Source organism: Sulfurospirillum diekertiae (assembly GCF_002162315.1).
GTDB lineage: Bacteria > Campylobacterota > Campylobacteria > Campylobacterales > Sulfurospirillaceae > Sulfurospirillum.
On record NZ_CP021416.1, the window covers coordinates 2,418,052 to 2,646,830 of the forward strand.

Annotated in this window: 243 protein-coding genes, 1 tRNA gene, 5 pseudogenes and 1 riboswitch (2 of these 250 only partly in view); of the genes and pseudogenes, 114 read left to right on the top strand and 135 right to left on the bottom strand. The window is 40.1% G+C overall.

What is annotated here, in order from left to right; translation table 11 throughout:
• The 7 genes and pseudogenes from rplV to rpsJ form a co-directional block, all read right to left on the bottom strand.
• Positions 1-125, bottom strand: a pseudogene (gene rplV / locus Sdiek1_RS12350) (50S ribosomal protein L22); its annotated part reaches 205 nt to the left of the window's first position; the annotation flags it as partial.
• A gap of 7 nt (positions 126-132) precedes the next feature.
• Positions 133-414, bottom strand: a complete 282-nt coding sequence (rpsS, locus tag Sdiek1_RS12355; protein ID WP_025345775.1) for a 30S ribosomal protein S19 — start codon at positions 412-414, stop codon at positions 133-135.
• Positions 415-1,245, bottom strand: a complete 831-nt coding sequence (gene rplB, locus Sdiek1_RS12360) for a 50S ribosomal protein L2 (RefSeq protein ID WP_087439380.1) — start codon at positions 1,243-1,245, stop codon at positions 415-417. It abuts the gene before it with no gap.
• 2 nt (positions 1,246-1,247) lie between these two features.
• The gene (locus tag Sdiek1_RS12365) at positions 1,248-1,529 is read right to left on the bottom strand and encodes a 50S ribosomal protein L23 (protein WP_025345777.1); all 282 of its coding nucleotides are present in this window, start codon (positions 1,527-1,529) and stop codon (positions 1,248-1,250) included.
• 2 nt (positions 1,530-1,531) lie between these two features.
• The gene (gene rplD, locus Sdiek1_RS12370) at positions 1,532-2,146 is read right to left on the bottom strand and encodes a 50S ribosomal protein L4 (protein ID WP_087439381.1); all 615 of its coding nucleotides are present in this window, start codon (positions 2,144-2,146) and stop codon (positions 1,532-1,534) included.
• Entirely contained in the window at positions 2,143-2,721 is a 579-nt protein-coding gene (gene rplC / locus Sdiek1_RS12375) for a 50S ribosomal protein L3 (RefSeq protein WP_087439382.1), read from the bottom strand. Before rplC ends, rplD begins: the two co-directional genes overlap by 4 nt.
• Positions 2,722-2,730: 9 nt before the next feature.
• Positions 2,731-3,042, bottom strand: a complete 312-nt coding sequence (rpsJ, locus tag Sdiek1_RS12380) for a 30S ribosomal protein S10 (protein WP_012857732.1) — start codon at positions 3,040-3,042, stop codon at positions 2,731-2,733.
• 168 nt (positions 3,043-3,210) lie between these two features.
• On the opposite strand from rpsJ, the gene Sdiek1_RS12385 reads away from it, so the two are divergent.
• On the top strand, positions 3,211-4,284 hold the full coding sequence (locus tag Sdiek1_RS12385; RefSeq protein ID WP_087439383.1) for an ATP-binding protein: 1,074 nt from the start codon (positions 3,211-3,213) through the stop codon (positions 4,282-4,284).
• Here the strand turns inward: Sdiek1_RS12385 and Sdiek1_RS12390 are convergent.
• Both Sdiek1_RS12390 and Sdiek1_RS12395 read right to left on the bottom strand, forming a co-directional pair.
• The gene (locus tag Sdiek1_RS12390; protein WP_161492040.1) at positions 4,273-5,097 is read right to left on the bottom strand and encodes an ATP-binding protein; all 825 of its coding nucleotides are present in this window, start codon (positions 5,095-5,097) and stop codon (positions 4,273-4,275) included. The genes Sdiek1_RS12385 and Sdiek1_RS12390 overlap by 12 nt on opposite strands.
• Positions 5,098-5,156: 59 nt before the next feature.
• On the bottom strand, positions 5,157-5,528 hold the full coding sequence (locus Sdiek1_RS12395) for a hypothetical protein (RefSeq protein WP_087439385.1): 372 nt from the start codon (positions 5,526-5,528) through the stop codon (positions 5,157-5,159).
• Positions 5,529-5,594: 66 nt separating this feature from the next.
• On the opposite strand from Sdiek1_RS12395, the gene rnhB reads away from it, so the two are divergent.
• From rnhB to feoB, 3 genes are all read left to right on the top strand, one after another.
• A complete protein-coding gene (rnhB, locus tag Sdiek1_RS12400) occupies positions 5,595-6,143 on the top strand; it encodes a ribonuclease HII (protein WP_087439386.1) in 549 nt (182 codons plus the stop codon).
• Between the two features lie 140 nt (positions 6,144-6,283).
• Positions 6,284-6,511 carry a FeoA family protein gene (locus Sdiek1_RS12405; RefSeq protein WP_238098997.1) on the top strand — a complete coding sequence of 76 codons (228 nt, stop codon included), beginning with the start codon at positions 6,284-6,286 and terminating at the stop codon, positions 6,509-6,511.
• Positions 6,511-8,688, top strand: a complete 2,178-nt coding sequence (gene feoB, locus Sdiek1_RS12410; RefSeq protein WP_087439387.1) for a ferrous iron transport protein B — start codon at positions 6,511-6,513, stop codon at positions 8,686-8,688. The genes Sdiek1_RS12405 and feoB overlap by 1 nt, the downstream gene beginning before the upstream one ends.
• Positions 8,689-8,730: 42 nt before the next feature.
• Here the strand turns inward: feoB and aroC are convergent, their stop codons facing one another.
• The 4 genes from aroC to Sdiek1_RS12430 all read right to left on the bottom strand — a co-directional run bounded on the left by aroC (position 8,731) and on the right by Sdiek1_RS12430 (position 12,043).
• Complete coding sequence (gene aroC, locus Sdiek1_RS12415) at positions 8,731-9,813, bottom strand: chorismate synthase (protein ID WP_087439388.1); 1,083 nt, start codon at positions 9,811-9,813, stop codon at positions 8,731-8,733.
• Positions 9,810-10,493, bottom strand: coding sequence for a ribonuclease III (rnc, locus tag Sdiek1_RS12420; protein ID WP_087439389.1), 684 nt, complete (start codon positions 10,491-10,493; stop codon positions 9,810-9,812). The genes aroC and rnc overlap by 4 nt, the downstream gene beginning before the upstream one ends.
• A gap of 103 nt (positions 10,494-10,596) precedes the next feature.
• Positions 10,597-11,022, bottom strand: a complete 426-nt coding sequence (gene rnhA, locus Sdiek1_RS12425) for a ribonuclease HI (RefSeq protein ID WP_087439390.1) — start codon at positions 11,020-11,022, stop codon at positions 10,597-10,599.
• Positions 10,997-12,043 carry a tetratricopeptide repeat protein gene (locus tag Sdiek1_RS12430; protein ID WP_087439391.1) on the bottom strand — a complete coding sequence of 349 codons (1,047 nt, stop codon included), beginning with the start codon at positions 12,041-12,043 and terminating at the stop codon, positions 10,997-10,999. Before Sdiek1_RS12430 ends, rnhA begins: the two co-directional genes overlap by 26 nt.
• Before the next feature lie 67 nt (positions 12,044-12,110).
• On the opposite strand from Sdiek1_RS12430, the gene dnaG reads away from it, so the two are divergent.
• The 5 genes from dnaG to Sdiek1_RS12455 all read left to right on the top strand — a co-directional run bounded on the left by dnaG (position 12,111) and on the right by Sdiek1_RS12455 (position 16,782).
• Positions 12,111-13,769: a DNA primase gene (dnaG, locus tag Sdiek1_RS12435; RefSeq protein WP_087439392.1), complete on the top strand. Its 1,659-nt coding sequence runs from the start codon at positions 12,111-12,113 to the stop codon at positions 13,767-13,769.
• Positions 13,747-14,730, top strand: coding sequence for an argininosuccinate synthase domain-containing protein (locus Sdiek1_RS12440; RefSeq protein WP_087439393.1), 984 nt, complete (start codon positions 13,747-13,749; stop codon positions 14,728-14,730). Before dnaG ends, Sdiek1_RS12440 begins: the two co-directional genes overlap by 23 nt.
• Before the next feature lie 61 nt (positions 14,731-14,791).
• Complete coding sequence (locus Sdiek1_RS12445; protein WP_238098999.1) at positions 14,792-15,172, top strand: response regulator; 381 nt, start codon at positions 14,792-14,794, stop codon at positions 15,170-15,172.
• Positions 15,173-15,778 carry a chemotaxis protein CheX gene (locus tag Sdiek1_RS12450; RefSeq protein ID WP_087439394.1) on the top strand — a complete coding sequence of 202 codons (606 nt, stop codon included), beginning with the start codon at positions 15,173-15,175 and terminating at the stop codon, positions 15,776-15,778.
• Positions 15,775-16,782: a sensor domain-containing diguanylate cyclase gene (locus tag Sdiek1_RS12455; RefSeq protein WP_087439395.1), complete on the top strand. Its 1,008-nt coding sequence runs from the start codon at positions 15,775-15,777 to the stop codon at positions 16,780-16,782. The genes Sdiek1_RS12450 and Sdiek1_RS12455 overlap by 4 nt, the downstream gene beginning before the upstream one ends.
• Before the next feature lie 46 nt (positions 16,783-16,828).
• Here the strand turns inward: Sdiek1_RS12455 and Sdiek1_RS12460 are convergent, their stop codons facing one another.
• The 11 genes from Sdiek1_RS12460 to Sdiek1_RS12510 form a co-directional block, all read right to left on the bottom strand.
• Positions 16,829-18,127, bottom strand: coding sequence for a response regulator transcription factor (locus tag Sdiek1_RS12460; RefSeq protein ID WP_087439396.1), 1,299 nt, complete (start codon positions 18,125-18,127; stop codon positions 16,829-16,831).
• 1 nt (position 18,128) lies between these two features.
• The gene (locus Sdiek1_RS12465) at positions 18,129-19,634 is read right to left on the bottom strand and encodes a PAS domain-containing sensor histidine kinase (protein WP_161492041.1); all 1,506 of its coding nucleotides are present in this window, start codon (positions 19,632-19,634) and stop codon (positions 18,129-18,131) included.
• A gap of 14 nt (positions 19,635-19,648) precedes the next feature.
• The gene (locus Sdiek1_RS12470; protein WP_087439398.1) at positions 19,649-20,674 is read right to left on the bottom strand and encodes a protein-glutamate methylesterase/protein-glutamine glutaminase; all 1,026 of its coding nucleotides are present in this window, start codon (positions 20,672-20,674) and stop codon (positions 19,649-19,651) included.
• A complete protein-coding gene (locus tag Sdiek1_RS12475) occupies positions 20,667-21,140 on the bottom strand; it encodes a chemotaxis protein CheD (protein WP_087439399.1) in 474 nt (157 codons plus the stop codon). The genes Sdiek1_RS12470 and Sdiek1_RS12475 overlap by 8 nt, the downstream gene beginning before the upstream one ends.
• A complete protein-coding gene (locus Sdiek1_RS12480) occupies positions 21,140-22,033 on the bottom strand; it encodes a sensor histidine kinase (RefSeq protein ID WP_087439400.1) in 894 nt (297 codons plus the stop codon). The genes Sdiek1_RS12475 and Sdiek1_RS12480 overlap by 1 nt, the downstream gene beginning before the upstream one ends.
• A 1-nt stretch (position 22,034) precedes the next feature.
• Positions 22,035-22,802, bottom strand: coding sequence for a CheR family methyltransferase (locus Sdiek1_RS12485; protein ID WP_087439401.1), 768 nt, complete (start codon positions 22,800-22,802; stop codon positions 22,035-22,037).
• Positions 22,803-22,853: 51 nt separating this feature from the next.
• Positions 22,854-24,884 (bottom strand): chemotaxis protein CheA, encoded by a 2,031-nt coding sequence (locus Sdiek1_RS12490; RefSeq protein WP_087439402.1) that lies wholly within the window; start codon positions 24,882-24,884, stop codon positions 22,854-22,856.
• A complete protein-coding gene (locus Sdiek1_RS12495) occupies positions 24,877-25,146 on the bottom strand; it encodes a hypothetical protein (protein ID WP_087439403.1) in 270 nt (89 codons plus the stop codon). The genes Sdiek1_RS12490 and Sdiek1_RS12495 overlap by 8 nt, the downstream gene beginning before the upstream one ends.
• A 63-nt stretch (positions 25,147-25,209) precedes the next feature.
• Positions 25,210-27,195: a methyl-accepting chemotaxis protein gene (locus Sdiek1_RS12500; protein ID WP_087439404.1), complete on the bottom strand. Its 1,986-nt coding sequence runs from the start codon at positions 27,193-27,195 to the stop codon at positions 25,210-25,212.
• 3 nt (positions 27,196-27,198) lie between these two features.
• Positions 27,199-27,702 carry a chemotaxis protein CheW gene (locus Sdiek1_RS12505; RefSeq protein ID WP_087439405.1) on the bottom strand — a complete coding sequence of 168 codons (504 nt, stop codon included), beginning with the start codon at positions 27,700-27,702 and terminating at the stop codon, positions 27,199-27,201.
• A gap of 1 nt (position 27,703) precedes the next feature.
• A complete protein-coding gene (locus Sdiek1_RS12510; protein ID WP_087439406.1) occupies positions 27,704-28,090 on the bottom strand; it encodes a response regulator in 387 nt (128 codons plus the stop codon).
• A gap of 463 nt (positions 28,091-28,553) precedes the next feature.
• Here Sdiek1_RS12510 and Sdiek1_RS12520 point away from each other — a divergent pair, with 463 nt between their 5' ends.
• The 3 genes from Sdiek1_RS12520 (at position 28,554) to Sdiek1_RS12530 (ending at position 29,701) form a co-directional block, all read left to right on the top strand.
• Positions 28,554-28,769 (top strand): DnaJ domain-containing protein, encoded by a 216-nt coding sequence (locus Sdiek1_RS12520; protein ID WP_087439408.1) that lies wholly within the window; start codon positions 28,554-28,556, stop codon positions 28,767-28,769.
• A gap of 43 nt (positions 28,770-28,812) precedes the next feature.
• A tRNA-Ala gene (locus Sdiek1_RS12525) sits at positions 28,813-28,888 on the top strand.
• 180 nt (positions 28,889-29,068) lie between these two features.
• Positions 29,069-29,701, top strand: coding sequence for a cytidylate kinase-like family protein (locus Sdiek1_RS12530; protein WP_202819562.1), 633 nt, complete (start codon positions 29,069-29,071; stop codon positions 29,699-29,701).
• Between the two features lie 39 nt (positions 29,702-29,740).
• On the opposite strand, the gene Sdiek1_RS12535 is transcribed toward Sdiek1_RS12530, so the two are convergent.
• Together Sdiek1_RS12535 and Sdiek1_RS12540 are read right to left on the bottom strand one after the other, a co-directional pair.
• Positions 29,741-30,868 (bottom strand): Opr family porin, encoded by a 1,128-nt coding sequence (locus Sdiek1_RS12535; RefSeq protein WP_087439409.1) that lies wholly within the window; start codon positions 30,866-30,868, stop codon positions 29,741-29,743.
• A gap of 14 nt (positions 30,869-30,882) precedes the next feature.
• Positions 30,883-31,189 (bottom strand): annotated as a pseudogene (locus Sdiek1_RS12540) (DUF2325 domain-containing protein).
• A gap of 161 nt (positions 31,190-31,350) precedes the next feature.
• Here Sdiek1_RS12540 and Sdiek1_RS12545 point away from each other — a divergent pair.
• From Sdiek1_RS12545 to Sdiek1_RS12555, 3 genes are read left to right on the top strand one after another with little or no spacing between them, the layout of a single operon-like run.
• A complete protein-coding gene (locus Sdiek1_RS12545; RefSeq protein ID WP_087439410.1) occupies positions 31,351-32,097 on the top strand; it encodes a nickel/cobalt transporter in 747 nt (248 codons plus the stop codon).
• A gap of 3 nt (positions 32,098-32,100) precedes the next feature.
• Complete coding sequence (locus Sdiek1_RS12550; protein ID WP_087439411.1) at positions 32,101-33,531, top strand: nickel/cobalt transporter; 1,431 nt, start codon at positions 32,101-32,103, stop codon at positions 33,529-33,531.
• A gap of 58 nt (positions 33,532-33,589) precedes the next feature.
• Positions 33,590-34,057, top strand: coding sequence for a DUF1007 family protein (locus tag Sdiek1_RS12555; protein WP_087439412.1), 468 nt, complete (start codon positions 33,590-33,592; stop codon positions 34,055-34,057).
• A 156-nt stretch (positions 34,058-34,213) separates the two neighbouring features.
• Here the strand turns inward: Sdiek1_RS12555 and Sdiek1_RS12560 are convergent, their stop codons facing one another.
• Together Sdiek1_RS12560 and Sdiek1_RS12565 are read right to left on the bottom strand one after the other, a co-directional pair.
• Positions 34,214-34,627 carry a flavodoxin gene (locus tag Sdiek1_RS12560; protein WP_238099001.1) on the bottom strand — a complete coding sequence of 138 codons (414 nt, stop codon included), beginning with the start codon at positions 34,625-34,627 and terminating at the stop codon, positions 34,214-34,216.
• Between the two features lie 116 nt (positions 34,628-34,743).
• A complete protein-coding gene (locus Sdiek1_RS12565) occupies positions 34,744-35,190 on the bottom strand; it encodes a hypothetical protein (protein ID WP_087439413.1) in 447 nt (148 codons plus the stop codon).
• 106 nt (positions 35,191-35,296) lie between these two features.
• Between Sdiek1_RS12565 and Sdiek1_RS12570 the strand changes: the two genes are divergently transcribed.
• Positions 35,297-35,953 (top strand): LysE family translocator, encoded by a 657-nt coding sequence (locus tag Sdiek1_RS12570; protein WP_238099003.1) that lies wholly within the window; start codon positions 35,297-35,299, stop codon positions 35,951-35,953.
• On the opposite strand, the gene Sdiek1_RS12575 is transcribed toward Sdiek1_RS12570, so the two are convergent.
• From Sdiek1_RS12575 to Sdiek1_RS12600, 5 genes are read right to left on the bottom strand one after another with little or no spacing between them, the layout of a single operon-like run.
• Positions 35,921-36,739, bottom strand: a complete 819-nt coding sequence (locus Sdiek1_RS12575) for a TIGR01777 family oxidoreductase (RefSeq protein ID WP_087439414.1) — start codon at positions 36,737-36,739, stop codon at positions 35,921-35,923. The two genes, Sdiek1_RS12570 and Sdiek1_RS12575, sit on opposite strands and share 33 nt — an antisense overlap.
• On the bottom strand, positions 36,740-38,206 hold the full coding sequence (locus Sdiek1_RS12585; RefSeq protein ID WP_238099005.1) for a hypothetical protein: 1,467 nt from the start codon (positions 38,204-38,206) through the stop codon (positions 36,740-36,742).
• Complete coding sequence (locus Sdiek1_RS12590) at positions 38,203-38,871, bottom strand: ABC transporter ATP-binding protein (protein WP_087439415.1); 669 nt, start codon at positions 38,869-38,871, stop codon at positions 38,203-38,205. The genes Sdiek1_RS12585 and Sdiek1_RS12590 overlap by 4 nt, the downstream gene beginning before the upstream one ends.
• Complete coding sequence (locus Sdiek1_RS12595; protein ID WP_087438138.1) at positions 38,868-40,055, bottom strand: ABC transporter permease; 1,188 nt, start codon at positions 40,053-40,055, stop codon at positions 38,868-38,870. The genes Sdiek1_RS12590 and Sdiek1_RS12595 overlap by 4 nt, the downstream gene beginning before the upstream one ends.
• Positions 40,045-40,356 carry a hypothetical protein gene (locus Sdiek1_RS12600; protein WP_087439416.1) on the bottom strand — a complete coding sequence of 104 codons (312 nt, stop codon included), beginning with the start codon at positions 40,354-40,356 and terminating at the stop codon, positions 40,045-40,047. Before Sdiek1_RS12600 ends, Sdiek1_RS12595 begins: the two co-directional genes overlap by 11 nt.
• Before the next feature lie 116 nt (positions 40,357-40,472).
• Between Sdiek1_RS12600 and Sdiek1_RS12605 the strand changes: the two genes are divergently transcribed.
• Positions 40,473-41,096, top strand: coding sequence for a LysE family transporter (locus Sdiek1_RS12605; RefSeq protein WP_087439417.1), 624 nt, complete (start codon positions 40,473-40,475; stop codon positions 41,094-41,096).
• On the opposite strand, the gene Sdiek1_RS12610 is transcribed toward Sdiek1_RS12605, so the two are convergent.
• The gene (locus tag Sdiek1_RS12610) at positions 41,093-41,434 is read right to left on the bottom strand and encodes an arsenate reductase family protein (protein ID WP_087439418.1); all 342 of its coding nucleotides are present in this window, start codon (positions 41,432-41,434) and stop codon (positions 41,093-41,095) included. The genes Sdiek1_RS12605 and Sdiek1_RS12610 overlap by 4 nt on opposite strands.
• Positions 41,431-43,533 (bottom strand): GGDEF domain-containing protein, encoded by a 2,103-nt coding sequence (locus tag Sdiek1_RS12615; protein WP_087439419.1) that lies wholly within the window; start codon positions 43,531-43,533, stop codon positions 41,431-41,433. The genes Sdiek1_RS12610 and Sdiek1_RS12615 overlap by 4 nt, the downstream gene beginning before the upstream one ends.
• A 140-nt stretch (positions 43,534-43,673) precedes the next feature.
• Here Sdiek1_RS12615 and rarD point away from each other — a divergent pair, with 140 nt between their 5' ends.
• The 6 genes from rarD (at position 43,674) to Sdiek1_RS12645 (ending at position 50,027) form a co-directional block, all read left to right on the top strand.
• A complete protein-coding gene (gene rarD / locus Sdiek1_RS12620; protein ID WP_087439420.1) occupies positions 43,674-44,570 on the top strand; it encodes an EamA family transporter RarD in 897 nt (298 codons plus the stop codon).
• Complete coding sequence (locus tag Sdiek1_RS12625) at positions 44,571-45,245, top strand: response regulator transcription factor (RefSeq protein WP_087439421.1); 675 nt, start codon at positions 44,571-44,573, stop codon at positions 45,243-45,245. It abuts the gene before it with no gap.
• Positions 45,232-46,626, top strand: coding sequence for a sensor histidine kinase (locus Sdiek1_RS12630; protein ID WP_238099008.1), 1,395 nt, complete (start codon positions 45,232-45,234; stop codon positions 46,624-46,626). Before Sdiek1_RS12625 ends, Sdiek1_RS12630 begins: the two co-directional genes overlap by 14 nt.
• Positions 46,627-46,692: 66 nt before the next feature.
• Complete coding sequence (locus Sdiek1_RS12635; RefSeq protein ID WP_087439423.1) at positions 46,693-48,249, top strand: phosphoethanolamine transferase; 1,557 nt, start codon at positions 46,693-46,695, stop codon at positions 48,247-48,249.
• 45 nt (positions 48,250-48,294) lie between these two features.
• Complete coding sequence (locus Sdiek1_RS12640; RefSeq protein WP_087439424.1) at positions 48,295-48,768, top strand: DNA-deoxyinosine glycosylase; 474 nt, start codon at positions 48,295-48,297, stop codon at positions 48,766-48,768.
• A gap of 68 nt (positions 48,769-48,836) precedes the next feature.
• The gene (locus tag Sdiek1_RS12645; RefSeq protein WP_087439425.1) at positions 48,837-50,027 is read left to right on the top strand and encodes an EAL domain-containing protein; all 1,191 of its coding nucleotides are present in this window, start codon (positions 48,837-48,839) and stop codon (positions 50,025-50,027) included.
• Here the strand turns inward: Sdiek1_RS12645 and Sdiek1_RS12650 are convergent.
• The 3 genes from Sdiek1_RS12650 to Sdiek1_RS12660 form a co-directional block, all read right to left on the bottom strand.
• A complete protein-coding gene (locus Sdiek1_RS12650) occupies positions 50,008-50,835 on the bottom strand; it encodes an FAD:protein FMN transferase (protein WP_087439426.1) in 828 nt (275 codons plus the stop codon). The genes Sdiek1_RS12645 and Sdiek1_RS12650 overlap by 20 nt on opposite strands.
• 11 nt (positions 50,836-50,846) lie before the next feature.
• On the bottom strand, positions 50,847-51,308 hold the full coding sequence (locus tag Sdiek1_RS12655; protein WP_087439427.1) for an EF-hand domain-containing protein: 462 nt from the start codon (positions 51,306-51,308) through the stop codon (positions 50,847-50,849).
• A 79-nt stretch (positions 51,309-51,387) separates the two neighbouring features.
• On the bottom strand, positions 51,388-52,161 hold the full coding sequence (locus Sdiek1_RS12660; RefSeq protein ID WP_087439907.1) for an undecaprenyl-diphosphate phosphatase: 774 nt from the start codon (positions 52,159-52,161) through the stop codon (positions 51,388-51,390).
• A 96-nt stretch (positions 52,162-52,257) separates the two neighbouring features.
• Between Sdiek1_RS12660 and Sdiek1_RS12665 the strand changes: the two genes are divergently transcribed.
• The 3 genes from Sdiek1_RS12665 (at position 52,258) to Sdiek1_RS12675 (ending at position 55,086) form a co-directional block, all read left to right on the top strand.
• On the top strand, positions 52,258-52,830 hold the full coding sequence (locus Sdiek1_RS12665; protein ID WP_087439428.1) for a flavin reductase family protein: 573 nt from the start codon (positions 52,258-52,260) through the stop codon (positions 52,828-52,830).
• Positions 52,831-53,008: 178 nt separating this feature from the next.
• Entirely contained in the window at positions 53,009-54,328 is a 1,320-nt protein-coding gene (locus Sdiek1_RS12670; RefSeq protein WP_087439429.1) for a double-cubane-cluster-containing anaerobic reductase, read from the top strand.
• Complete coding sequence (locus Sdiek1_RS12675; RefSeq protein WP_087439430.1) at positions 54,328-55,086, top strand: acyl-CoA dehydratase activase; 759 nt, start codon at positions 54,328-54,330, stop codon at positions 55,084-55,086. The genes Sdiek1_RS12670 and Sdiek1_RS12675 overlap by 1 nt, the downstream gene beginning before the upstream one ends.
• A gap of 187 nt (positions 55,087-55,273) precedes the next feature.
• On the opposite strand, the gene Sdiek1_RS15460 is transcribed toward Sdiek1_RS12675, so the two are convergent.
• Both Sdiek1_RS15460 and Sdiek1_RS15465 read right to left on the bottom strand, forming a co-directional pair.
• On the bottom strand, positions 55,274-55,741 hold the full coding sequence (locus Sdiek1_RS15460) for a TonB-dependent receptor domain-containing protein (protein ID WP_087439431.1): 468 nt from the start codon (positions 55,739-55,741) through the stop codon (positions 55,274-55,276).
• Between the two features lie 49 nt (positions 55,742-55,790).
• Entirely contained in the window at positions 55,791-57,341 is a 1,551-nt protein-coding gene (locus Sdiek1_RS15465) for a TonB-dependent receptor (RefSeq protein WP_161492042.1), read from the bottom strand.
• A 273-nt stretch (positions 57,342-57,614) separates the two neighbouring features.
• On the opposite strand from Sdiek1_RS15465, the gene aspA (Sdiek1_RS12690) reads away from it, so the two are divergent.
• From aspA (Sdiek1_RS12690) to Sdiek1_RS12720, 6 genes are all read left to right on the top strand, one after another.
• Positions 57,615-59,045: an aspartate ammonia-lyase gene (gene aspA / locus Sdiek1_RS12690; protein ID WP_087439433.1), complete on the top strand. Its 1,431-nt coding sequence runs from the start codon at positions 57,615-57,617 to the stop codon at positions 59,043-59,045.
• 159 nt (positions 59,046-59,204) lie between these two features.
• Positions 59,205-60,611 (top strand): aspartate ammonia-lyase, encoded by a 1,407-nt coding sequence (aspA, locus tag Sdiek1_RS12695; protein ID WP_087439434.1) that lies wholly within the window; start codon positions 59,205-59,207, stop codon positions 60,609-60,611.
• A 242-nt stretch (positions 60,612-60,853) separates the two neighbouring features.
• Complete coding sequence (locus Sdiek1_RS12705; RefSeq protein ID WP_087439436.1) at positions 60,854-62,155, top strand: anaerobic C4-dicarboxylate transporter; 1,302 nt, start codon at positions 60,854-60,856, stop codon at positions 62,153-62,155.
• A gap of 74 nt (positions 62,156-62,229) precedes the next feature.
• Positions 62,230-63,339: a type II asparaginase gene (locus Sdiek1_RS12710; protein WP_087439437.1), complete on the top strand. Its 1,110-nt coding sequence runs from the start codon at positions 62,230-62,232 to the stop codon at positions 63,337-63,339.
• Between the two features lie 85 nt (positions 63,340-63,424).
• Entirely contained in the window at positions 63,425-65,218 is a 1,794-nt protein-coding gene (locus Sdiek1_RS12715) for a sensor histidine kinase (RefSeq protein WP_238099010.1), read from the top strand.
• Complete coding sequence (locus tag Sdiek1_RS12720) at positions 65,215-65,862, top strand: response regulator transcription factor (RefSeq protein WP_087439439.1); 648 nt, start codon at positions 65,215-65,217, stop codon at positions 65,860-65,862. Before Sdiek1_RS12715 ends, Sdiek1_RS12720 begins: the two co-directional genes overlap by 4 nt.
• On the opposite strand, the gene Sdiek1_RS12725 is transcribed toward Sdiek1_RS12720, so the two are convergent.
• Entirely contained in the window at positions 65,857-66,477 is a 621-nt protein-coding gene (locus Sdiek1_RS12725) for a lytic transglycosylase domain-containing protein (protein ID WP_087439440.1), read from the bottom strand. The two genes, Sdiek1_RS12720 and Sdiek1_RS12725, sit on opposite strands and share 6 nt — an antisense overlap.
• Positions 66,478-66,707: 230 nt before the next feature.
• On the opposite strand from Sdiek1_RS12725, the gene Sdiek1_RS12730 reads away from it, so the two are divergent.
• The 8 genes from Sdiek1_RS12730 to Sdiek1_RS12765 all read left to right on the top strand — a co-directional run bounded on the left by Sdiek1_RS12730 (position 66,708) and on the right by Sdiek1_RS12765 (position 73,892).
• The gene (locus Sdiek1_RS12730; protein WP_087439441.1) at positions 66,708-67,655 is read left to right on the top strand and encodes an AAA family ATPase; all 948 of its coding nucleotides are present in this window, start codon (positions 66,708-66,710) and stop codon (positions 67,653-67,655) included.
• A gap of 10 nt (positions 67,656-67,665) precedes the next feature.
• Positions 67,666-68,493: a DUF58 domain-containing protein gene (locus Sdiek1_RS12735; protein WP_161492043.1), complete on the top strand. Its 828-nt coding sequence runs from the start codon at positions 67,666-67,668 to the stop codon at positions 68,491-68,493.
• Between the two features lies 1 nt (position 68,494).
• Entirely contained in the window at positions 68,495-68,881 is a 387-nt protein-coding gene (locus tag Sdiek1_RS12740; RefSeq protein WP_087439443.1) for a tumor necrosis factor receptor family protein, read from the top strand.
• Positions 68,874-69,755 (top strand): vWA domain-containing protein, encoded by an 882-nt coding sequence (locus tag Sdiek1_RS12745; RefSeq protein WP_161492044.1) that lies wholly within the window; start codon positions 68,874-68,876, stop codon positions 69,753-69,755. Before Sdiek1_RS12740 ends, Sdiek1_RS12745 begins: the two co-directional genes overlap by 8 nt.
• A gap of 3 nt (positions 69,756-69,758) precedes the next feature.
• The gene (locus Sdiek1_RS12750) at positions 69,759-70,727 is read left to right on the top strand and encodes a vWA domain-containing protein (protein ID WP_087439445.1); all 969 of its coding nucleotides are present in this window, start codon (positions 69,759-69,761) and stop codon (positions 70,725-70,727) included.
• Entirely contained in the window at positions 70,720-71,562 is an 843-nt protein-coding gene (locus Sdiek1_RS12755; RefSeq protein WP_087439446.1) for a tetratricopeptide repeat protein, read from the top strand. Before Sdiek1_RS12750 ends, Sdiek1_RS12755 begins: the two co-directional genes overlap by 8 nt.
• Positions 71,540-73,072 carry a BatD family protein gene (locus Sdiek1_RS12760; RefSeq protein ID WP_087439447.1) on the top strand — a complete coding sequence of 511 codons (1,533 nt, stop codon included), beginning with the start codon at positions 71,540-71,542 and terminating at the stop codon, positions 73,070-73,072. The genes Sdiek1_RS12755 and Sdiek1_RS12760 overlap by 23 nt, the downstream gene beginning before the upstream one ends.
• 106 nt (positions 73,073-73,178) lie before the next feature.
• Positions 73,179-73,892 (top strand): sulfite exporter TauE/SafE family protein, encoded by a 714-nt coding sequence (locus tag Sdiek1_RS12765; RefSeq protein WP_087439448.1) that lies wholly within the window; start codon positions 73,179-73,181, stop codon positions 73,890-73,892.
• Positions 73,893-73,992: 100 nt separating this feature from the next.
• Here Sdiek1_RS12765 and Sdiek1_RS12770 read toward each other — a convergent pair whose 3' ends face one another.
• Positions 73,993-74,280 (bottom strand): sll1863 family stress response protein, encoded by a 288-nt coding sequence (locus tag Sdiek1_RS12770; protein WP_087439449.1) that lies wholly within the window; start codon positions 74,278-74,280, stop codon positions 73,993-73,995.
• 115 nt (positions 74,281-74,395) lie between these two features.
• Positions 74,396-74,608, bottom strand: coding sequence for a DUF3185 family protein (locus Sdiek1_RS12775; protein ID WP_087439450.1), 213 nt, complete (start codon positions 74,606-74,608; stop codon positions 74,396-74,398).
• Positions 74,609-74,844: 236 nt separating this feature from the next.
• On the opposite strand from Sdiek1_RS12775, the gene Sdiek1_RS12780 reads away from it, so the two are divergent.
• Both Sdiek1_RS12780 and Sdiek1_RS12785 read left to right on the top strand, forming a co-directional pair.
• Positions 74,845-76,518, top strand: coding sequence for a hypothetical protein (locus tag Sdiek1_RS12780; protein WP_087439451.1), 1,674 nt, complete (start codon positions 74,845-74,847; stop codon positions 76,516-76,518).
• Between the two features lie 191 nt (positions 76,519-76,709).
• Positions 76,710-77,495, top strand: coding sequence for a transporter substrate-binding domain-containing protein (locus tag Sdiek1_RS12785; RefSeq protein ID WP_087439452.1), 786 nt, complete (start codon positions 76,710-76,712; stop codon positions 77,493-77,495).
• Between the two features lie 12 nt (positions 77,496-77,507).
• Here the strand turns inward: Sdiek1_RS12785 and Sdiek1_RS15330 are convergent, their stop codons facing one another.
• Positions 77,508-77,660 carry a hypothetical protein gene (locus Sdiek1_RS15330; protein ID WP_238099012.1) on the bottom strand — a complete coding sequence of 51 codons (153 nt, stop codon included), beginning with the start codon at positions 77,658-77,660 and terminating at the stop codon, positions 77,508-77,510.
• Here Sdiek1_RS15330 and Sdiek1_RS12790 point away from each other — a divergent pair.
• The gene (locus Sdiek1_RS12790; RefSeq protein ID WP_256363559.1) at positions 77,631-78,299 is read left to right on the top strand and encodes an amino acid ABC transporter permease; all 669 of its coding nucleotides are present in this window, start codon (positions 77,631-77,633) and stop codon (positions 78,297-78,299) included. The genes Sdiek1_RS15330 and Sdiek1_RS12790 overlap by 30 nt on opposite strands.
• Before the next feature lie 77 nt (positions 78,300-78,376).
• On the opposite strand, the gene Sdiek1_RS12795 is transcribed toward Sdiek1_RS12790, so the two are convergent.
• Entirely contained in the window at positions 78,377-79,198 is an 822-nt protein-coding gene (locus tag Sdiek1_RS12795; protein WP_087439454.1) for a tetratricopeptide repeat protein, read from the bottom strand.
• Between the two features lie 96 nt (positions 79,199-79,294).
• A complete protein-coding gene (locus Sdiek1_RS12800; protein ID WP_087439455.1) occupies positions 79,295-81,790 on the bottom strand; it encodes an efflux RND transporter permease subunit in 2,496 nt (831 codons plus the stop codon).
• A gap of 527 nt (positions 81,791-82,317) precedes the next feature.
• Here Sdiek1_RS12800 and Sdiek1_RS12805 point away from each other — a divergent pair.
• The 7 genes from Sdiek1_RS12805 (at position 82,318) to Sdiek1_RS14880 (ending at position 86,510) form a co-directional block, all read left to right on the top strand.
• Positions 82,318-83,553 carry a tyrosine-type recombinase/integrase gene (locus Sdiek1_RS12805; RefSeq protein ID WP_087439456.1) on the top strand — a complete coding sequence of 412 codons (1,236 nt, stop codon included), beginning with the start codon at positions 82,318-82,320 and terminating at the stop codon, positions 83,551-83,553.
• Positions 83,554-83,555: 2 nt separating this feature from the next.
• Entirely contained in the window at positions 83,556-84,212 is a 657-nt protein-coding gene (locus tag Sdiek1_RS12810; RefSeq protein ID WP_087439457.1) for a hypothetical protein, read from the top strand.
• A 96-nt stretch (positions 84,213-84,308) separates the two neighbouring features.
• Entirely contained in the window at positions 84,309-84,509 is a 201-nt protein-coding gene (locus tag Sdiek1_RS12815; RefSeq protein WP_087439458.1) for a helix-turn-helix transcriptional regulator, read from the top strand.
• The gene (locus Sdiek1_RS12820; RefSeq protein WP_087439459.1) at positions 84,506-84,784 is read left to right on the top strand and encodes a hypothetical protein; all 279 of its coding nucleotides are present in this window, start codon (positions 84,506-84,508) and stop codon (positions 84,782-84,784) included. Before Sdiek1_RS12815 ends, Sdiek1_RS12820 begins: the two co-directional genes overlap by 4 nt.
• An 11-nt stretch (positions 84,785-84,795) precedes the next feature.
• Complete coding sequence (locus Sdiek1_RS12825; RefSeq protein WP_087439460.1) at positions 84,796-85,617, top strand: hypothetical protein; 822 nt, start codon at positions 84,796-84,798, stop codon at positions 85,615-85,617.
• Positions 85,614-85,883 carry a hypothetical protein gene (locus tag Sdiek1_RS12830; RefSeq protein WP_087439461.1) on the top strand — a complete coding sequence of 90 codons (270 nt, stop codon included), beginning with the start codon at positions 85,614-85,616 and terminating at the stop codon, positions 85,881-85,883. The genes Sdiek1_RS12825 and Sdiek1_RS12830 overlap by 4 nt, the downstream gene beginning before the upstream one ends.
• A gap of 477 nt (positions 85,884-86,360) precedes the next feature.
• Complete coding sequence (locus Sdiek1_RS14880) at positions 86,361-86,510, top strand: hypothetical protein (protein WP_161492045.1); 150 nt, start codon at positions 86,361-86,363, stop codon at positions 86,508-86,510.
• 245 nt (positions 86,511-86,755) lie between these two features.
• On the opposite strand, the gene Sdiek1_RS12835 is transcribed toward Sdiek1_RS14880, so the two are convergent.
• Positions 86,756-87,220: a hypothetical protein gene (locus tag Sdiek1_RS12835; protein WP_087439462.1), complete on the bottom strand. Its 465-nt coding sequence runs from the start codon at positions 87,218-87,220 to the stop codon at positions 86,756-86,758.
• Between the two features lie 202 nt (positions 87,221-87,422).
• On the opposite strand from Sdiek1_RS12835, the gene Sdiek1_RS12840 reads away from it, so the two are divergent.
• Together Sdiek1_RS12840 and Sdiek1_RS12845 are read left to right on the top strand one after the other, a co-directional pair.
• Positions 87,423-88,007, top strand: a complete 585-nt coding sequence (locus Sdiek1_RS12840; RefSeq protein WP_087439463.1) for a hypothetical protein — start codon at positions 87,423-87,425, stop codon at positions 88,005-88,007.
• Positions 88,008-88,210: 203 nt separating this feature from the next.
• Positions 88,211-89,428 (top strand): OprD family outer membrane porin, encoded by a 1,218-nt coding sequence (locus Sdiek1_RS12845; RefSeq protein ID WP_087439464.1) that lies wholly within the window; start codon positions 88,211-88,213, stop codon positions 89,426-89,428.
• A 63-nt stretch (positions 89,429-89,491) separates the two neighbouring features.
• Here Sdiek1_RS12845 and Sdiek1_RS12850 read toward each other — a convergent pair whose 3' ends face one another.
• A complete protein-coding gene (locus Sdiek1_RS12850; protein ID WP_121494818.1) occupies positions 89,492-90,793 on the bottom strand; it encodes a DNA polymerase Y family protein in 1,302 nt (433 codons plus the stop codon).
• 324 nt (positions 90,794-91,117) lie between these two features.
• On the opposite strand from Sdiek1_RS12850, the gene mgtA reads away from it, so the two are divergent.
• From mgtA to Sdiek1_RS12880, 6 genes are all read left to right on the top strand, one after another.
• On the top strand, positions 91,118-93,799 hold the full coding sequence (mgtA, locus tag Sdiek1_RS12855) for a magnesium-translocating P-type ATPase (RefSeq protein ID WP_202819563.1): 2,682 nt from the start codon (positions 91,118-91,120) through the stop codon (positions 93,797-93,799).
• Positions 93,800-93,860: 61 nt separating this feature from the next.
• The gene (locus Sdiek1_RS12860; protein WP_202819564.1) at positions 93,861-94,775 is read left to right on the top strand and encodes a cation diffusion facilitator family transporter; all 915 of its coding nucleotides are present in this window, start codon (positions 93,861-93,863) and stop codon (positions 94,773-94,775) included.
• Positions 94,776-95,048: 273 nt separating this feature from the next.
• On the top strand, positions 95,049-95,510 hold the full coding sequence (locus Sdiek1_RS12865) for a YccF domain-containing protein (RefSeq protein WP_087439466.1): 462 nt from the start codon (positions 95,049-95,051) through the stop codon (positions 95,508-95,510).
• A gap of 11 nt (positions 95,511-95,521) precedes the next feature.
• Complete coding sequence (locus Sdiek1_RS12870; protein ID WP_087439467.1) at positions 95,522-96,109, top strand: DedA family protein; 588 nt, start codon at positions 95,522-95,524, stop codon at positions 96,107-96,109.
• Positions 96,110-96,162: 53 nt separating this feature from the next.
• Positions 96,163-96,741 carry a DUF4337 domain-containing protein gene (locus Sdiek1_RS12875; RefSeq protein ID WP_087439468.1) on the top strand — a complete coding sequence of 193 codons (579 nt, stop codon included), beginning with the start codon at positions 96,163-96,165 and terminating at the stop codon, positions 96,739-96,741.
• Positions 96,731-97,714: a Ppx/GppA phosphatase family protein gene (locus Sdiek1_RS12880; RefSeq protein WP_087439469.1), complete on the top strand. Its 984-nt coding sequence runs from the start codon at positions 96,731-96,733 to the stop codon at positions 97,712-97,714. Before Sdiek1_RS12875 ends, Sdiek1_RS12880 begins: the two co-directional genes overlap by 11 nt.
• Positions 97,715-97,716: 2 nt before the next feature.
• Here Sdiek1_RS12880 and Sdiek1_RS12885 read toward each other — a convergent pair whose 3' ends face one another.
• On the bottom strand, positions 97,717-98,067 hold the full coding sequence (locus tag Sdiek1_RS12885; protein ID WP_087439470.1) for a hypothetical protein: 351 nt from the start codon (positions 98,065-98,067) through the stop codon (positions 97,717-97,719).
• A gap of 138 nt (positions 98,068-98,205) precedes the next feature.
• On the opposite strand from Sdiek1_RS12885, the gene Sdiek1_RS12890 reads away from it, so the two are divergent.
• The gene (locus Sdiek1_RS12890) at positions 98,206-98,394 is read left to right on the top strand and encodes a hypothetical protein (protein ID WP_087439471.1); all 189 of its coding nucleotides are present in this window, start codon (positions 98,206-98,208) and stop codon (positions 98,392-98,394) included.
• Between the two features lie 37 nt (positions 98,395-98,431).
• On the opposite strand, the gene selD is transcribed toward Sdiek1_RS12890, so the two are convergent.
• From selD to Sdiek1_RS12905, 3 genes are all read right to left on the bottom strand, one after another.
• Entirely contained in the window at positions 98,432-99,463 is a 1,032-nt protein-coding gene (gene selD / locus Sdiek1_RS12895; protein ID WP_087439472.1) for a selenide, water dikinase SelD, read from the bottom strand.
• 115 nt (positions 99,464-99,578) lie between these two features.
• A complete protein-coding gene (gene yedF / locus Sdiek1_RS12900) occupies positions 99,579-100,169 on the bottom strand; it encodes a sulfurtransferase-like selenium metabolism protein YedF (protein ID WP_087439473.1) in 591 nt (196 codons plus the stop codon).
• Positions 100,170-100,248: 79 nt separating this feature from the next.
• Positions 100,249-100,437: a sodium-dependent tyrosine transporter gene (locus Sdiek1_RS12905; RefSeq protein ID WP_087439474.1), complete on the bottom strand. Its 189-nt coding sequence runs from the start codon at positions 100,435-100,437 to the stop codon at positions 100,249-100,251.
• 122 nt (positions 100,438-100,559) lie between these two features.
• Between Sdiek1_RS12905 and Sdiek1_RS12910 the strand changes: the two genes are divergently transcribed.
• The 7 genes from Sdiek1_RS12910 (at position 100,560) to Sdiek1_RS12940 (ending at position 106,705) form a co-directional block, all read left to right on the top strand.
• Positions 100,560-101,342, top strand: a complete 783-nt coding sequence (locus Sdiek1_RS12910; protein WP_087439475.1) for a substrate-binding periplasmic protein — start codon at positions 100,560-100,562, stop codon at positions 101,340-101,342.
• A gap of 4 nt (positions 101,343-101,346) precedes the next feature.
• Entirely contained in the window at positions 101,347-101,805 is a 459-nt protein-coding gene (locus Sdiek1_RS12915) for a hypothetical protein (RefSeq protein ID WP_087439476.1), read from the top strand.
• A complete protein-coding gene (locus Sdiek1_RS12920; protein ID WP_087439477.1) occupies positions 101,765-103,594 on the top strand; it encodes a sensor domain-containing diguanylate cyclase in 1,830 nt (609 codons plus the stop codon). Before Sdiek1_RS12915 ends, Sdiek1_RS12920 begins: the two co-directional genes overlap by 41 nt.
• A 54-nt stretch (positions 103,595-103,648) precedes the next feature.
• Positions 103,649-104,062: a MarR family winged helix-turn-helix transcriptional regulator gene (locus tag Sdiek1_RS12925; RefSeq protein WP_161492046.1), complete on the top strand. Its 414-nt coding sequence runs from the start codon at positions 103,649-103,651 to the stop codon at positions 104,060-104,062.
• Positions 104,063-104,070: 8 nt separating this feature from the next.
• The gene (locus Sdiek1_RS12930) at positions 104,071-105,222 is read left to right on the top strand and encodes an MFS transporter (RefSeq protein WP_087439479.1); all 1,152 of its coding nucleotides are present in this window, start codon (positions 104,071-104,073) and stop codon (positions 105,220-105,222) included.
• A 125-nt stretch (positions 105,223-105,347) separates the two neighbouring features.
• Positions 105,348-105,971, top strand: coding sequence for a hypothetical protein (locus Sdiek1_RS12935; protein ID WP_087439480.1), 624 nt, complete (start codon positions 105,348-105,350; stop codon positions 105,969-105,971).
• Positions 105,972-106,051: 80 nt separating this feature from the next.
• On the top strand, positions 106,052-106,705 hold the full coding sequence (locus Sdiek1_RS12940; protein WP_087439481.1) for a hypothetical protein: 654 nt from the start codon (positions 106,052-106,054) through the stop codon (positions 106,703-106,705).
• On the opposite strand, the gene Sdiek1_RS12945 is transcribed toward Sdiek1_RS12940, so the two are convergent.
• The 4 genes from Sdiek1_RS12945 to tupB all read right to left on the bottom strand — a co-directional run bounded on the left by Sdiek1_RS12945 (position 106,702) and on the right by tupB (position 109,626).
• Entirely contained in the window at positions 106,702-107,694 is a 993-nt protein-coding gene (locus tag Sdiek1_RS12945) for an AI-2E family transporter (RefSeq protein WP_369688469.1), read from the bottom strand. The genes Sdiek1_RS12940 and Sdiek1_RS12945 overlap by 4 nt on opposite strands.
• A complete protein-coding gene (locus Sdiek1_RS15335) occupies positions 107,657-107,797 on the bottom strand; it encodes a hypothetical protein (RefSeq protein WP_238099017.1) in 141 nt (46 codons plus the stop codon). The genes Sdiek1_RS12945 and Sdiek1_RS15335 overlap by 38 nt, the downstream gene beginning before the upstream one ends.
• A 93-nt stretch (positions 107,798-107,890) precedes the next feature.
• Positions 107,891-108,928 (bottom strand): energy-coupling factor ABC transporter ATP-binding protein, encoded by a 1,038-nt coding sequence (locus Sdiek1_RS12950; protein ID WP_087439482.1) that lies wholly within the window; start codon positions 108,926-108,928, stop codon positions 107,891-107,893.
• Complete coding sequence (tupB, locus tag Sdiek1_RS12955) at positions 108,925-109,626, bottom strand: tungstate ABC transporter permease TupB (protein WP_087439483.1); 702 nt, start codon at positions 109,624-109,626, stop codon at positions 108,925-108,927. Before tupB ends, Sdiek1_RS12950 begins: the two co-directional genes overlap by 4 nt.
• 85 nt (positions 109,627-109,711) lie before the next feature.
• Between tupB and tupA the strand changes: the two genes are divergently transcribed.
• Complete coding sequence (tupA, locus tag Sdiek1_RS12960) at positions 109,712-110,551, top strand: tungstate ABC transporter substrate-binding protein TupA (RefSeq protein WP_087439484.1); 840 nt, start codon at positions 109,712-109,714, stop codon at positions 110,549-110,551.
• 124 nt (positions 110,552-110,675) lie between these two features.
• Here tupA and Sdiek1_RS12965 read toward each other — a convergent pair whose 3' ends face one another.
• From Sdiek1_RS12965 to Sdiek1_RS13055, 20 genes and pseudogenes are all read right to left on the bottom strand, one after another.
• A complete protein-coding gene (locus tag Sdiek1_RS12965) occupies positions 110,676-111,413 on the bottom strand; it encodes a winged helix-turn-helix domain-containing protein (protein ID WP_087439485.1) in 738 nt (245 codons plus the stop codon).
• 3 nt (positions 111,414-111,416) lie between these two features.
• Complete coding sequence (gene fdhD / locus Sdiek1_RS12970) at positions 111,417-112,205, bottom strand: formate dehydrogenase accessory sulfurtransferase FdhD (RefSeq protein WP_087439486.1); 789 nt, start codon at positions 112,203-112,205, stop codon at positions 111,417-111,419.
• Positions 112,206-112,383: 178 nt separating this feature from the next.
• Entirely contained in the window at positions 112,384-113,283 is a 900-nt protein-coding gene (locus Sdiek1_RS12975; protein WP_087439487.1) for a formate dehydrogenase subunit gamma, read from the bottom strand.
• An 11-nt stretch (positions 113,284-113,294) separates the two neighbouring features.
• Positions 113,295-113,873 carry a formate dehydrogenase FDH3 subunit beta gene (fdh3B, locus tag Sdiek1_RS12980; protein ID WP_087439909.1) on the bottom strand — a complete coding sequence of 193 codons (579 nt, stop codon included), beginning with the start codon at positions 113,871-113,873 and terminating at the stop codon, positions 113,295-113,297.
• 11 nt (positions 113,874-113,884) lie between these two features.
• Positions 113,885-116,740: a formate dehydrogenase subunit alpha gene (locus tag Sdiek1_RS12985; protein WP_087439488.1), complete on the bottom strand. Its 2,856-nt coding sequence runs from the start codon at positions 116,738-116,740 to the stop codon at positions 113,885-113,887.
• 18 nt (positions 116,741-116,758) lie between these two features.
• On the bottom strand, positions 116,759-116,956 hold the full coding sequence (locus Sdiek1_RS12990; RefSeq protein ID WP_087439489.1) for a twin-arginine translocation signal domain-containing protein: 198 nt from the start codon (positions 116,954-116,956) through the stop codon (positions 116,759-116,761).
• A gap of 81 nt (positions 116,957-117,037) precedes the next feature.
• On the bottom strand, positions 117,038-117,784 hold the full coding sequence (locus Sdiek1_RS12995; RefSeq protein ID WP_087439490.1) for a TorD/DmsD family molecular chaperone: 747 nt from the start codon (positions 117,782-117,784) through the stop codon (positions 117,038-117,040).
• A 552-nt stretch (positions 117,785-118,336) separates the two neighbouring features.
• Positions 118,337-118,909: a formate dehydrogenase subunit gamma gene (locus tag Sdiek1_RS13000; protein WP_238099019.1), complete on the bottom strand. Its 573-nt coding sequence runs from the start codon at positions 118,907-118,909 to the stop codon at positions 118,337-118,339.
• Between the two features lie 101 nt (positions 118,910-119,010).
• Positions 119,011-119,163: pseudogene (locus Sdiek1_RS14760) on the bottom strand (formate dehydrogenase); the annotation flags it as partial.
• 11 nt (positions 119,164-119,174) lie between these two features.
• Positions 119,175-121,928, bottom strand: a complete 2,754-nt coding sequence (locus Sdiek1_RS13005; protein WP_192866795.1) for a formate dehydrogenase subunit alpha — start codon at positions 121,926-121,928, stop codon at positions 119,175-119,177.
• A gap of 84 nt (positions 121,929-122,012) precedes the next feature.
• Positions 122,013-122,198: a twin-arginine translocation signal domain-containing protein gene (locus tag Sdiek1_RS13010; RefSeq protein WP_238099021.1), complete on the bottom strand. Its 186-nt coding sequence runs from the start codon at positions 122,196-122,198 to the stop codon at positions 122,013-122,015.
• Between the two features lie 427 nt (positions 122,199-122,625).
• On the bottom strand, positions 122,626-124,623 hold the full coding sequence (locus Sdiek1_RS13015) for a TonB-dependent receptor plug domain-containing protein (protein WP_087439491.1): 1,998 nt from the start codon (positions 124,621-124,623) through the stop codon (positions 122,626-122,628).
• 91 nt (positions 124,624-124,714) lie between these two features.
• A complete protein-coding gene (locus Sdiek1_RS13020; protein ID WP_087439492.1) occupies positions 124,715-125,500 on the bottom strand; it encodes an ABC transporter ATP-binding protein in 786 nt (261 codons plus the stop codon).
• Positions 125,497-126,513, bottom strand: a complete 1,017-nt coding sequence (locus tag Sdiek1_RS13025) for a FecCD family ABC transporter permease (RefSeq protein WP_087439493.1) — start codon at positions 126,511-126,513, stop codon at positions 125,497-125,499. Before Sdiek1_RS13025 ends, Sdiek1_RS13020 begins: the two co-directional genes overlap by 4 nt.
• Entirely contained in the window at positions 126,510-127,526 is a 1,017-nt protein-coding gene (locus Sdiek1_RS13030; protein WP_161492047.1) for an ABC transporter substrate-binding protein, read from the bottom strand. The genes Sdiek1_RS13025 and Sdiek1_RS13030 overlap by 4 nt, the downstream gene beginning before the upstream one ends.
• Entirely contained in the window at positions 127,523-128,557 is a 1,035-nt protein-coding gene (locus Sdiek1_RS13035) for an LLM class flavin-dependent oxidoreductase (RefSeq protein ID WP_087439495.1), read from the bottom strand. Before Sdiek1_RS13035 ends, Sdiek1_RS13030 begins: the two co-directional genes overlap by 4 nt.
• Positions 128,554-129,099 (bottom strand): globin domain-containing protein, encoded by a 546-nt coding sequence (locus tag Sdiek1_RS13040; RefSeq protein WP_087439496.1) that lies wholly within the window; start codon positions 129,097-129,099, stop codon positions 128,554-128,556. The genes Sdiek1_RS13035 and Sdiek1_RS13040 overlap by 4 nt, the downstream gene beginning before the upstream one ends.
• 9 nt (positions 129,100-129,108) lie before the next feature.
• Entirely contained in the window at positions 129,109-129,804 is a 696-nt protein-coding gene (locus Sdiek1_RS13045; protein ID WP_087439497.1) for an energy transducer TonB, read from the bottom strand.
• A complete protein-coding gene (locus tag Sdiek1_RS13050) occupies positions 129,801-130,208 on the bottom strand; it encodes an ExbD/TolR family protein (protein ID WP_087439498.1) in 408 nt (135 codons plus the stop codon). Before Sdiek1_RS13050 ends, Sdiek1_RS13045 begins: the two co-directional genes overlap by 4 nt.
• Positions 130,198-130,644 (bottom strand): MotA/TolQ/ExbB proton channel family protein, encoded by a 447-nt coding sequence (locus Sdiek1_RS13055; RefSeq protein ID WP_087439499.1) that lies wholly within the window; start codon positions 130,642-130,644, stop codon positions 130,198-130,200. The genes Sdiek1_RS13050 and Sdiek1_RS13055 overlap by 11 nt, the downstream gene beginning before the upstream one ends.
• A gap of 274 nt (positions 130,645-130,918) precedes the next feature.
• On the opposite strand from Sdiek1_RS13055, the gene Sdiek1_RS13060 reads away from it, so the two are divergent.
• From Sdiek1_RS13060 to Sdiek1_RS13080, 5 genes are all read left to right on the top strand, one after another.
• A complete protein-coding gene (locus tag Sdiek1_RS13060; RefSeq protein WP_087439500.1) occupies positions 130,919-131,692 on the top strand; it encodes a TOBE domain-containing protein in 774 nt (257 codons plus the stop codon).
• Positions 131,693-131,914: 222 nt separating this feature from the next.
• Positions 131,915-132,484: a globin domain-containing protein gene (locus tag Sdiek1_RS13065; RefSeq protein WP_087439501.1), complete on the top strand. Its 570-nt coding sequence runs from the start codon at positions 131,915-131,917 to the stop codon at positions 132,482-132,484.
• 38 nt (positions 132,485-132,522) lie between these two features.
• Positions 132,523-133,545, top strand: coding sequence for an ABC transporter substrate-binding protein (locus tag Sdiek1_RS13070; protein WP_087439502.1), 1,023 nt, complete (start codon positions 132,523-132,525; stop codon positions 133,543-133,545).
• Positions 133,546-133,623: 78 nt separating this feature from the next.
• Positions 133,624-135,405: a radical SAM protein gene (locus tag Sdiek1_RS13075; protein WP_087439503.1), complete on the top strand. Its 1,782-nt coding sequence runs from the start codon at positions 133,624-133,626 to the stop codon at positions 135,403-135,405.
• Positions 135,406-135,475: 70 nt separating this feature from the next.
• Entirely contained in the window at positions 135,476-136,240 is a 765-nt protein-coding gene (locus Sdiek1_RS13080) for a class I SAM-dependent methyltransferase (RefSeq protein WP_161492048.1), read from the top strand.
• Positions 136,241-136,274: 34 nt separating this feature from the next.
• Here the strand turns inward: Sdiek1_RS13080 and Sdiek1_RS13085 are convergent, their stop codons facing one another.
• The 5 genes from Sdiek1_RS13085 to Sdiek1_RS13105 form a co-directional block, all read right to left on the bottom strand.
• Positions 136,275-136,484 (bottom strand): TOBE domain-containing protein, encoded by a 210-nt coding sequence (locus Sdiek1_RS13085; protein WP_087439505.1) that lies wholly within the window; start codon positions 136,482-136,484, stop codon positions 136,275-136,277.
• Positions 136,485-136,571: 87 nt separating this feature from the next.
• Positions 136,572-137,651, bottom strand: a complete 1,080-nt coding sequence (locus tag Sdiek1_RS13090) for a sulfate/molybdate ABC transporter ATP-binding protein (RefSeq protein ID WP_087439506.1) — start codon at positions 137,649-137,651, stop codon at positions 136,572-136,574.
• 9 nt (positions 137,652-137,660) lie between these two features.
• Entirely contained in the window at positions 137,661-138,497 is an 837-nt protein-coding gene (cysW, locus tag Sdiek1_RS13095; protein ID WP_087439507.1) for a sulfate ABC transporter permease subunit CysW, read from the bottom strand.
• Positions 138,498-138,506: 9 nt separating this feature from the next.
• A complete protein-coding gene (cysT, locus tag Sdiek1_RS13100) occupies positions 138,507-139,337 on the bottom strand; it encodes a sulfate ABC transporter permease subunit CysT (protein WP_087439508.1) in 831 nt (276 codons plus the stop codon).
• Positions 139,334-140,353 (bottom strand): sulfate ABC transporter substrate-binding protein, encoded by a 1,020-nt coding sequence (locus Sdiek1_RS13105; RefSeq protein WP_087439509.1) that lies wholly within the window; start codon positions 140,351-140,353, stop codon positions 139,334-139,336. The genes cysT and Sdiek1_RS13105 overlap by 4 nt, the downstream gene beginning before the upstream one ends.
• Before the next feature lie 270 nt (positions 140,354-140,623).
• On the opposite strand from Sdiek1_RS13105, the gene crcB reads away from it, so the two are divergent.
• The 8 genes from crcB (at position 140,624) to Sdiek1_RS13140 (ending at position 146,146) form a co-directional block, all read left to right on the top strand.
• Positions 140,624-141,013 (top strand): fluoride efflux transporter CrcB, encoded by a 390-nt coding sequence (crcB, locus tag Sdiek1_RS13110; RefSeq protein ID WP_087439510.1) that lies wholly within the window; start codon positions 140,624-140,626, stop codon positions 141,011-141,013.
• Positions 141,010-141,321 carry a DUF190 domain-containing protein gene (locus tag Sdiek1_RS13115; protein ID WP_087439511.1) on the top strand — a complete coding sequence of 104 codons (312 nt, stop codon included), beginning with the start codon at positions 141,010-141,012 and terminating at the stop codon, positions 141,319-141,321. The genes crcB and Sdiek1_RS13115 overlap by 4 nt, the downstream gene beginning before the upstream one ends.
• A gap of 491 nt (positions 141,322-141,812) precedes the next feature.
• Entirely contained in the window at positions 141,813-142,625 is an 813-nt protein-coding gene (locus tag Sdiek1_RS13120; protein ID WP_161492049.1) for a helix-turn-helix domain-containing protein, read from the top strand.
• Between the two features lie 73 nt (positions 142,626-142,698).
• Positions 142,699-144,024 (top strand): hypothetical protein, encoded by a 1,326-nt coding sequence (locus Sdiek1_RS13125; RefSeq protein ID WP_087439513.1) that lies wholly within the window; start codon positions 142,699-142,701, stop codon positions 144,022-144,024.
• 17 nt (positions 144,025-144,041) lie between these two features.
• Entirely contained in the window at positions 144,042-144,524 is a 483-nt protein-coding gene (locus Sdiek1_RS13130; protein ID WP_087439514.1) for a YceI family protein, read from the top strand.
• 297 nt (positions 144,525-144,821) lie between these two features.
• Positions 144,822-145,259, top strand: a complete 438-nt coding sequence (locus tag Sdiek1_RS13135; protein WP_087439515.1) for a DoxX family protein — start codon at positions 144,822-144,824, stop codon at positions 145,257-145,259.
• A 45-nt stretch (positions 145,260-145,304) separates the two neighbouring features.
• Positions 145,305-145,481 (top strand): hypothetical protein, encoded by a 177-nt coding sequence (locus Sdiek1_RS14885; RefSeq protein ID WP_161492050.1) that lies wholly within the window; start codon positions 145,305-145,307, stop codon positions 145,479-145,481.
• Positions 145,460-146,146 (top strand): helix-turn-helix domain-containing protein, encoded by a 687-nt coding sequence (locus tag Sdiek1_RS13140; RefSeq protein WP_238099320.1) that lies wholly within the window; start codon positions 145,460-145,462, stop codon positions 146,144-146,146. The genes Sdiek1_RS14885 and Sdiek1_RS13140 overlap by 22 nt, the downstream gene beginning before the upstream one ends.
• A gap of 126 nt (positions 146,147-146,272) precedes the next feature.
• On the opposite strand, the gene Sdiek1_RS13145 is transcribed toward Sdiek1_RS13140, so the two are convergent.
• From Sdiek1_RS13145 to Sdiek1_RS13170, 6 genes are all read right to left on the bottom strand, one after another.
• On the bottom strand, positions 146,273-147,172 hold the full coding sequence (locus tag Sdiek1_RS13145; RefSeq protein ID WP_087439487.1) for a formate dehydrogenase subunit gamma: 900 nt from the start codon (positions 147,170-147,172) through the stop codon (positions 146,273-146,275).
• Positions 147,173-147,183: 11 nt separating this feature from the next.
• Positions 147,184-147,750 carry a formate dehydrogenase FDH3 subunit beta gene (gene fdh3B, locus Sdiek1_RS13150; protein WP_087439911.1) on the bottom strand — a complete coding sequence of 189 codons (567 nt, stop codon included), beginning with the start codon at positions 147,748-147,750 and terminating at the stop codon, positions 147,184-147,186.
• A gap of 22 nt (positions 147,751-147,772) precedes the next feature.
• Positions 147,773-150,598: a formate dehydrogenase subunit alpha gene (locus Sdiek1_RS13155; protein WP_439951346.1), complete on the bottom strand. Its 2,826-nt coding sequence runs from the start codon at positions 150,596-150,598 to the stop codon at positions 147,773-147,775.
• A gap of 21 nt (positions 150,599-150,619) precedes the next feature.
• Positions 150,620-150,823 carry a twin-arginine translocation signal domain-containing protein gene (locus tag Sdiek1_RS13160; RefSeq protein ID WP_087439912.1) on the bottom strand — a complete coding sequence of 68 codons (204 nt, stop codon included), beginning with the start codon at positions 150,821-150,823 and terminating at the stop codon, positions 150,620-150,622.
• 222 nt (positions 150,824-151,045) lie between these two features.
• On the bottom strand, positions 151,046-151,759 hold the full coding sequence (locus tag Sdiek1_RS13165) for a TorD/DmsD family molecular chaperone (RefSeq protein ID WP_087439518.1): 714 nt from the start codon (positions 151,757-151,759) through the stop codon (positions 151,046-151,048).
• Positions 151,756-153,438, bottom strand: a complete 1,683-nt coding sequence (locus Sdiek1_RS13170) for a 4Fe-4S dicluster domain-containing protein (protein WP_087439519.1) — start codon at positions 153,436-153,438, stop codon at positions 151,756-151,758. Before Sdiek1_RS13170 ends, Sdiek1_RS13165 begins: the two co-directional genes overlap by 4 nt.
• A gap of 312 nt (positions 153,439-153,750) precedes the next feature.
• On the opposite strand from Sdiek1_RS13170, the gene Sdiek1_RS13175 reads away from it, so the two are divergent.
• Genes Sdiek1_RS13175 through selB form a run of 5 tightly spaced genes read left to right on the top strand, consistent with a single transcriptional unit; the run spans position 153,751 to position 160,266 of the window.
• Positions 153,751-154,806, top strand: coding sequence for an ABC transporter substrate-binding protein (locus Sdiek1_RS13175; RefSeq protein WP_238099023.1), 1,056 nt, complete (start codon positions 153,751-153,753; stop codon positions 154,804-154,806).
• Position 154,807: 1 nt separating this feature from the next.
• A complete protein-coding gene (locus Sdiek1_RS13180; RefSeq protein WP_087439521.1) occupies positions 154,808-156,439 on the top strand; it encodes a sensor histidine kinase in 1,632 nt (543 codons plus the stop codon).
• Positions 156,420-157,094, top strand: a complete 675-nt coding sequence (locus tag Sdiek1_RS13185; RefSeq protein ID WP_087439522.1) for a response regulator — start codon at positions 156,420-156,422, stop codon at positions 157,092-157,094. The genes Sdiek1_RS13180 and Sdiek1_RS13185 overlap by 20 nt, the downstream gene beginning before the upstream one ends.
• Positions 157,091-158,431 carry an L-seryl-tRNA(Sec) selenium transferase gene (gene selA, locus Sdiek1_RS13190; RefSeq protein WP_087439523.1) on the top strand — a complete coding sequence of 447 codons (1,341 nt, stop codon included), beginning with the start codon at positions 157,091-157,093 and terminating at the stop codon, positions 158,429-158,431. The genes Sdiek1_RS13185 and selA overlap by 4 nt, the downstream gene beginning before the upstream one ends.
• Positions 158,431-160,266: a selenocysteine-specific translation elongation factor gene (gene selB / locus Sdiek1_RS13195; protein WP_087439524.1), complete on the top strand. Its 1,836-nt coding sequence runs from the start codon at positions 158,431-158,433 to the stop codon at positions 160,264-160,266. The genes selA and selB overlap by 1 nt, the downstream gene beginning before the upstream one ends.
• 63 nt (positions 160,267-160,329) lie before the next feature.
• On the opposite strand, the gene Sdiek1_RS13200 is transcribed toward selB, so the two are convergent.
• Positions 160,330-160,848: a hypothetical protein gene (locus tag Sdiek1_RS13200; RefSeq protein ID WP_087439525.1), complete on the bottom strand. Its 519-nt coding sequence runs from the start codon at positions 160,846-160,848 to the stop codon at positions 160,330-160,332.
• A 177-nt stretch (positions 160,849-161,025) separates the two neighbouring features.
• On the opposite strand from Sdiek1_RS13200, the gene Sdiek1_RS13205 reads away from it, so the two are divergent.
• The 5 genes from Sdiek1_RS13205 to Sdiek1_RS13225 all read left to right on the top strand — a co-directional run bounded on the left by Sdiek1_RS13205 (position 161,026) and on the right by Sdiek1_RS13225 (position 164,101).
• Positions 161,026-161,481, top strand: a complete 456-nt coding sequence (locus Sdiek1_RS13205; protein WP_087439526.1) for a MarR family winged helix-turn-helix transcriptional regulator — start codon at positions 161,026-161,028, stop codon at positions 161,479-161,481.
• Positions 161,482-161,542: 61 nt separating this feature from the next.
• Entirely contained in the window at positions 161,543-162,109 is a 567-nt protein-coding gene (locus Sdiek1_RS13210; RefSeq protein WP_087439527.1) for a YceI family protein, read from the top strand.
• A 25-nt stretch (positions 162,110-162,134) separates the two neighbouring features.
• Positions 162,135-162,842, top strand: coding sequence for a pirin family protein (locus tag Sdiek1_RS13215; RefSeq protein WP_087439528.1), 708 nt, complete (start codon positions 162,135-162,137; stop codon positions 162,840-162,842).
• A gap of 18 nt (positions 162,843-162,860) precedes the next feature.
• Positions 162,861-163,073: a CDGSH iron-sulfur domain-containing protein gene (locus Sdiek1_RS13220; protein ID WP_202819565.1), complete on the top strand. Its 213-nt coding sequence runs from the start codon at positions 162,861-162,863 to the stop codon at positions 163,071-163,073.
• Between the two features lie 113 nt (positions 163,074-163,186).
• On the top strand, positions 163,187-164,101 hold the full coding sequence (locus Sdiek1_RS13225) for a DUF234 domain-containing protein (protein WP_087439530.1): 915 nt from the start codon (positions 163,187-163,189) through the stop codon (positions 164,099-164,101).
• A 188-nt stretch (positions 164,102-164,289) separates the two neighbouring features.
• Here Sdiek1_RS13225 and Sdiek1_RS15035 read toward each other — a convergent pair whose 3' ends face one another.
• On the bottom strand, positions 164,290-165,264 hold the full coding sequence (locus Sdiek1_RS15035; RefSeq protein WP_202819566.1) for an HD domain-containing protein: 975 nt from the start codon (positions 165,262-165,264) through the stop codon (positions 164,290-164,292).
• A 28-nt stretch (positions 165,265-165,292) separates the two neighbouring features.
• Positions 165,293-165,499, bottom strand: coding sequence for a hypothetical protein (locus Sdiek1_RS13235; RefSeq protein ID WP_087439531.1), 207 nt, complete (start codon positions 165,497-165,499; stop codon positions 165,293-165,295).
• Between the two features lie 94 nt (positions 165,500-165,593).
• Between Sdiek1_RS13235 and Sdiek1_RS13240 the strand changes: the two genes are divergently transcribed.
• The 6 genes from Sdiek1_RS13240 (at position 165,594) to Sdiek1_RS13265 (ending at position 170,772) form a co-directional block, all read left to right on the top strand.
• Positions 165,594-166,313: a thioredoxin domain-containing protein gene (locus Sdiek1_RS13240; protein WP_087439532.1), complete on the top strand. Its 720-nt coding sequence runs from the start codon at positions 165,594-165,596 to the stop codon at positions 166,311-166,313.
• A gap of 58 nt (positions 166,314-166,371) precedes the next feature.
• Positions 166,372-167,511 (top strand): PAS domain-containing protein, encoded by a 1,140-nt coding sequence (locus Sdiek1_RS13245; protein WP_087439533.1) that lies wholly within the window; start codon positions 166,372-166,374, stop codon positions 167,509-167,511.
• Between the two features lie 107 nt (positions 167,512-167,618).
• Positions 167,619-168,299: a response regulator transcription factor gene (locus tag Sdiek1_RS13250; protein ID WP_087439534.1), complete on the top strand. Its 681-nt coding sequence runs from the start codon at positions 167,619-167,621 to the stop codon at positions 168,297-168,299.
• A 117-nt stretch (positions 168,300-168,416) separates the two neighbouring features.
• A complete protein-coding gene (locus Sdiek1_RS13255; RefSeq protein ID WP_192866750.1) occupies positions 168,417-169,526 on the top strand; it encodes an ArsS family sensor histidine kinase in 1,110 nt (369 codons plus the stop codon).
• A 21-nt stretch (positions 169,527-169,547) separates the two neighbouring features.
• On the top strand, positions 169,548-170,156 hold the full coding sequence (locus Sdiek1_RS13260; protein WP_087439535.1) for a DJ-1/PfpI family protein: 609 nt from the start codon (positions 169,548-169,550) through the stop codon (positions 170,154-170,156).
• A 139-nt stretch (positions 170,157-170,295) separates the two neighbouring features.
• Entirely contained in the window at positions 170,296-170,772 is a 477-nt protein-coding gene (locus tag Sdiek1_RS13265; protein ID WP_087439536.1) for a hypothetical protein, read from the top strand.
• A gap of 57 nt (positions 170,773-170,829) precedes the next feature.
• Here the strand turns inward: Sdiek1_RS13265 and Sdiek1_RS13270 are convergent, their stop codons facing one another.
• Positions 170,830-171,900 (bottom strand): class I SAM-dependent methyltransferase, encoded by a 1,071-nt coding sequence (locus Sdiek1_RS13270; protein WP_087439537.1) that lies wholly within the window; start codon positions 171,898-171,900, stop codon positions 170,830-170,832.
• A 123-nt stretch (positions 171,901-172,023) separates the two neighbouring features.
• Here Sdiek1_RS13270 and Sdiek1_RS13275 point away from each other — a divergent pair, with 123 nt between their 5' ends.
• The 8 genes from Sdiek1_RS13275 to Sdiek1_RS13310 are packed head-to-tail and all read left to right on the top strand — an operon-like array spanning position 172,024 to position 178,876.
• On the top strand, positions 172,024-172,338 hold the full coding sequence (locus Sdiek1_RS13275) for an ApeI family dehydratase (protein WP_087439538.1): 315 nt from the start codon (positions 172,024-172,026) through the stop codon (positions 172,336-172,338).
• Positions 172,325-173,032, top strand: coding sequence for a glycosyltransferase family 2 protein (locus tag Sdiek1_RS13280; RefSeq protein WP_087439539.1), 708 nt, complete (start codon positions 172,325-172,327; stop codon positions 173,030-173,032). Before Sdiek1_RS13275 ends, Sdiek1_RS13280 begins: the two co-directional genes overlap by 14 nt.
• Positions 173,029-173,895 carry a lysophospholipid acyltransferase family protein gene (locus Sdiek1_RS13285; RefSeq protein WP_087439914.1) on the top strand — a complete coding sequence of 289 codons (867 nt, stop codon included), beginning with the start codon at positions 173,029-173,031 and terminating at the stop codon, positions 173,893-173,895. The genes Sdiek1_RS13280 and Sdiek1_RS13285 overlap by 4 nt, the downstream gene beginning before the upstream one ends.
• On the top strand, positions 173,892-174,581 hold the full coding sequence (locus tag Sdiek1_RS13290; protein ID WP_087439540.1) for an SDR family oxidoreductase: 690 nt from the start codon (positions 173,892-173,894) through the stop codon (positions 174,579-174,581). Before Sdiek1_RS13285 ends, Sdiek1_RS13290 begins: the two co-directional genes overlap by 4 nt.
• Positions 174,581-175,114 carry a hypothetical protein gene (locus Sdiek1_RS13295; protein WP_087439541.1) on the top strand — a complete coding sequence of 178 codons (534 nt, stop codon included), beginning with the start codon at positions 174,581-174,583 and terminating at the stop codon, positions 175,112-175,114. The genes Sdiek1_RS13290 and Sdiek1_RS13295 overlap by 1 nt, the downstream gene beginning before the upstream one ends.
• A 3-nt stretch (positions 175,115-175,117) precedes the next feature.
• Positions 175,118-175,600: a LolA-like protein gene (locus tag Sdiek1_RS13300; protein WP_087439542.1), complete on the top strand. Its 483-nt coding sequence runs from the start codon at positions 175,118-175,120 to the stop codon at positions 175,598-175,600.
• Positions 175,584-177,698, top strand: coding sequence for an MMPL family transporter (locus Sdiek1_RS13305; protein WP_087439543.1), 2,115 nt, complete (start codon positions 175,584-175,586; stop codon positions 177,696-177,698). Before Sdiek1_RS13300 ends, Sdiek1_RS13305 begins: the two co-directional genes overlap by 17 nt.
• Positions 177,695-178,876 carry an AMP-binding protein gene (locus tag Sdiek1_RS13310; RefSeq protein ID WP_087439544.1) on the top strand — a complete coding sequence of 394 codons (1,182 nt, stop codon included), beginning with the start codon at positions 177,695-177,697 and terminating at the stop codon, positions 178,874-178,876. The genes Sdiek1_RS13305 and Sdiek1_RS13310 overlap by 4 nt, the downstream gene beginning before the upstream one ends.
• A gap of 34 nt (positions 178,877-178,910) precedes the next feature.
• Here the strand turns inward: Sdiek1_RS13310 and Sdiek1_RS13315 are convergent, their stop codons facing one another.
• The 6 genes from Sdiek1_RS13315 to Sdiek1_RS13340 form a co-directional block, all read right to left on the bottom strand.
• Positions 178,911-179,309: a hypothetical protein gene (locus Sdiek1_RS13315; protein WP_087439545.1), complete on the bottom strand. Its 399-nt coding sequence runs from the start codon at positions 179,307-179,309 to the stop codon at positions 178,911-178,913.
• A 98-nt stretch (positions 179,310-179,407) separates the two neighbouring features.
• On the bottom strand, positions 179,408-180,628 hold the full coding sequence (locus tag Sdiek1_RS13320; RefSeq protein WP_192866751.1) for an alpha/beta fold hydrolase: 1,221 nt from the start codon (positions 180,626-180,628) through the stop codon (positions 179,408-179,410).
• Positions 180,629-180,727: 99 nt separating this feature from the next.
• Positions 180,728-181,090, bottom strand: coding sequence for a hypothetical protein (locus Sdiek1_RS13325; RefSeq protein WP_087439546.1), 363 nt, complete (start codon positions 181,088-181,090; stop codon positions 180,728-180,730).
• Entirely contained in the window at positions 181,087-181,731 is a 645-nt protein-coding gene (locus Sdiek1_RS13330) for a beta-ketoacyl synthase chain length factor (protein ID WP_087439547.1), read from the bottom strand. The genes Sdiek1_RS13325 and Sdiek1_RS13330 overlap by 4 nt, the downstream gene beginning before the upstream one ends.
• Positions 181,728-182,837 (bottom strand): beta-ketoacyl-[acyl-carrier-protein] synthase family protein, encoded by a 1,110-nt coding sequence (locus Sdiek1_RS13335; RefSeq protein ID WP_087439548.1) that lies wholly within the window; start codon positions 182,835-182,837, stop codon positions 181,728-181,730. The genes Sdiek1_RS13330 and Sdiek1_RS13335 overlap by 4 nt, the downstream gene beginning before the upstream one ends.
• Positions 182,824-183,075, bottom strand: coding sequence for a phosphopantetheine-binding protein (locus Sdiek1_RS13340; RefSeq protein ID WP_087439549.1), 252 nt, complete (start codon positions 183,073-183,075; stop codon positions 182,824-182,826). Before Sdiek1_RS13340 ends, Sdiek1_RS13335 begins: the two co-directional genes overlap by 14 nt.
• A 391-nt stretch (positions 183,076-183,466) precedes the next feature.
• On the opposite strand from Sdiek1_RS13340, the gene Sdiek1_RS13345 reads away from it, so the two are divergent.
• Positions 183,467-185,269: a DEAD/DEAH box helicase gene (locus Sdiek1_RS13345; RefSeq protein WP_087439550.1), complete on the top strand. Its 1,803-nt coding sequence runs from the start codon at positions 183,467-183,469 to the stop codon at positions 185,267-185,269.
• A gap of 43 nt (positions 185,270-185,312) precedes the next feature.
• Here the strand turns inward: Sdiek1_RS13345 and Sdiek1_RS13350 are convergent, their stop codons facing one another.
• Both Sdiek1_RS13350 and Sdiek1_RS13355 read right to left on the bottom strand, forming a co-directional pair.
• The gene (locus Sdiek1_RS13350; RefSeq protein ID WP_087439551.1) at positions 185,313-185,846 is read right to left on the bottom strand and encodes a hypothetical protein; all 534 of its coding nucleotides are present in this window, start codon (positions 185,844-185,846) and stop codon (positions 185,313-185,315) included.
• Between the two features lie 47 nt (positions 185,847-185,893).
• Positions 185,894-186,520 carry a LysE family translocator gene (locus Sdiek1_RS13355; RefSeq protein ID WP_087439552.1) on the bottom strand — a complete coding sequence of 209 codons (627 nt, stop codon included), beginning with the start codon at positions 186,518-186,520 and terminating at the stop codon, positions 185,894-185,896.
• A gap of 154 nt (positions 186,521-186,674) precedes the next feature.
• Between Sdiek1_RS13355 and Sdiek1_RS13360 the strand changes: the two genes are divergently transcribed.
• Complete coding sequence (locus Sdiek1_RS13360) at positions 186,675-187,229, top strand: hypothetical protein (protein WP_087439553.1); 555 nt, start codon at positions 186,675-186,677, stop codon at positions 187,227-187,229.
• 20 nt (positions 187,230-187,249) lie between these two features.
• Here the strand turns inward: Sdiek1_RS13360 and Sdiek1_RS13365 are convergent, their stop codons facing one another.
• From Sdiek1_RS13365 to Sdiek1_RS13380, 5 genes are all read right to left on the bottom strand, one after another.
• Positions 187,250-187,525, bottom strand: coding sequence for a heavy-metal-associated domain-containing protein (locus Sdiek1_RS13365; protein ID WP_087439554.1), 276 nt, complete (start codon positions 187,523-187,525; stop codon positions 187,250-187,252).
• On the bottom strand, positions 187,522-187,854 hold the full coding sequence (locus Sdiek1_RS13370) for a mercuric transporter MerT family protein (protein ID WP_087439555.1): 333 nt from the start codon (positions 187,852-187,854) through the stop codon (positions 187,522-187,524). Before Sdiek1_RS13370 ends, Sdiek1_RS13365 begins: the two co-directional genes overlap by 4 nt.
• 3 nt (positions 187,855-187,857) lie before the next feature.
• Complete coding sequence (locus Sdiek1_RS13375; RefSeq protein WP_087439556.1) at positions 187,858-188,946, bottom strand: transglutaminase family protein; 1,089 nt, start codon at positions 188,944-188,946, stop codon at positions 187,858-187,860.
• A 252-nt stretch (positions 188,947-189,198) separates the two neighbouring features.
• Complete coding sequence (locus tag Sdiek1_RS14890) at positions 189,199-189,348, bottom strand: hypothetical protein (protein ID WP_161492051.1); 150 nt, start codon at positions 189,346-189,348, stop codon at positions 189,199-189,201.
• Between the two features lie 47 nt (positions 189,349-189,395).
• A complete protein-coding gene (locus Sdiek1_RS13380; RefSeq protein ID WP_087439557.1) occupies positions 189,396-190,373 on the bottom strand; it encodes a DNA adenine methylase in 978 nt (325 codons plus the stop codon).
• Between the two features lie 86 nt (positions 190,374-190,459).
• On the opposite strand from Sdiek1_RS13380, the gene Sdiek1_RS13385 reads away from it, so the two are divergent.
• Complete coding sequence (locus tag Sdiek1_RS13385) at positions 190,460-190,816, top strand: response regulator (RefSeq protein WP_087439558.1); 357 nt, start codon at positions 190,460-190,462, stop codon at positions 190,814-190,816.
• A gap of 42 nt (positions 190,817-190,858) precedes the next feature.
• Here the strand turns inward: Sdiek1_RS13385 and Sdiek1_RS13390 are convergent, their stop codons facing one another.
• From Sdiek1_RS13390 to nspC, 20 genes are all read right to left on the bottom strand, one after another.
• On the bottom strand, positions 190,859-191,257 hold the full coding sequence (locus Sdiek1_RS13390; protein ID WP_087439559.1) for an allophanate hydrolase-related protein: 399 nt from the start codon (positions 191,255-191,257) through the stop codon (positions 190,859-190,861).
• Positions 191,254-192,582, bottom strand: coding sequence for an allophanate hydrolase (gene atzF, locus Sdiek1_RS13395; protein WP_087439560.1), 1,329 nt, complete (start codon positions 192,580-192,582; stop codon positions 191,254-191,256). Before atzF ends, Sdiek1_RS13390 begins: the two co-directional genes overlap by 4 nt.
• Positions 192,579-193,460, bottom strand: coding sequence for a DMT family transporter (locus Sdiek1_RS13400; RefSeq protein WP_087439561.1), 882 nt, complete (start codon positions 193,458-193,460; stop codon positions 192,579-192,581). The genes atzF and Sdiek1_RS13400 overlap by 4 nt, the downstream gene beginning before the upstream one ends.
• Before the next feature lie 5 nt (positions 193,461-193,465).
• The gene (locus Sdiek1_RS15340) at positions 193,466-195,367 is read right to left on the bottom strand and encodes a carboxyltransferase domain-containing protein (RefSeq protein WP_238099025.1); all 1,902 of its coding nucleotides are present in this window, start codon (positions 195,365-195,367) and stop codon (positions 193,466-193,468) included.
• Positions 195,352-197,076 carry an ATP-binding protein gene (locus Sdiek1_RS15345; protein ID WP_238099027.1) on the bottom strand — a complete coding sequence of 575 codons (1,725 nt, stop codon included), beginning with the start codon at positions 197,074-197,076 and terminating at the stop codon, positions 195,352-195,354. Before Sdiek1_RS15345 ends, Sdiek1_RS15340 begins: the two co-directional genes overlap by 16 nt.
• Positions 197,077-197,175: 99 nt before the next feature.
• A complete protein-coding gene (locus Sdiek1_RS13410; protein WP_087439562.1) occupies positions 197,176-197,799 on the bottom strand; it encodes an urea amidolyase associated protein UAAP2 in 624 nt (207 codons plus the stop codon).
• 9 nt (positions 197,800-197,808) lie between these two features.
• A complete protein-coding gene (locus Sdiek1_RS13415) occupies positions 197,809-198,546 on the bottom strand; it encodes an urea amidolyase associated protein UAAP1 (protein WP_087439563.1) in 738 nt (245 codons plus the stop codon).
• 24 nt (positions 198,547-198,570) lie between these two features.
• Positions 198,571-199,323, bottom strand: coding sequence for an ABC transporter ATP-binding protein (locus Sdiek1_RS13420; protein WP_087439564.1), 753 nt, complete (start codon positions 199,321-199,323; stop codon positions 198,571-198,573).
• Complete coding sequence (locus Sdiek1_RS13425) at positions 199,320-200,138, bottom strand: ABC transporter permease (protein ID WP_087439565.1); 819 nt, start codon at positions 200,136-200,138, stop codon at positions 199,320-199,322. Before Sdiek1_RS13425 ends, Sdiek1_RS13420 begins: the two co-directional genes overlap by 4 nt.
• Positions 200,139-200,175: 37 nt before the next feature.
• Positions 200,176-201,243, bottom strand: coding sequence for a putative urea ABC transporter substrate-binding protein (locus Sdiek1_RS13430; protein WP_087439566.1), 1,068 nt, complete (start codon positions 201,241-201,243; stop codon positions 200,176-200,178).
• A 46-nt stretch (positions 201,244-201,289) separates the two neighbouring features.
• Positions 201,290-201,389, bottom strand: a riboswitch (guanidine-I (ykkC/yxkD leader).
• A 107-nt stretch (positions 201,390-201,496) separates the two neighbouring features.
• Positions 201,497-202,786, bottom strand: a complete 1,290-nt coding sequence (locus Sdiek1_RS13435; RefSeq protein WP_087439567.1) for an ArsS family sensor histidine kinase — start codon at positions 202,784-202,786, stop codon at positions 201,497-201,499.
• Positions 202,779-203,450, bottom strand: coding sequence for a response regulator transcription factor (locus tag Sdiek1_RS13440; protein ID WP_087439568.1), 672 nt, complete (start codon positions 203,448-203,450; stop codon positions 202,779-202,781). Before Sdiek1_RS13440 ends, Sdiek1_RS13435 begins: the two co-directional genes overlap by 8 nt.
• A 74-nt stretch (positions 203,451-203,524) precedes the next feature.
• A complete protein-coding gene (locus Sdiek1_RS13445) occupies positions 203,525-204,469 on the bottom strand; it encodes an EF-hand domain-containing protein (RefSeq protein ID WP_087439569.1) in 945 nt (314 codons plus the stop codon).
• A 118-nt stretch (positions 204,470-204,587) separates the two neighbouring features.
• A complete protein-coding gene (locus tag Sdiek1_RS15625; RefSeq protein ID WP_369688470.1) occupies positions 204,588-204,683 on the bottom strand; it encodes a winged helix-turn-helix domain-containing protein in 96 nt (31 codons plus the stop codon).
• Positions 204,684-204,693: 10 nt separating this feature from the next.
• On the bottom strand, positions 204,694-205,272 hold the full coding sequence (locus Sdiek1_RS13450; RefSeq protein WP_238099028.1) for a response regulator transcription factor: 579 nt from the start codon (positions 205,270-205,272) through the stop codon (positions 204,694-204,696).
• A complete protein-coding gene (locus Sdiek1_RS13455; protein ID WP_087439570.1) occupies positions 205,272-207,968 on the bottom strand; it encodes a DUF4118 domain-containing protein in 2,697 nt (898 codons plus the stop codon). Before Sdiek1_RS13455 ends, Sdiek1_RS13450 begins: the two co-directional genes overlap by 1 nt.
• 1 nt (position 207,969) lies before the next feature.
• Entirely contained in the window at positions 207,970-208,548 is a 579-nt protein-coding gene (gene kdpC, locus Sdiek1_RS13460; RefSeq protein WP_087439571.1) for a potassium-transporting ATPase subunit KdpC, read from the bottom strand.
• Positions 208,549-208,558: 10 nt separating this feature from the next.
• Positions 208,559-210,595, bottom strand: a complete 2,037-nt coding sequence (kdpB, locus tag Sdiek1_RS13465; RefSeq protein ID WP_087439572.1) for a potassium-transporting ATPase subunit KdpB — start codon at positions 210,593-210,595, stop codon at positions 208,559-208,561.
• Between the two features lie 9 nt (positions 210,596-210,604).
• Positions 210,605-212,302, bottom strand: a complete 1,698-nt coding sequence (gene kdpA / locus Sdiek1_RS13470; RefSeq protein ID WP_087439573.1) for a potassium-transporting ATPase subunit KdpA — start codon at positions 212,300-212,302, stop codon at positions 210,605-210,607.
• A 139-nt stretch (positions 212,303-212,441) separates the two neighbouring features.
• Positions 212,442-213,587: a carboxynorspermidine decarboxylase gene (gene nspC, locus Sdiek1_RS13475; RefSeq protein ID WP_192866752.1), complete on the bottom strand. Its 1,146-nt coding sequence runs from the start codon at positions 213,585-213,587 to the stop codon at positions 212,442-212,444.
• Between the two features lie 212 nt (positions 213,588-213,799).
• Between nspC and Sdiek1_RS15705 the strand changes: the two are divergent.
• Together Sdiek1_RS15705 and Sdiek1_RS15710 are read left to right on the top strand one after the other, a co-directional pair.
• Positions 213,800-214,678 (top strand): annotated as a pseudogene (locus Sdiek1_RS15705) (cache domain-containing protein); the annotation flags it as partial.
• Between the two features lie 168 nt (positions 214,679-214,846).
• A pseudogene (locus Sdiek1_RS15710) lies at positions 214,847-215,845 on the top strand (methyl-accepting chemotaxis protein); the annotation flags it as partial.
• Between the two features lie 23 nt (positions 215,846-215,868).
• Here the strand turns inward: Sdiek1_RS15710 and Sdiek1_RS13485 are convergent.
• The 5 genes from Sdiek1_RS13485 to mltA form a co-directional block, all read right to left on the bottom strand.
• On the bottom strand, positions 215,869-216,699 hold the full coding sequence (locus Sdiek1_RS13485; protein ID WP_087439575.1) for an SDR family NAD(P)-dependent oxidoreductase: 831 nt from the start codon (positions 216,697-216,699) through the stop codon (positions 215,869-215,871).
• Positions 216,696-217,034 (bottom strand): hypothetical protein, encoded by a 339-nt coding sequence (locus tag Sdiek1_RS13490; protein ID WP_087439576.1) that lies wholly within the window; start codon positions 217,032-217,034, stop codon positions 216,696-216,698. The genes Sdiek1_RS13485 and Sdiek1_RS13490 overlap by 4 nt, the downstream gene beginning before the upstream one ends.
• A gap of 183 nt (positions 217,035-217,217) precedes the next feature.
• Positions 217,218-218,432, bottom strand: coding sequence for a saccharopine dehydrogenase family protein (locus Sdiek1_RS13495; protein ID WP_087439577.1), 1,215 nt, complete (start codon positions 218,430-218,432; stop codon positions 217,218-217,220).
• A 106-nt stretch (positions 218,433-218,538) separates the two neighbouring features.
• Positions 218,539-219,129, bottom strand: coding sequence for an RdgB/HAM1 family non-canonical purine NTP pyrophosphatase (gene rdgB, locus Sdiek1_RS13500; RefSeq protein ID WP_087439578.1), 591 nt, complete (start codon positions 219,127-219,129; stop codon positions 218,539-218,541).
• 48 nt (positions 219,130-219,177) lie between these two features.
• Positions 219,178-220,248, bottom strand: coding sequence for a murein transglycosylase A (gene mltA, locus Sdiek1_RS13505; protein ID WP_087439579.1), 1,071 nt, complete (start codon positions 220,246-220,248; stop codon positions 219,178-219,180).
• Positions 220,249-220,469: 221 nt separating this feature from the next.
• Here mltA and Sdiek1_RS13510 point away from each other — a divergent pair, with 221 nt between their 5' ends.
• From Sdiek1_RS13510 to Sdiek1_RS13530, 5 genes are all read left to right on the top strand, one after another.
• Positions 220,470-221,786 (top strand): MFS transporter, encoded by a 1,317-nt coding sequence (locus Sdiek1_RS13510; protein WP_087439580.1) that lies wholly within the window; start codon positions 220,470-220,472, stop codon positions 221,784-221,786.
• 3 nt (positions 221,787-221,789) lie between these two features.
• The gene (locus Sdiek1_RS13515; RefSeq protein ID WP_087439581.1) at positions 221,790-222,212 is read left to right on the top strand and encodes a YqaA family protein; all 423 of its coding nucleotides are present in this window, start codon (positions 221,790-221,792) and stop codon (positions 222,210-222,212) included.
• Positions 222,213-222,235: 23 nt separating this feature from the next.
• Positions 222,236-222,502 carry a transcriptional antiterminator Rof gene (locus Sdiek1_RS13520; protein WP_087439582.1) on the top strand — a complete coding sequence of 89 codons (267 nt, stop codon included), beginning with the start codon at positions 222,236-222,238 and terminating at the stop codon, positions 222,500-222,502.
• 149 nt (positions 222,503-222,651) lie between these two features.
• Positions 222,652-223,038, top strand: a complete 387-nt coding sequence (locus tag Sdiek1_RS13525) for a hypothetical protein (protein ID WP_151897993.1) — start codon at positions 222,652-222,654, stop codon at positions 223,036-223,038.
• 312 nt (positions 223,039-223,350) lie between these two features.
• On the top strand, positions 223,351-224,778 hold the full coding sequence (locus Sdiek1_RS13530; RefSeq protein ID WP_087439584.1) for an SLC13 family permease: 1,428 nt from the start codon (positions 223,351-223,353) through the stop codon (positions 224,776-224,778).
• 150 nt (positions 224,779-224,928) lie between these two features.
• Here the strand turns inward: Sdiek1_RS13530 and Sdiek1_RS13535 are convergent, their stop codons facing one another.
• The 6 genes from Sdiek1_RS13535 to Sdiek1_RS13560 form a co-directional block, all read right to left on the bottom strand.
• Positions 224,929-225,963 carry an ABC transporter substrate-binding protein gene (locus Sdiek1_RS13535; RefSeq protein ID WP_087439585.1) on the bottom strand — a complete coding sequence of 345 codons (1,035 nt, stop codon included), beginning with the start codon at positions 225,961-225,963 and terminating at the stop codon, positions 224,929-224,931.
• Positions 225,964-226,022: 59 nt separating this feature from the next.
• Complete coding sequence (locus tag Sdiek1_RS13540) at positions 226,023-226,229, bottom strand: CPXCG motif-containing cysteine-rich protein (RefSeq protein ID WP_087439586.1); 207 nt, start codon at positions 226,227-226,229, stop codon at positions 226,023-226,025.
• Positions 226,230-226,305: 76 nt separating this feature from the next.
• On the bottom strand, positions 226,306-227,520 hold the full coding sequence (locus tag Sdiek1_RS13545) for a molybdopterin molybdotransferase MoeA (RefSeq protein WP_087439587.1): 1,215 nt from the start codon (positions 227,518-227,520) through the stop codon (positions 226,306-226,308).
• The gene (locus Sdiek1_RS13550) at positions 227,517-227,963 is read right to left on the bottom strand and encodes a molybdopterin synthase catalytic subunit (RefSeq protein WP_087439588.1); all 447 of its coding nucleotides are present in this window, start codon (positions 227,961-227,963) and stop codon (positions 227,517-227,519) included. Before Sdiek1_RS13550 ends, Sdiek1_RS13545 begins: the two co-directional genes overlap by 4 nt.
• 3 nt (positions 227,964-227,966) lie before the next feature.
• Positions 227,967-228,188, bottom strand: a complete 222-nt coding sequence (locus tag Sdiek1_RS13555) for a MoaD/ThiS family protein (RefSeq protein WP_087439589.1) — start codon at positions 228,186-228,188, stop codon at positions 227,967-227,969.
• A 63-nt stretch (positions 228,189-228,251) separates the two neighbouring features.
• A protein-coding gene (locus tag Sdiek1_RS13560) for an iron-sulfur cluster assembly scaffold protein (protein WP_087439590.1) crosses the window boundary here: on the bottom strand, positions 228,252-228,779 show its 3' portion. Its footprint extends 462 nt past the window's final position; 528 of the gene's 990 nt are visible here — the last part of the coding sequence; its start codon lies beyond the right edge, outside the window; its stop codon occupies positions 228,252-228,254.

Consider the following 228,779-nt stretch of genomic DNA (forward strand, 5'->3'; position numbering starts at 1 on the left):
CCTTTGTTTGGCATAAACTCTAAACTTGCCATAGCAAGCTCAGCATTCATTCCTTGAACTTCACGCGCAATTAACCTTGCTTTTGTAGGAGATAATCTGATAAATTTTAATATTGCTTTACTCATAGTCTACCTACTTACCAATTTTTTTCTGAACAGAGCCTTTATGACCCTTGAACGTACGAGTTGGTGCGAATTCACCCATCTTATAACCGATATGGTTCTCTGTAACATATACTGGAACAAAGTTTCTACCGTTATGGACGTTAAATGTCAAACCGATCATATCAGGAATAATAGTACTTCTACGAGACCATGTCTTAATCGGCTTGTTTGATTTTGTCTCTTTTGCTTCAACCGTTTTTTTCAACAAATGAGCATCAACAAAAGGACCTTTTTTTAGCGATCTAGCCATCTATTTTCCTTTTCTTCTAGAAATAATCAGTTTGTCGCTCGCTTTTTTCTTACGAGTTTTTCTACCTTTAGTTGGTTGTCCCCATGGAGTTACTGGATGACGTCCTGAGTTGGTTTTACCCTCACCACCACCATGTGGGTGATCTACTGGGTTCATTGCAGAACCACGAGTTTGAGGTCTAATACCACGGTGTCTATTACGACCCGCTTTACCGATAACAACGTTTGCCCAATCTTCATTTCCGACAACACCAACCGTAGCCATACACTCAGCCAAGATTTGTCTCATCTCACCACTTGGAAGTCTTACCATAACATATTGAGTCTCTTTACCCATAAGTTGAGCGTAACCACCAGCACTACGTGCCATTTGTCCGCCTTTACCTGGTTTGAGTTCAAGGTTATGTAAGATCGTACCAACAGGGATACTTTTTAGCTTCATTGCGTTACCTGGTTTAATATCCAGTCCGCTTTCAGCTGCTTGAATTTTGTCACCTACTTTTAATCCTGATGGTTGAAGAATATAAGCTTTTTCACCATCAATATAATTAATAAGTGCAATTCTACAATTTCTGTTTGGATCATATTCAATAGCAGCAACTGTACCTTCGATACCAAATTTTCTACGTTTGAAATCAATAATTCTGTAAAGTTTTTTTGCACCAGCTTCTTTATGACGAGAAGTGATTCTACCATTGTTATTTCTACCTGCAGTTGCAGCGATTTTCACGAGAAGTGAAGGAACACTAGCTTTAGCAGTAATGTCACCAGAATCAAGACTTGTTAAAAATCTACGACTTGGAGTATAGGGTTTAAATGATTTTATTGCCATGATTACGCCTCCACATTCTCTAGTTTAGCGCCCTCTGGCAACTGAACATAAAACTTTTTAAAATCATTACGTTTGCCTTCAATGCCTTTAAACTTTTTAACTTTTCCCATAACTCTAAGAGAATTGATCTTTAATGGAGTGAAACCAAAGTATTGTTTTAATACCTCTTTTAAACCATTTTTTGTCATTCTTACTGAAGTTTGGATAACAACTGTACCATTCTCTTGAAGGCTCAAGCTCTTTTCAGTATAAAGGATTGCCTTAATATCAGTAATATCAGCCATTCTTAGCCCTCTTTTGTGATTGTTTCAAGCACTGATTTTTCTATGATTACCGCATAGAACGCAGTTGCTAAATACGCATTAAGCTCATTCGCTTCAACAAGGTAGCAGTTTTGAAGATTTCTAAACGCTAACAATGTTTTCTCATCAACCAATTCTTTAACGATTAATGCGTCTCTTGTGCCAAGTGTTTTAACGATTTTTGATGCATCTTTGGTTTTACCAGATTCAACGCTCAAAGAATCAACAACAAAAAGTGCGTTATTGACTGCTTTTTCATTCAATGCGAATTCAAGCGCCAATTTTTTCTGTTTTTTGTTGACTTTTAAATCATAATTTTTGTTAGCTTTAGGGCCAAATGCAGCACCACCACCAACCCATACTGGACTTCTTCTACTACCAGCACGTGCACCACCTCGACCTTTTTGAGCCCAAGGTTTTTTACCACCACCGCTTACTTCACCTTTTGTTTTGGTGTTCGCAGTGTTTGAACGAAGTGCAGCTTGGTATGATTTGACATAAAGATATAGGTTATGTGAATGGACTTCTTCAAAACTTGCAGGAAGAGCCAATGCACCAACATTTTCTAATTTTTCATTTAATACGATTGCACTACTCATTTAACAATCCTTGCTTTACCTAATGATCCATTTGCACCTGGAACTGAGCCTTTAACAGCTAGAATACCATTTTGCGCGTCAAATGAAACGATCTCATTTTTTACTGTAACTTGAGTGTTACCATAGTGACCAGGCATTTTCTTGCCTTTTTGAACACGACCAGGCCATTCACAGTTACCAATTGAACCAGGAGCTCTGTGAAAACGACTACCATGTCCACCAGGACCACCTTGGAAATTGTGGCGTTTAATAACACCTGCAAAACCTCTACCTTTTGTATTCAAAGACACTTTAAGTGTTTTTGCTTCGCCCAAAGGTGCTGTATCTAAGTCGCCAGCTTCTGCATTAGCAACATCAAGTGTCACAAAACGATTGAATGCAGCAGAAAGGTTATACTTTTTTTGCTGACCGGCAATAGCTTTGTTCATTTTTTTGCCACTAACATACGAAACTAAAGCGCGTTTGTCAGCGTTAACTTCACATACTTTCGCTTCTAAAACTCTGAGTAAAGTGACCGGAACGCTTGGTACTGCAATTGTTCGGCTCATGCCGATTTTTTCAATAATATATTCCATCATTACCCCTTATTTACCCATAGCTCTAACTTCAACGTTGACTTCAGGTGCCAAGTCAAGTTTCATGAGTGAATCAACTGTATCAGTCGTCGCAGACACGATGTCAATCATACGTGCATGGATTCTCATCTCAAATTGCTCTCTTGAAGTTTTGTTTACGTGCGGAGATCTAAGCACTGTATAGCGCTTGATTTTTGTAGGCATAGGAATTGGTCCGACAATTTCGGCTCCAGTTCGTTTGACAGCTTCAACGATAGCTGCAACAGATCTGTCTAAAACTCTATGGTCATACGCCTTGAGTTTAAGTCTAATTTTTTCCATTTGTACCCCTGTAAAGAACTTGCCACCTTGAAGATGACCTAATTAAAGGACTGTGATTTTACAACAATAGATACTAAAAGTCAATAAATATAGGGGTTTTTGTAGATTTAATACTTATTTTATTTCCTTTTAATAAGGAAAATAATAGACTTTTTGAAAGGAAAAATCGTGCAAACACTTCAATCATTTTATGAAATGAATTTCAAAAATACACTCTTTTTTGATCGTAAAATTTCTATTACTCATAAAAAAACTATTCTTTATGGACCAAGGAAGAGTGGAAAAAGTCATCTCATAATTGATCATTTAAGTCATTATGAAAAAGGAAGTTATCTTTACATTGATTTTTCTGATGACCGCGTCGAGCCTCATTTGGTCGCTGAAAATCTGGCCATTTTTGTGCAAAAAAATCGTATCAAACTATTGATAATAGAGCATTTTGACTTCTCTTTTGAACTTCCAAATATCGATGAAATTTTACTCACAACTATCTTTACATGTAAAACACTTAAGGGGTACGATTCACTCATACTTTATCCACTAGATTTTGAAGAATTTATCTCCTTTGATAAAAAACATTCCAATATCGAACATCTTTTTAACTTCTATACCAACAGCGGAACATTTCCACAAATCGTACAAAATAGTGAACAAAGTTCTCAAAAACAGATGCAAGAGATGCTTCACCTAATTTTAAAAGATGCCACAACGTTTCTCATCTACAAACGTTTATGTGAAATGCAAGGCTCAAAAATTTCACTTTTCCAGATTTACAACCATCTAAAAGTCTTCACAAAAATTTCTAAAGATAAGCTCTATGCCATAACCTCTGACCTCATCGATCAGAATCTTCTTTTTTTGGTAGAAAAATACAATCAACCCAGCGCCTCCAAAAAAGTCTACCCTATTGACTTCGCGCTCAAAGATGCTCTGACTTTCAAAAAAGACTTTTTGAAGCGCTTTGAAAATATGGTTTTTTTAGAACTCATCAAACGAGGCAAAAAGGTCTTTTATGAAGAAGGCATTGACTTTTATCTACCCGATGAATCTCTTGCTATTTTATGTGTGGGCTTTGCCACCACAGAGGCGATTGAGATAAAACTTCAAAAGCTTTTACCTACGTTTTGGGCTTTACATGTAAAGCGTATTGAAGTGGTTACACTGAGCAGTGAAAGTGCCAAAGACATTGAAGGCTTTAGCTTTTCCATTGCTCCTTTTTGGGAATGGGCATTACAACTCTAAAAAAGGTGTGATGAATTTTTGAATCGTAATGGCATTGCCTTTTTTATTAAAATAGAAATGATCTAAAAGCTTTCGAATAATCACAAACCCCCTACCATTGAACTTTTCAGCATTAATGACAATGTTTTTCAACACCATCGTATCAAACCCTTCTCCTTGATCACTAATCGTTGCCTCAAAAAGTTGGCGTTTTCCGCTTGGAAGAATTCCATAGGTTATTTTAATTTTTTTATGTTGATGTAGTTTTTCCAGTCGTGCCATTTCATCATCAAAGAGATTATGCTCTATCAAATAATTTTTATGCGCTTTATCAACACCAAAGCTGCCGTGCTCCAAAGCATTGAGTAACAACTCTGAAAGCGTTAGCATAATCTGGCTCAACGTTTTACTGTCCACATCATGCTCTTTTAAATATTGTGAAATGGTTGTTAAGGATTCATCAATAGCTTCATAGGTGCTTGCAATACGTAATGTTTCAAATTCTTTGGATATGGCAAGTTTTTGAATGTAAACGTATGTCAAATCGTCATCACCTTTGCCAATACGTGCGCTCACTTTATCGCGAAAGTCTTTCACACAAATCGAATCAATAAAATCCTCCTTTAAGTAGGAAGCATATAACTTACCATCGGAGGTACTACTCTCACTCAATCCATCACTGTAACAGAGCATTTTGGCAATAGGAACAGAAGGCAAACTCATCGTCCGTACACTTTCGGTAAATATACTCAACGGTGGATTATTACTGCGAATCGCTTGAAATTCATTGGACTCACTTAAAATAAAAAAACGTCGGCATACCACATGATGCATACTTAATGATGGATTCTTGAATGTCATACTCTACGAGCACAATACTCATAATCTCTTCATCAAACAGATTTTTTTTGTAAAAAATTTGAGCGTTTTGGTGATCCACACATCAAAAACAAAACCCTCTTCTTCTTCGAGCTCATCAAAAAAAATAGTTTAAAAAATCGCGTGATTGCCATCGCACTCATCGCCGCTGAAAGCCCTTTACCCATCGCATCCGCAATAAAACCAACCAACCTTCCATCCTTGGTCTTACGTAAAGAGTAGGTATCGCCGCTAAGCGTACTGTGCGGTCTATAGGAGATGTCCACGCGTAAAAGCTCTTTTTTACCATTTTTAGTAAGATCAATCTGCTGATAATAGAGATCGTTTTTGATGACAAAAAGCTCTTTGTTAAATGCTTTGTCAAGATCTTCTTTTTCGTGGAACATACTTAACTCCTTTGGGACATTTTAGCAAATCTACACTAAACTTCGTTTACATGTAAAGGAGTTTGAATGCTATGTGGAATTGATGAAGCAGGACGTGGCTGTTTAGCAGGACCTTTGGTTGTCGCAGGAGCCATTTTAAAAGAGCCTGTCGCAGGACTTAACGATTCCAAGCAACTGAGCGAAAAGCAGCGTGAAGCTTTTTTTGAGATATTACAAAGTAAAGCAGAATTCAAAATTGTCTTTTGCGATAACCTTATGGTCGATACTAAGGGGTTGAGTGCGTGTCTTCGCTACGCCATAAAAACAATCAAAGCGCATTTTGAAGGGCATGATATTTTGATGGATGGTAACTGCAATTTTGGTGTACAAGGCATTACCACCATGATCAAAGCCGATGCCAAAGTGCCTGAAGTCAGTGCGGCAAGTATTTTAGCCAAAGTGAGTCGTGACCGCTATATGTATGAAATTGCCTCTACCTATCCTCAGTATGAATTTGAAAAACACAAAGGCTATGGAAGTGCTTTACATGTCGAAAAAATTAAAGCCTTTGGATACTGCGAACTACACCGAAAATCCTTCAAAATCAAATCGCTTCTACAACCAACACTTTTTTAGCATCTCTTGTTAAGTTGATAACAGAAATCAAAATAAAGCAAAGTCAAAGTTTTATTTCTCTATTATTTCAATAACAATTATCAAAACCTAAAAAGGCATTCCAGCGACCTTAGACTTTGATAAACAAAAGGAGATAATTTATGATTGATTTATCGCACATTGCAAAAAATCAAAAAGCACATATTAAAAGTATTCATGCACAAAATACCCTCAAAAAGCGCCTTCTCTCACTTGGGTTTGGTATTGGCAAAGAGGTTGAAGTGGTCGAAACAAGCCTACAAAAAAATACCATCAAAGTTTCACTGGGTTATAGCTCTATTGCTCTGCGTTTTGATGAAGCCAAGCTTATCGAAGTAGAGGTTGCCTAATGAAAAAAATAGTCATAGCTCTTGTAGGTCAACCCAATGTGGGCAAAAGCCATCTTGCCAACGCGATGAGTGGATCAAACCTCAAAATTGGTAACTTTGCAGGTGTCACGGTTGAAAAAGCAACCGCTCGTTTAAAAACAGAAGATTTTGCGATTGAGTTTATTGACCTTCCTGGTCTTTATTCACTTGAAGATTTTTCGGCTGATGAGAAAGTCACCAAAGACTTTTTACAAAAAGGGGAATACGATCTTATATTAAATGTTGTCGATTCTACCAACTTGGAACGCAATCTCATGCTGACAACAGAGCTCATGGAACTTCAAAAAAAGATGGTGATTGCTCTGAATATGGACGATGAAGCCATTAAAGAAGGAATTGACATCGATGCGGAGGCTATGAGCAAAATTCTCTCAGTTCCTTGCGTGCGTGTCTCTTCAAAAATCAAAACGAACATTGAAATGTTGATTGATCAGGTTTTACATGTAACCAAAAATGAGTTCATTGCACCCAAATTGGTTTACAGCGATGAAGTCGAAGAACAACTCCAAACGATTGTACGTTTTTTAGAAGATAAACATTTTACAATGCCTCATTTTAGCAACCGTCAAATCGCAGTGGGACTTCTATGGCAAAAAAGAGAAATTTACGCGCTAATGCATGAACAACCTCTGTATGTTGAGCTACATCCTATTCTCAATAATGCCCTTGGACATGTTTACATGTACGCTCAAAGTGAAGATATCGAAGAGATCATCAACCGTCAACATGGAGCGTTTAGTGCAGGGCTGAGTGCCGAAGTGCTTCATGTCACCAAAGTAATACGCAAAAATCTCACACAGACGATTGATGCGATTTTGATTCATAAACTTTTAGGGCTTCCAATCTTTATCTTTTTAATGTGGGGACTCTTTCAACTCACCTTCACGCTAGGGCGAATTCCAATGGACTGGATTGAGGCAAGTTTTGGCTGGCTAGCAGAGACTGTCGGAAATACCATTGATAATGAAGCGATGAAGTCACTGATTGCCGATGGTATTATCGCAGGTGTGGGCAGTGTTGTGATGTTTTTACCCAATATTATGATTCTCTTTTTAGGCATTGCACTGCTTGAAACCACTGGGTATATGTCTAGAGCGGCTTTCTTGCTTGATGGCTTCTTCCACAAATTTGGGCTTCACGGCAAAAGCTTTGTACCCCTCGTAACGGGCTTTGGATGTTCCGTTCCCGCCTATATGGCCGCACGTACTTTGAAAAATAAAAAAGACCGTTTGCTAACGATGTTTATCATTGGGTTTATGAGTTGTGGCGCACGACTTCCTGTGTATGTTCTTTTTGCAGGCGCTTTTTTTGAAGAGAATATGGCCGGAAATGTCTTGTTTGGCATATACATCACAGGGGCACTTTTAGGGCTTATTGCCGCTAAAATTCTTCGTGTGAGTGCGTTCAAAGGCGAAGATGAACCTTTTGTTATGGAGATGCCAAAATATCGCTTACCGAGCCTAAAGCTTTTATGGTTTGTAGTCTATTCAAAATCCCTAATGTATATCAAAAAGGCGGGGACGTTTATTTTGATGGCTTCCATGCTTATCTGGTTTATCAGTTCATACCCCAAAAATAGTCTGATTGAAGAAGAGTATACGACCAAAATTGAAGCGTTACAACCAAGCGTGACTGAAGAACAGAGCAACAGTATTGAAGAGGTTACAAAAACCGTTGAGGAAGATAAAGGTACTTCTCTTGAAGAGGCAACCAAAGCCTTAGAAAATGAAAAACGTGAGAAATTGATGGAGCACACCTACCTTGGCATGATTGGTAGAACGATTGAGCCTGCTTTTGCACCACTGGGCTTTGACTGGAAAATGAGTGTCGCAACGTTCAGTGGACTAGCCGCAAAAGAGGTCATCGTCTCAACGCTAGGTGTTCTTTACTCATTAGGTGATGGTGTCAAAGAAGATGATGGTTCTCTTCGTGCGATCATTACCGCCAATATTAGCTTCCAATCGGCAATGGCATTTATCGTCTTTGTCATGGTGTACTTACCATGCCTTGCAGCAACCGCAGTCTTTGCAAAAGAGGCAGAAGAGACAAAATATACCGTCTATCTGGTCATCTTTACCTTTGCAACAGCGTGGGTGTTGGCCTTCATCACCTACCAAGGATTAATGCTTCTTGCATAAGTGACACGAGGTGGCTTCCAACGTTGGTAGCCACCTCATTATTTATCGATTGTAAACGTGTTTAAGATGCTCTATTTTAGCTCCAAGGTTCAAAAGAAGCAGATCAGCAATGACTAACGCTGCCATCGATTCAGCAACCACGCTTCCACGTACCGCGATGCACGGATCATGCCTTCCTTTGAGATTACATGTAAGTGCGTTCCCTTCTGTGTCAATCGTCTCTTGCGCGATAAAAATAGAAGGAGTCGGTTTGAAATAAACTTTACATGTAATGGTATCGCCATTGCTCATACCACCTAAAATTCCACCACTGTGATTGGTTACAAAACCCTCTTTGGTGATCGCATCATTATTTTCTGAACCTTTAAGCGAAGAGGCATGAAAACCCTCGCCAATTTCAACCCCTTTAACGCCATTAATACCCATCATCGCTTCAGCTAACAGAGCATCAAGTTTATAATAAATTGGTTCTCCCAGTCCAGCGGGCGCGCCTACAACATGCACCAAAGCCGCACCACCCACGGAATCATGCGCATTTTTAGCTTCTAAGATAGCCGCCTTTTGTGCCTCTTCAACGTTTTTATCGAGGGCATAAATCTCGCTCTTTGCTACACGCTCAAAATCATAGCTTTTTGCTTCAATATCCCCAATCGCGCAAATACCACTTTGAACCTTTACATGTAAAGTATTTAAAAGCAGTTTTGCAATCGCTCCAGCGGCTACACGCGCGGCAGTTTCCCTGGCACTACTGCGTCCGCCACCTCTATAATCTCGAAGACCATACTTGGCAAAATAGGTAAAGTCTGCATGCCCCGGACGAAAAAGGTCTTTGACACTGTCATAATCTCCGCTTTTTTGGTTTTCGTTAAAAATAACCATGGCAATGGGAGTTCCCGTGCTTTTGCCTTCAAACACACCGCTTAAAATTTCGATGGTATCGCCTTCTTTGCGTGCGGTAGCAAATTTATTTTGACCGGGCTTTCTTCTATCTAGCTCACGTTGGATAAATGCTTCATCAATTTCTAAACCCGCAGGTACACCATCGACGACACAACCGATTGCCTTTCCGTGCGACTCGCCGAAGGTTGTGAAGCTAAACTTTTTGCCAAATGTATTGCTACTCATCGGATCTCTTTTTTTAAAATTTCTAATGCCAACATTGCCGCTTTTTGTTGCGCCTCTTTTTTACTTTTGCCACTCGCAACGGAAAGATCACGACCGCGTACACTGACCGCTATCTCAAACTCTTTTTTATGATCGGGTCCAAAAGAGCGTACAAGTCGGTACTCTGGTGTCATCCCAAAATGCGCTTGAGTCAGTTCTTGCAAGGTGGTCTTGTGATCTCTGAAGATCGCATCCATATCAATTTTAGGGTACGCCTCTTCCAAAAGAGCAATCGCCAAATTTTTGGCTTTTTCAAGTCCAGCTTCAAGGTAAAGCGCTCCAAGAATGGCTTCAAACGCATTGGAGAGTAAAGAGGGTTTTTCACGTCCATTGTTGTTCTCTTCAGCTAAAGAGATGTAGATGTATTCTCCTAAATGCAAAAGGCGCGCAAGTTTTTCAAAGCTTTTTTCATTCACCAAGGAAGCGCGAAGTTTGGAAAGTTCTCCCTCTGCGACCTGTGTAAACTCATGGTAAAGATACTCCCCAACGATAAGATCAAGCACTGCGTCGCCCAAAAACTCTAGGCGCTCGTTGTTGTAAGGTTGTTTAGAACTTTTATGCGTAAGTGCCTCGATTATCAGGTTTTGATCTTTAAACTGATAACCCAAACGCTTCTGTAACGCCTCTAATTTTTTTTGCATTATCTTTCCTTTGTCATTTTTACAACGCTATTTAGGCAAAGCCTAAAAGCTACGTTAGCCACTAGGGCGCTAAAGCTAGCCTCTTGCGAGGCAGAAAAGCTACTTAACCTATTTTGATTTTAGTTGCTTCTTCTTTAGCGATTCGATCGCACATCTCGTTCTCAGCATGCCCATCATGCCCTCTCACCCAAATGCCATGCACTTTATGAATTTTTGAAACCTCAACATAACGCTGCCACATTTCTGGGTTTTTCACCTTGGCAAAACCTTTGCGTTTCCAGCCTTCAAGCCATTCATTAATGCCTTTAATCACGTAACTCGAATCGCTAATGAGTGTTACATCGCATGGTTCTTTAAGGGCTGCTAAGCCTTCAATAACGGCAAGCAGTTCCATCTGATTATTGGTGGCATTTGCCATTCCACCACTGACCACACGCTCCACATCACCAAAACGTAAAATCGCACAATAGCCCCCAGCCCCAGGATTTCCTAAGGAAGAGCCATCACAGAAAAGAGATATTTTCTTCATCGTCTGCTTTGGTAAGTCTGGTGTGAATTGTTACCGTATTGATGCTTTGGCAATGAGGGCATCTGTAAAAATGGATCGGAAAAACTTGCTTGCACTCAGCGCAAAGGTACTCAAAACCAAGACTTGCTTTGTGATACCCAATACTTTGAAGTTTTCCTAAAACATCAATCGCAAAAGGTGCTTCGCTTTCTAACGCTGCATAAGGGCGAAGTCCCCGTGCCATCGCAATTTGCTGCACTAATGGATCTTTACATGTAAGAATGTCATACACCATCGGATCAACATACCATAAAAGATCAATCATATCCGAAGAAGAGAGTGTTTCAAAAAAAGAAGACTCGATTTTAATGCCATTTTCCTGCAAATATTCAAACAATCTTCGCTTTAAAAAAGGTGCTGTCTTGCAAAGTTCTAAAAGCTTCTCAACTTTTTGGCTCTCTTTAAGATGACTCTCTTTAATCGTTTCTAGTGCTTTAAGATACGTTCTTTGCACACTCACTTTTGCACCCAACTCTTCCAATGAGTCCAAAACCTCTTCGGCTTTAACATACTCTTGGAGCTGTTCATAGGCTACGGTTAAATATTTGAGGGATTCAGCATTTCGGGGATGTAAGCGCAATGACTCCAAAAAGACTTCGGAACTTCGTCGCAAAAAGCCTGCTTTAAAATAAGTCTTTCCAAGGGTTGAAAGAAGGTACTGCTTTTCGTCTTTGCCTTTGACACGCTTTAACGTCACAAGATAGATATTGATCGCTTTTTCATAATCGCCACTTTTGGCATAAGCATGCGCTAGCAACGCTAAAGATTCCAAAGGAATGGAAGCATCTTCTAAAAGCTTTTTATACTCGTTTTCATCGGTGACAATTTCAAATTTTTTAACAAATTTATCGATGCTCTGCTTCTCTTCTTTGTTCTTAAAAACACCCCACCAATAGTTGGAGAAAGAGATCACAAACACAATCGCAAACAAGATAATGACACCAAAAAGCGGATCACGATACGCTATAAAAAAATTATCCAAGATGTAAACCTTCGCATGTGAAGTTTGAAACAGAATTCTATTATACCAAACTTGCTATAATTTAACCATGATAGATAAAACATCCATAGAGAATCTCAAACAACGTCTTGATATTGTCGACGTCGTAGGCTCCTACTTGGAGCTGAAGAAAAATGGTGCAAACTACAAGTGCGTCTGCCCCTTTCACAACGACACCAGCCCTAGCCTTGTCGTGAGTCCTTCAAAACAAATTTACCACTGTTTTGCCTGTGGCGCAGGAGGAGACAGCATCAAATTTGTGATGGAATACGAAAAGCTCTCCTACCCTGAAACTATCGAAAAACTTGCCAACATGGTTAATTTTTCGCTCTCCTATACCACAACGGATGGAATCAAAAAAGAAGATCGCAAACTCATGGAGAACTTGAATCTTTTCTACGTCAAACAGCTAGATAAGACTCTTTTTGCCAAAGAGTATCTCATCAAGAGAGGCATTTCCGAAGCCTCTGTTGAAAAATTTGAAATCGGTTATGCACCCGCTTCTTTTGCTACGTTGGATTTTTTAAGTTCAAGAGGGTATGCCATGAGTGAAGGGATGGAATATGGTGTAGCAGGCATTGGAGAGAACAATCAGCCATATGCTCGTTTTATCGAGCGAATCACCTTTCCCATCTATTCACCCAGTAACAGACTTGTTGGTTTTGGAGGACGCACCCTTTCAAACCATCCCGCCAAATATGTAAATTCGCCCCAAACCAAACACTTTAATAAGTCACAACTGCTGTATGGCTATCAGCTCGCCAAAGAGAGCATTTACAAACAAAAAACCATCATCATTACGGAAGGTTATCTGGATGTCATTATGTTGCATCAAGCAGGCTTTACCCATGCGGTTGCTACGCTTGGAACGGCACTTACAAACGAACATATTCCGCTTATTATGCGAGGTGATCCCGAAGTCATTGTGGCGTACGATGGTGATGATGCAGGGATTAACGCAGCACTCAAAGCCTCTTTTTTGCTAAGTGCCCATGGTATCAAAGGTGGCGTTGTGCTCTTTGGCAATGGTATGGATCCTGCTGATATGGTACAAAATGGCCTAATGGATGCGCTCAACCATCTTTTCCGTACCCCTCAGCCCTTCATTGAATTTGCATTAGAACGTATGGTTAAAAAGTACAACCTCAAAGACCCTTTAGCCAAACAACAAGCATTAACCGAAGCGATGAGCTATCTTAAAACGCTCCCACAAGCTGTTCAAGAGAGCTATACAGGGATGCTTTCTGAAAAATTGGGGCTTCATCACAATTTGGTGAAAATTCAAAGTCACAAGCCTCAAAGGCTTGATAAAAAAGAGCGTGCCTTTGAGGATATGTTAGAGCTTACCATCATCAAAACCATTTTGAGCGAACCTAGTCTCATTGACACGGTACTGGATACCATCGATAGTTCTATGTTCAAAACCCACCATGAAGAGTTTTCACTACTTTTGGACAATCAATTTGAACATCCGAAACTAAGACGTATTATGTTGTGGGAAGACATCAAGGTGTACGATGAAAAATCTCTGATCGCTTCAATGGTCGCATTTTTGTATCACTACTACAACGAAAAATTCCAAGAAATCAGAATGGCGAAAGAACTCAGCTACGATAAAAAACAGTTTTTAATCCGTAAAATACAAGAAAAAATGATGAAATTAAAACAAGGTGAATTGGTTCCGTATGAAAGCATTAGTACTCTATAGCGGCGGGCTTGATAGCATGCTCGCAATGAAACTTTTAACAAATCAGGGCATTGAAGTGATTGCTCTGCATATCAACATTGGTTTTGGCGTCAAAGAAGACAACTACGATACACTTAAAAGACGTGCTAGCATCGCTGGTGCAACACTGGAAGTCATCGATGTACGCGATGAATACCTCCAAAAAATTCTTTTTAGCCCGAAATACGGCTATGGTAAACAGTTCAACCCATGCATTGACTGTCATGGATTTATGTTTACAGTCGCCAAGGCACTCCTACCTCGTTATGGGGCTTCGTTTATTGCCACAGGTGAAGTCGTTGGACAACGTCCCATGAGTCAAAATAAAGATGCACTAAGATTGGTCAAAAAAATTGCGAATGACCTTGATGAAGATCTCATTCTTCGCCCACTCTGTGCCCTCGTGATGGAAGAGACAAAGCCGGAGCGTGAAGGATGGGTCGATCGAAGTAAACTTTTAGGCTTTAATGGCAGAGGGCGCAACGCACAACTTTCCCTTGCCAAAGAGTGGGGCTGGGAAGATTACCCAACGCCTGCTGGTGGATGCTTACTGACCGATGTTCAATTTAGTATCCGCTTACGTGATTGTGTAACGCACGAAACGTTTGACAAAGAGGACATCGAAGTGCTTAAAAATGGCAGACATTTTAGATTGCCAGATGGTGCAAAACTCGTTGTTGGGCGTAACGAAAAAGAGAATGACATTATTGATAGTCTCAATAATCCTAAATTTGATCTTTTACATGTAAAAGAAGAGATGAATGCCCCTTCTTCCTTACTCTCAAAAAACGCTTCCAGTGCGGATGAAGCTCTAGCATGTCGTATTGTTTTAACATTTACCAAAGCGTTTCCCGATCAAAACTATGCGCTTTGCATTGGCGAAAAACTTTTTCAGTCATCGCCTTTTAAAACAAAAGAAGATACCAAAAAATATCTTATATAGTTTTTTAAAGATAATTTTTGTACTATATTGACTTATAGAATTACAATATGAGGATTATGAGATGGGCTTATCAAACAAAATGATTTTTTTAGTCGTGGACGATTCAAAAATATCACGGAAATGGCTCATTGAGATGATTCCAAAGAAAATTGTAGAAAGTGCTGTAATTATCGAAGGATGCAATGGAGAAGAGGCTATTGCCCTCTATAAACAACACCAACCAGATATCGTTTTTTTAGATATTACAATGCCCGGAATAGATGGTTTTGAAGCGTTAAAACATATCAAGGAGATCAACTCCGATGCCCTTGTGGTAATGGTTTCAGCGGATCGCCAAAAAAGTACCAAAGAAAAAGTTTTGAGCTTAGGTGCTTCTGCCATTATTTCTAAGCCTATTGATGAAGAAGAATTTCGTACAACATTATTAAAGTTGGTATTTTAAATGACAAAATCTTCCTTTAATCCACAACAAGAAGATATTTTAAAAGAACTCATCAATGTCTCTTTTGGACTTTCGGCCTCTTTAATTGGTGACATGTTGGACAACCGCGCCAAACTTCATATCCCTGAAATCTCTAGCATTGACATCCAATACTTAGATGATAAAATCGTTGAAGTATTGGACAATGACTCTGAATTTTACCTCACAAAACAACGCTTCTTAGGTTCTTTTAATGGCGAAGTTCTCTTTGTTTTTAACAACTATTCAGCTCAAGTATTTTGTAGCCTTTTACTCAAACAAGAGATCAGCGATGAAAACGATATTAAATCATCTATTATGGAACTTACTAACATTATCACCTCTGCCTGCATTGGTAAATTCTGTGAAATTATTCATGGCGAAACTATTTTTAAAGTTCCAACTATTGAAAAACGCGACATCTCGGAAATGGATAAATATGACAAAATTGAAGGATACGACAACGTTATTGTCATCAAAACAGCTCTTGATATTGAAAAAGAAAATATCTTAGGACATATGTTTATCCTTCTTAACAATGAAATGTTAGAGCAACTCAAAAGCACTATAGATAAGCTAGAGCAATGATAAACTGCGAAAAAATAATTGATTCCATCAATGTGGGTATCTTAATTGTTGATACAGATCTAAATATCTACTACATCAATAAATGGTTTGCTGTTCACAATAATATTGAAGCTGAGCATATTATAGGAAAAAATCTCCTCTCGTTGTTTGAATTAACTTCAGAGCGATTAAAATCGCTCCAACGTCACATTAAAGCGGCTCTGACACTGAACAGCCCCTCTTTTTTTACGGCTGATTCCAATGATTACCTTTTCCCCGTGAAAAACTCTATGACAACAAAATCTATTTTTGAGTTTATGCAACAAGATGTCACCATCATGCCATACAACCTTGAAACAAAGCAAGTAACCATACTGATTTACGATCAAACGGGATTAATGGAAGAAAAATCACGATGCCATAAAGAGAGCGAAGAACTGGCAAAAGCAGTCAAAATTGCCAATGCAACCATTCGAAAACTCGAAACCGCAAAAAGTAAACTCATTAAGCAAAAAGATATCATTTATAAACAAGCGCATTATGATCACTTAACCTCTTTGGCGAATCGTACACTGCTCAACCAAAGACTTCAACTCTTGATGGAAAACAATCAATACAGTGGCAAAAAATTCGGGGTACTCTTCTTAGATCTGGATAATTTTAAAGAAATTAATGACTCAATGGGTCATGATGTTGGCGATATGATCCTCATCCATGTGGCAAAAACACTTCTTCTTGCTACGCGTAAAACAGATACAGTTGCACGTTTTGGAGGGGATGAATTTATTATTCTTGTCGATGAAATAGAAGAGATTAAAACATTAGAACATATTGCTCAAAAACTGATTGATGCAATCCATCAGCCTATTAGAATACATCATTTAGATATTAATATTACCATGAGTATAGGCATTAGCCTCTTCCCCGACTCCGGAAAAGACTTTAATCAACTGATTAAAAATGCTGATCTAGCACTCTATCTGGCTAAAGAATCAGGAAGAAATAACTTTAAAATATTTTCATAGTCAATAGAAAATAAAGATAAATTAAACTCGCTAAATTTTGACGTTATTAGAAAAATTCTATTTCATCATCACCACTGATATCCGCACTTTTCTCTTCAAAAATAGCTTCAATTTGGATGCACGAAGAGAGCAATGACGCATCAAGATAGTGGATATCACGAGCAACTCTAGTAATAAAAACATTTTCTCTCCACGATGCAAGATCATGTAAAAGATTAAGAAGCATTGAAGATAGTTTTTTAACTTTTGTCTTTTCAAATTGATCTTCTGTCAAAGTTGACAGAAAATTGATGAGCGTTTGCACTGAAAAGCCTAAATGCTCAAAATCGACTAACTCTGCCAAAAGATCTGCATACTCTTGAAAATTCTCACAAATAATCGTAGCGGTTCGCTTATTAGGATCGCGCTCAAAATCTAAAATGGCCTTATCTATCTCATCATTAATGACTTCAAGTCCATCGATTTTACCCATAAAGGAGATAATATTGTTGTCAATATATTCTGTAGCAGACAATACATTATCATGTGTTTTTTCCAATACCTTTTTTGCCTCATCACTGATTTCAACAGTCGCTTTTTGAACTTTAAGAGGAGTCTTCTTTTCTATATCAAGTTGAAAAGAGAGCATCTCTTTAGTTAAAATATATTTAGCATGGGCAAAATGCTTGAGTAAAATATTTTTAATAATGCTATTTTTGATAGCGCCTTTGTGTAATAACATCATATAAACTTTCTCAGGGCTTTCTTCCATGACAATGGTAAAGGAGTGCTCATTTTTAAGCAACCACAATCCAAAACCATAGATTAATCGCACACAATCACTCAAATCTATAATGTTCTTTTCACCATTGAGCCAATAGTCCCAAAATTCTCCCAAAGATTCTTCTTTTTCAATTCTAAAAGTCGTATTACGACTATAAACCTTGGTATTAAAAGGATTTAAAACGTTAGAAGCTGTTTTTGTTTCTTTGTCCCGATGGCGGATAATACGAATATAGTGCTTAATTCGAGTACAAAAAAGCTCAGCATCAATCGGTTTTGTCAGATAATCTTCTGCACCTAAAGAGAGCATTTTATTTTTGGATACCTGGTCGTCAAGTGCACTCAAGGCAATAATCATGCACTTTTTCTGTACTTGCCTAATAAGTTTTGTGGCCTCAAAACCATCCATATGAGGCATCATTATATCCATAAAAATAAGATCAAAGTTTTGCTTAACACACATTTCTACAGCGATTTGCCCATCTTCAGCTTCATATACTTCAACATTATCTACCTCTTCAAGCAAAAGATTGAGCGTCAGTCTGTTGTTGTCATTATCGTCTACAATAAGCACTTTGAGCATATTAGTCCTTTAGTTTTTTTGTTACAATAAATTTAGCGCCACCCAAAGAAAGGGAATCTTCAATGATACAGTTAAAACCTAAATCTGCACAGAGTAATTTTACGAAATGAAGCCCTATTCCCGTACCTTTTTTTTCCATATTGGTAATGCCACCCCAATTTTGTTCATAAAGCTCAAAAACACCCTCTTTATCATGAATGCCTTTGCCATCATCTTCAATGATAATTTCTACTTTTTCCTTGTCACATAATAAAAAAACTTCAACCAAAGAAGTGCCATATTTGATTGCATTGGAGAGAACATTAGCGATGATTTGCTTAAACCTAAACTCATCGCTACTGATGAAGGATTCACTTCCATCATCTTGAAAGATGATCTCTTTTTTATTTTCCATCGCCAATGATTCATGTTTATCAATGACATCTTGAATACTCTCTTTGAGATTAAAAAGGGTATACGTATAATTTATTTTATGGTTTCGTAGTTTACTTAAATCTAAAATATGGGTAACATTGTCTAGCATCAGAGAAGCGCTTTTATAAATTTGCCCTAAGAGGTGTATGCGCTTATCTTTTGGAATCTCTTCAATGCGATGCATATTTTTATATAAATACTGCGAAAAATTAATAATGGCATTGAGTGGTGTTTTAAGCTCCTGGGTAAATAAAATTAAGAAAGAGTCTTTTGCTTCAGCAAGTTTTGTCTGCTCATGAACTTTAATTTCTCTTGCCTGAATAGCACGACGCTCTTCTAACATTTGTGTAATATCGCGCCTGATAGCAATATACTCTTCAATACTCCCATTACTTTTGTTTTTGTAGGGGATAATAATCGTATCGGCCCAAAAATCACTTCCATCTTTGTTAATATTTAAAACCCTCTCTCTCCAAATATGCCCCTGTTTAATCGTATCCCACATTTCGGTATATATTTCAAGCGAATTAGAAGGGTGCCTCATGAAACGATGAGTTTTACCAAGAACCTCTGCTTTTGTGAAGCCTGTCACCTTGGTGAAATTATCGTTAACATAGGTGATATTGCCATTGGAATCAGTTTGGGAAACAATAGAAGAGTCTATAAGAGAGTCAAAATACTGTATCCCTTTAGAAAGGACCTTTTTTCGAGCAATGACTTCTAGACCATTTCTTAAATAATCAAAAGCGTACTTTTTTTGTGTTTCAATGCAAAAATTTTTCCCGGGAGCAAGCGTTCGAACCACTCCAAAACATTCATCATTGCGTAAATCCAAAAAGAGAACCATCTCTATATTTGGATAGAGTAGCTTTATTACCTTTAATGTTTCAAGACACCCTTTATCTTCGCAAGAAACTGTCCCAAAAATAAAATCAATGTTACAATGAGCACATAGATTCAAAATCTCTTCCGCAGATTGTGCCACATGCAAAAAGTGAGGAAGTTTTTTTGTATTACGTATCAAAAATTCATCATATGCCATTTCGCCTATAAAAAGTATTGATACCTTATTTTCATTAGAAAAAAAATCCATCACCATTTTTATTCCTAATGCGATAATTTTGAAACAACGACATTGCTAATTTCACCCAGTGGCACCACAGAATCTACAGCACCTAACTTAATCGCCTCTTTAGGCATTCCAAAGACAACACATGTCTCTTCAGACTGCGCAATCGTTTTGGCCCCCGCTTGGTGCATATTGAACATCCCTTTAGCCCCATCACTCCCCATACCCGTGAGGATAATGCCTAGTGCATTTGCGCCTGCAACCTTCGAAACTGAATTAAAAAGCACATCAACACTAGGACAATGACCACTGACTCTGCGACCCTCTCCAATTTCAACAAAATACCTTGCACCTGAGCGCCTCAACACCATATGCAGGCCTCCTTGCGCAATATAAGCCGTTCCCATTGCTAAAAAATCTCCATTTTTAGCCACTTTAACATCTATGTCGCACAAAGAATCTAATCTTGCTGCAAATGAACCTATAAAACTATCGGGCATATGTTGAACAATAACAATAGCAGGTGAATTTTTGGGCATACCTCGAAGAACAACCTTAAGCGCTTCGGTTCCTCCCGTACTTGAACCAATCGCAATCACTTTGTTAGTCGTCTCTGCAATACTAAGTCGGTTAGATACGATTGCCGTATGGGGAATGATTTTTTGAACTCTAGCATAAGAAGCATCTACCACTTTTTGAATAAGCTCATCGTGAATTTCATCTTTACCATCGTAAATATTGGAGTGAGGTTTTGCGACATAGTCTATAGCTCCAGCCTCTAATGCATCAAGAGTTACTTGCGCACTTTTGCGTGTCAAAGAGGAGACCATGACAACAGGTGTTGGAAAATAGGTCATCAGCTTTTGTAAAAATGTGACTCCATCCATACGTGGCATCTCGACATCCAAACATACCACATTAGGTTTAAGCTCTATAATCATATCTCGCGCAATAAAGGCATCTGCGGCAAGACCAACAACCTCAATACGCTTATCGCTCTCTAAAATTTCTCGTAATATATGCCTTGCGGTGGCGCTATCGTCCACGATTAAAACTCTAATCATTTTCCATAATCTCATTTTGTACATATTTAAGAATAATTCTATTGGCATCACTGATCATCATAATACGTCTACCATTATTCCCCCCTGTGTCTTCGGCTTTGATTGGGATGGTGTACTGTCTCAAAATTTCTTTGGCAATCATAATGTTTTTTTGTCCTATCATTTGCCCCTCAGTATTGGTTTTATGGATATTAGCGCCTCCAAAAATCTTAGCTTCCATATTACGCCTAGAACAGCCGATATTTTCCATATTTTCAATCATCTTAGGAATGGAAATATTGCCAAATTTTGGGCTTTCCAATCCATTACCATTCCAGAGTGGTAAAAGATAGTGATTCATCGCTCCTATCATTTGTACTTTGTCATACAAACATACACCCACGCAAGAACCTAGTACCGTGACGATTTCTGTGGGATTAATGGCAATAAAAATTTCTCCAACATGGATGAATTTTCGTGATAACATCAAAACTCTTTCATATCATCAAAATCATCGAACATAAATTCATTGCCACCTTCACCTAAAAGTGCTTCTGCTACGTTTTTTTCTTGAAGTTTAAGCACTACTGTAAATGTTGTTTTCTCTTCACTGGATTCATAATCAATCTCGCCATCCAACGAATCGACCAAGGCATTGACAACGCTTAGCCCTAAACCAAGCCCCTCAACAGATTCTCTGGCTTTACTCTTTTTATCCACTTTTTTAAAGCGATTGAAAACCTCTTTTTTATACTCTTTCAAAATCATATCACCGGTATTGGTGATATCAATCACAAGATTTTTGCCTTTTATATCTACATTGATCGTAATTTTCTTACCTCTAAAAGAGTATTCGCAGGCATTTGAAATGATATTCGAAAGAATGCAATGAAGCTTTTTCGTATCACTGATAACGACCTCTTGCAAAGCGATATGGGACTCTATAGCCAATGATTTTTCTTCTATCAAATAGGTAAAGGAACTTATGACTTCTTCAAAAAGTTTTTCCAGATTGACTTCACTAAAATAACTGCCTATTTCTCCTGCTTCTATTTCTGCTGCCATAAAGATATTGGTCAGTTGAAAATTAAGTTTGAGCAATTCTGTATTTAAAAAGCTTTTAATTTTTTCGGTTTTAGGAGAATCTTCATTTTTTTGCATCATGGAAGAGAGATTAAGCAGTGAACTGACAGGATTGTTAAATACATTTTTAATCAGTGATAGAAATTCTCCTTTAACAGAGTCCGTTTCTTTAAGCTTTTCATTGAGATCATACAACTTTTTAGTCGTAAATTCCAACTCTTCGAGCATGGTATTTTTTTGCTCAAACCGTCTTTCTATCTCTTCTAATAATGCTTTATCACTTATAGTCTCAGTCATTTTAAACCTTTTGATAAATTGATGCACTTCTGGATTTAAATCCCGTTTTGATATCGGTGAGTGCTTCTGAACTTCCGATAAAAAGATACCCATCTGGTTGCAACATGTTGTAAAATTTTTGCACCAAAGCCGCTTGTGTTGGTTTGTCAAAATAGATCATAACATTGCGACAAAAAATGATATCAAATTTTTTTTCTTTAAAAATATCGTAATTACCCGTTACAAGATTAAATCCTCGAAAAACAATATGACGTTTGATTTTTTCATCGATTGTGTAAACGCTATTTTCGTTATGGTGTACTTTATGAAAATACGTGTTGAGATAAATATTTCCTAGTGATCCTACGGCTTTTTCACTGTAAACGCCACCACTTGCTTCTTTTAAAACCCGAGGTGAAACATCGGTCGCTAAAATCTTTATGTCACTATTGGGGGCATTTTCTTCTAAAAACATAGCAATGCTGTAAGGTTCTTCTCCCGTAGAGCATGCAGCAGACCAAATGCGAAGCTTATTATTTTTCTTCTCCATCATGGTTGATAGATTATTTTTCCAAAACTCCCACTGCTTTGATTCTCTAAAAAAGGACGTCACATTTGTCGAGATTAAAGAACAAAGGTATTCAAGCTCATGTCCAGTTTTATCATTCACTAAAATGTTGTAATACTCGCTAAAATCATTAAGATGCAGCAGCTTAACCCTTTTGGCGAGTCGCGCTTGCACTAAATAAATTTTTTGAGCCCCTAATGAAATACCAATGTGCTCATAAATATAATGTCTAAATAGCTCAAACTCTTTTTTTACTGAGAGTGAGCCGCTCCATTAGTACAGTTCTTCTACATTTAAGATCAGAGCAACTTCACCATTTCCCATGACAGCTCCGCCACTGACACCCTCAGTTTTAGCAAAAAACTCACCTAATGTTTTAATAACAACCTGTTGTCGACCAACCAGTTCATCTACTAAAAGGGCAAATTTGCCTTTGTCATTTTCAATGCATACCAAAGTTGACTCCCAAGGATTTGGAGAAGTGTGTTCAAGTTCTAAGGCGCGGGCTAATCTTATAATCGGTAATAGTTCAGAACGCAATTGCACAAACTCTTCTTTACCACCTGCAATATGTACGGATTCTTGTTGTGGTCTAAAAGATTCTATGATGGAAAGGGTCGGAATAATATAAATTTTATCCGAACATCGCACAATCATTCCATCAATAATTGCCAACGTTAGAGGTAAAACAATCGAAAAAGTACTCCCTTTTCCCTCAGCGGAGACAATGTCGATTTTACCTCGTACACCCTCAATGGCATTACGAACCACATCAAGCCCTACTCCTCGACCAGAAAGATCGCTAATGGTATCGGCAGTTGAGAAGCCAGGTTGCATAATAAGCCCATAAACTTGTGCGTCACTCAGCTCATCACTTGCATTGATAATACCTCGCTCTAAAGCTTTTTGATACACTTTTTGTTTATTAATACCTCTGCCATCATCGCGCACCTCAATAATGATATTGCCCCCTTTATGATATGCACTCAGTGTTACAACACCTTCTTCCTCTTTACCTGCTTTTAGTCTATCCGCAGGCGTACTTTCAATGCCATGGTCAATGGAATTTCGAATAATATGAATGAGTGGGTCGGAGAGGGCTTCCACCATTGTCTTGTCAATTTCGGTATCTTCCCCTTCCAGTACAAGATGAATGGGTTTATTGACTTTTTTGGATGAATCTCTCGCCACTCTTTTCATCTTTTCAAAGGTATCGCGAATAGGGATCATCCTCAGCCCCATCACACGATTTTGAATTAATTTGGTAATTTTTGAGAGATTTTCAATGGTTTTCGTTACTTCAGCATCTTTGACTGCCTTGATTTTACTGTTTTCGCCAAGATAGTTTTGGGCAATCACCAACTCACCAATAGAGTCAAACAATTCATCAAGTTTTTGGGAATCTATCTTTAAAAAGCTTTTTTGTGCTACAACGGTTTTGCTCTTTTCTTCTTTTATCTCTTCTTTCACTTCAACTTTTTCTTCATTTTTGAAAACTTCCACCTCTTTTTGGGGAGGAGAAACGAGCATTACTTCAAACTCTTCCGTTTCTAAAAAAGCAAATACATCTGCAATATCTTCAACCATTTTGAGACTTGCAAGATAAACCGTCACTTCTTTGATTTCATTATTTTCAGCATTGAAAGACTCAAGGTCATCGCATTGCGGTATCTGCCAAAAAGAGGAGAGGATTCTCCCTACATGTAAAAGGTTTTTGAAAAATAAAAAATGGTCAAAGCCACGTAAATAAATATCTGTATCGAGTTTAAGTGTAATTTTGAAAAGCTTTTCATCTTCTTGTAAAGCACTGAAAAATTCTTCTTCATTCTCTTTTTTTTGAGGAGTCATCTCAAAATCATCATTTCCAAATTCTAAAGCTAAATCATTACATGTAACGCTTTTGGGTTCTTCTTGACTCTTTACATGTAAAATAATATTACGTATCTTTTCTAAACATGCTTCATAGCCATCAGGGGTGCCACTTTGATCTTCAACTTCATAAACAAGCGTCTCTTTAATAACCGTAACGCCCTCTAAAAAAACGTCGACATGACTAGCATTAGGAGCTACATCACTACTTCTGAAAAAATCTAATACATCTTCAAAGTGATGAACAAATTCTCCCAGACGGGAAAAGTTAAACGCATTGGCACTTCCCTTGAGCGTATGGACCCCTCTAAATATCTCATTCAAAAGCCCTTTATCACTCGGAGATTCTTCAAAATTAAGAATATCAATATCCATTTTTTCGATAATCTCAGTGGCCTCTTCAATAAATATCTGTTTTAATTTTTCTTTACTCATGCGTATTCCAATACATCATTCCAAAACTTTCCAAATCTAAAGAGAGGGTATTCATAAAATCTATTTTAAGAGAAGGCTTAACCTTCTTCATACAAAAAAGAAGTGAAAAAAGAGCCGAAGTGGTAGGTAAGCCTGTTCCTGAACGAAGCAGTGAAATCTCTTCGATATAACCAAGCCTATCTTTGACAAACGCTTGCAATGCCTTGACCTCTTCTAAATCCATCTCTATATCTAATTCTAAGATATCACCATCAATATACATATCAAAACCTTTACTACAAGCTTTTTACAAGGAGATTGTTTCATCTCCTTGTGAAGATTTGTTCTAAAATTCCTTGAGATCGCTTTCTTCTAGAGGAAAAACATCTTCATTAGTGCGTCGTGAAGTTGTGGATGACGGCTTACTTATAGGCTTTTTACTCGTTGTCGACATCGAAAGTCGTTTAGGAGTGATACTCGGAGTTGAAATTCTTTTGATATTCGAAGAAGCGCGATTTTCTTTTCCCATATCAAACCCTGCGAGCAATGCTAATTCTGAGACATTATCAAGCATAGAAAGCGCTTGAGCATTGAGTTCTTCCGCTGCAGCGGCTGTCTCTTCAGAAGCTGAAGCATTTTGTTGTGTGATTTGATCTACTGAACCCATTGCCGTGGCAATTTGATTCATTCCTTCTGCTTGCTCTTTAGCAGAAATAGCAATCTCTCCAATAAGATCTGAAGTCTTTTTAATACCATTTAAAATATCTTCAAAAGACTCTTTGGTTTTATTGGCAACTTCGGTTCCAGCTTTCACTTGATCGATACTCGCTTCAATAATGCCAGTAATCTCTTTAGCAGCCCCAGCACTTCTCTCTGCGAGGTTTTTTACTTCTTCTGCAACTACGGCAAAGCCAAGTCCATGCTCACCTGCACGTGCAGCCTCAACGGCAGCATTGAGTGCCAAAAGATTGGTTTGGAAAGCTATTTCATCAATTGTTTTGATAATTTTGGCTATTTTTTGAGAAGAAGCGGTGATTTGCTCCATCGCACTCATAAGCTCTATCACCCTATGGTTACCGACTTTTGCAGCGTCATTGGAGTGTTGTGCCAGAATATTAGCTTCTCGTGAATTATCAGCATTTTGATTATTACTAGCAGTAGCTTCTTCAATAGTGGCGCTCACTTCTTCTACACTACTCGCCTGAGAACTCGCTCCTTCCGCTAACGAAACCGAAGCAGAACTAATTTGTTCGCTGGCGCTCACCACCTGGGTTGTCCCCTCAGAAAGTGATTTCACTGCATCTGTAACTACTTTAACAATACTTCTGATAATTAAAAAAGCAACTATAGCACTTATAATCAATGCCACAATCAACCCAACAATCATGATCCAAGAAGCAACGCTTAATGAACTATTTGACTCATTAGAGATATCTTTTACATTTTTAAGTCCCAAATCTTGAACAGCTTCGGCAGAATTTAACACATCAATGGATATTCTGACTAAATTTTTACCTTGATTGGATGATTCTTGCATCGTGCTGATAAAACCTTTAAGTGCACTTTCATAGGCTTTCGCAGAAGCTTCAATATTTTTAAGTTGTTCCAAGTTAACGGGACGCACTGTTGTAGCTCTTATTTGTGCAATATTTTTATAGATACTCTCAAATTTACCAACAGCTGTCTCCAACAAAGAAACATCATGTTTAACTTGTGCTCTTTGCCCTGCGATTCTTGCTTCGGTAGCAATTGATATCACATTGTTAATTGAAGCTATTTTTTCATATCGATCCCAAAGTTTTGTTTTATCCGCTTTATCTTCTAAATCTTGCTTAAGTTGTTCTTGCTGAGAATCAACATAGGACATAGTGTTTTTTATAAAAATAGCTGCATTATCAACCATAGCTAAATCTAATATTTTCTTTTTTGCTAAGGTTTTTTCACTTTGCTCTGTCCATGTTTGGTATTCATCTAATGATTTTGAAGCAGCTTTTTCTTCTTGCAACAATTCTTTAAGGTTATTTTTTTTACCAAGTTCTTCTGCTTGGGAAAGGTATTTTTTAAGTTCTGCAAAATTTTTCTTAACGTTGGCAAGAACGGTCTCATCATCATTTAAAACAAATGCACGCATGTCGTAACGTATTTCATTGGCTGTTTTAAAGATGTTAGAGGCAACATCTACTCCTGGGACATAAACATTTGAGAGTTTTTCAGCCCCGCTTGCCGCATTACGCATGTTAACAACACCTATAATACCTAACACCACGGTGATAAATACTAAAATGCTAAAGCCAATCGTAATTCTCTTTCCTAACGTCATATTGCTGCCCATTCTCTATCCTTTATCACTGATTGTTTTACTTAAATTTTGAACTAAACTCAACTCTTCTTCACCAAAAAGTGCCACTAAATCAAGTATCATCACGACTTTATTTTTCTGTTTAGCCATATTTTCAATGAATCTTGTATCTATATTGGAACCAAATTCTGGGGGAGGAGAGATATTTTCATCATCTACATTGACCACTTCTTCGACTTTATCGACAATAAAACCAATATTTTTACCCTCAATGGTGATGATAACAATAGCCGTATACATCTGTGGTTCAACTTCTGGCATATCAAACTTAACACGCATATCCACGACTGGAATGATATTACCTCGTAAATTCATGACCCCTTTGATAAATCTGGGTGTTTTAGGCACAGGCGTTGTCTTCATCATCGCAATAATTTCTTTGACATCGGAGATCTTGACACCATAAATCTCCTCTTCAAGATAGAAAGTAAGAAATCGATTTGCCACTCGCCCAACACCTTTGATCTTGTTCTCTTCCATTTTAGAGTCCTAATACCATCGTTATAGCTTTTACAAGCTTTTCATCACTAAAAGGTTTTACCATCCAGCCTGTTACACCGATGGATTTACCTCTTGCCTTCATTTCAGGGGAACTCTCTGTAGTTAAAATAAGTATAGGTCTATTTTTAAATTTTTCATGGGATTTTAACTGCTCTGAAAGGTCAAGTCCACTCATCTGAGCCATATTAATGTCACTAATGAGAAGGTCATAATTTTCAGCACCTCCAAGAAGCGCCTCTAAAAGCTCGGCAGGATTAAGATATGTTGCAAATTCGATAATCCCTTTTCCTATCATATCTTCAAGTGCCATCTCAGCAGTCGCCAAAATTGTTTTAGAATCATCGACCAAAATTACACGTTTACTCACAAAATCTCCTTGCCTATGACATTTACTTAACTATACATGAATGGGAATTAAAAAATAATTAACATTTAGAATCAAAACATTACAGAAATCCTCTAATCTTAAAATAACTATTAAAAAAGGAACTTCTTTTGCTTAAGGTGGCGTAGATTGCTTATTAAAAAGGAAAACATATGCGTTTGCATCTGAGTTCTGATTGCATCACGATTAATATCTCTGAATACTCACCATACTTTTTACATGTAAACCAAACGTTGTCCCAAAAATTTACTAAATCTTTTTGGGTCAATGATACACTCATTAATTTTTCGACACCAAAAGAAGCAAAAAAAAGAAAAGAAATTTCTGACTTCTTTATACTACACATGTGCTCGTACCTCACAATCCCAAAACTTGGTATTTTTACAAAAACTTGTCGCAATGTACGATAAACCTATCAAAGTCGTCAAAAAAAGTCGTAAAGAAAATGATTATACATCAACCATATACTCTGGATAAATACTATAAAATTCTCGAAGTTTCACAAACAGAAAGTTTACAAACCATTCGTAAGAAATATCTCTGCCTCGCCAAAATATATCATCCAGATCACCAAGATACCTCATCTGTTGAGAAGTTTCAACAAATCCAAGAAGCCTACGAAACTATTAAAGAACAAAAGCGTAAAAAAATAGCTGCTTAGAGCTTTTCTTAAGCTTTGCTTGGTTACAATCATGTCTCTTTTTGGGGTGTTAGCTCAGCTGGGAGAGCGCAACGCTGGCAGCGTTGAGGTCAGGGGTTCGATCCCCCTACACTCCACCATTTATCAAGCATTTTTTCTACTGTACCCTCTTTATACTTTCCAAACAAGTTATTAAATCCTTCTTTATTCAGCTCATTTGGCAAATTTTACTTCTAACCTTTTTATTTTTTTTATAGGCTATAGAGGAGTATACTTAAACAATTATTGCATTGTCATTCATTTTTCAGGAGATTATAAAAATGAAAAACACATCCCATAAAATCATCACAATCAGTCGTCAAATAGGTAGTGGTGGTGCTTATGTTGGACAACAATTGGCGAAAAAACTTAATTTCAGTTATGTTGACCGAGAAATTATCTCTCAAGCAGCTAAAGAATTTTCAATGCTTGAAGAAGATCTAGAATCGCGTGATGAAAAAGTACCCTCTTTTTGGCAATCCTTCTTACAATCTAGCATTTGCAGTCCTGATGTATATCTGCCCCCACAAGTTTTTGTTCCCACGGAAGAGGCGATTTTTAAAGTTGAATCTGAAATTATTAAAGGTATTGCCAAAGATCGTTCCGCCATTATTATTGGAAGATGCGGTTCACATATTTTACGTGACAATCCAAATCATATCAGTATTTTTTTACATGCAGAGAGTGATTTTCGCCAAAAACGCATTAGGGAGTTATACCATCTTTCAAACACTGAAGCACATAAAATGCTTGAACAAAGTGATGATGAACGCGCTCGCTACCATCAATTACTCACAGGTAAACCTTGGAGTGATGCAACACAATACGATCTTTGCATCAACACTAGTAAATTAGGAATTGCTTCTAGCATAGAGCTTATTGCACAGACATTGAACACGTATAGCTCCTTGTAAAGTAAGATAGAGAGGCTCAAACTCTCTATCTTTTCATGTTTAAAACTTATACGCTATATGTGCTTTGATGGCGTTATAACTCTCGTCATTGTTGTCGTTGTCAATGTTGGCATAAATCATCGAAGCTTCAAGGTTTTTGATGATCTCATAACCAATAGTCAAGTTAAGCTCTTTCTCTCTAATTTTATCTCCTGAGATTTCATCTAAGTAGCTCGTTTTACCGTAAATTGCTCCCAGCTTAATCCCTTCAATTTCATATGCTGCACTTGCATAAGGTGTTTTAGCATCTTTATCAAACGTATGATTGTGCTCTTCAAACGGTAATTGATCACCAAACGCTCCAAGCCCTGCCATGCCATTTTTATTCACTTTAATATACCCAAGCGCTAATTTCGCACCCAAAAAGTCAACACCTTGTTCTACTTGTGCAAATGAACCATCCGAAGTGCCTTCAACATCGCTATTGATCGTTACATAGTGTGCCATGGTGATCGTTTTAAGCTCCTCACTTGGCTGTAAAGTTAGGGTCGTTTTAAGACCGTAGGCACTCAAAAGGTTGTCGCCATAGTAGATATAAGGATTAAATTCCAGCGCTTCGATTGGAGTATATTTGGCATCGAGCATATAGATACCTTTGTTACCATTGAGTTTACTAAATTCTTCAGAAATTTCATCAATATCTACAACAGAGTATTTACGTGCCCATGCCATATTTAAAACAAGATTTTCAACGCCTTTAAATTCAAATGTCGCACCCTCAATATAGTCGGTTAGCCAGTTAAAATCCACCGCTTGACGCCCAAGAACGACTTTCCCCATACCTTCATGCTCAATCTTGATATAAGCTTGAGAAAGGACACTTTGGTCGGCTATAGCATTGTTATAATCACCGTCATTTTTTTCACTAGTCTTAACACTACCCCACCCAGAAAAACCTAAACTAATGCCATATAATGGTGCTGTCTCAAACCCCACATTTAAATACCCATTTGAGAAACCACTATCCGCAGTAGCACCTTTGGCATTATTAGATTGCCCAAACCAACCAAGTGTACCCTCGATTTTACCTTGCGTAAAAACTTCTTCCAAATTGGTAGCATCGCTTGCTATACTTAAACTACTTCCTAAAACCATCGCCATAATCATATGTGAATAGCGTAACTGCATCTATTAACTCCTTTTTATTTGTCGAACATACAACCATTTGGACTGTATTTTTTACAAAGCTCACAAAAAACAGAACTTTCACTGCGCTTTGCACAGATAAATTCAATTGCCTTTTCGTTTAGCCTCGCTTTTAAATTTATTCATAGCATTGTGGTTTAGAAAATTCGTCAACATGATGACCAAATGTACATCTTGCGGAATGTCTTTTTTCACAACCGAAGGGTTCCTTGCATCCCAATGTGTGATTTTTTCAAAAGAGAAATCTTGCAATACCGACGCTATCGAATCAATTTTATCTCCACCTATGACAAGCACTGACATCTTTTCTCCTTTTTGATAATTATTATTGAAATAATAGAATACCTTTGCTTAATTTCTTTTAAATTTGATAATAAATATCAAATAATGAACTAAAAAATCTTATTTATCTTTTTAACAATGACGCTTCTGTACAATAACATTTACTTATTTTGGAGACTCACATGCTTTCATCCCTCGCTATCAGTTTTGCTGAAGCAAATCGCTATTTCAACACCGAACTCTCTTCACATTTTCGTGCCATTGACGATGGTAATGTCGCACCTATGCTGCTTATTTTTCTGCTCTCTTTTGGGTATGGTGTCGTACATGCCATTGGACCTGGTCACGGTAAAGCACTTGTTGCGGGTTATCTTTTAGCCAACCCAACCAAACGTGCGCATGTTTTTCAGATAGGCTTTTTAATCGCCATCGTTCATGCCCTCTCAGCTCTTGTAGTGACACTGGCGGCAACGTATCTGATTCAAATCAGTGCAATGAAATTTTTCCGTCAAGTCAATCCACCTCTGTTTCAAATTTCAGGCGCACTCATTGTCCTTATGGGATGTTGGTTGCTTTACGATGTTTGGCGTTCACGAAAAATGACCAAAGAGAGTGTTCGTCCACAAAAAAGCCGTTTTGGCGTTGTTGTATTAGCCGGTGTTGTGCCCTGCCCTGGTGTCATTACTCTCTGCTTTTTTGCGATTACTTTAGGGCATATCACCATAGGGATGATTGCTGCGGTATTTATGAGTCTTGGCATGGGCCTTACCATCTCACTAGCAGGTCTTTTGGTGAATGTCATGCAAAAAACAAAACCTGTTATCGCTCAACCACGTTGGTTTTGGGCATTACGACTTGTGGGAGTATTCATTGTGATAGGACTCGGACTTTTCTTTTTGGCAAATCCTGTCTCAACAAGGGCTTTTTAAACAATGCTTCGAAAATTTCTTTTAGCCTTTTTTATGCTTGCCTTTCCTTATAACCTTTTTGCCTGTGCGTTGTGTGCTTTATACACGCCATCGGCTACCGTTGTCATCACCATGAATGGAACGCCTTCAAAAGTTGAAACCATTACCTTTGAATGGACATTTACACAGGATTTTATCAACACCCTCTTGGCGCGTTACGATGAAAACCACAACAATAAACTAGACCCTAAAGAGTTAGAACGCATCAAAATTATTTTGGAAAACTACATAGCCAAGCGTCATTACCTTACTACCATTGAATACCTCAGTGCAGCACGTCCGAACCAAGACGATGTGAAAAAAATACCTTTACATGTAAAAACAAAAAATCTCTTTTTAGAAGGTGACACGCTCATTTTTCATTTCACCACCGAGGTCAATCAAGAAGTGACAACAGGTGATGAACTCTCCTTTGTGACCGAAGACAAGGAAGAGTATTTTAAATTTTTAGTCCACAATGTGACTTATACGATCGAAAAACCTTTTGCAATGGAATTCAATATTTTTAACCATATTGCTTTTACCAAAATCACCACGGGCATGCCAGCGGAGGCAAACATTACCGCTCCCATCATGCCTAAAGAAGCGCCAACATCTCCTGTGGTAGAGCAACCGCTTCCAACGCCTATGTCATGGCTTCAATCACGATTAAGCCATATGCAGCAGAATATTCAAGAAGCCATCACCAATCTCACAGAGAAAGGAACACTTTTAGCCTATGCCCTTTTCTTAGGCACATCTTTTTTATACGGCCTGCTTCATGCCGCGGGTCCAGGACACGGTAAAGCGTTGGTCAGCTCTTATCTTTTTGCCTCAGATCATCGCTACACCAAAGCACTGAGCATGGCTGCACTCATTGGCATTGTTCATACATTTGCCGCCTTTTTACTCACACTCATCATTTACGGACTCTTTGATCTCTTTTTTAACGCCTTTTTTACCAACGTGACCTACTACGCAACAAAACTCTCGGCACTGATTATTATTGCCATTGCAGGCTATTTGGGGTGGCAAAAAATCAAAGCAATGAGAACCTTTAAACAGACCCAAAAAATCGTCTCTTTTTCCGAACACCCTTTTACATGTAAATGCTCCGCCTGTTCACCAAAGTCGCAAAGTACCGACTGGGGCGTAGTTTTAAGCGCTGGGGTGATTCCGTGCCCTGGAACGATTACGATCTTTATTTTTGCACTTAATACGGGAGCGTATCTTTTAGGGTTTTTAGCAGCCCTTAGCATGAGTTTAGGAATGAGCAGTGTCATTGCCATAACAGCGATTGCTTCGGTCTTTACCAAAAATCGTTTTCAAACCAAAAGCCCAAAAATCCTCATTTACAGTGAGAGCATCAGTCTTGGTATTATGCTGATTCTTGGTTTTATTTTACTGATCGCCTAAGGAGTGGTTGTGTTTACTCGCTTGATTTTTTTCATCTGTTGTCTTAACACTTTTTTTAGTGGCACATCCACATATCTTTATCGACACTAAAGTGCACGTTTTGCCTGAAAAAATCGTTATTACATGGAGCTTTGATGAGATGACTTCTGCCATGCTCATGGATGATTATGATAAAAATAAAAATAAAAAGCTCGATCCTGATGAAGTTGCTTTTATGGAAAAAGATCATTTTAGAACGCTAGAGCCTTACAGTTATTTTATCCATATGTCCGATGGGAAAGATGAGTTTGATCTTAAACGCATCATCGAATTTACAGCCTCTTTTGAAAACAAAAAACTCATCTATACCTTTGCCATTCCCAAGCCAAAACTGAAAAAATATGAACTTCGTTTTTACGATGCAGAGATGTATGTAGCGCTCATTTTAAAAAATGAATGGCTTACATGTAAAGAACCAATTTCGTGTAAAATAGAGGGGTATGATGCTGATTTTTACTACGCTTATAAGGTAATGGTTCAAGAATAATGACAAAGAGAAGGAGTACCCTTCCCTTTGTCATTTAGCATGTACATTTGCAAAACAGCAGACGCTCTTTCGCGCTTTTTTCATGCTTTTCTTCCGTAGGTTTAACCGTTTGAGGCTTTGAATGTACCTTTACATCGGGCTTTGGGCAAGGGATACTCATGCACTCACCTTCAAAGAAGTTTCTAATTGATCGCACCATGTTTCTATGCGCCCATCGGTGAGTTCATTTTGATTTTCTTCATCGAGTGCGAGTCCCACAAATTTTCCATCCATAACAGAAGCCGAACTCTCATACGAATAACCCTCATCTTCCCATGAGCCAATGACGTTAGCGCCTTTTTCAACAACCATATCGTAAATTAGGCGCATACCACTGACATAATCACTACCATAGCTTTCCTGATCACCTAAACCAAAAAGCGCTACGGTTTTACCACGAAGGTCGGCTACTTTTAAATGGCTCATAAAGCTGTCCCAATCATCTTGTAAATCGCCATCATACCATGTTGATGTGCCTAAAATGAGCAGATCATATTTGGCAAGGTCATCTCCATTTTTGAGCTTACCCACATCGTAAATATCTGTATTTAAACGTTTTTTGAATTTTCAAAGCAACATCGGCAGTATTACCATTGGTGCTTCCATAAAAAATAGCTATTTTCATAATTTTTTCTCCTTCAGATCGTTTAATAAATGGTATAAGGTACCAATTTTAGAGTGTATTCTATGCCTAAATCATCAAGTTTTTCACTGCGGATAAGTACATGTTTTCTAAAGTTTTCACTTCGTGGAAAAAGCAGATAAATGTGCTTGCACTCACATGATGCAAGTAAATCAATCGCATGGTTGATCTCTTCACGTGCTTCAAGATCTGCGCGTTTCTCAATCGTTTTCCATGTCGGATATAAGTGCAATGACTCAGCACTCTCTTCACTTTGAATAACAATGCACTTTTCCTCTTGCTTAATTTCCTTATCAGGATTTTGACGTTTCACACGATTAAAAACATGGTGCGAAAACAGTTCGTAACTATTGATCGTAAAACAAAGATCAGGATGTTTTGCAAGCAACACCAAATCGTCTTTATCAAAACGACGGCTTATTTCATTTAGGGTTGAATACACTTCAGACATTTTTTTACCTTTTTTTATTTTACATAATGATAACCGTTTTCAAATAATAAGTCAATATCTTTTTATTCTTTTCGATGTAAAATATATTTTTTGAAAGGAACTTGCTATGCCACTCGATCTTTGGACATTTTTAATTGCTATTACCTTGCTTACAATGACACCTGGGGCTGATACGATGATCGTCATTCGTAACACACTTCGTGGCGGGGCCAAAGATGGGCTTGTTTCAAGTTTGGGAATTTGTTCGGGTCTTTTTGTGCATGCAACACTCTCAGCAGTGGGTATTTCAGCGATTTTGCTCTACTCTGCAACGGCTTTTACGGTTTTAAAAAGCGTGGGAGCGCTCTACTTACTCTGGCTAGGATTTAACTCATTCAAATCATTTTGGACTGCAAAAGGCGTTCATCAAAAGCATATTGCTCCAAAACCCTTTCGTTTTTTAGTTTCATTACAAGAAGGGTTTTTATCCAATGTTCTCAATCCCAAAGCCATTATTTTTTATATGGCATTTCTACCACAATTTATTTCACATGAGAGCTCCGTCCTTGGACAATCGCTCTTTTTAGCACTGTTACACTTTGTTATCGGAACCATTTGGCAGGCTATTTTGGTCTATACCATTGTCTCAGCTAATGGCTTTATCACGAAAAAAAAGCGTACGTCAAAGCTTAGATGCTATCTCAGGAACGGTTATGATAGCGCTTGGCATTACGCTTTTTTTAGAAAAACGCTAAGCCAAAATCTTTCGGAGCGAACATTCTAAATCGGGGTATTGAAACACAAATCCTTTTTCAAGCAATGCTTTAGGGTAGACCTCTTTGCTGTCCAGTAAAACGGTTGAGCCCTCGCCAAAAAGCAGTTTAATCATAAAAACAGGCACGGGTAAAAAGGTGGGGCGATGCAACACTTTGCCCAAAATTTTCGTAAAGTCGTAGTTGCTCAGTGGCTGTGGAGCAGTAGCATTATAGATGCCCTCGTATTTTTGCTCTAATACAAACGCGTAAATAGCGACAAGATCATCAAGATCAATCCAGCTGGTCATCATCCATCCATCACCAATGATACCTCCCAGTCCCAGTTTAAAGGCGGGTAACATTTTTGCAAGTGCACCACCGTCGGGGCCTAGTACGACACCAAAACGTAAAATGGTCGTGCATTTCGTACATTTTAAAGCTTCCGCTTCCCAATCCTGCGCCAATTTTCCTAAAAAATCATCTCCAAGTATGCGTGTACTCTCATCACACGGTACATTATTCGGATAAATACCCACCGCAGAGGTAGAGATAAAATGCTCCACTTCGCTTTGATTGATTGCCTCGACCAATTTTTTTGTCGTATCAATACGACTTGAGTAAAGCACTTTTTTATACGCCTCATTCCATCTTGCAACAATGGGTGCACCCGAGAGATTAAAAACCGCGTCTACCCCTTCTAGTTTTTGATGAATCGCTTCCACATCATCTTTGCGTTCAATCACCACAAAATTGGGAAATCTTTTTTTGAGTGCATTCGCAACAAAACCGCTCGCTCCGCTGATGGCTACTTTCATTTAGTGTCCTTGTAGATGGTGTTTTATTTTAGGGTCGCTCATATTTTCGCCTCTGAGCATGCGAAGGCGCATTTCATTAAAGTCGATCATGCCTTCTTTTGGACTCTCATATGCCCCAAAGCCATAATGCATCGGTGTCTCATCATTGATCGCATAAGAGGCTTTAAACGCATCAATGTAATGGTTTGTGTCATTGCTGTACACCCACATCGTAACACTTTGTGGTTCAATTTTCTGCTCTTTGAGCCATAAAATAGCACACCCCACATCATCAAAGAAGTGTGTTTTAGAATCTCCTGTAATGATTTGTGCCGTATGCTTTTGACCCACAAGGTACATATGACACTCAGGGCATTGAATCGTGTTGTCCTTAAATTCCAAGGCGACTTTGGCACTATTGGCTCTATCGGTTGGCAATTGATGCTTTACATGTAAAAACCAAAAGAGCCCTGCTAATGCTAGCAGAGGTAGTAAAATAAGCACAACCATCATCACTTTATTTTTCACAGCCATACTCCATTTTTGACGTAATAGATTAAAGGATAAGACGAAATTATTAAGAGGTAGAGCATATTTAAATTCACCGAAGCTTTCATCAAAGAGAGTTGAGTCTTCTTGGTCAGTAGCGCTAAAATACCTCCACCCATGCCATAAAAACGTTCCTGCAAATAAAAGGGTATAAAGCGCATACCCCACAAAATAATAATCCCTCTGCAAAAGGCAAAACGGACAACGATGAGTGGGAAGTTCATACACATACGGACTAAAAAAGACAATCAATGCAATGATCGAAAAAATTAAAAACATACCATTGGCAAAAATCATCAAAGGCATATGTTTTAACCAAAAAGCAAACACAATCAGTCCAAAGAAGCCATAGAAAAGCCAAACCCATAAGGAAGCATCGACCGCAAATAACAAAGAGATGTATGAACTGCTTGAGGCAGAAAACAGGGTGCCACAACAGCTAACGATCTTACTGATATTCAGCCCTGCAAAAAACGCTATCTCCAACCCAATCTCTGCAAAGAGAGGAGCCGAGAAAAGAACAAACAGGATAAATTTGAGCTTGGTAAAAGGTAGTTTCTCATCATGAATATCAGCAGAGTGAAGCAATAGCCAAAAGCCAAAGAGATACAGATTTAAAAGTTTAAACAACGTCAAATACAACCCAAAGTCCACTGAATTGACCACACCACTTGCACACATAGCACCCGTGATGATGGTGGAGAGCTTATCGCAGGTATAGATGAAAAAAGCAAACAAAGGCAGTTTGAGCATAAAAATGTATTTGATAATGGTCGAAACCAAAGCGCTCTGTTTGGATAGGGTGTATTGAAGGGGCGTGGTCGCTTGATTATCCCATTTGAAGGCAATACGAAAGCCAATCACCAAGGCAATCACCCCAAAGAAGAGAAAAATGGCATCCAAAATAAGCAGTGCGATAATCTCAGGCGTTAAACTCATACGATAATCTCGCCATTATGTATTTCAATGATCTTATCCACACATCCCAGATCAAAGAAGAGTGGATCATGGGTTGCAATAAGTAGGGTCACACCTTTTTCTTTAAGGATTGCAAGCTCATCAATGAGAGCACGTGAAAGTTTTTCATCCAGATTAGCGGTTGGCTCATCGGCTAAGACGATTAACGGATCGTTGATCAAAGCACGGGCAATGGCGACACGTTGTTGCTCACCTCCTGAGAGGCGATTGACCCGCATCTTTGCTTTATGCGCTATGCCACACTGCTCCATCACGGCTTTAGCTTTCATCTCCAATACATGTAAAGGAAGATTCTCAGGAATCAAAGGCGTCATAACATTCTCAAGAACACTGAGATGGACTATGAGGTGATACTTTTGGAAGATAAATCCGATTTTCTGGCGACGAATGGCGGCACTAAAATGCTCAGGGAGTTTGGAAATCTCTTTACCATCCACACGTACTTCGCCTTGACTGGGTTGCATCAGTCCTGCGATTAAAGAGAGCAGTGTGCTCTTACCACTACCACTGGGTCCCTTGAGTACCACACACTCCCCACGCTTTACATGTAAAGATATATTGGCAAGGGCAGGAATGCTCTCATCGCCTTGAATAAAGCTTTTACTCACCGCTTCAAGCACGATCATCGCATCACCTCCTCAGCATCTAAACTGGAAGCTCGCCATGCTGGAATCAGGGTTGCTGCAATGTAAATAGGCACAGAGAGTAAAAAGAGTAAAACGAACATCGAGCTATCTACACTAAAGGGAAGTACGAACGAAGGTTTGAGTTCGGAGTAACCCATAAAAACATTGCGTAACAGGGGTGCTTGCATGCCATAGACGTAAAAAAGAGAGAATGCAATGCCGACTAAAAAAGCACCCATAGCGAGTGTAAAGCTCTCGTAAAACTTCTCTTTCAAGATGTCGTCACTGCTCCAGCCAATCGCTTTTAAAATGCCGATTTCCTTTTTCTCTTCTGAACTCAAGCCACTGGTTTTATCGTAGATAATGATAAAAAAGGCAAAGGCACAGACACTAAAGAGGGAGAGGAAGAAACCACTTTTATAATCAAAAAGATTCTGGTAACTGACTCTAATGTCATCTTGGGTAATGGCACGCAGATCAGGGAAGCGTTCAGTGATTTTTTGCACAATGGTGGGGATCTCTTTGACATTGGCTACTTTAACCACAATGTCCGTGGCTTTGCTCTCATCCATACCGAAAATGGCGTACGCAAGCTTTTTAGGTACAAGGATAAGATCATTGGATTCTAAGGTGAGATCTGAGTTAAAAATACCTGCAATGGAAACCTTTTGCCATTTTCCCTCACTGGTGACAAAGTTAAAAAAGTCGGTGTAGTAATTCTCACTCAAGACTTTCTTTACCCCAGCTCCGATGATCATTGCATGTTCGCTCTCAAGCAGTTTGGGATCAAACTGCTGTGTGAGTTTCGAAAGTGTTTGGGAGTATTGCTCTTCATACGCATCAATGCCAACCACCGAGAAATTCACACCTGCGGGTTTAAAGTAGTAATATCCCCAAATGCGAGGCGTCATAGAGCTGATACCTTCGATATCCAAAAGGGCATCCACACGACTGATGGGTACATCACTCTGCTTTCCTGCAATAAAGCGTTGCAAGGTAATCTGCGGTAAGGTTTTAAGGGTTGTGTTCAGTTCCAGTTTAATGGCGTCTGCGATCATCAACACCGAAGAGAGCAAGAAGATGAGCAGACTTAAGATCAAAAAGATGAAAAAGCTCTTACCTGCACGACGAAGGAGCGAACGAATGGCGTAATCTAGCAATAAAAAATTGAGTTTAAAAGACACGTTCAATCCTCGAAGGCTGAGCGTTAGGGGCATAGTGGTAGACAAACGTGGAGGGGAAATACTCTAACAGTTCGGGCGATTCATTAAAATAGGAGAAAACATCACTCAGACTTCGGTGACGCACATAGTGCGCTTCACTGACTAAGGCAAGGTCTGGTAAACCTACCAAAGCAACCAATTCTTCTTTACATGTAATTTTGGAAAGCGTGAGTCCTTGTGTGTTGGAGAAGTATAATAGCTGTGCCATTATCGTGACGCAAAGCGTGATAAATAGTGTTAAAAATGTGACTCGCGTGACCATCGCATCTCCTCTAACCTAAGCGAAGATTGTACCACATGAGCGCTCTTTTATCAATACCCTCTAAGGCATTTTGGATTACAATACCTTTTCTAAAAAGCTTATGCTAAGGACGTTTTATGCAACTCGATATTTGGCTAACGATGCTCGTTGCCTCTATTCTTATTAGTGTCTCTCCCGGTGCTGGAGCCGTTGTTTCCATGAACTATGGACTCAAATACGGACTGAAACGCTCTTACGCTGCTATTATGGGGCTTCAGGTGGGTCTTTTTGTGCAAACGTTTATTGTCGTCATAGGGTTGGGCTCTCTCATCATGAGTTCACTGCTACTTTTTAATATCATTAAGTGGATTGGTGTCGTCTATTTGATCTTTTTAGGGGTAATGAAGTTCATTGAAAAGCCACACTTGCCAGATGACACCGCTAAAATCAAAGCCTTTTCCGCTTCAAAAGCGTTTATTCAAGCCACTCTGATTAACCTGACCAACATTAAAGCAACGGTCTTTTTGGTAGCGTTCATTCCACAGTTTTTAAACCCAGACAAACCACTTCTTGGACAGTTTGCCATTATCTGTGCAACGCTCATTTGTGTGGACATCATCGTCATGACAGGCTATAGTTCGCTCGCTTCCAAACTTAAAAACGTCATCAAATCCATTCGTGCCATCAAGATTCAAAACCGCCTTACAGGAGCTTTTTTGCTTCTTGCAGCCTTTTTTATCTCAACGGCAAAACGTGCTTAAGCAAATTTATTTGCGTACACTTCTTCATCAAAGCCAACCAAAAGCGCTCCATCTTCACACTCAACGATGGGGCGTTTAAAAAGCAGTTGCTCTCTTAAAAGCCACATTTTTTTCTCTTCCTCACTGATCTCTTTACTCAAGCCCAAAGTTTTAAACTTCGTTCCTTTGGTATTGAAGATCACCGACATGGGTTGCTTACTGAGCCACTCTTTAAGTTTTGCTTCACTGATCTGCGTGCTTTTAAGATCAACAAAAGTATAAGGAACAACCTTCGCTTTAAAAAAAGCAATTGCTTTTTTGACACTACCACAGGTAGTGATGCCATAGACTTTAATCATATATTCTCCTTATAAAATTCTATGCAATTTCGCCCTTTTTGTTTGGCTTGATACATTGCTTTATCCGCTTCACTAAAAATAGTTTCTTGATGCTGTTTTTTATCACTAAACAACGTAATTCCGATACTCGCTGTACATTGATGATGAATGACTGTTTCATCCGCTTCTTCCCGTAATGCAATCACATACGGGGCGCTTACATGTAAAAGAATAGAAGACGCAATTTTTATAGCCTCTTCTTGGGCAATATACTCTTCTAGACTTAAATTTTCTACTGCAATTAAGAATTCATCTCCACCAAAACGAGCAACGACATCCACTTCACGCACACAGGCTTTCAAACGCTTAGCTACGTCAACGAGGAGCACGTCTCCCGCTTTATGCCCAAAAGCATCATTGAGTGGTTTAAAATTATCCAGATCAAGTACCAAAAGAGCCCCATACTGTTTTATTCGCTTTGCGTGTGACAGCATCATCGTAAAGCGTTCATGAAACAATCGTCGATTGGGTAACTGTGTTAAAGAATCATGATAAGCAAGACTACGAATGAGCTCTTCTGTTTTTTTGCGCTCTGTAATGTCCGTAGAGATACCACACAATGCGTAGACACTTCCATCTTCACGTAGCAGTGGAATTTTCGTTGAAAGACAGGTTATTGCCTTTCCTGTATGCTTGCTGGTGATGTGCTCTTCAATCGTCACTTTGCGTCCGTATTCGATGACTTCTTTATCTGCTTTGCGAAGAGCTTGAACCGTTGGCTCATCAAAAAAATCTTCATCTGTCTTTCCAACAACTTCAATTAAATCACAATGCTTTCGGTTAGCATAAATATAACAATACTGTGTATCTTTAATGTAGATAAACGCTTCAAGACTCTCTAAAATCGTATTGAGTTTCGCTTCACTTTGCATCAATCCTAATGTGCGTTCTTGTATTTTTTCTTCTAGCTCTCTATTATTGGAGCGTACATACTCTATCATCGTACTAAACTGTTGAGAAAGGTCTTTAATTTCAGCGCTCCCGACAGGACGAAGATCAATCTCGTAATGACCATGTTCAATGGCTTGCATGTTCGTCTTTAGCTGATTTAAAGGGTTAAGAATCAAAGTGCGTAGCTGGGAGCCAACGGCAATCAATGCAATTAAAAAAAGCGCACTGAGAAAAGGAAAGATGGAAAAATCTTTAACCGCATCAAGCTCTTTTGCATCAATAAGTGTTAAGCTAAACCAATCAATCTCTTGAAGATACGTCAATCCTAAAAGCTTTTTGACACCGTCATACTCTACCCAAATGGTACGTATTTCATCGGGGTGGGTACTTAAATAACGTATCGCTTCATGGATAGCAGCTCTATCTTGTTGACGAACAAACAATGCATCTATCTTTTTATGCGTTCCCTTAGTTGTTGTGTGGCTCATATAATCACTGAGCTTGGTATCTCGCTCCAATTGAATATCCAAATAACGATTGATAAAAAAGTTTTGAATTCCCTCTTGCTCAAGACCAACAGACTCTCGTACAAAACGGGTAAAATCAAGTCCCGTTCCAACGATGCCAACCACTTTATTATTGATTGTCAAATCATGGTTAAGCCAGATATAGGTGTGGTTAAGCACCTCATCCGTATCTACATTAATGCGATACGCTTGATTATCGGCAATAACATTATAAAACCAAGCATCATTGCTTGAAGAAGGTGAGAGTTTGTACTGAAGTTCTTTGCCGGCATAACTATTTTTTGCATCATTAAAATAGTAGTTTTCACTGTTAATAAAAGCAGCAAAATAACTTTTACTTTGAAATTTTTGCCGATACGATTCTAAAATGGCTAAACCATTTTTGCGTTTGCTTTCATTGGTATCATCCAGTGCCATTGCAAGAATAGCGGGTTCATTCGCCATTTCTTGAATAATCTTATGCTCTTGCAATAAAGGAAGAAGGGTGCGATTTTTATCAAAAATAATCTGTTTTTTAATAAACCGCTCAGCCCATTTCTCATTGACCTTATCAAATAATATTTCCGTGTAAAACCAAACGCACAGAGAGAAAAAAAGAAACAGCGCTAGCATAAAAATAAATAGTTTCCCTTTTATACGCATTTGCGCTTCCTTATATTTCTCGTTTTGAACATTATAACAATTATACGTAACAAATAAAAATCAAGAAATGGTTTTAATTTAGACCTATAAGTATCTTTATCCTATAATAATGAATACTCTTCACAGCAAAGTTGGAACATATGAACAATCTCTCGAAAGAGGCACAAGGCTACATTTACGCTCTTTTAGCGTTTGTTTTTTGGGGCTTAATCCCGATCTATTTTAAACTGATCGCTTCTGTGTCCGCCGCAGAAATACTCGCACACCGTATTATTTGGTCTGTGGTACTGCTCTTTGGCATGATTATTGTGAGTCGTCAATTTGGTGCATTTACCCTTCTTGTACGAGATATTCACAAGATCAAATACCTCGTACTCTCTGCCCTTTTAGTTTCACTCAACTGGTTGGTATTCATTTGGGCAGTCAGCCATAATATGATCGCAGAATCCAGTCTTGGCTATTACATCAATCCGCTGGTTAATTTTGCCTTGGGCATTCTCTTTTTTAAAGACCGCCCTACGTTTTGGCAAAAAATTGCTATTGCCCTAGCTTTCAGTGCCATTGCATACCAAGCGATCACCCTTGGATCCATCCCTATTGTTTCATTGGTCTTAGCATTTAGTTTTGGCTTTTACGGATTGATTCGTAAACAGATTAATCTTCCTGCTATGACAGGACTGTATATCGAAACATTGATTTTGCTCCCTTTGGCATTGCTCTATTTTGGGTATTTAGTATCAACCAATCAAAATGCGTTTGTCTTTCCTCCCAATGCGATTTCATGGCTTTTACTCTTAGCTGGTTTTATCACTGTTGTTCCACTTTTGTGGTTTAACGCAGCCGCTACACGCATCTCACTCATTCACTTGGGCTTTTTCCAGTACATTAGCCCTACCGTTTCCTTTTTGTTAGCTATTTTTGTTTATGATGAGATTTTAGTTCCAGAAAAACTCACCAGTTTTGTGCTCATTTGGATTGCACTGGCTATCTTTAGCATAGATGGATACCTAAAAAAGAGACGTACCAAAGAGGTCTAAATGAAAGTTTTGATCGTAGAAGATGATACTAAAATCGCCGCTTTTTTAAAAAAAGGGTTAGAGGAAGAGTATTTTTGTGTTGATATCTGCGATAATGGCGAAGATGCCATCTATTTATCAGGGATGAATGCCTATGATGTCATCATCTTAGATATTATGATCAAAGGGCTACAAGGTGATCAAGTATGTCAAAAATTACGAGAGCAAAAAATTGCCATTCCCATCATTATGCTCAGTGCTAAAAGTACGATCAGTGACAAAGTCAGCCTGCTCAACTTGGGAGCGGATGATTATCTCACCAAACCTTTTAGCTTTGACGAACTACTCGCACGCATTCATGTACAGCTCCGAAAGCATGATCACAAAGAACTGCTTCTTAGCGTAGGCGATCTTCTACTTAACCCTCTTACCAAAACCGTAACACGTGGGGGTGAGGCGATTACTTTGACGGCTAAAGAGTATGTCCTTTTAGAATACCTGATGCGCCATAAAAATGCCATCATTGAAGAACGCCTTTTAGAAGAACAAATTTTTAGCATGGAACAGAGTATCCAAAGTAATATACTTAATGTTTACATGTACCGCTTGCGCACCAAAATTGATAAAAATTTTGAGCTCAAACTTATTAAAACTTATCGCAACCAAGGATACACGATCAGTGATGCAACGCTTTAAAAACCTCAAGTTCAGACTTCTTGCAACGCTTGGTACTGTTTTATTTGCACTTTTTTATGGCTTTGGGTACATTGTTGTGCATTCGCTCGAAAGCTCTTATCAACAAACATCCGAAGCAACGCTTTTTGCAGTGCTTAAAGATATTAAGCATGATTTTAATTTAGATCCCGTCAAAGAGATCATTTTCAATGACAATAAACAAGAATTTAATATGCCCATCTTATACGCACAAGTGATCGCGTATGACAGCTTATCCAATACGCCTACCATCATTCAGCGCTCGAATGACCTTAAAGAAAGAACACTGAAAATAGAACCTAACATTATTCAACAAATATTTGAACGCCCAAATGAAATTGTCTTTTCAACCATGTCCGATTCCATCCTAACACACCAAAAAATCTATATTGGGACACTACTTTTAACGCAAAATGAGGACCAAATACTCTTTTTACAGTGTGCTATGCCCTATGACAAGCATACACCCCAAGTCAAAGAGATGACATCTACCCTGTGGGTGGGACTTTCTTCATTACTGATCATCATTTTAGTCTTGGCCTCTATTTTAATCTCAAAATCACTTCAAAATGTCCAAAAGGTGACCAATACGGCTAAAGAAATCAGTACGCAGGATTTGCATTCTACAATTCCTCAAACCCATATTGCATATGAGATTGATGACCTCATTGCCACATTTAACACCCTTCTCAATGAACTTCAAAATGCATATGCCCAAGTCAAGCAGTTTGGTCAAAATGCTTCCCACGAACTCAAAACCCCGCTCACGATTATTCAAGGGGAAGTTGACATAGGACTTCGTAAAGAACGCACCATTGAAGAGTACCAACGTATTTTGCAAAAAGTTGCTAAAGAGGTCAGTACCCTTCATGCGGTCATTGAAAAAATTCTCTTTTTGTCCAGTACCACTAAAAATGATCTCAAAAACCATTTTAGTGAAGTCTATTTAGACGAGGTTTTACTGGATGCCATCGAAGAAAAACGACCTTTAAGTGAGCAGAAAAATCTAACATTACATGTAAACACATTAGAAGCGGTCAGTGTCTTAGGCAATGCTGCTCTTTTAAAGATTGCCATTGCCAATCTCATCGATAATGCCATCAAATACACAACCACTCCAGCAACCATTGAGATCGCTCTTTTTCCACATGAACTTCAGATTAAAGATGAAGGGTTGGGCATTAAAGAAGAAGAGTTAGCACATATTTTTGAACAGTTTTACCGAGGCAATACCAGTAAGCAAAGTACCCAAGGAAGCGGGCTTGGGCTTGCTATTGTCAAAAATATTCTTGATCTGCATGATTTTGGTATTACCGTTCACAGCCAAGAAGGCGTTGGCACACAGATATTGATTACATTCTAATTCATCTTACATTCATCTATTTATACTAAAATGCATCCATCAACTTCAGCAGTAAGGATAATACGTATGCCTTTTAAATTTTTTGCATCGCACAGTCAACGAACCATTTTACTGCTCTCTTTGGGCATGGTTTCGCTCTACAACATTACTTTCTTTTCAAAAATTTTTACGTTTGCGATGGAGGAAAAAAACTATTTTATTGCCCTCAGTGCACCTTTCATTCTGATGCTTATGTTCATTTGTATCCTCAACTTTCTTCTACTGCTGACACACAAAAAAGCTTTTAGAATGGTCGTTTCCATCTTGATTGTTACAGGCGCGATGTCCAGTTATTTTATCGATACATTTGGAACGGTTATCGATAAAAATATGTTCATTAATGTCATGCAAACCGACAGTGCTGAAGTGCTTGATCTTTTTACGCCTAAACTTATCATCTATTTAACTTGCGCTAGTGCTCTCTCGTTTTGGGTACTGTTTAAAGCACCCATCTCATTTTCAAGTTACGCGAAAGAGTTTGCACAAAAAGCCCTTGTAGGGGTTCTTTCACTGCTGATGGTTGCAGGGCTTTATATGATGGTGAGTAAGTCATACAGCTCTTTTTTTCGAAATCACCATGAACTCAAAATGTACCTCAATCCCGCTTACCCTATCGCCTCTTTTTCAAAATTTGTCTATGCCAAATTCAAACCAAAACCTGAATTTAAAGCGATTGCTACCGATGCAACACGCCAAAATAAAGAGAAGAAAAAACTGGTTGTCTTTGTTTTAGGCGAAACGGCGCGTGCTCAAAACTTTTCACTGAGTGGTTATGATGTTCCAACTAACCCACTTTTATCAAAACGAGATGACATTGTCTACTTACCAAACTTCGCCTCATGTGGTACAGCAACTGCTATTTCAGTGCCGTGTCTGTTTTCAAAATTTGGAAGAAATGATTGGGGTGATGACAAAGAATACTTCGAAAATGCTGTCGATGTACTGGCAAAAACAGGTGTTCGTATCATTTGGAGAGACAATAACTCTGGTGGCGACAAAGAGATCGCGAAACGCATGAGCGATGTTGTTCAGTACGGTGGTCAAGGTTTTGATGAAGTATTGCTCAAAGATTTTCAAGCCAATATCGATGCACGCTATGAAGACACGTTTATCGTACTTCATCAAGAAGGAAGTCATGGACCAACCTACTTTAAACGCTACCCAGACTCTTTTAAAAAATTTACACCAACCTGTGACACGCAAGAACTCGATAAATGTAGCCATGACCAAATCGTCAACACCTATAACAATACCATTCTCTATACCGATTACATTGTCAATGAAACCATTAACCTGCTCAAAGCCAATCAAGACAAGTACGACATTACACTGATCTATTTTTCAGACCATGGCGAGTCACTCGGTGAAAATGGTGTTTACTTGCACGGGCTTCCTTATATGATAGCACCCGAAGCGCAAAAACACGTGCCTGCCCTTTTCTATTTCGGCGATAAAACAAAGCGTGAATCTTTACATGTAAAAGCCAATGAACGCTTTTCACAAGATAATTTCTTTCACACGCTCTTAGGTCTTTTTGAGATCAAAACAAGCGAGTACAAGCCAAACCTAGACATCTTGCACTAGGTTTGTGCTATACTTTTTGATCTTTACATGTAAAGTAAAAAACGGATGAAACACTCTTTTGAACCTGTTTACGATACCAACTCAAAAGTGCTTATTTTAGGCACTTTTCCCTCTGTTAAGTCACGTGAACAAAACTTTTATTATGGACATCCACAAAACCGTTTTTGGAAAGTGATTGCCGCATTAACCCACACACCACTGCCAATCAGTATTGAAGAAAAAAAAGCAATGCTGTTAAATCATGGCATTGCACTTTGGGATGTGATTGAAAGTTGTGATATCACTGGCTCAAGTGATAGTAGTATTAAAAATGTGGTGCCAATGGATTTTTCAAATATACTCCACCACACATCTATAACCCACATTTATGCCAATGGAGCTACTGCGTTTAAACTCTTCCAAAAATACTGTGAAACCGCCACAGGCATCAACATCATTAAACTTCCATCCACCAGCCCTGCCAATGCTGCCTTTTCATTTGAAAAACTCTTACACGAATGGAGCATTCTCAAAATATAAATAGTATCTTTGATTTTTTTAATCAGCCCCATGTTATAATAAAATACACATTATTGAAGGAATTATGCGTGGTTTATAAGCTTATACAAGACAACCGTATTCATATCCATTTTCAACCGATTGTCTCTATCCGCAGTGCCAAAGTCATTGGGTATGAAGCACTGATGCGCGCCTTTGATGAAAATAATGAGCCCCTTTCTCCTATCTTTGTTTTTGACCAAGCCAAAAGCGAAAACCTCACGTTCGAACTTGATAAGTACGCCCGTATTAAAGCATTGGAGCGTTTTAAATCGATTTTAGAAGTCAATAACGAAGTGCTATTATTTCTTAACTTTGAATCTCACCTGCTTGATAGCAATATTAGCTTTGCCGACTTCGCTTTTTACACCCTTGCCAATGATCTTGGCATTCCTCCTTCGCGTATTGTAATTGAGATCAAAGAGTACCAAATCAAAGACAGCGAACGTCTCAAACAGTTCTGTGATTTTTATAAAGACCATGGCTTTCTGATCGCCCTTGATGATTTTGGCGCAGGCAATGCCAACTTTGACCGTATTTCTACGGTTCGCCCCCATATTGTCAAAGTCGATCGCTCCATCGTTTATAATGTACATAACAATTTCATTCATAAAGAGATTTTAAAATCCATCGCCAATATGTGCTTTAACATCGGCGCACTTGTCTTAGCCGAAGGCGTTGAGGAAGAAGAGGAGATACTACGCTCTTTAAAACTTGATATTGACCTCTTTCAAGGCTTTTGGTTTGCCAGACCAAGTGCCTCAATGTGTGACAAAGCCCTTTTAGATGAGAAGATTACCTACATTGGAGCGAAGCATACTCAAAATGTTAAAGCCTCCATGCAACACAAAGAATTTTTAATCGAAAGTGCTAAAGCCTATACGCATACGATTATTGAATCGATTAAAACAACCCATAAAACAGATCTTTTTGATTTTCTGGAAGAATTTGACATCATTGAAGCCATTTATTGCATTAATGCTAACACGGGTATACAAGAGGGCAATACCTTTTTTATCAGTACCGATACCAACGAGTTTTTCCAACCCGCACGAGACGGCGACAATCATGCGCTCAAAGAGTATTTTTACATTACCAAAGAATCAAAACGAGGCAATTATCTCAGTCAAAAGTATATTTCCCGTGCATCGGGACGTATGTGTCGAACTTTTGCCCAAAAATTTGTCTTAGATAACCATGAGCACATTCTCTGTTTGGATCTTAAAGTACAAACGCTTTAGTGATATGTTTGGGTAAAAGTAACGCAGGGTTCACTAAAAGTGCCGTACACCAAATGCCCGCATCCACCGTTGTCGGAGCGATGATACTCATTTGAGCATACCTCTGCTCGCTATGCGGTGAGATAATATGTGAAAAGCGGTGTTGCTCAATGGAAGTGTAACGTTTAGAATGTCCCGACGTGCACAGCGATGCATCTCTTAACATTACCGTTGAGACATTCACATCAGGGTTTTTGGGGTCTTGAATACCAACACACCAAGGCTCATCATGGCACATTCCATACGCTGCAATATCCCCTCCAAAATTCACCAAGGCTGAGCTAATCCCCATCGTTTGAAGTCGCATGATGGTCTGATCTACCGCATACTCTTTGACAACACCGCCCAAATCAATCTGCGTATAAGGATTTGAAAAATGGAGTCTCTCACCTTCAAGACTTAATGCTGTAAAGCTAGCAAAGGGTGTTAATTTAGTACAGATCGCTTGGTATTCGTGCAATGAAATTGCTTTTTGCGCTTGTTTGAGTGTTCCAGCAAGAGCAATATCAAAAGCACCTTGCGTTACACGAGCATAAAATAACGCCAACGCTAAAAGGGCAGAAAGCTCTTTACTAAGAGTGAGCGTATCGCTTTGGCGGTGGTTGATGGCATAAATTTCGGAGGTAGATTCAAAAAAACTGTACTGTTTTTGCAGGTATTTGACATCTGTCACCAAAGAAGCAAGAATGTGATCACCCTCTTCTTTGGTGGCTACATCGAACTGAAGTTCACACGGTGTTGTAAAAGCTGAAAAATGGGCAATATACACCGTGCTTAGTTTTAAGCGATAAGACTTGCGTTACTACTTGTGGTTGTATCGGTACTGCCGTATGCTGCCAAAATCTTTTGTAATAAACTTGATTGCAAATCTTCAATTGATTTTTTAGTGGATGTTTGTGTTGCAGAAGCATCATCCGATGACTGAGCTTGTTTTAAAGCACTTAAAAGCTCATCTGAACTGATCGTTCCATCTTTATTGGTATCAAGGGCACTAAAGATTTTATCGGCACTACTTGAACTGCTAGAGTTACTTGAATTACCCGATAATGAATCAATAGCTTGTTGAAATTCGGACTTATCAATGCTGTTGTTATTGTTGGTATCCATTGACGTCATCAGTGATGATGCCATTTGGCTCATCACATTACCAAAATCCTGTGATGATGAAGACATGCTACTTGCACTGCTTTGACTATGGACATTACTGCTATAAGACGATGTAAGACTATTGCCAATTGTCATATTAAACTCCTCTTTACTGCCATTAAAACTTTTATATTATTTTACAGCAACAATAGTAACTGAAAAGTAACAAACACTTTTATTGCGCATAATACGCTAAAAGAGCCACTCCAAAAATGATGCGGTAGATGCCAAAACTCACGAACGTAAACTTCTGCAAAAATTGTAAAAAGAGCTTAATCGTCCCATACGCCACGATAAAAGAGACGACAAAACCAATGGCTAAAACCGTAAAATTAGTGTCTGTAAAGAGTTCATGGCGGTGTTTAACGATGTCATATCCCGTCGTCGCACACATGACAGGAAACGCAAGTAAAAACGAAAACTCTGCGCTGGCTTTACGCGTCAAGCCTACAAGCATCGCTCCAATGATGGTAGAACCTGCGCGACTGGTACCTGGAATGAGCGCAAAAATTTGAGCAATACCGATCCAAAAAGCTTGTTTATAACTCACCTTTTCCACATCGTCGATAAAATGCTCTTTAGGCTTATAATACTTCTCCACCATCAAGAAAATAACACCCCCAATGATAAACATGATGGCGACAATTTCGATGCTAAAGAGTTCTTTGACTTGCTTCGCAAAAATAAATCCTACAAGACCAAGGGGGAAAAAGGCTACGGCCAGTTTCATCCAAAGGTCTATTTTTTTAGGGGAAAACTTCTCTTTATAGTTTAAAACCACGGCTAAAATCGCCGCAAACTGAATGATAATTTCATACGCTTTGATGAAATTGTCTTGTTTAACACCCAGCCAATCGCCAACAATAATCATATGCCCCGTTGAAGAAACAGGCAAAAACTCAGTGAAACCCTCTACGATTCCCATAATAATTGATTGCAAAATATCCACGAAAAATCCTACATGTAAAATAAAAAAGGATTGTAACATAAGCAATGTTATAATCCTTTTTGATCCGTAAAACTTTTTACATGTAAAGGAAACCCGATGCTTTTAGACTTCTCAAAACTGGATGCAACGAGCATTTACAAACTCATCTCCAACACCGTTACGCCACGTCCTATTGCATGGATCAGCACCGAACATAACGGCATCACCAACCTTGCTCCTTTTAGCTATTTTATACCGCTCTCCTCTGAGCCTCCGATGCTCATCGTCTCTATTGGAAAAAAAGAAGATGGTAGCCCCAAAGACACGCTGGCTAACGTTTTGAATGGCTCAAAAGCCACGATTAATTTTGTCTCCAAAGAGCTCAAAGATGTGATGAGCCAAAGTGCCGCCAGCCTTCCTTACGAGCAAAGTGAATTTGAAACATTTGAGATAAAAAGTGAAATACCGCTTAACAACTACCCCAAAATGGTCAAAGGTACCAAGGCCGCATTTTTCTGTCGTTTTGTCAAAACGATATCCATTGAAGGAAGCGAAACGACACCTTGTTTGCTACTAGTGGAGCATGCTTATTATGCCGATGAAATCATCGATGAAGCGTTACATGTAAAACTGGACAACGTGGGACGCGTGGGTTCAAAATTTTTAGTGGATGGCTCGCTCGTATTATAAACTTAAATAAAAATAATTTTTAAAGGTTAAACTTTTTTTTAATGTCGAGTCGATTACAATACATTCATAATTGCTGTTAGTCTAAGGATTAGACATACATGAAGTAGCACCTCTTTTTTCCTGCTTACCGCTTTACATGTAAACCTCACAGCACACATTTTTCACACAAGGAAAGATCATGGGTGTTGAACTCCACAAAGATTTATTAAGCAGTATTGGTGTTGACGTTGAGCGTCATGCAAAGATGATGGGTATGGGACTTGCAGGCTATCAAGCGGGTTTCATGAGCCAACCCAATCGCCCCAAAGCGATGGCCTATTTTGACTGGTTTATGAGCGAAATCCAAGCAGAACGCATTGCTGAGATTAATGCGCTCAAAGCGCAAAAAAAACCTGCGGTGGGAACGTTTTGTATCTTCGTTCCTGAAGAGATTGTTGTAGGTGCTGGCGGAGCGTGTTTTGGGCTGTGTGGCGGAGCCAATCCTCCCATCGCTGATGCCGAAACCGAACTGCCTCGTAACATCTGCCCTCTCATCAAATCAGCCTACGGCTTTAAACTCCAACACACCTGTGCGTATACCCAATCAGCCGATTTTATCTACGGTGAAACCACCTGTGAAGCGAAGAAAAAGACATGGGAACTTTTGGGAAAACATCACCCTGTGCATGTCATGAACATTCCACACATGAAACGCGAGAAAGATCTTAAAATGTGGCAAGAAGAGATCAAAGAGTTTAAAGAGCACATCGAAGAGGTGACGGAGAAAAAACTTAGCCTTCAAGAGATGTTAAACGGTGTCAAACTTATCAACGCAAAACGTGACGCGATGAAACGCCTTGACACGCTTCGCGGTATGCATCCAGACATCATGCCTATCAGCGGTAAAGACGCACTTTTCATCAGCCAAATGAGCTTCTTAGATGACCCGAAACGCTTTACACAGAAAGTGAATGAACTCTGTGATGAACTTGATGAGCGCATCAAAGAAAAAGTGAGCGTTTTCCCTGAAAACACCCCTCGCATCATGGTTTTGGGTACGCCTATCGCGCCACCAAACTGGAAACTTCACACGGCGGTTGAAGGCTCAGGTGCATGCATCATCAATGAAGAAGGCTGCATCGGTCATCGTTACTTTAAAGACAATGTGGACATTGAAGGAGTACAAAGCGAAGACGAACTCTATGCCCGTTTGATGCAACGCTATTCTAAAATCGACTGTGCGTGTTTCACTCCAAACACAGGCAGAACCGATAAAATCGTTCAAATGTACAAAGACCGCAAAGCCGATGGTGTCATCTACTACACCCTCTCATTTTGCCATACGTACAATGTTGAGTCCCACCTTGTGACTGAAGCACTCGCCAAAGAAGGTATCCCGTGCCTCGTCATCGAGTCTGATTATTCACCTGAAGATGCAGGGCAGATCAAAACCCGCGTTGAAGCCTTTTTGGAGAGCATCACGTTTAAACAAAAAGCCGAAGCGTTCGCAAACAAATAATGTTTTGGGGCGTAGATATAGGCTCAACCTATACAAAAATTATCGGAATCGGAAGAGAGAAGGAGATCACCCATCATGTGGTGATCCCGACCATTTTTAACCAAGACGTCATCGTAGGTGAGTATTTGGCTGACAAAGAGGTCAAAATGCTCGTCGCCACGGGTTATGGGCGGCATATGCTAGGAGACTCACATGGCGCTCCCGTCATCTCCGAGATCAAAGCCCACGCCAAAGGGGCGTACTTCTTTCACAATGAAGTCAAGACCGTCATCGACCTTGGCGGACAAGACAGCAAAGTCATCAAAATGGGTGACAATGGTGGATTTACTGACTTTCGCATGAACGATAAGTGTGCGGCAGGTACAGGAAAATTTCTCGAAATTGCTGCGAATCGTTTAGGGCTTGATATGCAAACCTTCGCCAACGCAGGGTTTGAGCACGACAAAGAGCTGACTATATCAAGTATGTGCGCCGTTTTTGCCGAGTCGGAGGTCATCTCACTCATCGCTAAAAAAGAGAGTTTAGCCAACATCTGCTACGGCGTCCACGAATCCATCGCCTCACGTTTGGCTTCGATGGCTAAAAAATTTGTCGTCAAAGAAAATGACTGCATCGTCTTTACTGGTGGTGGAGCACTCAACCCTTTTTTACATCACATGTTAGAACTTAAACTTGAACGCAAAATTCTCGTGCCTGAACATCCGCAACTCATCGGTGCTGTGGGTGCGGCACTTTCGGGGTTTGAAGTGGTGAATTAGTTTTTTACATGTAATCCAAAAGTGAATCACTTTTTTTTGACACATACTTCGAAAACTTAAATAACGTATCATCGTCGTAAATGAGGTAAATTTGTGAAGTATCCTCTAGTACAGCGCAGTTTATTGATGTTCGATAGCTTTACATGTAAAGCTATCGAAGTGTTAAATCATTTCATTGTTACTTAACTTAAAACTTGACTTCTATCGAAGCGGTAACATTTCGGCCATCCCCTAAAAACAGTGTTGTCGTACCTGCTGCTGCGTCACCATCTAAACCTGCGACATTACCAGCGTAAACACCTGCCCAATATTTTTCATTGGTAATATTATTGACAGAAAGCCTTAAAATGGTTTTGTCCCCAAATAATTGCTTCGTAATATACCTCGCGCCTAGATCTGTTGTAAAGTATGAATCTGCCCATTGTGTATTGGCAGGGTCAATCGCTCTTTTACCCGTATAGTGAAAATTACTACTCAATACTAACTCTTTAAAACTTGGCACAGTATATTCTGCCAAAAGATTTGCTTGCCATTCTGGCATACCAATGGCTTGTTTATTATCAACATTGGCTATTTTCGCCCCCGTTATGTCGGTATCCGTATAGGTAACGCCACCAAATAATGCGACGGATTCAGCAACTTTTCCAGAAGCCATAAACTCAACACCTTGGTTGGTTTGGTCGCCTTGTATTTCATAAATACCATCATACCCTAGATAAGCCGTTGGACGTTTGATTTGAAAAAAGAGCCGCGGAGAGATCAACACGGTCTAAAGAGAGTTTAGAACCTATCTCATACTGTTTGCTACGGTACGGATCAAGAATAAACGTTTTATTTAAATACGTCACGGGATCAAACTGTTGTAAGCTGTCGGCATACGTAACATAAAAACTAAGATTTTTCAATGGTTTGTAGATCAAACTTGCCGCATAACTGTAGCCATCATTATCGATTTCACTGGTTGTAGCGCCTGTGGTAGCATACGCATCTTTATCAATCCAGCTTTTACTTGTGGAAAGAACCGTCTGCCACTGATCGTTAAGCTTAATCGTATCCGCTAATGTCAAACTTTCTACATCGGTTGTTGAAGAGACATAGCGTCTAGAGCCATCTGCACCATAAATATCCCAACGATAACCGTTACCACCTAGGGCAAGGTCATGTTCTAAACCCAAAAAGTTTTGCTCCGTTGTCACATATCCCATCCAACTATCAAGATCAAATCGTGCTGCCATAGGCGATACCTTAACTACGGCTGGCGTGTAAGTACCTGCATTAGAATTAAACGTACTTGAACTAATGTACATATCCCTATCTGCTCTTTGGTTCAGATAACCTGCCTCCGCATGCCAATTATCGGCTATCTCGTATTTGAGCTTGGTGCTGTAGGTCGTCGTCGTTATCTCTCGACCTCCATTGTTTGGTCCATACTTTTTATCGGTAGCATCAAAGGCATCTGGAAGCGTGTATTTTGCTACGCCAAGAGCGGTATAAGGCATGAGATATGAGCCTGAATAGCCCTCTTTAATATAGTTGTAATAACTAAAGTTTGTCTCTAATGTCAAACGATCTGTTAGATGAAAGTCCAGTCCTAAAGAGACAAGCTTTCTTCGTAAAGCACTATTGTCGACATAACCTTCACCGTCCCCCCCAATAACAACGGCTCGGTAGCCAATGGCATCATTTGCCATGCCACCTACATCTGCCATCGCTTCGCCGTATCCTTTATAACCATAGGTCATTTTTACAGTATTTTCATAATCCGCTGTAGGACGTTTACGTGTAAAACTATAAATTCCAGAGGGGGCTGTTGGACCGTAAAGAGCACCCGCAAGCCCGTTGATAATTTGTACATCATCAAACATTTCCATAGCCGTAGCGGTAGTAGAAACGATATGCAACCCATCCCAAAAGCTATTTGCAACAACTTCTCCTCGCATTCCTCTGGTTTGGGGACGACCTAAATCTGCTCCGCCACGGTACTCTATTTGTGCAGAAGGAATGTACTTCACCACATCTTCCAAGCCCATGGCTTGACCATTTTCACTCAATTCTTTAGGAATCGTATTGATTTGATACGGTGTATCAATCGCTTTTTTCTTGCCCAATGGTCCAACAGTGACGTTTTTATCTAAGAAACCATCCGAAATACCATCGTTGTTTACCATACTGGCTTGTATTGCCGTCGTTTCGACTGCATCTAGCTTATACACATCCGCATGCAAAGCCAATGGGAATACCACTATGGCTGCCATGACGCTTAAATTTAGCCTTTTATTGCTCATAAATTCATCCATCCTTTTCGTTATTCTTCAAAATATATAACGCATATTTAACTCTAAAATCACTTAAATATGCGTTAAATGCATATTAATTGTTTATAAAAATATCACAAAAATGAATAAAAATTTAATCACTTGCTTTAAAAGAGATGAACGAAATAATTAACCTTTACATGTAAAGATATTGCAACCAGCGAATGCTATAATGAGTCTATAAAATGAGACTTAAACTCAAGGAGCCAATGCGTGCGTACTCGAATCGAACATGATCTTATCGGCAATAAAGAGATTTCCAACGAATGTTACTATGGTGTTCAAACAGCGCGAGCTATGGAGAACTTTCACATCACAGGGGTCACACTAGGGAGTTTCCCTACCTTTCTTGAATCCATTGCCAAAGTCAAAAAAGCGGCGGCTTTAGCCAATTATGAGTTAAACCTTCTGAGTGAAGCTAAAAAAAATGCAATTGTTGAGGCGTGCGATGCCATCATCGCAGGTAAATTCCACGACCAATTTGTGGTCGATATGATCCAAGGAGGCGCTGGAACTTCGACCAATATGAATGCCAATGAAGTTATCGCCAACATTGGTTTGGAGATTCTAGGGCACCAAAAAGGTGAATACAAATATCTGCATCCTAACAACGATGTTAACCTCTCACAATCGACCAATGATGCTTACCCCACAGCACTTCGTGTCGCACTCTATGAAAAATTAGGAGAGCTAACGGAGTCCATGGGCATCATCAAAAACTCGTTTGCTAAAAAAGCGAGTGAGTTCAAAGATGTCATCAAGATGGGTCGAACCCAGCTCCAAGATGCCGTACCAATGACGCTGGAGCAAGAGTTTAGAACCTACGCTGTCATGATCGGTGAAGACATGCAAAGGGTGCATGAAGCACGGCAGTTGGTACGTGAGATCAACATGGGCGCAACGGCGATTGGAACAGGCATTAATGCGCATCCTGATTATGCCAAGACAGTTGAAGCCAAACTCCAAGAGGTGACGGGACGACCGTTTGTCACAGCAGGCGATCTTATCGAAGCGACGCAAGATACAGGTGCTTACGTGCAAATCTCAGGCGTTTTAAAACGAGTAGCAACCAAAATGTCCAAAATCTGCAATGATCTCAGACTTCTAAGCTCGGGACCAAGAACAGGTTTTGGCGAGATCAATCTACCTGCGATGCAACCAGGAAGCTCCATTATGCCCGGTAAAGTCAATCCTGTCATCCCAGAAGTCGTCAACCAAGTCTGTTTTCAAGTCATCGGTACGGACATTGCCGTGACGATGGCGTGTGAAGCAGGACAACTGCAACTCAATGTCTTTGAGCCACTGATTGCTTACAACCTCTTCAACTCGGTCAATATGATGAAAAATGCCTTTGAAGCACTTGCATACACGTGTGTGGATGGCATTACCGCAAACAAGGAGCGCTGCAAAGCGTTGGTGCTTAATAGCATCGGTTTGGTCACTGCACTCAATCCCTATTTAGGCTACGAAAACTCCACCATCGTTGCCAAAGAGGCGTTAGAGACAGGCGGTTCTGTCTATGACATCGTTTTAGAAAAAGGTCTACTAGACAAAGAACAACTCGATGAAATTATCAAACCAGAAAATATGATCCAACCCCACAATTTCGGGCTTTCCGAAAAAAGTAAATTTAATAAAATTTAAGTTTGAGGGCACTTTGCCCTCTTTACATGTAACCTTTTTATACACTTAATCTTTATATATTTCAATTAGTATTATTCTTTCAATTTTTTTTCAAAAAGTCATTTTCAAGTCTCTTTAGAGGTTTAAACTTCCACTACCTTTAAATCTTAAGGAGACAAAATGTCAACTAGAATCGAACACGATCTAATCGGTGATAAAGAAATATCAAATGAGTGTTATTATGGCGTTCAAACTGCACGTGCAGCTGAGAACTTTCACATTACAGGAATTACACTTGAAAAATTCCCAACCTTTATTACATGCCTAGCAAAAGTTAAAAAAGCAGCAGCTCTTGCAAACCATGAGCTTGGACTTCTTGCGGAAAACAAAAAGAATGTCATTTGTGAAGCATGTGATGAGATTATTGGTGGTCAATACCATAACCAATTTGTTGTCGACATGTTCCAAGGTGGAGCAGGTACATCAACAAATATGAATGCAAACGAAGTTATTGCAAATATTGGACTTGAAAAACTAGGTCACAAAAAAGGTGAATACAAATACCTTCATCCAAATAATGATGTTAACTTGTCTCAATCTACAAATGATGCCTACCCAACGGCACTTCGTGTTGCTCTTTTTGAAAAACTCGGTGAACTTACCGTTTCTATGAGCATCATCAAAAATTCATTTGCAAAAAAAGCACTTGAGTTTAAAGATGTCATTAAAATGGGTCGTACTCAACTTCAAGATGCTGTACCTATGACCTTAGAGCAAGAGTTTCGAACCTATGCCGTTATGATCGGTGAAGATATTCAACGTGTGATTGAAGCACAACAGTTAGTACGTGAGATGAACCTTGGTGCAACAGCGATTGGTACAGGTATCAACGCACATCCTAACTATTCAAAAATAGTCGAAGCCAAACTTCAAGAAGTAACAGGGCGTCCTTTTGTAACTGCGGGTGATCTTGTTGAAGCAACCCAAGATACAGGCGCTTATGTACAAATCTCTGGTGTTCTTAAACGTGTAGCCACCAAAATGTCAAAAATTTGTAATGACCTTCGTTTACTAAGCTCTGGTCCTAGAACTGGATTTGGCGAAATCAACCTCCCAGCAATGCAACCAGGTAGTTCTATCATGCCAGGTAAAGTCAATCCTGTTATCCCTGAAGTTGTAAACCAAGTCTGTTTCCAAGTCATTGGTACCGATGTTTCTGTTACGATGGCATGTGAAGCGGGACAACTCCAACTAAACGTTTTTGAGCCTGTTATTGCATACAACCTTTTCACTTCTGTCAACATGATGAAAAACGCATTTGAGACACTGGCTTATACATGTGTTGATGGCATTACAGCAAATCCTGAGAGATGTAAAGAACTTGTACTTAAAAGTATTGGACTTGTTACAGCACTTAATCCATTTATCGGTTATGAAAACTCAACCTCTGTCGCTAAAGAAGCGTTAGAAACAGGTGGTTCAGTCTATGACATCGTTCTAGCACGTGGTCTTTTAGCCAAAGCAGAACTGGATGACATCATCAAACCAGAGAACATGATTAAACCTCGTAATTACGATAAAAAATAAAAGCACCTACGGTGCGCGGGCTTTTCGCCGAGAAAAACCCAGTGTTAACGTAGTTTTTAGAGCTTTGCTTTGAAAACGTATTGAGAGTTTTGTAAAAACTCTCATAAATAGTTTTTCCGTGCCACAAGGAAGGCAACTTCCTTTCACTCATTACTCACTTCCTTGTGGCACCTGATTTCTCTGATTACTTTACAAAAGCGATGAAAGAAGTTTACTAAGAAGATATATTAAAAGGAGTTACCATGTTATGGTTAGAAGTTATCGTCGTTCTTGCCGCCATCTTTTTTGGTGCAAGACTAGGTAGTATTGGTATCGGATATGCGGGAGGATTGGGTGTTTTAGTTTTGACACTAGGTCTTGGACTAAAATTAGGATCGATTCCTATCGATGTTATTTTGATCATTATGTCTGTTATTGCAGCCATTGGTGCGATGCAAGTAGCGGGTGGACTTGACTATATGGTCAGTATCGCTGAGAAAATCTTGCGTAAAAACCCTAAACAAATCACTATTCTTGCACCGATCGTAACGTATGTTATGACGTTTTTTGCAGGTACGGGTCATACAGCATTTTCTACGCTTCCAGTTATTGCCGAAGTGGCAAAAGAGCAAGGCATTCGCCCTTCTCGTCCACTGAGCATTGCTGTTGTTGCTTCTCAAGTTGCCATCACTGCTTCTCCAATTTCTGCTGCCGTTGTCTTTTTAAGCGGTGTTATGGAAAAACAAGGTATTGGATATTTAGAATTGCTTGCGATTTTAATTCCTTCTTCATTTCTTGCCTGTATGTGTGCGGCATTTGTGGCTAACTTTTTGGGCAAAGATCTTAAAGATGATCCAATCTATCAAGACAGACTTGCAAAAGGCTTAGTCAAAACCAGAGGCGCTACCAAACTTGAACTTAAACCCGGTGCGAAACTCTCTGTAGCTATCTTTTTAGTCTCTATTTTAGCCGTTGTTACCTATGCAACCTTAATTAGTGACAAAATAGGCGTAATCAAAAACCCTGTTTTACCACGTAATGAAGCCATTATGCTTTTCATGTTTGCAGCAGCAACGTTTATCTCTTTCTTTACCAAAATTGATGCAGCCCAAGTGCTTAACTCTGCAACGTTTAAATCAGGTATGAGTGCTTGTATTTGTGTTCTGGGTGTTGCATGGCTTGGTGATACCTTTGTTGTGAATCACATCAAAGAGATTAAAGCAATTGCAGGTGATTTACTTAACGTCTATCCTTGGCTACTCGCAGTGGTTCTGTTCTTTGCAAGTACCCTTCTTTATTCTCAAGCATCTACGGCAAAAGCATTGATTCCAAGTGCGATCTTACTCGGTGTTTCACCTTTAACGATTGTTGCATCTTTTGCCGCCGTTAGCGCGCTTTTCGTCCTTCCTACTTACCCAACACTGATTGCAGCGGTTGAGATGGATGATACAGGATCAACCCGTATTGGTAAATATGTCTTTAACCACCCATTCGTTATTCCTGGCGTTATTGCTATTGCTCTTTCTGTTATTTTTGCCTTTGTTATCGGCGGTATGATCTTATAATTTTTTGCCTTCTTATCGGCTCTTAAAGAGCCGATTATGTTTACATGTAAAACAACTTTTATAAGGAGTATGGTATGAATTTTTTGAGTAAATCTATCGTAGCGTTGGCACTGGTTGGCGCAACAACATGTTTAATGGCAAAACCCACTATTGCCATTTTAGCAACGGGAGGTACCATTGCGGGTGCTGGTACCTCTGAGATTAAAAGCAGCTATTCAGCAGGTGCCGTTACGGTTGATAAACTGCTTGCAGCAGTACCAGCTATTAACGATATAGCAACGGTTAAAGGCGAGCAAATCTCAAGCATTGGTTCTCAAGAGATGAACAACAAAGTTTGGTTAAAACTCGCAAAAAGAGTGAATGAACTTCTTGCACAATCTGACATTGATGGTGTTGTTATCACTCATGGTACCGATACAATGGAAGAGACTGCTTACTTCCTAGACCTAACGGTTAAAAGTAAAAAACCGGTTGTTTTAGTCGGTGCAATGCGCTCAGGTACTTCTATGAGTGCAGATGGTCCTATGAACCTTTTGAATGCTGTGAATGTTGCTACCAATAAAGATACTACTGGCAAAGGTGTTGTGGTTGTTATGAATGATGAAATCCACAGTGCAAGAGAAGTAACCAAAGTCAATACTAGTTCTGTGAATGCATTTGCCTCTCCAAATGCAGGTAAAATTGGTACCGTTTACTATGGCGATGTGAAATATTTGATGCAACCAACTCGTAAACACACTGTAAACTCTGAGTTTGACATTAGTAAACTTGAAGATCTACCACGTGTTGACATTCTTTTTGCGCACCCAGAAGATACAGATACTTTAGTTAAAGCTGCTGTTGCTGCTGGTGCTAAAGGTATTATCCATGCAGGTATGGGTAATGGAAATCCATTCCCAACAACGGAAGTTGCCCTTGCTGAAGCCGTTAAAAAAGGTATTGTTGTAGCTAGAAGCTCACGTGTACCAACAGGTAGTACCACCCTTGAAGGCGAAGTGGATGATGCAAAACTAGGTTTTATCGCAGTTGATAGCCTCAACGCGCAAAAAGCACGTGTTCTTTTGATGTTAGGTTTAACTAAAACCAATGATAAAAAAGCACTTCAAAAAAATGTTCTTAGAGTACTAAGAAGTTACTCCATCTCTCTTGGCGGAGGGGTGGAGAACTTTACATGTATGTTATAATATCTATAAAAAAGAGAACATAGACCGATGAAAAAATTCATACTATTTTTTTCTGTTCTTCTTTTCCTTAGCCAATCTTCTCTCTTTGCACACGATAAAAAAAATTCTTGTTATCAATTCCTATCATAAAGGTTTTCAGTGGAGCGATGATGTCCTCTCTGGCATGGAAGAGGTCTTTTACAACCATCCTGAGATTACTATCAATATTTTATACATGGACTCTAAGCGTGTGAGCTCCGAAGAATACTACGCAAAACTAAGAGAGCTTTATAAACTCCAACTCAAAAACCAAAAATATGACCTCATCGTTGCTGTTGATAAATTTGCCTATGATTTTTTGATTAAATACTACCATGAACTTTTTACAAATGAACCCATCGTCTTTACAGGGCTTGAACAATTTGTTGTCGAAGATGTCCAAAAACAAGGACTTGATGATCGCATCTACGGTATTTTAGAAAAACGCTCCATTCCTGAGAGCATTCCCATGATCGCACACATGATGCCCAATCTTAAAAAACTTTACATTATTAACGATGCGAGTGCCAATGGCGATGACTCTGAGCCGTTTATTCAACAGGCAATGAGTGAGCACCATAATCAATTTGAGATCGAGTATATCCGTCAATCAACACTTGAAGAACTCGAAGAACGCTTTTCCAAGCCCAACAAAGATGAAGCAGTCTTTTTTGTTCGCTTTTATAATGATAAATATGGCAATCTGTATAAAAACAGCCAAATCGCATCCATGATAAACAAAAGCGCTTTACCTGTTTTTATTACCGATACTCTTTTTATCGGCAAAGGAGCATTGGGCGGTAAACTTGTTCCTGTTAAAAATGTTGGTATTGCTACAGGTGAAATGTCCATTGATGTTTTAGATAAAAAAATTCCTCCTTTACATGTAATGACGATGGTAGATTATATTTATCAATTTGATGTCCAAAAAATCAAACAGTTTGAAGTCTATCCCAATGCAGCAGTCAAAGATTTTGAACTGGTCAATGCACCACTGACCTTTTTTGATAAACACCGTAAATTTATTGATGCTGTTTTTTTAATCTCTCCTTTTCTGCTCTTTCTCATTTTAGGTCTTATCCACAATATTTACATGCGCGTACGCAGTGAAAAAGAGCTCAAAGCCATTGAACTCCAAAAAAACAAACATCAGCAATTCATCATTCAACAATCTAAATTAGCCGAAATTGGAGAAGTTTTTTCTTCCATTGCCCACCAATGGAAAAATCCACTGGTAGAGATTGCCACCATTACGCAAGAGCATTTTTATAACTATGAAGATGTAGGAGACGAGCAGAATAATCAATATGTACATGACATTATGGTGCAAGTACGCTATATGACTGACACTATTAATGACTTTCAAAAATTTATTATGCCCTCATCCACAAAAACAGTCTTTGATGTGAGTGAAGCTATTGATACCATGCTCAAAATTATCAATCACAATATCAAATATAACTATATTGATGTTAGCATCGACATAAGCCATGCGACGAATCTCATGGTCAGTGGTTATAAGAATGAGTTTATGCAAACCTTGCTCAATGTTGTGAACAATGCCAAAGATCAGATCAAAGAAAGCAGAGATGCCAAACATATTCAACGAGGTGCTATTCGAATTATCATTTACAACCATGCAAAAAATGTTATTATTGAAATCCACGACAATGCTGGGGGTATTCCCATTGAATGTATTGCGAATGTTTTTGATGCCTACTTTACCACCAAAGATCATGGACATGGCATCGGACTTTATATGTCAAAGCTCATTATCGAAGATAAAATGGGCGGAAAGATACAAGCGAGTAACATAGATGATGGTGCTTGCTTTACAATTACCTTAGGAAATGCAACATGAAAATACTGGTTCTTGAAGATAACGAACGCCTTGCCAATGTCATCAAAAGTGTCCTTATTAAAGAAGGCTATCATGTCGATCTTTTTCTGGATGGCGAAAAAGCGCTGGATGCACTCAACAATGGCTACCATTGCTTTATTTTAGATATTAATGTCCCTTCCATCGATGGACTCTCTATCTTAGAGACGGTGCGCATCTACCATAAAGAGATTCCTGCCATCATCATGAGTTCGAACCACGATCTGGAGAAAATACAAGCTTCGTATGAAATAGGCTGTGATGATTATCTCAAAAAACCTTTCTTTATCTACGAATTGGTACAGAAGGTGAAAAAACTCTGTCACAAACCCTCTTCTACCCTTCAGCTATGGATTGGGTATACCTACGACTATGTCAATCATCGCTTGTTTGACCCAAACAATGAAGAGATAAAATTGGCTAAAAAAGAGGGGAAATTTTTAGACCTTTTTATCAAAGATAGGCACCGTGTCATTACGTTTAATGAACTGGAAGAGTATGTTTGGGAAGGAGAAGAGACGAGTATCCTTAACATGCGAGCCCTCATCAAACGTTTACGTAGAAAATTACCGGATGGAGCAATAGAGATGATTAAAGAGGTGGGGTATCGCTTGGGTGAACTATGATGGATCGCGGTAATAAAGTTTCGTTTTGTCTTTCTGGTATGAGCTATACAATTTTTGAAACTCTTTAAACACTTTAGCCGAATAAGGATTATCATCAATCTTTCCATTGTACGCGTTAATGGCATCTTTGTTGTTTTTGTGTCTCGCAAAACAGGTTGCTAAAATGTACGCACCCACTTGAATGTTAATTTTTGGGTCAAAAAGATCGTAGAGTGAAATATTGGCTTTGTCTAAAAGTGGCTTATGAATCGAATTGATCTGCATGATGCCCATGTCAAAGCGTGGATAGTTATGGGTGTAGAGAAAATGCACCACATGACTGGCTTCATACTTATTTTTGCTCTTAATCGCGATGACTTGAGAATACTGTTTACTTTCAATCCCTTTTTGTCTTAAAAAGGTACTGAGCTCTTGCGCTTGCTGCGGGGTCATTTTATTGGCGCTAAAGGCTACCACATAACGATCAAGGTCACTTTCGACTTTGGCAATGGAGTACAAAAGACGTGGCTCAATGCCGTAAATTTGCCCCACTTTCACCCAAATATTTTCGCCTGATGCAGGCTGTGCTGCCCATAAAAAAAGAGGAAAAAGGGTTAGTACAATCATGCGTAACATTTTAAGCCTCCTCTTTTTCTAAAGTTTGTTTCATTATAAATGAAGCAAACTTTATTCTCTATAAAGACTCTTTTTTTGCGCCCTTGCCACTCTTTTAGACCTGTGTAACGCACATCAAAGGTATTAGATTTTATAAATTTTTATCGGTTTCATTAAGGTAGTATTTAAAAAATATTAATTTTGATCCTATAGACTACGGTTAAGAAAAAAAATCAAAAAAAGGTGATAATGTGGAAAACACACTTCAAGCTATTAAACAAGAAGTTAAAAAGGTTATCGTTGGACAAGAAGAGCTTGTAGATGCCATGCTTATAGGTTTGCTCAGTGGTGGGCATATTTTGGTCGAGGGTGTGCCAGGGCTTGCCAAAACGACGGCGATTAATGCACTTTCCAAAGCCTTGGGGCTGGATTTCAAACGGGTACAATTTACCCCTGATCTATTGCCAGCCGATGTGATAGGCACAGAAATTTACGATCAAAAAAACGGCGATTTTAAAATCAAACATGGCCCCATTTTTACCAATCTACTCTTAGCCGATGAGATTAACCGCGCCCCTGCTAAAGTACAATCCGCCCTTTTAGAAGCGATGCAAGAAAAGCAAGTCACCATTGGCGATGAGAGTTTTGCCATTTCCCTTCCTTTTTTAGTTATGGCAACGCAAAATCCGCTCGAACACGAAGGAACGTACCGCTTACCCGAAGCGCAACTGGATCGTTTTTTGATGAAAATCATCGTAGGGTATAATAGTTTTGAAGAAGAGATGGAAGTGGTCAATCGTGTCGTACAACGAGGCTTTGAGAGCATTGTAAAGGTCGCTGATACACAAGATATTCTACGTCTTCAACAGCAACTCTCCACCATTCACATCGATGAAGCGTTGCAAAAATACATGCTGCAAATCATCTTTGCCACACGTTCCCCTAAAGCGTATGGGCTGGAATCCTTAGAAGCCTACATCCATTTCGGGGCAAGTCCAAGAGCCTCCATTGATCTGCTTAAAGCCTCCAAAGCTTTAGCACTCATTCGTGGCAAAGATTATGTCTCTCCGTATGATGTGGCAGAGGTTGTCTCTGGTGTATTGCGTCACCGCATTATCTTAAATTACCAAGCTGAAGCGGAAGATATCAGCGTGGATTTCATCATCAAAAAAATCATGCAGACGATCAAAGTACCTTAAGGGTATCATGATGCAGACTCAAAAAGCCATCTTGGTTAAAACCAAGCGGAAGATTTTCGCACTTCATTCAGGCAATCACCCCTCCATCTTTGAATCGCGCGGGATTGATTTTAGAGAGATCAAAGAGTACACCTTTGGCGATGAAATACGTAAAATCAACTGGAAAGTGACCGCACGCGAACAAAGTCCCTATGTCAACCGCTTCAATGAAGAGCGCTCGTTAAATGTTTTGGTCGTTTTTTTAATGAGTGGAAGCATCTACTTTGGAACGCAAAAACTCAAACAAGAGAGCATGGCAGAAGTGTTGTCTGCCCTTTCTTATGCAACACTGCATCAGAGTGACTACTTAAGCACGCTCTTTTTTAGTGACAAAGAGGAGTTTTTTCATGCGCCTACCAAGCAAATGGGCTCGTTGGAACGCCTTTTGGATGTGGCACTAACGCTCAATCCCCTTTCCAAAATAGTGAATTACACAGCGCTCAATCATTACATAATGAACCGCATCAAACGCAAATCGCTCATTTTTGTCATTGGTGATTTTTACGGCGATGTGGATTTGAGTGCGATAGTGGCACGCAACGAAGTCTATGCCATTATGGTGCGCGACCACTTTGAGGAGTTTCCTAAACTGCAAGGCGAACACACGCTCATTGACCCAAGTACGATGCGTCAGAGCTCTTTTTCACTCAGTGGTTCTCAACTCAAAGCCTACGCCAAACGGTTGGAAGAGCAAGACGCTCACACCATCGCGCATTTTAAAAAACATAAAATCAAACACATCAAACTCTATACGGACGAAGAGCCGTATGAGAAATTGTTTGAACTTTTTAGGGGTTAAGATGGAGCAATTACGTGATATCAAAGGCTTGGTTGAGATCCCTTTTCCCACTCTCTGGCTCATCATCGGCGGTCTTGTCGTGGTGTGCCTTCTTGCTCTTGGAGCGTATCTTTGGTACCGTTCTAGGCAGCGTAAAAAAGCACACAGTGTAAGAGCAAAAGCGCTGATCGTTTTGAAGCAGATGGACTTTAGCGATGCCAAAGAAGCAGCATACTGTTTTACCCACAATGGCTATCTAGTTCTAGGTGAAAATGCTTTACATGTAAAGCATTACGAAGCGATCGTTCATGACTTAGAAGCGTACAAATTTAAAAAAGAAGTTCCTTCCTTGGATGAAGCGATGATAACACGTATGCAAGCGTTTATTCATGAGGTTTCCCATGTTTAGTTTTGAATACCCTTACGCGTTTGCGCTTTTATTGCTCTTTTTCGCCTCTTTTAAGTGGTTGAAAATGCGAAGTTCGGTTTTGATTTTTCCCAATGTACCACTCCTGCACCAAGTGGAACACAAAGGCGGTTTTGCACGGCTTCTTAGCAAGTATTTAGCGATTTTCTCGCTCGTTACAGCACTTGCTTCGCCTGTGATTAAAGATGAAACCATTCTTCAGCATGGCAAAGGGTACGAGCTCTCTTTGATTTTAGATGTGAGCGGTTCAATGCATGAGAGCAATAAAATAGGCATCGTCAAATCCATCGTGCAAGAGTTCATTGAAGCGCGCAAAGACGACAAACTCGCCCTCAGTGTCTTTGGTGATTTTGCCTACGTTGCCGTACCACTGACCTTTGATAAGCATAGTTTGCTCGACCTCCTCAGTCGCCTCGATGCGGGGGTTGCGGGTGTGCATCAAACGGCACTCTATGAAGCGCTTTATTTGAGCAGTAACATCTTTAAAACCTCGACTTCTCCAAATAAAATTGCGATTTTACTGACCGATGGTATGGATAATGCTGGCACAGTTCCCATGGATGTCGCCATTAAAACGGCGCAAAAATACCATATTAAAGTCTACACCATCGGCGTTGGAGGCTCCAACGATTACAATCCAAACGTCTTGCAAACCATCGCTAAAGAGACAGGTGGCATCTTTTTTGAAGCCAATTCCAAACAACGTTTGGAGGAGATTTACCATCAAATTGACAGCCTTGAAAAGAGTGAAATTACCGCCGATAAGTACGTCAAAAAAGAGTACTTTTTTCAGTATTTTCTTCTCTCAGCCCTTGTGTCTATGGGACTTTATATGATACTTTCCAACAAGGAGTAAGGTGTGGAATTTTTAAATCCAGAAGCGTTTTGGGCACTCTTAGCACTGCTCCCCTTAAGCTATTTTCTCACACGACGCAGCAGTAGCCTAGAGTCACTCTTTGCCCCTGAAATCTTTGCCAAAATGAGCTTTTCACGTCAAAGTCTCTCACGGCGTTCGCGCAATGTGCTGATGCTTTTAGCGATGAGCTTCGTCATCATTGCCCTTGCTCGCCCCGTTCTCAAAGAGGGCGAAGTCACTGTCGATACAACATCCATCGATGTCGTTGTGGGCTTTGATCTCTCTGCTTCCATGTTCAGCGATGACGTTTACCCAAGCCGTTTTGCACTCGCTCAGCAAAAATTTGATGACTTTTTGAATGTCTTTTCTGAAGCCAATGTCGCGGTGATCGGATTTAGTTCACAAGGCTTTTTGGTCGCTCCTTTGAGTCGTGATTTTCACACCTTGCGCTTTTTGGTCGAACATATGAATGCCCACTCCATATCGCAAAAAGGAACCAACATTCTCTCAGCCCTTCAAAGCGCTGAAAACTTAATGAAAGAGGGCACGCACAAAGCATTGATTTTACTCACGGATGGTGGTGATACGCAGACGTTTGACAAGGAGATCGCCTACGCGAAGACACACGGCATAAAAGTCTATGTTTATGCCATCGGTACAGAAAAAGGCGGCGCGATTAAGACGGAGAGTGGCATGCTTACCGATGATAAAGGCAATGTCGTCATCACCCATCTCAACGAGTCGATAAAACAGCTCGCGCTGCAAAACGATGGCGCGTACTTGCGCTACTCGTTGCGTCATGATGACATCAAAGCAATGGTGGAAGACATTCGCTCTAAATTCAAAAGTCATACCCGTAAAAGCGACACGATTCATGCCTACCAAGAGCTGTTTTACTACCCCTTGATGCTAGCAATTTTGTTTCTACTCCTCAGTCTCATTTCTTTACCACAAAGGAGAGTTCATGGTTAAATCACTCCTTTTACTCGTCTGTTTGATGGGTGTTATGCAAGCGGGTCTGCTTGATTTTTGGAATGCGAGTCAAGCAAAAGAGGCGTATGCAAAGGGCGATTACCCCAAGGCCTCATCGCTGTATCAAAGCTTAGATCAGACTAACGATAATGCCGCGTACAATTTGGGCAATGCCTATTACAAAGAAAAGGCGTATGACAAAGCTTTAGAGGCGTATCAACACGTTAAAGACCCAAAACTTTTGCCTCAAACCTTGCACAATATGGGAAATTCCTATGCGCAATTGCACCAAAATGATAAAGCAATCGCGGCGTATGAATCCGCGCTCAAACTCAAAGAAGACGAAGACACACGGTTCAATTTAGAGCTCTTGAAAAAAGAACAAAAACAACAAGAACCAAACCAAGACAAATCTTCTCAGAACAATCAAAATCAAGACAAACAGCAAAAATCGTCTTCTAAAGAGCAGCAACCCAAAGATGCTAATGCGTCAAATAACGCAGGCAATTCTGAGCCTCAGCAAAGCGACAAACCTTCTCAAAATGAGCCTAAAAATGCTCAAGATGCTACCTCTTCGGCGCAGCAACAACCCACCCCTTCCAAACCTGAAGAAAAACCTTCATCCAAGGAACATGAGGCTCAAAAAGAAGCTGAGAAGAGGAGCGAACAACAGGCTCAACAAGAGCAAGCGGTGCAAGCAGAAGACCCCAATGCGCCTATTAGCAACCATGAAGAGCGGCAATGGGATAAAATGTTGAACCAAAGAGGGGTGAACACGTTGATGTTGCCACTGAGCAACAAAGGAGAAAAAGATGATACTTCAAAACCTTGGTAAAATAGCGCTTCTTTGCATCTGCTTCTGCGCTTCACTTTTTGCGGACGCGTCGATTCGTGTCGATAAAATGGCGTTGTACCCAGGCGACACCGTGACCTTTACACTCAGCGCAGAGGGAAGTGATGTCACGTTTCCGAGCATTGGTTCAGTGGATGAGTTTCCCATTTTAGGCACATCCAGCGCCAGTAGCATTCAGATGATCAATGGCAATACAACCCGAAATATTTCACGCAGTTACACCTTTTCGCCAACACACGATGTCACGATTCCTTCCTTTAGCGTGAAAATCGCGGGTAAAGCGTACACCACAGAGCCTCAAAAAATCACCGTTTTAACGCCACAAGCCAGCAAATCGGGTGAGCCTTTTGTCGTAGAGCTCAAAGCCGATAAAAAGAGTGCGTATGTGGGCGAGCCGATCAAACTCAGCATGATTTTCAAACAACAGGTGGGTGCAAAAGCCGATAAAGTTGAAGTCAGTGAGCTTTCACTGAAAGACTTTTGGGTCAAGAAAGAAGATACTCTCCATCAAAACGTTGAAGGCGAGTATGTCACCAAACAGTATGATTATGTGCTGTTTCCTAAAAAAGCAGGCGACATTGAGATTCCCGCCATCTTTTCACGTGTCGGTACCGCCGTCAAATCAGATATGGGAGCAGGCGGTGGACTCGATAGTTTTTTCAATGATTCGCTTTTCGCCCCCATGCAAATCAAATGGAAACAGGTTTTTTCCAACGCGTTACATGTAAACGTGAAACCTTTACCTGCCAACACCTATCTTTATGGTGATTTTTCCATCGAAGCGCGTGTGGATAAAACGTCCACCGAGCCTAATAAGCCCATTAATCTCACCATTCATATTAAAGGCAAAGGAAACATCGATGACATCGCCCCGTTTAATCCTTCGATCAATGATGTCGCACTGTATGCCGATGCGCCCAAAGTGGAGGCTTCGTTAAACAAAGAGGATTATGAAGGCGAATTTAGCGAGCATATCGCGTTTGTCTCCGATAAAGATTTCACGATTCCCTCTTTTGAACTCTCCTATTTTGATGCCAAAACGCATACGGTGGTAACGCAAAAAACGAACGCCATACCCATTCACATCATCGGTGCGGTGGCTACAAGTGCGCCTACCTTGGAGAAGAACAAAAGCAGTGAGCCAACGGCTGTGCCAGTAACATCCGAGGAGCAGAAAAAGCCCTTTTCCATTCAACCGTACATGAACGCTCTTTACGCAACACTGGGCATTCTTTTGGCTCTCATCTTTGGGGCATGGCTCGTCCAAAAACAAAAAATGCATCCAGTATCCCCGACGCACGCTTTAGCCATAGCGATTGATAAAGCCAAAAATGATAAAGCCTTGTTTGATCTTTTGCTTCCTTATGCTAAAAAAGATGCGTTGATCGCGGAAATTTTGACCAAACTCGAAGCCAATCTTTACGGTGGAGCACATCACATCATCGACAAAAAAGAGCTCAAACGGTTGGTTGAGGAAAGAGGTATTGCATAACTTTTTGAAGTTAAAATCGTTACAGCAATCTTTACATGTAAAGATATTTTGAGTGGCTTAGTAAATTTTTTGTATAATTTTTCGATGATCAAGGAGTTACGCATTGATGAATGAATTTATTTTAGGATTGATCACTTTTCTCACATCCGTCCTCACAGGTGCTGTAGGGATGGGCGGTGGCTTATTGTTGATCGCTATTCTTCCATCTTTTTTACCACTCAATGCGCTTATCCCCGTTCATGGACTAACGCAAATATCGAGCAATGTATCAAGAGCCTATTTTGGACATAAAGATATTCAGTACAGCGTTGTCCCCAAATTCTTGATTGGCTCTCTTGTCGGTGTTGGTATTTTTGCTCTTTTACTCCATCTTATTACGATCAAATATATCCCTTTATTTATCGGAACGTATATCTTATTATCCTTATGGTCTCAAACTTTTAATGACAAAATAAAAAAATATGAAAGCTACTACGTCATTGGATTTTTTCAATCAGGACTTTCTGTTGTTGTCGGCACAACGGGTCCACTTGTCATAACAAAACTCATTAAAGAGTTTGAAGATAATGATAAAGTCGTTGCTACCTCTGCGGTGCTTATGAGCATTACACATAGTTTAAAAGCGCTCGTCTATCTCAATTTTGGATTTATTTTTGCTGACTATCTTGGAATGATTTTCTTTATGATTGCCTGCTCTATTTTAGGCTCATATGTAGGTACAAAATTGAGAAATAAGATCGATGGTAAAAAATTATTCTTTGCATTAAGAATAGTGCTTTCTATTATGGCATTTAAATCAATTCTAACGATTTTCTCATAGAGTTTTGCAACACTTTCTTATCACGCCTTTTAGGTAAAGCCTAAAAGCTCACACTATGCCGCTGTGGCACTAAAACTAGCCTCTTTCGAGGCAGAAAATCCTAGACCAATGCCCTGTCTAACTTTGCAAAGGCATCGTCTATTGTCTTTCGAGAGCTGTCAATGTCACCTTTGATTTGATTCCAAGAATCGTCCATCTCAACATTGAGCTCTCGTATCTGAGTCTTCATGTCACTCACCATCTTCTCTAGTTCTTCAATATCTTTGAAAGATTGAATACGCTCTACATCCGAAAAACCTCTTATCTTGGCTTTCAGTACATCTAGTTTTTCCCGTGCATGATCCAACTCAGTTTCAATTTCTTGTTTGTATGTTTCTATTGTGCTCATACTATTTCTCCATAATGTTAGTAGGGTTTTCATGGGATATTCTCCCGAAAAACCTCATTCTGTAAGACTTTACTCTATTTTTCAAGCCAATTGGAAGATCGCTATGTCTGTATTTTTACTTTTTACTGAAAAGATACAATCCAACAACAAAACTGACAGCACCAAAAATATAATAAGTCATTACTTTATCGGTATCGGCACCTGTCACAGCTTGTGTTACTTGTGAACCGATAGAGCTTGATAACTGAAACCCCCATATCGCAACACCAATTCCCACGACGGCAAGAACAAGACCTATAATTTTTGTAGCACCAAAGCCTTTTTGCATGGTAATCTCCTATCTTTAAAAGAGCTAAAAGAACGCAGTCTTTACTACACTATACATCAATATTTCTTGTTTAGAATCTTTAAAATTCGGAGTTAAAAATGCAGGTGATTTAGAATTAAGGAAAGGAGATATGTGCCTCTTTTGAGATATTAAAAAGCTTTACATGTAAAGAAGGTTAAAAGTTTAGTCCGTGTATGCTTTTTCGGAAAGATCGTGAAGTTATTTAAAGGAATTGTATGAGTAGAATGAAGCATCTTTTAGAACCAAAAACTATCGAAAAAATAATTTCACTCAATGGCTATATTGAAATTAATAATTTAAGACAGTTGAATCTATTGGATGCCAAGGCACTATCTACAAAGATGAATGACTATAACCTACCTACATTTTCTGAATCCGATATTTACAATCTATGGTGTCTTGGCTTTATTAATGCAGATGCTATTTACTCTAAAACATCTATCAATCTTCCAGATATAGAATATATTGGAAATAATTATTATGACTCAAAAGTGTATATTGATCGTAGAAAGCCTGTTGTTTTAGAAAAATATTTGAGTGCTTTTCAAAATATTCCTAAATACAACGAATCTATGAAGCTATACTTTCACCCTTACAGATGCTTTGTGCTGTATGAACTTGCTATTAAGTTTTTTAATTCTGCGGCAGTACCATCATATTTAATGCAAAATGCTGAAGGTTACGCTCAAGTGATTCAATGGCACTTAGAACGGTTTGAAAAAAGTATGCAAAACAGTATTTCAAAAGATATTCTGAGTTATTTCAACACTTTAGTTTCTTTATCCACAATTATTGAGCCTATAACACATCGCATCGTTTATGAAAATATTTCAATAAATTATCCCCATTCTTTTGAACAAATTACATTAGAGCTAGAAAAACTTCGAAACCAAACGATTGAATTACTTCAAGAAATTGGAGAAGATAGACTTGTATATTACAAAAATGAGTTTTGTCAAACGGCAGCTTCTCTAGATAGCAATAATAATTTACACCTCTTAATTCGTTTAATGAGGAATAATATACGTAGTCATTTAAAAGGGCAGATTGCAGCAGCCATGCAATTTAAAGAAGCTTCGGAAGGCTTTCGAAGAATCATGGAATTTATGTATGAAAAAGAATTTCCAGAAGAAGATGCTTGTGGTTATACAACAGTGAATCAACAACATAAAATAAAGATATATGGCCATACTAGAATTTTAGATGGTAATAAAAAAATATCAAATTTATTTATTCGTAATTTAGGGCTAGATTTTGGGATCAAAATCAATGTTTATGTAGAGGGAGAAACGGAATTCGGCGCCGTAAAATTTGTATTTAACAATGAAAATCGTGTAGCTGTCATCAATCTACGAGGAAGTTTTGTAGAAGCAAAGGGGAAAGGCCTAGCATTTAGGGAAAGTTTACGAAAGGATATTGATATGCAGATATATAGCTTCGTTGTATTAGATGCGGATAAAGAAGATAATCTTAGAGTTGTCAAAAAAGCAGCTGAAAATGAAGATTTTTTTGGTGAATTTCTTATCTCTAACCCTGATTTCGAATACGGTAATTTATCAACAAATGAATTATGTCAGATTGTTTCTACTAATGATATTACCAAGGAGACCTTGTTGGAGAAAACGACAGAATGTAATTCAGCGGATGACTTCTTTAAAGTTTTGTATCAGTTAAATTCCGATTTTCGAAGCACCTATAAAAAAGGCGAGGCATGGGGTGCTACTCTCGCAAAGTACCTCTTAGAATGTTATGGCGATAATGATGAAAAACCATTTGTGCATCTGGTTAAGACAATTTACCGTACATTGAATTCAAATTCTTACAAATATGATTTTGAAAGTTTAAAAACAGATAGTATTACAGGGAGATTAACTAACAAATCCAAATAGGGCTAAATTTTTAACTTCTTCTTCCTATTAGCCCAATTCCTTGCATTAAATTTTAGCCAAAACCTGTATAAAACCTTTTACATGTAAAGAAGGTTAAACATAAACCATCTGACATTTTTTCTTTCTTTCCCCTAACCGATACCTAAGAAAACTCTGAATACAATAGAGAAATCTCTTAAAAAGGAAAGACGATGTTTAAGCACCTTATCAACATTTTCATCGGGCTCAGTCTTTTTACAACGTTTGTAAATTCAGCAGAAAAACCACTCATCGTTGGCATGGAGTTACAGTATCCTCCTTTTGAGATGAGCGACAAAGATGGAACACCCAGTGGGGTGAGTGTGGACTTAGCAAAGGCTCTGGGAAAATACCTTGGGCGCGAAGTCAAAATCGAAAATATCGCGTGGGATGGGCTGATTCCTTCGTTGAAAACTGGGAAAATTGACCTTATCATTTCTTCGATGACCATCACCGATGAGCGTCAAAAAACGATCGATTTTTCGATTCCTTATGCGCAAACTAACTTGGCGATTTTGACCAACAAAACAAGTGGTGTGAAGAGCATCGAGGAGTTAAACCAAAAAGGTAAAAAGATTGCTGTGAAAAAAGGGACAACGGGGCATATTTATGCAAACCAATACCTCAAAAATGCTAACCTTTTAGTCTTTGACAAAGAAAATGCCGCCGTATTGGAAGTGATTCAAGGTAAGGCAGATGGCTTTTTGTATGACCAACTGACCATCTATAAAAACTGGGCAAATCATAAAGAGACAACCGTTGCTCTGTTAAAACCATTTCAGGAAAATCCTGAGTATTGGGGTATGGCAATTAAAAAAGGCAATGATGAATTAAGAGAGCGCGTCAATGCGTTTATCAAACAGGCTAAAAGCGACGGCACGTTTGATGCGTTATCTAAAAAGTATCTCACGGAAGCGAGAGCGACGTTTGATAAACTGGGTATTCCATTTTTCTTTTAAGGCAAAACCATTTTACATGTAACCGATTTTTTCATCCAAGAGATTGACCAAAAAGAGAGAGTAAAAACGCACAAAAGCGTTTATATTTTTAACTTTGTGGTTCTTACATGCATCATTACCGCCATCTGTTATGGTATGTTTACCTCTGTCTCCTATGAGTTTCATTGGGATACGATTTATACGTATAAACAAAAGTTTATCGATGGCTTTTTCATGACCATCGTCATCTCCTTTTTTGCTTTGATTTTAAGCCTTTTTATCGGTGTATTTTTCGCGTATGGGCAAAATTCTAAAGTCATTCTTTTGCGGTTTTTTTCGAGGTTTTACATTGAGCTTATCAGAGGAACGCCGCTTTTGGTGCAAATTTTGATCTTTTTCTATGTGTTTGCCAACAATTTGGGCTTTAACAATCGTTACATCGTGGGAACCGTCATTCTCGCGCTGTTTTCGGGGGCTTATGTGAGTGAGATTATCAGAGCGGGCATACGAAGCATTCACAAAAGTCAGTACGAATCCGCACAATCCCTTGGATTTACCCCGTTTCAAACCTATCGGTATATCATTTTCCCCCAAGCTTACAAACGGATTATTCCGCCGCTTACGGGTCAATTTGCCTCTATCATCAAAGACTCATCCTTGCTTTCCATCATCTCGATCAGTGAGTTTACCATGAATGCCCAAGAGGTCAATGCCTACACCTACTCAACGCTAGAGAGTTACATACCCCTTGCCATTGGGTATTTGATGCTCACCTATCCTATTTCTTTTTGGGCGAAAAAGCTTGAAGAGCGGATGAAAGACTAATCGGTTTTTCATGTTACATGTAACGTGAAAAAGCCGTAAGGAAAGTAGCTTCTTGCCACTTTCCTTGCTCTATTTTTTTACCAAGAATCGCTGCTGGAATCACTCATACTATCACCCGAAGAACTATCATCCCATGAAGTGTCATCATTGATACCAAAGTCGTTATCTGCAAAATCAGACGAAGACGGTTGCGGGGTCGTATCGACAGGTGTCGTCGTATGCGCTCCTGCACTCGGAGGTGTTGCGTTATTATTGGCAAAGTGGTTAAACAGCGCTTCACCCGCAGCCACACCAACACCTGCGGCAAGTCCTGTCGCCAATCCAGAAGCGATGCCACTTCCCATTCCACCACTTTGTGGACCAGCAGGGTTCATAGGAGCGTTATTAGGATAGGTTGCAGTTGGAGGCGTTCCACTATTCAAGCCATTGTTGGAAGGTGTAGGCTTTCGGCTAAAGGCTGATCGAATGAGGAAAATAAAAACAAGTGCACCACCACCAAAGAGCAATGCGGTTGTCCAAGGAAAAGGTTTAGAAGAAGATGCTGCACCTTGATGCTCAGTGGACACAAACTTGGTAGCTGCCCCTATGAGTCCAAGTTTATCTTTAAGCGTTTGAACCGCTTGTGGTTTGGCAAATGGCAGTCCTGGCTCTAACTGCTCAGCCACGTTAAGTTCTGAACGCGCTTGCGTAATTTGCCCTTGGGCAGAAAGGATTTCTGCATTGACAAAGTGCGCTTTAGCGCTTTGTGGGTGTGCCTTTAAAACCTCTTCAACCATGGTATGTGCTTCACTGAGTTTACCCGCTTGCGCTGCTTCATAAACTTGGTGTATCGTTGGTTCAGCCTGTGCGAAGCTCACCACGAAGATGAGAACTGTCAAAAATCCAAATATTTTTTTCACGACAACATTCCTTTAGAGGATAATATAATAATGGAATAGTAACGCAATAGTTTTAATAGTGATTAAATAGATGTTTTACGAAATTCCGCCCTCTTCTTAAAGTTCTTTTATTTTAGGCGTTCCAAATGCTTTAAAGGTTATCAGCAATAACGGGGAAAGCAAAAGATCGGCAACAATGGCAACAAAGATTGTGGCGACAGTCAAAAGTCCAAACACAATGGTTGGAACGAAGTTGGATGTCACCAAAACCATAAACCCTATCACCGTCACGCCAGCGCAATAGTACATAGGATTACCAACACTTGCATGGGATCTCATCATTGTGGCAACATAATCACCATCTTTTTTAAGTTCCGCTCTAAACCGCAGATAATAATAAACGGTATTGTTCATCGCCATATCAAAAGCAATGGCAGCAATCGTGATATTCATAATATCCAGAGGTATTTTAAAGATTCCCATAATACCAAATACAATACCAATAGGGATAATATTGACAACAATCGCAATAAGCCCTATCTTAACAGACCTAAATAAAAATAAGAACATCAATCCTAGTATAGATATGGTTTCGCCCACGGTTAAAATTTGAGTCTGATAGAGTGATTGGAGCATGTTATTGTATAAAACCATCATCCCCACAATATCAAAATCACTCTCTTTTAAGCCAATTTCCCTTTCCAATCCTGCTCTTATAGTGTTGATTAACTCTTCGCGCCTGAGATCTTTTGAAGAATCTTTGATACGTATGATAAATCGTGCTTCATCGTTTTCAATGTTAATATACGAATCTAAAAGCATGTTTTTATCTTCTTCAGGAAGCGCTTTGTAAAGAATCCCCAGCTCAAAGCTGTCCAATCCTTGCCCATTTTTAATGATTTTTCCAACCCTTAAAAGTGTTGCAAGTGACGAGACATTTCCAACATTATCCATGCTTTCAAGAAATTTTTGGATTTTCAATATCTCTTCCATTTTTTGGTCAGTAAACCAATATTGCGCTTCACCACTTTGTTTGTTAAACTCTTCTTCAAAACTATCAAGCACGCCGCTAGGGTCTGAACTTTTTTCCGTAGACGCCTGTTTTTTGGGAAATCTTACGACCACTTCAAGTGGCGTGGTTCCACCTAAGTTTTCATCGATTTTTTTCATACCTTGGTAAATTTCTGTTTTATCTCTAAAATAATTAATCATACTATTTTCAACGACAAGCTGCGTTGTTCCAACAATGCTAAAAATGACAACAGCAAGGGAGCCCAGATAAATTGTTTTCGGATATTTTTTGACGGTATTGGCACATGCCAATGTTAATTTTGTAAATTTGTCATACGTTAAAACAGGAGCTTTTTTCTTCAAAGCCATCAACATTGCAGGTGAAAATACAATGGCAAAAAGGAAAGAAATACACGATGCCACTGCCATCATCCATCCAAAATTCATAACTGGAAGGATGCCACTGCTGATGAGCGACATATACGCAACGATTGAACTACACACAACAAATGACATCGGTAAAACCATTTTTTCCATCGTAATGGCGATGATCTCTTTTTGCGATAACTCGGGATTTTTGATGTAGTTTTCGCGGTAATTGGATACAAGGTGAATGGATAAAGAGATTGCCATAATAAGTTGCATGGAGACAAAATTGGAAGAAATAACGGTGACTTCTAACCCAAAAAGCGTGTAGAGTCCCGCCGTAATCACAACCGCCGAAAAGGCTACTGTAACGGGAATCAATACATAACGTAACTGTCTAAAAATGATCCAAAGCACTAAAATCATAATGAGAATAACCGAGATACCATACGTTTTGATGTCATCTTTGACAAAGCTAATCATGTCATCCGCAACCATCATGACGCCGCCTAAAAAGAGCTGTCCACTGTCTTTGTGCACATCGATAATGTCTCTGACCTCTTTAATCACGCGGTGAGATTCATCTTTGACGACCTCTCTATAGTCTTTAAACTCTTTTTGAATGTTTTTAAGTTGAAGTGATTCCTCTTTAGTGAGTTTTTCTACTTTTTGTTTATCTAAAAGCGCGTTGCGAGCTTTGACAAACTCCATGTATTTTGTATCATCTTTTAAATTGATCAGAATGGCCGTTGTTTTAAAATCCGCACTGACAAGATTGTTTTTATAAATAGGACTTGTTGTAAATTCTTCTTGCACCATGGTCTTGTTAATATCTTTGCTTTCAAGTGTTCGTATGTCATCAATAAACTCTTTGATGGATCGTGGTGGACTCTCAAGCAGAGGAACATCCAAAATACTAACGACACTTTTTACGCTATCCACTTTTAAAAGTGCCTCTTTAAGACTTCTGATTGTATTTAGACTCTTGTCAGAAAGCATAGGCTCATTGGGCGAAAAGGAGATGACAAGATAGTCCGAACTGGTATATCGTTTGTGAATCTCTCTAGTAAGTTGAAGGTCTTTATCGTTTTCAAGGAGCAATGTTTCAGCGGAGGCATCCACACTGAGATGCACCGCAAAATACCCAAGGAACAGCGTCGCTAAAAGCAGGATTGATAAAACGATTTTATGATTTTTGGTTATAAAGTCCGAATACATTTCTACATATTTTTCCACGAAAATTTTCCATTCAATTTTAATTTTTTAAGCGTTTTGTTGGATAATTTGGAATAACTACCATTGAGTCTGCAGTATTGTTGCTTTTTCTCTCAAACATTTCGCTATTTTATTTTTTTAATTATATCTTTTTTCAAACACATTTCCTTAATTATGGTTTGACAAAACACCAAATACAAGCATATTAATCCCCTATAAAGCTCTTTTTTACTTTGACTTAGTTAGAATAATTCACCTTTTGCGGGGGGTATGTGACTCTGGTGTGCACCACGGCCTTCAAAGCCGATTGGGTGGGCGGTTGACCGTTTGCTGGTAGGTTCGATTCCTACACCCTCTCGCCGTACTTCAATTCCAACTAATCTTAAATACATTCAAAAACACCTAAAAATAGACACTTAAAGCTAATTCTAATCTCTATCAGTTTAAAATAACCTAAATAAGTTTATGATTTTTATGTACGTTAAAAGGTACGTTTCAAAACAACTGCCAAAAACGGATAAAAAAACGTATCTAAATGAGGGGCTAAAATGCCACGTAAAGTACCACCGTTAACGGATATGCAAGTTAAGAAGCTCAAACCACAAGAGAAGCCCTACATCGTAACGGACGGGCAAGGGTTAAGACTGCTTATTTTAACCGATAAGAAAGTATGGGAATTCATCTATGAAAGCCCAACAGAGCATAAAAGGCGAAAAACCACTTTTGGAACGTACCCTCAAACGTCTCTATTAGAGGCAAGAGAACAAAGAGAAACGTACCTAAAAATGATTCGTAAAGGCATTGACCCCATCGATCAGAAACGTACCCAAAAAATTGAAGATCAAAAAGTACATGAGAGTAACTTCCAAAATGTTGTCAATGGGTGGCTTCAAGCACAAGAGTACCGCTTAGGCAAAGAGACATTTAAGCGCAAACAAGCCCTCTTTGAAAACTTTGTCATGCCTGTGTTTCAAGAGCGAAATATTGCAGATATTACCCATAAAGAGATCGCTATTCTCTTAGAAGTCAAAGCGCAGCAACATCCCGAAACCGCGCGAAGAATGTACCAATACTTTGATGATCTTTGGCGTTACGCATGTAGCCGCGAATACTGCGAAGTTAATGTCATTGCAAACATTCACAAAAGAAGCACTTTACCCACGCCAAAAGTCAAACATTACCCCATCATTACTGAGCCAAAGCCACTTAAAGAGCTTATCAATGCCATTTACCGTTATAGTGGGCATGTCAGCATCAAGAATGCGCTCAAATTCGTTTTACATGTACCATTGCGCGCCTCAAACCTCGTCACGCTCAAATGGGCGTACATCGACTTTGAAAATCGATCTTTAACCATACCGCGTGCCGAAATGAAAAGCAAAAATGCAGATCCAAGAGATTTTACTTTACCGCTGACACATGAAGCCATAGCCATTTTAAAAGAGCAGTATTTATTCACATCACACCTTGAATACGTTTTCCACCTCAACGGCTCACACATCAACAAAGAAAGCCCTACAATGGCTCTGAAACGTTTAGGTTTCAATGATGAGGTAAACGGACGAAAACAAACCGTTCACAGCTTCAGAGGTACGTTCAGAAGCCTCGCCGACACCTACCAAAGAGAGCACAATTGCAGCTATGAGGCAAAAGAGAAAGCCTTAGATCACGCAGTAGGTGGAAAAACGGAACGTGCCTACAACCACAAAGCCGATCACTTCAAAGAAATCACTATTCTTTTGAACTGGTGGAGTGGGTATGTTTTGGCGATGATGGAGGGGTAAGAATGACTTTTATTGAAAAACTAAGTAGCAACTGTATGGACCATGTTTGCAACGATGAACAGTCAAAAAAGATTGAAAAAATGCTTGAAGTATTTGCAATTTATGGACAGTACCTCAACGATATTCTACCAAATTATCATTTTACGATTGCTCAAGAATTATCTCATGAAATCTTCACATACTCACTGGAATTAACTACCTTTTGTAACCACGAATTTAAACGACCAAAAGAAAATAAAACCCTTGCACCTGCATCTATTATCTCAAGAGACATTAAAACACTTGAAAAAGCACGCTTACTTATTCTTGATAAGATAATACATAAATACCTTTTTTTACATGATTGCAAAATGCCTATTGGCTACAATAGAGAAGATTTTAACAAGCTTTATTTTGAAACAATATCTATTCACCAAGATAGCGAAAGAATTGATATTCTCGAAGATATAGAAAAAGATAAAAAATCATTTGACACTTATTTTAATTTAACGGATATGATAAAGGACTTAGAAAGTAAAAGTTTTGAGATATTCGATGAATTAAATTATTTTATACCAAAAGCCAATAAAAACAAAATTAGAGAAATTTTAATGACGGTCAGAAAACAATTTAAATTAAAAGCGTCACACGAGGAAAAGCAACTATTAGATAATTTATAAAATACTACTATTATTAATTTTTAGTCATTTCAATGGTTAGACTAAGTTTTTAAAATGCTCTAAAATACTCCCATAAACTATCAACGGAGTAACACAATGCTAAACCCAACACCCCCACAACGACTTAGAGCCAAACAAGTGGCTTCAGAAAACTCCATCGGTCTTAGTACCGTCTGGCGATATGTAAAGCTTGGTAAGCTTAACCCTATCCGTGTCACTGACGGCGTGACCGTTTTTGACCGTGATGAGGTCAATGCTTTTTTTGCTGGTAAAACCTCAACTGGTGTAAGTAAATGAGCGAGCGACCCAATAGCATCTTCGTCCCGATCGATTACGTAAGAGAGCTAAGAGCATCAGGGCAGATCGATAAAGCGGACGCTTTTTTGACCTACTTCGCTGATATGCACGATGACGAGTGGTATGGCTTCCCTTTTTACGCGAAGCGGTGGCATGTTGACCCACAAACAGCACAACAATGGATCAATGAGTTTTCTAATCAAATCAGCATCTACTTTGCAACATGGCAAATCGTTAATGACTCACATTGCCATGCAGTAAGTGCAAAAGTATAGAGGTAGAGACCATGAATGAAGAAATGAGCTATCAATTCACCCCTACACACTATGTCACATCACTTCAAAAGAGAGGAAAACGAGAGAAAGCACGTGCTTTCTTTGAATACTTTTTTGACATGCAAAGAGGTAATGAAAACTCTGTCTCTTTTTATGCTACCTCTTGGCACATAAGCAAAGCCACAGCAGGGAGATGGTTACAAGAATTTAAAGATGAAATTCATAAATTTTTGGAGCTATGGAATACAAAAAATGATCAAAAAAGTGTGAGACGATTTTGTGAACGTGATGAGACGATAAACACCTCTAAAATATCGGCAAATAGGGAGCTCCAAAAAAACAATGAGACGATTTTCAAAAATGAGCGAGACGAAGTAATAATATTAAGAGATAATAATAACGCGCATACGCGCGAAAGTGACTATGATAAAAACTTTGAAAAGCTTTTTATGATGGCAAGGAGATCTTATAAATTCATCGGCAACAAAGAAACTGCTTACCAAGAATATAAAAGACTATATCCACATATACAGCCACAAGATATGGCATACGCTTATGCTTTACATGTAAAAGACCCTCAAAATTTCAAAAAGCCTTTTAACCTTACAAACTTTATGCACAATGATGCTCATATTAGCTATTTAGCACTGCGTCTTATCATAAAACTACAAGACAAACAGCTTCCTTTAGAGGGTTGGTACGATAAAGAATCGGAACTGCTCCGCACAAGTGATGATGCATTGATACTTACAAAAGAGCGATTTAGTGAGTTGCTATGTAAAGGCGATATTCAGATATTACCCCAAATGAAAATACCAGGGGCACATAAATGAGCGAATTTATAAACGAATGGATACTGGAGAAGATCAGCAAAAGCCCTAAGAAATTTGGTGGATTTTCCTCTAATCCACTGATCATGCTCGAGTTCCTAAAAGAGTTCTATCCTGATGCAACCGTCGCAGAACTTACGCCGCAACACATGAGCAAACTTTCTACTATTAGCAGAACAAAGAATAAGCTACTCAAAAAGAACCCAAACCTTGATCGTAGAAAATACCCTCAAACAAGTTTCCAAATGCTTTCAAACGAATTAGAATAACTAAACGTGCACGGCTTAAAGAGGGTTACGTGTTAAAGTGAGATGTAACATACTCTAAAATTTAAAAGAGAATACGGCTCATAAATAAGCCATAAGAGGCTAAATTTGAACGAACAGGCTTTCAAAGCTATCTGAGTATGTCAAAAGCTCTTAGCGTTCAAATTTGAATCTCTTTCAAAGACCACGCGCAGCAATGATGAGATTAAAAAGATTAGGTTCTTCTGACGCATTCACAGATAAGGGTAGTGCAAGCCTCGACAATAACGCAGTTTTGGACTATGCAACTTGCTAAACTTTTCTATCTTTTTTTGTTTGGTGAACATTTTACAGGAGGAAGGGGGCATCAAATCTCTACAGCCTTAAGCCTCCCAACACCGAGTCTGCCGACATCTTTTCACAGAAACCAACATGAGGGGGTGGGCTTATAAGCGTAAATCAATAGATCGCTTATTCTTGATTGTCTCTGTAGTGGCATGTATGCGCAAAATAGCAAGAGGAGATGAGCAAAACCTCATCACACTCAATCAAAAAAATCAAATGCAAAATTATGGGCGTGATAGGCTTTGGGTAGATGTTTCCATTTTTAAAGAGGAAACAGCGGAACAATCCGCTCATTGTTTGCCCTGATCTCTTAAGCTTCAAATTTAAGGAATTTCAAGCGCGTTGAATATAATTATTGAAAATTATACTTTTCAGGATACTATGTTTTTAGAAAAGCCCTAAAATAGGCACTTTCAAAATTAAGCTAAAATTATTTAAGGTTATTTGAGATTAAATGAGCTAAAACTAATAAAAAAGTTTAAGAATTGAATTTTTTTGATAGATTTTTGGATTAAGATTACCATTGAGGTGAGCGGAAAGATCCGCTCTTTTTACTCAGTCAGTTTTTGACTCCTACTTTCCCATTTCGAAACTCGTTCTTCATCTCTCACCTCAAACAATCCCTCATTAGCAAATTTATCCATAGGGATTGTAAACTCATCTGAAAGCGTTATGAGATCATCTTTATATTTTTGCATCGATGGGATAAAATCATCCACCATCTTTTTATAATGTGATGATACTCTGTGCATTGCCTCTAAAACGTTATTATGATTGATAGCTATTTGGGTACGTGCTTTTTCGTAGTGAGATACCTTTTCATAAAGTGCCAGTGGCTCTGACATTCTGCTGATTTGATCCGTTAATGAGGTCACTTGCTTTTTTAATGCCTTATTTTCAAGCTGCAGCGCTTTGATGTCATCAGCTTTTGCCTTATAACTCTCCATCTCTCTTTTATAAAAAGCAACATCTTCCTCCAGTTGCTCTACCAATTTTACCAACTTACCTTTACCCATGATTGACCCCTTTTGTCTAAAATGATATAATCAATGTTCAAATAGTCTAAGCTTTTTATGTACGTTTTTGTGTACGTTTAGCATTTACAAACAAAGCTTAAATACCTAAAAATAGCGTTTAAACGGCACATGTTCGGGAGCTACACCCGCCATTACTTCTTCAAACCCTCACATGATACACTTTACATGTAAAAGAGAGTACATGAACATCAAGCTTCCACATGACCTTGGCAAAATTCTTTACGTACAATCTATTGACATTAAAAAGCGTATTCGCGCAGAGATTGGTGTGCGCATTGCGCAACTTCTTTTTTGCGGTTTTGGCTTCGCTATCTCTTTGGTGATGCTTTACAGCGGATGGCAAAAAGAAGATGTGTGGCATGGGCTTATCGGTGCTTTGTTTTTTCCCTTTTTCTTTATGATTGTTCTATTACTCAAAGATTTATTGCGCACGACACTGGTGGTTGTATGCGATAAAGGCATCGCTCGCTTTACCCTTAATTACGCACTTAAAATCTGTCAAAGTGAAATTTTTTACTTCAAAGAAGCAACACATTGCACACAAGAAGAGGGATTTGTTGACCCACACAGTCCCGTCAGTAAAAAAGGCTACCGATTTGCAACCACATGGTTTGATGGAGCGCGAAAATGCTTTTGCATCAGTCATCTAAAAGAAGATGAAATCGCTGATGCTCATCCCGATAAAGAGGCTGCACACGTGGGCAAAGAAGCCTATGAGTCCTTTTGTATTCAAAAGAAAAACCTTAAACACATACCTTTACCATAGTTTTCCCCCACTTTTAACACCATTTTCCCTTCTGCTATTTTTTAGAGTAGCGTCATTGCTTTTGTTACAAATACAGAAAAATTTATTCCTGTATATATTTAATTTTAAATATTAATATAAAAAAATTTATAAAAGTCATTTTAACGTCGTTTTCATCTGTTAAATTAAGGAGCATTTAAATAAAACTTTAAAAGGAGAAAAGTATGAGACTAGCTAAACTTAGCTTGGTGGCTATCGTAGTTGCTGGACTTGCATCGAGTGCATTTGCAGCTTCAACAACATTGGAGGACGCATTTAAAAATGGTAAAGTAAGTGGTGAGCTTAGAGCTTACTATTTTAGTAAAACTGACAGTGCGGGCAACAATAGAGAAGATCTTTTCACGACAGGTATTTTGCTTAACTATAAAACAGATACATTCTATGGTTTGGGTGCTAATTTTACAGCGCAAGGTAACGCTTCACCATTTGCTACGGATGCGGACAAAGTCAGATTTAATAGCGATGAATACGGCACGGGCGCTGTTCTTTCAGAAGCATATCTTTCATATACCCTCGGCAAAACAACTGCTCAAATTGGCCGTATGTTTATCGATACACCTCTTGTAAGCAGTAGTGGTTCAAGAATGACGAAAGAAGCATTTGAAGGTGTTACTGTCGTAAATACAGACCTACCAAATACAACATTAATTGCTGGTTATGTTCAAAAATTCCAATCTAGAACCGATGGTAAGGGTAATGTTGGTAAATTTACAAAATCATTTGCAACAGGTTCTGCGGATGCTGTTGATCTTGACAATGGTGCTTATACCTTAGTAGTTATCAACAAATCAATTCCTGGATTAACATTAACAGGTGCTTACGCCTATGCAGATGTTGAAGATGTAGATGGTATCCATTTAGGATATGTTGAAGCATTGTATACAGGTAAAGCAGGTGATTTTGGGTATACCCTTGCTGCTCAAGACTATTACAATAGCTTCAAAAATGCCGCAGGATTTGCAGATGATTCAATCAATGCATATGGTCTTAAAGCAGGTTTGAGTTTTAAAGGTCTAAATGGTTATGTAGCATACTCTAAAACGAGCAATGACGATGTAGCTAGTGGTAATATTATTTCTGGATTAGGGAATGGTGCTGACTTACTTTATACCGATCCTGTTTTCTCTACTCCAGGATATCAAAAAAATACCGATACGTATGCTGTTGATTTAAATTACGACATTACAGCCGCAGCAAATGTTGGTGCCCGTTATGTAGAGTCTGATTTCAATGACAACACAAAAGGTTCATACACCTCTCTTTACGCTTCTTACAAATTTGACGGTGCTTTGAAAAACTTCAAATTAGGTGCTGAGTTTGAGTCTAAAGGTAAAGACAAAGATGGTGATCAGTTGAGATTTAAAGCCAACTACAAATTCTAATTTTTTCTTTCTTAGCCCACTTCATTTTGAAGTGGGTTCCTTTTTAAATAGTCTATTCATGATTTATTCTTTTTCATTCTCCTGTTTCTCAGCCCCACTCCTTATAATATCTATACCGTACTTATCACGTAGTTTGGTCAGTTTCTCAGACAACCGTTTTGACTTCTCGTCCTCCTCTACATGTAAAAGGGAAAAGGTCTTGGTTTGTGAAGGCGTGATGAAGTTTGAAAGCGCCAAGCCTAGATGCAAAATCCCATAATGGGGGTGTGTGTCAAGTGATGAAAACATCTGAACAACCCACTCACGGTACAAACCCTCGCTAAAAGAGCGATCAAGCGTTTGGGAGCTTTTAGAGGAAATGCCATTTTCGTAGCGTAGATATAAATAATAAGTCGTTGGGTGCAAATCCAGCTTCGCAATCGTATAAGAGAGATGACGTGAGAGAATAATCGCACGGCGCAACACCTCATCACGGTTATGAATGACATGAAAATTGCGCGAAATGCCAATGGAACGACGATCTCGCTTGGTCACCACGGGTTCATTATCGACCCCGCTGATGCGCGCAAGCAAGTCTTTACCGATGGTGCCCCACGCGGAAACAAGCTTATGATGCTCCAACACTTCGCCTAAAGTTGCAATACCATAGCTTTCAAACTTTTTCTGAAGCACCCGCCCGATGCCAGGAAAGGTTGCAATGGGCATCAAAGAGATAAACGAAGCGATCTCATGTTGAGGAACTAACGTCAGTCCATAGGGTTTGCGAAAATCTGTCGCAAGTTTTGCGATCCACTTGGAACTTGAGGCTCCAATAGAAATGGGCAGATCAAATTTCTCTAAAATCTCTTTTTGCAAGGAGGCAATAAAAGTGTGTGTCTCCTCCTCTTTCACCCAACCTTTCAAATCGCCCCAAAACTCATCAATGCTGTACTGCTCCAAGATGGGGATTTTGGTCTGTAAAAAAGCTTTGAGTTTGGTGGAAAGCAGTTGATAAAAAAGATGGTCACTAGGTACAATGAGAAGCTTCGGGCACATCGCGAGTGCATCACGAAGCGAAGTGCCTGTTTTGATGCCGTACTTCTTTGCTTCGTAACTCTTCGCAATCACAATCCCATGAACACGCCCTTTTTCATCCATAAACTCGCTTTTCCACGCCTCTTTATCAAAGCTTGAAAATGTTTTTTTATGTTGAATGAGTCCATTGAAACCACCCACGGACTCGGTCATGACGCTTTCACTATCAAGCGTACTAAAGATTTTAGCATCACTACTTTTGCACACAACAACTGGCTTACCTTTCAAAAAAGGTGTCCTCGTTCGTTCAGCAGAGACAAAAAAACAGTCCAAATCCAGATGAATAATCACGCAAAACCTTTTTACATGTAAAGATAAAAACAGTATAGACGAATTTCAAAAAAAGCCTCAAAAATATTTCTATATGAAATTTTTTACTGCGTCAACGTAGCCACAAAATTTTTCATCTCTTGTAACCAATTTATTTAAAAAATTTAGCTACAATTCTACGCAAATAAAACCACCTAAAAAGAAAGGAGCAGTCATGGACGATCACCCGAGTTCTCGTAAAGTCTGCTCCTTTGTAGGTGGTTTGTTTTTGCCCTGCACAAAACTTTAAATCAGCCGACTCTAAGCCCTAAACCACCTTCTTAACATTATAAGAAGGAATGAGCTATGTTCAAATATGACTATTTTTTTCACACCTTAGTGCCTGCATTTTTGCCAAAAAACTTTAAAGCATCCAAGCAAAATATCGCCAGTACACAGTCTAGCACCCACAAACTCAAAGAACTTGCAACCTGTTCCAAAGAAGAACTCTTTAAAAAGCTTGGTAGTTCTGAAAAAGGGTTAAGCAAGCATGAGGCGCACAAACATCTTTTAAAATTTGGGGCGAATATCATTTCGGAAAACAAAAAAGCCAACCCTTTGCTGGTTATTTTTGAAAATATTAAAAATCCATTGACACTCATGCTTATCGTTCTTGCCACTGTTTCACTTTACATGGACGATGTACGAACTGCCGTTGTCGTTGGAGGCATGACACTTCTGAGTGTTGCGCTCTCTTCCATGCAAGAATTTCGTTCCAGCAAAGCGGCTGAAAAACTCAGCAGTATGGTCTCATCAACTGCAACAGTACTCAGGCAAAATGATGAACCCAGTTCAGATGAAATCACTACCCAATCTAATTATAAAATCCATGAGTCTCACTCTCAAACCATTGAAATAGCCATCAAAAAGATTGTACCTGGCGACATTGTCCATCTGAGTGCAGGTGACATCATCCCCGCAGATCTGAGAATCATCAGCTCCAAAGATCTCTTTTTAAATCAAGCCTCGCTGACAGGTGAAGCGATGCCTGTGGAAAAAGTTGCCATCAATGAACCGCATGAAATTGAATCCATGATAAGCGCACATAATATCTGTTTTATGGGTTCTAGTATTGAGAGTGGAACAGCGATTGGCGTTGTGTGTACCACAGGAAAAGAGACCTATCTTGGCTCCATTGCCAAAGTGATTGAGAGTGCGGCGGAGCCAACAAGCTTTGATATAGGCATCAAAAAATTTACATGGTTGATGCTTCGATTTATGTTTGTCATGGTGCCTGTAGTGATGCTGGTCAATGGCTTTTTAAAACATGATTGGATGGGTGCCTTTTTATTTGGACTCTCTGTTGCCGTGGGGCTTGCTCCTGAAATGCTACCGATGATCGTCACGGTCAATTTAAGCAAAGGTGCCTTTGCACTCTCAAAGCAAAAAGTCATTGTTAAAAAGCTCAGTGCCATTCAAAATTTTGGAGCGATGGATGTTTTATGCACCGATAAAACAGGCACACTTACCCAAGATAAAATTATCCTCGAACAACATGTCAACGTCAATGGTGAAAAATGTAACCATGTTTTAGAATTAGCCTACTTAAACAGTTTCCATCAAACTGGCTTGAAAAATCTTCTGGACGTCGCTGTTTTGGAGCACTCTGAAATCGAAGGGTTGGCAGTTAATGAATTTCCCAATAAAGTAGATGAAATTCCTTTTGATTTTAACCGCAAACGAATGTCCGTTGTGGTTGGTAAAACCGACAATTCACATCTTCTCATCACCAAGGGTGCTGTCGAAGAGATGGTTAAAGTCTGCACACATGTTGAAAAAAATGGTGAGATTTTACCACTGGATACTACGATGTACAGTGATATTTTTAATCTGGTTAATGAATACAACAATGATGGTTTTAGGGTTATTGCCGTCGCCTACAAAAACATACCCAATTCTCAACAAGCCTATGCAATCCAAGATGAATCCCAAATGATTTTGGCAGGGTTTATGTCCTTTCTTGACCCTCCCAAAGAGAGTGCAAAAAAAGCAATCAAAATGTTAAATGAATACGGCGTCAGCGTTAAAGTTCTCACCGGTGACAATGAACGTGTCACGACAAAAATCTGTAAAGATGTGGGGTTGGATATTACCGCTATTTACCAAGGAGCTGACATTGATGCGATGAATGAAGAGGAGCTCAAACTTGCTGTTGAAAAAGCCAATGTTTTTGCCAAACTCTCCCCTGACAATAAAGCGCGCATTGTCAGTGCACTCAGACAAAATGGTCACACTGTTGGGTTTATGGGTGATGGTATCAATGACGCCCCTGCCCTTAAACTCGCTGACGTGGGTATCTCTGTCGATACCGCCGTAGATATTGCCAAAGAGACTGCTGACATCATCTTACTCGAACGCAGTCTGCTCGTTTTAGAGCAAGGGGTGTTGCTGGGAAGAAAAGTGTTTGCGAATATTATCAAATACATCAAAATGGGCTCAAGTTCAAACTATGGCAATATGTTTAGTGTGGTCGGAGCCAGTGCCCTTTTGCCGTTTATTCCTATGCACCCGATTCAAATCGTCACCAATAACTTTTTATACGATCTTTCTCAGTCCACTACACCCACCGATCATGTGGATGATGAACTGATCAAAAGACCCAAGAAATGGGATATTGCCGATATTAAAAACTTTATGCTTATCGTTGGACCTACGAGTTCAGTGTTTGATTATATTACGTTTGGCGTAATGATTTATATCTTTGATGCGTGGCATAATGAGGCGTTGTTTCAAACAGGGTGGTTTGTGGAGTCTCTCATCTCGCAAACACTGATTGTGCACATTATTCGAACCGACAAAATTCCATTTTTTCAAAGTACCGCAAGTTTGCCGGTTATCTTGATGACGGCGAGCATTATGTGTTTGGGAATTTGGTTACCTTTTTCTCCATTTGCCGCATCCTTAGGACTGGTTGCCTTGCCTACTGAGTATTGGAGTATTTTAGGTGTAATGATGATAGGGTATATCTTTTTTAACGCAAAGTGTTAAAATGTACTACATCAAAAAATTTGCTAGAATTTAAAACAGGGCGTATAAAGAGGAGTTTATATTGGGAAATTTTACAGAAGAAATGGGGATGGAAGAAGAGAGTACCGCAAAGACCAAAAGAGCTGTTAACAAAAGTATTTGGGTCAGTGCTTTTGTCAATCTCTGTTTATCTATTTGCCAAGTTATTATTGGTATTGTATCAGGTTCACAGGGTTTGATTGCTGATGGTATTCACTCTTTATCAGATCTAGGCGCTGATTTTGTCGCCCTTGTGGCTGCATGGAAAAGCCAAAAAAAGGCAGATACCCATTACCATTATGGTTATAAACGCTATGAAAACTTAGCTTCTATGATTTTAGGGGGATTACTTTTAGTAGTGGGCATTGGCATGGTCTGGTCGGCGGTGCATAAACTACAATCTCCTGAGTCTATTCCAACGGTGCATCTGATAGCACTTTGGACAGCACTTGGTTCATTGCTGGCGAAAGAGTTGCTCTTCCGTTATATGTTAGCGGTTGCACAAAAAGTGAAATCAAGTATGTTGATTGCAAACGCTTGGCATGCAAGATCGGATGCGGCATCGTCTTTGGTTGTATCCATCGGTATTATTGGAAACCTTGCTGGTTTTCCTATTCTTGATCCTATTGCAGCTTTGATTGTTGGGTTTGTTGTAAGTAAAATGGGATGGAAGTTTTTATGGGATGCAACGCAAGATTTGTTAGATAAATCCATCAGCGAAGATCAAGTAGCTGCTATTGCTGCTGAAATTGCTGCAACGCCAGGCGTTATCGGATTTCACCAGTTAAAAACACGTAAAGCAGGTGATTTGATTTTGGCTGATGTCCATTTGGATATTGATGGCTCCATTACCGTAGCGGAAGGTCACATCATAGCCAAAGCTGTCAAAGCCAATGTTATGTCCAAACATCCGGTGCTTTATATTATGATCCATGTGGATCCTGTATTGAAGAAATGAACGTCAAAGAAGTGATAACGTTGTTAAATTTTCTCATTGACTTTTTATTTACAAAAGGTTAATCACACGTTTAATCTATTCTCCTATACTTTCATTACCAAGTCAATAACCTCCTTTTTGTGAAACACTCAATCATTTTAAAAGATGCGCTCAGATTGCCCGGTCTGAGCGTTACTCTTTGCCCTTCTCTTTTTTTTAACATTTCACCTTTTGTAATCAAAATCAACCTTACTTTTAAGTAGAATACGACACTCAAACAGTTAAGGAAACAGTATGCGTTCAATCGGCAACTTTTTATGGTTTATTTTAGGTGGCGTTTTTATGGGACTCTGCTGGTGGATTGTAGGAATATTCGCATTTATCACTATTATCGGCATTCCGTGGGCAAAAGCCTGTTTTATCATCGGTCAATTTACCTTTTTTCCATTTGGCAAAGAAGCCATCAGTCGTAAAGAGCTCCTGCACAAAGACGATATTGGAACCAGTTCCTTTGGGGTCGTGGGTAACGTTATTTGGTTTCTCTTTGCAGGTATTTGGCTTGCTCTTGGTCATGTTTTCTCTGCGATTGCATGTTTTGCCTCGATTATTGGTATTCCTTTTGGCATCCAACACCTCAAACTTGCCGCTATCTCGCTCTTTCCCATTGGTCAAACCATCGTTGATAAAGAGGTTGCAGCAGCCGCTCGAAATTTTAATGCAGAACAAACAGCCGCTTCCATGCGACACAAGAATTAAATAGGCAGATTATGGAAGACTTTTTTATCTCAAGTATGCAAGAGTATGGGTACATTATTCTTTTTTTCTGGAGTATTTTAGAAGGTGAAAGTGGTCTGGTAATGGCTGGACTTTTTAGCCATACAGGAGACATGCAACTTTTTATCGCTATCTTTGTAGCAGGACTGGGTGGTTTTGCAGGGGATCAAATCTATTTTTACATTGGAAGATTTAATAAAAGTTATGTGCATCGCACGCTCAAAAAGCAACGACGCAAATTTGCACTAGCGCATCTCCTGCTTAAAAAACATGGTTGGCCGATCATTTTTTTACAGCGCTACTTATATGGGCTTCGCACAATCATTCCTATTGCCATAGGACTAACTGGGTACAGCGCTAAAAAATATGCTGTGATCAACCTGTTTGCGGCATGGTGCTGGGCAGCATTGATTATTATCCCAGTGTGGTACTTCGGAAATGAAATTTTAGGTGTCATTAAATGGGCAAAAACACACTGGTACTACGCGCTTCCTCTTATTGGATTACTTATCGGTGTGGCGTACTATTACCTCCATACCATTACAGAAAAAACATTAAAAACAAAAGTAGATCAAAAGTAGTATTTTTTTGATAAAATACGCGCGCATTTTTAGATTTTAGAAGAGGATGACCCATGGAAAGTAATGCCATTGAAGAACATTTAAAACAAGTTGAGGAAGCTATTGCTGAGGTGGAACATAAAGAGGAAGAAGTAGAAGGTTGGCTTTCATATATTTCGCTAAGTACTGCCATTATCGCCATTGTGACAGCCCTCGTTGGTTTGTATGAATCACAAATTACATCCAAAACGATCCTCACCAAAAACGAAGCGGTACTGTACCAAAGTCAAGCCTCAGATCAGTGGAATTTTTACCAAGCTAAAAGTGTGAAGGCGCATATTTACACGGTTAATGCGGAAATCTACCCTGATAAAGCGGAAGATTTTAAGAAAAAAGTAGCGGTCTACAAAAAAGAACAAGAAGAGATTAAAGCCGAAGCGGAGCGTATTGAAGGACTGAAAGAATTACGGAATGAACAGAGTGATCACTACTATCACATTCATCACATTCTTAGCTTTGCGATTACCTTTTTACAAATTTCGATTGCGCTTGCCTCTATTTCAGCACTCACTCGCAATAAAAAGTTTTGGATGGGCTCTTTAGTCTTAAGCGGTATTGGCGCTATTATCGCAGGCTACTGCCTTGTCCTTTAAGAAAAGTTTTTTCTCACGTCTTTTTCTCTGCATTTTTTTATGCCATGCTGTCCTCTTTGGTGAGCAGTATGGCGCCATCGAAATAGGAGGAAAAGGTGTTAAAGCCTATGTCATAGAGATAGATAACACTCTTACCAAGATCAATTATCGAAATGCTCTTAACACCGCTCCACAAAGCGGCATAACAGAGCATCACATAATGACACCAGAGATGATACAACATGTCAGCTCTGACATTGCAATACTTCAAAACATGCTTCTACATGACCAAAATATATCTGAACAGAACATCTTTATTATCGCTAGCAGTGCTATCTATAAAATCAAAAATAGACCAGCGTTAGAGACCAAAGTCAAAAAAATGACGCATCATTCGCTCTATTTTATCAATGAAAAAGAGGAGAGCACGTTCGCTTTTTATGGCTCTGTTCCTAAAGCACAATGGCTGAGTGCTTCTATGATCGATATTGGTGGAGGAAACACAAAAGTAGCTTGGATGGATGCGCAAAATACCATTGATTTTTTTGAAATTCCACTCGGAACAGTTTCGTTAACCCAACAAGCAGACTTACGTGACACCAATACTTCCTTTGAAGCAAAATGTGTCAGTGTGATTCAAAATGAGCTCTCTACACTTCAAACAACTCACACAAAAGAGGCACTCTATGCCACTGGTGGTATTTTTTGGGCAACTGCCTATTTGAAAACCAATGGTCAGTTAGAGCCGTTTGTTCGTTTAGAAAAAGCAGATTTTGAGAAAGTTATTGCTCTCTTTTCGCACGAAGAACAAAAAGAGTGTCATGATGATAGTGCACAATGCTTTTTACGAGGGTATTATGGGGCAAAAAATTTAGTCGCAGGCGCTTTATTGGCAAAAGAGACGATTGATGCAATGCAGTTTTTTGATCAAAAAGTCTATTTTGCTAAAGACGGTGCATGGGTAATTGGGTGGCTTTTAGTGCACACCAAATAAGCTCACACTACTTTTTTTAAAAAAGCGCTTCCACATTTAGGACAATTTCCATCCCACTCTAATAAATGATGCCCATGACACTTCTGACAACTGGGTTTATGCAAAAGTTTTGGAACAAGAGAGGATGGATTGTGCGTATGCTTTTTAAAAGCAAATTGTTTTACATGTAACCATAAAACTTTAAATGCTTGAATCAAAAATCGTTTGGGATGTGGCTTTTCTTGGAGATGTCTGCAATCAAGACAGACCATCCATTTTTTCTGCAAACGAATATGTCGATGCGTTCGTGCGAGTGTAATATGCTCTGTTTCGTAACTACAAAGAGGGCATAAGAGATAATGCTTGGCTTCCATAAAGTATCCTTTACAAACGATCCCTGCTTTTGCGATATAGTGTATCACATATTAACTCAAGCATTTTAAGTTCCAGATTAATTTTAACTCAAATGGAAATTTGCCGATATAGAGTTAGCTCTTAATAAGGAGTAAATAATGGACGCACTCAATAGTAGCATCCCGTCAAGCACAGAAATTTATGCAATGAAGCAAGCAATGAAGGTTCAAGAACAGATGGTTTCAAAAATGTTGGAATCTCTGCCTCAACCAACAGACACTGCATCAGCGCAAGTCTCTGGGCTGGCATCAGAGGGTATTGGGTCAAACCTTGATCTCAAGGCATAACCCACAAGAGATAACCCTTTTGGGTTATCTCATCTCTTTACATGTAAAGCAGTGGTTTTTCACCCAAAGGCAAAATTTCCGCGATAATAGCGCTGTACGTTAACCCTTCATCCTGAAGATGTTTCAGAAGTTTTGGGGCATCGTTTTGAGACACTGCCATCAAAAGTCCACCTGAGGTTTGCGCATCGTATAAAATAATCTCATCTTTATGCGGTACTTTGGCGTGAACTTTAGAGCTTAAATAACTCTTGTTCGTATATGCACCTGCAGGAATAATCCCCATATCAGCAAGTGCTCTGGCTTCATCTAAAATCGGAATATTTTTCATCTCAAACGCGATGGTAACACGGTTAAAACTCATCTCATACCCATGCCCAAAAAGTCCAAATCCCGTCACATCGGTACAGGCACTCACATCGTATTGGCGCATAATGCGTGAAGCTTTATGGTTGAGCGTTGATAAGATGGAAGCGACCTTTTCAACAACACTCTTTTCTAGCATATCCGCTTTAATCGCCGTTGTTAAGATGCCCATCCCCAAAGGTTTGGTCAAAATCAGCATGTCCCCAATGCGTGGTGTATTGTTGCGGTAAATTTTCTTTGGATGCACAAAACCCGTCACGCTCATACCATAGGTCATTTCAGGCGCTTCGATGGTATGTCCGCCGATGATGATGCCGCCACACTCGACAACTTTACTCTGCCCGCCTTCTAAAATCTCTTTTAAGATCGAGCGGGGTTGATGACACCCATCAAATCCGACAATGTTCATCGCCGTAGCCACTTCGCCACCCATGGCAAAAACATCGCTCAAAGAATTTGCCGCTGCAATCTGTCCGTACACATAAGGGTCATCCACCACAGGCGTGATAATGTCGACGGTTTGCACGAGTGCGCGTTCTTCATCGAGATAATAAACACTCGCATCGTCGCTGGTATCCATTCCGACCAAAACATTCTCATGCGTGCAGGAAAGCCCTCCCAACGCTTCTGTGAGGTCTCCCGGACCCAGCTTGGCAGCGCAACCAGCAGCTTTGACGTATTTGGTCAATTTTGCTTCGTTGTTCATTTAGTACCTTAATTTCAACTTCTTGACCATGAAATGATCAAGAAGTAGTGCGAGCCTTCCGCTGAGGAAAACCCAGTGTTAACGTAGTTTGAAAAGCTTTGCTTTGAAAGCGTTATTATAATGATATTGTACCCTCTCCACCAAAAAGCATCTCAATCGTGCCAAAGGCATTACCAATTTTTCCAACTTTGAGCTTATCACTCACACCAAAAAACTCTAAGCAGACGCCACAAGAATAAATCTCAACGCCTTTCGCTTCAAGCGCTTTAAGCACTTCCATAATAGGCGCACTCTCATCCGCGGTTGTTAAGAGGACAGCTTGATTGACACACACAATGCGACGAGGTAGTTTAGGAAGCTCTAAAGTGGATTTTAAAAAGCCAACAATCAATTTTGCACCCAGTTCGCCTTCACCGACTTTATCGCTTTTAAGAAACAAGGTTTTGTCTAAAAACTTCTCATCTTTAGCATCCGCTACAACATTACATGTAAAGCCTTTGACGATCGTAATAAGAGTTTTGCCTTCCGCTAAATCTTGCACTCTTACGTCAAATCCGCCATTTTGTGCAAAACGAGTCACGTTTTCTTTGGAAGCCAATGAACTCACTGTCACTTCAAGAACAGAATCATTTGGGAGTGTTTCCAACGCTTTTTTTGTTTGTAAAACGGGTTCTGGGCATGCCAAGCCACTACAATCTAATTTCATGATTTTCTCCAGTAAGTATAATTAAGTTAGTCTAAACCTTAGACCTAAAAAAAGAGGGAAGAGAGGATAAAATCCTCTCTTATTTTGCATTCATTATTTTTTCAATCCACGCACTTGCTTTTTCTACACTGTCAAATTTTTGACTTTTTGCCACTTGATTTTGACCTTCGTAAAAACGAACACGAATACCATCTTGTACCTCATCAATTTTGATACGTGTAATACGGTCAGCATTGAGGTAAACTCTATCGTTTAGTTTCACAAACATTGTAAACTCCTTTATCTTTATTGGCTTTATTCTAGCACGATTTTGGTAAATTATGAATTTAGGAAATTGTTTTGTGTTATACTTTAGAATGTAAATATTTTTACCATGAAAAGGTCACAATTATGGCACATCTATTTTGGATCTTTTTTATAACCTTAACATCAACATCTATACTCAGCGCAGATGTGCTCTCGACGATTTTTGAAACAAAAAAAATACGTGTTTGCATTTGGCCAGAGTATTATGGTATCTCTTATGTCAATCCAAGAACGCAAGAGCTCACCGGTATTGACATTGATTTAGCTAAAGAGTTTGCCAAAGATTTGGGTGTCAGTGTAGAGTTTAAATCCAGCTCGTTTGCAACACTCATTCAAGACATAAACACACATTATTGCGATATAGCCATGTTTGCCATCGGTCATACGGAAGAGCGAAAAAAATACCTTACCCTTACAACACCTCATCTTGCCAGCGATGTCTATGCTATTGCTGCCAAAAGTAACCGCCGTATTCAAACATGGGATGACATTGATAAAGAAGGTGTTGTCGTTGCGGTTGCTAAGGGAACTTACCATGTGAAACTCATGCAAAATTCCCTCAAAAATGCCAAACTGCTTATCGTCGATTCTCTTCACGCAAGAGAACAAGAGGTTGAAGCTGGACGTGCTGATGTTTTTATGACCGATTACCCTTTTGGTATTTATATGCTTGAAGAACAAGAGTGGGCAAAGCTAATCAAACCGACTAAACCATTTCATATCACCCCTTATGGTTGGGCAATAGCACAAAATGAGCCTTCTTTGGAGCAGAAAGTTGAAGCCTTTATTCAGGCTATTAAACATGATGGTAGGCTGTTAAGCGCTGCAAAACGCCACCACTTAGAACCTATTGTCGTGCTCGAGTAATTCTATGAAACAGTTTTTGTTGGAGGAGAGAAAGGTCACTCGGTATATTATCGCAGCGATTGCCATTTTTGCGATAATTATTGGGTTTATCATTATGGCACTCTCAAGCTTACGCCAAGAAGCCATCCAAACACATCGTCATATTGCCAATCTTCATGCCTATACAATTGAAGAACATTTTTCTCAAATCCTTCAGCATGCTAGTATCACCATAGATCGTATCCCACTTTTAAGTAATGAATCAACCTCTGATGTTGCTCTTGCTCCCGTTTTTACTGAACTATTGCATAATGCACCCTATTTACGCTCACTCTCTCTTTTAAATGACGAAGGTGTTATCATCGCAAGTTCTCATGAAGCCAATATTGGCAAAAAAGTACCCGTAGAAAATTTTTTTGCCTATCCCTTTTGGAGAAACGCCCTTGTTACGCATTGGTGTTCCATGGGCAGGAAGAGATTTTGATAATGCCCATTCTAGTAGTATTGAAAAACCTATACCTTCTTCAGAGATAACCTTTTTGCCTCTGCTCAAAAAAGTCTTTTTCGAAGATAGGCTGTATTATATCATCGCCAACATCAACATTGATTATCTTACCAATCGCTATACAAACACCCTACCCATAGATCAAGGCACTGTCTCTTTGTGGAGACTTGATGGCACACTCTTAGTTTCAACCAATCCCCAATTATACCTTGGTGCTTCACACTATAATTTGAGCCATTGGCAACAAGAAAACGAAGACTTTTTTGCCCACCTACGAGATGAAACACATTCTCTTTTAGATGTGTTTCGCCTCGCTAAAATTTTTCCTTTTATTGTAGAAATTCAAACGAATGAGGTCAATACCCTTGGTTATTGGGATAAAGAACGTCAAAAAATGCTGGGTATCATCATACTTCTTATGACACTGACGTGTGGCCTAACACTAGCATTGATTGTACGTTATTACAATGAAAACAGTCGCCAAAGAGAACAACTTTCCTATGAAAAACAGTTTCGTGTTGCCATGGAAGCAACACAAACTGGTCTTTGGACATGGAATCTAAAGACAAATCAAGTGACGTGGGATACACAATGCTTTTTACTCCTTGGCTATCAACCCCACTCTTTTGAGACACCCTGGGATAAAATTTACGAACTAACACATCCTGATGATGCACAGGATATGCTACCCTCAATTCAAGATCAGATTCTTGCTCAAGCAACCTTTCTAATTGAACGTCGAATGAAAATGGCTTCTGGTGAATGGGTCTGGATACAAGTAAGAGGTAAAGTCATTGAATTTTCAGAGCAAAATGAACCTTTACTGCTTACAGGTGTTTATATTAACATTGACACGCAGAAGAAAATTGAACAACTACACCTTTCCGCCGTTGCATTTGAAACACAAGAGGCTATTCTTATCACTGATGTTAAAGAAAAAATTTTAAAGGTAAATGAGGCTTTTACACGTATTACGGGCTATAGTGACAATGAAATCCTTGGCCAAACACCCCGAGTCCTTCATTCAGGCTATCACGATAAAGCTTTTTATCAAGCGATGTGGAAAGCATTACTTGAAGAAGGTTTTTGGCAAGGTGAACTTTGGAATAAGCGAAAAAATGGCGAAATTTATGCAGAATTTATCACCATTACCTCTATTCGCAATGATCAAGGTACCATCACCCACTTTATCGCCAATTTTAACGACATAACCACCAATAAAGTAGAACAGCTAAAGATTCAAGAACTGGCTTACTATGATCCTCTAACCCGTCTGGCAAACCGTCGCTTATTAGAAGAATCTTTGCACAAAACCTTAAAACATTGTCTTTATGAGAGCCATTTAGGAGCATTGCTCTTTATTGATTTGGATTACTTCAAAGAGCTCAATGATACGTTTGGACACGATGCAGGCGATATGCTTCTGATTCAAACGGCAGCACGTCTTAAAGAGACGATCAGGGAGAGTGATCTTGTTGCACGACTTGGTGGTGATGAGTTTATTGTCTTACTCAAAGATATTGGTAAACAGCACGGTAGTGCTAATCATCTAACAGAAAATATTGCACATAAAATTCTCTCACTTTTATGCAAGCCTTATGCCTTAGCACATGGGAATTATCAACTGGGGGCAAGTATTGGGTGTACTATTTTTGGAAATGATCCTAAAAAAGACAGTACGATGATTCTCAAAGAGGCTGACCTTGCCATGTACCAAGCCAAAGAAAAAGGGCGCAATCAGATTTGCTTTTATAAGACCTCTTCTTAACTATAATTTTTTAACACTTCAATAAGTTTGCATATGCAAACATTTGGAGTACCTATGAAAGAAACACTTAACAATACAGTCGGCTTTCGAGTTGCACGTGTTGCCAATCATATCAACCAAACCATCAATACCCTTTTAAGTGAATATGGCATTGCGCCTGAGCAGAGAATTTTACTTGAAATTCTTACCTCATGTGAAAAAGTTAATCAAACAACATTGGCAACACTTTTAAATAAAAGCCACACAACCATCAGCCGAACACTCGATTCACTGGAAAAAAAAGAGTTGATTGTTAAAAAATCAGTTGAAGGCGATAAGCGTGCTAATGTTATTGCTGTAACGCCACAAGGACAAGCACTTTTAGAAAGAACGGAAGCCTGTGTACTAGCATTTCGGAATACTTTAGCCCAAAAGCTAACCGATGAAGAGCGAAAAATGCTCTTTACCCTTCTAGACAAACTCTCTTAAGGCATTTCATGAGTCAAATACACAGCAATAATCTCGCACAAAAAGTCACTGTTTTCGCAACTTTTCTCGCATTTATGGGTATGGGTGTGGTTGATCCCATCCTTCCGGACATCGCACAACATCTTGGGGCAACGAGCCGGCAAGTCGAACTTCTGTTTACAACGTATATTTTTATGATGGCACTGATTATGATTCCTGCGGGAATGCTTGCCAGTAAATTAGGAGATAAGCGCGTCATGGCTTTGGGACTTGCTATTGTTGCTATTTCTGCCCTTTTGTGCGCAACGGCACAAAATATTACGATGTTAGCGATTTTTCGAGCAGGCTGGGGATATGGGAATGCACATTTTTTTGCAACAGCGCTTATTCTTTTAATTGCACTCTCAAGCGATCACCACAAAGCTATTGGCTTATTTGAAGGCTCTATCGGATTTGGTATTGCAGCAGGTCCTCTTTTAGGAGGCTTTGTCGGGCAATACTCATGGCGCTACCCTTTTTTAGTCACAGGTACGTTAACCGTTATCGCTTTTTTATTGGTGGTCATTTTTGTTAAAAACCCCAAAGAAAAGAAATCCCATAAACCAGCTGGTCTACAAGAGCTTAAAGCCTTATTTCACGATGCAAAATTCGTCAAAATTTCATTAGCAGCTATGCTCTATTACTATGGATTTTTTGTGGTACTTGCGTATTCACCCTTAGTGATTCAAATGACACCTATTAAGATTGGACTGCTCTTTTTTGGATGGGGATTTGCATTGGCTCTTGGTTCGGTAGTCCTGAGTACACAGCTTGAACGAAGGTGGAAAGCTAAAGAGATCATCCCTGTTGTTTTGTCTCTTTTTGCTCTTGTTTTAGTAGCACTTATGAGTGTCAATTCACTGACATTTATGGCAATTTTCATCATTTTAAGCGGTTTACTTTCGGGAATCAATAACTCTTTATTTACAACATACGTTATGGAATCACACTTTGAACGCAATATTATCTCAGGTGGCTATAATTTTTTACGCTGGATGGGTGCAGCTATCGCCCCCATCGCATCAGGGTTTATCGGTGAAACGGTGGGACTTAAAATTCCTTATCTTGTCGCAGCCTGTTTATCACTTTTGTCTTTGGCGCTCATAACCCATACCAATAAAAAACATACAAAAGCACTCTAGCAATGCCTACACTATCTTTCGAATAAAAGGAGTGTAACTACCAACAAAAAGCGGATCAAAAATTGCTTTTCGTTTGTATGTTCCTGCCCTGCGGGAATTTTCATGCATCCAAAAGGAAATGCACCATGAAAGTTTACGGGATAGTGTTAGCATGTATCACAACTACTTTGTTAGCGGATCTTGCCTATTTTGAGCGTGATGTCAATAGTACACAACTGGAACAATGCAAGGCCTTTTTCACAAAAGAGAAAGATGTTAAAACGATTCATCTGCTCAATGGACAAACCCTAGAATTTAAAGATGAATATCTGGGCGATGACCCTGAGTACAAAACACTCCTTTACACGCTCAAAGGCTGTTTTTTCAAAGAAAAATATCTTATCTACAGTGATTTTATGCCCGATAGTGAAGCCTATTATGCCCTTGATTTACGCGATGGTAAGGGAATAAGACTCGATGGCATGCCTTATCTCAGCCCTACTCAAAACTATTTTGTAACAGAAGCAGAAGAGTCCCACCGCATCAGTGTTTATACCCTTGAGCAAGATCGTATACTCAAAGTTTTTACCCACAAATTTCATGCGCAGTGCATTACGCAACACACGGCATGGGTAGATGATCACACGCTCAGTTTTGAACTTGAATGTGATGGAATCTTTGATGAAGATACCAATACAACTAAAGAAAACACCATAGAGATATTCAAACTGATCTATAAAGATTCAAAATGGGAGATAATACAACCCTAAATCTTGGTTTAAAAGGGCAACCCTAAAAGCAAGCAGTAATGTTCATAAACAAGAGTATACTAGGTTTGAAAGGCTCTTACATGAACGATCAGCAGCTTCTCTCCCTTTTTGTAGGGATTATTATGGTGTGCATGGTCATTATTGCCACCGCTATTGTTTTGCTCACCATCAAACATATCCAAACCATGCACAAAGCAACCGCGTTTATCGCTCTTAGCCAAAATGAACTGAGCACTTTGTGCCAAAAAGCCACATTTATGCTAGACGATGTCAGCGAACTCATAGCTGGACTCGAAGAAAAAAGTCACTTCCTAGCACTTAAGGCCTCTGGTGGTATCGCTCAACTCACCAATGTCTCTCTTGCCATTAAAACATTTTCGCAGCTATTTAACAAAAATTCAACCCAAAAAGAGGATACAATGAATCAAAACCATTTACTCAGTTTCGCACTCGGTGCGACTATTACAGGTATTAGTGCCTATTATGTGTATAAAAACAAAGATGAGCTTACATGTAAACTCAATGACCTTGAAGAGACATTAGTCGATGACTACGAAGTTTTGATTGAGAAAGCCAAAACAAAATTTGAAGCATTAAGCCAAGCCTTTCAAGAGACAACTCAAAAAGCGATGAACACCGATATGGATGATGTCATGAAAGGGAGTGAAATCAAACACTTAATGAAAAAACTTGATAAGCTTCAAAAAGAGATCCAAGTTCTCACTAAAAATTAACCCTTTGTGACACCGACCTGCGCATGACCAAGATTTGAGCGATTGGCTTTGCGTAAGGCTCTAAGCGTCGTAAGTGCCAGTGCAATAATTGCAGGGCCTAAGATAAATCCCCAAAATCCAAATGTAGCAAGTCCACCCACAATCGCAAAAAAGATGATAAATTCATTGATGCGTTTTTTGCCATTACTGAGTATTTTATTGACAAAATTAAGAAGAACCAACTTGACGATATTGTCAATAAAAAAAGCCAAAATAGCCCACGAATACGCCGCAATCACTATGGCATTAAAGGTATTACCTTGAAAGTATTCATTTGCTGCAATCGGCATCCACACCAGCGCTGTTCCTGCAATCGGAATAATCGACGAAATCCCCGCTAAAAACCCTAATAATAAAGCGTTGTACCCATCAAAAAATGCAATGAAAACACCAAAGGCAATGCCTTGTGCCACCATCACACCCGTAAGAGAGTAAAAAACCACCGCCATAGTCGTTGTCATCTCCTCTAAAAAATCCCGCTTGGTAGAACGACTGAGCGGAATAATAGGGAACAAAAACAGGATGATTTTGCGTCCGTATAGGCTTAGGAAAAAGAAAAATACGATTATTATTGCCATATCCATCAACATGGACATAAACATTTTAAGACCATTTCCAAGCCAGCTCGCTAAAAAAGCAATAATTTCGTCTTTATGAAGTTTTGACATTTCAATAAGACTTTCAATGGGAGTCACAAGCCATGTCATATAACTCGGCAGATGCTTACTTTGTTCTTCTATTTGATCGCCGATGGAGCGAATCATATCCAGCGTATCAGAGGGATGACTGAGAAGATTGAATAAAAAAAGTGTAATCGGCACAAAAATAATCAGTGAAAAAACTAACGTGACAATACTTGCCGAAAGCACAGATGCACTCTTTTTAAGTACATCATATTTGGATAGAAACCGCTCAAGAAGATGATGTAGCGGAGAAACGGCCATTGCCATCAAAAGGGCAACACAAAAAACTTTTTAAAAATGGGAAAAAGAGCCAAAGAATCAGTGCTAAAATGCCACATCCGAGCCAACGTAAAAAAGAGTTTTGTGCCATGGTTTCTGCCTTTGAAGTACTGAATAACATCAGTTAGTCCACAGTATACCTGAATACCCTTTCCTTCAAGATTTGACTCTGAAATACACTCCTCTAGGCTTCTTTAGAAGGCACTTTTATCGCCGATTTGGCAAAACTCACATACACATTTTGAGAAGGGTAAAAGTGGTAACGCTTAAAGTATTCAAAGCTCTCCACACACTCTAAGAGATGATTGCCGATGACAATTTTGAGTGAAATCTCATTGGTTTTGGTGACATGCAACACATCACGTATGATGCCTGTCAAATAGACCGTATCATCTTTACATGTAAAAGGTTCAATCGAGACTGAAATATCACGTGGGTTAATCGCCACACCTCGTTTTTCGCCGATACGATAGCTTTTTGGTAATGACATACTTTGATTTTCATCAAAGTCAAAAAAGCGCTCATCCCCACTTTCACGCCATTTACCGACGATGAGATTGGTTGTTGAAAAATCCATCAAACGTCCAAAATGAAGCCCAACTTTACGTGTAGCAATTTCATTGAGCCACAAAAGATCATGACTGGCAATGACAATGGTAGTTCCCCACACTTGATTGGCATGTAAAATAGCATCGGTAAATTGTGGAACACCGCTGTAATCAAGACTATTGGTTGGTTCATCAAGTAAAAGCATCTTTGGATGAAGGACGAGTCGTGAAGCCAATGCCACACGTTGAGTCTCTCCACTGGAAAGTTCATGCCATGCCCTATGTAAAAATTTTTTAGGCAAAAGTCCAACTAACTCTAACGCTTCATTCATTCGCTCTGGTGCATCTTCAAGGGTTCCTCTGATTTTGAGTCCAAAGAGAAGATTCTCTCGTACACTACGTTTGAGTAGGTAAGGTTCCGGCAATAAAATACCAATTTCGCGCTTGAGGGACAAAGGGATGGAACTCGCATCAAAACCACGATAACAAAGCGTGCCACTTTGTGCTGCTTCTAAAAAGGCAAGGTGGCGTAAAAGCGTACTTTTGCCACTACCATTTGAACCTACGAGTCCTAAAATTTCACCTTCATATACCTGTAATGTTTGAATGTCCAAAACAGGCTTTTCACCATACAACGTTCGTAAATTTTTAAGTTCATACATGACCGTATTCATACAACGATTCTCGCGCGTTTTTTCAAAAAGAAGAGCATAAAATTAAGCGAAAAAGCGATGCTCATCAATACCAATCCAAGTGAAATACCCATGGCAAATTCGCCTTTGTTAGTTTCTAATGAGATCGCCGTGGTAATGGTACGGGTAAACCACTTGATATTCCCGCCAATCATCATTGCTATGCCCACTTCTGCTACCACACGACCATATGCAGCAACAGCAACGGCGATCAATGCATGACGAAGCTCCCAAACAACGCTTCGAATCATTTGTGCCATCGTTAATCCAAAGGAGGCAAGTGTGAGGTAAAGTTTTTTCTCCATTCCTTCAACAGCCGTAGCACTCAATGAGACAATAATCGGCAATGCCAAAAGTGTTTGCCCAATCACAATGCCCGGTAAGGTGTAAAGCAGTTCATAGCTTCCAAATGGTCCACGGTTAGAGATAAACGCGTAAACAATCAGACCTACCACTACCGTTGGAATGGCAAGAAGGGTGTCGGAAAGAAGCTTGAAAAATTTTCGCCCAGGAAATTGAAAAAAGCCCAAACAGAACCCTAATGGCAACCCAATAACAATGCTAAAAATAATAGAAAGAGTTGAACTTTTTAGCGTCACATCAACCGCCGAGATCGTTTCAGGATCAAGGTTAACAAGTAACCAAAAAGCTTCTTTTAAGCCCGATAAAATAAAATCCAAAATTATCCCTACTTTTACATGTAATTTAAAAAAAGATACGCTACACTACAAACATGCTAAATAAACATATTCGGAGGATTATTCAATGTTTTCAGTAAAGAACCGCTTAAAAGGGAAAGTGCTTTTCTCGCTTCTTGCCCTCAGTTCGCTACTCTGTGCGGCTGACCTTAAAATGGCAACAACCACGAGTACAGGTGACACTGGTCTTTTAGATGTCCTTGTTCCTAAATATAAAGCCGACACAGGTGTTGATCTTAAATGGGTCGCCGTTGGAACGGGTAACGCTTTAAAACTAGGTGAGAACTGCGATGTTAGTGTACTTTTTGTCCACTCTCCTTCATCTGAAAAAACATACATGGAAAAAGGATTTGGCGTTGAGCGAACCCCTGTCATGTACAATGACTTTGTTGTTATTGGCACACCTGACATGAAAGCCAAATTTGCGGGTAAAAGTATTTCAGAAGTGTTCAAAATTATTGAAACGGAAAAGATTAAATTCGTCAGTCGTGGTGATAAATCAGGAACACATGATAAAGAAAAAGGTGTTTGGAAAGATGCTTTAGGTCATACACCTGAAAAACAACCATGGTATCTTGAAGCGGGGCAAGGCATGATCGCTACGATCAACATCGCAGCAGAACAAAAAGGTGTTACGTTAACAGATCGTGGAACTTACATCAAATACGAAGCAAATCACAAAGGTAACCCACCTTTGGTTATCGTCTATGAAGGTGCTGATGCACTTAAAAACTTTTACTCCGTTATTGCTGTTAACCCACAAAGATGTGCCAATACCGATTATAAAGGTGCTCTACAATTTATAGAGTGGGTCACATCTGACAAAATTCAAACAGAAATCGCTAACTTTAAACTAATGGATAAACAACTCTTCTATCCAGACTTTAAAACTCGCGCCAAGAACTAATCGTAAGGTTGCCCTTTACAGGGCAACCTATATGAACTTAAAAGAACGCTAAGACTTAACCCTAAATCCTAATACACATGAAATATTACATAATCTTCATAGCACCAAAATAGCTTACTACAATTTAGTCTTCAAACTCTTTTTTATTCCTCGGCTTTAGAAATAACTCTTTAAAACGTTCATTGGCATAGGTTTCAATCTCCGCTTGAAGCTTTCGGTAATTGTCCATAAATTCACGTGCTACAGGAGTAAGCGTTGTTCCTGCATCTTCGCCACCCCCTTGCTTGGTTTGAACCATGGTGTCGTTAATATTTTTTTGCAAGATTTTGATGTGTGTCCATGCTTTTTTATAATTCATACCGATCTTTTCAGAAGCTTTAGAGATAGACCCCTCTTGCTCAATCAGCTCTAAGATTTCTGTTTTACCCTTGCCAAAAAGCAATTCACCCTCAGCATTTTCGATCCATGTTTTGGTTTTGACATACAAACGTGGACGTGCTTTTTCTTTAAAACATCCTAATTCACAAAATGTTACATCGTAGTTTTTTCTTTCAATGTGCCACGAATTTTTTTTAAGTCCAATACCAGCTGCCGCAGCGCGTGCAGCTTTACATGTAACACGATTCTTTTCATCTAACAGTGGCGTGAGGCGATTCTCTGCCTCTGCGTCGTAGATACCGCCTTCAAGTTTCCCAAACTGTCCTAGTTCACAAGAGTCGATGCGTATATCCATTGCTTTGGCACATGCACCCACTTCGAGGGTAGAACACTTTAGTTTTGCTGCGATTTTAAAGCCATCGGTGCAGTCTAGTTTGCCTTTTTCATTCAAATATTTTTTGATCAGTTCTTCCATCTCAGACATTTTCTACTCCTCAACGATAATTCGCTGTGGATTACGGTAAACATTCATCGTATCACCCCTAACAAATCCAATGAGCGTTAATCCAAATTTCTCAGCGATCATAAGCCCTAAACACGTTGAAGCCGTACGCGATGCCAAAATAGGAATTTGGTGCATGACGGCTTTGGCAACCATCTCGGAAGAGAGTCTACCGCTCACCATCAAAAAGGCATTACGCACATCAACACCTGCTATCTGCGCTTTTCCAACCACTTTATCAATCGTATTGTGCTGCGCGATATCTTCGCCAATGAAATATGTATGTGCATCAGTAAAAAGCTTCGCAGTATGTACGCACCCTGTTTGTTCGTACAAAGGACACTCGGTGTAAAACTGTCCCATCTCTTTACAAAGAAGATCCGCACGGAGTGTAAAATCACTTTTTATGACTTTCGCTTCAATCGCTTCGGGATCAATGTTGGCAGTCATACTTCTTCCACATCCACTGATAACAACACCTTCGGCATTCAATTTTTTAATATTAGCTACATTGACTTTAGCTTCGATGTGCACCTGCATACCATCATTGAGGAGTTTGAGTGAAGTGACATCACTAAATTTTTCGATGATATTTTCACTCATCAAATAACCGATGGCAAGGGCTTCTTGATCAACCGGTGTGGCCATAACCGCACCCACTTTTTCGCCATTGACATAAATTTCTAACTTGATTTCACGAACAAGTATATCGTCTCGCTCAAACTTCTCTTTGCCCTTAATTTTAGTAATCTTGGTTGAATAAACTGGCTCCATACCTTCCCCTTAACGTGCTTGTTTCGCATATTGTAGCACTAAAAAATAAATAAAGAGCAAGAGATTTTACGCTCTTGCTCTTTACATGTAAAGTACTTACTCTGCCTCGCAAGAGGCAAGCTTCAGTGACCTAGTATTTAACGTAGCTTTTCAAGCTTAGCTTGTAAAGCGTGTCAAATTAAAACTTACCCTGATCTCTCAGTTTCTTATACCATGTACTATGAAGAATCTTGACTTCTTCTTCTTCAACATACCCAGTAATAATACTATGCACTGCTCCTTTAATAGCAAACATGGACATATACACATGGGTGATAAACATTGCAACGATTGCAAAGCCCATCACATTATGGATAATCGCTGCTGCTCTTAACATATCTATTTGAGATAGACCTGTGAGATCATGCAACATTTGCATTTTAAAGTCTAGGAAGAACATGAATGCACCACTTAAGATCATGGTAATACCACCAAGTATTGCTACCCAGTACCACATCTTTTGACCAGCATTAAACTTCCCTGCTAGGATGGGTTTTTTCTCTTTAGAGAGGTAACCTCCTAGGATCATAAACCATTTGACATCATCCATGTTAAAGAGTGCTTCTTTAAGCCACATCAGAGCCATAGGAATGACGACAATAGTGAAAGGTATGGTAAAGATACCATGGAGGTTCTTTGCCATTCTTACAAAGGTTCCACCACCAAAGAAGTCACCGAAAACGATAATGAATCCTGTGGGTATAATCACCAAAAAGCTTATTGCGGCTACTTGGTGGATTATTCGATTATAGAGATTAAAGGCATAGTATTTCTTTGCACTGTGTGGAAACACTTTGGGGCCTATAATCAGGTAATGGATATAGAAGGCTAAAGGAACTCCGATTAAGACTCCTAGGAATATCCATGCAAAGTATTTATTTTGCAACAGGGTAAACAAAGGTCCTAAGTGGGTACTGCCCTCTTTGCCGTATTCTAAAATATTTTGTATGCGCATCTCACCCCAGATTTGGCTCTCAGTGGCAAATGCCACTGTTGCCAAACTCAGAGCTGCAATGATCATCAGTAGATTCTTTCTCATTGCTGCTCCTTTCATTGGTTTTTATACGCTTTATCCCATCCGTAAGGAGAGTTAATGCCTTTTCCACCACGAGCCATCACACGTGCTCTAAAGACGTTTGATACTGATTCAGCGTCACCGACTAAGAGTGCTTTGGTTGAACACATTGCTGCACATACAGGAACTTTCCCTTCAGCGATTCTGTTTTGACCATAAAGTTCTCTCTCATGAACGGAGTTTGTCTCTAATGGACCTCCTGCACACATGGTACATTTATCCATCGCACCTTTGGCACCGAAAGCACCATCTCTTGGGAATTGTGGCGCACCAAATGGGCACGCGTAAAGACAATAGCCACAACCGATACATTTATTTTTATCATGAAGGACGATTCCATCCTCTCTGATATAGAAACAATCCACTGGGCACACTTGCGCACAAGGGGCGTCAGTACAATGCATACAAGCAATGGAGGTTGAAATAATCGTTACAACTTTACGTCTACTAATACCTACTGGAAGCTCATGCGCCTCAGCACAAGCGACTGAACAGCCATCACACTCGATACATCTGCTCTCATCGCAGTAAAATTTCATTCTTGCGTATTCCATCTCTCTCCCCCCTACGCTTTTTCGATGCGGCATAAGCCGCCCTTAGTTTCAGGAATCTGAGTAATGATGTCGTAACCATAGTTAGTGACGGTATTGACACTCTCGCCGCTTGCATACGGTTTTGTTCCTGCTGGGAAATTACCCGTTCTATCTGTTCCTTGGAAGTAGCCTGCAAAGTGGAATGGCATAAAGACCATATCAGGAAGTACGGTTAAAGAATGCTTTGCTTTCACTTTGATTTTAGTACCTTCTGGTGAGTGAATCCACATCATCTCCCCATTTTTAATGCCATATTTAAGCGCTAAATCAGGGTGAATGCTACAGAACATCTCAGGCGTTAGGGCTGCTAAGTATTTCGATGAACGATTCTCAACACCCGCACCATTCATATTGACCAAACGTGCCGTAATCAAGTTAATTGGGAACTCTTGACTATAATCTTTCGCGCTTTGAACAGAGATATACTTCGTCATAACACGGAAATGGTTTGGCTTATCCGCATACGCTGGATATTTAAGTGTCAAATCATGACGTTGTGAATGCAATGGCTCTCTGTGCATTGGAATTTTATCTGGGAAGTTCCATACAATCGCTCTTGCTTTTGCATTACCATACGGACAAAGACCCGCTTCTAATGCTTTTTGAACGATTAAGTTAGAATTATCCACTTTCCAGTTTGCACCCATTGCTGCTTTTTCTTCTTCGCTCAATGTAATGCCAAGCACTTTCTCAATATTCTCTTTGGTGATTTCAGGGTAACCCTCTTCGATTTTTGAACCTTTAGGGAAAGAACCTTTTTCAGCCAAGAGGTTGACACCATCTTTTTCCAAACCAAAGTTATTTCTAAAGCCCATACCGCCTTGACTTACAGGAATACTGGTATCATAAAGATTTGGAGAACCACCGTGTGTTTTGGTCCAACAAGGCCAAGGAAGTCCGTAGAACTCACCTTTCATAGGTCCCATTCCCGCACCGGTTACTTCATCAAACATATGCCAGTTGTCAGTATGTTTTTTAACACGTTCAGCCGTCCAGCCTGTTAAACCAATCGTTTTGATGATACGCGCGATTTCATTGGTCGCATCTTCTGGCCATTGGAAATCTTTTTTATCTTTCATCGCTAGTTTTCCGTCTTTTGTCTCTTCCATTAACATGGCTTTGGTATAAAGATCATAGAAACCTAAACGTTTTGCGAGTTCAAACATAATCTCTTGATCGGGTTTGCATTCATACATAGGCTCAACAACTTTGTATCTCCATTGAGCACTTCTGTTGGTTGCAACAACCAAACCACTGGTTTCAAACTGCGTTGCAGCAGGAAGTAAGAACACATTGTCTTTTTTATCAGTTAAAATCGCCGCTTCATTGACAAATGGATCGGCTAAAACGATCATTTCCAAATTATCAAGAGCTTCTTTAACTTTTGCTTGTTGTGCAATAGACGTAATTCCGTTACCCAGAACAACCAAAGCTTTTAGCGTTGTACCTGCATTTTCAATTTTATCATCGCTTTTAACGCCTTCAACACCTGCCCACCAACGAGCCAATGAAAAACCATTTTTTTCCATCCATGAAGCATCTTTGAACTGAGACACAAGGTACTCATAATCGACACCCCATTGTTTTGCGAAGTATTTCCAAGAACCAGCCGCTAGACCGTAGTAGCCAGGAAGTGAATCTGCTAAACAACCCATATCGGTAGCACCTTGAACGTTATCGTGCCCACGAAGAATGTTTGTACCGCCACCCGCTTTACCCATGTTACCAAGCGCAAGTTGGAGAATCGGAGCCATACGTGTATTACTTGTACCAATACTGTGTTGTGTTAAACCCATCGCCCAAATCAAGGTACCAGGACGATTTTTTGCATACAAGGTTGTAATTTGAATCAATTTTTCAGCAGGAATTCCTGTTACATCAGCAACCACTTCAGGTGTCCATTTGGCAGCTTCTGTTCGAATATCATCCATACCGTAAACACGATCATGAATATACTCTTTATCTTCCCAACCATTTTTAAAAATGAGGTGAAGCATACCGTACATAAACGGAATGTCCGTACCAGGGCGAATTTGTGCAAAAATATCTGCTTTAGCCGCTGTTTTGGTAAAACGTGGATCAATAACGATCAATTGAGCGTTATTTCTCTCTTTTGCTTTTAAGAAATGTTGGAAACCAACTGGATGGTTTACCGCTGGATTAGCGCCAAAAATAATAATTGCTTTAGACTTTTGAATATCTCCAAGGGAGTTTGTCATAGCACCATATCCAAATGTATTCGCCACACCGGCGACTGTGGAAGAGTGTCAGATTCTTGCTTGGTGATCTGTGTTATTGGTTCCGTAAAATGCAGCGAATTTTCTAAAATAATACGCTTGCTCATTACCCATTTTTGCGGAGCCTAAAAACTGAACAGAATCAGCTCCATCTTTTTTCTTAAGGTCTGCCAATTTGGTTGCAATACGGTTAAGCGCATCTTCCCAAGAAAGACGTTTCCATTGACCATTTTCTTTGACCATTGGATATTTTAGGCGTACTTCAGATCTGACCATATCGATCATATCTGCACCTTTACAGCAGTGTCCTCCAAGGCTAATTGGGTGGTCTTGAGCAACTTCTTGACGAACCCATACTCCATTTTGAACTTCTGCAATCACACCACACCCTACTGAACATGATGTACAGATGGTTTTGACTTTTTTGCTTCCTGGGAATGGGTTTTTAACCTCTTCCTCTGTTGCGGCTCGTGTCACATTCTCACCAGCAAACCCTGAAGTAGCGCCAAATACGCTAGCAACGGCTGCCATTTTGAGGAATGACCTTCGACCTACGGTCGTTGTTAGAGCACGTTCGGTTGTTTTTTCCATAACGCTATGCCTCCTCGTTTATAGGGCAGATTTGTAATAATCTTCCCATGCTTGTGTTTTCTTATAAGTAATCTCTTTCTTTTTAGATTTACCTACAACAACGCCATTTGAACCTTTTGAACTAGAAGAACTTGCTTGTACGCCCACTACGCCAACGGCAGCGACAGCACCCACAAGTGCAGCTTTTGCAACAAAGCCACGTCTGCTCTCATTCATGCAATGCTCCTTGTATACATTAATCCCTTTTGCAAGAGATTGCTCAAAAAAATCACCATTTTCTTGAGCAACCTCTTTAGGTTACTTGCGTAGGGTACGCTCTACTTTTGCTTCCAGCCCTGCCATCTTTTTAGCTTTATTTTCCGCTCTTCGTCTTGCTTCTGCCCCCGAAATCACTTCGACAGGTTTTTGAACTCTAACTTTTTCTTTAAGAGGTGGTTTTGCCACTTCAAAATACATACGCTCAAACGCCATAAATGCGTTAAGCACAATCGCAATAGATTGGTAAGCTTTGGACATTGGATGTTCATAAACGTTGATAATAAACTCATCCATAAAAGGGTTTATAACTTCCGTAAAAAGGCAATGTTGGATGTTTTCATACTCTTTTCCACCATGCATAATGAGCTCAATGAGTTCATGCATAAAGGTAAAGATAAATCCAACACTGTCTTCATTCTCTTTGAAATTAGCTTCATCGCGTCTGATTTTGGTTTTGGCTAAGAAATTTTTAACAGCTACGCGTTGATGTCCACTCTCAACACCTTCATCGTAATAGGAAGCGGTATTGCGAACGACTTTGTAGGCGGGATTATGGAAGACATCATCGTACTCTTGAATCAGTGCATTTTGACCTTTTTCAGTTAAAAATGCTTTAATTTCTTTGAGTGCTTCTGCTGAATTTTCATCAATAGGATTTTCAATCATTACATCAAGTGCTTCTGAAACACCTTTGTAACGATCCAAACTTGTTGTAAAAACAAATATTTTGCTCAAGAAGCCATAGTAGAGTGAGCGGGCTTTATTAACAGATTCTTTATTTATCACGGCTTTGTTCCTCATTTCTTAAAGTCAACAAAAGTAGACCGATATAGTCTGAATTCATTGAAATAGATAAAAAAGCTCGAAAACAAGGGAAAACACGGTATCTTTATAGAAACAAAACCCTCTTTTTACGATGCGTTATATAATTTTAGTAAACAACTGTTTACCGATTTCTAGTAAATTTACCACAGATTTGCTTAGGTGAAAATGGTAAAAAAAGAGTAGTTTAAAAACTTAAAAGTAACTTAAATATGTAAATTAAGCATATTACTTGGAGGGTTATAGCAGCGGAGGAAAGTATAGTTCAGAGAACATTAAAGCTCTCTGAACTGTTTTACATGTAAAAGAATTCTGCCATGCAAGAAGTAAGCTTTCATACCTTCCCCTTAACGTGCTTGTTTCGCATATTGTAGCACTAAAAAATAAATAAAGAGCAAGAGATTTTACGCTCTTGCTCTTTACATGTAAAGTACTTACTCTGCCTCGCAAGAGGCAAGCTTCAGTGACCTAGTATTTAACGTAGCTTTTCAAGCTTAGCTTGTAAAGCGTGTCAAATTAAAACTTACCCTGATCTCTCAGTTTCTTATACCATGTACTATGAAGAATCTTGACTTCTTCTTCTTCAACATACCCAGTAATAATACTATGCACTGCTCCTTTAATAGCAAACATGGACATATACACATGGGTGATAAACATTGCAACGATTGCAAAGCCCATCACATTATGGATAATCGCTGCTGCTCTTAACATATCTATTTGAGATAGACCTGTGAGATCATGCAACATTTGCATTTTAAAGTCTAGGAAGAACATGAATGCACCACTTAAGATCATGGTAATACCACCAAGTATTGCTACCCAGTACCACATCTTTTGACCAGCATTAAACTTCCCTGCTAGGATGGGTTTTTTCTCTTTAGAGAGGTAACCTCCTAGGATCATAAACCATTTGACATCATCCATGTTAAAGAGTGCTTCTTTAAGCCACATCAGAGCCATAGGAATGACGACAATAGTGAAAGGTATGGTAAAGATACCATGGAGGTTCTTTTGCCATTTCTTACAAAAGGTTCCACCACCAAAGAAGTCACCGAAAACGATAATGAATCCTGTGGGTATAATCACCAAAAGCTTATTGCGGCTACTTGGTGGATTATTCGATTATAGAGATTAAAGGCATAGTATTTCTTTGCACTGTGTGGAAACACTTTGGGGCCTATAATCAGTTCCTTACCAGGAATACCTTCATTAATCGTTACAACTTTACGTCTACTAATACCTACTGGAAGCTCATGCGCCTCAGCACAAGCGACTGAACAGCCATCACACTCGATACATCTGCTCTCATCGCAGTAAAATTTCATTCTTGCGTATTCCATCTCTCTCCCCCCTACGCTTTTTCGATGCGGCATAGACCCGTTTTTGTCTCGGGAATTTGCGTCATAATGTCATAGCCGTAACCAACCACGGTGTTAGCCGACTCGCCTGTTGCGTAAGGTTTTGTACCTGTTGGATAGTTTGCACTTAGATCTTTACCTTGGAATTTACCCATATAGTGGAATGGCATAAAAATGGTTTTTTCATCCACCGTTTGTGAGAATTTCGCTTTCACATGAATGCGTGTTCCCTCAACACCATAAACCCATACCATCTCACCGTTACGAATGCCTAGATTGAGTGCTGTGTTAGGATGAATATCCACAAACATTTCAGGATTGAGTTTTGAGAGGTATTTAGAAGCTCTTGTTTCTGCTCCCGCTCCACTGTGTGTGACCAAACGACCTGTAATCATAATGAGTGGGAACTCTTTCGTGTAATCTTGTCTGGTTTGTGCGGAGATGTATTTTGTATCAACCCTAAAGTGATCTTTTTTATCAGGATAGGTCGGATATGCTTTGATCATCTCTTGGCTTGGTGAGTGAATAGGCTCTCTGTGAAGAGGGATTTGATCTGGGAAATTCCACGCTTTGGCTCTTGCTTTGCCATTGCCGTACGGTGTTAACCCTAAAGCAAGACCTTTTTTGATGAGGATTCCACTCAAATCGGTCGCAAAGTTTTTACCTGCAACGATCGCTTTTTCTTCTTCGCTAAACGTTGCACCTGCCTTTTCAAGCATTTCAAGAGTTAATGGACCATGACCTTTCGTAATCGCAGAACCTTTTGGCGCACTGCCCTCACCTGCAAGAAGAGTGACGCCATCTTTTTCCACACCCCAATTCAGACGGAATCCCATACCGCCATCGGAGACTGGTTTGTTCACGTTATACAAAATCGGGCTACCGCTGTGGGTTTCATTCCAACATGGCCATGGAAGTCCGTAGTATTCGCCTTTCATTGGTCCCATTCCAGCGATGCTGACCTCTTCAAACATATGCCAATTCTCTTGGTGTTTTTTAAGACGCTCCGGTGTATGTCCGCCCATACCGATGGAGCGAATACCACGTGCAATCTCACGTGTTGCATCTTCTGGCCATTCAAATTTACCTTTACCATCGCCTAAGGCTTTGGTGTATTCATCGTAAAAGCCTAAACGTTTCGCAAACTCAAACATAATGTCATGGTCTGTTTTACACTCATACTGAGGTTCAACGACTTTACTTCGCCATTGGACGTTTCTTCCTGTTGCGGTTACGGAACCACTGGTTTCAAACTGAGTTGCCACAGGGAGAATAAATAAATTATCTTTTCTATCGGTCAAAATTGCCGCATCATTGATAAAAGGATCTGTGATAACAAGAAGTTCGATGTTATCGAGTCCTTTTTTGACCTCTTGAAGTTGCGCGGTAGAGGTAATGCCACAGCCCATAACCACAAGGGCTTTAAGATCGGTTCCACCATTGTAAATCGCATCATTTTTCATGACACCCTCAGACCAACGCGCCAACGTAAAGCCATTTTTAGTCATCATCTCAGCATTTTTGAAACGACCTTTAATATACTCAGGCTCGACTTTCCAGACGTTGGCAAAGTGTTTCCATGCTGGTTCAGCCAATCCATAATACCCTGGTAATGTCTCAGAAGAACAGCCCATATCGGATGCGCCTTGAACGTTGTCATGACCACGAAGAATGTTACAACCGCCGCCTTCAACACCCATATTGCCCAAAATCATCTGCAAGATTGGTCCTACACGAGTATTTCCCGTGCCAACGCTGTGTTGTGTCCAACCCATCGTCCAGACTAAACAGCCTGGTTTGGTACTTGCAAATGTTTTAGTCACTTGGTAAAGCTCTTCTTCGCTCACGCCTGTCACTTTGGAAACGACATCCGGTGTCCATTTCTCAGATTCTTTGAAAACATCTTCGTAGCCATACACGCGGTCTTGCAAATATTTTTTATCTTCCCAACCGTTTTTCAAAATGAGGTGAATCATGCCGTAGATAAACGCAATGTCCGTACCAGAACGTAAACGCACGTACATATCTGCTTTCGCCGCTGTTTTGGTAAAGCGCGGTTCAACAACAATCAACTTTGTGTTGTTTCGCTCTTTGGCTTTTAAGAAATGTTGGAAACCAACAGGATGCGCAACGGCAGGGTTTGCACCCATGATGAGAACCGCTTTAGAGTTTTGAATGTCTCCTAGTTGGTTGGTCATCGCACCATAACCAAACGTGTTCGCAACTCCCGTTACGGTGGAACTGTGGCAAAGCCTTGCTTGGTGATCGATGTTGTTTGTACCGTAAAATGCAGCAAATTTACGAAGATAGTACGCTTGCTCATTGCTCATTTTGGCAGAACCCAAGAACATCGCCGCATCAGGGCCGTGTTTTTCGCGAATGGCTTTTAGTTGTGTGCCAATTTTCGTGTAAGCATCTTCCCAAGAGATACGTTTCCATTGACCACCCACTTTTTCCATTGGGTATTTGACACGTACGTCGGAGCGAATCATATCGATCATGCCCGCACCTTTGCAGCAGTGACCACCAAGGCTGAGTGGATGATCTTGTGCCACTTCTTGACGAACCCATACACCATTGTGAACCTCAGCTACAACGCCACAACCGACTGAGCAGACGTTACAAATTGTTTTAACCAATTTAGAACCAGGGTAAGGATTTTTAACCTCTTCTTCTGTGGCAGCACGCGTTACTTTTTCACTGGCAAATCCAGCCGTTGCGCCAAAAGCACCCGCAATCGCTGCCATTTTAAGGAAACTTCTTCTTCCTACTTTTGCATTTAATGCAGTTATTATTTCACTCACTGATCTCTCCTTTCTTACAGAGCAGACTTATAATAGTCTTCCCATGCTTGCGTTTTTTTTGTAAGTAATCTCTCTTTTTTTAGATTTACCTACGACAACACCACCTGAAGCGATGGGCGCTTTTTCAGCTGAAATCAATGGTGAAACACCTATGGCTGCCACAGCTGAGCCTAGCACAGCAGTTTTGAGAAAACTGCGACGCATCTTTGTCATACACTCCTCCTTGGGTCGTATGTTTTTACATGTAAAGACATGCAAAACAAAATGAGCAATTCAAATCTATTATCTCGATTTAAAATGCGCCTAAGAGTGACGTTAATGATAAGAGGGAAAAAACACAGAGGTATAAAAGAAGGAACGCTAAATATACGTTAATATAGGCCTTCATCGATACGTATGTATGCTTAACACGTAAGCACATATCATGAACAACACGTTATAAATTACCATTTAGTAAACGATGGTTTACCAAACTACGGAAATGTAACATAGAAATATTAATTTTGTTCTATAAGGAGAAATGTAGTTTATAAACTTAAAAATTGCTTAAATATGTAAATTATGCATATTACTTAGAGGAGTTATAGTAAAGTTCAGAGAGCATCAAAGCTCTCTGAACTCTCTTTACATGTAAAATATTTTAGAAGCTATAGCGTGCATTAGCGTAGTAACTTCGACCTTCTTGAGGATAACCGTAGCTATAGAAGTAGTCTTTATCAAAGATATTTTTAACACCAACTGCGAGTTCAAGTGCTTTGACTGGGCGATAAGCAACTTTCAAATCCATTAAGAAAAAATCTTTGGTTTGATAATCACCATATCGGTAATCATTGCTCACATAGCGCTCACTCTCATAACGTACTTGAGGAATAATATCGACCATGGCGATTGGAGAATATTTTAAACGTCCTGCAAAACTATGTTTTGGTATATCCGTCACATAGGGATTGGCTGGATTATCTTTAATATCAGCATCAATATAGGTATACGATACACTACTGCTTACGTACTCAGCCCAAAAAGAGTCTAAAGAGACTTCAACGCCTTTATGCTCTTCTTTCCCTATATTTTGACTTTGCTTGCATTTACCACCTGTGCAAACGCCTACGACATTTGGAACATTCACGGAAGCGATATAATCATCCGATTCGGATAAGAAAAGAGCTACATGCGCCACGTGTGCATCTGTTAATTTTTGGTCAATACCCACTTCATAATTAATAGATCGTTCCGCTTTTAAATCGGAATTGGGAACATACGTACCCAGCTTAGTAGAGTATCTATCTTTTAATGTAGGCATATTGCTTTTTTTAGCAATACTTCCATAGAGAGTCGTCGCATCACTTAGCTTATAGTAAAGTGCTGTTTCTGGATTGAACGCATCCGTATCATACTTTGGAAACTCTTTAATGGAACTACCACTGCGATATTCTGCTTTATCAATTTTATTTTCATCATAAGAAGCGCCCGTAACCCATGTAAGTTGATCAGTCACTTTTAATGAATATTCGAGTCCATAAGAAGTTGTTGTTCCCTCAGCTTTTATATCAACACCTGGTGTAGCAGAATCAATGTCTTTATGATAATCTTTTTTTTGCGTAACCGATAATTTTAACATTTGGGCTTCTGTTAACTTAAAATCTAACTCAGCATTACCACCTAATGTATAATCATCATACTCCGTTACTTCCGTTATTTTAGAGCTTGTTGAAGGCAAATTATTGTACCAATTTATCTTATTATAAAACTCATCTCTGTACCAACGTGTCTTTAACATAATTGCATCATTGAGTGCAGTTTTTGTCAGAAAATAATAACTGGTTTTGTCCCAGTCTGGCCAATACCAATGTCTATTTGTTGCCATGGCAACGGGTGCCGTTATATCGCTAGCAAAATAGGGTTGCCCTTTTTCTCCTCGTTGTGCAATATAATTAAAAGCATATTCATCCGTATCGTTAGGCGTATAACCGACTTTAATATTGATTTTTCGATCTTGTGAATCTGAGTTTTCTCGTCTACCGCCATTTTCATACCCATTGGCAGTATAATCATTTGATAATTTAAAATAATCTCTTTCGTAATTTGAAACAGAGATCAACCCATAATATTTCCCTTGATTGGTTCCCATGGTTAAATACTCTTCTTGCCCATTACCGCTAAAAACACCCGCACCCACTTCGCCTTCAAACTCTTTCGTTGGTTTTTTGGTGATAAGATTAACAGCTCCACCCATTGTATTTGCCCCATACATTGGAGAAACATAGCCTTTGGATACATCAATCTCATCAATATCATAGGTTGTGAAACGACTTAAATCCGTTGTTTTATCGTAAGGGACATAAACAGGGATACCATCGACATAGATAGGCACACGACTTTGATTAAAGCCTCGGATACGAATACCCGTATCATTTCGTGCACCTGTTTGCTGAATATACGTACCTGGAATGTTTTCCAATGCTTGAGCAACTGTTTTACTCTCTGTATCTTTTATTGTTTGTGCATCTACAAATTCTGTCGTCTGATTTGCACTAATATCTTTTGATTCACTTACCTCAATTTTGCCCAGTTCAAATGTCTCACCCATCAACACAGATGCGGTGATCAATGAAAGTGCCAAGCCGACGTTGTATTTCATAGTTTTCTCCTTTAAAATGTTTACCAAACATAGTATTTTATTTTATATAACGATAGATCTGTTTAACCCGAAAAGACAAACTAACCTCCTCCTAGTGTTTCGTATGAATAAATGAAGGGATGCAGACGGGATAACCACACGCTGTCTGTTTGAGCTCAATATTCGTATGGTAAAGTTCGTTAATCAGCTCTTGTGTAATCGTTTTACATGTAAGCCCATGCGCTAAGATATGCCCGTCTTTTAGGGCATAGGTATAACCACCGAGCATTAAAGCATGTTCAGGGAAATGGGTTGATTTTAAAAACGTATAGCCTTCCTGAGAGAGGTTCATAATCGTCTCTAAAAGGCGTAGCTGATTGCCATAGTCTAATCCCGAAACAGGCTCGTCCATCACTAAGATTTTTGCACCTTGCGCTAAAGAGCGTGCGATTAGAACCAACTGTTTTTCCCCTCCACTCAGCGTTTGAAAGGTACGCTTTTCCAAATGCAAAATACCCAGCCGATCCATCGCCTCACGTGCTAATTGGATATCAGCCTGACTTGGCTTTTTAAACCATGTCTCAAAAGCAATGCGACCCATAAGGACAATGTCCAGCGCAAAAAATGCAAATGCCACTTGTGTGCTTTGCGGAACATAGCTTACATGGTAAGCGCGTTCTTTGATGGAATAACTCTGTAATGCTTTACCTTTTAAGATCACTTCACCACTTTTAGGGGTCAAAAGTCCCAAAAAAAGTTTCATCAACGTACTTTTCCCCGTTCCATTCGGACCTAAAAGAGAGACAATACTACCTTTTTCAATGGCAAGATTAACCCCTTGCAAAACAGGCTTATTATTGTAAGAGAAGAAGAGATTTTTGGCTTGATAAAAACTCATGCGAACCCTTTTTTAGCATTACGAAGCGCCAAAACAAAAATAGGAATACCAATGAGTGATGTTGCAATACCAATGGGAATTTCAACACTCATAGACGTACGACACAACGTATCGACAATGACTAAAAATGTCGCACCTAACAGCGCACACATTGGAAGTAAAATGCGGTTATCCGCACCGACTAAAAAACGTGCAATATGGGGAATAATAAGCCCTACCCAACCAATCATCCCTGCGACAACAACCGTTAAGGTACTTAAAAGAGTTGCCAATAAAATCGCACCATTGCGTACCCATGTAACGCGTACACCCAAAGCTTTGGCATCATCATCACCAAGACTTAAAACGTTCAGGTATTTGCCCATCAAGCAGAGCATAATCGTACTTATCAGAAGTGGGAAAGCGACATTTGCAACCATCTTCATATCTACCGCACTGAAAGAGCCCATCAGCCAGTAAACAATGGTCGGAAGTTTATTGTAAGGGTCGGCAACATATTTCACCGTAGAAAGCAGTGCAGAGAAAAGTGAGCTAGAGATGACACCACCTAAGACTAAAAGAATGGTCTGTGAACCACTTCGACCATAAATCTTTGCCACGCCAAGTGCCACTAAAACAGCCACAAACCAAAAACGAAAGAAAAAAAGTTGCACCCCAAACCAACTATCAGAAATCATAATACCCAGAGCTGCTCCAAAAGAGGCACCCGCAAGCACGCCTAAAATTCCAGGAGAGACCAGAGGATTCACAAACATTGCTTGAAATGCTCCACCTGAAACCGATAACGCTGCTCCCACAAGTACAACGGCTAAGATACGTGGTAAGCGTATGTCAAAAACGATATTTGAAAGTAGTGCTACTTCGTTAGGCGCACTACCTATGGTAAAAAATTTCCATAAAAGAAGTTGCCCTAATGTTCTAAGATCAATTTCATAACGTCCCAAAGCCAAAGAAATAAGCAGACTCGCACCTAGTGCCACAATAATCATGCTAAAAAGAAGCGAGTTTTTCATACACGCCCCAAAATGTGATGAAGCTGTGTATCGTTTAGATCAATGTTTAAAAAGAGTTTGTAAAATTCACGCATCTCTTGTGTAAATTGCTCTGAATTTGGTGTATTGTAAAGGATATGTGTCAGCCATCTTACCCCTAAAAGACGCATAAATGAGGGTGGTCGGTCGATCCAGTTAAATGGCACTTTGGGCACTAAAAAGATCTTGCCCTCACGAACCGCTTTGATGGAGTTCCACCTTGCATCGCTTTTAACTTTTTCCACAAATTCTCGCTCTTGCGCCACAATGATGTCAGGGTTATACAAAATCACCTGTTCTAAAGAGACTTTTTCAAGCCCCATACCACTTTTCGTGGTACATAAATGGGGATTAATACCCCCTGCAAATTTGATCGCTTCATAGTGAAATGATTGATCACACTCCGTAGCAAGTCCATCCGCACCCTCTGCGTAATAGACAACAGGGCGTGTAGCGGCATTGGTCTTGACAACCTCTTTTGTTTTTTCAAGTGCTTTTGTTGCATAGTCTGAGAGTATCTTCGCTCGTTGCTCTTTGCCTAAAACCTCCCCAAAGAAGAGATAGGCTTTCGGTAAACTCTCTACACTTTCAAGATCAACATCAATGCTTGGAATTTTGCTACTCTCAAAGAGATACTGTGCCAATTGGCTAGAAGCATCGTTATTCCACAAAAAGACAACATCGGGATGCAACGAGAGCAAGGTTTCACGGTTCATGCTGTTCCCTCCACCTTGAAGACCGCCTACGACAGGAAGTGCCATAAAGCGAGGATCAAGCATATTGGAAGACTCATTATTCCCACGGGCATGGTTAAAGTTAAGCCCTACAATTAGTGAAGAATCAATCGTATAGATCATGTAAGTTGAAGGCGGTGACGTACCAAACACTTTGGTAATGACATCGGGAATTTCAACTTTTTTACCACCCATGTCGACAATTTCACGCGCACTTAGGCTTAATAGTAAACACAAAAGTGCCCACACTATTTTTTTCATTCCCATTCCTTTTTTTCATCGCAATAAGGGCGTACCGCTTCATTGAATGTTCGTAAAAGCGTTATGTTTTCAAAAAGATCAACACCAAGTGGTTTAAGCGTTATCGTGACATTTTCTAAACATGCTTGAATGGCTTTGATTTTAGCAATACATGTTTTTGCATCGCCGATAATGCCACAATCAAAAAATTTCTGCCCATCAAAAAAGGTACTCCTCTCAGCTATAAGCTGTTTGTATCTGCTTTGATCAAAATGGGGTGATTTATGAAATGAAGAGGCCGCACGCATTGACTTCGCAAAATGGTCAATCGCAGGACGTGCTTTATAAGCTGCTTCTTCATCACTTTTAGCAACATAAAATGTCCGCAAAAGTACGATCTGCGGTTTAAAACCAGCAATAGCTTCATATGCTTGGCTTACACGTGCACATTCGTCTAAATCAACCCCTTGCGAAAGCATCAGCCCAAAACCTTTTTTGGCAGCAAAGGCGATGGTTTCATCTGAGGCAAACGTTGCAATGTACGTGGGAATCTTCGCTTGAAACGGTTTTGGCTCGATATCAACTTCTGAAAAATGAATAAATTTACCCTCAAAACCAACGGGTTGATCCTTTACATGTAAAAGCTGTGTAACAGCATCCACACACTCAAACATCATCGGGCGCAGGTTTTCTACTGTGACATTAAAATGCTTTGAATCGGGTGCAAAAGCGCCTTTGGCAAAGCCTAGGTTGATTCTACCTTGACTTAAGTGATCTAGCGTTGCAACCTCTTCCGCTAAGCGAATAGCATCATAAAAGGGGGCTAAAAAACCAGCACATCCCAGCCTCACATACTTCGTTCGTGCCGTAGTGTACGCTAAAAGAAGTGACGGAGAAGGACAAATACTAAAATCATTAAAGTGGTGTTCCCCCAGCCAAACTTCATCAAATCGCATCGCATCGACCAGTTCAATCAGTTTGAGCTGATTTTCAATCGCTTGGTTGGCATTCACATTAAAGCGCTCAAAGAGGCAAAAAATTCCCCATTTCATACGATTCCAAACTCCTCTTTCATATCTTTATATAAAAAACGCTTCATGGGCGTTGTCAAACTTCGACGGTTCACCATGCGCATCGAAAAAGGCTCAATCCAGTTCCAAAACTCTTCGATCAACTCTTTAGGAAAATTAAGATCATGGAGGGTTTGCTTGTACATCATAAGCCATACTTCCCTACTCTCATCGTCAATGGCAAAGGGAGCATGAGTACGGCACAAAGAGGGTGGACCGTAACTAAAGGTATAGGTTTTCTCGCCCCCTAAGGCCTGAATAAGAAAATGACTTGCTTTGGCAACCCCTTCCAAAAAATGAGCATCATCCGTTGGATACATCTGCGCAATAGCACTTTTTTGCAGTAAACGATGATGATGTAGCACAATTTTGGGAATGGTTTCAGCGCCTACTTTTCCTAAAAAACTGGGCGTTGGGAAAATGATCGGAGGCAATGAAGCTTTGAGATCAAAGCTACTCCATTTAAGAGGTTCACTCTTTTTAGGAGTCGTTAGTTTATGAAGAAAATGATGACCATTACACATAAAATCTCCTTAGGATTTAAGCTTGAACACAACGGGTATTGCAATTTCCAACTCCTCTTTGGGTGGAAGCTCAAAAGGGATGGCATCTAAGACAGCATCGATAGCATTGCGATCTAAAATCGCTTTGCCACTGGACTTTGCAATCTTAATGGACGATGCATCTACCATGCCATTGGAATGAATTAAAAACTGCACCACCGCCTCACCTTCCAATCCCATTTTTTTTGCCATAGAGGGATAACGAAGGCTCTCTTGAATCTTATGCCTTACTTTGGCAAGGTAAATGGAGAGCAAATCATCGCTTTGGTGCGAAGATGATACGGAAGCTTTTTCTTGTGTTTTAGCACTGGCGGGCGCTTCCGCCGTTTGTTCGACAAAAGAGTCACTTGAAGGAGCTGATGACACAATAGGCTCTTGAATGTGTTTTTGAATAGGGACTGTTTTAACAGGCTCTTTTTGAACTTTTTTTTTCAGGTTTTTTTCTACTATCGGCTCAGGTTTAACAGGTTCTAATGGAACTTCATGTTTGATTTCTTCAGCGGCTGGTGTGGGTTTTGGCTCGTCTAAAAAACTCACCTGTGTCACCACAAACTCGCGAATAACAGGCTTTGGAATCATCATACTCCCCATAAAAAGAGCATACGCAATCATTACATGTAAAAACAGCGTACCCAAAGAGGCGGCAAAAAAATGCGATGCTTTCACGTACCTGCCTTGGTCGTTTGAATTGCAAATGTACTAATGCGATGTTTTTTGCAAATGTCAATCACTTTGACAACATATTCAAACGGTGTTTTAGCGTCGCTGCGAAGCACAATATGAGGATCTTTTTCGCCTATCTGTGCCATTTTTGTATCTAAATCGTCTATAGAGAGTGCCACATCATCGTAATACAGTTCTCCCGTTTCACTCAAAGAGAGCGTAATGGGCTTTTGATCCTCTTTATGATTTTCAGCGTTCGTGGCCTGTGGTAAATTCAGAGGAATCTTACCTTGTGTTACAAAGGTAGCTGTCACCATAAAAATGACCAAGATAACCAGCACAATATCAACAAAAGGCGTCATATTAATCTCGGCAATATCACTCTCGTAGACAGGTTCACGCCTCATTGAGTTGTGCTTCCTTCTGTGTTAAAACCACTTTGACGCGTCTTGTGAAATAGTTATAGGCGATAACACATGGAATCGCAACAAAAAGACCCGTAGCAGTTGCAATCAAGGCTTCAGAGATGCCTTGCATAATGGGCTGTACATCAAAAGCATTGGAAGATCCTATCATATGAAATGCTTGAATAATTCCTAAAACAGTTCCAAAGAGTCCTATAAAGGGGGCGTTATTGCCAAATGTGGCTAAAATACCTAAACGCGCTTCAAGACTCAGACGTAATGTATAATAATCAATACTTTGATAGTTTTTTTGAATGGCTCCAAACGCCAAAAAACGCTCGATCATCACGCCAACGGCGATGACACTCATAGAAACCAACACCCAAAGTACAGGGTCAATTCCCACAAGAGCGAATGATAATAATTTTTCACTGAGCATTTTTTCTCCTTACATCAACGAATGCAAAACCCTTTTCGCTCAATCGCTATATACTATACATAATAACGGTTGAGCGAAAAAAAGCAGACAACAAGAAACGAGAACATTATATCGCAATATATTTGCAAATACAACGTAAAATATACACTTTACTGCGTTCATTCTGTTTAAAAAATAGGCATCCTATAATGAAAAGAATGCACGAAGAGCGCTTCATTCGACTTTTGTGCTATACTTATTCCACAATTACACCTCTAAAATAGATAGGAATACCATGTTAGAAGCACGACTTTGGATGAAAAAAAGCGATAAAAATTATCTCGGTAAAGGGCGTATAGAGCTTTTAGAACACATTCGAGAACATGGATCTATTCATGCAGCAGCTAAAGCGATGAAAATGAGTTACAAAGCTGCTTGGGATTCAGTGGATGCGATGAACAACCTTTCTGAAATTCCACTGGTGCAAAAAACAAGCGGTGGTAAAGGCGGCGGAGGAACACTTCTGACACCTAAAGGCGAAGAGGTCATCGCAGCATTTCACAACTTACAAGAAAAACATCAACAATTTTTAGATCTTTTTGCGAACAGCGAAGATCTACTCACGATCGTTCAAACACTTAGCCGCCTCTCTTTGAAACTCAGCGCGCGTAACCAACTGATAGGCACTATTAGTGCTATTAATGAAGATACGGTGAATGTTGCCGTTGAGCTTACGATCAAAGCTGCTGATAAAATTTACGCAAGCATCACCAAAAACAGTTATCAAGAACTCGGTCTGCATCTAGGGGAGAATGCTATTGCTATCATTAAAGCAAGTTCGGTGTTGCTTTCCAAGAGTAAACCCGCTATTGCCTGCGAAAATTTACTCAAAGGGACTATTATTCAAATTCTTAGTGATACCTCCAATACAGAAGTCACATTGGAGCTTGAAAGTAAAAGTACCATCACTGCCACCATTGCCAATGATGCATTTGAGCCACTAAACCTCAAAGTCAATGCGGAGGCCTATGCATTTTTCAAAGCATCTAATGTTATCTTAGGCGTTTAAAGACTATCTTAACGCCTCTTTTGGGCTCTTGGTAACACCACCACATTTTCTTTTAAAATGCTTAAATAGTAACCATTTTATTGCACATAAAATAACTCCTATCTCCTTTTCTCTCTTTAAACTCTTGCCATATAGATTTTTTTCGTGCTACCATTATGTTTTAATTTATATAACGAATGCGAGTAAAAATTATCATCTATTTTAATAGTTCAAGGAGACTCTATGCCAGTTATGGTTGATGGTGTTAAAGTACAACTCTTTAGTGAATGTGACCCCAACGCCCCTTTCCCACAAACGGATGAAAATCTAAGACGTGCCCACCCGAAGATTGATGTGATCTTTCCCGAAGTCTTCTTCCCTTCCAACAAAACCTATCTAGCGATTGGAGAAGCCAAAATTCGTGAAGTGGTTAAGTTGCACCATGATCTCGTGCGTAAAAGTAAAATCGGTCATCTTTATCCTCAAGAGGAAGCTGCTTTTATTGCAGCCACAACAAAAATTGAAGATTTTTTTGTACAAATGTTAGGTGGTGCTGATCTGTACACCTCCAAACAAGGTCATCCAAAGCTCAGAGAACGTCATTTTCCCTTTGAAGTCACTGAAACAGGGCGTGACATCTGGCTGATGTGTTTTAAAAAAGCACTCAAACAAGCGCATGTTCCTAAAGAGTTTTTACCCGAAATTTGGAATTGGGTTGAATCCATCTCAATGCGTATGATCAATAGACGTACCAGTATGGAAATGCTCAAACGTTACCCTTATGAGAGTATTCAATCTTATTTTGACGCTTAACGCTCTTTACATGTAAAAACAATCCCAAAGGATTTTTGATGCGCTATTTACTTCTCTTTTTACTTTTTTTTAGTTCACTTTTTGCCAATACAACACGCACATTTACTGATATTTCAGGAAAAAACATCAGCTTACCTGAACATGTCACACGTATTTATGGCTCAGCTCCTCCTATTACTTTTATGCTTTATGTCATCGATGATGCTCCACTCATTGGTGTGAATTTTCCACAGACAAATAAAGACAATAGTGATGGTGAGAAATTTTTAAGCAAACACTTTATGAGCCTTCCTGTATTGGGTGGTTGGCATGGAAACAACACCCCTAACTTAGAGGCGATTATCGCAGTAAAACCCGATGTCATTGTGACATGGGATACGCCACTTCTCAATGAAAAAACGGCCAAAGATTTAGCACGCATCAATATTCCAGCTCTCAAAGTGAATATTGATGATTCACGTCATTATCCTGAAGTCTTTCGCTATCTTGGAAAAGTGATGCACAAGGAAGATCGTGCTAATCAGCTTGCAAATATGGCACAAAATTATTTGGATGAGCTTAAAAATTTTGTAGCGACTGTTCCTGAGCAAGAGCGTACCAAAGTGTATTACGCAGAAGGTGATTTCGGACTTCAAACAGAGTGTGACGTCTCATTTCACTCTGAACCTTTAACGCTTGCGGGAGGAAATTTAGTCCATAAATGTGTTCAAAATAGTGTTATCGGACTGCAAGAAGTCAGTTTTGAGCAGGTTCTCATCTATGCTCCCGATGTCATTATTGTGCAAAACCCCGCTTTTTATAAAACAATTTTTACCGATAAAAAATGGGCTATGCTTAAAGCGGTTCAAACAAAAAGAGTGTACTTAGTACCAAAATCTCCTTTTAACTGGACCGATCGTCCACCTTCCTTTATGCGTATTATTGGGGCACATTGGATTGCCAGTAAACTCTATCCAACACGTTACCCTTTTAAGATTCAAGAAAAAGTGAGAGCGTTTTATCAACTCTTCTTTGGTGTCGCACTGAGTGACGAAGATCTCAAAACTTATTTTGATCTTTAAATACTAAGACTCTCTCATCAACCTTTTAGAGAGTCTCTGGTTTGCAATGAAACCTACTTTTGATTAAAGGAATACCCTATGATCTGCCCAATTTGTGAACGAAGATGCCGTGTTGAAGAGAACAGTGTTGGTGCATGTGGACGTTATCAATGTCACAACAATACCATGCTCGAACGCTTCCCAAACTCGTATCTTGTGGTAGCTCCCATTTCGGCTGAGACGATGCCAGTGCTTCACTTTCATCCCCGTGCAAAGTTTTTGCAAATTAGTACCACTGGGTGTAATTTTGACTGTTTGGGGTGCATTTCAACAGTGGTGGCTAAAGAGATGGATGTGCAAAGTCCTGCACTTAAAAAACTCTCTCCCATACAAATTGTCAACAAAGCATTGGAGCAAGAGTGCGATGGTATCGCTTTTTTAATGAACGATCCCCTCGCCTCTTTTTATAGCTTTCTTGAAATCTGCACCTTAGCCAAAGAGTGTGGGCTGCTGACAGGCTGTTCCACCAATGGCTATTTCACACCCGAATCGCTTAATCTGCTCGCTCCGCATTTGGATTTTGTGAACATTGGGCTTAAAGGTTTGTGCAATGACATCTACAAAAGTTGTGGCGCAAACAGTTACAAACCTGTTTTACGTAACATTGAACTTTTTTACCGAAAAGGCGTTCATGTCGAAGTGGCGTGTATTCATAAAAAAGATAATGATGATGAAGTTCTTGCTATTGCAGATACTATAGCAAAGATTTCGAAAGAGATTCCGCTTCAGATCATGCGGTTTATTCCTATTGATGATGCCAATATTAACCTTGAGCCATCCATCTTAGCTTCGGAAATGCTTTACAAAAAACTCACATCACGCCTTGATTATGTCTACTTGTTTAACTCCCCAGGATCAGAGTGCCTGAACACCTACTGCCCAGAATGTGGTGCACTCATTTTTGAGCGAGATTTTTACGGCCCAATGGGTTCAAAATTAAGAACAATCAGCCACAACTATCAGAACAATACCTGTTCACACTGTCATCATAAACTTCCTATCGTAGGGAACCCTTGTCAAAAAGTCTTTGATGAAGATGGTTTTGAAGGCGGATACCCACTTACTAGAGCACTCGAAATTGTCGAAGGAACACTCGCAACACTTGGTGTGACAGATCAAAAAGAAGTTACGACATGTTGGGAAGAACTTTTACGTGGGGATGGACTAAAACGTTTACATGTAAACATTCAAAACTTTGAAGATTATGCCACTACCATTCATTATCTTGCCAAAATGACCCACACAGAGACTACCGCCAAAAAACTTCTAGCCTATATGCGAGACAAAATTGCCATTATTGCGCAAGAACTTCCAAAGGTAATAACAAAGCCCCGTGTTTATTACGTCATGGGTAAACCTTTATTTGCACTTGAAGAGGAGCGACTTGAAAATAAATTGGTCGAGATGGCCGGTGGCATTAGTGTCAATAAAACGCTGGGTTTAAAAGGAAGACCTGGGCGAAAAATATCGGTTGAAACACTCAATGCACTCAACCCAGACGTTATTTTTATCTCTTCTTTTTTGGATTGTCCGTTGGAAGAATTTTACACCTTCTGTGAAGAGCAAGGCATTGTTGTCAATGCGGTAAAGACTAAACGCATCTATACGCATCTTGCCCCTTGCTTTGATTTTGGAAGTCCAAGATGGATTTTGGGTTTGATGCACATTGCCAATATGCTACACCCCGAGCTCTATCATTTTGATGTCTTACACGAAGCAAAATTCTTCTATCAGGAATTTTACGACACGCCATTAAACATCACTTCGATTAATCGTTCTTTCGCAAAACCAAGTCAATATCATAAGATGCTTCATATTTAAGCAGTACCCTCTTGTACTTATGGTTAAATTTCGTTATAGTTCCAAGTATATAACGTATAAAGGATGTTTTATGGAACCAGCATTTAATTTTTGGGACAATATGGCAAAGCGTTACCCACGCTTTAACGATATAACAATGAGCAAAGACGTCAATCATATTTTAAATTGGTGCCAAAATAAAAATGTTTCATTTGAGGGTGCTTCTATTTTAGATATTGGAGCAGGAACCGGAACCATTGCCATTCCTTTAGCACAAAAAGGGGCACAGGTAACTGCTATGGATATTTCAGAAGGAATGTTGGCAGCACTCAATGAAGATGCAAAAGAACAAGGACTCAGCTCAAAAGTTTCTACGCACCAAAGCGATTGGGATTCATTTCCATTAAACCAAAAATATGACATAGTTATCGCTTCAATGACCCCTGCGATTAGTGACCTACAAAAAATTGAAAAAATGCTTGGAGCTACAAAAGGGATAGGCATCTATGTTGGTTGGGGGAAATACCGCATTAATAAATTGGTTGAAGCTCTAGTCAAAGCCCATACAAAAGAAGAAGAGGATTGTGCATCGGGTGGCTGTATCAAAGCCAATCAATTTATTGAAATTTTAAAAGAGAAAAACATTCCTTTTGAGAGCGATTTTTTTGCAACATCTTGGGTCGACATGTACACCTTTGATGAGGCAAAAGAGTATTCTTATGATCAGCTCAAACGTAAAGAGATAACCCCTGATGAAGAGATTGTAGAATCTATTTTAGTATCGTTTCTTAAGGACGATAAAGTCCATGTAAAAACGGAAGCAGAAAAAGGGATGGTTTTGTGGAACGTCGCTTAAGAAGATACCCTTAATCGGGCATCTTCTTTTTTGTTTATTCTTTAATCAGTAAAACACTGACGGCTTTAACAATGACTTTGACTTTATCACCCTCTTTCAGCCCCATCTCTTCGATGGATTCCATCGTCATAACCGAACTCATTTTATTGGCAATGATGTCGCCCACATCGACTTGACACATCACTTCACCTTTTTTGATCTTTTTAACCGTTGCAGTGATTTCATTTCGTGCGCCGTATTTCATCGTAGCTCCTTGTGGTAGATTGATAACAAAATGCTACTCCAAAGCCTTATAACCTGTCAATTCCGAACGCTTTACATGTAAAGATTTTTAGATGACATAATCGTTCCAAGAAGCCTCATTTGTATAAATGCGTGCATTGGAAAAATGAACAAATAAAGCGCCATTTTCATACGCTTTAATTGCTTGCCATTCCGTTTTTGAAATCTCCGCTTCAACCTTTTGGTGCTCATGCAGTGTTTCAAGCTCAACTCTTACGCGAGGACCTACCAATCTCCAACCAATCAGCTTCGCCTCGATGCCACCACCAAGGGCATTATCAATACTAATATGAATCTCATGCGGACGAACAAAAAGCGATGCCTCTTTAGAACTTCCAAGATCAGGCGTATTCAGTTCTGTATTTTCAAGATGCAGCGAGCCTTGTTCCACACGTGCATGAAAGAGATTGACATTGCCCAAAAAGCTATAGACAAACGGATTGGCAGGTCTGTCGTACACCTCTTCAGGAGTACCGATTTGCTCGATTTTTCCTTGATTCATCACAACGATTTTATCGGAAACTTCAAGCGCCTCTTCTTGGTCGTGGGTTACAAACACGCTGGTAATGTGAATCTCATCGTGCAAAGCTCTTAACCACTGGCGCAATTCTTGGCGTACTTTGGCATCAAGCGCACCAAAAGGCTCATCGAGTAACAAGACTTTTGGCTCAACTGCAAGCGCACGCGCTAAAGCAACACGTTGACGTTGACCACCTGAGAGTTGCGATGGATAGCGATTGGCGATCCAGTCGAGTTGAATGAGCTTAAGAAGCTTATGTACCCGCTCTTTGATCTCCTCTTCACTCGGGCGTGTTGCTTTAGGGCGCACTCTTAAACCAAAGGCGACGTTTTCAAACACGCTCATGTGACGAAAAAGCGCGTAGTGCTGAAAAACAAACCCCACGCCTCGGTCACGTACGTGCGTTGCGGTGGTATCTTCTCCGTTAAAATAGATCGTTCCGCTATCGGCCTCTTCCAGCCCTGCGATAATGCGAAGCAAGGTTGTTTTGCCTGAGCCTGAAGGTCCAAGAAGTGCTACGAGCTCGCCATCGGGAATGGTTAAGTTAATGTTATCTAATGCTACAAAATTATCAAAACGCTTGTTAATCTGTGAAATCTGAATACTCATGGTTTATCCTTAGTGGGCAAGTGAGCGTTTTTTACCGATGCGCCACTCAATGAAACTTTTTAACACCAATGTCACCAGTGCTAAAAGGGTTAAAAGTGAAGCAACCGCAAAAGCCGCGGTGAAAAGGTACTCGCCGTATAAAATCTCTACATGTAAAGGCATTGTTGTCGTTAAGCCTCTGATATGACCTGAAACAACCGCAACCGCTCCAAACTCGCCCATGGCTCTCGCGTTACTGAGAATAACACCATAAAGCAGACCCCATTTGATGTTGGGAAGCGTCACTTTCCAAAACGTTTGCCACCCTGAGGCGCCGAGTGTTAAGGCAGACTCTTCTTCATCTTTGCCTTGCTCTTGCATCAAAGGAATGATCTCACGTGCCACAAAGGGCGAGGTGATAAACAGCGTCGCAATTATAATGCCCGGAGTCGCAAAGACAATGCGAATATCATGCGAGCCTAACCACGCCCCAAACCAACCTTGACTTCCAAATAAAAGCACAAAAATAAGACCTGCAATGACTGGCGAAACCGCAAAAGGCAGATCAATCAGGGTAATTAAAAACCCTTTACCTCGAAATTCAAACTTGGCGATCAACCACGCCGTGGCAACACCAAAAACGGTATTGAGCGGAACCGTAATCAAGACCACTAAAAGGGTTAGTTTAATCGCTGCAATGGCATCTGGTTCACTGATGGATTCCCAGTAAACTTTCCACCCTTTGGCTAGAGCTTCACTAAAAACCACCGCCAAAGGAAGCACTAAAAAAATTCCTAAGAAAAGAAGCGTAATACCCAATAAAAGTGGTTTAAGCCATCTTGGCTCTAAACGATGTTCTATTTGCATTCTCTTTTCCTATAAACTTTTTTCGCGACTGTAAATCTGAATAGCATTAATCAAAAACAAAATGACAAACGTTGCAAGCAACATCACGGTTCCCACTGCCGTTGCACCCACATAATCAAACTGCGAAAGCTTGGTCACGATGATGAGTGGCACGATTTCGCTCACAAAAGGCATATTGCTTGAGATAAAAATGATGGAGCCATACTCACCCAACGCTCGTGCAAACGAGAGTGCAAAGCCTGTTAAAAGAGCTGGCATTAAAGAGGGTAAAATGACCCTGCTAAACGTCTGCCACCACGAAGCTCCAAGGCTTGTTGATGCCTCTTCAAACTCTTTTTCAAACTCCTCAATGACGGGCTGAACGGTACGCACCACAAAGGGAAGCCCGATGAAGACGAGTGCAACCACAACACCTGCTTTAGAATAGGCAATCTGAATCCCAAATGGATCTAAAAGTCTACCGATCCAACCACTTTGCGCAAAAATTGCCGCTAGGGCAATACCCGCAACGGCGGTTGGAAGTGCAAAAGGCAAATCAACCAGTGCATCGACAATTTTTTTACCAAAAAAGTTATAACGAGCCAGAGTCCACGCAACGATAAGTCCAAAAAAGAGATTGATAACCGCCGCAATAAGACTTGCGCCAAAACTCAGTTTAAACGAAGCCAGAACTCTAGGATCAAGGATGACCGCACCAAATTCGCTCCACGAAAGCTTGGTGGTATAAAGGAGTAATCCTCCTAGTGGAATGAGCACTAGGAGGATTACGTAGGTCAGGCTAAAGCCAAGCGTCAGACCAAAACCTGGCAAGACACTCGGTTTTCTAAAGCGCCATTTCATCGCTTGATTGAAGCGAAGATCTTGTCAAACTCGCCACCGTCAGCAAAGTGTTTTTTCTGAGCTTCACCCCACCCGTTAAAGACGGCGTCAATGGTAAAGAGTTTTAGCTTTGGAAAGTTTGCTTCGCTCTCTTTGATAATTTCAGGATCGGTTGGCCGGTAGTAATTTTTAGCCGCAATTCTCTGTCCCTCTTTAGAGTAGAGGTACTCTAAGTAAGCGGTTGCTACCTCTTTCGTTCCTTTTTTGTCCACATTTTTATCCACAATGCTGACACTTGGCTCTGCTAGGATACTGATGCTCGGAACGACAATATCAAACTTATCCGGTCCTAGTTCTTTAATCGACAAGATCGCTTCATTTTCCCAAGCAATTAAAATATCGCCCAAACCTCTTTGGACAAAAGTATTGGTCGCACCTCTTGCTCCCGAATCGAGCACAGGAACATTCGCATAGATTTTAGAGACAAACTCTCTGGCTTTCTCTTCACTACCGTATTTTTCAAGTCCATAACCCCATGCGGCCAAATGGTTCCATCTAGCACCTCCTGAAGTTTTAGGATTTGGAGTAATGACTTTAACATCTGGCTTGGCTAAATCATCCCAATCTTTAATCCCTTTAGGGTTGCCTTTACGTACCAAGAAGACAATGGTAGAGGTGTAGGGTGCGCTGTTATGGGCAAAGCGTTTTTGCCAATTTGGGTCAATCGCATGTGCTTTTTCAGCAATCGCATCGACATCATAAGCAAGGGCTAATGTGACGACATCGGCATCCAAACCGTCTATAACACTTCTAGCTTGTGCACCAGACCCTCCGTGTGATTGACGAATCGTGACATTATCACCTTTGAGCTCTTTCCAGTGTTTGGCAAAGGCTTGGTTATACTCTTTGTAAAACTCACGCGTTGGATCATACGAGACATTGAGCAAGGAGATATCTGCGGCGTGAACAAAAGGCGCTACAAGCGCCAAAACTACTATGGCTACCCCAAAGAGGTTGTTTGATTTGAAGAATTTCATGTTTTTTCCTTTTACTTTTGTGTGCTATTGATTTGATTTTTTTACATATAAGACGTTTTTTTTAGCAACACATCAGACAAAAAACATGAGCACTATTCCCATGAATAGGGGGAAAATTAGACTTCATGGTTACCTCCTTGTTTTAAATTGACGAAATAATAGCAGGTTTATTTTTAATTGTCAAGAATATCGAGCGATTTACTAATATATAAAATCTTTTTAGTCTCTTTTATGTTATAATCTTTTTAAATTTGTAAAAAGGTCTTTTTGATGTTTTACACCGTTTTGGCTATTTTTTCAGGTGCTGGTTTTGGCGCACTTTTACGCTGGTTTCTGGGAACAAAACTGAACAGTATCTATCCTTCACTTCCTCTAGGAACACTCAGTGCCAATCTTTTAGGTGGCTATCTTATCGGTTTGGCTATTGCTTTTTTTGCTTCCAATACAGCACTCACTCCAGAATGGCGACTTTTTATTATTACAGGTTTTTTAGGTGGGCTCACCACCTTTAGCACTTTTAGTGCCGAGATTGTTACGCTCATTCAAGAGGGGCGCTTGAGCCTGAGCATTATGGCAGCTCTTTTACATGTAATAGGTTCTATCACAATGACATTTTTAGGCATCGCCAGTTACACCCTACTTCAAAAAGGAAGCTTATGAAAGGTTTTCAACTCGTTTTTTCAACCCTACAAAGTCGTAAACACCCAAACGGTGAACATATCAGCCATTGGCTTGTTGAAGTAACCGAAAAAATTGGCATTAAAGGCGTCACAATTTTAAACGCTGCGCAGGGAATCGGTCGTGATGGGAAACTCCACTCATCAACCTTTTTTGAGCTTGCTGATGAACCACTCGAAATCATCATGAACGTAAGCGATACAGAATGTGAAAAACTATTTACTCTTTTAAATGAAGAAAAATTAGGACTTTTTTACACCAAAACGGCTATTGAGTATGGAACAGTTTAAGCATACCCTTATTATTTAGATAGACAACTCTCTTCTCAACATTTGTCATAGACTATAAATTTATATTATATTTACCCACTTATAGATAGACGAATTTTATATTTATCATTTTTCTATTAATTATTTTAAATGCAAATAACTAGCGTTATATACTTTTCATAATCTTATTAAGTATATTTTATTAAATATACCAATGGTACAAGAATACAAAAACACAATCATGTTGTAAAAGTACCATAAAAACGCTCTAAAATGTATATTTTAGACACTAAAATGACACTTTTAGTACAAAATGTGGGCTTAAAAGTACAATCATTTCTCTCTAAAATCCATTTCTATTGAACTACCCTATCTGATATACTTCACAAAAATATAGAAATATTGAGGTTTTAGTTATTCTTTTTTTGCATATTTGTGACGTAAAAAATATAACTATTTCAACGAATTAATACATTTTAATCCATCAAATTTTTCTAATGAAGGAGGGAATGATGACACTACCTATTTTTACGATTAAAGAAGAACATTTTAAAATAGATAAAATAGACTATCTTTCTCCTGTTCCTAGGCATAAACATGATTGTTATGAGCTTTTCTTTATTTTTAAGGGCGAAGGAACATTTTATGTTGATTGCCAAAGTTATGAAATTCATGAGAATTCATTTTTTTTAGTATCCCCCAATCAAATTCATGGATGGGAATATACGCAAAATCTTCATGGCTACCTTCTCAAGTTTGATATGTCTTTCTTTTCTGAAAGATCATTTATTGAATATCTGTCTATTTTTCACTTTGATACCGTCAATGTTAGTGAGTCTGAATTCTTATCCTTTGAAACTATTTTGAAAAGTTTACATGTAGAATATAGGATGACAAAATCATTTAAAGAGTGCACTATCACTAACCTCATTCAAATTTTACTCATTTATGTAAAACGCGCTTTGCCAGCGAAACCAGCATCCGTCATGACAAATACATTATTTACAAAACTCAATGATCTTATGCACGAGAACCACTACCAACTCACACCTGTAACCTATTATGCTAAAAAATTAAAAACCAGTATTAAATTACTCAATCAAGCAATTAAAGAGAGTACCGGGTTTAATTGCAGTGAGTTTATTCGTTCAAAAACGATACAAGAAGCCAAAAGGCTTCTCAAATATGACACGATGTCTTGCAATGAAATTGCCGATCATTTAGGTTTTATTGACCCCGCTTATTTCAGCCGTTTCTTCAAAAGAGAAGTTGGTACTTCTCCTAAAAGCTTTCGAAATGAATTGGACGGAAAGTACAATTTTTAATAATGAAAATCCATTTTAAAAATAAATATTACAAGTTATAATTTATCTGAAATTAAATTTTGGAGGAATTACAATGAAAAAATTCGCTGTTGTACTATTAAGTACCGTTGTTTGTGGCACTTTGGCGAGTGCTAAGATTGTTCAACAATTTGAACCAGAAAAAGACACTTCTGCTTTTAATGGTAAACCAGAAGTCAGTTTTGCAGTTGATTTATCATTTTATTATCAAGGAATAGATCAAGCTTGGAGTGCCTCTAAGTATGCACCTCATGTTGATGCTAATACATGGAATGTTCCAGGTAATACAGGTGCAGGAGTTGGTGATGCAGAGTCAGCTTTAAGCTTACCAAGTGCAAACTTTGATATCAATGCGAAAGTGATGAGTGGTTTTAACGTTAAACTACAAACTATGTTAGCATCACACCATCACAACGAGACTTATGTTAAAGGTGGTTATGCAACCATTGATAACCTTGATTTTATTGCTCCAGGGTTTTTATCTGGCTTTATGAAAGATGCAACCATTAAAATTGGTGTTAATGACATTAACTATGGTGATGATCAATATAGAAGAACCGATAATGCAAATGTTATGAGAAATCCATTTATTAATAATTTAGCTGTTGATGCCGAGGATCAAGGTACTCATATTGAATTACTTTATCGTATCCCTGCGATTAGTTCTTTTGTTATGGTGGGTATTACAAATGGTCAAGCTAATCCTCAAGATACAGCTGAGTCAGATACCTATGGTACAACAAGTAACACTTATGCCGTTTATGGAAAAATTGGCTTTGATCATGACTATACTGACAATTTAAGACTTAGAATTACAGAATCTGTTTATAATGTTTCTGATGTCAATAGACAAGATTTATATGAAGGTGATAAAGCGGGTAATGTTATTCGAAATGTTTATGGTACGGTTAATTCGGCTGTTTTATCTTCTGGTTGGGATCCTACAAGAAATTATGTTAATTACAAGGGTACCAAACAATTTTCCTCTGCTCCTGATGTCTTCGCTTCTAAAACCAATCTTTTTGTAAAATATTACGATACAGAACTTTATGGAATGTATGAAATCATAAATGCTGAAGACACTATGGGTAAATCTATTGACGTTGACCATTATGCCATTGATCTTGTACAACGTTTTTACAATGACAAATTCTGGGTAGCTGCTCGTTATGAAAATGCCGTTCAAAAATACAATGATAGCTATAACGACCTTGGTGATGCAGAGTTAACACAATACCAAGCAACACTTGGTTGGTTCCTCTCTAAAAATGCGGTTGCGAAACTTGAATACATCAAACAAGAGAGAGAGAAATTCTCAATCTATAATGGCGGTAAAGCAGACTTCAACGGCTTTATGGTCAATGCATCTCTTAGCTTCTAATTTTATAAGGATTTAATGTGAAAAAATTGATTTGTAGCCTTTTGCTTTTATCTGGCTTAGTTTATGCGGAAAATATTGAGATTCATGGAACATCTACATTGCATGATTGGAAAATGGTCTCTAACAAAACCGATGTTGCTTTTGAAAATGATGGTTCTAAAATCACAAAATTGAACGTTTCTGTTCAAATTAAGACGCTAAAAAGCGGTGACGAGGGACTGGATGAAAAAGCCTATGATACCCTTAAAATTGACCGTAATAATGTCATCACCTTCAAAATGGTTGATGCAGATCTTGCAGCTGGTACGATCAAGGGTGTGTTCAAAGTATTGGATAAAGAGCGAACTGAAACATTAAAACCTGAGGTTTTAACACTTGATCATGTTTCTGGTAGCTTTAAAGTAAAAATGACTGAATTTGGTCTTGAGATTCCTTCAGTCATGTTCGGTGCCATTAAATCAGGTGATGAAGTAACCGTTAAATACGACATCAAAAAATAACATTTTTTTAGCCCATTTTTATCTAAGAAGAGAGGTTTGTACCGCCAAGCGACCTCTCTTCTCTCTCCTTGAAAACGACTTATACAATGGCTAAAAGCTTTATTTTTATTTAAAGTTTGTAGCCATTGTATAAGCCATCATATCGTTGTTAATAATTTATGCTAGAGTTTAACCGTTTTTATTGTACTTTAAAACAGTTTTTTTACTTGAAAATACAATAATTTGCTGTGAAAGTCTATTTTAACGTCGGAATAAAGTTGTTATACTCCTGAGTATCAAATTGCTTAGGAGTTTATTATGATTATTTTAGAAAAAAAATTAATATGTTTTGTCAATGAAGATAGTGGAAAATTACTGTTACGTCTCAGCATCGCTATATTAATGCTTTTTCATGGATTTAAAAAGTTTCATTCTGGCATTGGTGGCATTAAAGCATTAGTTTTCAACGCTGGATTACCAGACTTTTTTGCCTATGGAGTTTATTTTGGAGAGATTATTATTCCAATTTTATTAATAATTGGGTTATACACACGTATCAGTGCCTTCATATTTAGCATCAACATGTGTGGAGCAATTTTTTTAGCATTAAGCGATAAAATTTTTATGCTTGATCCTAAAACGGGAGGTTTAATGATTGAACTTCCTTTATTGTATCTCTTAAGTTCATTTGTTATTGTTTTTTTAGGTGCTGGAAAGTACAGTATAGATAGTAAATTGCAACATTACCAGAAGTAAATCACAACTGGCAATATTTTATTGGGATGTGAAAAGGAAATATACATGACGACCGAAATTAAACTTTTTTATGATATCGATCCCAATAGCCCTAATGAAGATAAAAATTTTTTCATTGGAGAGATCCAACATTCTCCTCTACCCGTTGGAACACCTCCACCCCTTCCCATAGACATCCTTTTTACGAAATCATCTTTGTTATCAATGCAAATGGTGTCATGAAAATTGATTTTATTGATCGACCTATGCAAAAAGGTTCATTGTATTTGATGTTACCTTCTCAAATCCACTTACCTATTTATACAGGAGAATTTCACGGTATTTTACTTCGTTTTGATCTCTCTATTTTTGAAGAAAAAACTTTTTTAGAAAATCTCTCTATTTTTAATTTTGATTATTTATTAGTAGAAGAACCTGCCTATAGTTCATTAGTGGAATTATTACTCAGCTTACATGAAGAATTTCAAAGCGACAAAACGCTTAAACAATGTACGATTAATAACTTACTCAAACTCTTTCTCATTCAAGTTCAAAGACTTCTTCCCAATGTTGTCAATGAACATACCCATACAACCATTTTTGGTTCACTCAATACTCTTTTAGAGACCAATAATTACAAAATTCAAACACCTGCCTTTTATGCAAAAAAACTCAAAATTTCGCTCAAAGTGCTTAATCAGGCAGTTAAAGAGTATACAGGAATTCCTTGTGGCGAGTATATTCGCTCCAAAACAATTATTGAAGCGAAAAGACTTCTTTCTTATACAGGAATGAACTCAAACGAAATTGCAACTAATTTAGGCTTTGAAGATGCAGCGTATTTTAGTCGCTTTTTTAAAAGAGAAACGGGATTTACGCCTATCGTATTTCGTAAAAAAGCACTCTAGTAAAAGCCCCATTTCTGGGGCTTCACTCTTTACATGTAAAGCACTTACTCTGCCTCGCAAGAGGCAAGCTTCAGTGACCTAGTATTTAACGTAGCTTTTCAAGCTTAGCTTGTAAAGCGTGTCAAATTAAAACTTACCCTGATCTCTCAGTTTCTTATACCATGTACTATGAAGAATCTTGACTTCTTCTTCTTCAACATACCCAGTAATAATACTATGCACTGCTCCTTTAATAGCAAACATGGACATATACACATGGGTGATAAACATTGCAACGATTGCAAAGCCCATCACATTATGGATAATCGCTGCTGCTCTTAACATATCTATTTGAGATAGACCTGTGAGATCATGCAACATTTGCATTTTAAAGTCTAGGAAGAACATGAATGCACCACTTAAGATCATGGTAATACCACCAAGTATTGCTACCCAGTACCACATCTTTTGACCAGCATTAAACTTCCCTGCTAGGATGGGTTTTTTCTCTTTAGAGAGGTAACCTCCTAGGATCATAAACCATTTGACATCATCCATGTTAAAGAGTGCTTCTTTAAGCCACATCAGAGCCATAGGAATGACGACAATAGTGAAAGGTATGGTAAAGATACCATGGAGGTTCTTTGCCATTCTTACAAAGGTTCCACCACCAAAGAAGTCACCGAAAACGATAATGAATCCTGTGGGTATAATCACCAAAAAGCTTATTGCGGCTACTTGGTGGATTATTCGATTATAGAGATTAAAGGCATAGTATTTCTTTGCACTGTGTGGAAACACTTTGGGGCCTATAATCAGGTAATGGATATAGAAGGCTAAAGGAACTCCGATTAAGACTCCTAGGAATATCCATGCAAAGTATTTATTTTGCAACAGGGTAAACAAAGGTCCTAAGTGGGTACTGCCCTCTTTGCCGTATTCTAAAATATTTTGTATGCGCATCTCACCCCAGATTTGGCTCTCAGTGGCAAATGCCACTGTTGCCAAACTCAGAGCTGCAATGATCATCAGTAGATTCTTTCTCATTGCTGCTCCTTTCATTGCACCTTTAATGCACCTTTACCTCGACCTACAACACGTTTACGATATATGGCAGAGACACTCTCTGCATCTCCGACCAAAAGGGCATTGGTGGAGCAGACGGCCGCACACATAGGAACTTTGCCCTCAGCGATACGGTTTTGACCGTAAAGTTCACGCTCATGAACGGAGTTTGTCTCTAATGGACCGCCAGCACACATCGTACATTTATCCATAGCTCCCTTGTGCCCAAAGGCACCATCTCTTGGAAATTGTGGTGCACCAAACGGACATGCGTACAAGCAGTAACCACAACCGATACATTTGCTTTTATCATGAAGGACGATACCATCCTCTCTGATATAGAAACAATCCACTGGGCACACTTGCTCGCATGGAGCATCCGTACAATGCATGCAGGCAATGGAAGTGCTGATCTCTTTACCGATCACACCCTCATTGAGGGTGATGACTTTACGGCGATTAATCCCTGTTGGAAGTTCATGGGCTTCGCCGCATGCAACCATACATGCAAAACATTCGATACAACGATCATTATCACAAAAGAATTTCATTCGTGCCATATCATTACTCATCATCCACCCCCTATGCTTTCTCGACGCGGCATAGACCAGCGTTGAACTCTGAAATTTGCGTAATCACATCAAAACCGTAATTGGTAATCGTATTGGAACTCTCACCAATCGCATACGGTTTCGTACCTTCTGGATAATTGGCACTCAGATCCGTTCCTTGGAACACCCCTGAAAAGTTGTATGGCATGCAGATACGATCTGGCGTTACGCTTTGATTGTGATACGCTTTGACCTTGATTTTTGTGCCTTGCGGTGCATGAATCCACATCATATCACGATCTTTAATACCATGACTGAGTGCTAAGTCTGGGTGAATATTGGCATACATCTCTGGCGTAAGTGCGGAGAGGTATTTACTCGTTCGCTCAAGCATACCAGCTCCTGAGAGGTTAACCACCCTCATGCTCACCAACATCGTTGGAAACTCTTTAGACCAATCTTGTTTTTGTTGCTCAGACTTATATTTTGTCTCAACACGGAAGTTTTTAGCCTGATCTTCATACGTTGGGTATTTTTGAACCAAATCCCATCTTGGTGAGTGGATCGGCTCTCTGTGCATTGGCACAGGATCTGGGAATTCCCACACAATCGTACGAGCACGTGCATTTCCATACACACAAACCCCAGCTTCACGCGCTTTTTGCTGAATGATGCCGCTAAAGTCCATCGCCCAGCTTCCACCCATTTGTGCTTTTTCTTCTTCGGTAAGGGTAATACCAAGCACTTTTTCAATGTTCTCTTTAGTGAGTTGTGGGTAACCACCCTCAATTTTTGAGCCCGCAACGGTCACGCTTTTATCGGCCAATTGACTGACACCATTGTGTTCTAAGCCAAAGCGATTTCTAAAGCCCATACCACCTTCATTGACGGGAACATCTCGATTGTAAAGTATAGGTGAGCCTGGGTGTTTTTCATCCCAACATGGCCATGGAAGTCCATAATACTGACCTTTCATAGGTCCTTTACCTTCGAGTGTTACAGGATCAAACATATGCCAGTTTTCTTGATGCGCGCGTAAACGTTCCGCCGTCCAACCACTCAGACCAATGGATTTAATGGTACGCGCGATTTCGTTAGTTGCATCATCTGGCCATTTAAAGTCCTCTTTAACTTGAACGACTTTACCCTCTTTGACACCCATCTTCATACCACGAACAAACTCATCATAGAAACCAAATTTTTTCGCAAAAAGGAACATAACCTCTTCGTCTGGTTTACTCTCATAAAGCGGCTCAACCACTTTGGTTCGCCATTGAGAAGAGCGGTTCGTTGCGGTAACGGTTCCTTCGCTCTCAAATTGAGTTGCAACCGGTAAGATGTAGATATTGTCTTTTCGGCTTGTAAGAACGGCTGCTTCATTGACAAATGGCTCTGCAATCACCACTAAATCAACTTTATCCAGCGCCTCTTTTATTTTGGCTTGTTGAGACATAGAGGTAATGCCCGTCCCTTGAATCCAAACAGCACGAATAGGACTTGAAGAGTAGGTTTTTTCCTCTTGAAGAACACCTTGATACCATTTAGCCAAAGAGAAGCCTTTTTCGTTCATCCATTTTTTCTCAAAGAAACGACCTTTGAGCCATTCGTAATCCACGCCCCAAGATGTCGCAAAGTATTTCCATGCTGGATCTTCAAGGCCATAATAACCAGGAAGCGTATCAGCAAGGTTTGCCATATCCGTTGCACCTTGAACATTGTCGTGTCCACGAATAATGTAAAGCCCACCACCTTTTCGACCCATGTTGCCCAGAGCAATTTGAAGGATTGGAAGGATTCTGGTGTTAGAAGAACCAATACTGTGTTGTGTAATACCCAATGACCATGCAATAGCGCTTGGGCTATTTTTTGCAAACAGTGTGGTTGCTTGAATAATTTGATCGACCGGAATGCCTGTAACATCCGAAGTAACTTCCGGTGTCCATTTGGCAGCTTCTGCACGGATTTGATCCATTGCATAAGAGCGCGTATCGATAAATTCTTTATCTTCCCAACCATTTTTGAAGATAAGATGGAGCATGCCGTACACAAATGCAATGTCTGTACCTGAACGAATACGTAGGTAGAGATCTGCTTTTGCAGCACTACGAGTGTAAATTGGATCAACAACGATCAATTTTGTCCCCGCTCTGTCTTTTGCTTGTAAGAAGTGTTTAAAACCAATTGGGTTTGCAACCGCTGAGTTACAACCGATCATCATAATGACCTTAGCGTTTACAGCATCACCAAATTGTTGTGTCATAGCACCGTATCCAAATGTATTCGCAGCACCTGCGACGGAAGCACTATGTCAGATTCTAGCTACGTGGTCAATATTGTTTGTTCCCCACATTGCAGCAAACTTTCTAAAATAGTAAGATTGTTGCAAGCTGAATTTCGCTGAACCTAAAAACTCTACGATGTCTGGGCCATTTTCGGCGCGCATTTTAAGCATTTTTTCTGAAATCTCATTAACGGCTTGATCCCAACTGATACGTTGCCATTTTCCATCGACTTTTTTGAGAGGATACTTAATACGTTGTTTGCTTTTCACCAAATCAATCTGGTCAATGCCTTTACAACAGTGGCTACCTTGGCTAATCGGGTGATCTTGTGCCACATCTTGGCGAACCCACACACCGTTTTGTACTTCAGCGATAATACCGCAACCTGCCGAGCAGATACTACAAATCGTTTTGACTTTCTTTGAACCTGGGAAAGGATTTTTCACTTCTTCTTCAGTAGCTGGTCTGATTGAGTCACTGGAGGCAAACGCTGTTGTTGCTCCAAAACTCGCTCCGATCGCTGCCATTTTAAGAAATGATCGTCGTCCCATATGCAAAGAGGCGTCTTTTAACATCTCTTTACTCATCTAATCTCCTTAGACTGCCGCGTGATAATACGCGTCCCAATTGGCTGTTTTTTTGTAGAGAATCTCTTTTTTCTTAGAGTGTCCCTTAACAACACCATTACTTCCTGCTATTTTTGCACCGTTTTCATTAGCAATTGCGCTAACGCCAACAGCGGCAACAACAGCACTTGCGCCGAGAGTTTTTTTAAGAAAACTCCTTCTTTGATCTTGCATGGTCATTTTCTCCTTGCAGAATTTCTCTTTGAGTACCAAAGAGAGCGCTAAAGAAACCGTGATTTCCTTAGCGCTCTCCCTTTACATGTAAAGATAAATACTATGCAAAATTAGCATATTTATAGAACATAAAGCACCAATGGGAAGTGGGCTTTCTGTCTTTGAAAACCCAGTGTTAACGTAGTCTTTAAAGCTTTGCTTTAAAGGCGTATTAAGAGTTTTTTAGAGAACAAACTCTTCCATATTCTTCTTCGGTCTTGGGGTAAGTTGTTTATGGGGTTTCTTAAACTCTTTGGTAAATACTCTTGGTGTTTCACTCTCTCGTATAGGTTTTTTCACATCCAGATAAAGTCTCTCAAGTGCCATAAATGATTGCATGATAACTGCGAAATCTTCGTAAAAATGACTCTCTTCATGAACATGAAGAGCTGCGATAAACTCATCAATAAAAGGATTTAAAATCTTCTCAAAAACTTCACGAGCTAGTTGTGCACTCTTCTCATTGCCACTGAGCTCTTCTTCGATCATTTTTTGCATAAACAGAACAATAAAACCGATGTGATCTTCCAACTCTTTAAATTTCTCGTTATCCCGTCTGTAGTTGGAACTTAAAACGTATTTCACCATCTCTTGACGCATTTTGCCATCGTCTCTGTTCTCTACAAAAAATGAAGCGGTGACAGGAATATACGCTGAGTAAGGACTAAAAAAGACTTTATCGCTCTCCTCTTTTAAAAGCGTATAGCCTCCAGTAATAAGCAAATTTTGCATATTACTAAACGCGACTTTACTTTCTTCATCAAGTGGATTCTGAGCCAGTGCATCCATTGTTTTTTGAATGATTCCAAGATCATTTGGATTGTCAAAAAACGTCAAAAGGGAGGCAAAGAGCCCATAATAAACGGCTCTTGCCTTATTGATCGCCTCTTTGTTCATACATTCATTCCTTTAGTTTCATTTTCCATGTGCGCTTTAAACATCACTTTGGGTTTGCATGCTGCACAGCAGTAGAGCGTTCGAAGTTTCACTTCATCATTACCAAAAAGCGGCGTCATGACTGCTGCAATTTTTTCAACCGCTTTAACCGTCGCAAACGGTGTCCCACACTCAATACAGGTAAAGAGTTCGTCTTTTGCCATAATACGTTGCGAAAACCAACTCGGTTTTAAGCTGATCTCATCGCGTATGACCGTTAAACAACCTTGTTCAGGACAGGTCACTTCACAATAGGTACAATTCGTACAAATGGACGCATTAAAACGAAGTGAATTGTCTTCAGGGTGCGCTGTGAGTGCGCGAACATTACACGCTCCCACACAGCTAAGACACAATGTACACTTACTCTCATCGATTTTGATGTCGCCATAATGAACATGTTCACCCGTCTTCACCACACCTAAATCTTCATCACCCACCAAATGCGCAAGGCGTGCTGAGAAGATCTCTCGTTTGCGAAGACCCTCTTCATTGATGCCGTACATACACTCAGGAATACTCTCAATCGTTTCAAAAATACGTGCTAAATCAGCACTGTCTTCACAGACATAAATGGCTTTTTTATGGTACTTTCTCTCAAAAATTTCGTTAAGAATGCGAATGACGTCACCCGTACCTTTAGAGATAAAATCGGTGTAGAAAATAATCGGATTGCCGCTGGTTTGAAGCAAATTCATCAAATGGGCTTCATGCAAATACTTCTCACCCTCAATCATAAGTGGCAAAACGCCCTCTTTCAAAGGAATGTCAATCAAACCTAAATCCATTTTATGCGGAATAATCAGTGCTGTTGAGCCTTTAAAATACTCACTCAAATGCGAAAAAGCAATGCGTGGCATCTGCGTATAATCAAGTGCTCCACTGGGGCACACACTGATACAACCACCACAGCCATGACAGTCTATATGTGAAAATGCCAAGTGCTTCTCTTCATCCTCTTTTAAAATGGCAACCGTTGGACAGACCTCAGCACATTTACCGCAAATCTCTTCGCGTCTTTCATGGTACTGGCAGATGGAAGGGTCGTAGCTAATATAGTTTTTATAGTGGTACTCGCCTTTGTTGTCACGAAGCTTTTTAAGCGCACCTTCCAAACTAAGAAGTGCGGGGTCATACACACCGCTTTGTTTCATCGCAAACACGGGCGCATTCCACCAAATGATTTGATCGCACTCTAATTCAAGGAGTTCGCCCTCTTTTTTAAGCGTTACATGTAAATTTCCAATGTGCCCATTCACATCTAAAATCATCGATGGGGAAAGAAGCATGACCGTAAAGTCATCCTCTCTTAACTCTTCTTTCAATGCTTCATGACTAACCTCTTCAGTGACGATTAAAACCTTATCGCCAACTTCTTGTGAATAGTCCATATCTTGTGCAAAATCAAATCCAAGAGCACGCATTGCGTAAAGTTTTGTAACATTATTTATTTTTTGTGCAATGCTATCGTTGGATTGTTTGAGGTAGAAATTGATCTCTGGTGCGTAAATAATCGCTTCTGCCTCAGGGTGATTGGAGACGAGATACTCGCCTTTAGAAGCCGTTTTGACAAGCTCTATCTCTTCACTCAGTGGAAAATCTAAGCCGATGTTATCGTAAAAAATATACTCTTTTTGCATTTTGTTTCCCATATTGGTAAATCATTGTTTACCTAATTGTAAAATGAATTGGTTTAAACGGCTCTTAACAAGAGAAAGTTTATCGTCTTGCATATCGTTATATATATTTATATACAACTAATTATAGGGGCTTTTTTCACTATAGGTTGCGTTAATATTCTTCCGCTATAATAGTTATCATCAAACAATGAAGGTGACTTTATTTTGGTAAACAAAAACTTTCTGGTATTGAGCTTTTTTGCTCTCTTTCTTATCTTATTTTATTTTATGGTTGCTCCACAATATAAGAACTATGAAAAAAATACGATTCTATTGGGCGCCTCGCTTCCCCTAAGTGGTATCAATAGCCACTTGGGCAGAGATATCGTTGTGGGTGCAAATACCTATTTTAGTCATACCAATGCCAGAGGTGGAATTCAAGGTAAAAAGATCGAATTTATCCAATATGACGATAAATATGAGCCAGAAAACACGTTTAGCAACACCATTAAACTCATTACCAAGGACGAGGTTTTTGCTCTTTTTGGCTTCGTAGGAACACCAACGGTTAAGCGAGTCCTTCCCATCATTGTGGAAAGCAACATTCCTTTCATTGCTCCTTATACCGGTGCGCTATTTCTACGCACCAAAGATACCGACAACATTGTCAACTTCAGAAGCTCTTATACCGATGAGCTTGATGCCTTGGTGGAGTACCTCACCAGACAAAAAAATATCACCCGCTTTGCGATCTTCTATCAAAATGATGATTATGGTGAAGAGGGGTACATCGCACTCACAAATGCCCTCTCTAAACGTAACTTATCACTTATTGCTGAAGGCACGTATAAACGCAATACACTCTCCATTCGTCATGCTATCCATGAAATTGAAGCGGCAAAACCTGAGGCTATCATCTTAGTAGGTGCCTATAAACCAACGGCACGTTTTATTGAGAAAGTCAAAGAATATGGTTCTTCAAAAATTATTTTTTGTCCCATTTCCTTTGTCAATGCAGATGCTTTAATGGGAGAGTTACAAGGAAAAGGCGACAATATTCTCTTTTCGCAAACTGTTCCCTCTTACGATGATTTCTACTCTAAAGAAGCCGTAGAGTATTTGAAAAACCTCGCATTTTACTATCCTGATGAGAAACCTTCTTTGGTCTCATACGAAGCGTACCTTGCAGCAAAAACAACAGTCGCTGCACTCAATTCTATTAATGGAACCATTACCCGTAGCAAATTTTTAGATAAACTCAAACATGTTTCACCTCGCACACTGGATAACATTCCTCTTTTTTACCACAATGCGCAACTTTTAAACCAAGTGTATCTCTCAAACTACGTCAATGGCAAGTTTGAGATTATTCAAAAGTATGAGTATTAAGATGACATTTTTTCAATTTATTAACCAAAAATTAGAAACGATCAAGTTTTCCAATAAAACGAAAATTCTCATCTTTATCATCTTAAGTGGCACGATGACGATTGGTTTTTTGATGTTCGTCTCTATTTTTGCACTCAAATACGACTATGAAACGCTGTTTCAAAAACACACCCAACCTCAATTTGATTTGGAAGAGATTAAAGATAATTACAGAGTCAATATCGCTGAAACACTCCATGACATACGTGAAAAGCAGATTAGCAATGATGATGCTATTGAAGTCATTTACCTGAGTCAACAGATCATCCACAAACAATGGAATAGCTACCAATTCGCTACCAATCGCCATATTGGTGGACTTCCTTATTATGCGAGTAAATGGCTCAGCCTCTTTTTAGTCACGCCAGACATTCCAGAAAAAACGATTTTCCAGCAAGGTATTGTGGAAAAGGTGAGTGTCAAAATGCAAAATATCGATAGTAAAATCAATATTGTGCTTGAACTGTTAAAATACTCTAAAAATGAGCAAGTTGGCTTTTTGATCGACGATATTCTTTTAGAGACCAACTCTTTGAATATCTATCTCTCCAGCCTGATTACTACCCATCTAAAACAGTCCATCACCGAAAAACAGGTCAATGACAGCCTCTTTCAAACCAGCACAGTGATGCTGATTCTTCTCATCGGTATGATCTTCTTTTTTATCACCATGGTACTTCTCATCATCATCAACCATTTTAAAAACCTACACAACTACCTTGAAGAGAACGTCTTGATTAAAACCAAAGAGCTCCGTGATCTCAACGATTCGCTCGAACTTCGCATCAGACGTGAAGTCGAAAATAGCCGTAAAAAAGACAACATTATGTTCCAACAGGCCAGACTGGCAAGTCTGGGGGAGATGCTGCAAAACATTGCCCATCAATGGAGACAACCGCTGGGTTCTTTGATGATGATTATCCAAAGTTTTGAAAGCAAATTTTTTGCCAAAAAACTCGATGAAACCTTCATCGCTTCACGCGTTAAAGACGCTCAACTGCTCTCTTCTACGATGTCAGATACCCTAGAAGATTTTCGCACTTTCTTTAACCCAAACAAAAGTAAAAAAGAGTTTAGTATCAATGCTGTCATTCAAAAAGCGATTGACCTCTCCAAATATCAACTGGAGCGTGAGGAGATTACCCTTGAATTGTTCATCAAAGATGATTTAGAAGTCTTTGGTTTTAAAAATGAACTGATTCATGTTTTGCTCAACCTTATTGGCAATTCTAAAGATATTTTAGCAACCAAAACAGACCAATCTGCCAAGATCATACATATCATTGCCAAGCAAAATTCTGAGCGTATTTATATCAATGTTATTGATAATGGTGGTGGAATAAAAAGTGATATAATACCCAAAGTTTTTGACCCCTATTTTACGACTAAACACAAGAGTGTAGGCACTGGCATTGGGCTTTATATGTCCAAACAGATGGTCGAAAAACATATGCATGGTAAAATAACCTGTAAAAATATTCGCCATAAATTAGGAACAAAACTTTTTTGGGCGTGTACGATGTTTACGATAGAAATACCAAAAAATTACATCAATACAAATGAGGGTGATGACGATGAACAAGCGCAATTTTGAATTACTTGGTAGCTTCACGATTCTTTACATTGAAGACGAGGCTGATCTTCTCAAACACACAACAGCCGTTCTTGAAGATTTTGTGAAAAAAATATACCCTGTTCAAACCATTGACGAAGCTTTAAAAATTATACAAAGTGAAAAAATAGATGTCATCGTCGCCGACATTCACCTCAAATACAGCAATGGTCTTGATTTTTTGCGCACACTCAAATATGACCTTGAAATTGAACTTCCCTGCATTGTAACAACCGCATTCACCGACACAGAATATCTGCTTGATGCGATTAAACTCCATGTCGATAATTACATCATCAAACCCGTCAATATCAAAGAACTTTTAAATTCCTTGCACGATGTACTTTTACCCAAAATTCAAGCCAAAGAGATTGAGCGTTCTTACAATATCATTAAAACCATCTCTGCTGTCACCGATAGCAAGCAAGTGGAAATCATTCGATTTATCATTAAAAACTTGGACTATGAGAACATTCTTAACTACTCCTATAGCGAGATCATGGAGCAAGTTGATGTGAGTAAACCTACGGTTATTAAACTCTTTAAACAACTGAGTGACCAAGGGATTCTAACGAAGATTCAAAACAAAAAATATCTTTTTGATGAAACTAAATTACCGCTTCCGGAGAACGCATGAATGCTTTAAGAACCCTTCCTAAGGTTGACAAGTGCCTTACACACTCCTTATTTGAAGGCTGTAATGCAACCTTGATGATGAAAATTGCACGAACAAAAATCGAAGAAATACGTCAACAACTGATTCACAAAGAGATCGAAAGTTTTAATGAAGAAGCCTTAATGCAGGAGATCAAGAAAGCGTACGATGCCCTTTTTGAGCCTTCACTCAAACCTCTCATCAATGCCACGGGTGTCATTTTACACACCAACATGGGCAGAAGCCTCATCTCTAAAACCTTGCTGGATCGTGCAAGCGACGTTATTTGCAACTACTCCAATTTAGAATATAACGTGGAATTGGGAAGTCGCGGAGAGCGTTATGAACATGTGAGCCGTCATCTGAAAGAGCTTTTAAATGTTGAAGATGTACTGGTTGTCAATAACAACGCTTCCGCCGTCTTTCTCATCTTAAATACCTTTGCTAAAAATAGAGAAGTGGTCGTCTCTCGGGGCGAATTGGTCGAAATCGGTGGCAGTTTTCGCATTCCTGAAGTCATGAAACAAAGTGGCGCCATTTTAAATGAAGTGGGTGCCACCAATAAAACCAAAGTCACTGACTACGCCAACGCCATTAACGAAAATACAGCCATGCTGATGAAAGTGCATCAATCCAACTTTTCTATCGAAGGCTTTAGTGAAGCGGTGGAGTACGAATCACTCAAACAACTGGCATCCAATCATAACCTTTTGGACTATTATGACCTTGGAAGTGGCTATGTTCCCAAATTACCGTATAACTTGGGTCACCGCGAGCATTCCCTTAGCGAAATTCTTACATGTAATCCTTCACTGATTAGCTTTAGCGGTGACAAGCTTTTTGGAAGTGTTCAAGCGGGCATTATTGCTGGGCGCGCTGATTTGATCGCAAAATTAAAAAAGAACCAACTGCTGCGTATGCTTCGCGTCGATAAAATCACGCTGAGCTTGCTCGAAGAGAGTATTAAAGCTTATTTGAGAGAAGAGTACGAGCAGATTCCGACGCTTTGGTTACTCTTTCGAACGACTGAAGATTTGGAGCAGCGAGCTTTACATGTAAAAGAGATTATCGGTGAAAATGCGTGCGAAGTTGTAGATAGTGAAACCTATATGGGCGGAGGTACACTGCCTAACCGACGCTTCCCCACAATCGCTTTACATGTAAAAGGCAAAGCGACTGCTTTGGAGAGACAATTTCGTGAGAAGCATGTCATTGGGCGTATTGAAAATGATCAATTTTTGCTCGACTTTCGCACCATTCTTCCAAGCATTGAAGAAAAACTCATTGAAATCATCAAAAGTATTGTAGGCAAGCAGTAATGGAATATAGCATCATTGGAACCGCAGGACACGTCGATCATGGTAAAACAGCCCTTATTACAGCACTTACAGGCTTTGAGGGTGACAGTTTAGAAGAGGAGAAACGTCGAGGCATCACCATCAACCTTAGTTTTTCCAGTATGCAAAATGAGACCAAAAACGTTGCGTTTATCGACGTTCCAGGGCATGAAAAGCTTTTAAAAAACATGATCGCGGGAGCATTTGGATTTGACGCAAGCTTGGTGGTGCTTGATGCCAATGAAGGCATTATGCCCCAAACCAGAGAGCATTTAGAGATTTTAAACCTTTTACATGTAAAAAATATTATCATTGCGCTCACTAAGAAAGATCTTGCCACTTCTGAGGTTCTCGAACAACGAAAATACGAAATTACTGAGCATCTGAAATCCCTCAAAAACCTTCATTTGGTAGAAATTATCCCTGTGAGTATTTATGAGCCCTCCTCTATTCAAAAGCTCAAAGACGCACTTTTCGCACTGCCCGTAACGCCTAAAAAAAGTAATGGACTCTTTCGTTACTACGTCGATCGCTCTTTCTCCATTGCGGGGGCTGGAACGGTTGTGACAGGAACGGTACTTGATGGAACCATTAAAGTTGGTGAAAAGCTCTTCGCACCCGAACTAGAGAAAGAGTTTGTCATCCGTAACCTTCAAGTCCATGACCACGATGTTGAGAGTGCTTACTCTTCTCAAAGAACCGCGATCAACCTTCAAAACGCCCAAAAAACCTCTTTTGAAAAAGGAGCACTGCTCTGCAAAAAAGGATTTATTCGGGGATTAGACTGTGCTGATGTCTGGGTTGAGAGTATCGGTGGACATACGCTAAAACACAATGCCAAAGTCATTTTGTACGTGGGTACGAAACAAGTGGAAGCGCGTATTTTGTTTTACGAACATGACGATAAAGCGGACAAAGGTTATGCTAAACTGCAATTTAACCATAAACTCTTTTTAGTCCATGATGAGCCGTTTATCATCTGTTCCAGTGGACGTACCATTGGTGGTGGGCGTGTGCTCAATCCCATCAATGACCCTATGAAAAAAAAGGTCAAACTAGAGCTTCTTAAAGCACTCGATACCAAAGATTTTAAAACGACATTTACCATTTTAGTCGAAATGCACAAGCACGGTTTTGGACTCATCTCCTCTAACCAACGCTTTGGGCTAAACCATGAAGAAGCCAAAGGGATCGCCAATGAGATGAGTGATGTTTTTGTCGATGAAAAGGGCTTAGTGCTCTACCCTATAACGATGCAAGAAGAGTTGGGACGCATCGTTCAAGCCATTTACGCTAAAAATGCGTATGCCCTCCTCTCCGCAAACTCGCTCTCTTTGAAACTTAAATGGGCGAGTGTCGCTTTGGTGGAAAGTGTTTTGCAAAATCTTTGCGATGAAGGGTTGCTTGATTTTGTGGGTGGCATCTACAAAAATGCACAAATTGATATTGCCAATATCGAAACACTCATTGAAGATAAACTCTATAACACCTTGCTCACAGCCGAATTTACACCCGATGCTCCCTACAACATCTACGATAAGCTCGATCTTGACCGCAAGATGGGCGATGACGCACTCAAAAGCCTCACACGTGCTAAAAAGGTCGTACGCTTAGAGCATAACCTCTTTGTCACCACCATCGCATTAAGTGCCATGATGGCGCATCTAAGAGACATTATGCGCAAGGAAAACGGTGTCGATATCAAAGCCTTTAAAGAGCACTTCGATATCAGCCGTAAATACCTAGTCGCTTATCTTGACTACCTCGATAATTTTGATGATGTAAAAAAAGAGGGAAACAGAAGAGTGTTGGGGTAAAATTAAGAGATTTTTACCCTCGCAATACTATTGAGAAGCTTTACATGTAAAGCTTCTTTTGTTTTATTTTTCTCCTGCTTTAATACATTTTTCGCACTTTTCTCTCTCCCACTTATGTTTCATCCCTTTAATGTAGACAATTAAGATAAAAAAGAGTGCCGAAGTGACGCCTAACACGAGTAAAAGCAGTGTTTCAGAAGGGTCTGTCTCTAGTAAGATGAGCTTTCGTACCAACACGACAAACGAAATTTCAAGAAAGGTCACGGCATAGTCAAAGCCATCTTGGATAAAGAGCGTTTTGACAATCGCCAAAACAATCAAGATAAACAAGCCATCGGTCAAAATGATCTTAATTGAGCTAAAATCAAGCGCACCTTGTGAGATGGTAAAGGAAATCATCTTATAGCCAAGGCTGATAAGACACTGCCCCAAATAGACAATCATCATAATAATAAAGACATAACGCGCAATATTAAGAACATTGAGCAGTAATTTTTCTACTTTACCCTCTAAAAATTCATTGAATGCGAACACTTTACTTGAGATATTTTCATTGCATTTTTCGTTATTTTTTTCTTCCATACTTTCTCCTAATGCCTTTTACTTTGTAAAATGCGGCGAAATTATATAACAATTCCTGCAAATTCAGTTCTTATTTCAGATCAAAATGACATTTTTGTTCTTTTTGAAGAAAAAATTCATTTTACTCTTGACATTATTACTAATTAGTAATATAATTTCGGCAAAGGAAGGAAAAAGATGAAACTGAGATCAAATGTGAAAAGCTATGGTGAACGCACCGATAGAAGTATGCAAACATGGATTCAAATCCTCCGTGCATTTCAGAAAATCCGTGCCAAAGAGTTGAAGTATATCAACGCATCAGGTCTTAGCATGAATCAATTTGAAGTCTTAGAAGTCCTTTACCATCGTGGCGATTTGAACATAGGTGCAATCACAAAATTGATTGAAAGCACCCCTGGCAATGTCACTGTGGTGGTGAAAAATCTCATACGAGATGGCCTTATTAACACACTGCCTTCACCTGAAGATAGCCGTGTACGCATTGTCAGCATTACGGAAAAAGGAAAAGAACTCATCGGAGGAATGTTTCCCCAGCATGCAAGCAACCTGCAAAGCTATTTTGACGTGTTGAGCGATGAAGAGTTGATCGCATTGTACGATCTGTTACGTAAATTGCAAAAAGCGCAATAGGCTTCGTGTAAGCTCGCATTTTTTTGCTCATATATTACTAATTAGTAAAAAAGGAACTATTATGAAAATTAAAACATTACTCGCATCTTCTTTGTTGGCAGGAACTGCCCTATTTGCCGGAAACTATAACGTTGATCCTATGCATTCTAGTGCAGATTTTAGTGTTAAACACGCCATGATTTCAACCGTAAAAGGAAATTTTTCAACATTCAACGGAAGTTTTGTATACGATGAAGCAACCAAAACGCTTAAATCTTTAAACGGAACGATTCAAGCTGCCACCATCGATACAGGTATTAAAGACAGAGATGAGCACTTACGCTCAGCGGATCTTTTTGATGTTGCAAAGTATCCAACCATTACCTTTGTCCTTGATGAAGTGAAAGGCGATAAAGCGTATGGAAAATTGACAATGAAAGGTGTGACAAAACCTGTTGTGTTAGCTTTTGAAAACGGCGGTGCTGCAACGGATTTATACGGTAACAAACGTGTAGGACTGGGTCTTAGCGGTAAAATCAATCGTTCAGACTTTGGTATCTCATGGAACAAAGCGCTTGAGACTGGCGGCGTGATCGTGGGTGAAGAGGTTAAAATCGACGTAGCCCTAGAGGGAATTTTGCAAAAATAATGTTTTACATGTAAAGGAGAAAACAATGGCATTTTCAATTCATAAAGCAAACCAAAGAGGTGTTGCGGAACATGGTTGGCTTCACAGCCATTTTAGCTTCTCCTTTGCGGAATATTACAACAAAGAACGTATGGGCTTTGGCGCACTTCGCGTCATTAACGATGATATTATCGAAAAAGGCGAAGGCTTTGGGATGCACCAGCATCGTGATATGGAGATTATCTCTATCGTGACCCAGGGAGTTTTGATTCACAAAGACTCTTTTGGCAATCATGGTGAAGTTCATGCGGGTGAAATTCAGTATATGAGCGCAGGCGAAGGGGTGTACCACTCCGAATTTGCCTCAAAAGATGAAACGACAGCTCTGTTCCAAATTTGGATACACCCGAATCAAAAAGGCGGGAAACCCCTTTACAACCAACGTGATTTTAGAGATGTCACCAAAAATAATCAATGGGTTACGCTGGTTTCTCCTGATGGAAGAGAGAACTCCATTGCGATCAAACAAGAGGCGTTTATCGTCACCACTGAGTTAGAGGAAGGTAAAACAATTTCCTTAGCATCTTCTACTCCAAATCGTGGTAAACTCGTATTCGTTGTCGAAGGAAGCATTGAAATCGATGGTGTTGTACTTGAAAAAAGAGATGAAGTACAAATTACCGAAAGTAAAGCTTATGAGATAAAAGCGTTGAAACCCGCTTGGGTTTTAGTCTTTGATGTGCCAATGCACTAAATGATTGAAGGAAGAAAAATGTCACCTGTTAAAATGTCACTAGAAGCCAATAAAGAGTACCACTTCTGCACCTGTGGTAAAAGTGCTACGACTGTTTTATGCGATGGTAGCCATAAAGGCTCAGGTTTTACACCTAAAGCATTCACGGTCACCGAGGCAAAAGAGTATTATCTTTGCGCCTGTAAAAAAAGTGCTAATGCACCATTTTGTGACGGAAGCCACGCTAAATAACCAAACGCTCTTGAGTGTCGCAAAGATATCTTTGCGGCGCTCCTTTTTCTGCTCCTTTGAAAATCCCTTTATTCGTGTATAATTGCTAAAAAACAATACAAAGGTCTCTTTTCATGCCAAAACATCCAACTCTTTTACACCAATTTCGCTCTTTTTGTCTCCAAAATCATGTCGATGATATGGAAAAAGCCATTGAGTATTTTTCTGTATTTGGAGGAACAAGCTGGAAAGTGGACATGCACAAGCCTCTTTTAGAGCTTATTGAGACTAAGATTTTCAAAAATTATCCTTATATTCATAGCGACATTGCCAAAATAACCTTCAGCAACAAACTCAGCCATACACTTTTAAGCGCTATGGCAACGGGCGATCGTCGAGTGCATTCAACCTTTAAGCGAGCCCACATTAGCCGAGAAGAAGGTGAATCAGCGCTTGATACACTTTTGGACAGCGCACTGATTCGTTTCGAGTATTCGCTGGAACGTCCTGTCAATGCCGATGATGATAACTCCGATAAACTAAGTTTTATGACCCCTTTTATGCGCTTTTGGTTTGCCTTTGTCTCCCCGTTTTATAAGACGATCAAAGAGGGCGATTACAGTGAAGTTGAAAAATCATTTGCCTCTCGCGAACAAGAATTTTATGAACTCATCTTTAAAAAACTCTCATTTGAGCTTTTGCGTAAAATAATGATCGAAGATCCTATCGTAGAGGTGGGAAGTTATTGGGATAAAAACGCTGAAATTGATATTCTGGCTAAAACACAATCAGGAAAACTCATCGCAGGAAGTACCAAATACAAAAATACTAAAGTGAAAAAAACCGAACTTACCAAACTTAAAGAGCAATGTGCCAAAGCAGATTTTGAGCCTGATCTGTTTGTGATTCTCTCCAAAAGTGGGTTTACTTCTGAACTCAAAGCACTGAAAGGTGATGACCTTAAACTCTTTACGATCAAAAGCATGAAAGCCTTAGTGGAAGATGTGAGCGAAAAAGAGTTAATTCCATGTGAGGGGAAAAAATATTAACACGCATAAAAAAGGGGTTTTACTCCCTTTTTTATACGATTGCCCTTGGTAAATTATCGCGCTAGAACAACACAGGTTGCGACAAAGGCGACGACCTCAGGGGTGTATTTGATGTAATTTATCCATACACGCATGACCCATCCTTTTGTTGTGATATTGACAACCTAAGCATACTTCGTTCCAAAGCGTTACATGTAACGCTCATACGCTTCAATTTTTTCATGCAGTTTGAGGGCTAAATAGTGATGGGCATAGCCAAGTTCACTCAAAATCATCTTTGCCTCTTCAAGATACTTTCGTTTTTTCGCTTCATCCCAGTGTTTGGGAGGTACACCCAAATTGGTAATACGATCGGCAAGTTTGACCAGTGCTACGCAGTTTTGACGTTTTTTAAGCCGCTCAAGACTGTCTTGCATCTGCACCTCTTTAGAAGGGAGCGTTTTATCTTTGGTAAGCGCTTGTACCCCTTTAGCGATCACTTCACTATTCCCTGCTAAAGAGCTCTCTTTGGTGATTTGGGTGGTTGTATCTTCATTAACATCATGCAAAAGTGCACAAGCAATGGCAACATTGTTTTCATCGAAACTCAGTGGCTCCATGTAAAGAGCGTTAATGACTTCACTGGCAACACTTAAAAGATGCATTGAGTAAGGCAAGCCGTGTGGCGTCTTTTGCTCACCATGTGCAAGAAGGGCAAAAGCAAGATTTTCCTTGAAAAATTCCACACTAAAAAGCTCTTTCGGTAAAGTCTCATTCATGCGTTTGACCTGAGGTAAAGAGGGCTTTTTGCCTTTTTCGATTTTGGCATAGTGCGCCTCTTCTTCATCCTCGCTGTAGAAAAACAGATAACTGCCCTCCTCGCAGACAAACTCCAACTCCTCAAAACGCTCATGCTCGCCAACAGTGGCATAAAGGTTTACATGTAAAATCTTTGTGAACATTTCACTAGGAGAATAAGGCGTTTTTGCAGGCGGAAGAGGAATGGTATCGAACTTGAAAAACTCAAAATAACCCAAAGAACCACCTGCAACATGAAAATTAATGGTGAGACTTTTAGGTTTCCCCTCTTTGAGATAAACAATTTCAATGAGCGCATGCATTGTATAAAGACCTATGACTTCACACCCTTCAATGTCGTTTAAATAAGCCCATTTTTTATCCATAAGTGACCTTTACATGTAAAGAGTGTAACTACTTTTTACAGAGTTCATCAAACCATACGTCATTTTCAGAAGAACGGTTCATTTTGGAGCGTAAAAGCGTTTCGCGTACCGAGACTAAATCCTCTAATTCTAAGAACTCTAACATTGAAAATGAAGAAATTGGAGCGTTTGGATCAGATTCTATCAATTTTTCGATTTCTTCTATAAGTGCCATTTTATCGGCATTCTCTGGCATTCGTTGACCTTTCATTAACAAACTATGATTGGTTTTATTGTATAATACCTAACATTTCATGCAGATTAGTTTCTGTAACTTATAAGGAAAATGAATGAAAAAACACATTTTATGGTTAGTTGCGCTTCTTTCTAGCACACTTTTTGCCGCAACAGACGCACAGATTGTTGAACACTTTAAATCAACGATTCAAGTACCCAATATTACCATTGAAGTTGTCTCACGCAAAAGCGTTGATGGCATTGATGGCATGGATTTCGTGACTCTAAATCTTACCGATGGAACACGTTCACAAAAACTCAGCATCTTTACCAAAGATGATTTGATTTTCCCTGATGTTATCAGCATCAAACAAGGTGGAAGCATCAAAGAGATGATGGAGATGGCAGAGCTTCAGAAAAAGCTTTCAGCAATCTACAAAAAAGAGGAAAAGAAAAATGTCATCTCTTTAGGCAATGACCCTAAAAAAGATACATTGGTAGTTTTTACCGATCCTGAATGCCCTTACTGCAGACAAGAACTTGCTCAAATCGAACAAAGACTTACAACCAATAACCTTAAGTTGATTTTTACACCGGTTCATGAGCGAAGCTCTCTTGAAAAAGCAGCCGTTATCTACACTGAAACCGCTAAAGCTAAAACCGATGCTGAAAAAATTAAAATCTTGAAAAAATACTACGATGAAAACGTCAAATTTGATCAAAAAGTTAGCGATGCTGAAGTCGCTCACATTGATGAACTTAAAAACAAATACTTTGGTGCTGGCATCAAAGGCGTCCCATTTATCGTTAAAGAGAAAGAGCTTTTAAAATAGTCTTCGCCTTTCTATCCCGCTCGTAAGGGCGGGATAACTTTATGTTAAAGAGGTTCGTATGACAGAGATCGTCCTTTTTGCGTGCATTGGTGTGTTACTGGCTTCTACCATAACTCTGTTTATACTTCTTCAAAACCAAAAAAAACAAACAACCCCTCAAAATATTACTTCTTTCGATGATATTTTTCAATCGATTCCTATACCCTTTCTTTACAAAAAAGAGAATAGACTTTATTACAATAAAGCGTTTGAAAAAGCGTTTGGAACTTTTTTTAAAGCAACCATAGATCATATTAGTACGCTTCCAAAAAAAGGTGAGCACCCTCTTTTACTCACGTTTGACAACAATATACCGAAGCAAACAACCGTTCATATGACAACCCTCTTTGATGAACAAAATAATATTATAGGCTTTACAGCGCTGATAGTTGACATATCAGCGCTTCATAAAAGCAAAGAGCTCCTCTTAACGCAAAAAGAAAGATTAGAACTTGCCCTTGAAGGAAGTGATGAAGCTTTTTGGGATTGGGATATGAAAAGCGATGATGTCTTTTACTCTCAAAAGTGGAAACAGCTCATGGGGTATAATGAGACTGAAACCCCTTCAACACTCTCCTCATGGCTTAATTTAGTCCATTCTAAAGATATGGCTCTGGTCAATGAACGCCTTAAAGCACATCTTGATGGTCATAGCGAATATTTCATGGTTGATCATCGCATTCGTCAAAGTGAGCCTCTTCGTTGGGTGAAGGTTCGAGGTCGCGTCATTCGTGGCAAAAATGATCGCAATATCCGTATGGTTGGGATTATTCGTGATATAAGCCAACAAAAAGCCAGTGCCGCTCAAGAAGCTATAGAACACGAACGATTTATCGCTTTTGTAGAACATATTCCCGCTCCAGCCTTTATAAAAAATTCGCAAGGGAAGTATCTTTATATGAACCAAGCGTATCAAAAATTTATCGGCTTTAAAACATGGAAAAATAGAAATGCCGCCGATATTTTTGACTCTCATACTGCCGAAGAAATTGCCGAAACGGATCGCCTTTCTCTTTATGAAGGGATTGTGACACACGATATTAGCTTACCAACTGCAGAGGGAACCAAAAGTTATTTTCATCTTTATAAATTTGGTATTGAAAGCGAAAATGAAAAATTACTCTGTGGCTTTGGTATTAACAAACCGTTCAAAGAGTAAGTGTATTATTTGACAAGATTTTGGGCAGAGGTCGTCTCCAGCCAACTGTTTTGGCATTGCAAAGACTTTTGATACATGCCCCTATAAAATCACGATAGGACAAAACCATGCAACCCAACCTTTTGATGATTGAAGATGATGTCGAACTCGCAGAAATTTTATGCAATTTTTTAAAACGCTACAACATCATCGTGACCAACTATGAAGACCCGTATCTAGGCATTAGCGCCTTAAGCCTCACCAAATATGACCTGCTGATTTTAGACCTTTCCCTGCCAGGTATGGATGGATTAGAAATTTGCAAAGAAGTCCGTTCTAAAAGTGATATTCCTATTATCATCTCCTCTGCTAGAAGCGATTTGGAAGATAAAATCGTAGGTCTAGAGCTCGGAGCGGATGATTATTTACCCAAACCTTATGAGCCTAAAGAGCTTTATGCACGCATTATGAGTGTACTGAGACGCTACAAAAAAAGTCACTCCACAGCAGAAGAAGTCTCAACATCCGCTCTTATCCTTAAAGAAGAGAGTCATACTATTTTATTTAACAACGCCCCTCTTACACTAACCCCTGCTGAATATGATGTATTAGGACACCTCATCAAAAAAAATAACTGCGTTGTTTCTCGAACGGAACTGTTAAATAGCACACTTAGTCTGAATGAAGATAACGAAAGCAGAAGTCTTGATGTCCTTATTAGTCGCATTAGAACCAAACTAGGAGAAAGCTCTAAAGAACCTCATTTCATTCACTCCGTACGGGGCATCGGCTATAGGCTTCAAGCATGAGATGGTATCATTCAATTATTACACGTATTACACTTATCTTTGCACTCGCGCTTATCGGGATTGGTGCTATCTTTTTTTTCACTCACCATGCATGAGCGAGAGACCAACCTAAGGCGTATGCACGATTATTCGCATCTTGCTGTGCGTTCATCTGTTGACCCTTTCACCAAACAACTTGATTTTAGTAAGCTTGATGAAATGGGTTTTATTCTTGTTGAAGATAAAAAACTTCGAGAGAAGCTTCTCTCCTTGCCTAAACCACCTCGTCCTTTTCCGATAAGACAGATGGAAGAGAAGATGCGATTTGCATTGGATGTCATTCCCTATGGCATTCATATCTATGCTATTTTACAAAAAAGGAACGATGAGCCTGTGATCTTAGAAGTGCCTTTTGAAAAAGAGGTGTTTCCTCAAATTCTTTTTCCGTTTTTAACCTTTGCCTTTGTGATTTTCCTTTACATTGGCATTATTCGAAGTATTCTTCCCCTTAAAACACTCAGAGAGAAGATCAAATACTTTGCCAATGGTGATTATGACATTACATGTAAAAGTACGAAAAAAGATGAAATCGCTGCTCTTGCCAATGAATTTGACAGCGCTGTCATCAAAATCAAAGCATTACGCGATTCAAGGCAACTCTTTTTGCGCAATATTATGCACGAACTGAAAACACCGATTACGAAGGGGAAACTTGCCGCTGAAATGATCGAAGATGCCACCTATACCAAGATATTGCAAAACGTTTTCAAGCGCCAAGAAGCGCTCTTAGAAGAGTTCTCGCGCATTGAAAAATTGAGTGCCGATGAACTTAAGCTGGAAATCAAGCACTATCACATTGAAGATGTAGTAGACTTTGCCCTTGATATTTTAGATGATAAACAAGAGAGTATTACCTGTAAGCTCACTCCTGCTGAGCTCCATGTCGATTTTGAGCTTTTTGGTGTGGCACTCAAAAACCTTTTAGACAACGGCGTTAATTACTCTACCGATCATCATGTATTCTTGTGTAATGATGCTAAAAGTATCACCATTTCCAACAAAGGGCCTGCTCTAGAGTTCTCATTAGAGCGTTATGCAGAGCCTTATTTTTTAGAAGGTAAAAAACAAAAAAGCTCCCGTGGTCTTGGGTTTGGTCTGTTTATCACCTGGCACGTCATTCGGTTACATGGCATGAAACTTGCCTATAAACATGAAGGCGATACCAACTATTTTTATATTTACATGTAATGGTAAGAAGGAGAGAAATTTATGGCATATTCAGTGGGTATTTTTATCTTTGACAATGTTGAAGTCCTTGATTTTGCGGGTCCTTATGAAGTCTTCACAACTGCATCACGTGTCTTTAACAAAACGGCTTCTTCTCCAGAAAACCTTGCTTTTGAAGTCTTTACGGTTGGTAAAACTAAACAATCTATTTACGCAAGAGCTGGGCTGAAACTGCACCCTGATTATTCCATTACTTCACATCCAACACCCGATCTTTTACTCATTCCTGGTGGCGTGGTGACCAAAGAACTCGAAGACAACGATATTATTTCTTGGATCAAAAGCACCTCATCTCACACTACCATCACCGCTTCTATCTGCACAGGTGCTTTTTTGTTAGCAAAAGCAGGACTACTTGAAGGCAAATCCTCAACAACCCATTGGGAAGACATTGATGATCTTCGTACCCTATTTCCAACGTTACATGTAGAAGAAAACAGGCGGTGGGTCGATGAAGGCTCGATCGTCACCTCCGCAGGCATTTCGGCTGGCATCGACATGAGTTTGCACCTTGTAGAGCGCCTGATGGGGCAAGAATTAGCCATTAATACCGCCAAACAGATGGAGTTTGATTGGACGCAAAACAGCTAAACTCTCTGATCTTCAAAAAGGCTACTTTATATAACTTTTTATTTTTGTTGTCTAAAATTCTTTACATGTAAAGATAAACGATGAAATGAGAATAAATAAAAAAACCAGTTCCCCATTTTTATGTCATAAGTAGGCTAATATGGATCAAGCAATAATGGTAAGAGAAAAATCTGTTTACATATTCATGTATGATGATGGCAAACGTGTTCTTAGCGCACTCGCATTTCTAACAATGATCATATTAGGGTTAGGATTTATGTGTTTAAATCAATGGGTTACTTTAATCTTTGGTGGATTAGTCGTTGTTGTAGGAATATGTAAATTTGTAGATGCTTGCTTTTTCAAACGTATAATAATAAATAAAACTCATATTACAAAAGAGTGGTTGTACTTTGGAAAACGAAGTATCAAGCTTTCCAATCTGCAAGTTGGCGTTGTAAAAGGATTGTGGAGTGGCACAATTTTTTTTCATCAAAAAGACAGCATTGGGTTAAATCGAATTCCTATCCAACTTGAAGTACTTCCAATTGGAAACACAGGGTTTAATCTAATTAGAAAGATACTCATTCAAAAAGGAATAATTACCGGTGATGAGCGCTCATGGAACAATTCATAGAAAATAAAGCGGACAAGCTACTTTTATCGCTATTTTTGCTCCATATTTTGTTCTTTATCAACCTCTCTTAATCTTCAAAATACTCTGACAAACTCCTAAATGATCGATAATTTCATCGACTTTTAATCCCGCCATTTCGATTAGCTTGATAAAGTCTTTTGAGTGGTACATCTTACTGCATCCATTTGCCATGGCGGTGAAATAAGGCGAGGTGTTGATGATGCAAAATGCCGATGTTTCAAAGCGTTGCCTGTCCCAAAATGGCTCCATGATGCAAAGCAAGGTCTGCTCATTCATCGCCTCTTTGGCTTTGCTTAAAATGTTGACAATCTCCTCTTCGCTAAAGCAGTCTAAAAACTGGCTCATCCAGATGATGTCAAACCCTTTGGGAAAGCTGTGCTTTGGGGCTAAAACATTGGCAGGCAAAAGGTCAATCTGCTCACGTAAGCCCGCTTTTTCGATGTTTTCACGCGCTAATGCGAGCTGTTCTGGCAGATCCATAATGGTTACATGTAAAGCCTTATCGCTCTTTGCGATCAGCATCGAAAACTTCCCTGTATTGCCGCCCACATCTAAAATTTTGCTCGGTTTGAGACTCAAAAGCTTTTTCACCGCTTCAGGAAACGCGCTGTCGGAGTAAAAATGATCGAAGGTAAACCAACTCTGTTTCGCGTTTTCAGGCAAGATGGAAAGTGCGGGGTAGATGGTTTCCCATTCGCCAAAGACTTTGAGTCCTGTCGGTTTGCCACTTTTGATCGCCTCATCCAGAGAAAAAAGCCCTTGGTAATTCACATGGTGGTTGTAGTTCATATTGGCAATGGTCATCGGATCGTTCAGTAAAAAACAACCCGTTTTGGTGATGAAATAAAGCTCGCCTTTTTGCTTGACGATGTCCGCGCTCAGACTGGTTTCGATCAGTGTTGTGATGCCGTATGTGCTTAGATTGGTCTCTTTTGCCAGCGCTTCGATGCTCAGACCCTCTTTGTGCTCATAGAGTGCTTTTAAAACGCCTAGATCGCGCATAGAGCGTGCCACTTGAAATACAATCGGTGCAAATGCGATGCGTTGAGCGTTGTACTGTGCTTCTAGGGCAGAGACACTGTCGTTATCGTTAAAAAATGGATTCATTCAAATGTTCCTTATTTTCTAAAAAAGTAAATGAAACCTTAACAGAAAACTCTCTTTTAAGCTCTTATTTTAACTAGATTTATATAATACGCTTGTTTGTTTTAGAATCGCTGCAAGGAGTGTATGATACTCAACCATTTGTATACGCTTACATGTAAAGAAGGGGCACGCTTTTGTGTGAGACTTAGCGACGCGTCACATCCCGTTTTTCAAGCGCATTTTCCTACAAATCCTATTCTTCCTGGGTTTATTTTGCTTGATTTAAGTGCAGAAATTTTAGGAATTGAAATTGTCAAAATTCAAAAAGCAAAATTTTTAAAAAATATTACGCCTCTTAGTGTGCTTTGGTTCGACACGCAAACGCACGAAAAAACACTCAAAATTCGTGTCACACAAAATGAACAAAAAGTAGCAGAACTCACTTATGAAAAAAGATGATATCGTTGTTGTGATTCCTACGTACAATAATCCTCTTACCATTGAGAAAGTGGCACAAGAGGTTTTAACACAAGGGTACGCTTTGATTGTTGTGGATGACGGCTCTAAGATCAACGTAGCTGACATCATTTTAAAACCGCATGAAAAACTCACGATTATCAGGCACCTAACCAACCAAGGTAAAGGCGCTGCCATCATGACTGGCGCTCACGAAGCTCAAAAACGTGGGTTTGACTACTTTATCAGCCTAGATGGCGATGGACAGCATTTAGCTTCTCAAATTGAAAAGATATGCAACGCCTGCGATGGTAAAGATCAGATCATCATTGGAGCACGTAATTTTGAGATCAATCATGTTCCCAATGGTTCTAAATTTGGCAGATGGTTTAGTAATTTTTGGGCATGTTGGGACACCGAACAGAGTATTACCGACTCGCTTTCGGGTTTTAGACTTTACCCGACTTCCATACTCGACCTCATCATCAAAACCAAACGGTTTGACTGGGAGATGGAAGTGCTTGTCAAACACGCATGGAAAGGTCGCATCATCAAAGAAGTGAGCATTGAATGTTACTATCCCACACCCGAAGAGCGGGTGAGTCACTTTAAAAAGTTTTGGGATACCGCGGCGATTGTCATGGTGCATGTCAAACTTTTACCGTGGAAATTTTTTCTCAAGAAAAAGTACCAATGAGTACAAAACAGCGAGGAAGCGGATGGAGTATCAAACTCGTTTTTACCTTTTATAGGCTCTTTGGCTACACTTTTATTTATTACCTGATGTATCCTGTAACCTTTTTTTTATTTTTAGTCGCGGGCAATGTCAAAGAGGCGCTCAAAGACTACTACGCGCATATCAACCGACCGTTTAACAACAGAGTCTATTTTGAACACTTACGCCATTTTGCAATCACCATGTGTGACCGTTTTGTCTCCAAAGTGAGCCCCCAAGATTATACGTTTGAAATAGCCAACAAAGAAGCCTTGATGAACCATCTTCATCAAGGTGGTATTTTGCTTTTATCGCATTTTGGCGGTTGGGCAAGTGCTGGTAACTGTTTTTCAGATCTTAAAATTAACATTGTCATGCAAGAATCACTCATCGCACCCATCAAGTGTATTGAAGACAATCTTGAAACCAAAAATCCACATCTCAACATCATCGATCTCTCCAAAGGCGGAGTGTATGTCACCATGAAAATTGCTTCAGCACTTCTCAATAACGAAATTGTAGCAATGATGGCTGATCGTGCAACGGAAGCCAAAAACAGAGAGTTTGTCACTTTCTTTGGCGAAAAAGCAGCATTCAATAAAAACCCTTTTAGCATTGCGTACAAAACCGAAAAGCCGCTCATGGGCATCGCCTTTAGCTATCAAAAGCCCCAACATTACCGTATCGAATTTATTGAAATAGTCATGAATAAAAACAACCATGCAGAAGTAGAGATACACAAAGCCATGCAAATTTATGCCGATTTCTTTGCATCGCATGTTCGTGCGTACCCTCATCAATGGTTCAATCTATACCCTTTTTGGAAAGAGGAAGTATCTTTATGAAAAAAGTTTTAGTCACAGGAGCAACAGGTAGCCTTGGCGAAGCTATCGTGCGTTATTTTGCCAAAGAGGGGTACTTTGTGTACATCCACTACCATCGTCACAAAGAGAAAGCCTTAGCACTTCTTGAAGAGATCAAAAACGGTGAAATTATCCCGTTTGACATCACGCAAAAAGAGGAAGTGAAAAAGGCGTTAGAATCTTTACATGTAAACGTCTTGGTAAACAATGCAGGCATCACCAAAGATAAACTTTTTTTCTTTATGGAAGATGAGGCGTGGAGTGATGTTATGGATGTTAACCTTAACAGCCTTTTTTATGTCACCAAGCAAATTCTACCGAATATGATCAAAGAAAAAGCAGGCTCTATCGTCAATGTCTCCTCCATTTCTGGTCTCGTAGGAAATGCTGGACAAGTGAACTATTCAGCTGCAAAAGGTGGCATTATCGCTTTTACCAAAGCGCTTTGTGCAGAAGTTGCACGTTATAATATCAGAGTCAATGCCGTAGCGCCAGGTGTGATTGAGTCTGAGATGGTTCATGCTGTGGATAAGAACATCACCGATCTGATTCCCTGTAAACGGCTCGGTCGTCCTGAAGAGGTAGCAGAAGTCGTCTTCTTTTTAGGCGATAAAGCAACGTATGTGAATGGTGAAGTGATCAATATTAGTGGGGGAATGGTACGGTAATGCATATACTTTTTTCGTTTTTATACGCACCCATCGTTGTGGTGCTTCTTGGTTATTTTGATATTAAAACAGTCTCTATAGGACTTTTTAGCTTTGGTGTACTTTGGCTTTTGAGTCAAAAAAAACGAGAGGTCAAAACCACAATTTTTCCTCTTTTTTACATGGCGGTAGCGCTAGGCGCCTATTTTTTAGATGACTTTTTAGTGCTCAAATTTCTACCCCTTTTGATTTCTTTGGCATTTATCTTTTTCTTGATTGCAAGTTATTTTGATAACGATTCTATCATTTTGCACTTCGCACGCAAAATCCATAAACGAACTCTTAGCGCTGCAGAAGAAGCTTACGTCAACTGTTCAACGATTTTTTGGATAGTCCTTGCAAGTGTTAATATCCTTTTACACGTCAGCATATTACTGCTGAAAAATGACCACTACTGGATTATCTACTCTTCTTTTGGCTGGTATTTTGTTTTTATTCTAGGTGGCATTGTGCAGTTCTTGCACCGTCATTTTATCTTCCTAAAACGGATGTGATACATGAGAGTCATCGTTTTATGCTGTCTCTTTTTTCTTTCTCTTTTTGCCAATGACAGCGCTGCTTTTAAAGAGACACGCTATCTCTATGCGCTTGATAAAAATATCACCTTAGAGGGATACATCACTTTTGGCGAGCAAAACATTGTCATTGAATATGTCAAACCAGAACCTAAAGTCTTGACCTATTTTGAAGAAAAGCTCACCATTCAAGATGCTAAAGGCTATCAGGTGATTGATGCGCAAAGTATGCCTTCCATGAACTATTTTTTTATGATTATCAAAGCAGTTCATGATGAAAATACACTTTTGCTCAACTCCTTTTTTGAGGCAACCACACAAGGAGATGAGACCGTTTTAACCCCCAAAGGCGTAGCGGCGGAGGTACTTGAAGAAGTGCGTATTGTGCGGCATGAAAAGAAGCTTCACTCTTTACATGTAAAGATTAAAAACGGCGATAGGATCACCATTGAAGTCATGGACTAAAACCCTCAATCTTCTTTTATTTGCCATCGTTGGCACACTTTTTTTCGTTTACCAAAACTCGGTGCATGTCTCCACCAATTTACTCTCTTTTTTACCTGAAAGTAAGGGCAAAGAAGCACTTGAAATCTATTCCCATTTCAAAAATTCTAAGGAAATCTTGATCGCTTCGGAAGGGTTTGATAAAGAGTCTCTCTCTCACATAAAAACCATCGAAGAGAAACTGCTAGCATCCCATCTTTTGAAGCTAGAAAGTGCCATTGTCCCCAATGCAACACTTATAGAATACACCAAAAAGAACGCTTTTTATCTGAAAAATCTGAATAAAGACGACCAACCAAACATTCACGAAAAGCTCAAAACTCTTTATGAAAGAATGGTGAATAATCCCTACTATACTGTAATAGACGCCAATGATCCACTGGGGTATTTTACCCCCAAAGAGAAACCTATTGCCATGAGTATTCGTGATGGTCACTTAGCCTTAGGTGACTTTGGATATTTTAGTGTTTTTAGCATCAAAGACACCTCCAATACCATTGAGAGTTATAAAGCGGTTTACGATCTTGTGCATCAAGAACTCAAGGGCATGCAAACGATTCGTGTCTTTAGCCCAACATTTTATTTTGTGGAAAACTCGCAAAAAATTCAAAATGATGTCAATTTTTTGATTGCTCTTTCTACCCTTTTACTTCTGATTCTCTATGTTTTTATCATTCGAAATATTTACCTTCTCATCAACACCATCGTGACGCTTGCCACCTCAACACTGCTTTCGTTTTTGCTCATTGGTATGATTTGGAGTGAAGTCTCTGTCTTTGTTTTAGCCTTTGGAAATGCCATTGGCGCACTCGCGATTGATTACATGTTTCTCTACTACTTTTACGGTCATTATGAGCATAAAAAAGGCTTTAATACTTCCGCTTTTTATGGCTTTTTGACCACCTTTGGCGGGTTTATGGTCTTTTCGTGGATCAATTTTCCACTCATCCAACAAGTGTGTGTGTTTGCGATGTTCTCACTGGTCTTCTCTTATCTTCAATTTGTTTTTCTCTTTCCACTTATTGGGTTTAAAAAAGCACACCCTTTTGCCAATTTCACATTTTCACTTCCACTGCCTTACCGCGCCATCGCCTTACTCTCTTTGCTAGCCATCGCGGTTTCGGTCTATTTTTTGCAGGTCGATACCGACATCAAAAAACTGGACTACCAAAATACAGCTCTGATGAAAGAGGAGAAATTCTTTAAAGACGCGGCTAAAAAAGAGGGCTATACCCCAATTTTGATCGAAGCCAACTCGATTGATGCGCTTATAGCGCATAGTAATACCATCAAAAATCGTTTTAAAAATGCCACCGTACCGCTCTCATACTTTTTCGATAGAGCCTTTTACGAAGCGCGAAAACAAGAGCTTGAAGCTTTACATGTAAAAGAGAAAAAAACACTTATCGAAGAGGAAGCCACTAAGATTGGTTTTCGTGAAGGCTTCTTTAAAAATGCCTATAACGATCAGCTTTTATCTCCAAGTTACCCAAATCTTGAGCTCGAAACGCTTAATGCGATGGGGTTTGATGTCGTACAGAAAGATGGTCACTACTTCACTTATGCACTTGTTAAAAACAGCGAGCGAGGTTTATTGGAAAAATTTGATTTTGCTTATGCTATTGATGCGAAAGGAATGTTTCTGGTTGCGCTTCAAAAAATTATGCATCAATTGCTTCTTAGTGGGGCATTGAGTGTTGCTTTTAACGCCTTCATCCTTTTTGCTGTTTGCCGCAAAACATTGGCACTGAGTTCGAGTTATGTTTTACTTCCATCCGCTCTTATTTTAACGCTTTTAGGGCTTCATTTTACGATTATTCATCTCTTTATGCTGTTTATTGTGATCTCTTTTGGAATTGACTATGGTATTTATATGGGAAAGAGTAACCATCTTGAAAGCGAAACAAAGAGTACGATTGTAGCCTCTCTTATCAGCGCTTTTGCTGGCTTTGGCGTTTTAGTCTTTAGCGACATCGGGGCACTTCATTATATGGGTCTTGTTTCGTGCATTGGGATAGGGGCTATTTTAATTTTACTGATGGGGAGAAGAAGCCATTGAAAGTCATTCTAAAAAACGATGATGGCAGTGAAAACGTCTATGAAAGCGCACACCTCATCGACCGGGCGCTTAAAAATCAAACACTTCTTATCCCTTCCAAAACCAAAGAAGAGAATGCCTTAGAGATTTTAAGAGCCTATCTTTCAGGCGCAAAGCCTATTTTGTATGATCAAGAAAATCTCTCTTTAAAAGAAAAAATCGAGTCTTTGGGCACTGAAATATTCAAAGAGATCGACTTTGCCGCCATGTTTTTTACCTCAGGCAGTACGGGATTTCCAACGGGTGCCTTTAAAAGCAGAGAGAACATTGAAACCGATATGGAAGCCTTGCTGTTAGAATTTGGGAATTTCAAGATTCAAACAGTGGTTGCAACCGTGCCATTCATTCATATCTACGGTTTTTTAGCCGCCCTTTTACTGCCACTCAAACTGGATGTGGATTTACTCTTTAAAGAGCATTTTTTGCCGCACGATCTACTTGAATATGCAAAGCCTCACCATCTTGTCGTGACCACACCCCTTTACATCAAATCACTGCTCAGACTGGATGAAGTAAAAGATTTGAGCGAGACGATATTTATTAGTTCCACAGGTCCTCTGCCCACCGAAATCGCCAAAGAATTTACGGACAAATTCAACACCACACTCATTCAACTCTTTGGCTCAACCGAATGTGGAAGCATCGCTTTTAAAAAACAAGACGATACCTTTTGGAGCCCTTTCCACGGAGTAGAGACATCGCTCAATACCGAAGGACTTTTACATGTAAAATCCCCCTTTATCTCAAAAACGCTATGGCAAGAGGGCTTGGTACAAACAGCTGGGGAAATTCAGAGCTTTGATTATGCGATTCTTGAAAACGGGAAGTTTCAACTGATAGGACGAAGCAGTAACATTGTCAAAATTGCAGGAAAACGTTATGCTACAGCACAAATCGAAGAAATTTTAGAAGCACAAGAAGGTATCTCGAAAGCACTCGTGCATGTCAAACATAACAATGCGGAACTGAAAGATGAGATGGTGGTAATTTTCTTAGAAACCACTCAGCCTATCACACAAAAAGCAGTCAAAAGTACGCTTAAGCACCGTATTGGAAAGATCAATTTACCTATCGAATTACACATCGTGGATAAAATCTCTACCACGCTGATGGGGAAAAAATGTATGCCATTAGTCTAAAAGGATGGCAGAGCGTGCCATCCTCTTTGATGCATTAGAGCAAGCTAAGTTGTACTTGAATGGCCTTGTTAAGGTTTTGAATCCATCCGTTGTAGTTACTATGAATCGTATTGTTTTCCGCGTTATAATCTAAATTAATACTACTTTCGTAGTTAATACTGTACTCTTGTGTATTGTACGTAATCGCAACCACTGCAGTATGCGTCCTTAAAACAAGCGTACCTTTGAGCAAACCCTCTTTCTCTTTTTTGATGATCCAGCCAAGTCCTCCGCCCGCACGGATAATGGCTTTTTCAACATCAGACATGCTGGCTTTTTTATCAGCAGTCACAGCAATGGCATTATTGTTGACATTGTAAACGGGTGGCGTTCCACACCCCAAAAAAGTGACACTTAAGACAAAGGCGATCGTTAACATCAGAAGCTTTTTCATTACCATCCTTTAGAAAAATTTAAATTCATTCTATTGACATTCAGATTAAATTTTACTGAGTTTGTAGTATTTAAAAGCCTAAAATAGGCACTTATCACTTAATGTAGCCCTAAAATTTCTTTTCCGTGAATCAGTTTGTTGTTGATTTGACACAACGAATAAAATACCATCGAGGTCGAGAGCGCTTCAATAGGTTTTCCAAAGGTATCCATCGTAATGCCCAAGAGATGAAGTTTGGTATTTTGCAATTTTATTCTGCCCGAAATATCACTCGCAACAATAAAAACTTTAGCATTTTGAGCCGATAGTACCACCGATTTTGTACTTTTAATGGTACTGTTGATAATCTTTACATCCGAATTTATAATGGCCAACTCCTCAACCACCGCATCTTTAATGATAATTTTTTGAGAATTAATGATGCTCATATTTCCAATTCTTCCCGTATAAACTCTACCATCAATATCTCTGATAGTGGCACTGTAGTTGGGAGCATTGAGCGGCACAGTAGGTCGCACAATCCCATCTTGATTTACAAGATGTGCTTCAAGAAGATTTAAAAAGGTTTCTTCATGACTGACCATAGGAACATGCCCCGTATGTGGCAGTATTTTCAAAGAGGCATTGGGCATTAGTTTATGCAGCACATACCCCGTTTCCACAGGTGCAATTGTGTCTGTTTCACCCCAAATAATCGTCGTTCTTGCATTAATTTTTTGAGGAATTCCGTTAAAATTTTCCTCGACCAACGCAACGGCGGCAATGCTATAAGGACTTCCTCCAAGAATAGTGGCTCGCAAATCTTCACTGGAAAGAACCACTTCCATATCTAAAGACATTTTACGATCAATTTTCTCCGCAATTTTGTCGATAAATGAGGTTACTTTTTGCGTTTGAAGACCTTGGATCAGACCATTTTGCTCATCAAAAAAAGCATTGACACCATTTTGCACTAAAAAGTTATTGTACTCAGAGCGATGCAGTATACCCGCCGCATCTACAAGCACTAAACTCTCCACATCGGAAGGATACATACTGGTATATTTCAGCGCTATCGCTCCACCCATCGAGTGCCCCACCAAGTGAAACGGCTTTTTCACATATGTTTGAGTGATATAGTGAATAAACTTGGCATAATTGAGTGGAGAATAAAGCTCATTGGATTTACTGGATTGTCCAAATCCTGGAAGGTCAAATGTCACCACAAAGTAGTCATCTTTTAACCGTTCAATACTGCTTTCCCAAATGGTAGAAGCCTCATCACCCAATCCATGCACTAAAACGACTGCTGGATTGTCAGGATTACCGACGGTTTGCATGTACACAGAGGCGTTAAAAACAGGCTCGGTAATAAACGTCCCCGCTAGTTCTTCCGCATGAAGTCCTAAAAAAAAAGACCCACATCAACACAAAAATTTTCATATACCACGCTCTCCAAGCACAAGCATCAACGTTCCACTGGCACATATCTCACTACCCTCTTTTTCAAACACCTCAAAGTAAAATTCGCTCGAATTGCCAAGCGACGTACGCGTTTCAATGATGATGATACATGTTAAGCTTTGCACCTTTACATGTAAAGAGACATCTTTGATTAAAACCAAAAAACCATTTCGTGGTGTATCCGTCTTAGAAAAGGCTGAGGAGGCTTGAGCAGCAGCTTCTGTGAACATTGGAAGCGTTGGTAAACATGGAAATTCACACAGCACTGTGGCTTGTTTTGCTTTACATGTAAGCAGCTTTTTGACAAAACGAATGGGTGGAAGATGGGGTAAATTCATAGGTTCACTTCGATAATGGAGGATTCTAATTGTGATGCATTTTGCGCTACATGTAACATCTCACTAATGGAGTTTGGTACACCTTTTAGCTCACTTTTTTGGAGCTTTAAAGTCGCCTCTCTTTCCGTCACACGCACAACTAATGCCACCCCGCTTTCAAGGTAATCAATACAATGATTGACCTGTTCGATACCCGCAATATCCAACGTTTCAAAGCATAAAAGAAGCAGTGTATCGCCATCCAATGCTTTCAGCGCTCCTGCTTTAAGAACATTAAGGGAGGTTTTATCACCACTGGAGAGTGTCAAAATTTCATTCTGGTTGTGGTACAAAATAGAAAGGTATGAAACAGCCGTATTGTAAACCGAATTTTGAAAATCGGTGGGACTAAGTGGCTCTTCCTTGTCAATCGCATTCAAGATATTTGCTGTCGTTTCAAGCTCGCCAAACGCGCTTCCACACAGAATACGTCCCCCTTCAAAATGCTCCACGTGGCTTAACAGTTCGACACAAATTTTCGCCGCTTTGGTCAGACGACGGCGCGTCATCATGTGAGGCACAAGCTCTTTGATGTGAGCCAGCTCAATGCTTTTAACACCCAGAAGATAGGCACTGCTTAAAATCTCTAAATTGACTCTCATTGGGGCAGTCCAAAAAGCAGTGCGGTGTTGTTGCCACCAAACGCGAGCGAATTGCTCAGTGCATAACGAAAGGAGTGTGCTTTCGCCTCATGTATGAAATGTAGCGTTTTGTTTTCAGGTTCAACAAGATAGGTATTGGGTGGAAGTATCTGTTTTTGAAGCGCCATAACACAGATGATCGCTTCTAGTGCGCCCGCTGCGCCTAGCGTATGTCCCGTAATCGATTTGGTCGAACTTACAGGCACATGAGCACCAAAAAGGCTTTCAATCGCACACGCTTCACTGGTATCGTTTGCCTGCGTGCCTGTACCGTGCGCGTTGATGTACCCTACTTCTGATGATGCAATATGGGCACAGTGAAGCGCTTTTTGCATCGCGCACAACGCACCCGCCCCATCAGGACTAGGATGTGCCATATGATGCGCGTCTGAGCTGTACCCCACGCCCAAAAGCTCCATGCTCGTAGGTTGAGGCTTATTTTCCAGCAGCAAAACAGCGATGCCCTCTGCGACATTCATACCATCACGCTTTACATCAAAAGGCTGACATGTATGAGAACTCAACACGCCAAGAGCGTCAAAACCCCGTATGGTTGTCAATGAGAGCGTATCAAACCCCACCACCAAAACACTCTCATAAACCCCTTTAGCGATCATCTCATAGCCATATCCTAAAGCATTGGCACTGGACGTACAAGCGGTTGAGAAGGAGATGTCATCCCTAAACGTGAAATGCTTGGAAAGCATATGTGCGATGGCATCAATTGCGTGCAATTTTGGGTCGATGTTTTGGTAGTGATGGTCTCGTAAGAAAATATTCTCGCTCATTTGCATTCCGCCCACGGAAGAGCCGACAACAAGGAGTGTATTCTCAAAATTTTCAAGGCCACTTTGGACTAAAACCTTTTTACATGTAAACGCTAAAAGGGATTCAATGGAAAAAGGTTTTTCGATTTTACCTAAAGCGATGGACTTGTTAGGAATGAATTCACTGAAGGATTTAATGCCACTTTGATGCGTACAAATCGCCTCAAATAGTGCTTCACTACTTTCGCCTGCACAGCAAACCGACTCAAAACAATTAACATAAACACTATTTGTGGGCATTAATAAAATCTAATAAACTTTGAACATTTACAAATATTTTTTCGTATTCTTTGGAATCAGAAATTTTGACACCAAATTCTTTGTCAATGGTTAAAACAAGTTCAATGGAATCCACAGAATCGAGCCCTAAACCATTCTCTCCAAAAAGTGGCATCGTGTCATCTATATCTTCGGGTTTCATATCTTCTAATTTCAAATTTTTAATCAAAATCTCTTTCAATGTTCGTATATCCACCATTGCTTATTGACCTTTAACGATAGCGTTTCATTTTAATTTCAAGTGTACTTTAACCTATCTTGTACTTTTATAAAAAAGCCAATAAATAGCAGGATACTGGCATTTATTGTCACTCTTTTGACAAGCATCCAGCCGTGAAAAACCAAACCAGTTACAAACCTTAATATTGTTTTAAATAATTTCCACTATAATGCTCGTAATTTCAAGACTTCATTAAGAAACAAAGAACTTCACCTAAAACCTACCAGATTTGAGAAATCCTCAGTGAGTATGTAGGTTTTTGCATACGATATTGACGGGTTCGTCCCCCATTAAAATTTTTATGTACATGAGTTTTGTGCCTAGCTGCACATTAGTATTGTTTTGGAAAAATTAAACACATGGAAAACACATGGAAAACAACACAACCACATTTGAATCATTTGGCTTACACCCAGAGATTCTTAAAGCCGTCGTAGAGGCTGGCTTTACAGAACCAAGCCCCGTACAAGTAGAAGCAATCCCTTTAGTGCTAGCGGGTAACGACATCGTTGCACAAGCACAAACCGGTACAGGAAAAACAGCTGCTTTTGGACTCCCAACACTCAGTATGCTCGATCAACATCTCAATAAAGTACAACTTTTAGTCATTACGCCCACACGTGAACTTGCAACCCAAGTGAGCGATGAGCTTTACTCATTAGGTCGCTTTTGTGGCATTAAAACCGTTACGATCTACGGTGGTAGTTCGTATTCACGCCAAATTGGCTTGATCGAAAAAGGTGCTAGCGTTATCGTAGCAACACCTGGTCGTATGCTTGATCTTCTTAAAAACGGCAGACTTCCAGGTTTTGCACCTAAGATGGTCGTTTTAGATGAAGCGGATGAAATGCTCGATATGGGCTTTTTAGAAGACATTGAAGAAATCTTTACTTACCTTCCAAAAGAGCGTCAAACCCTTCTTTTCTCAGCAACAATGCCAGATCCTATCAAACGCCTTGCAAGTAAAATCTTACATGAGCCAAAATTTGTCAGCATTACGCCAAAAGATCACACCACAAACGAAGACATTGAACAACTTTACTACGTGATCAACGAATATGAGAGAGACGATGCGATGATTCGTCTTTTAGATGCACTTGAGCCTGAAAAATCCATCGTATTCTGCCGTACCAAAAAAGAGGTTGACAGACTTTCAACACAACTCATGGCAGTTGGACATGCCGCTAAAGGCTTACACGGCGATATGGAGCAAAATCAACGTGAGAGCGTTATTAAAGCATTCCGTAGTTCACAAATCGAAATCCTTGTCGCAACCGACGTTGCAGCACGTGGTCTAAACGTTGCTGACATCAGCCACGTTTTCAACTACCATATGCCATTTGATCCAGAGAGTTACGTTCACCGTATCGGAAGAACCGGACGTGCGGGCAAAAAAGGTACGGCGATTACTTTAGTAACGCCTATTGAATTTCACTCCATGCAACGTATCGGTAAAAAAGTCGGCTCTAAAATCGAGCACAGAATTGTTCCAAGTTTACGCGATGTGAAAGAGAACAAACTGGTTAAAATTGCTGATGATATTAAAAATGCTGAACTCAATGAAAATGCAAGCAAACTTCTTTCGATTCTTGAAGAAGAGATGGATATGTCGCAAATCGCGCTTAAACTTCTCTCAAACCTTTTGAAAGAAAATACACCAGTAGGTCCTGATAAAATCGGTTTAGATAAAAAAACCTTAGAGTCTGTGGTTAAAAACATCGAAGAGCGTGATGGTGGTCGTGGCGGCAGAAGTGGCGGTTACAGAGGAAACTCTGGCGGCGGTTACAGAGGCTCACGTGATGGTGGCGGCTATAGAGGAAACTCTGGCGGATCACGCGATGGCGGCGGCTATCGAGGTACATCATCCACAGGTTCACGTGATGGTGGCGGATACAAAGGTTCTAACCCACGTGATGGCGGAAGCAGAGATGCAGCACGTCCTCCAAGAGGCGATGGCGTTCCTAGAAGTGATAGCAGAGGCGAGAGCCGTAACCCTTTTGCCAAAGAGGGAAGCAGTTCAGCACCACGCGAAGGCGGCGGATACAAAGGGACTCGTGATAGCGGCGATAGCAGACCACCACGCGCTCCAAGAGCCGATAGACCAAGTGCACCACGCTCTGATGCAGGACGTGCTCCAAAAGCCGCTCCTAGAAACGCTTACAAAAAAGACTAATTTTTAAAGGGTGGCGTGAATCAATCACGCCATCTCACCCCGTTTAGTTTTCTCGCTCAATCATCGCTTTAAGCGCTTCAACACCATCTGCATATTCTACTTTTTCGACCTGTTTATTTTTGAGTGTCACCACGGTAATGCCATCGACTTTTGCCCCATTTTTCAAAGATGCGGCGATTGTTCCATCTAAAATGAGATTGACACTGTAGGGTTGCGTTTTAAGATCGGGAAGTGCAAAGGTATTGCGAATCACCACAGGCATAGGGCTGATATCCGCGACAAATGCCACATGATGAACAGAGAGATAATCCGCACTTTGCGCTCCTAGATACGCTTTAACCGTATGTCCTGTATCTTTTGCAAAGACCAAAATCAGCGTATGAATCGAATCATCCAGCGTATGCGGTTTGCCAAATTGATCAAACAGCGTGTACGAGATCGTTGAGCCCACATGCAACCCATCGCTCTGCGACACCGAAGACGTATGCCCCTCATACGTATCTTTACCTTTAAAAAAAAACAGCACTCCCGCCGCCGCGACCAGAATAACCAGTAAGCCCAGTAATATCTTCTTCATATCAAACCTTGTATGGTAAATTTATGGAGTATTGTACCGTAACCGACCTACGCCCTATCCAACGCTAACTTAAGACCTAGCACGCCCAAAACACTTCCTGCAATTCTATCGATGTACTTTTTAGTGCGTAAATATATCTTTTGGGCTTTTTGTGTCGATAACAGTCCTACAACGCACGAGTACCATGAAACATCGATGATAAACGCGATGAGGCAAACAAACAGCGTTCCAAAAGGCGGTATCTCTTGGGGAAGCAAAGCGGCAAAAATACTTCCGATGATGATGGCGGTTTTTGGATTGCTCATTTGTGTTGCAAACCCAAATAAAATGGCTTTGGCAAAGCTCTTTGGTTTTTGCTCCAAACTAAGCTTGGTCTCTAAAGGCGTATCGGCGTATTTCCACATTTTATAGGCTAAATAGACAAGGTACATGCCTCCTACGATTTTTAAAGCGCCATACAAAAAAGGCACGGTTTTCAAAATAGCATAGAGCCCAAAGATGGCTAAAAGCGAAAAGACAACCGCACCCATCCCTAAACCAATCGCAACCCCAAACCCCTCTTTACGAGACTTTGAAACAGCCGTTTTGGCAATCAAAATAAAACTAGGCCCCGGACTCATCGTCCCCAATATAAACACCGTCGCTATCGCTAAAAGAAAAGAGTATTCGCCCATGATTTGCCTTTACATGTAAAAAGTTTGACCAGAATTTTGGCTTATGAAAGTTTAGCATGTGAATGTGGATAGCGAGATAAGAGAGGTTAGTTAAATCATTTTTTTGCTATGCTTTCTTGATTTGTAAAATTCTTTTCTAAGGACAAGATATTCAATGAAACCAACAATATGGAAAAACTTATCTCCATTCACAAAAATTATAGTTTTATTTTTTATCGCAGAAATTTCACTGTTTTGGATAAGTTTTTTTATTGGTTATGGTTATATCCTATATATGAATATTTTTTTACAAAAAACCAACACGTTAACACAACAGGATATATCAATACTATATTCTTTTTCTGAATTACTATTTATCCCAGAAGAATTTCGTTTGGGAAAAGGATACAGGCTTAACTTTTTAGGGGATATTTATTTCATAGCATTCGCATTTTCAAAAATATTAATTTTATTTGGTTTATATAAAATTTTTAGTAAAAAAACAATTGAACAGCTATCCAGTAATAATTTACATATAAAAAACAATACTGCATCGAGTATGCTAACAGGTGGTTTGATATTAATGATTATTCAAGATTTATTCATTATATCGTATGGTTATTTTAATACTATTTCATTACTATCTGCAAGTATATTGGTTACAAGTCTATTCTATATTATTATAAAAATTCGACAAACCGAAAAAAGCATAGCGCAACATGAAGAGTAAAAGGAGACAAACTTATTCAATCACTCTTTCAAACGATGCCGAGAGACAATCACACCCTCATACCCCGTCGTTTTCACCGCTTCTAAAAACGTCTTATCTTCAATGCCATCTTTGGCAATGACGACGGCTAATTTTGTCTCTAACGTCACTTTAGATGACTCAACACCTTCGACACTTTTGAGTGCTTTTTTGACCGCTGTGGTACACAAAGGACAGTGCATTTCAGCCACTTTTATGACCACTTCTTCTTTGGCGAAGAGCATCAATGGTAACAATAAAATCAACCATTTTTTCATTCTACATCCTCTATGAAAAGATTTGCTACTTCGGGATAAAGCAATAGGATGAGGATTATCCCTAAAATTATTGAATAAAACCAAAGATAACGCTTTCTCTTTTGAGGATTACATGTAAAGGTATGATGCGCGTAACTACGCCATGAAAGCCACAAAACAAAGAGCGACAATAAAGAGAGCGGTATACGAAATGGGGTAAGGACTTCTAGGAAACTTAAAAATCCAAAAGAGATTCCAAAGAGTAAAAACAGCAAAGGCGGCAGACAACATGCCGTGGCGGCAAGGGCTGAGAGCAGTGCTGTTAGTACGCCTAGAATCTCTTTTTTCATACGTTAAAGTTTTTCTTGTGAATTAAAGCTATACGTAAAGGCGGCTGGAGCGTAGTAATCTAACACTTCATCTTCGACTTCGGCGTACGGATAACCAAACATATTGAGTGGTTTTTGCGCTGGGGTTGGCGTTAACACAAAATCACGTGCCGTGTTATAGCCCATCCAGTTCATCTCCCAGTTGCCGAAGAAATATTCACGCACTTCTTTAATGAGCGGATCGTTCAGCGTCATTTTCTCGGTCAAGATGACTTTAGCCACATCGGCAGGATCGCATGGAACCCAACCAGAACCATCAAGATAAAACTCCGCTCGACAATGCTCCGCGCCAGTAATTTTTGCCAACCCTTTTTCATCACTGCTTCCGCATGCTTTTGAGTAACGAGAACTGCCTAAACGGATACCAAAGATTTCACGAGCCGGCACTCCGACACTTCTAAGAAGTGCTACAAAAACAGAGCTAATATCGGTGCATTTACCGCCCATAATGTTCTGCTCTATAGCCTTGCCTGCATCACCTACGCCACAACCAACTACGGCGTTGTCACGGTACATATTTTCAGTGACCCAAAGATAAATCGCTTTAGCTTTTTCAAGAGGCGTTTTAGAGGTTGCGGTAATTTTCAGTGCAAGTTCTTTGACTTTGCCGCTTGTAGGAATGTGTGCCGTTGGTTTGAGGTAATGTACAACATCTTTGGGGTATTTGGTTGAAGCGGTTGCTTTTGAGAGGTCAGAATTGCGCTCATACGTCGTAATCGTATAGGTCACTTCGAGTACTTTTTCGCCGCCGTTTTTCCACTCAGCGTAAAGCGTTCTAGCTTTGTAGCTGTTTTTATCGGTGACATAGGCGTTTGTTGCATTGGAGCTAAATTTAAAATCGCTCACTTTTTGATAGCTTGTTTCTTGTGGAAGTGGAACCCAGAGTTTAGTCAAACCCTTTGTATTTTCGTGCTTAAGGTTATAACTGTTTGTGACGAAAAAAATACGAGTTTTGCTCTTTGGCTCACTGGCTTCTAAAATCGAAACCTGAGGGAGGATGACCGAACTGGCACCGAGTGCTACGCAGCCTTTCATAAACGTTCTTCTTTGCATAAAAAATCCTTACATGTAAAATGGCACAAAGAGGAGAAAACATAAAAGTAGTTAGAAAAGAAGTTAATACGATTATGTTTGTCTAAACCTTAGACGTTGTGCATTGGAGGGATTTTACAGTGGATTAGCTTAAAAATAAACCTAGAAGTTCCGATAGTTTAACACTACCAGAACTTGCTTAAGCCTTACGCAACTTTAGATGATTTTTTTTTGGTCTTCTTAGAAGCTACGTGATGTTTAGGGGTGCTTTTTTTAGCAGCTGTTACTTTTTTTGCAGTTTTTTGTTTTTACAGTTTTTGTTTTTGTTGGTGCTGCATCTTCTGACGAAAGATAGCTTTGAGCAAATACTGATGATGATAAAAATGCAACCATAGCCATGACTAGTGTTAAACGTTTCAACATGTTTTCTCCTTTCTTAGAAATAAAAGCGCTATTGTACAATGTAAAATCTAAATTTTTTCCAAAATATGAAGATGCTCGTAGTTTAGGCGTTTTTTGAATCTATTTTGATAGGATTTAAAGCGTTGATGCGGCACTTTTACGTTATTATATTTTCCATACTTTCTCATCATGGAAGCAATCTCTTCACAAACGATTAATCCTTCATCATTGTAGCTCAAAAAAATATACGAAAATTGTGCCTCTTTGATCAGTTTTTCCAATGCGTGTAAAGCACTTATCGGCTTACAAAAAGACGAGCTTTCGTAACTCCTGACACCTGTTTTACCTTTAGGGTTAAAATGATCATAATGTGCAATCGTATTTAAAATATGATAATTCGCCCCATATTGGCGACGATTATACGGTGGATCAAGATAGAGAATATCGCCTTTGATTTTGGAAATGAGCACATTGGCATCTTCGCAAAAAATCTGATGAGACTTGTACGTTGGCTGATAATCCAATGGTTCTAACGATAATGGGACGTGGGCTAAAGGTTTTAAGTGTTTTAAAAAAGCGCTGTACACGGAAGCCGTATTGGCAACTTTATCGGCACTAAGAAGTAGAGATGCTAAAAGAAAAAAGTAGCGTTTTTCATCTTTTTTATAGGTTTCGATCCCTTGGCGCAAGGCATCTATTTTTTTGCCATTTTCATCACTAAAATAGTTTCTTCCACTCCCACTGCCGTGACAATAATAGTGGTACATCAGCCCTTCTTTGAGAGGTAATTCATTCAGTAATGTTATGATGTTAGAGGCATCATCAAGCTCGCCTGTTAGCAAAAGCGCATGATTGAGCACATAACTGTAGTATTCAAGATCGTTGCTTAAAATCGTGCACCCTTTTTGCGCGAAGGAGTGCCCGACAATGCCACTACCCGCAAAAAGATCACAAAAGACTTTGGAAGAGAGATCCTGCCCCACAAAAGCTTCTATGGTGGCATGAATAAAAGGAAGAAGCTTTGCTTTTGAACCAATATAGTTCATCTCTTTTCCTCAAAATTTTCCATATCATAGCAAAAGTAGAACACTTTTTGCTTATGAATACGTAAGAATTTTTTAAAGGAAAAAACATGCATTTTTTAGTGGTTGATGATAGCTCAACAATGCGCAGAATTTTGTGCAATACCTTAGGCAGTATCGGTTACAGTACAACAGAAGCTGAAGACGGGCTGGATGCGCTTAAAAAAATCAAAAGTCAAAAATTTGATGCCATCATGACTGACTGGAACATGCCTAAAATGAACGGCTTAGAGCTTGTACGTAATCTTCGAGCAATGGAAGAGTATAAATACACTCCCATCATTATGGTCACGACAGAAGGTGGCAAGCGTGAAGTCATTACGGCGATCAAAGAGGGTGTTAATAATTATATTGTCAAGCCATTTACGGCTAACGTTCTTCGTGAAAAGCTGAAAGAGATCGTCTAAAATTCTTTCTCTTTTGCTCACCTGAGCAAAAGAGAAATACCACTATTGATCTTTACATGTAAGATAGTTTCGCCATCCACCATATTGACTGATTTCTTCTGCGCCTTTCAGGGCATCCGCTTCACATAAAAAACCATACACACTGCTTCCATCTTCTAAAAAAACGGTTCCAATGCATAAGGGTGACGCGATTTGCACCATAAACGCCCCAAAGTTTTCCAAGGGCATTTCCCACACTTCCAGCGCTAAAGCATAAGGACTTGTGCTGTCTTTGAGCATTCCTGGACGAGGTGGCAGTTTTTGAGGAACATCAAAAAGGCGGTATCCCACAACTGTTTTGCACGTTTTGATAAACACAGCTTCTAGGCTGAGTAGTTGATGATTGAGTGGCAGACCTTGCATATGTGCGCCGCATACGGCAATTTGGATAGTTTGATTCATACAGACTCCTTACGATAACGTTCACCCATCTCCAATAATGCTCTATCGTTAAAATGATCGGCAAAGAGGGTAATGCCAAATGGCAGATGATTACTTCGTTCTCCTGCTGGTAAAGCGTATGCCACAAGATCCAGAAGATTCATAAAATTGGTGTAATAGCCTAAATTACTATTGAGCGTTATAGGGTCAGCCTGAACAGCTTCAATGGTATAAATTGTTCCTGTGGTCGGCGTTACACAAAAGTCCACTTCGGCCAAAATCTTCTCCGCCGCTCTTCGATACGCTTTGAGTTGATACTCTGCTTCAAAATATTCACTCGCTTTTTTCATCTCTCCTTGGGCAATAATGGCACGCGTCACCTCTAAAAAGCTCTCAGGCGATGTGTGCAGCAGTGTTTGGGTCGCAAAATAGCGTTCGGCAACCCATGGTCCACTGTAGAGCAAATTGGCCGCTTCTAAAAAGGGGTTAAAATCAATCACTTTAGGTATGCCGCCTAAGCCAATCAAGCGCTGAATACTCTTCTCAAACAGCACTTTTGCCTCTGTGTCTCCGAAAAATTGAAGATCGCTCGCCTTGGGCACACCAAAGGTAAAGTTGAAGGGTATCGTACTCTTTTGGGGTGGTAATGCTCTGGCATAAACATCTTCTTCATCAAACGATGCCATAATCTCAAAGATCGTTGAAACATCGCTTGCTTCTTTACAAAACAACGAGACACAGTCCAAGCTACGACATGCGGGGACTACACCTGAAGTGCTCACGACTCCTTTGCTGGCTTTAAAGCCTAAGAGATTATTAAACGCCGCAGGCACTCTGCCTGAACCTGCGGTATCGGTTCCTAGAGAAAAAACGACCATATCAAGGGCAACACTGACCGCACTGCCTGAACTAGAGCCCCCTGAAATATACGCTGAGTCAATGCTGTTTTGACAAGCGCCATAAGGCGAACGTGTACCCACAAGCCCTGTGGCAAATTGGTCAAGATTAGTTTTGCCAATAGGAATGGCTCCTGCTTCAATCAAACGCTCTACCACATAAGCAGATCGCTCTGGTAGATAGCTAAAGTCTGGACATGCCGCCGTGGTGGGAATACCCGCTAAGTCAATGTTGTCTTTTATAGCAAAGGGCACACCGTAAAGGGGTAACTCTTCCATCTTGGCATGCTCAAGTCTTGTTAAATAAGGCTCTAGTTCTGCATCGCTTAAAACATGTAACCAGATAGGATTGTCTGAAAAGTGTGCGATACACTCTTTGATTTGTTGCACCAGTTCTCTCGGTGTACACATATTTTGAGCGTAATTTTGCTTTACATGTAAAAGTGTCATTCTCTCTCCTTTGTCTCATCTTCTTGCGTGCGCAGTGCCTCTATCAAGGCTGCACTGAGGATTAAAAATCCACCGATATATTCTCTAAAATCCATCGTCTCCCCCGCAATCAGCGTTGCGGAAATCACCGCGGTGATCAGCTCCATAATGATAATAATGGACGAACGCCCTGCTTCCATATGGGTCACGCCCCATTGCGAACCGATATTGGCAAGCAAAAGCCAAATCAGTGCATACAATCCAAGTGCTCCCCACGCATGTATACTAACTTCTAGTGGGAAAGGCTCAACCTTCCCTAAGAGTAAAAGTCCTGCTAAGATAAAACAGCCGTAAAACATCGCCCCTATTTTAGAGGCAACAGGTACGCTTTGCGCAAAGCGAAAAAGCAGGTTATTGAGCGCAAATAAAAGCCCTGAGAGAAGCGCTAACGCATCAATCCATGAAGGCGAAGTGCTAAAGATTTTAAAGCCACCTAAAATCAAAAACGCACCTAAGACAGCCGCAACGACCCCAACCCAACGCCACCTATCAATGCGCTCTTTTAAAAAAAAGTAGCCACCCAAAACGCCCCATACGGGCAAAAGGTAAAAAAGCACCATCACACGAATCACTTCACCATTAATGAGTGCATAGGTAAATGTCAAGTTAGCTCCTCCACCGAATAAGGCAATCCAAAACATCATGTTTCGATGTTTCCACCCTAACGCTCTTTGTCTTACAAGTTGTGGGCTCATCACCAAAGCGATAATGCCATATGCTCCAAAACTCAAAGCAATACCCTGTATACCCATCGCATTGATGGCTTTGAGCGGAATCCATGAAAGCCCCCATAAAACAGAAGCACCGAGTAAAACAATGACGGGAAAGTAGCCTTTCATAATGGCTACGCTTTCAAAGGCTCTAAGATGAAAAGTTGTTTGCCCGCATAAATACTCTCACCCTCTTCACACAAAATATCCACAATCACACCATCTTCAGGCGATTCAATTTCTACTTCCATCTTCATCGACTCGACAATCGCTAAGGGTTCACCCTCTTTCACGGTGTGACCTACTTTGGCTAAAATCTTCCATAAATTGCCTTGTATAGGAGCTTCAACCGCTTCTTTATCGTCATCAATCACCACTGAAGCACTCTCATCATGATGCTCTTCGTGTGCACTTTGTGAGGTAAAATTAGCAAGTCCCGTGCGTTCCCACATGTTGCGCTCTTCTTCAAATGCGTGTTGCTGAGTGGCTTTAAAGGCTTTGATAGTGGTCTCATTCTCATCTAAAAACGTTTGGTACTTTTTGAGGCTAAAGGTTGTCTCTTCAATACGCAATTTAGCTCGCCCTCTGGGGAAATCTTCACGCAAACGCAGTAACTCTTCCGCACTCACTTCGTAAAAACGAATTTGGTCAAAAAAGCGCAATAACCACGGTTTCCCCTCTTTAAAATCTTCGGTTTGACGGTGGCGATTCCACATTTGAACGGTTCGTCCTACAAACTGATAGCCTCCTGGTCCTTCCATACCGTACACACACATATATGCCCCGCCAATTCCTACAGCGTTTTCAGGTGTCCATGTACGAGCAGGATTGTATTTGGTCGTCACCAGTCGATGCCTTGGATCAAGCGGCGTTGCCACAGGAGCACCCAGATACACATCGCCCAAGCCCATGACCAAATAGCTCGCTTCAAACAGAATACGTTTGACCTCATCAATGCTCTCTAATCCGTTAATGCGACGAATAAATTCAATATTGCTTGGACACCATGGTGCATCAGGACGGACAATTTTCATATACTTATCAATCGCAATGCGCGTTTGTTCATCATCCCATGAAAGCGGCAAATGCACGATGCGCGCAGGCACTTCAATATCTTCTATGGAAGGTAAAGAGAGCTCTAAACTCTGCACCGTTTGCATCAGTGCTTCACGCTCACACAAACGTGGATTAAAATGAATCTGTAACGAACGGATTCCCGGTGTCAATTCAATCACACCGTGGATGTTGGCATCAACCACCGCTTGCATCAGCACATGAATGCGAAAACGTAAGCTAATATCGAGCTGCATTTCTCCGTATTCAATCAGTAAATTGCTATCGCCTGATTGACGAAAGGTCACACTTGGCAAAAGCGCACTGCTTTCATCATAGTATAAAACGGGTGAGCCTATCTCTTTTTCACACAACATCGCTCGTTCGTCATACGTCTTCAGTGAACAAAGCGCTTCATCTTGCAAGCGAAGCATCTGCATCGCTTCATCATGGCAGATAGGTACAAAGGTGACGGTGTCGCCTGCACGTAGTTGTCCTATCTTCCAAAGCTCCGCACTGACAATCGTCACAGGACAGACAAAACCGCCCAAACTTGGACCATCAGGACCTAAGATAACGGGCATATCGCCCGTAAAATCCACCGCACCAATAGCATAGGCGGTATCGTGAATATTGGAAGGATGCAAACCTGCTTCTCCACCATCACTACGCGCCCATGTAGGTTTAGGACCGATGAGTCTTACCCCCGTGCGATTAGAGTTGTAATGCACTTCCCAACGGGCTTCAAAAAAGGCTTTGATATCTTCATTGGTAAAAAAATCGGGTGCGCCATGTGGTCCATACAACACTCCAATGCGCCACTCATTTGTAAATGAACGATAAGGGGTAATGGTCTCAAAACACGCTTCTTTGGCAACCATGGCATCCACATGCAGCACATCTCCTGCAAGCAATGCTCTTCCCGCATGTCCGCCAAAAAGTCCTAAAGAGAACGTCGAACGGCTTCCTAAATACAAAGGCACATCAATGCCCCCTCGCACGGCAAGGTAGCTTCTAAAGCCTTTCGTGTGTACTTTTTTTGAGTTTTTAAAACACTGCCAGCTTTTACATGTAACGCTTGATTCATGCCCACTTTAACACCATCAATAAAAGCATCAATCACAGCGCCACACAGCGCAATAACTCCATCATAGTTAAAGCGAAGCGTAGGACCAGCAATGGCTATCTCAAGACCTGCGGCATCATCACTATTACCGACTAAAGCATTAGCATAACGAAAACTAAGGTTATCATACGGACCGCTCGGAGGTACGCCAATGTCCCAATACCCGATTCTCCCCGGATAATCTTGCACGGTTGTATGCGTTCCGGGACGCAAAATATCAATACTTTGAGGAGCAAAGCGAAATGTATTGAGAAACTTGGTCGTTTGTTTGCCTGCTTGAAAAACATCTCCCGCTACAATCGCGCCAAGGTAGTCTAAATTGGTTTCAATCCCATCAATGCGCGTCTCTTTAATCGCCTGCGCCATTTTGGCTAAGGCGTTTTCTCGTGTATTTTCTTTGACAATCAGCTTTGCAATCATCGGATCGTAAAATGACGAAACATTCAAACCCGTTTCGATAAAGCTATCCACTCGAATAGAGGGAGCAAAATGCACGTGGGTGAGCACACCAGAGCTGGGTTGAAAATTTTTCATCGGATCTTCGGCATACACACGCACTTGGATAGAATGCCCATGAGGCATGTGCTTATATTCGTACAATTCGGGATTATGCCCATACGCTTGTGTGATCATCCATCGCACTAAGTCGATGCCGCTGACTTCTTCGGTCACACCGTGTTCGACTTGCAAACGGGTATTGACCTCTAAAAAATAAAACTGCTCACTTTGCGTATCGTACACAAATTCAACTGTCCCAGCGGAGAGATACTTAACTGACTCACACAAAGTACGCGCCGCACTGAAAAGCGCTTCACGTGTCTTTACATGTAAAAAAGGAGCGGGAGTTTCTTCAATGACTTTTTGGTTACGGCGTTGCACCGAGCAGTCTCGCTCCCCAAGCGTTGCGACATAGCCTTTGCCATCGCCAAAGACTTGCACCTCGATATGACGCGCATGTTCAACGTATTTTTCTAAAAACATTCCGCCATTGGAGAAGTTGTTTTCACTGAGGCGTTTGACCGAAGCATACGCATCGCAAAGGGCTTGTTCGTCATAACACAACTGCATCCCGATGCCACCACCCCCAGCGGTACTTTTGAGCATTACAGGGTAACCGATACGTTTGGCTTCCACTATTGCTTCGTCTAAATCCAAGAGCAATGAAGAGCCGGGAAGGAGAGGAACATTGTTAGATTCGGCAAGGGAGCGTGCGGTATGCTTAAGACCAAAAGCTTCCATATGTTCAGCCCGCGGGCCAATAAACACGATGCCCTTTTCTTCACATGCTTTGGCAAACGTGGCATTTTCACTTAAAAATCCATACCCCGGATGAATCGCCTCCGCGCCACTTTTATAGACCACATCAAAGATTTTTTGGGTATCAAGGTAACTCTCGCTGGCTAAGCCTTCACCAATACAATACGCCTCATCGGCCAAGCTTACATGTAAAGAATCTTCATCCGCTTTGGTGTACAGGGCAACAGAAGCAATGCCCATCTTTTTGAGCGTGCGTATGATGCGACACGCGATTTCGCCTCGGTTGGCGATCAATATTTTTGAAAACATTTCTCATCCTGTATGATGGTTTTGGGTCGTCCCAAGTTCATCTCTTTTCTAGGCCGTCCTAGCAAAGAAGAAGATGCGCTCTTCTAGGCGGTTATGCGATCACTCTTTATCCCAGACGATCATCTGTATGGGTGTCGGATTAAATCCATTGCACGGATTGTTGAGCTGTGGGCAGTTGGAAACTAAGACTAAGGTATCCATCACCGCTGTCATTTCGACATAATCACCCGGTTTGGAGATACCATCCACAATCGCTAAATGACCATTTTCTTCCACAGGGACGTTCATAAAAAAGTTAATGTTATTGGTAAGATCACGAGGGTTCATCTCCAATTCACCGACTTCAAATAAAAAGTTATCGCGACAGCTGTGCATGTACTTTTTATCATGCCCGAAACGTACGGTATTGCTCTCGGCACTGCAATGTCCACCAAGGGTATCATGGTTTCCACACGTATCTGCCACCACTTCCATCAACACATTGTCATCGCTGGAGATCAGTTTCGTTCCTGTCGTAATAAAGATACTGCCTTGTTCTCGTATCGTATCGGACGCACTGTAACGCTCTTCGTGATCATGTGCATTATAAAACAGTGTATCGACCGCTTGACATCCCTCTAAATCCACAATGCGCAGTGTTTGTCCTTTATAAATGATTTTTGACCATGGAATGCCAGAAGGCACATGTTCATTGTAAATGGCGGTTTGAATTTCTCGTTTCATCACATCTCCTTACGCAAAATAGCGGGCATTGTTCTCAAAACCACGTTTGGCTTCGGGACTAAAATTCATACAAAAATCATCTTCACTCAAAGGAGCACCTTGATAAATGGTGATTTGCACATCACTAGGGTTATACACCCCTTTTTCCATCACATGCGGTGTGTTAGAGAGCACTAAAAGCACATTCATCTCTGCTCTTAACTCAATATAACCACACGTCTCTGGGCGCAACGGTGAAAGAGAAAGTTTGCTTCCCTCTTTAACATCTACTTTACGAAACAGATTAAGACACGCAACAATGTCTCGTTTTCCCATACCGTATTTTCCAAGCTCTACCAAGAAATTTTCACGATCACTCTTGTAGTAGCGGTTACGAATATCGTTAAATGACCCTTCACCAAAATTTTCTTTGACAAGGCGTGGATTGCTCATGCCTGCTACTGTATCCATGAGTCCGTTGGTCGTATCTTCGGTAATAGAAAAGAGAATATGTCCGAGTTCTGAAAACAGAACTTTGCCTTTTCCTAAAAATGCGTTCCATTGAATTTTAACCGTATCGGCGAAGTTATAGCGCTCAGCGGTATTATCAGCATTGTAAAAAAGAGCACTCACAGCTCCTTTGCCATCTTCCGTGCTGATGCGCACCTTTTGACCACGTTTAATGATTTTAGACCATTTACCACCGCCGGGCAATACTTCATCCAGCACAATGCTCTCTTGCTTAAGATTGAGATGTTTGCTTATCATAATGCTTCCCTCGTTATCGTTTGATTAATTTTTTTTAAACACACTCTCCTTCTCTTTTTTATCGTGAAGGGGAATATCATAGGTTATTTTGGCTCCAAAGGCATTCGGTGCTTGTGGGTCAAGACGTACTTTATCGAACACCAGAAGCCTTGTTCCTAGGTAAAATCCTTCGTGAAGATCATGCGTGACCATCACAACCGTTAAATTATTTTTTTTCCATAAATCCAAAATGAGTGCGTGCATGTCAGCCCTGATACCCGGATCCAGTGCACCAAAAGGCTCATCGAGCAGTAACAGTTTTGGCTTTTTCACCAACGATTGCGCGATGGAGAGACGTTGCTGCATACCACCGGAGAGTTGACTTGGATAGTGATGCAACACATCCCCTAGCCCTACTGCTTCAAGCATCGCTATCGCCTCTTCACGTGCTCTTTTCTTCGCTTTACCAAAGAGTTTACCCAAAAGAGGCGATGCCCCTAGTTCAATGCCAAGCATTACATTTTCCAATACACTCAGATGCGAAAAGAGTGAATAGCGCTGAAACACAATACCTCGCTCAGCGCTTGGCTCGGCAGGGAACGGTTTGCCTTCAAATAAAAACAGACCTTTTGTCGGGCTCTCTTCCCCTAAAAGCATTTTTAAAAACGTACTCTTGCCACACCCTGAAGGGCCAACCAGCGTACAAAATTCTCCTGCTTCAATACTAAAGGAGAGGTTTTCCAACACAACCGTTTCACCATAGCGTTTCCACAAGTTCTTAATGGTGATTAAACTCATGCTTTATCCTTATTTTCGTACCATGGGAAAAGTTTACATGTAAACTTTTTCAGTAGAAAATCTGCTAAAAAAGCCAACAAAGTGATCCAAATAACATAGGGTAAAATCATATCCATCGCCAAATAACGACGCACCAAAAAGATGCGATACCCAAGCCCCTCTGTAGCAGCAATAGCTTCTGAGGAGATCAAAAATATCCACGCGGTTCCCAAGGTCAAACGTACCGAATCTAAAAGGCGCGGTAACATTTGCGGAAGAATGATACGGATCACAAGCGTCCATGTCGAAGCACCCAATGTTTGCGCTTTAATGAGCTGCTCTTTGGAAAACTCCTCAACGCGGTGTTGTAAATCACGCACGATAAGTGGTGTGACACCGATAACAATGAGTGCCACTTTTGCCACTTCCCCCATCCCAAATATAATAAAGAGAATAGGTAAAATGGCAATCGGTGGTACCATTGAAAAAGCTGCGATAAAGGGTGAAAGACCCGCTCTGACTAACGGAATAAGCCCTAGAGGAATACTAATGATAAGCCCCATAAGAGCACTGATAACCACACCAATGCCTAAACGTTTGAGCGAAGAGAGCGTATCATTGATAAAAATAACCTCTCCTGAACGCTTGCTAGGACTTAAGGCAGATTTTTCCATTGTGTCAACCATATGCGAAAAAGAGGGTAAGAGTTTATCGTCCTCATTTTCGTGTAGTCTTGCATTCGATGCAAAAACATACATCAACACAATCAGTAAAAAAGGCATCAGCCCTAGCACAAGAGCTTTGGAATGAGAAGGCTTTTGGTTAATCAGTCGCATAGTTCATCCTCTTTGATCGAGAGTTTTAACAAAACCCTTAAAGTTTACCTTCACTCGCTAGTTTCATGTATTCGTCGCTAAAGCGAAGCTTGATATTGCTCGCACTGCCATACGCTTTTCCATTTGGAAAGGACATGCCAACAAACGTTGCATCTTTAGCGCCATCGCCTAAAATGCCATGTTCAAAGGAAAACTCACTCACTTTTTGCATCGTTGCAGGCAGTGCCGCACTGGTTGAAAAGGCTAAAGCATCTTTCGCATCGTAAAACATTTTGGTGGTTTTAAGTTGGCTGTTAAAACCCGCAACATCCGTTCCAGAAGCTTTTGCCATCATGCTAATCGCTTGAGCATCACCTTTTTTCATTTGTGCCATCACTTCATACCATGCGCCTGTAAGTGCTTTAGCAAGCTTTGGATTGTCTTGCATTGTTTTGGTGTTTAACACAAGCATATCAATAATTTCGCCAGGGATTTTACTGGAATCAAAAGCCAAAGTTGCACCTTTCATCGCCTTGATTTCACTGAGTTGTGGATTCCATGTGACTAAAGAGGTGACATCTTTCGAAGAAAAGGCAGCCACGATATCGGCATCAGAGGTGTTGACTACTTTTACATCTTTTTCGCTCATCCCAACTGATTCAAGTCCACGTGCTAAAAGATAGTGAGAAACAGAGAGTTCCACTAAATTGACATTTTGACCTTTAATATCGGAGAGTTTTTTCTTATCTTTGAGAATGATACCATCGTTTCCGTTGGAGAAATCGCCAATGATAACCGCTGTTGAATCCACACCACCCGCTGCTGGGATAGTCAATGCATCCATATTGGTCATCACACAGCCATCAAATTTGCCTGCAGTGTATTGATTGATGGATTCGACATAGTCATTGACTTGTACCATCTTTATCTCAATACCGTATTTTTTAGCCCATTTGTCAATAATACCAGATTGCTCAGCATAATCCCAAGGCATCCAGCCAACGTAAATGGTCCAAGCCACTTGAAATTTATCTTTAACTTCTGCTGCAAGAGTAGAAGCACCAATGGACATAGCCAGCGTTGCGGCAACTAATAACTTAAGGGTGGGTGAGAAGAAAGCGTTCATAAGAGGCTCCTGAGTAGATGAGATTAACACGCCAAGAGGTTGAGAAACCTCCCGGGCTTTTATCCCTCCGTGAACCTCTACTCAAGAGGTTGATAGCTCTCGGACCAGACACAAATTGCTTTGTCGGAACCCTAGCTACCTATTAGTGTGCGAGGCCTCACAGCCTCATGACATGTTTTCTGAAGTAAGTATAACGAAGACTCGTATAAAAAAGAAGAACCTAAATGATTAAAAAATAGGCAATTTGCTGAATTTATTTTACATGTAACGCATTGGGGTAGAAATGAATCGTAAAATAGTTTTGTCCCTCTACATGTAAATAGCTCAAGCGAAATCCATGCTTTTCAACAATAGCGTTAGCAATGTAAAGCCCTAGCCCTAACCCACTACTAGAGCCCTCAACCGTTCGATTAAACGCACGTGAAAAATCGAGTCGCTCGTTCGGTATTTTTGCACCAAAACTACAGATACTGATGCTTTCAAGATCAATATCAACGGCAACCTCTTCACTTGAGTGTTTAAGTGCATTGTCCAGTAGATTTTTAATGGCCGTGGCAAACAGTTCAAAATCGACATTAACCAAAGGCGCCATCTCTTGTGGCGAAAGATGAATCCGTTTGGTATCCCCTAAAAGGAGTAAATCCATAGCATGATCAAGAATATCAACCAAACGGTACTCTTGTGTCTGTAAAATCCACTCATCTGAGCTCAGTTTTTCGACTTTGACCATCTCCCCCAAAAGGGTTTCCAAACGTTCAAAAATACGCTCCATTTGAGATTGCTGTTTTGTATCGACTAGGGAATTTGAAAGAATCTTACCCTTCATAATAGGTGTTTTAAGCTCATGCAAGATATTGCGTAGAAAAAGGGTGCGTGCCTCTTTTAAGAGATGAATTTTTTCCATGGCTAGATTAAATTCTGACGCGATTTCACCTAGCTCATCTTGACTTTCCACGTCAATCGCTTGAAACTTTTTCGTATTGCCAAAGGTGCGAATGGCACTTTTCAGATGACTAAGACGCAATACTTTTCGAAGTACAATCCCGAAGAAGAGAAGCAAAAGAGTATTGGTAATGCTTCCTAAAATAATCAATCTGTAAAATGATGTCTCTTCTAAATTTTCCAAGACGGGAGGTTCTTCCCTTCTCATCTTCGGTGGTGGCGGCGGAAAAGGAAATGTCCCTTCTCTCATAAATGGTTCATTAGGAGGAGGCGGTGGATGAGGAAGCTTTCTTGGAACAAGATAGAGTTTTTTCTCGTATAAAATCATATCGGCAAAAGGGTCTTCCAATATCTTTTTACCCTCTTGAAGCAGGATGTTTTTATCGTGGTCACTCATGCGAATACCCAGTTTTGCAAGCGTTGCATTACGATCAGGGACATTGTCATGCATCATTTTCATCGCGACCAAGAAACGTCGAAAGGTGAAAAATTCTTGATCGCTTATCTGTCGTTTGTATTCAATAACAAAGGCAATGTTTATGACAACGAAGCTCAGCGCGAAAAAAACAGTGATAAGGGTGACGATTGATAGTTTACGCATTGACAAATTTATACCCAACCCCTCGCACAGAGAGGATAAAACGAGGTTTTCTGGGATCATCTCCAATTTTTTGACGAATTCTGCCCATAATGACATCGATGCTTTTTAAACTACTTTCGTATTTGATCGAACCAATATTGAGTAAAATTTCTTCCCTTGAAATCACAAAGCCCTCTTTTTTTAACATATACGCCACAATATCATACTCTGCCATAGTAAGTTTTAGCTCATTTTGACCCCGTTTGATGATGTGTCGTTCTTCATCAAGGCTAAAGGTATGATGCGTGGATTCATTGAGTGTTGAGCCTCTTCGTAAAATGGCACGAAGCCTGTAAGCAAGCTCTCGTGGATCATACGGCTTGGGTAAAAAGTCATCCGCTCCACGCTCAAAGCCCATCACTTTATCGCCCATATCAGATCTTGCTGAGGAGATAATAATGGGGAGTGTGGGAATGGCTTCATGGACAATGCGACAAATCTCTAATCCATCAATTTGAGGTAAAGAGAGATCAAGAACGAGTGCATCAAATGTATCGTGTTGAAGTGCTGTCAATCCATCTAAAGGGGTAAAGGCGAGGATAGTTTCAATCTCCTCTTTAAAAAGAGATTCTTGAAGCAGTTGTGCGAGTTCAACATCATCTTCGATCATTAAAATTTTAATCATACTTGATTATAACGAAGATAAAGTAAATGAAAAGTAACACAAAACCACGCCTTGCTTAGAGCGTGGTTTTCAGCTTAGGCACTAAAACTAACAGAACTACTTGAAAGAGTATTTTGGGTAGCGTAATTCGAGATGATTTGCGCTAAAAGCGCTTTCATCAAAGAATTTTCGTTACTACTCTCATCTGTTGCCGAAGCACTGGTTGTTGTACCAATACTTGCAGCTTTCGTGGAGTCTTGATATGCCTTCGCTTCAGCAGAAGTCACTTTGCCATCGCCATTGCTATCAGCCGCATCGAAATTCTGAGCCAATGTATCAAAAAGAGAAGCAAGGTTGCTATCGGTTGATGAAGTATCACTCGCCATAGCGGTAAGTTCATCTTTCGTATAGCCCGTATCTTCTTGTGTAGAAGAGGATGGTGGCGGAGGAGGTGGGGGCATACTTCCTGACGCTGCAACGTTACTTGCATCGGTTGTTCCACTGGTTGTCGTATCTTGTTGCGTTGATTGCTGATATGCCATAGCTTCAGCAGAGGTTACCTTACCATCACCATTCGTATCAGCTGCTGAGAAATTCGCAACCACTGAAGAAAGTAATGAGGCAAGATTGCTATCCGTAGAGGAAACTTCACTCGCCATAGCGGTAAGCTCATCTGCCGTATAACCTGTATCTGTTTGCGTAGAAGAGGACGATGACGGAGGAGGTGGGGGCATACTTCCTGCCGCTGCTGTAGACTGCTGCGCGGATAGCATAGACGTTAATTCATCTACACTGATCTTGCCGTCTCCATTACTATCAAGTGCTTTAAAAGCGTTATTGACCGTGCTTTCATCAGCGTTTGAAAGTTTTAGAGCAGCACTGCTAAACTCAGTACTGTCCACAGAACCACTCGAATCACTATCCAAAGAAGTAAGCAACTCTTCTGCGAATTTTGACATTAACGAGCTAGCACTGTTGGTACTGCTGCCATACGTCGCGTACGATGACGTTCCGTAAAGAGAATTTGAACTTATAGTCATCTTCTCCTCCTTTATTTGGCTTGGGGATATCCCAGTAGCAATGCTAACGCTAAAGCAGTAAACAGTGAGTAACATTAGAAAAATTTTTTACATGTAAATATGTGACCGAAACATAAATTTATCCAAATCGATATCCAACGCCAGAAATGGTGATGAGTAATTGAGGTCGATTGGGGTCGATTTCGATTTTTTTGCGAATCTGATTGACAAACACCCGCAGGATTTTAGTATCGCTTTGATAGCCAACACCCCAGACATTTTTTTAAGATTTGCGCATGGGTTAGAGCCTTACCACTGTTTTGCATAAAAAATTTTAAAAGGCTAAATTCGAGTGGGGTGAGATGCAAAGGCACGTCCTCTAACCTAAATTCACGTTTTTCAAGATCAAGCTCAAGTGTGCCAACTTTGAGCAGTGGTGTGCTTTCTTTTTTTTGAGCATGCCTAAGTGCAGAGTTAATGCGAGCAACGAGTTCTCCTGTGAAAAATGGTTTTACCACATAATCATCCGCTCCAAGATTGAGTGAATCTACGATCTCTTGTTCGCCATTTCGTGCCGAGACAATAATAATGGGGATATTGCTAAACTCGCGTATTTTTTGCACAAACAGCTTTCCATCACCATCGGGAAGCCCTAAATCTAACAAAATCAGATCAGGATTAAACTGAATCATATAAGACATGCCCTCTTTTTGCGTACCGCACAATTTTAAGAGAAAAGCATGCTCTTCAAGGCTCACTTCTAAAAGCTTTTGAATCTGTTTATCATCCTCGATGATCAAAATTTTATATTTAGGTTGAGACATTATTCCTCCTCTATGGGGATGTTAAACTCAAAAATGACACTGTTTTCCACATTTCTTGCCCAAATGGTTCCACCGTGCGCTTCTACAATTTTTTTGCAGATAAAAAGCCCTAAACCACTGCCATTAATATCATCGCTAATGCCTTTAATTCTGAAAAACTTCTCAAACACCATTTTAAGGTCTTCGTCACTAATGTGACTGTCTTCATTTAAAACAAAGATTTTACACCATGCCCCCTCTTTTTGAAACCCTAAGGTAATGGCACTTCCATGTTGCGAGTATTTAATCGCATTTTCCAAAAGATTGACAACCACACGTTCTATCAAAACGCAATCGGCTTTAAAAATGCCCGATTCTTCTTCAATCTTGATGCTAAAATTGCGCTCTTTTAAGATATCTTCAAACTCTTTCGCCGCTTGAGAGAAGATGTCTGCGACATCGCACCAATCTTTTTTAAGCACCACTTTATGGCTTTCAAACCGTGCCGAATCGAGCAAATTATTCATCAGGCGTTCCATCTTTTTTGCACTAAAAATGACTTGAGAGATAATAACGCGTTTTTTCTCATCCAACCATGTCTCATCTGTTTTCAGCATCGAGACCATCCCCAAGATGGAAGCAAGCGGTGTTCGTAAATCATGCGAAATCGAACCATACAGCGCATTTTTAAGCTCTTCACGTGCGAGTGTAATCGCATTTTTACTGTTTTTTTCAGAGAGTGAAATACGCTCAAAAGAGACTGCCATGACACTGGTGACCGAGTCTAAAAACATCTTAAACTCCGTATTCATCTCATCTTGTTTGATTTTAATCCCAAGAGCCCCATACACAATATCGCGGCTTTGAATGGGAATATAGAGCATGTCCGAGGCCAAAAAGGTATCCGTACCTGCTCCAGCTATTTTGCCATTGTCTAAACACCAATCAAGGACGGCTTTCTCGCTCGAAGAGATAAAAATAGCCTCTAATTTTTCAAACATGGCATCGTGTTTTTTACTGGAAAGTGGACTTTGAGGATCATAATGCGCATAGAGTTTTGGCATCTCATCCACATGGCGACGCAAGAAAAAGAAGGTCTCTTTGCCGAGCGATTCGGCAATTAAAGGCATCGCTATTTTAATCACCTGCTTTATCTCAGACACTGCTGTTACCCTGCGACTGAGTTTATACAGTCGTCTTACCCTTTTTTCTCGCTCGCGTATCACCTCGCCAATGAGTTTTAACTTTTTGGCTTGCGATGAGATCAGATACGCAACGATGAAAAAGATGAAAAAACTCCACAAATGTGAGATATCCGTTACGACAAAGGTATAAATAGGAGGAACAAAAAAGTAATTAAAAAGCCCCACACCCACAAACGTAATGAGCATAGATGTTTTCATATCACCCCTTGAGGCGACAATCAGCACAGGAATCAAAATGAGCAGTGCAACATTGAGGAGCTCTAAATAATTTCTAAAAACAATACACCCAAACGTGATGATACCCAGCAGTCCTAAACCAAAAAGAGAGTGCCACAAAGGCATCTCCTCTTTTTTCTCTTCTTCTTCAATCACATAAGATTCTAAGGTCTGCTCTTTGGTTTTGTTAATGTACGAAATAATGCAAAACTCATCGCCTGCATTGAGCAGTTCATCGGCAATATCCATTCGCCAAAACTTGCCTATAAAATTCTTTTTGCGTTTCGCCACAACGATGTGCGTTACAAACCGCGCTCTGGCATGTTTTAAAATCTCTTCGCCGACATCTTGCCCCGAAACCGTATTGACCTCAGCGCCTAACTCTTCGGCTAAACGGATATTTTTAGCCAGTTTTTCACGGTTATTAGTTGAGAAGTCATCGACATACAGCGCGATCCACTCCGCATTCATCTGCGAAGAGAGCCGCTTGGCATAGCGAATCAAATTGGCGGAAAATTCACTGCCATCGATGCACACCATCACCTTTTCAACCGCTTCCCAACGCTCCAGCTTATTCTCTTTGTACAGCTCGTAAACGTCTTTGCTCACGCGTCCTGCGGCTTGTTTGAGGGCAATTTCTCGAAGCGCATTGATGTTGCCAAGCTTGAAAAAGTTCATCAGTGCTTTTTCAACGCTTTGCAGTTTGTAGATTTTCCCCTCTTTAAGCCGCTCAACCAATTTTTCAGGAGGGATGTCGATGATTTGGATTTTATCGACGCGTTCCAAAATACTATCGGGAACGGTTTCAGTGACCTTCACACCCGTAATTTGCAATACCAAATCGTTAAGGCTTTCAAGGTGTTGGACATTCATCGTGCTGTAAACATCAATGCCATTGTCTAATATCTCTAAAACATCTTGATAACGCTTTTGATGCCTTGAGGTGGGCGCATTACTGTGAGCCAACTCATCAATGAGCACCACATCGGGCTTGGCTTCCAAAATGGCATCAATATCAAGTTCATACAGTGTACTTCCACGGTACACGATCTTTTTAGGTGCAATGGAAGGGATGCCTTGGGTTAAACGCTCTGTTTCAGCACGACCGTGCATCTCCACATAACCGATGCAAACGCGTGTACCGCTTTTGAGTAGCTCTTTGGCATTACGAAGCATGGTGTAGGTTTTGCCCACACCTGCTAAAGCTCCAAAGAAGAGCGTTAGCTCACCCGTTTCGCGTCTGTTTTTGATCTCTTGAAGAACGGGATCACTCGTTTCTAAGACATCTTCATTCATCTTAAGGATTTAAAACTCCAAAGTTTTTATCTAACGCACGATTTAAAAGAAGGACATTGACCCTCTCCTCACCTATAAAACCCAAAAATTTTCGCTCAATATGTTGATTGACAAGCTCTAGCATCTGAACGTTATCGACATGGCGCACTTTTGCAAGGGTATTGACCTGATAAAGGGCTGCTAATTTCGAGATATGCGGGTCAAGCCCACTGCCTGAACTCATCACCAAATCACTGGGAATGTCACCCTCGCCAAATCTTACATGTAAAGCTTCTTTACTAGCATTTATTCTATCCAACAAAAGCTTGTTTGTTGGTGCTAAATTACTCCCACTGGATGAGAGTGCATCGTAGCCATCATCCCCCGCAGCAGAGGGTCTAGCGATAAAATAACCCTCTTTGGAAAAATTTTGCCCGATAAGCTCTGAGCCTATAACAGATCCATTATCTTCCAGTAATAGCCCAGAACTTTGGGTTGGGAAAACCCATGCACCTAAGTTTGTCACCACAAGAGGATAGACACCTCCGAGTAAAAATGTCATGACTAAAAGCAATTTAACGGATTGAAGTAGTGTTTTCATAGTCTTCCTTTTACAAAAGATGCAATGTTGCAAGCAACATATCAAGCAGTTTTATCCCCACAAATGGAGCGATAATACCGCCAAGTCCATAGATAACCAAGTTTTTTCCTAGCACCACATCTGCACCCAAGGCTTTATACCCAACCCCTGAAATCGCCAGAGGAATCAGTGCGATAATGATCAACGCGTTAAAAATAACCGCTGATAAAATAGCACTCTCGGGCGATGAAAGGTGCATGATGTTGAGCACTTCCATCTGAGGAAACGCCACTACAAAGAGGGCGGGAATGATCGCAAAATACTTCGCAATGTCATTGGCTAAACTAAAAGTCGTTAGCGCACCTCTGGTCATCAAAAGCTCTTTACCTGTCTCAACCACTTCGATGAGTTTGGTAGGCGAACTGTCCATATCCACCATATTGGCAGCCTCTTTAGCTGCTTGGGTTCCGCTGTTCATTGCCAGTCCCACATCGGCTTGGGCAAGGGCAGGCGCGTCGTTGGTACCATCCCCCGTCATCGCAACGGTGAAACCCTCTTTTTGGTAGTTACGAATGAGCGCTATTTTGGTATCGGGGGTTGCTTCGGCGACAAAATCATCCACACCTGCTTCGGCGGCAATCGCAGCAGCCGTGATAGGATTGTCTCCCGTAATCATCACCGTTTTAATGCCCATGCCTCTAAACTCGGCAAATTTCTCTTTGATGGAAGGTTTGATGATGTCTTTGAGATGAATCACCCCTAAGACTTTACTGCCCTCGCATACGACCAAAGGCGTGCCACCTTTTTTACCGATTTGCATACACATATCGTGTGCCTCTTTGGGGAACTTTCCTCCTTTTGCGGTGACAAATTTTTCAATGGCATCCACCGCCCCTTTGCGGTACTCCTTGCCATCAAGGTCAAGTCCGCTCATTCTCGTATAGGCGCTAAAGGGGATAAACTGGGCACTTTTAAGATTAGCCGGTTCCTTAGCGCCATAATGATTTTGCGCCAAAGTGACCGTACTTTTCCCCTCAGGTGTGTCATCGGAAAGTGATGTTAACAATGCGGCATACGCCAAAGTATCAATCTCCTTGATGTCAATAGGAAGAAAAACGCTTGCCATACGGTTACCAAAGGTGATCGTGCCTGTTTTATCGAGCAATAACACATTGACATCACCCGCAGCCTCTATCGCTTTACCGCTCATTGCCAGCACATTCTTTTTAAGCAACCTGTCCATTCCCGCAATGCCAATGGCACTTAAAAGCCCCCCGATTGTTGTAGGAATCAAACAGACCAAAAGTGCAATCAAGGAGACAACAGAAATATCTGCGTTTACATGTAACGCCATCGGTTTAAGGGTTAACGTCACCACAATAAAGATAGCGGTCAAGCCCATCAACAGAATCGAGAGCGCAATTTCATTCGGACTTTTTTGCCTTTTAGCCCCTTCAATGAGGCTAATCATGCGATCCAAAAACGTCTCACCCGGATTTTTCGTGATCTTGATCGTAATCTCATCACTTAAAACAAGCGTACCTCCCGTAACCGAGTTGCGATCCCCTCCTGATTCACGAATGACGGGAGCTGACTCGCCGGTGATGGCACTCTCATCAATGCTCGCAATGCCTTTGATGACCTCACCGTCGCTTGGAATCACTTCACCCGCACTGACAACGACGACATCACCCACCCTAAGGCTCTGCGAGCTCACTTTTGAAAGACTACCATCCTCATTTAACTTATTGGCACTGCTACTTTTTTTGCCTGAACGTAACGCACTCGCTTGTGCTTTGCCTCTGCCTTCGGCTAATGCTTCTGCAAAGTTGGCAAAAAGGACGGTAAAAAAGAGCCATGCAAAGACCCAAAATTCAAATCCAAAAAGAGAGATAACTCCTTGACTACTCTCATAAAGCCATATAAAGCCCGTAATGAATGTACCCAAATAGACCACAAAAATGATCGGATTTTTGAGCTGCTCTTTGGGAGTTAATTTTGCAATACTCCCTTTGAATGCGTCTTTAATAATCGCTTGGTTGTAGCTAGAATTATTTCGTTTTTTCATACTCATTCCTTAAAAAGAGATGTGTTCAAGCATCATCAAATGCTCAATCACAGGGCCAAGTGCCAGTGAAGGGAAAAACGTGAGCGCTCCCGTTAACACAATGGTTGCCACCAAAAGGGTGATGAAAAGCGCACTTTGGGTATTGAGTGTGCCTTTACCAAAGGGAACGACTTTCTTTCGTGCCAAGCTTCCCGCAATCGCTAACATGGGGATAATCACACCAAAACGTCCCACAAACATACACAAGGCAAGTGCGTAGTTATAGTAAAGTGTATTGCCACTGAGTCCTGCAAAAGCACTGCCATTGTTTGCACTCGCCGAACTAAAGGCATAAAGAACTTGAGAAAGCCCATGCGGTCCAGGGTTGGAGATGGAGCTGGTGGCATCGGGGATTAAAAGTGATAAGCCCGTAAAAAGAAGGATGCATAAGCCTGGAAGCAATACAGCTATGACGGTATAAGTCATCTCTTTGGCTTCAATCTTTTTGCCCATGTACTCAGGTGTACGGCCTATCATCAGTCCTGCGATAAACACACTTAAAATGACATACGCCATCATGCCGTAAAACCCTGCGCCCACACCGCCGATGACGATCTCACCGAGCATCATCTGCACCATAGTCACCATACCTGCAAGCGGAGTGAGACTATCGTGCATACCATTGACCGCACCGCACGATGCTGCCGTTGTAGCTACTGAAAAAAGTGAGGTTGAGGCAATGCCAAAACGCACCTCTTTGCCTTCCATCGCACTCTCCCCTACAATGCCTGAAATTTCAGGATTGCCAAATTTTTCAGACACATAATGAGAACCTAACATCAACACAAAAAGGACAACCATCGCGATCAGGATAGAACGTCCCTCACCGCTTTTTTGGCTCATTTTTCCATAGACAAAAAGCAATGAAATGGGCAAGAAGAGGATGGAAAAAACCTGCACAAAGTTAGAAAGTGGGGTCGGGTTTTCAAAAGGATGCGCGGAGTTTGCATTGAAGAAACCTCCACCATTCGTTCCTAACATCTTAATCGCCTCTTGTGAAGCCACAGGCCCCATCGGAATGCTCTGATGTGCCCCTTCTAATGTCACTGCGCTGACATAAGGAGCGAAGTTTTGAATGACACCTTGTGATATCAAAAAGAGCGCATACACCAAAGAGAGCGGGAGTAAAACATAGAGTGTTACGCGCACCATATCCGCCCAGAAATTGCCGATAGACTCGCTCTCTTTAGAGATAATACCTCGCATAAAAGCTACGGCTACCGCAATACCGGTTGAAGCGGAGAGAAAATTTTGCACGCTTAAGACAAACATTTGAGAGAAATAGCTCATCGTACTCTCACCACTGTAATTTTGCCAGTTGGTATTGGTCACAAAACTCACTGCCGTATTAAAGGCTAACTCGAAGGGCAAAGCGGGTAAGCCTTGTGGATTGAGTGGCAAAAGATGTTGTGACAAAAGCACCACCAACACAAGTACGATGCCCGCACCATTAAAGAGCATCAGTGCCAAAGCGTACTTTTTCCAGTTCATCTCAAGCTGAGGATTGATGCCACACAAGCGATAAAGACTATTTTCTACCGGTGCAAGAATAAGTGTTAAAACGTTTTTCTCACCCACCAACACTTTGGTAAAAAACCCACTGTATGCTTTCGCCGCTCCTATGAGCAAAATTAAAAAGCCTATAAAAAGGGTTATATCTGCAACCATTGTTTTCCTTTTTTGTCATTTAGGAAAGTATAGAGCAGATAAAAGCGGGGAAATATCTTGATTTTGGGTTAAAAGATAAGGATTTTGTTAGGATGTAAAAGAAAAAGTGCATGACTTCCTCTTTTACATGTAAAGATTTCTAATTACGTCTTTTATACTCATCATACCCAAACTGGCTCGTCACTTCGTAGCGTCCATCTTTGTGAAGCACGGCTAAATCAGGTAGTTTTACGCCATTAAAGGTGGTGTTTTTAACAATCGTGTAATGGATCATATCTTCAAAGATGAGCTTATCACCAATCTTCAGTGGCACGTCAAAACTGTAGTCCCCCATGATGTCGCCGGCTAAGCACGTCGGCCCTCCAAGGCGGTATACATAAGGTTTTTCACCTACTTCACCTGCACCTCGAATCGCGGCACGATAAGGCATCGCAAGCGTGTCTGGCATATGCGCTTCTGCGGAGATGTCGAGAATGGCGATGTCCATGCCGTTGTGAACGATGTCAAGCACACTTGCCACCAAAGGGCCTGTTTGCCAGCCCACGGCTTCACCCGGTTCTAAATAGACTTTGATATTATTGTATTTGGCTCTAAAATCCTTGATAAGGGAGATGAGTTTTTCCACATCATAGCCCTCACGCGTGATGTGATGCCCTCCTCCAAAATTGACCCATTTCATACGAGGAATCAAATCACCAAATCGTTCCTCAAACCCTTTCAAAACCGCTTCAAGTGCAGATGCATCTTGTTCGCAAAGGGCGTGAAAATGAAGCCCTTCAATGCCTTCAAGTTTGTCATACTGCATATTTTCTTTGGTGATGCCCAAGCGACTGTAAAGACCACAAGGGTTGTAAAGATCGACAGGGCTGGAAGAGACTTCAGGGTTAAGACGCAAGCCACAACTTGTTTTGCCAATCGCTTTTACTTTGTATTTTTCCCATTGATTGAACGAGTTAAAAATAAGATGATCACTTAAAGCAATCACTTCATCGATATCTTCTTCTTTATAGGCAGGTGAATAGGTATGAATCGTACCTTTAAAATACTCCTTCGCAAATTTAGCTTCGTGAAGTCCACTGCAAGTACAGCCACTCAAATAGCGATCGACCAAAGGAGCAAGTGCTTTAAATGCAAAGCCTTTAAGAGCGAGTAAAACGGTAGCACCTGAACGTTTGGCAACCTCTTCTAAAAGAGTCAAGTTTTGCTCTAATAACTGCTCTTCACACACATACACCGGTGTTTTAATCTCATGTAAAATAGTTTCGATACGACTTATTTTTAACATACATTTCTCCCAAAATTACACATGAAATGTAACATTTTTTGCCTTAATGGAAAAAACACCTAGAAATATCATCATTTTGTATCATAATACCGATACTATAATAGTGATATTCCACCCAAGGATAAGATATGCATAATCTAAGCATTAAAATAAAAGCGCTCTTGTTATTTACACTAACGATTTTTTTTGTTGCTGGAGCTTCTTTGCTCGTTATGGCCTATAAATCAAATGAACTTAGAAAAGCACAAACAAAAGATACTGAAGAGCTTATTTTAGATCTCAGCAAAAATGAGCTGAAAGCGTATACACGTATGGCTGAAAATGCCATTAGCACCTTTTACGAAGCTTCTTCTTCCGAAGCAAACATCGCACAAAATATTAAATCAGACGCTATGAGTTTGAAAAAAACCTTGGATGATGTTTATCAAAACAATAAAGATAAACTCTCCAGTGCAGAGCTTAGAACCATGCTTTTAAGCCTCATCAATGGGTATCGCTATAACAACGACATTGGCTACTTTTATGCCTATTCAACCGAGGGTATTAATGTGGTACATCCTATCAACAAAGCGCTTGTCGGTAAAAATCTCATGGATATGAAAGATAAAGAAGGAAACTTCGTCATTAAAGATCTTATTAAAGCTGCCAAAGAGGGAACAGGCGTCACGCGTTTTATTTGGCCACATCCTGTCACCAAAGTGGATGAGCCAAAGCTCTCTTACAACTTTTACTATGAACCACTTGATTTGGTGATTGGCACAGGCGATTATGCGTCCAGTATTAAGGAACGCTACCAAAATGAAGCCATTAAGGTTTTAGAAAAACTCCGCTATGCAGACGATGGTTATTTTTATGCCATCAAAAAAACAGATAAAGGGTATGCCTATGCCTTTCATGCAACAAATCCTTCGCAAAAAAACAAAGAGTTTAAACTAGGCATCAAAGACTCTCACGGCAATATGTACCGTGATGAAATCGTTCAAAATGTAGCCAAGAATATGGAGGAAGGTACGTTTGTACCGTACTATTTTGAACATCCTAAAACCAAACAAGATGCTCCAAAAATTGCCTATGCCAAGTATTTTAAAGCGTGGGATTGGATTATAGTTTCAGGTCTTTACACAGACTCCATTGAAGCATACACGGCGACACAGGACAAAAAAGTCAACTCCAACATCAATGCTATGCTGATTGGAACGATTGTATCAGGTGCTATTGTGGCACTTTTAGCTATTTTTGCCATTTATTTTCTTATTACTGGCCTTATTGCAACACCTTTGCTCAATCTCCAAGCAACAGCCCATAACCTTGCAGAAGGAGATGGCGATCTTACCAAACAGTTAGACATCAAACACCATGATGAAATTGGTGGTGCAGCCAAAGAGATCAACAATTTCATTGAAAAAGTGCGTGCAACCATCGCCCTTGCCAAGGATACCAGCAGCGAAAATGCTTCAATCGCACACGAGCTTTCTGTCACAACCTTGCAAGTCGGTAAACGTGTCGAGGACTCAACCAATATCATCAATCAAACAACGCAGATGTCTACTATCATTAAAAAAGAGATCAGTGTGTCAGTGGAAGAAGCAAAAGCCTCTAAAGAAGAGGTCATCAAAGCGAACCAAGAACTGAAAACAGCTCGAGGATTTGTCCAACAGTTAGGGGAACGTGTTCAAAACAGCGCCCACACGGAGATGGAACTCGCACAAAAAATTCAACAGCTTAGTTCCGACGCCGATCAAGTGAAAAATGTTCTAACGGTCATTAGTGATATCGCCGATCAAACCAACCTTTTAGCACTCAATGCCGCAATCGAAGCTGCGCGCGCAGGGGAACATGGAAGAGGCTTTGCCGTTGTTGCTGATGAAGTACGCACTTTGGCAGAACGTACTCAAAAAAGTCTAGTGGAGATCAATGCCACCATTAATATCATTGTTCAAGCCATCATGGATAGCAGTGACCAAATGAATAAAAACTCTAAAGAGGTACAAGAGCTCTCTGTGATTGCGGAAGATGTGGGTAAAAAAATCAACATAACCGTTGATATGATGAACCTTGCGACCAACTTGAACGACAAAACCGTCACCGATTATATTAAAACGGGGGCAAAAATAGAAGAAATCGTCTCTAAAATTGAAGAGATCAACACACTCTCAACCCAAAATACGAGAAGCGTCGAAGAGATCGCGGGTGCAAGTGAGCATCTTAACTCATTGACTGAAAAACTCAATGCCATTTTGAATAAATTTAGAACTTGAGAAGAGGTCTCTTTTGAGACTTCTTATTCCCCCGCTTTTCTAGCGATCGAATCCATAATACATGTTGGTAAAATGCGTTTTAATATGGTAAAAAGCTTAGTAGGGAACGTAACGGGGTAGCGAAATTTTGGTTTTGCAGACTCCATCGCTTCAACCAAGACTTTTAAGACCGCCTCAGCGCCTAAGGTAAAAGCACTGTCACCATTTTTTTGAAGGCGCCCAAGTGTTTTTTCATAAATTGCTTTGTGTGCGGAGCGCTCTTGGTCAATGTTGGCAAGAAACTTTGCCAGTGCATTTTTACGAAAATTGCTGCGAATTGGACCTGGCTCAATCAAAACAACGTCAACGCCACTGCCATGAAGTTCCAGTCTCAGCGTATCGGCTAGTCCTTCAATCGCAAATTTTGAAGCGTTGTATGCACCTCGGTAACTCATCGCCACAAATCCTAAAATAGAGCTGTTGAAAATAATCCGTCCATGCCCTTGTTTTCGCATATAAGGAAGCACTAAATTCGTAAGCTCAACGGTTCCAAAAACATTGGTTTCAAACTGTTCTCGTAATACATCTCGTTTGAGGTCTTCCACGGCTCCTGGTTGTCCAAAAGAGGCATTATTAAAGAGTATATCAATGCGACCACCCGTTTGTGAAAGCATCCACGCAAGGGCTACATGTAAACTGCTTGAATCGCAAAGGTCAAGTTTACAAGTATTCAAACCTTCAGCTTGCAAACGCTTCACATCTTCATCTTTACGACACGTTGCAAAAACAGTGTAACCTAACTTTTTAAGCCCATGTGCACAGGTGTAACCGATGCCCGAAGAGCACCCTGTGATGAGAATAGTTTGTGTTTTCATACGCTAAGAATGGTTTCACCTGAGTTGATCCACGAACTAAGCAACTCGCCCGTGTAAAAAACATCAATACCACACGTTTGTAGTGGAGCAGTAATGTCCATCGTGTCAGCGCATTTAAGGCACGCCACGACTTTGACACCGTCGTTTATCATCGCTTCCACTTTGGCTCTTACTTCTGCATCTTCAGTGATTAAACGTTGCGAAGCACCCCAAACAAGCACCTCAACTTCATCCATCCAGCCCTTTAAAATGGCATTGTGCGCATAAAGGCATACCATTAATAAGGCGGTTTCTTTGTTATCCGTTGTCCATAAGATTTTTGCTTTTTTTGACATGATCATCCTTTACATGTAAAGTTGTCAAAGAGGGAGCTCAAAACTTTACATGTAAAGCTTTAAGCAAGAGACATCATATTTTTATAACGCTTTTTAGGCAAAGCCTAAAAAAGCTACGCTAGCCGCTGTGGCACTAAAGCTTGCCTTTACAAGGCAGAGGTTTCTTGCAATTATGCAAGAAACCTACTTAACTTCGAACGTTTCCTCAGGTTTCATTTCGATGATTTTCCAAGGAAGCCCTTGGGTGTTGAGCTCGTCCATAAAGGGTTTTGCATCGAATTGTTCCATATTGAACACACCCTTACCAGCCCATTTACCTTCTAACATCATTTTAGCGCCGATCATCGCAGGCACGCCTGTGGTGTAACTGACCGCTTGCGCACCTGTCTCGCGGTAACACGCTTGGTGATCGCAGACGTTGTAGATGTAGATTTTTCGTTTTTGACCGTCTTTGAGTCCTTCAAATACACAGCCGATGTTGGTAAAGCCAACGGTTCTAGGTCCTAAACTTGCTGGGTCGGGAAGGAGTGCTTTTAAGAGTTGAATCGGCACAATTTTCACACCATCGACTTCCACTTCATCAATGCGCAGCATACCGACGTTTTCCAAACATTTCATGTGCGTGAGGTAGCTTTGACCAAACGTCATAAAGAAGCGAATACGTTTAAGCCCTTTGATGTTTTGAACCAAAGACTCTAACTCTTCATGGTACAGCAAATAACTGTCTTTTGGCCCTACTTCGGGGTAATCCCACACCATTTTCACAGACACTGGCTCAGTCTCGATCCACTTGCCCTCTTCCCAGTAACGCCCTTTGGAGCTCACTTCTCTAAGGTTAATTTCGGGATTAAAATTGGTCGCAAATGCGTAACCGTGATCGCCTGCATTACAGTCTAAGATGTCGATAGAGTTGATCTCATCGAAAAGGTATTGCTGTGCATAGGCACAAAAAACATTCGTCACACCCGGATCAAATCCACTGCCCAAAAGTGCCATAATGCCCGCGTCTTTAAACGCTTTATCTCTTGCCCATTGTTCTTTGTACTCAAATTTTGCGAGATCTGGATGCTCGTAGTTTGCGGTATCAAGGTAAGGTACTTTGGTTTTAATGCACGCATCCATGATGGTAAGATCTTGGTATGGAAGGGCGATGTTCATCACCAAAGCGGGTTTTACTTTTTCGATTAAAACCACCAACGCATCCACATCGTCCGCATCAATCGCAGCCGTTTCAATGTTTACATGTAAAGATTCTTTGATCTCGTTTGCGATTTGGTCGCACTTTGATTTGGTTCTGCTTGCCAAGACGATGTGTGAAAATACCGCGCTGTTCATCGCACATTTTTTGGTGACGACACGACTCACCCCACCCGCGCCAATAATTAATACTGTTGCCATTTTTATCCTTTGAGGTTTCATTATGAGGCTTCTTTAATAAGAGCTATGCACCATAGCCATTATCAAAAAAGCCTGATTTACATTTTAATGTGATTTGATTACGTTTTTATTTCAAGCTTTTAAGCACGATATACGCGAGCTCCAACGCGCGGGCTCGGTGTGAAAACGCTTTTTTGACACTTTCATCCAGTTCACCCAAGGTTTGCTCAAATCCGCAGGGAACAAACATCGGATCGTAGCCAAAACCATTGTTTCCACGAGCCTCTGCTATAGCTTCACCGTGCATCCAGCCATGTACACAAAATTCACCTTTGGCACACACAAGCGCAATCGCTGCCGTGTAAAACGCGGGTGTTTTTGCAAGACCGTTCTCTTTTAAGGTCGCAATCAATTTGGTAAGATTCTCTTTAGCATTCGCATTAATTCCTGCATAACGCGCACTGTAAATACCGGGGATTCCACCTAAGGAAGGCACACTAATGCCGCTGTCATCGCTTAAAACGATGTCGTCTTTACGCTCCAGTTTTTCATACACGGCGCGCGCTTTAATCAGAGCATTTTCTTTAAAGGTTAAGCCCGTTTCATCGATCTCAAAAGCAGGCATAACATCACTGTACGCAACCACTTCGTACTCGCTGATCCATGACTGAAACTCTTTCACTTTTCCTTGATTGGACGTGGCTAAAATAATTCTCAAATGCTGCTCCACAAAACGAAATAAGGCTTTATTCTACCTACTTTTTGTTTAAAACTTCGGTTGCATTATCCAGACTTCCAGCGGTGCTTTGAGCTCGCCTGCTATCCACTGTGCCCTCTCGCCATAGCCCATAAACATATCAGCCCGATTGGGCCCTTTAATGGCACCACCCGTGTCTTGCGCAAAGACAAATTTATCGACTTTGTAGTTAGGCGATTCGCTCTTGACCGCTAAAAGAGAGCCTAGAGGAATATAACTGCGATCTACTGCAACGGAGCGTTCAGGCGTTAAAACCAGTCCTAAACTTCCCGTAGCACGTTGTTCCATTTTGCGAAAGAACACATAGCTTGGATTGGTATTGAGCATCGCGTCAATTTGGTTAGGATGCGCTACTAGCCACGCTTTGATACTCTGTAAAGAGATATCTTCGAGGTTGGTAAAAATGCCACGATTGAACATCTCTCGACCGAGTGATTTGTACGGATGCCCATTGGAGTCCGCATAGCCTATAAAGACGACTTTACCATCTTCAAATTCAACCCTGCCAGAACCTTGCACTTCCATAAAGAAAAGATCGATTTTATCGTCCACATAACAGAGCACTTCGGCATTGATTTTATGCTTTTCAATCTCTGCACGGGTATAGTACGGAAGCATTTTGCCTTTCACGGAGCGTCCACGCATTTTTTTGTCGTGTTCTCCCACAATTGCGACCAAATCTTTGGGTTTTGCATACACAGGATATTTAAAGCGTGCACTTTTTTTCATACTGCCATGCAATAAGGGCTCGTAATACCCCGTCAGCATCGAGCGTTGATCATTAGGCTGAATCTTTTTAAGCTCAAATGAGTTTTGAAAAAAGGCTCTGGCATCTTTTACATGTAACGCTTGTTCACAAACATTCGGATACGCTTTTTTGCTCAGCGGTGCGGCGCAATTTTGGCGAAAAAGCGAAAGAAGTTCATCAAAGTTCTCATGCTCAGCGAGTGCATTAAAGCGTTCATTTTGAGCTTTTACAGAGGTGACAAACGCTTCATCTTGAGGCGTAGGAGCAGATTTTGGAGCACAACCGCTCAACACAAACAGCAGACAGATCAAAAGGGGGAGACTATATCGCATCACAATCCATTAAAAGAGCTTACCCTTAAAGGTATCTCATCATTTTTTTAACTTGTTGAGTCTGGTATAAGCTATTTCGGGCGTATCCGACTCAAAAATGTATCAAAAAATTATAACATAAAACAACCTTGCTCCAAATTCACCCAAAATAATCTATAGAATTTTCAAAGTTTAACAAGGGTAAAATTGTCCTTAATTAATCTTGAGGAATTTTTGCACCCATGTTTAAAACTATTTTTCCCCTTAGCCTTATTATTTCACTCCGTTTCTTAGGTCTCTTCATCGTCCTTCCCGTCCTCTCCGTTTACGCACTTCATCTCGAAGGCTCAAACGAATTTTTAGTGGGTATTACCATCGGTGGATACGCACTCACGCAAATGTTTCTGCAAATTCCTTTTGGCATTTTATCAGACAAAATTGGACGTAAAATTACTATTTTTATTGGACTGGTTGTTTTTCTCGTCGGCTCGCTCGTGTGTGCGTATAGCACGACGATTTATGGACTGATGATGGGTCGTTTCTTGCAAGGTGCAGCAGCCATTGGCGCTGTAGGAACGGCAATGATCAGCGACATGGTCAAAGAAGAGGTACGCGGACATGCCATGGCGATTATGGGTGGCTGTATTGCTGCCAGTTTTGCGATTTCCATGATGTTAGGTTCTGTCATTGGTGGTTATTACGGTGTCGATAAGCTCTTTTTTTATCACCGCTGCCCTCTCTGTTTTGCGATGATCGTGCTTTACACCAAAGTGCCTAACCCTCCCAAAATTATTCACAACTATGGTGCTGATGAGACGCAACTGAGACATATTCTCAAAGACAAGAACCTCATGAAAATGAACATCACCAACATGCTTCAAAAAGGGATGATGACGCTTGCCTTTATGGTCATTCCTATCATCATGGTGCAAGAGTTCGGTTTTGCCAAAAAAGAGCTGTGGATGGTATATCTGCCTGCAATGCTTTGTGGTGTGCTTGCGATGGGACCTTCTGCCATTTTAGGAGAGAAAAAACATAAAGCCAAAGAGATGCTCATGATCGGTGTAGCCCTTTTTGCGATCAGCTACGTCATGATGGGTTATGCGCACAAAGCTCCATGGTTCATCGTAGGTGTGGTTATCTTCTTTATCGGCTTTAATATGCATGAACCGCTCATGCAATCCATGGCAAGCAAATACGCTAAAGTTCACCAAAAAGGTGCGGCTCTGGGTGTCTTTAATACGTTTGGTTACGGTGGAACATTTGTGGGTGGTGTGTTTGGTGGTTATTTCTTGCAACACTTTGGCATTATGGAGATTGCGTGGGTAATCTTCATCATCTGTATTCTCTGGCTCTTTTTGATCGCTAGCCTTAAAAATCCAAGCCATAATAAAAACATCTACTTGCCTTATGGTGAATTTGATATTTCACGTGTAGAACACCTCAAAGGGCTTAAGGGCATTGTTGAGTGGTATCGCAACGAAAGTGAGAAAATCTTGGTCGTCAAATACGATGCCAACCTCACTGACAAAGAGACGATTTTAGCGGTCATTTCCTAATCAGTGAGTTATCTCTCTCTTTTTCTAACAAGTTTCGCATCTGCCACGCTACTACCGGGTGGAAGCGAAGCGCTTTTTGTTTATCTTCTTAGCCTTCATTTAAACCCTTTTTTTTTGCTTCTCATCGCAACGCTGGGCAATACCTTAGGCGCATTTGTCAACTATCTGCTTGGAAAATACGCCACAGACTTTGCACTTCGCAAAAACTATATGAGCGAAAAACACCTCCGAAAAGCCTCGTCTCTTTTTGAAAAATACGGTGCTTGGAGCTTGCTCTTTTCTTGGCTTCCCATCATCGGCGATCCACTCACGTTTGTTGCAGGCGTTGTTCGTTATGAGTGGTGGAAGTTTATTATCATCGTGGGATTTTCAAAATTCGCTCGGTATATTTTTGTCTACCTTGGCTTTTTAGCCATCGCATCGTAAATCCACACACAAAGAAGTCACTTATGAACACACCCATCTCCTGCGAATTTTACGATCAACTCATGGTCGCCATAGAACGTAAAATTCCTTCCACCATTGTCTATCTGGAAAAGGAACAAAGCACTACACTTAAAGGTGTTGTTACAGAATTAAGGATGATCGATTATGAAGAGTTTTTAGTTTTAAAAGGCGGAAAAAAGATCAATCTTCAAACGATTTTTTCGTTTAATGGCAAAAGACATAAAGAGGTTTCGTTTTTACATGTAAAGAAGATTGATGGCACAAAATGATGCCGTATGTACCGATAATTTACAAATCGTTAACTGAAGAGACTTATAATAGATCCAAATAGTTTTAAAATATGAATTTTGGAGCTTCAACAATGTTGTACCCTACTAAATCAAAACTAAACAACCTTTACATCAGCAAAAGTTTTATTATGACGCTAGGCATATTTTCGTTGATCACACCATCACTTTTTGGTGCAGGTTATATCTTACCAAGTGGCACGGTTGTGTATGACAACACGGCAGACCAAACTATCTACAGAGTTGAAAGAGTTTCACCTATGCCTCCTTCTTCACACGTCATCGTAGAAGGTTCCCCTATACAAACAACGACTGTTATGGTTGAAGATAGAGTCGTCACGTACGATCGACCTGTTATTATTAGAGAACGAATCATTGACAGAGGTCCCGTGTATGATGTCGTAGATGTGGCAGGTACCGTCCTCTTTTATGGTCTTTTATACGATGCCATGGGACATGGCTTTTACCATTACGGACCTCATCGACATTATGATCGTTTTGATCATTACAGAAGATAAGTCGACTCAAAAATCCTAAACTTTTAACGGATGCTTTTTTCTTTACATGTAAAGAATTTACCTCTCAAAATTGCGCATATTTTTAAAAAGAGCGCCGCAAAGGTTAAAAGTTTAGCTCCAATCTTTTTCCCCTTAGAAAATCTACAAATTTCACCTAAAGTCCCCTAGAATATAACTTTTTTTCATTCCTAAAATTTAAGGTTTCTTATCTTATCCTACTTCAAGAACCAAATTTAATATTTTTAATCTTTACTATAAGTAATTTTTTTTATTTCTTTCATCTGACATCTAAAGTGTATACCAGGAGGTTATATGTTTAATACGAAGAAGATGATTTTTATTGTTTTGGCGTTAGTCGCTATGCTTTCCATGATTTATCTCACACCTGAGATGCCGGGATTAAATTTTAAAGGGAAAGTCGCGCTTGGTGTTGGTATCTTTGCTATCATCGTCTGGATTTCGCAAGCCCTAGATGATGCACAGAGCGGTTTTTTAATCATTGCTTTTTTAGTGCTTTTTGGGGCAGGAAAAATTGGAGAAGCACTGATCGGCTATTCTTCTACGGGCGTTTGGATTGTTGTTTTAGGTATGATTATGGCGGCGTGTATGGGTGACACAGGACTTTCTAAAAGACTTGCTCTTATCATCGTGAGTAAGATTGGAAAATCGGCTATCAATTTGTATTGGGCAATCTCCTTAGTGACGCTGATTATGACCTTTTTTATTCCTTCTCTTGCAGCAAAAACCCTTTTGGTTTTGCCGATTATCACCTCGATGGGTTTGGCATTTGGTGCAGAAAAAGGGCAAAGTACCCTCGTAAAAGGGTTGATTTATATTGTCACTATCGCAGGAACGATGTACTGCATGGGCATTATGACCTCCCACGCCGCAAACCCCATTTCCGTTAGCCTTATCAAAAATGCAACAGGCGTTGATGTCAGCTGGATGGAGTGGTTTAAAATCGGCATGCCACCCGCTTTACTCATGGGCTTGATTGCAACCTATATCATCATTAAGATGTTTCCACCCGATATTGAAGATATATCCGCTGGTCGCGATGTGATGAATCAACAATTAAGCGACATGGGGAAAATGAGTTCAAAAGAGATTTATGCTTTTGTCATTTTCATCGCAACACTACTGCTGTGGGCAACCGATAAACTGCACGGTCTCAATGCGACCCTTGTTGCTATGCTTGCCGTTGCCGCGATGATCGCCCCCGTTCCTACGCAAGTTATGACATGGAAAGAAGCTGAGAAAAAAGTTCCTTGGAATGTTTTTATTGTGTATGGAGCTGGTTTGTCTATGGGTTCATTGCTCGTTAAAACGGGTGCAGCCGCATGGCTTGCGAGTACATTTTTTCATCCGTTGCTCAGCCTCGATGTCAAACTGCAAGTCGTTATTTTTATCTGGCTGATGCTTGCCCTTCAAGTTTTATTCACAGGTGCGGGGCCTAAAACAACCGCATTGACGCCCGTGGTTATTGCTCATGCCATTGCGGTTGCAGCGCTTCCCGCCAATGCTGGCATGCAAGTCACAGCATTTGTCATTTTAGTCAGTATGAATATGCTTCACCAATACCTACTCCCCGTCTCCAATCTCCCGAACATCATCGGTCTCGCAACGGAAGAGATCACCTCAAGCGAATTGATTAAAGTCGGTGCGATTATGAGTCTCTTTGGTGCGGTATTTTGTACGGTTATGGTTTATACCTATTGGAGTTGGATAGGGCTATTTTGATACGATTAGCTTAAAATTGGGTGTTCCATTAAAGCATCTTACATGCAAAAGAGTTTAGTGGAACGCCATGATATTATAGGTTTTGGCAAGAGATATAAAGAGATTTTAAAGCTTTACATGTAAAACAAAACCTTACTTCATAAACCCATTTTATTCTTTAGGGGGAATCCCTTTTAGAATCATTTTTGCCTCTTCTTTACTCAACGGATAGTCAAAAAAGCGTGTGTAAAAAGCAATAGTCTCTTGTTCGATGTCAAACTCTTTAAATTTTTCAGGGTAAAAAATCTGTGCTGCCCATTGGACTTGCAAAATGGCTTCGGCGCTGTATCTGTCCCAAAAGAACATCCCTTTGGGGTTAATGTAGACTCGTTTGGCTTGGGTTGCGGAAATATTTTTGAACATCGGGTTGTTGAGGAAATCGCTCGCTTGAATCTCGCTTGAGGTAGAGCCGATGATGACAATATCGGGATTCCATGCGATGATTTGCTCGGCTGAGACAGTTTTACTGGGGCCTTGAAGTTCACTGGCGACGTTAATACCTCCGGCGAGTCGAATCCAAGAGTCCATCATTGAACCTGAGCCATCCACCACAAACGAGGTACTAATATTGCTCATATGCAACACTTTAGGTCGTTGCTGAGCGGGAACATCTTTGAGCCTCTCATCAATCTTTTGTGTGACTTGATCTAAATAAAGTGCGTATGCCTCCGCTTTTGTTCGTGCGGCTTTGCCCAAAATTTTGCCCGTCATCAAAACACACTCTTTTAAAGAAGGAAAATCCACAAGTGAAAGCTCGATAATTGGCACACCAAGGTTTCGAAAGACCCCGATATTTTTATTGCCCACAAAGGTAAAAACAACATCTGGTTTGGCTTTCAACAACTCTTCGATGGAGCTCATCGCAACGGTATTGTTACTAAAAACAACGGCTGCTTGACGCATGTGTGGGTTGATCTTGTAAAGCCATGGGCACATCTGCTCTGTGACGATGGTTGCTACGATTTTATCGCCAGCTCCTAGCATCGTGACAATCGCATTATGCGCAGGCCACGCATCGGCGATACGGTTAATGGAATCGGGAATATCCGTATGTGTTGTATTGGCCTTATCGGTGAATGTTTGTTGCGCAAAAAGAGACGCACAGCCTAGAATTAAAATCAGCAGTGGATAAAAAAATCGTTTCATGATGTATCTCCAAAGATAAAAAGGCTTGGCTTTTAACGTTTACATGTAAAGGCTTTAGCTTAAAACTCATTGCCTTCGATACGGCTAACTCGAATCTCTATAAAATCATCACTCTTCGATGCGACGTAAATTTCAATGGGACGACAGCAGACATAACAGTCTTCAATATAACTCTCCCCTACTTCGCTACTAGGTTCAATATAAATCGAAAAACTCTCCCAACAATAAGGGCAGGTGATGGTTTTGTCAAAGAGGGTATTATTCATAAAAACCTTTCAGAACGTAGAAGTTATCTCTTTACATGTAAAGACTAAAACGAAGTTTTTGGGTATTGCCAGACTCTTACAAGTCTAGCAATACCACGTCAACCATCTCACCTTTTTCAATTTTTTGAACATCTTTTTCGACACGAAGAAGAACGGGATTGTCTAAAAGATTGTTGAGAATGGCGCTACTGCCTTCTTTTTTACCGTGCAAGTCAACGATGAGCTGACCCTCAGTAAAGCGAAGATTACAAGCGGTAAATTCCACAAATTTGGAGCGCTTTTTATAGAGTTCGCCCATAAAGGCTTTAATCGTTGGTAAGGCAAAGGTTTGTGCACGCAGTTTGCGAAGCAAGGGAGCGATGAACAAAAAGGTACAGACTGATGCGCTGTACGGAAAGCCTGGGAGCGCGTAGATGTACTTGTGACCGGTTTTGACGACACGAATGTGACGACCTGGTTTCATGTACGACCCATCAATGATGTTTTCGATTTTCATATCGGTAAGAATGCTCTGCAAGTAGTCAAAATCCCCAACACTTCCACCACCTGTGGTAATGACGATGTCACTCCACATCAGGGCTTGACGAAGTTGTTGCTCAATGACATCACGATCATCTTTAATGAGCTTAAAACGCATGGTTTCGCAGCCGAGTTGGCGCAAGATGCTCTCAACCGTGACGTGGTTTGAACTGCGAATCTGTGCATAAGAAGTTTTAGGCTCGCCAAAGTCCAAGATTTCATTGCCCGTGGAAAGAATGGCAATGCGAGGCTTCATAAAGACCTCAACTTGAACCATACCCACTTCTGCCATCACACCAATCTCCGCAAAACCGATCTTCGTGCCTTTTTTGATGAGCACCTCACCCGCTTTATAGTTCTCTCCCACAGGACGAACCGCAAAGCCTTTGGAAACAGCGGAGGTAATGTGAATCTTACCCTCTTTTACGTCCACATTTTCGATGGGAATAAGTGTATCACTGCCTTCGCTCATCAACGTACCTGTAAAGGTTTTGACACATTCCCCTTTGTGTACGATACCATGCGTTTCAGTCCCCGCAGGTATGAAATCACTAATAATAAGAGAGCCTAGTTGTTGGTCGCTAAAACGGATGGCATACCCATCCATCGAAGAAGTGGCATGGGTTGGATTGTTTTCAGGAGCTACGATATCAACGGCAAGAAAACGACCCAGAGCATCGCCTATAAAAATATTTTCAATGCCAATTTCGGTTTGAATAGAATTTTCAAGCGCCTTAAGCGTCTCATCAAAAGGAGGAAATGAGTGACTCATGCATCCGCCTTTAAGAGACCTGCTCCACTGAGCACATGGGAACGCTCTTTGGCATACACACGCTTTCCATCCACCAAATCATACTTCCAAATCGGAGCATTGGCTTTAAAATCTTCGACAAAATCATTGATCATCTTAAGAGCTACCTTTCGTTTAGGGGAAACAACCGCTGCGATATAACTGGAAGTATGGTTAGGAACATCACCACGCGAGTGTGCCATAAGAAGGTAGGCATTTTGCACTTTAGCTTTTTCCTGCCACGCGTTAAACCAACTGTTTAAGATGGGTTCGTAAATATCAAAACTCAATCCCTCGATACCATCTTCATCACGAACAATACCAACAAAAGGAATGAACGCACCATAGTTTTTATCGCTAATTTTGGCGTACCAATCTGCCAAAATAGTGTTTACATGTAAAGATCCATTGTGAAGTTCTAACATAGATCAACCTCCGCAAACAGGAGGTAAAAGTGAGATTTTGTCGTCTTTGGAGAGGGGGATATTGAGGTCGCAAACGAGCGTATCGTTTAGCGCAACTGCACAGATGGCAAGCCAATCTTGAAGTTCTTTATCGTCTTTAAAAAAGGTTTTAAGTTCACTGAGATTTGAGATATCCACTTCAATACTGGGGCGACCAAGAGGTCCTAAAAATTCGACTTTTGCCACATCTTTTCCTTATTACATGTAAGAATTTCAAAGAAGAGTGGGGGACTCTTCTTTGAAGTCTTTTCAGACAGGTAATATTCGTATATTTTTACTTAATTTCTCTTGTAGGACAGCTTCGATCGCAAAAAGCGTGCCTGTAGAGCTACTTGCACAGCCACTACATGCGCCAAGATAACGGATATAAACATCACTGATGCCACCATCACCCTCTTTAATGTCGAGGATTTCAAGGTTACCACCATCCATAACGAGCATTGGACGAATGTTTTCATCAATAATGGATTCAATCGCTTGGAATTTTTTAACGATGGTTAGATCATCAAAGTCGACCGTATTGCTACCTTCGATTTTGGAGTTGGAGATAGCCAATAGATGGTCATGTTCCATCTCCGCTCTGGTGTCTCTTAAAATATCAACCAAATAATGCTCTCTTGCCTCATGGCCGCCTGGTTTGATACACGATTTACAAAACGCGCCTGCTTTGGTGTAGTTGGTAATCTCTTCAACGGTTTTAAGGTCATTGATTTTAATCACTTCTTTGATCGTTCCAAGGCTCACACGTGCACATTCACACACAATGATGTCATCTTC

What these genes read in the sequence shown, in the direction of transcription:
- rpsS (WP_025345775.1), bottom strand. Translation starts at nt 414, where the DNA reads ATGGCTAGATCGCTAAAAAAAGGTCCTTTTGTTGATGCTCATTTGTTG.
- rplB (WP_087439380.1), bottom strand. Translation starts at nt 1,245, where the DNA reads ATGGCAATAAAATCATTTAAACCCTATACTCCAAGTCGTAGATTTTTA.
- Sdiek1_RS12365 (WP_025345777.1), bottom strand. Translation starts at nt 1,529, where the DNA reads ATGGCTGATATTACTGATATTAAGGCAATCCTTTATACTGAAAAGAGC.
- rplD (WP_087439381.1), bottom strand. Translation starts at nt 2,146, where the DNA reads ATGAGTAGTGCAATCGTATTAAATGAAAAATTAGAAAATGTTGGTGCA.
- rplC (WP_087439382.1), bottom strand. Translation starts at nt 2,721, where the DNA reads ATGGAATATATTATTGAAAAAATCGGCATGAGCCGAACAATTGCAGTA.
- rpsJ (WP_012857732.1), bottom strand. Translation starts at nt 3,042, where the DNA reads ATGGAAAAAATTAGACTTAAACTCAAGGCGTATGACCATAGAGTTTTA.
- Sdiek1_RS12390 (WP_161492040.1), bottom strand. Translation starts at nt 5,097, where the DNA reads ATGCATCATGTGGTATGCCGACGTTTTTTTATTTTAAGTGAGTCCAAT.
- Sdiek1_RS12395 (WP_087439385.1), bottom strand. Translation starts at nt 5,528, where the DNA reads ATGTTCCACGAAAAAGAAGATCTTGACAAAGCATTTAACAAAGAGCTT.
- rnhB (WP_087439386.1), top strand. Translation starts at nt 5,595, where the DNA reads ATGCTATGTGGAATTGATGAAGCAGGACGTGGCTGTTTAGCAGGACCT.
- Sdiek1_RS12405 (WP_238098997.1), top strand. Translation starts at nt 6,284, where the DNA reads ATGATTGATTTATCGCACATTGCAAAAAATCAAAAAGCACATATTAAA.
- feoB (WP_087439387.1), top strand. Translation starts at nt 6,511, where the DNA reads ATGAAAAAAATAGTCATAGCTCTTGTAGGTCAACCCAATGTGGGCAAA.
- aroC (WP_087439388.1), bottom strand. Translation starts at nt 9,813, where the DNA reads ATGAGTAGCAATACATTTGGCAAAAAGTTTAGCTTCACAACCTTCGGC.
- rnc (WP_087439389.1), bottom strand. Translation starts at nt 10,493, where the DNA reads ATGCAAAAAAAATTAGAGGCGTTACAGAAGCGTTTGGGTTATCAGTTT.
- rnhA (WP_087439390.1), bottom strand. Translation starts at nt 11,022, where the DNA reads ATGAAGAAAATATCTCTTTTCTGTGATGGCTCTTCCTTAGGAAATCCT.
- dnaG (WP_087439392.1), top strand. Translation starts at nt 12,111, where the DNA reads ATGATAGATAAAACATCCATAGAGAATCTCAAACAACGTCTTGATATT.
- Sdiek1_RS12440 (WP_087439393.1), top strand. Translation starts at nt 13,747, where the DNA reads ATGAAAGCATTAGTACTCTATAGCGGCGGGCTTGATAGCATGCTCGCA.
- Sdiek1_RS12445 (WP_238098999.1), top strand. Translation starts at nt 14,792, where the DNA reads ATGGGCTTATCAAACAAAATGATTTTTTTAGTCGTGGACGATTCAAAA.
- Sdiek1_RS12450 (WP_087439394.1), top strand. Translation starts at nt 15,173, where the DNA reads ATGACAAAATCTTCCTTTAATCCACAACAAGAAGATATTTTAAAAGAA.
- Sdiek1_RS12455 (WP_087439395.1), top strand. Translation starts at nt 15,775, where the DNA reads ATGATAAACTGCGAAAAAATAATTGATTCCATCAATGTGGGTATCTTA.
- Sdiek1_RS12460 (WP_087439396.1), bottom strand. Translation starts at nt 18,127, where the DNA reads ATGCTCAAAGTGCTTATTGTAGACGATAATGACAACAACAGACTGACG.
- Sdiek1_RS12465 (WP_161492041.1), bottom strand. Translation starts at nt 19,634, where the DNA reads ATGGATTTTTTTTCTAATGAAAATAAGGTATCAATACTTTTTATAGGC.
- Sdiek1_RS12470 (WP_087439398.1), bottom strand. Translation starts at nt 20,674, where the DNA reads ATGATTAGAGTTTTAATCGTGGACGATAGCGCCACCGCAAGGCATATA.
- Sdiek1_RS12475 (WP_087439399.1), bottom strand. Translation starts at nt 21,140, where the DNA reads ATGTTATCACGAAAATTCATCCATGTTGGAGAAATTTTTATTGCCATT.
- Sdiek1_RS12480 (WP_087439400.1), bottom strand. Translation starts at nt 22,033, where the DNA reads ATGACTGAGACTATAAGTGATAAAGCATTATTAGAAGAGATAGAAAGA.
- Sdiek1_RS12490 (WP_087439402.1), bottom strand. Translation starts at nt 24,884, where the DNA reads ATGAGTAAAGAAAAATTAAAACAGATATTTATTGAAGAGGCCACTGAG.
- Sdiek1_RS12495 (WP_087439403.1), bottom strand. Translation starts at nt 25,146, where the DNA reads ATGTATATTGATGGTGATATCTTAGAATTAGATATAGAGATGGATTTA.
- Sdiek1_RS12500 (WP_087439404.1), bottom strand. Translation starts at nt 27,195, where the DNA reads ATGGGCAGCAATATGACGTTAGGAAAGAGAATTACGATTGGCTTTAGC.
- Sdiek1_RS12505 (WP_087439405.1), bottom strand. Translation starts at nt 27,702, where the DNA reads ATGGAAGAGAACAAGATCAAAGGTGTTGGGCGAGTGGCAAATCGATTT.
- Sdiek1_RS12520 (WP_087439408.1), top strand. Translation starts at nt 28,554, where the DNA reads ATGATTATACATCAACCATATACTCTGGATAAATACTATAAAATTCTC.
- Sdiek1_RS12530 (WP_202819562.1), top strand. Translation starts at nt 29,069, where the DNA reads ATGAAAAACACATCCCATAAAATCATCACAATCAGTCGTCAAATAGGT.
- Sdiek1_RS12535 (WP_087439409.1), bottom strand. Translation starts at nt 30,868, where the DNA reads ATGCAGTTACGCTATTCACATATGATTATGGCGATGGTTTTAGGAAGT.
- Sdiek1_RS12545 (WP_087439410.1), top strand. Translation starts at nt 31,351, where the DNA reads ATGCTTTCATCCCTCGCTATCAGTTTTGCTGAAGCAAATCGCTATTTC.
- Sdiek1_RS12550 (WP_087439411.1), top strand. Translation starts at nt 32,101, where the DNA reads ATGCTTCGAAAATTTCTTTTAGCCTTTTTTATGCTTGCCTTTCCTTAT.
- Sdiek1_RS12565 (WP_087439413.1), bottom strand. Translation starts at nt 35,190, where the DNA reads ATGTCTGAAGTGTATTCAACCCTAAATGAAATAAGCCGTCGTTTTGAT.
- Sdiek1_RS12570 (WP_238099003.1), top strand. Translation starts at nt 35,297, where the DNA reads ATGCCACTCGATCTTTGGACATTTTTAATTGCTATTACCTTGCTTACA.
- Sdiek1_RS12575 (WP_087439414.1), bottom strand. Translation starts at nt 36,739, where the DNA reads ATGAAAGTAGCCATCAGCGGAGCGAGCGGTTTTGTTGCGAATGCACTC.
- Sdiek1_RS12585 (WP_238099005.1), bottom strand. Translation starts at nt 38,206, where the DNA reads ATGAGTTTAACGCCTGAGATTATCGCACTGCTTATTTTGGATGCCATT.
- Sdiek1_RS12590 (WP_087439415.1), bottom strand. Translation starts at nt 38,871, where the DNA reads ATGATCGTGCTTGAAGCGGTGAGTAAAAGCTTTATTCAAGGCGATGAG.
- Sdiek1_RS12600 (WP_087439416.1), bottom strand. Translation starts at nt 40,356, where the DNA reads ATGGTCACGCGAGTCACATTTTTAACACTATTTATCACGCTTTGCGTC.
- Sdiek1_RS12605 (WP_087439417.1), top strand. Translation starts at nt 40,473, where the DNA reads ATGCAACTCGATATTTGGCTAACGATGCTCGTTGCCTCTATTCTTATT.
- Sdiek1_RS12610 (WP_087439418.1), bottom strand. Translation starts at nt 41,434, where the DNA reads ATGATTAAAGTCTATGGCATCACTACCTGTGGTAGTGTCAAAAAAGCA.
- Sdiek1_RS12615 (WP_087439419.1), bottom strand. Translation starts at nt 43,533, where the DNA reads ATGCGTATAAAAGGGAAACTATTTATTTTTATGCTAGCGCTGTTTCTT.
- rarD (WP_087439420.1), top strand. Translation starts at nt 43,674, where the DNA reads ATGAACAATCTCTCGAAAGAGGCACAAGGCTACATTTACGCTCTTTTA.
- Sdiek1_RS12625 (WP_087439421.1), top strand. Translation starts at nt 44,571, where the DNA reads ATGAAAGTTTTGATCGTAGAAGATGATACTAAAATCGCCGCTTTTTTA.
- Sdiek1_RS12630 (WP_238099008.1), top strand. Translation starts at nt 45,232, where the DNA reads ATGCAACGCTTTAAAAACCTCAAGTTCAGACTTCTTGCAACGCTTGGT.
- Sdiek1_RS12635 (WP_087439423.1), top strand. Translation starts at nt 46,693, where the DNA reads ATGCCTTTTAAATTTTTTGCATCGCACAGTCAACGAACCATTTTACTG.
- Sdiek1_RS12640 (WP_087439424.1), top strand. Translation starts at nt 48,295, where the DNA reads ATGAAACACTCTTTTGAACCTGTTTACGATACCAACTCAAAAGTGCTT.
- Sdiek1_RS12655 (WP_087439427.1), bottom strand. Translation starts at nt 51,308, where the DNA reads ATGACAATTGGCAATAGTCTTACATCGTCTTATAGCAGTAATGTCCAT.
- Sdiek1_RS12665 (WP_087439428.1), top strand. Translation starts at nt 52,258, where the DNA reads ATGCTTTTAGACTTCTCAAAACTGGATGCAACGAGCATTTACAAACTC.
- Sdiek1_RS12670 (WP_087439429.1), top strand. Translation starts at nt 53,009, where the DNA reads ATGGGTGTTGAACTCCACAAAGATTTATTAAGCAGTATTGGTGTTGAC.
- Sdiek1_RS12675 (WP_087439430.1), top strand. Translation starts at nt 54,328, where the DNA reads ATGTTTTGGGGCGTAGATATAGGCTCAACCTATACAAAAATTATCGGA.
- Sdiek1_RS15460 (WP_087439431.1), bottom strand. Translation starts at nt 55,741, where the DNA reads ATGGCTTCTGGAAAAGTTGCTGAATCCGTCGCATTATTTGGTGGCGTT.
- Sdiek1_RS15465 (WP_161492042.1), bottom strand. Translation starts at nt 57,341, where the DNA reads ATGGCAGCCATAGTGGTATTCCCATTGGCTTTGCATGCGGATGTGTAT.
- aspA (WP_087439434.1), top strand. Translation starts at nt 59,205, where the DNA reads ATGTCAACTAGAATCGAACACGATCTAATCGGTGATAAAGAAATATCA.
- Sdiek1_RS12705 (WP_087439436.1), top strand. Translation starts at nt 60,854, where the DNA reads ATGTTATGGTTAGAAGTTATCGTCGTTCTTGCCGCCATCTTTTTTGGT.
- Sdiek1_RS12710 (WP_087439437.1), top strand. Translation starts at nt 62,230, where the DNA reads ATGAATTTTTTGAGTAAATCTATCGTAGCGTTGGCACTGGTTGGCGCA.
- Sdiek1_RS12720 (WP_087439439.1), top strand. Translation starts at nt 65,215, where the DNA reads ATGAAAATACTGGTTCTTGAAGATAACGAACGCCTTGCCAATGTCATC.
- Sdiek1_RS12725 (WP_087439440.1), bottom strand. Translation starts at nt 66,477, where the DNA reads ATGTTACGCATGATTGTACTAACCCTTTTTCCTCTTTTTTTATGGGCA.
- Sdiek1_RS12735 (WP_161492043.1), top strand. Translation starts at nt 67,666, where the DNA reads ATGCAGACTCAAAAAGCCATCTTGGTTAAAACCAAGCGGAAGATTTTC.
- Sdiek1_RS12740 (WP_087439443.1), top strand. Translation starts at nt 68,495, where the DNA reads ATGGAGCAATTACGTGATATCAAAGGCTTGGTTGAGATCCCTTTTCCC.
- Sdiek1_RS12745 (WP_161492044.1), top strand. Translation starts at nt 68,874, where the DNA reads ATGTTTAGTTTTGAATACCCTTACGCGTTTGCGCTTTTATTGCTCTTT.
- Sdiek1_RS12755 (WP_087439446.1), top strand. Translation starts at nt 70,720, where the DNA reads ATGGTTAAATCACTCCTTTTACTCGTCTGTTTGATGGGTGTTATGCAA.
- Sdiek1_RS12760 (WP_087439447.1), top strand. Translation starts at nt 71,540, where the DNA reads ATGATACTTCAAAACCTTGGTAAAATAGCGCTTCTTTGCATCTGCTTC.
- Sdiek1_RS12765 (WP_087439448.1), top strand. Translation starts at nt 73,179, where the DNA reads ATGAATGAATTTATTTTAGGATTGATCACTTTTCTCACATCCGTCCTC.
- Sdiek1_RS12770 (WP_087439449.1), bottom strand. Translation starts at nt 74,280, where the DNA reads ATGAGCACAATAGAAACATACAAACAAGAAATTGAAACTGAGTTGGAT.
- Sdiek1_RS12775 (WP_087439450.1), bottom strand. Translation starts at nt 74,608, where the DNA reads ATGCAAAAAGGCTTTGGTGCTACAAAAATTATAGGTCTTGTTCTTGCC.
- Sdiek1_RS12780 (WP_087439451.1), top strand. Translation starts at nt 74,845, where the DNA reads ATGAGTAGAATGAAGCATCTTTTAGAACCAAAAACTATCGAAAAAATA.
- Sdiek1_RS12785 (WP_087439452.1), top strand. Translation starts at nt 76,710, where the DNA reads ATGTTTAAGCACCTTATCAACATTTTCATCGGGCTCAGTCTTTTTACA.
- Sdiek1_RS12790 (WP_256363559.1), top strand. Translation starts at nt 77,631, where the DNA reads ATGTTTACCTCTGTCTCCTATGAGTTTCATTGGGATACGATTTATACG.
- Sdiek1_RS15330 (WP_238099012.1), bottom strand. Translation starts at nt 77,660, where the DNA reads ATGAAACTCATAGGAGACAGAGGTAAACATACCATAACAGATGGCGGT.
- Sdiek1_RS12805 (WP_087439456.1), top strand. Translation starts at nt 82,318, where the DNA reads ATGCCACGTAAAGTACCACCGTTAACGGATATGCAAGTTAAGAAGCTC.
- Sdiek1_RS12810 (WP_087439457.1), top strand. Translation starts at nt 83,556, where the DNA reads ATGACTTTTATTGAAAAACTAAGTAGCAACTGTATGGACCATGTTTGC.
- Sdiek1_RS12815 (WP_087439458.1), top strand. Translation starts at nt 84,309, where the DNA reads ATGCTAAACCCAACACCCCCACAACGACTTAGAGCCAAACAAGTGGCT.
- Sdiek1_RS12820 (WP_087439459.1), top strand. Translation starts at nt 84,506, where the DNA reads ATGAGCGAGCGACCCAATAGCATCTTCGTCCCGATCGATTACGTAAGA.
- Sdiek1_RS12825 (WP_087439460.1), top strand. Translation starts at nt 84,796, where the DNA reads ATGAATGAAGAAATGAGCTATCAATTCACCCCTACACACTATGTCACA.
- Sdiek1_RS12830 (WP_087439461.1), top strand. Translation starts at nt 85,614, where the DNA reads ATGAGCGAATTTATAAACGAATGGATACTGGAGAAGATCAGCAAAAGC.
- Sdiek1_RS14880 (WP_161492045.1), top strand. Translation starts at nt 86,361, where the DNA reads ATGCGCAAAATAGCAAGAGGAGATGAGCAAAACCTCATCACACTCAAT.
- Sdiek1_RS12835 (WP_087439462.1), bottom strand. Translation starts at nt 87,220, where the DNA reads ATGGGTAAAGGTAAGTTGGTAAAATTGGTAGAGCAACTGGAGGAAGAT.
- Sdiek1_RS12840 (WP_087439463.1), top strand. Translation starts at nt 87,423, where the DNA reads ATGAACATCAAGCTTCCACATGACCTTGGCAAAATTCTTTACGTACAA.
- Sdiek1_RS12845 (WP_087439464.1), top strand. Translation starts at nt 88,211, where the DNA reads ATGAGACTAGCTAAACTTAGCTTGGTGGCTATCGTAGTTGCTGGACTT.
- mgtA (WP_202819563.1), top strand. Translation starts at nt 91,118, where the DNA reads ATGTTCAAATATGACTATTTTTTTCACACCTTAGTGCCTGCATTTTTG.
- Sdiek1_RS12865 (WP_087439466.1), top strand. Translation starts at nt 95,049, where the DNA reads ATGCGTTCAATCGGCAACTTTTTATGGTTTATTTTAGGTGGCGTTTTT.
- Sdiek1_RS12870 (WP_087439467.1), top strand. Translation starts at nt 95,522, where the DNA reads ATGGAAGACTTTTTTATCTCAAGTATGCAAGAGTATGGGTACATTATT.
- Sdiek1_RS12875 (WP_087439468.1), top strand. Translation starts at nt 96,163, where the DNA reads ATGGAAAGTAATGCCATTGAAGAACATTTAAAACAAGTTGAGGAAGCT.
- Sdiek1_RS12885 (WP_087439470.1), bottom strand. Translation starts at nt 98,067, where the DNA reads ATGGAAGCCAAGCATTATCTCTTATGCCCTCTTTGTAGTTACGAAACA.
- Sdiek1_RS12890 (WP_087439471.1), top strand. Translation starts at nt 98,206, where the DNA reads ATGGACGCACTCAATAGTAGCATCCCGTCAAGCACAGAAATTTATGCA.
- selD (WP_087439472.1), bottom strand. Translation starts at nt 99,463, where the DNA reads ATGAACAACGAAGCAAAATTGACCAAATACGTCAAAGCTGCTGGTTGC.
- yedF (WP_087439473.1), bottom strand. Translation starts at nt 100,169, where the DNA reads ATGAAATTAGATTGTAGTGGCTTGGCATGCCCAGAACCCGTTTTACAA.
- Sdiek1_RS12905 (WP_087439474.1), bottom strand. Translation starts at nt 100,437, where the DNA reads ATGTTTGTGAAACTAAACGATAGAGTTTACCTCAATGCTGACCGTATT.
- Sdiek1_RS12910 (WP_087439475.1), top strand. Translation starts at nt 100,560, where the DNA reads ATGGCACATCTATTTTGGATCTTTTTTATAACCTTAACATCAACATCT.
- Sdiek1_RS12915 (WP_087439476.1), top strand. Translation starts at nt 101,347, where the DNA reads ATGAAACAGTTTTTGTTGGAGGAGAGAAAGGTCACTCGGTATATTATC.
- Sdiek1_RS12925 (WP_161492046.1), top strand. Translation starts at nt 103,649, where the DNA reads ATGAAAGAAACACTTAACAATACAGTCGGCTTTCGAGTTGCACGTGTT.
- Sdiek1_RS12930 (WP_087439479.1), top strand. Translation starts at nt 104,071, where the DNA reads ATGAGTCAAATACACAGCAATAATCTCGCACAAAAAGTCACTGTTTTC.
- Sdiek1_RS12935 (WP_087439480.1), top strand. Translation starts at nt 105,348, where the DNA reads ATGAAAGTTTACGGGATAGTGTTAGCATGTATCACAACTACTTTGTTA.
- Sdiek1_RS12940 (WP_087439481.1), top strand. Translation starts at nt 106,052, where the DNA reads ATGAACGATCAGCAGCTTCTCTCCCTTTTTGTAGGGATTATTATGGTG.
- Sdiek1_RS12945 (WP_369688469.1), bottom strand. Translation starts at nt 107,694, where the DNA reads ATGGCAATGGCCGTTTCTCCGCTACATCATCTTCTTGAGCGGTTTCTA.
- Sdiek1_RS15335 (WP_238099017.1), bottom strand. Translation starts at nt 107,797, where the DNA reads ATGGCACAAAACTCTTTTTTACGTTGGCTCGGATGTGGCATTTTAGCA.
- Sdiek1_RS12950 (WP_087439482.1), bottom strand. Translation starts at nt 108,928, where the DNA reads ATGAATACGGTCATGTATGAACTTAAAAATTTACGAACGTTGTATGGT.
- tupA (WP_087439484.1), top strand. Translation starts at nt 109,712, where the DNA reads ATGTTTTCAGTAAAGAACCGCTTAAAAGGGAAAGTGCTTTTCTCGCTT.
- Sdiek1_RS12965 (WP_087439485.1), bottom strand. Translation starts at nt 111,413, where the DNA reads ATGTCTGAGATGGAAGAACTGATCAAAAAATATTTGAATGAAAAAGGC.
- fdhD (WP_087439486.1), bottom strand. Translation starts at nt 112,205, where the DNA reads ATGGAGCCAGTTTATTCAACCAAGATTACTAAAATTAAGGGCAAAGAG.
- Sdiek1_RS12975 (WP_087439487.1), bottom strand. Translation starts at nt 113,283, where the DNA reads ATGAGAAAGAATCTACTGATGATCATTGCAGCTCTGAGTTTGGCAACA.
- fdh3B (WP_087439909.1), bottom strand. Translation starts at nt 113,873, where the DNA reads ATGGAATACGCAAGAATGAAATTTTACTGCGATGAGAGCAGATGTATC.
- Sdiek1_RS12990 (WP_087439489.1), bottom strand. Translation starts at nt 116,956, where the DNA reads ATGAATGAGAGCAGACGTGGCTTTGTTGCAAAAGCTGCACTTGTGGGT.
- Sdiek1_RS13005 (WP_192866795.1), bottom strand. Translation starts at nt 121,928, where the DNA reads ATGGCAGCGATTGCGGGTGCTTTTGGCGCAACGGCTGGATTTGCCAGT.
- Sdiek1_RS13010 (WP_238099021.1), bottom strand. Translation starts at nt 122,198, where the DNA reads ATGACAAAGATGCGTCGCAGTTTTCTCAAAACTGCTGTGCTAGGCTCA.
- Sdiek1_RS13015 (WP_087439491.1), bottom strand. Translation starts at nt 124,623, where the DNA reads ATGAAATACAACGTCGGCTTGGCACTTTCATTGATCACCGCATCTGTG.
- Sdiek1_RS13020 (WP_087439492.1), bottom strand. Translation starts at nt 125,500, where the DNA reads ATGAGTTTTTATCAAGCCAAAAATCTCTTCTTCTCTTACAATAATAAG.
- Sdiek1_RS13025 (WP_087439493.1), bottom strand. Translation starts at nt 126,513, where the DNA reads ATGAAAAACTCGCTTCTTTTTAGCATGATTATTGTGGCACTAGGTGCG.
- Sdiek1_RS13030 (WP_161492047.1), bottom strand. Translation starts at nt 127,526, where the DNA reads ATGAAAAAAATAGTGTGGGCACTTTTGTGTTTACTATTAAGCCTAAGT.
- Sdiek1_RS13035 (WP_087439495.1), bottom strand. Translation starts at nt 128,557, where the DNA reads ATGAAATGGGGAATTTTTTGCCTCTTTGAGCGCTTTAATGTGAATGCC.
- Sdiek1_RS13040 (WP_087439496.1), bottom strand. Translation starts at nt 129,099, where the DNA reads ATGTGTAATGGTCATCATTTTCTTCATAAACTAACGACTCCTAAAAAG.
- Sdiek1_RS13050 (WP_087439498.1), bottom strand. Translation starts at nt 130,208, where the DNA reads ATGAGGCGTGAACCTGTCTACGAGAGTGATATTGCCGAGATTAATATG.
- Sdiek1_RS13055 (WP_087439499.1), bottom strand. Translation starts at nt 130,644, where the DNA reads ATGCTCAGTGAAAAATTATTATCATTCGCTCTTGTGGGAATTGACCCT.
- Sdiek1_RS13060 (WP_087439500.1), top strand. Translation starts at nt 130,919, where the DNA reads ATGTTAGAAGCACGACTTTGGATGAAAAAAAGCGATAAAAATTATCTC.
- Sdiek1_RS13065 (WP_087439501.1), top strand. Translation starts at nt 131,915, where the DNA reads ATGCCAGTTATGGTTGATGGTGTTAAAGTACAACTCTTTAGTGAATGT.
- Sdiek1_RS13070 (WP_087439502.1), top strand. Translation starts at nt 132,523, where the DNA reads ATGCGCTATTTACTTCTCTTTTTACTTTTTTTTAGTTCACTTTTTGCC.
- Sdiek1_RS13075 (WP_087439503.1), top strand. Translation starts at nt 133,624, where the DNA reads ATGATCTGCCCAATTTGTGAACGAAGATGCCGTGTTGAAGAGAACAGT.
- Sdiek1_RS13080 (WP_161492048.1), top strand. Translation starts at nt 135,476, where the DNA reads ATGGAACCAGCATTTAATTTTTGGGACAATATGGCAAAGCGTTACCCA.
- Sdiek1_RS13085 (WP_087439505.1), bottom strand. Translation starts at nt 136,484, where the DNA reads ATGAAATACGGCGCACGAAATGAAATCACTGCAACGGTTAAAAAGATC.
- Sdiek1_RS13090 (WP_087439506.1), bottom strand. Translation starts at nt 137,651, where the DNA reads ATGAGTATTCAGATTTCACAGATTAACAAGCGTTTTGATAATTTTGTA.
- cysW (WP_087439507.1), bottom strand. Translation starts at nt 138,497, where the DNA reads ATGCAAATAGAACATCGTTTAGAGCCAAGATGGCTTAAACCACTTTTA.
- cysT (WP_087439508.1), bottom strand. Translation starts at nt 139,337, where the DNA reads ATGAAATGGCGCTTTAGAAAACCGAGTGTCTTGCCAGGTTTTGGTCTG.
- Sdiek1_RS13105 (WP_087439509.1), bottom strand. Translation starts at nt 140,353, where the DNA reads ATGAAATTCTTCAAATCAAACAACCTCTTTGGGGTAGCCATAGTAGTT.
- crcB (WP_087439510.1), top strand. Translation starts at nt 140,624, where the DNA reads ATGTTTTACACCGTTTTGGCTATTTTTTCAGGTGCTGGTTTTGGCGCA.
- Sdiek1_RS13115 (WP_087439511.1), top strand. Translation starts at nt 141,010, where the DNA reads ATGAAAGGTTTTCAACTCGTTTTTTCAACCCTACAAAGTCGTAAACAC.
- Sdiek1_RS13120 (WP_161492049.1), top strand. Translation starts at nt 141,813, where the DNA reads ATGACACTACCTATTTTTACGATTAAAGAAGAACATTTTAAAATAGAT.
- Sdiek1_RS13125 (WP_087439513.1), top strand. Translation starts at nt 142,699, where the DNA reads ATGAAAAAATTCGCTGTTGTACTATTAAGTACCGTTGTTTGTGGCACT.
- Sdiek1_RS13135 (WP_087439515.1), top strand. Translation starts at nt 144,822, where the DNA reads ATGATTATTTTAGAAAAAAAATTAATATGTTTTGTCAATGAAGATAGT.
- Sdiek1_RS14885 (WP_161492050.1), top strand. Translation starts at nt 145,305, where the DNA reads ATGACGACCGAAATTAAACTTTTTTATGATATCGATCCCAATAGCCCT.
- Sdiek1_RS13145 (WP_087439487.1), bottom strand. Translation starts at nt 147,172, where the DNA reads ATGAGAAAGAATCTACTGATGATCATTGCAGCTCTGAGTTTGGCAACA.
- fdh3B (WP_087439911.1), bottom strand. Translation starts at nt 147,750, where the DNA reads ATGGCACGAATGAAATTCTTTTGTGATAATGATCGTTGTATCGAATGT.
- Sdiek1_RS13160 (WP_087439912.1), bottom strand. Translation starts at nt 150,823, where the DNA reads ATGCAAGATCAAAGAAGGAGTTTTCTTAAAAAAACTCTCGGCGCAAGT.
- Sdiek1_RS13165 (WP_087439518.1), bottom strand. Translation starts at nt 151,759, where the DNA reads ATGAACAAAGAGGCGATCAATAAGGCAAGAGCCGTTTATTATGGGCTC.
- Sdiek1_RS13170 (WP_087439519.1), bottom strand. Translation starts at nt 153,438, where the DNA reads ATGCAAAAAGAGTATATTTTTTACGATAACATCGGCTTAGATTTTCCA.
- Sdiek1_RS13180 (WP_087439521.1), top strand. Translation starts at nt 154,808, where the DNA reads ATGACATTTTTTCAATTTATTAACCAAAAATTAGAAACGATCAAGTTT.
- Sdiek1_RS13185 (WP_087439522.1), top strand. Translation starts at nt 156,420, where the DNA reads ATGAACAAGCGCAATTTTGAATTACTTGGTAGCTTCACGATTCTTTAC.
- selA (WP_087439523.1), top strand. Translation starts at nt 157,091, where the DNA reads ATGAATGCTTTAAGAACCCTTCCTAAGGTTGACAAGTGCCTTACACAC.
- selB (WP_087439524.1), top strand. Translation starts at nt 158,431, where the DNA reads ATGGAATATAGCATCATTGGAACCGCAGGACACGTCGATCATGGTAAA.
- Sdiek1_RS13200 (WP_087439525.1), bottom strand. Translation starts at nt 160,848, where the DNA reads ATGGAAGAAAAAAATAACGAAAAATGCAATGAAAATATCTCAAGTAAA.
- Sdiek1_RS13205 (WP_087439526.1), top strand. Translation starts at nt 161,026, where the DNA reads ATGAAACTGAGATCAAATGTGAAAAGCTATGGTGAACGCACCGATAGA.
- Sdiek1_RS13210 (WP_087439527.1), top strand. Translation starts at nt 161,543, where the DNA reads ATGAAAATTAAAACATTACTCGCATCTTCTTTGTTGGCAGGAACTGCC.
- Sdiek1_RS13215 (WP_087439528.1), top strand. Translation starts at nt 162,135, where the DNA reads ATGGCATTTTCAATTCATAAAGCAAACCAAAGAGGTGTTGCGGAACAT.
- Sdiek1_RS13220 (WP_202819565.1), top strand. Translation starts at nt 162,861, where the DNA reads ATGTCACCTGTTAAAATGTCACTAGAAGCCAATAAAGAGTACCACTTC.
- Sdiek1_RS13225 (WP_087439530.1), top strand. Translation starts at nt 163,187, where the DNA reads ATGCCAAAACATCCAACTCTTTTACACCAATTTCGCTCTTTTTGTCTC.
- Sdiek1_RS15035 (WP_202819566.1), bottom strand. Translation starts at nt 165,264, where the DNA reads ATGGATAAAAAATGGGCTTATTTAAACGACATTGAAGGGTGTGAAGTC.
- Sdiek1_RS13235 (WP_087439531.1), bottom strand. Translation starts at nt 165,499, where the DNA reads ATGCCAGAGAATGCCGATAAAATGGCACTTATAGAAGAAATCGAAAAA.
- Sdiek1_RS13240 (WP_087439532.1), top strand. Translation starts at nt 165,594, where the DNA reads ATGAAAAAACACATTTTATGGTTAGTTGCGCTTCTTTCTAGCACACTT.
- Sdiek1_RS13245 (WP_087439533.1), top strand. Translation starts at nt 166,372, where the DNA reads ATGACAGAGATCGTCCTTTTTGCGTGCATTGGTGTGTTACTGGCTTCT.
- Sdiek1_RS13250 (WP_087439534.1), top strand. Translation starts at nt 167,619, where the DNA reads ATGCAACCCAACCTTTTGATGATTGAAGATGATGTCGAACTCGCAGAA.
- Sdiek1_RS13255 (WP_192866750.1), top strand. Translation starts at nt 168,417, where the DNA reads ATGCACGATTATTCGCATCTTGCTGTGCGTTCATCTGTTGACCCTTTC.
- Sdiek1_RS13260 (WP_087439535.1), top strand. Translation starts at nt 169,548, where the DNA reads ATGGCATATTCAGTGGGTATTTTTATCTTTGACAATGTTGAAGTCCTT.
- Sdiek1_RS13265 (WP_087439536.1), top strand. Translation starts at nt 170,296, where the DNA reads ATGGATCAAGCAATAATGGTAAGAGAAAAATCTGTTTACATATTCATG.
- Sdiek1_RS13270 (WP_087439537.1), bottom strand. Translation starts at nt 171,900, where the DNA reads ATGAATCCATTTTTTAACGATAACGACAGTGTCTCTGCCCTAGAAGCA.
- Sdiek1_RS13275 (WP_087439538.1), top strand. Translation starts at nt 172,024, where the DNA reads ATGATACTCAACCATTTGTATACGCTTACATGTAAAGAAGGGGCACGC.
- Sdiek1_RS13280 (WP_087439539.1), top strand. Translation starts at nt 172,325, where the DNA reads ATGAAAAAAGATGATATCGTTGTTGTGATTCCTACGTACAATAATCCT.
- Sdiek1_RS13285 (WP_087439914.1), top strand. Translation starts at nt 173,029, where the DNA reads ATGAGTACAAAACAGCGAGGAAGCGGATGGAGTATCAAACTCGTTTTT.
- Sdiek1_RS13290 (WP_087439540.1), top strand. Translation starts at nt 173,892, where the DNA reads ATGAAAAAAGTTTTAGTCACAGGAGCAACAGGTAGCCTTGGCGAAGCT.
- Sdiek1_RS13295 (WP_087439541.1), top strand. Translation starts at nt 174,581, where the DNA reads ATGCATATACTTTTTTCGTTTTTATACGCACCCATCGTTGTGGTGCTT.
- Sdiek1_RS13300 (WP_087439542.1), top strand. Translation starts at nt 175,118, where the DNA reads ATGAGAGTCATCGTTTTATGCTGTCTCTTTTTTCTTTCTCTTTTTGCC.
- Sdiek1_RS13315 (WP_087439545.1), bottom strand. Translation starts at nt 179,309, where the DNA reads ATGAAAAAGCTTCTGATGTTAACGATCGCCTTTGTCTTAAGTGTCACT.
- Sdiek1_RS13320 (WP_192866751.1), bottom strand. Translation starts at nt 180,628, where the DNA reads ATGCAAACCGTCGGTAATCCTGACAATCCAGCAGTCGTTTTAGTGCAT.
- Sdiek1_RS13325 (WP_087439546.1), bottom strand. Translation starts at nt 181,090, where the DNA reads ATGAATTTACCCCATCTTCCACCCATTCGTTTTGTCAAAAAGCTGCTT.
- Sdiek1_RS13330 (WP_087439547.1), bottom strand. Translation starts at nt 181,731, where the DNA reads ATGAGAGTCAATTTAGAGATTTTAAGCAGTGCCTATCTTCTGGGTGTT.
- Sdiek1_RS13335 (WP_087439548.1), bottom strand. Translation starts at nt 182,837, where the DNA reads ATGCCCACAAATAGTGTTTATGTTAATTGTTTTGAGTCGGTTTGCTGT.
- Sdiek1_RS13340 (WP_087439549.1), bottom strand. Translation starts at nt 183,075, where the DNA reads ATGGTGGATATACGAACATTGAAAGAGATTTTGATTAAAAATTTGAAA.
- Sdiek1_RS13345 (WP_087439550.1), top strand. Translation starts at nt 183,467, where the DNA reads ATGGAAAACAACACAACCACATTTGAATCATTTGGCTTACACCCAGAG.
- Sdiek1_RS13350 (WP_087439551.1), bottom strand. Translation starts at nt 185,846, where the DNA reads ATGAAGAAGATATTACTGGGCTTACTGGTTATTCTGGTCGCGGCGGCG.
- Sdiek1_RS13355 (WP_087439552.1), bottom strand. Translation starts at nt 186,520, where the DNA reads ATGGGCGAATACTCTTTTCTTTTAGCGATAGCGACGGTGTTTATATTG.
- Sdiek1_RS13360 (WP_087439553.1), top strand. Translation starts at nt 186,675, where the DNA reads ATGAAACCAACAATATGGAAAAACTTATCTCCATTCACAAAAATTATA.
- Sdiek1_RS13365 (WP_087439554.1), bottom strand. Translation starts at nt 187,525, where the DNA reads ATGAAAAAATGGTTGATTTTATTGTTACCATTGATGCTCTTCGCCAAA.
- Sdiek1_RS13370 (WP_087439555.1), bottom strand. Translation starts at nt 187,854, where the DNA reads ATGAAAAAAGAGATTCTAGGCGTACTAACAGCACTGCTCTCAGCCCTT.
- Sdiek1_RS13375 (WP_087439556.1), bottom strand. Translation starts at nt 188,946, where the DNA reads ATGCAAAGAAGAACGTTTATGAAAGGCTGCGTAGCACTCGGTGCCAGT.
- Sdiek1_RS14890 (WP_161492051.1), bottom strand. Translation starts at nt 189,348, where the DNA reads ATGTTGAAACGTTTAACACTAGTCATGGCTATGGTTGCATTTTTATCA.
- Sdiek1_RS13380 (WP_087439557.1), bottom strand. Translation starts at nt 190,373, where the DNA reads ATGAACTATATTGGTTCAAAAGCAAAGCTTCTTCCTTTTATTCATGCC.
- Sdiek1_RS13385 (WP_087439558.1), top strand. Translation starts at nt 190,460, where the DNA reads ATGCATTTTTTAGTGGTTGATGATAGCTCAACAATGCGCAGAATTTTG.
- Sdiek1_RS13390 (WP_087439559.1), bottom strand. Translation starts at nt 191,257, where the DNA reads ATGAATCAAACTATCCAAATTGCCGTATGCGGCGCACATATGCAAGGT.
- atzF (WP_087439560.1), bottom strand. Translation starts at nt 192,582, where the DNA reads ATGACACTTTTACATGTAAAGCAAAATTACGCTCAAAATATGTGTACA.
- Sdiek1_RS13400 (WP_087439561.1), bottom strand. Translation starts at nt 193,460, where the DNA reads ATGAAAGGCTACTTTCCCGTCATTGTTTTACTCGGTGCTTCTGTTTTA.
- Sdiek1_RS15345 (WP_238099027.1), bottom strand. Translation starts at nt 197,076, where the DNA reads ATGTTTTCAAAAATATTGATCGCCAACCGAGGCGAAATCGCGTGTCGC.
- Sdiek1_RS13410 (WP_087439562.1), bottom strand. Translation starts at nt 197,799, where the DNA reads ATGAAACGAGAAATTCAAACCGCCATTTACAATGAACATGTGCCTTCT.
- Sdiek1_RS13415 (WP_087439563.1), bottom strand. Translation starts at nt 198,546, where the DNA reads ATGATAAGCAAACATCTCAATCTTAAGCAAGAGAGCATTGTGCTGGAT.
- Sdiek1_RS13420 (WP_087439564.1), bottom strand. Translation starts at nt 199,323, where the DNA reads ATGAGTTTAATCACCATTAAGAACTTGTGGAAACGCTATGGTGAAACG.
- Sdiek1_RS13425 (WP_087439565.1), bottom strand. Translation starts at nt 200,138, where the DNA reads ATGCGACTGATTAACCAAAAGCCTTCTCATTCCAAAGCTCTTGTGCTA.
- Sdiek1_RS13430 (WP_087439566.1), bottom strand. Translation starts at nt 201,243, where the DNA reads ATGAACGCTTTCTTCTCACCCACCCTTAAGTTATTAGTTGCCGCAACG.
- Sdiek1_RS13435 (WP_087439567.1), bottom strand. Translation starts at nt 202,786, where the DNA reads ATGCGTAAACTATCAATCGTCACCCTTATCACTGTTTTTTTCGCGCTG.
- Sdiek1_RS13440 (WP_087439568.1), bottom strand. Translation starts at nt 203,450, where the DNA reads ATGATTAAAATTTTAATGATCGAAGATGATGTTGAACTCGCACAACTG.
- Sdiek1_RS13445 (WP_087439569.1), bottom strand. Translation starts at nt 204,469, where the DNA reads ATGACTATAAGTTCAAATTCTCTTTACGGAACGTCATCGTACGCGACG.
- Sdiek1_RS13450 (WP_238099028.1), bottom strand. Translation starts at nt 205,272, where the DNA reads ATGTCTCAACCTAAATATAAAATTTTGATCATCGAGGATGATAAACAG.
- Sdiek1_RS13455 (WP_087439570.1), bottom strand. Translation starts at nt 207,968, where the DNA reads ATGAATGAAGATGTCTTAGAAACGAGTGATCCCGTTCTTCAAGAGATC.
- kdpC (WP_087439571.1), bottom strand. Translation starts at nt 208,548, where the DNA reads ATGAAAACACTACTTCAATCCGTTAAATTGCTTTTAGTCATGACATTT.
- kdpB (WP_087439572.1), bottom strand. Translation starts at nt 210,595, where the DNA reads ATGAAAAAACGAAATAATTCTAGCTACAACCAAGCGATTATTAAAGAC.
- kdpA (WP_087439573.1), bottom strand. Translation starts at nt 212,302, where the DNA reads ATGGTTGCAGATATAACCCTTTTTATAGGCTTTTTAATTTTGCTCATA.
- nspC (WP_192866752.1), bottom strand. Translation starts at nt 213,587, where the DNA reads ATGTTAAAAATAAGTCGTATCGAAACTATTTTACATGAGATTAAAACA.
- Sdiek1_RS13485 (WP_087439575.1), bottom strand. Translation starts at nt 216,699, where the DNA reads ATGAAAACACAAACTATTCTCATCACAGGGTGCTCTTCGGGCATCGGT.
- Sdiek1_RS13490 (WP_087439576.1), bottom strand. Translation starts at nt 217,034, where the DNA reads ATGTCAAAAAAAGCAAAAATCTTATGGACAACGGATAACAAAGAAACC.
- Sdiek1_RS13495 (WP_087439577.1), bottom strand. Translation starts at nt 218,432, where the DNA reads ATGGCAACAGTATTAATTATTGGCGCGGGTGGGGTGAGTCGTGTCGTC.
- mltA (WP_087439579.1), bottom strand. Translation starts at nt 220,248, where the DNA reads ATGCGATATAGTCTCCCCCTTTTGATCTGTCTGCTGTTTGTGTTGAGC.
- Sdiek1_RS13510 (WP_087439580.1), top strand. Translation starts at nt 220,470, where the DNA reads ATGTTTAAAACTATTTTTCCCCTTAGCCTTATTATTTCACTCCGTTTC.
- Sdiek1_RS13520 (WP_087439582.1), top strand. Translation starts at nt 222,236, where the DNA reads ATGAACACACCCATCTCCTGCGAATTTTACGATCAACTCATGGTCGCC.
- Sdiek1_RS13525 (WP_151897993.1), top strand. Translation starts at nt 222,652, where the DNA reads ATGACGCTAGGCATATTTTCGTTGATCACACCATCACTTTTTGGTGCA.
- Sdiek1_RS13530 (WP_087439584.1), top strand. Translation starts at nt 223,351, where the DNA reads ATGTTTAATACGAAGAAGATGATTTTTATTGTTTTGGCGTTAGTCGCT.
- Sdiek1_RS13535 (WP_087439585.1), bottom strand. Translation starts at nt 225,963, where the DNA reads ATGAAACGATTTTTTTATCCACTGCTGATTTTAATTCTAGGCTGTGCG.
- Sdiek1_RS13540 (WP_087439586.1), bottom strand. Translation starts at nt 226,229, where the DNA reads ATGAATAATACCCTCTTTGACAAAACCATCACCTGCCCTTATTGTTGG.
- Sdiek1_RS13545 (WP_087439587.1), bottom strand. Translation starts at nt 227,520, where the DNA reads ATGAGTCACTCATTTCCTCCTTTTGATGAGACGCTTAAGGCGCTTGAA.
- Sdiek1_RS13550 (WP_087439588.1), bottom strand. Translation starts at nt 227,963, where the DNA reads ATGTTAGAACTTCACAATGGATCTTTACATGTAAACACTATTTTGGCA.